Annotated in this window: 152 protein-coding genes, 1 tRNA gene and 7 pseudogenes; 93 read left to right on the forward strand and 67 right to left on the reverse strand. The window is 71.2% G+C overall.

The features are described from left to right. Positions 1–108 precede the first annotated feature (108 nt). A complete protein-coding gene (locus tag P3T27_RS24935; protein ID WP_280682160.1) occupies positions 109–843 on the forward strand; it encodes a hypothetical protein in 735 nt (244 codons plus the stop codon). Positions 844–855: 12 nt separating this feature from the next. On the opposite strand, the gene P3T27_RS24940 is transcribed toward P3T27_RS24935, so the two are convergent. After that, positions 856–1968, reverse strand: coding sequence for a site-specific integrase (locus P3T27_RS24940; protein WP_280682162.1), 1113 nt, complete (start codon positions 1966–1968; stop codon positions 856–858). 611 nt (positions 1969–2579) lie between these two features. Here P3T27_RS24940 and P3T27_RS24945 point away from each other — a divergent pair. From P3T27_RS24945 to P3T27_RS24955, 3 genes are all read left to right on the forward strand, one after another. Further along, positions 2580–4868 carry a hypothetical protein gene (locus tag P3T27_RS24945; protein WP_280682164.1) on the forward strand — a complete coding sequence of 763 codons (2289 nt, stop codon included), beginning with the start codon at positions 2580–2582 and terminating at the stop codon, positions 4866–4868. Positions 4869–4982: 114 nt separating this feature from the next. Then, on the forward strand, positions 4983–11156 hold the full coding sequence (locus P3T27_RS24950; RefSeq protein WP_280682165.1) for a hypothetical protein: 6174 nt from the start codon (positions 4983–4985) through the stop codon (positions 11154–11156). A 925-nt stretch (positions 11157–12081) separates the two neighbouring features. Beyond that, entirely contained in the window at positions 12082–14607 is a 2526-nt protein-coding gene (locus P3T27_RS24955; RefSeq protein ID WP_280682166.1) for a hypothetical protein, read from the forward strand. A gap of 850 nt (positions 14608–15457) precedes the next feature. Here the strand turns inward: P3T27_RS24955 and P3T27_RS24960 are convergent. Further along, positions 15458–15766, reverse strand: coding sequence for a tyrosine-type recombinase/integrase (locus tag P3T27_RS24960; RefSeq protein ID WP_280682168.1), 309 nt, complete (start codon positions 15764–15766; stop codon positions 15458–15460). Between the two features lie 247 nt (positions 15767–16013). Then, positions 16014–16337 carry a hypothetical protein gene (locus P3T27_RS24965; RefSeq protein WP_280682170.1) on the reverse strand — a complete coding sequence of 108 codons (324 nt, stop codon included), beginning with the start codon at positions 16335–16337 and terminating at the stop codon, positions 16014–16016. A 438-nt stretch (positions 16338–16775) separates the two neighbouring features. Between P3T27_RS24965 and P3T27_RS24970 the strand changes: the two genes are divergently transcribed. Next, complete coding sequence (locus P3T27_RS24970) at positions 16776–16904, forward strand: hypothetical protein (RefSeq protein ID WP_280682172.1); 129 nt, start codon at positions 16776–16778, stop codon at positions 16902–16904. 136 nt (positions 16905–17040) lie between these two features. Here P3T27_RS24970 and P3T27_RS24975 read toward each other — a convergent pair whose 3' ends face one another. The 5 genes from P3T27_RS24975 to P3T27_RS41035 all read right to left on the reverse strand — a co-directional run bounded on the left by P3T27_RS24975 (position 17041) and on the right by P3T27_RS41035 (position 20934). Further along, a complete protein-coding gene (locus tag P3T27_RS24975) occupies positions 17041–17793 on the reverse strand; it encodes a polysaccharide deacetylase family protein (RefSeq protein ID WP_280682174.1) in 753 nt (250 codons plus the stop codon). After that, positions 17790–18977, reverse strand: a complete 1188-nt coding sequence (locus P3T27_RS24980) for a glycosyltransferase (protein ID WP_280682176.1) — start codon at positions 18975–18977, stop codon at positions 17790–17792. Before P3T27_RS24980 ends, P3T27_RS24975 begins: the two co-directional genes overlap by 4 nt. A 121-nt stretch (positions 18978–19098) precedes the next feature. Continuing rightward, positions 19099–19272, reverse strand: coding sequence for a hypothetical protein (locus tag P3T27_RS24985; RefSeq protein WP_280682179.1), 174 nt, complete (start codon positions 19270–19272; stop codon positions 19099–19101). Positions 19273–19570: 298 nt separating this feature from the next. Further along, positions 19571–20521, reverse strand: coding sequence for a beta-ketoacyl-ACP synthase 3 (locus P3T27_RS24990; RefSeq protein ID WP_348534129.1), 951 nt, complete (start codon positions 20519–20521; stop codon positions 19571–19573). 8 nt (positions 20522–20529) lie between these two features. Then, a complete protein-coding gene (locus P3T27_RS41035) occupies positions 20530–20934 on the reverse strand; it encodes an AMP-binding protein (protein WP_348534132.1) in 405 nt (134 codons plus the stop codon). Positions 20935–21005: 71 nt separating this feature from the next. Between P3T27_RS41035 and P3T27_RS25005 the strand changes: the two genes are divergently transcribed. Next, positions 21006–22046 carry a serine hydrolase domain-containing protein gene (locus P3T27_RS25005; RefSeq protein ID WP_280682467.1) on the forward strand — a complete coding sequence of 347 codons (1041 nt, stop codon included), beginning with the start codon at positions 21006–21008 and terminating at the stop codon, positions 22044–22046. Positions 22047–22163: 117 nt separating this feature from the next. Here the strand turns inward: P3T27_RS25005 and P3T27_RS25010 are convergent, their stop codons facing one another. Continuing rightward, on the reverse strand, positions 22164–22481 hold the full coding sequence (locus P3T27_RS25010) for a hypothetical protein (protein ID WP_280682181.1): 318 nt from the start codon (positions 22479–22481) through the stop codon (positions 22164–22166). Positions 22482–22683: 202 nt separating this feature from the next. Here P3T27_RS25010 and P3T27_RS25015 point away from each other — a divergent pair, with 202 nt between their 5' ends. The 3 genes from P3T27_RS25015 to P3T27_RS25025 are packed head-to-tail and all read left to right on the forward strand — an operon-like array spanning position 22684 to position 25407. Then, positions 22684–24009: a sensor domain-containing protein gene (locus tag P3T27_RS25015; protein WP_280682183.1), complete on the forward strand. Its 1326-nt coding sequence runs from the start codon at positions 22684–22686 to the stop codon at positions 24007–24009. Further along, positions 24000–24644 carry a response regulator transcription factor gene (locus P3T27_RS25020; protein ID WP_280682184.1) on the forward strand — a complete coding sequence of 215 codons (645 nt, stop codon included), beginning with the start codon at positions 24000–24002 and terminating at the stop codon, positions 24642–24644. Before P3T27_RS25015 ends, P3T27_RS25020 begins: the two co-directional genes overlap by 10 nt. A gap of 16 nt (positions 24645–24660) precedes the next feature. Beyond that, the gene (locus P3T27_RS25025) at positions 24661–25407 is read left to right on the forward strand and encodes a DUF4097 family beta strand repeat-containing protein (protein ID WP_280682186.1); all 747 of its coding nucleotides are present in this window, start codon (positions 24661–24663) and stop codon (positions 25405–25407) included. Between the two features lie 105 nt (positions 25408–25512). Here the strand turns inward: P3T27_RS25025 and P3T27_RS25030 are convergent, their stop codons facing one another. Continuing rightward, positions 25513–25728 (reverse strand): hypothetical protein, encoded by a 216-nt coding sequence (locus P3T27_RS25030; RefSeq protein WP_280682188.1) that lies wholly within the window; start codon positions 25726–25728, stop codon positions 25513–25515. On the opposite strand from P3T27_RS25030, the gene P3T27_RS25035 reads away from it, so the two are divergent. The 4 genes from P3T27_RS25035 (at position 25706) to P3T27_RS25050 (ending at position 28013) form a co-directional block, all read left to right on the forward strand. Then, positions 25706–25954, forward strand: a complete 249-nt coding sequence (locus P3T27_RS25035) for a hypothetical protein (RefSeq protein ID WP_280682190.1) — start codon at positions 25706–25708, stop codon at positions 25952–25954. The two genes, P3T27_RS25030 and P3T27_RS25035, sit on opposite strands and share 23 nt — an antisense overlap. A gap of 213 nt (positions 25955–26167) precedes the next feature. Beyond that, complete coding sequence (locus tag P3T27_RS25040) at positions 26168–26356, forward strand: hypothetical protein (protein WP_280682192.1); 189 nt, start codon at positions 26168–26170, stop codon at positions 26354–26356. A gap of 222 nt (positions 26357–26578) precedes the next feature. Continuing rightward, positions 26579–27289, forward strand: a complete 711-nt coding sequence (locus tag P3T27_RS25045; RefSeq protein ID WP_280682194.1) for a methyltransferase domain-containing protein — start codon at positions 26579–26581, stop codon at positions 27287–27289. A gap of 19 nt (positions 27290–27308) precedes the next feature. Beyond that, entirely contained in the window at positions 27309–28013 is a 705-nt protein-coding gene (locus P3T27_RS25050; protein WP_280682196.1) for a hypothetical protein, read from the forward strand. Positions 28014–28086: 73 nt separating this feature from the next. Here the strand turns inward: P3T27_RS25050 and P3T27_RS25055 are convergent. From P3T27_RS25055 to P3T27_RS25070, 4 genes and pseudogenes are all read right to left on the reverse strand, one after another. Next, positions 28087–28536 (reverse strand): annotated as a pseudogene (locus P3T27_RS25055) (ornithine carbamoyltransferase); the annotation flags it as partial. Between the two features lie 116 nt (positions 28537–28652). After that, on the reverse strand, positions 28653–29315 hold the full coding sequence (locus P3T27_RS25060; RefSeq protein WP_280682199.1) for a hypothetical protein: 663 nt from the start codon (positions 29313–29315) through the stop codon (positions 28653–28655). A 565-nt stretch (positions 29316–29880) separates the two neighbouring features. Continuing rightward, a pseudogene (locus P3T27_RS25065) lies at positions 29881–30273 on the reverse strand (Hsp20/alpha crystallin family protein); the annotation flags it as partial. A gap of 332 nt (positions 30274–30605) precedes the next feature. Further along, positions 30606–31040, reverse strand: coding sequence for an Hsp20/alpha crystallin family protein (locus P3T27_RS25070; RefSeq protein ID WP_280682201.1), 435 nt, complete (start codon positions 31038–31040; stop codon positions 30606–30608). 120 nt (positions 31041–31160) lie between these two features. Here P3T27_RS25070 and P3T27_RS25075 point away from each other — a divergent pair, with 120 nt between their 5' ends. From P3T27_RS25075 to P3T27_RS25090, 4 genes are all read left to right on the forward strand, one after another. After that, positions 31161–31847, forward strand: a complete 687-nt coding sequence (locus P3T27_RS25075; RefSeq protein WP_280682202.1) for a type III effector protein — start codon at positions 31161–31163, stop codon at positions 31845–31847. Positions 31848–32036: 189 nt separating this feature from the next. Further along, the gene (locus P3T27_RS25080) at positions 32037–32507 is read left to right on the forward strand and encodes a hypothetical protein (protein WP_280682203.1); all 471 of its coding nucleotides are present in this window, start codon (positions 32037–32039) and stop codon (positions 32505–32507) included. A gap of 92 nt (positions 32508–32599) precedes the next feature. Further along, the gene (gene htpG / locus P3T27_RS25085) at positions 32600–34552 is read left to right on the forward strand and encodes a molecular chaperone HtpG (protein ID WP_280682205.1); all 1953 of its coding nucleotides are present in this window, start codon (positions 32600–32602) and stop codon (positions 34550–34552) included. 273 nt (positions 34553–34825) lie between these two features. Next, positions 34826–35083, forward strand: coding sequence for a hypothetical protein (locus P3T27_RS25090; protein WP_280682207.1), 258 nt, complete (start codon positions 34826–34828; stop codon positions 35081–35083). A 94-nt stretch (positions 35084–35177) separates the two neighbouring features. Here the strand turns inward: P3T27_RS25090 and P3T27_RS25095 are convergent, their stop codons facing one another. The 4 genes from P3T27_RS25095 to P3T27_RS25110 form a co-directional block, all read right to left on the reverse strand. Further along, positions 35178–35342 carry a hypothetical protein gene (locus P3T27_RS25095; protein WP_280682209.1) on the reverse strand — a complete coding sequence of 55 codons (165 nt, stop codon included), beginning with the start codon at positions 35340–35342 and terminating at the stop codon, positions 35178–35180. A gap of 17 nt (positions 35343–35359) precedes the next feature. Then, a complete protein-coding gene (locus P3T27_RS25100) occupies positions 35360–35563 on the reverse strand; it encodes a CsbD family protein (RefSeq protein ID WP_280682211.1) in 204 nt (67 codons plus the stop codon). Between the two features lie 137 nt (positions 35564–35700). After that, on the reverse strand, positions 35701–35997 hold the full coding sequence (locus P3T27_RS25105; RefSeq protein WP_280682213.1) for a hypothetical protein: 297 nt from the start codon (positions 35995–35997) through the stop codon (positions 35701–35703). Continuing rightward, positions 35972–36124, reverse strand: coding sequence for a hypothetical protein (locus P3T27_RS25110; RefSeq protein ID WP_280682215.1), 153 nt, complete (start codon positions 36122–36124; stop codon positions 35972–35974). Before P3T27_RS25110 ends, P3T27_RS25105 begins: the two co-directional genes overlap by 26 nt. A 109-nt stretch (positions 36125–36233) precedes the next feature. Between P3T27_RS25110 and P3T27_RS25115 the strand changes: the two genes are divergently transcribed. From P3T27_RS25115 to P3T27_RS25130, 4 genes are all read left to right on the forward strand, one after another. Further along, the gene (locus tag P3T27_RS25115) at positions 36234–36668 is read left to right on the forward strand and encodes an Hsp20/alpha crystallin family protein (RefSeq protein WP_280682217.1); all 435 of its coding nucleotides are present in this window, start codon (positions 36234–36236) and stop codon (positions 36666–36668) included. 125 nt (positions 36669–36793) lie between these two features. Beyond that, positions 36794–37087, forward strand: a complete 294-nt coding sequence (locus P3T27_RS25120; protein ID WP_280682219.1) for an STAS domain-containing protein — start codon at positions 36794–36796, stop codon at positions 37085–37087. 46 nt (positions 37088–37133) lie between these two features. Further along, positions 37134–37538, forward strand: a complete 405-nt coding sequence (locus P3T27_RS25125) for a DUF2267 domain-containing protein (RefSeq protein WP_280682221.1) — start codon at positions 37134–37136, stop codon at positions 37536–37538. Positions 37539–37593: 55 nt separating this feature from the next. Next, positions 37594–37992, forward strand: coding sequence for a DUF2267 domain-containing protein (locus tag P3T27_RS25130; RefSeq protein WP_280682224.1), 399 nt, complete (start codon positions 37594–37596; stop codon positions 37990–37992). Between the two features lie 321 nt (positions 37993–38313). Here the strand turns inward: P3T27_RS25130 and P3T27_RS25135 are convergent, their stop codons facing one another. Further along, the gene (locus P3T27_RS25135) at positions 38314–38508 is read right to left on the reverse strand and encodes a hypothetical protein (protein WP_280682226.1); all 195 of its coding nucleotides are present in this window, start codon (positions 38506–38508) and stop codon (positions 38314–38316) included. A gap of 714 nt (positions 38509–39222) precedes the next feature. Here P3T27_RS25135 and P3T27_RS25140 point away from each other — a divergent pair. Next, entirely contained in the window at positions 39223–39504 is a 282-nt protein-coding gene (locus P3T27_RS25140; RefSeq protein ID WP_280682469.1) for a MerR family transcriptional regulator, read from the forward strand. Between the two features lie 392 nt (positions 39505–39896). Here P3T27_RS25140 and P3T27_RS25145 read toward each other — a convergent pair whose 3' ends face one another. From P3T27_RS25145 to P3T27_RS25155, 3 genes are all read right to left on the reverse strand, one after another. Beyond that, positions 39897–40259 (reverse strand): hypothetical protein, encoded by a 363-nt coding sequence (locus P3T27_RS25145; RefSeq protein WP_280682228.1) that lies wholly within the window; start codon positions 40257–40259, stop codon positions 39897–39899. A gap of 95 nt (positions 40260–40354) precedes the next feature. Next, positions 40355–40759, reverse strand: a complete 405-nt coding sequence (locus P3T27_RS25150) for a hypothetical protein (RefSeq protein ID WP_280682230.1) — start codon at positions 40757–40759, stop codon at positions 40355–40357. A 228-nt stretch (positions 40760–40987) separates the two neighbouring features. Beyond that, the gene (locus tag P3T27_RS25155) at positions 40988–41215 is read right to left on the reverse strand and encodes a hypothetical protein (RefSeq protein WP_280682232.1); all 228 of its coding nucleotides are present in this window, start codon (positions 41213–41215) and stop codon (positions 40988–40990) included. Positions 41216–41720: 505 nt separating this feature from the next. Here P3T27_RS25155 and P3T27_RS25160 point away from each other — a divergent pair. From P3T27_RS25160 to P3T27_RS25170, 3 genes are all read left to right on the forward strand, one after another. Continuing rightward, positions 41721–41924 carry a cold-shock protein gene (locus P3T27_RS25160; RefSeq protein WP_099897249.1) on the forward strand — a complete coding sequence of 68 codons (204 nt, stop codon included), beginning with the start codon at positions 41721–41723 and terminating at the stop codon, positions 41922–41924. 369 nt (positions 41925–42293) lie between these two features. Beyond that, a complete protein-coding gene (locus tag P3T27_RS25165; RefSeq protein ID WP_280682240.1) occupies positions 42294–43841 on the forward strand; it encodes a DEAD/DEAH box helicase in 1548 nt (515 codons plus the stop codon). 162 nt (positions 43842–44003) lie between these two features. After that, positions 44004–44384 (forward strand): CBS domain-containing protein, encoded by a 381-nt coding sequence (locus P3T27_RS25170; protein ID WP_280682242.1) that lies wholly within the window; start codon positions 44004–44006, stop codon positions 44382–44384. 831 nt (positions 44385–45215) lie between these two features. Here P3T27_RS25170 and P3T27_RS25175 read toward each other — a convergent pair. Continuing rightward, complete coding sequence (locus P3T27_RS25175; RefSeq protein WP_280682270.1) at positions 45216–45566, reverse strand: MerR family transcriptional regulator; 351 nt, start codon at positions 45564–45566, stop codon at positions 45216–45218. Between the two features lie 1103 nt (positions 45567–46669). Between P3T27_RS25175 and P3T27_RS25180 the strand changes: the two genes are divergently transcribed. Further along, positions 46670–46909, forward strand: coding sequence for a hypothetical protein (locus P3T27_RS25180; RefSeq protein ID WP_280682272.1), 240 nt, complete (start codon positions 46670–46672; stop codon positions 46907–46909). A gap of 56 nt (positions 46910–46965) precedes the next feature. On the opposite strand, the gene P3T27_RS25185 is transcribed toward P3T27_RS25180, so the two are convergent. After that, complete coding sequence (locus tag P3T27_RS25185) at positions 46966–47226, reverse strand: hypothetical protein (RefSeq protein ID WP_280682274.1); 261 nt, start codon at positions 47224–47226, stop codon at positions 46966–46968. 471 nt (positions 47227–47697) lie between these two features. On the opposite strand from P3T27_RS25185, the pseudogene P3T27_RS25190 reads away from it, so the two are divergent. Further along, positions 47698–47817, forward strand: a pseudogene (locus P3T27_RS25190) (restriction endonuclease); the annotation flags it as partial. Between the two features lie 94 nt (positions 47818–47911). Next, positions 47912–48064: a hypothetical protein gene (locus tag P3T27_RS25195; RefSeq protein WP_280682481.1), complete on the forward strand. Its 153-nt coding sequence runs from the start codon at positions 47912–47914 to the stop codon at positions 48062–48064. 95 nt (positions 48065–48159) lie between these two features. Here the strand turns inward: P3T27_RS25195 and P3T27_RS25200 are convergent, their stop codons facing one another. The 3 genes from P3T27_RS25200 to P3T27_RS25210 all read right to left on the reverse strand — a co-directional run bounded on the left by P3T27_RS25200 (position 48160) and on the right by P3T27_RS25210 (position 52154). After that, the gene (locus P3T27_RS25200) at positions 48160–48684 is read right to left on the reverse strand and encodes a hypothetical protein (protein WP_280682276.1); all 525 of its coding nucleotides are present in this window, start codon (positions 48682–48684) and stop codon (positions 48160–48162) included. A 97-nt stretch (positions 48685–48781) separates the two neighbouring features. Next, positions 48782–50461: a serine/threonine-protein kinase gene (locus P3T27_RS25205; protein ID WP_280682278.1), complete on the reverse strand. Its 1680-nt coding sequence runs from the start codon at positions 50459–50461 to the stop codon at positions 48782–48784. Positions 50462–50522: 61 nt separating this feature from the next. Then, entirely contained in the window at positions 50523–52154 is a 1632-nt protein-coding gene (locus P3T27_RS25210; RefSeq protein ID WP_280682280.1) for an alpha/beta hydrolase, read from the reverse strand. A 325-nt stretch (positions 52155–52479) separates the two neighbouring features. Here P3T27_RS25210 and P3T27_RS25215 point away from each other — a divergent pair, with 325 nt between their 5' ends. Both P3T27_RS25215 and P3T27_RS25220 read left to right on the forward strand, forming a co-directional pair. Next, entirely contained in the window at positions 52480–53166 is a 687-nt protein-coding gene (locus P3T27_RS25215; protein ID WP_280682282.1) for a response regulator transcription factor, read from the forward strand. Further along, positions 53163–54419, forward strand: a complete 1257-nt coding sequence (locus tag P3T27_RS25220) for a HAMP domain-containing sensor histidine kinase (protein WP_280682284.1) — start codon at positions 53163–53165, stop codon at positions 54417–54419. Before P3T27_RS25215 ends, P3T27_RS25220 begins: the two co-directional genes overlap by 4 nt. A 581-nt stretch (positions 54420–55000) precedes the next feature. Here the strand turns inward: P3T27_RS25220 and P3T27_RS25225 are convergent. Beyond that, positions 55001–55663, reverse strand: coding sequence for a hypothetical protein (locus P3T27_RS25225; RefSeq protein ID WP_280682286.1), 663 nt, complete (start codon positions 55661–55663; stop codon positions 55001–55003). A gap of 178 nt (positions 55664–55841) precedes the next feature. On the opposite strand from P3T27_RS25225, the gene P3T27_RS25230 reads away from it, so the two are divergent. The 7 genes from P3T27_RS25230 (at position 55842) to P3T27_RS25260 (ending at position 62718) form a co-directional block, all read left to right on the forward strand. Next, a complete protein-coding gene (locus tag P3T27_RS25230) occupies positions 55842–56168 on the forward strand; it encodes a tyrosine-type recombinase/integrase (protein WP_280682288.1) in 327 nt (108 codons plus the stop codon). 115 nt (positions 56169–56283) lie between these two features. Further along, positions 56284–57873, forward strand: coding sequence for an endonuclease NucS domain-containing protein (locus P3T27_RS25235; RefSeq protein ID WP_280682290.1), 1590 nt, complete (start codon positions 56284–56286; stop codon positions 57871–57873). A gap of 889 nt (positions 57874–58762) precedes the next feature. Next, positions 58763–59053: a hypothetical protein gene (locus P3T27_RS25240; protein WP_280682292.1), complete on the forward strand. Its 291-nt coding sequence runs from the start codon at positions 58763–58765 to the stop codon at positions 59051–59053. 620 nt (positions 59054–59673) lie between these two features. Continuing rightward, positions 59674–60156, forward strand: coding sequence for a transposase (locus P3T27_RS25245; RefSeq protein ID WP_280682294.1), 483 nt, complete (start codon positions 59674–59676; stop codon positions 60154–60156). After that, the gene (locus P3T27_RS25250) at positions 60119–60964 is read left to right on the forward strand and encodes a hypothetical protein (protein ID WP_280682483.1); all 846 of its coding nucleotides are present in this window, start codon (positions 60119–60121) and stop codon (positions 60962–60964) included. The genes P3T27_RS25245 and P3T27_RS25250 overlap by 38 nt, the downstream gene beginning before the upstream one ends. Positions 60965–61073: 109 nt before the next feature. Beyond that, positions 61074–61787 (forward strand): hypothetical protein, encoded by a 714-nt coding sequence (locus P3T27_RS25255; protein ID WP_280682296.1) that lies wholly within the window; start codon positions 61074–61076, stop codon positions 61785–61787. 172 nt (positions 61788–61959) lie between these two features. Further along, a complete protein-coding gene (locus P3T27_RS25260; protein WP_280682298.1) occupies positions 61960–62718 on the forward strand; it encodes a YcnI family protein in 759 nt (252 codons plus the stop codon). A 298-nt stretch (positions 62719–63016) separates the two neighbouring features. Here P3T27_RS25260 and P3T27_RS25265 read toward each other — a convergent pair whose 3' ends face one another. From P3T27_RS25265 to rpmG, 4 genes are all read right to left on the reverse strand, one after another. After that, on the reverse strand, positions 63017–63235 hold the full coding sequence (locus P3T27_RS25265; protein WP_280682300.1) for a hypothetical protein: 219 nt from the start codon (positions 63233–63235) through the stop codon (positions 63017–63019). Between the two features lie 509 nt (positions 63236–63744). Beyond that, the gene (locus tag P3T27_RS25270) at positions 63745–64188 is read right to left on the reverse strand and encodes a cation transporter (protein WP_348534130.1); all 444 of its coding nucleotides are present in this window, start codon (positions 64186–64188) and stop codon (positions 63745–63747) included. Positions 64189–64229: 41 nt separating this feature from the next. Next, positions 64230–64499, reverse strand: coding sequence for a type B 50S ribosomal protein L31 (locus P3T27_RS25275; protein ID WP_280682302.1), 270 nt, complete (start codon positions 64497–64499; stop codon positions 64230–64232). A gap of 30 nt (positions 64500–64529) precedes the next feature. After that, on the reverse strand, positions 64530–64694 hold the full coding sequence (rpmG, locus tag P3T27_RS25280; RefSeq protein ID WP_280682304.1) for a 50S ribosomal protein L33: 165 nt from the start codon (positions 64692–64694) through the stop codon (positions 64530–64532). A 145-nt stretch (positions 64695–64839) separates the two neighbouring features. Between rpmG and rpmB the strand changes: the two genes are divergently transcribed. The 6 genes from rpmB (at position 64840) to rpmF (ending at position 68461) form a co-directional block, all read left to right on the forward strand. Beyond that, positions 64840–65076, forward strand: coding sequence for a 50S ribosomal protein L28 (gene rpmB / locus P3T27_RS25285; protein WP_280682306.1), 237 nt, complete (start codon positions 64840–64842; stop codon positions 65074–65076). Next, a complete protein-coding gene (gene rpsN, locus P3T27_RS25290) occupies positions 65076–65381 on the forward strand; it encodes a 30S ribosomal protein S14 (protein WP_280682308.1) in 306 nt (101 codons plus the stop codon). The genes rpmB and rpsN overlap by 1 nt, the downstream gene beginning before the upstream one ends. Before the next feature lie 127 nt (positions 65382–65508). Further along, on the forward strand, positions 65509–66696 hold the full coding sequence (locus tag P3T27_RS25295) for a GTP-binding protein (RefSeq protein ID WP_280682310.1): 1188 nt from the start codon (positions 65509–65511) through the stop codon (positions 66694–66696). 39 nt (positions 66697–66735) lie between these two features. Next, positions 66736–66990, forward strand: a complete 255-nt coding sequence (gene rpsR / locus P3T27_RS25300; RefSeq protein WP_280682312.1) for a 30S ribosomal protein S18 — start codon at positions 66736–66738, stop codon at positions 66988–66990. Continuing rightward, a complete protein-coding gene (locus tag P3T27_RS25305; protein ID WP_280682314.1) occupies positions 66987–68261 on the forward strand; it encodes a GTP-binding protein in 1275 nt (424 codons plus the stop codon). The genes rpsR and P3T27_RS25305 overlap by 4 nt, the downstream gene beginning before the upstream one ends. Before the next feature lie 29 nt (positions 68262–68290). After that, positions 68291–68461 (forward strand): 50S ribosomal protein L32, encoded by a 171-nt coding sequence (rpmF, locus tag P3T27_RS25310; RefSeq protein ID WP_280682319.1) that lies wholly within the window; start codon positions 68291–68293, stop codon positions 68459–68461. Here the strand turns inward: rpmF and P3T27_RS25315 are convergent. Further along, positions 68379–70037, reverse strand: a pseudogene (locus tag P3T27_RS25315) (TIGR03943 family protein). The gene rpmF and the pseudogene P3T27_RS25315 sit on opposite strands and share 83 nt — an antisense overlap. A gap of 396 nt (positions 70038–70433) precedes the next feature. On the opposite strand from P3T27_RS25315, the gene P3T27_RS25320 reads away from it, so the two are divergent. From P3T27_RS25320 to P3T27_RS25340, 5 genes are all read left to right on the forward strand, one after another. After that, entirely contained in the window at positions 70434–71408 is a 975-nt protein-coding gene (locus tag P3T27_RS25320) for a zinc ABC transporter substrate-binding protein (RefSeq protein ID WP_280682321.1), read from the forward strand. Then, positions 71405–72331, forward strand: coding sequence for a metal ABC transporter ATP-binding protein (locus tag P3T27_RS25325; protein WP_280682326.1), 927 nt, complete (start codon positions 71405–71407; stop codon positions 72329–72331). The genes P3T27_RS25320 and P3T27_RS25325 overlap by 4 nt, the downstream gene beginning before the upstream one ends. After that, positions 72315–73229 (forward strand): metal ABC transporter permease, encoded by a 915-nt coding sequence (locus P3T27_RS25330; protein WP_280682328.1) that lies wholly within the window; start codon positions 72315–72317, stop codon positions 73227–73229. Before P3T27_RS25325 ends, P3T27_RS25330 begins: the two co-directional genes overlap by 17 nt. Further along, complete coding sequence (locus tag P3T27_RS25335) at positions 73226–74221, forward strand: metal ABC transporter permease (RefSeq protein WP_280682331.1); 996 nt, start codon at positions 73226–73228, stop codon at positions 74219–74221. The genes P3T27_RS25330 and P3T27_RS25335 overlap by 4 nt, the downstream gene beginning before the upstream one ends. A gap of 896 nt (positions 74222–75117) precedes the next feature. Continuing rightward, positions 75118–76113 carry a PP2C family protein-serine/threonine phosphatase gene (locus P3T27_RS25340; RefSeq protein ID WP_280682333.1) on the forward strand — a complete coding sequence of 332 codons (996 nt, stop codon included), beginning with the start codon at positions 75118–75120 and terminating at the stop codon, positions 76111–76113. On the opposite strand, the gene P3T27_RS25345 is transcribed toward P3T27_RS25340, so the two are convergent. Together P3T27_RS25345 and P3T27_RS25350 are read right to left on the reverse strand one after the other, a co-directional pair. Beyond that, on the reverse strand, positions 76053–76340 hold the full coding sequence (locus tag P3T27_RS25345) for a trehalose-6-phosphate synthase (RefSeq protein ID WP_348534133.1): 288 nt from the start codon (positions 76338–76340) through the stop codon (positions 76053–76055). The two genes, P3T27_RS25340 and P3T27_RS25345, sit on opposite strands and share 61 nt — an antisense overlap. Positions 76341–76465: 125 nt before the next feature. Further along, positions 76466–76693: a hypothetical protein gene (locus P3T27_RS25350; RefSeq protein WP_280682334.1), complete on the reverse strand. Its 228-nt coding sequence runs from the start codon at positions 76691–76693 to the stop codon at positions 76466–76468. Positions 76694–77060: 367 nt separating this feature from the next. Here P3T27_RS25350 and P3T27_RS25355 point away from each other — a divergent pair, with 367 nt between their 5' ends. From P3T27_RS25355 to P3T27_RS25365, 3 genes are read left to right on the forward strand one after another with little or no spacing between them, the layout of a single operon-like run. Then, positions 77061–78344, forward strand: coding sequence for a molybdopterin-dependent oxidoreductase (locus P3T27_RS25355; protein WP_280682336.1), 1284 nt, complete (start codon positions 77061–77063; stop codon positions 78342–78344). A 2-nt stretch (positions 78345–78346) separates the two neighbouring features. After that, a complete protein-coding gene (locus P3T27_RS25360; RefSeq protein WP_280682338.1) occupies positions 78347–78847 on the forward strand; it encodes a hypothetical protein in 501 nt (166 codons plus the stop codon). Next, a complete protein-coding gene (locus P3T27_RS25365; RefSeq protein WP_280682340.1) occupies positions 78844–79524 on the forward strand; it encodes a methyltransferase domain-containing protein in 681 nt (226 codons plus the stop codon). The genes P3T27_RS25360 and P3T27_RS25365 overlap by 4 nt, the downstream gene beginning before the upstream one ends. Before the next feature lie 94 nt (positions 79525–79618). On the opposite strand, the gene P3T27_RS25370 is transcribed toward P3T27_RS25365, so the two are convergent. Both P3T27_RS25370 and P3T27_RS25375 read right to left on the reverse strand, forming a co-directional pair. Continuing rightward, entirely contained in the window at positions 79619–81457 is a 1839-nt protein-coding gene (locus tag P3T27_RS25370; protein WP_280682342.1) for a glycoside hydrolase family 15 protein, read from the reverse strand. Between the two features lie 225 nt (positions 81458–81682). Continuing rightward, positions 81683–82513, reverse strand: coding sequence for a glucose 1-dehydrogenase (locus P3T27_RS25375; RefSeq protein ID WP_280682344.1), 831 nt, complete (start codon positions 82511–82513; stop codon positions 81683–81685). 549 nt (positions 82514–83062) lie between these two features. Here P3T27_RS25375 and P3T27_RS25380 point away from each other — a divergent pair. Next, positions 83063–83227 carry a hypothetical protein gene (locus P3T27_RS25380; protein ID WP_280682346.1) on the forward strand — a complete coding sequence of 55 codons (165 nt, stop codon included), beginning with the start codon at positions 83063–83065 and terminating at the stop codon, positions 83225–83227. Here the strand turns inward: P3T27_RS25380 and P3T27_RS25385 are convergent. Further along, complete coding sequence (locus P3T27_RS25385) at positions 83202–83549, reverse strand: hypothetical protein (protein WP_280682485.1); 348 nt, start codon at positions 83547–83549, stop codon at positions 83202–83204. The genes P3T27_RS25380 and P3T27_RS25385 overlap by 26 nt on opposite strands. Here P3T27_RS25385 and P3T27_RS25390 point away from each other — a divergent pair. From P3T27_RS25390 to P3T27_RS25415, 6 genes and pseudogenes are all read left to right on the forward strand, one after another. After that, positions 83473–83849 (forward strand): annotated as a pseudogene (locus P3T27_RS25390) (integrase); the annotation flags it as partial. The gene P3T27_RS25385 and the pseudogene P3T27_RS25390 overlap by 77 nt on opposite strands. A gap of 360 nt (positions 83850–84209) precedes the next feature. Continuing rightward, entirely contained in the window at positions 84210–86957 is a 2748-nt protein-coding gene (locus tag P3T27_RS25395; protein ID WP_280682348.1) for a LuxR family transcriptional regulator, read from the forward strand. A 158-nt stretch (positions 86958–87115) separates the two neighbouring features. Beyond that, the gene (locus P3T27_RS25400; protein WP_280682350.1) at positions 87116–88396 is read left to right on the forward strand and encodes a sugar ABC transporter substrate-binding protein; all 1281 of its coding nucleotides are present in this window, start codon (positions 87116–87118) and stop codon (positions 88394–88396) included. Positions 88397–88466: 70 nt separating this feature from the next. After that, a complete protein-coding gene (locus P3T27_RS25405; RefSeq protein WP_280682473.1) occupies positions 88467–89321 on the forward strand; it encodes a sugar ABC transporter permease in 855 nt (284 codons plus the stop codon). 11 nt (positions 89322–89332) lie between these two features. Then, positions 89333–90148, forward strand: a complete 816-nt coding sequence (locus P3T27_RS25410) for a carbohydrate ABC transporter permease (protein WP_280682352.1) — start codon at positions 89333–89335, stop codon at positions 90146–90148. Between the two features lie 95 nt (positions 90149–90243). Beyond that, the gene (locus P3T27_RS25415) at positions 90244–91209 is read left to right on the forward strand and encodes a helix-turn-helix domain-containing protein (protein ID WP_280682354.1); all 966 of its coding nucleotides are present in this window, start codon (positions 90244–90246) and stop codon (positions 91207–91209) included. 4 nt (positions 91210–91213) lie between these two features. Here the strand turns inward: P3T27_RS25415 and P3T27_RS25420 are convergent, their stop codons facing one another. From P3T27_RS25420 to P3T27_RS25430, 3 genes are all read right to left on the reverse strand, one after another. Further along, positions 91214–92209 carry an alpha/beta hydrolase gene (locus P3T27_RS25420; RefSeq protein ID WP_280682356.1) on the reverse strand — a complete coding sequence of 332 codons (996 nt, stop codon included), beginning with the start codon at positions 92207–92209 and terminating at the stop codon, positions 91214–91216. 84 nt (positions 92210–92293) lie between these two features. After that, entirely contained in the window at positions 92294–93349 is a 1056-nt protein-coding gene (locus P3T27_RS25425) for a helix-turn-helix domain-containing protein (RefSeq protein ID WP_280682358.1), read from the reverse strand. A gap of 175 nt (positions 93350–93524) precedes the next feature. Beyond that, positions 93525–96278 (reverse strand): LuxR family transcriptional regulator, encoded by a 2754-nt coding sequence (locus P3T27_RS25430; protein ID WP_280682360.1) that lies wholly within the window; start codon positions 96276–96278, stop codon positions 93525–93527. Positions 96279–96696: 418 nt separating this feature from the next. Here P3T27_RS25430 and P3T27_RS25435 point away from each other — a divergent pair, with 418 nt between their 5' ends. The 6 genes from P3T27_RS25435 to P3T27_RS25460 all read left to right on the forward strand — a co-directional run bounded on the left by P3T27_RS25435 (position 96697) and on the right by P3T27_RS25460 (position 104295). Then, on the forward strand, positions 96697–98973 hold the full coding sequence (locus P3T27_RS25435) for a xanthine dehydrogenase family protein molybdopterin-binding subunit (protein WP_280682361.1): 2277 nt from the start codon (positions 96697–96699) through the stop codon (positions 98971–98973). Beyond that, a complete protein-coding gene (locus P3T27_RS25440) occupies positions 98970–99902 on the forward strand; it encodes an FAD binding domain-containing protein (protein ID WP_280682362.1) in 933 nt (310 codons plus the stop codon). The genes P3T27_RS25435 and P3T27_RS25440 overlap by 4 nt, the downstream gene beginning before the upstream one ends. Beyond that, positions 99899–100396: a 2Fe-2S iron-sulfur cluster-binding protein gene (locus P3T27_RS25445; RefSeq protein WP_280682364.1), complete on the forward strand. Its 498-nt coding sequence runs from the start codon at positions 99899–99901 to the stop codon at positions 100394–100396. The genes P3T27_RS25440 and P3T27_RS25445 overlap by 4 nt, the downstream gene beginning before the upstream one ends. Then, positions 100380–101363, forward strand: coding sequence for an amidohydrolase family protein (locus tag P3T27_RS25450; protein WP_280682366.1), 984 nt, complete (start codon positions 100380–100382; stop codon positions 101361–101363). The genes P3T27_RS25445 and P3T27_RS25450 overlap by 17 nt, the downstream gene beginning before the upstream one ends. Beyond that, positions 101363–102469, forward strand: a complete 1107-nt coding sequence (locus P3T27_RS25455) for an XdhC family protein (protein WP_280682368.1) — start codon at positions 101363–101365, stop codon at positions 102467–102469. The genes P3T27_RS25450 and P3T27_RS25455 overlap by 1 nt, the downstream gene beginning before the upstream one ends. An 83-nt stretch (positions 102470–102552) precedes the next feature. Continuing rightward, positions 102553–104295 carry a pyruvate dehydrogenase gene (locus P3T27_RS25460; RefSeq protein WP_280682370.1) on the forward strand — a complete coding sequence of 581 codons (1743 nt, stop codon included), beginning with the start codon at positions 102553–102555 and terminating at the stop codon, positions 104293–104295. A 77-nt stretch (positions 104296–104372) separates the two neighbouring features. Here P3T27_RS25460 and P3T27_RS25465 read toward each other — a convergent pair whose 3' ends face one another. From P3T27_RS25465 to P3T27_RS25500, 8 genes are all read right to left on the reverse strand, one after another. Beyond that, complete coding sequence (locus tag P3T27_RS25465; protein WP_280682371.1) at positions 104373–105143, reverse strand: pirin-like bicupin family protein; 771 nt, start codon at positions 105141–105143, stop codon at positions 104373–104375. Between the two features lie 126 nt (positions 105144–105269). After that, on the reverse strand, positions 105270–106724 hold the full coding sequence (locus tag P3T27_RS25470; protein ID WP_280682373.1) for an NAD(P)/FAD-dependent oxidoreductase: 1455 nt from the start codon (positions 106722–106724) through the stop codon (positions 105270–105272). 51 nt (positions 106725–106775) lie between these two features. Further along, positions 106776–108446, reverse strand: coding sequence for an ATP-binding cassette domain-containing protein (locus P3T27_RS25475; RefSeq protein WP_280682375.1), 1671 nt, complete (start codon positions 108444–108446; stop codon positions 106776–106778). Further along, on the reverse strand, positions 108443–110194 hold the full coding sequence (locus P3T27_RS25480; RefSeq protein ID WP_280682377.1) for an ATP-binding cassette domain-containing protein: 1752 nt from the start codon (positions 110192–110194) through the stop codon (positions 108443–108445). The genes P3T27_RS25475 and P3T27_RS25480 overlap by 4 nt, the downstream gene beginning before the upstream one ends. Beyond that, positions 110191–111465, reverse strand: a complete 1275-nt coding sequence (locus tag P3T27_RS25485; protein WP_280682379.1) for a cytochrome d ubiquinol oxidase subunit II — start codon at positions 111463–111465, stop codon at positions 110191–110193. Before P3T27_RS25485 ends, P3T27_RS25480 begins: the two co-directional genes overlap by 4 nt. Then, positions 111458–112822, reverse strand: coding sequence for a cytochrome ubiquinol oxidase subunit I (locus tag P3T27_RS25490; protein ID WP_280682381.1), 1365 nt, complete (start codon positions 112820–112822; stop codon positions 111458–111460). Before P3T27_RS25490 ends, P3T27_RS25485 begins: the two co-directional genes overlap by 8 nt. A gap of 49 nt (positions 112823–112871) precedes the next feature. Beyond that, positions 112872–113456 (reverse strand): DNA starvation/stationary phase protection protein, encoded by a 585-nt coding sequence (locus P3T27_RS25495; protein WP_280682383.1) that lies wholly within the window; start codon positions 113454–113456, stop codon positions 112872–112874. Between the two features lie 138 nt (positions 113457–113594). Next, positions 113595–114575 (reverse strand): helix-turn-helix domain-containing protein, encoded by a 981-nt coding sequence (locus tag P3T27_RS25500; RefSeq protein WP_280682386.1) that lies wholly within the window; start codon positions 114573–114575, stop codon positions 113595–113597. 226 nt (positions 114576–114801) lie between these two features. Here P3T27_RS25500 and P3T27_RS25505 point away from each other — a divergent pair, with 226 nt between their 5' ends. Further along, positions 114802–117594, forward strand: coding sequence for a LuxR family transcriptional regulator (locus tag P3T27_RS25505; protein ID WP_280682388.1), 2793 nt, complete (start codon positions 114802–114804; stop codon positions 117592–117594). Positions 117595–117821: 227 nt separating this feature from the next. Further along, entirely contained in the window at positions 117822–118793 is a 972-nt protein-coding gene (locus tag P3T27_RS25510) for an alpha/beta hydrolase (protein ID WP_280682390.1), read from the forward strand. 86 nt (positions 118794–118879) lie between these two features. Here P3T27_RS25510 and P3T27_RS25515 read toward each other — a convergent pair whose 3' ends face one another. From P3T27_RS25515 to P3T27_RS25540, 6 genes are all read right to left on the reverse strand, one after another. Beyond that, a complete protein-coding gene (locus tag P3T27_RS25515; RefSeq protein WP_280682392.1) occupies positions 118880–119842 on the reverse strand; it encodes a pirin family protein in 963 nt (320 codons plus the stop codon). Beyond that, positions 119835–120278, reverse strand: coding sequence for an OsmC family protein (locus tag P3T27_RS25520; protein ID WP_280682394.1), 444 nt, complete (start codon positions 120276–120278; stop codon positions 119835–119837). The genes P3T27_RS25515 and P3T27_RS25520 overlap by 8 nt, the downstream gene beginning before the upstream one ends. Continuing rightward, the gene (locus P3T27_RS25525; protein WP_280682396.1) at positions 120275–120580 is read right to left on the reverse strand and encodes a GNAT family N-acetyltransferase; all 306 of its coding nucleotides are present in this window, start codon (positions 120578–120580) and stop codon (positions 120275–120277) included. Before P3T27_RS25525 ends, P3T27_RS25520 begins: the two co-directional genes overlap by 4 nt. A 287-nt stretch (positions 120581–120867) precedes the next feature. Beyond that, positions 120868–121788 (reverse strand): glyoxalase, encoded by a 921-nt coding sequence (locus P3T27_RS25530; RefSeq protein WP_280682398.1) that lies wholly within the window; start codon positions 121786–121788, stop codon positions 120868–120870. A 57-nt stretch (positions 121789–121845) separates the two neighbouring features. Then, complete coding sequence (locus P3T27_RS25535; RefSeq protein WP_280682400.1) at positions 121846–122538, reverse strand: YoaK family protein; 693 nt, start codon at positions 122536–122538, stop codon at positions 121846–121848. An 83-nt stretch (positions 122539–122621) separates the two neighbouring features. Next, on the reverse strand, positions 122622–124511 hold the full coding sequence (locus tag P3T27_RS25540; protein ID WP_280682402.1) for an amidohydrolase: 1890 nt from the start codon (positions 124509–124511) through the stop codon (positions 122622–122624). A gap of 393 nt (positions 124512–124904) precedes the next feature. Here P3T27_RS25540 and P3T27_RS25545 point away from each other — a divergent pair, with 393 nt between their 5' ends. The 5 genes from P3T27_RS25545 (at position 124905) to P3T27_RS25565 (ending at position 129442) form a co-directional block, all read left to right on the forward strand. Further along, on the forward strand, positions 124905–125567 hold the full coding sequence (locus P3T27_RS25545; protein ID WP_280682405.1) for a hydrolase: 663 nt from the start codon (positions 124905–124907) through the stop codon (positions 125565–125567). Between the two features lie 35 nt (positions 125568–125602). Further along, positions 125603–126085: a DoxX family membrane protein gene (locus P3T27_RS25550; RefSeq protein WP_280682407.1), complete on the forward strand. Its 483-nt coding sequence runs from the start codon at positions 125603–125605 to the stop codon at positions 126083–126085. Positions 126086–126157: 72 nt separating this feature from the next. Beyond that, entirely contained in the window at positions 126158–127162 is a 1005-nt protein-coding gene (locus P3T27_RS25555; protein WP_280682409.1) for a hypothetical protein, read from the forward strand. Further along, positions 127159–128571: a cytochrome P450 gene (locus P3T27_RS25560; RefSeq protein WP_280682411.1), complete on the forward strand. Its 1413-nt coding sequence runs from the start codon at positions 127159–127161 to the stop codon at positions 128569–128571. The genes P3T27_RS25555 and P3T27_RS25560 overlap by 4 nt, the downstream gene beginning before the upstream one ends. Before the next feature lie 85 nt (positions 128572–128656). Beyond that, positions 128657–129442, forward strand: coding sequence for a class I SAM-dependent methyltransferase (locus P3T27_RS25565; protein ID WP_280682417.1), 786 nt, complete (start codon positions 128657–128659; stop codon positions 129440–129442). Between the two features lie 167 nt (positions 129443–129609). Here the strand turns inward: P3T27_RS25565 and P3T27_RS25570 are convergent, their stop codons facing one another. Then, positions 129610–129798: a hypothetical protein gene (locus tag P3T27_RS25570; RefSeq protein WP_280682419.1), complete on the reverse strand. Its 189-nt coding sequence runs from the start codon at positions 129796–129798 to the stop codon at positions 129610–129612. 74 nt (positions 129799–129872) lie between these two features. On the opposite strand from P3T27_RS25570, the pseudogene P3T27_RS25575 reads away from it, so the two are divergent. Then, positions 129873–129974: pseudogene (locus P3T27_RS25575) on the forward strand (IS630 family transposase); the annotation flags it as partial. 269 nt (positions 129975–130243) lie between these two features. Further along, positions 130244–131965, forward strand: a complete 1722-nt coding sequence (locus P3T27_RS25580) for an FAD-dependent monooxygenase (protein WP_280682421.1) — start codon at positions 130244–130246, stop codon at positions 131963–131965. 129 nt (positions 131966–132094) lie between these two features. On the opposite strand, the gene P3T27_RS25585 is transcribed toward P3T27_RS25580, so the two are convergent. Both P3T27_RS25585 and P3T27_RS25590 read right to left on the reverse strand, forming a co-directional pair. Then, positions 132095–132517 carry an integrase core domain-containing protein gene (locus P3T27_RS25585; RefSeq protein ID WP_348534131.1) on the reverse strand — a complete coding sequence of 141 codons (423 nt, stop codon included), beginning with the start codon at positions 132515–132517 and terminating at the stop codon, positions 132095–132097. Positions 132518–132711: 194 nt separating this feature from the next. Further along, complete coding sequence (locus P3T27_RS25590) at positions 132712–133266, reverse strand: SMI1/KNR4 family protein (RefSeq protein ID WP_280682423.1); 555 nt, start codon at positions 133264–133266, stop codon at positions 132712–132714. 443 nt (positions 133267–133709) lie between these two features. Here P3T27_RS25590 and P3T27_RS25595 point away from each other — a divergent pair, with 443 nt between their 5' ends. After that, on the forward strand, positions 133710–134546 hold the full coding sequence (locus P3T27_RS25595) for a hypothetical protein (protein ID WP_280682424.1): 837 nt from the start codon (positions 133710–133712) through the stop codon (positions 134544–134546). 42 nt (positions 134547–134588) lie between these two features. Then, a pseudogene (locus tag P3T27_RS25600) lies at positions 134589–134741 on the forward strand (IS5/IS1182 family transposase); the annotation flags it as partial. A 467-nt stretch (positions 134742–135208) separates the two neighbouring features. On the opposite strand, the gene P3T27_RS25605 reads toward P3T27_RS25600, so the two are convergent. Then, positions 135209–135571 (reverse strand): hypothetical protein, encoded by a 363-nt coding sequence (locus P3T27_RS25605; protein ID WP_280682487.1) that lies wholly within the window; start codon positions 135569–135571, stop codon positions 135209–135211. On the opposite strand from P3T27_RS25605, the gene P3T27_RS25610 reads away from it, so the two are divergent. Beyond that, positions 135464–136165 (forward strand): SpoIIE family protein phosphatase, encoded by a 702-nt coding sequence (locus P3T27_RS25610; RefSeq protein WP_280682427.1) that lies wholly within the window; start codon positions 135464–135466, stop codon positions 136163–136165. The genes P3T27_RS25605 and P3T27_RS25610 overlap by 108 nt on opposite strands. Positions 136166–136412: 247 nt before the next feature. On the opposite strand, the gene P3T27_RS25615 is transcribed toward P3T27_RS25610, so the two are convergent. Continuing rightward, positions 136413–136892, reverse strand: coding sequence for a DUF5994 family protein (locus P3T27_RS25615; RefSeq protein WP_280682428.1), 480 nt, complete (start codon positions 136890–136892; stop codon positions 136413–136415). An 842-nt stretch (positions 136893–137734) separates the two neighbouring features. Between P3T27_RS25615 and P3T27_RS25620 the strand changes: the two genes are divergently transcribed. Beyond that, complete coding sequence (locus tag P3T27_RS25620) at positions 137735–138646, forward strand: universal stress protein (protein WP_280682430.1); 912 nt, start codon at positions 137735–137737, stop codon at positions 138644–138646. Positions 138647–139332: 686 nt separating this feature from the next. Here P3T27_RS25620 and P3T27_RS25625 read toward each other — a convergent pair. After that, positions 139333–140505: an ATP-binding protein gene (locus P3T27_RS25625; RefSeq protein ID WP_280682475.1), complete on the reverse strand. Its 1173-nt coding sequence runs from the start codon at positions 140503–140505 to the stop codon at positions 139333–139335. 89 nt (positions 140506–140594) lie between these two features. Then, entirely contained in the window at positions 140595–141260 is a 666-nt protein-coding gene (locus tag P3T27_RS25630) for a response regulator transcription factor (protein WP_280682432.1), read from the reverse strand. A 124-nt stretch (positions 141261–141384) separates the two neighbouring features. Here P3T27_RS25630 and P3T27_RS25635 point away from each other — a divergent pair, with 124 nt between their 5' ends. The 4 genes from P3T27_RS25635 to P3T27_RS25650 are packed head-to-tail and all read left to right on the forward strand — an operon-like array spanning position 141385 to position 144872. Continuing rightward, positions 141385–141891, forward strand: a complete 507-nt coding sequence (locus P3T27_RS25635) for a hypothetical protein (protein ID WP_280682434.1) — start codon at positions 141385–141387, stop codon at positions 141889–141891. Continuing rightward, a complete protein-coding gene (locus P3T27_RS25640) occupies positions 141881–142972 on the forward strand; it encodes a peptidoglycan-binding protein (protein ID WP_280682436.1) in 1092 nt (363 codons plus the stop codon). The genes P3T27_RS25635 and P3T27_RS25640 overlap by 11 nt, the downstream gene beginning before the upstream one ends. Continuing rightward, positions 142969–143679 (forward strand): ABC transporter ATP-binding protein, encoded by a 711-nt coding sequence (locus P3T27_RS25645; protein ID WP_280682437.1) that lies wholly within the window; start codon positions 142969–142971, stop codon positions 143677–143679. The genes P3T27_RS25640 and P3T27_RS25645 overlap by 4 nt, the downstream gene beginning before the upstream one ends. Continuing rightward, complete coding sequence (locus P3T27_RS25650) at positions 143676–144872, forward strand: ABC transporter permease (protein WP_280682438.1); 1197 nt, start codon at positions 143676–143678, stop codon at positions 144870–144872. The genes P3T27_RS25645 and P3T27_RS25650 overlap by 4 nt, the downstream gene beginning before the upstream one ends. A gap of 425 nt (positions 144873–145297) precedes the next feature. On the opposite strand, the gene P3T27_RS25655 is transcribed toward P3T27_RS25650, so the two are convergent. Then, positions 145298–145798, reverse strand: a complete 501-nt coding sequence (locus P3T27_RS25655) for a hypothetical protein (RefSeq protein WP_280682440.1) — start codon at positions 145796–145798, stop codon at positions 145298–145300. Between the two features lie 66 nt (positions 145799–145864). Here P3T27_RS25655 and P3T27_RS25660 point away from each other — a divergent pair, with 66 nt between their 5' ends. Beyond that, positions 145865–146740 (forward strand): hypothetical protein, encoded by an 876-nt coding sequence (locus P3T27_RS25660; protein WP_280682442.1) that lies wholly within the window; start codon positions 145865–145867, stop codon positions 146738–146740. 159 nt (positions 146741–146899) lie between these two features. On the opposite strand, the gene P3T27_RS25665 is transcribed toward P3T27_RS25660, so the two are convergent. After that, on the reverse strand, positions 146900–147769 hold the full coding sequence (locus tag P3T27_RS25665; RefSeq protein WP_280682444.1) for a helix-turn-helix domain-containing protein: 870 nt from the start codon (positions 147767–147769) through the stop codon (positions 146900–146902). 40 nt (positions 147770–147809) lie between these two features. Here P3T27_RS25665 and P3T27_RS25670 point away from each other — a divergent pair, with 40 nt between their 5' ends. Beyond that, positions 147810–148589 carry a phytanoyl-CoA dioxygenase family protein gene (locus tag P3T27_RS25670; protein ID WP_280682446.1) on the forward strand — a complete coding sequence of 260 codons (780 nt, stop codon included), beginning with the start codon at positions 147810–147812 and terminating at the stop codon, positions 148587–148589. A gap of 221 nt (positions 148590–148810) precedes the next feature. Here P3T27_RS25670 and P3T27_RS25675 read toward each other — a convergent pair whose 3' ends face one another. Next, the gene (locus tag P3T27_RS25675) at positions 148811–150076 is read right to left on the reverse strand and encodes an FAD-dependent monooxygenase (RefSeq protein ID WP_280682477.1); all 1266 of its coding nucleotides are present in this window, start codon (positions 150074–150076) and stop codon (positions 148811–148813) included. A 278-nt stretch (positions 150077–150354) separates the two neighbouring features. Here P3T27_RS25675 and P3T27_RS25680 point away from each other — a divergent pair, with 278 nt between their 5' ends. Both P3T27_RS25680 and P3T27_RS25685 read left to right on the forward strand, forming a co-directional pair. Then, a complete protein-coding gene (locus P3T27_RS25680; RefSeq protein ID WP_280682448.1) occupies positions 150355–151281 on the forward strand; it encodes a LysR family transcriptional regulator in 927 nt (308 codons plus the stop codon). A 308-nt stretch (positions 151282–151589) separates the two neighbouring features. Beyond that, positions 151590–152609, forward strand: coding sequence for an LD-carboxypeptidase (locus P3T27_RS25685; RefSeq protein WP_280682450.1), 1020 nt, complete (start codon positions 151590–151592; stop codon positions 152607–152609). Between the two features lie 478 nt (positions 152610–153087). Here the strand turns inward: P3T27_RS25685 and P3T27_RS25690 are convergent. Then, a tRNA-Cys gene (locus P3T27_RS25690) sits at positions 153088–153161 on the reverse strand. Positions 153162–153361: 200 nt separating this feature from the next. On the opposite strand from P3T27_RS25690, the gene P3T27_RS25695 reads away from it, so the two are divergent. Then, complete coding sequence (locus P3T27_RS25695) at positions 153362–154183, forward strand: hypothetical protein (protein ID WP_280682452.1); 822 nt, start codon at positions 153362–153364, stop codon at positions 154181–154183. 51 nt (positions 154184–154234) lie between these two features. Here the strand turns inward: P3T27_RS25695 and P3T27_RS25700 are convergent, their stop codons facing one another. Further along, positions 154235–154792, reverse strand: coding sequence for a polysaccharide deacetylase family protein (locus tag P3T27_RS25700; RefSeq protein ID WP_280682454.1), 558 nt, complete (start codon positions 154790–154792; stop codon positions 154235–154237). 581 nt (positions 154793–155373) lie between these two features. Between P3T27_RS25700 and P3T27_RS25705 the strand changes: the two genes are divergently transcribed. From P3T27_RS25705 to P3T27_RS25735, 7 genes are all read left to right on the forward strand, one after another. Continuing rightward, on the forward strand, positions 155374–155655 hold the full coding sequence (locus P3T27_RS25705; RefSeq protein WP_280682456.1) for a hypothetical protein: 282 nt from the start codon (positions 155374–155376) through the stop codon (positions 155653–155655). Positions 155656–156101: 446 nt separating this feature from the next. Next, positions 156102–156614 (forward strand): hypothetical protein, encoded by a 513-nt coding sequence (locus tag P3T27_RS25710; protein ID WP_280682458.1) that lies wholly within the window; start codon positions 156102–156104, stop codon positions 156612–156614. Positions 156615–156654: 40 nt separating this feature from the next. Continuing rightward, entirely contained in the window at positions 156655–157566 is a 912-nt protein-coding gene (locus P3T27_RS25715) for an NAD(P)H-binding protein (RefSeq protein WP_280682460.1), read from the forward strand. Between the two features lie 226 nt (positions 157567–157792). Then, a complete protein-coding gene (locus P3T27_RS25720; protein ID WP_280682462.1) occupies positions 157793–159250 on the forward strand; it encodes an NAD(P)/FAD-dependent oxidoreductase in 1458 nt (485 codons plus the stop codon). A 136-nt stretch (positions 159251–159386) separates the two neighbouring features. After that, the gene (locus tag P3T27_RS25725) at positions 159387–160286 is read left to right on the forward strand and encodes an MBL fold metallo-hydrolase (protein ID WP_280682463.1); all 900 of its coding nucleotides are present in this window, start codon (positions 159387–159389) and stop codon (positions 160284–160286) included. A 183-nt stretch (positions 160287–160469) separates the two neighbouring features. Then, positions 160470–161219 (forward strand): SDR family NAD(P)-dependent oxidoreductase, encoded by a 750-nt coding sequence (locus tag P3T27_RS25730; protein ID WP_280682465.1) that lies wholly within the window; start codon positions 160470–160472, stop codon positions 161217–161219. A gap of 439 nt (positions 161220–161658) precedes the next feature. After that, a complete protein-coding gene (locus P3T27_RS25735; RefSeq protein WP_280682479.1) occupies positions 161659–164274 on the forward strand; it encodes a SpoIIE family protein phosphatase/ATP-binding protein in 2616 nt (871 codons plus the stop codon). Positions 164275–164716: the final 442 nt, after the last annotated feature.

Here is a 164716-nt window from a genome sequence, read left to right on the forward strand (position 1 = left end):
AATGTCACCCGCTCCCGCCTTGGACGCCTCACCCGCCAGGGCTTCCTCACCCAACCCGGACGAGGCATCTACCAGAAACGGACTTAACGTCCTCTGAGAACTCCCGCCGTGGTGGCGGGCGCCGACGCGCCAACGGGTCCGGTGACGACATCAGGGCGGGCGGGCGCTGAGCCCGCCCAGGCGGCGCGGGTGTGGCGGCGCGCGCAGACTCGCGCGCTTGAGGGCATTGCGGCCGCTGCCGCTTTCCCCTGGCTGGAGCCCTGGGCAGGGCCCAGGCTGTCCGCGCTGACCGGCGCGGTCGAGCAGGCTCGCGGAACGGTTGCCCGCTGTGTTGACCCTCGCGAACTGCTGACGGCTGCCTGCGTGGCGGCCCTGCCCGTGCCGGTCGGGCTGCAGGAAGGGCTGTCGGAGTGTGCGGGGAGTTGGGGGGTCGACGGGGAGTGGCTGCTGCTGGAGGCGTGGACGCGCTGGCAGAGCGCCTGCGCCGAAGGCGAGGCACAGGTGGCGAACTGCGTACGGGCGGCGTCCGCCGTGGTCTACGAGGCGTTCGGCCGGCGGCGCAAAGGCCGTGATGAGGCGCTGGACAGCGTCCAGCGCCTCATCACGGCCTCAATCGACCAGGGACGTCGGCATGCTGCGAAGGAGCATGCCGGGCCCGTCCGCCTGATTCGAATGGCGATCCCACTTCTTGAAGCAGAGCCGTTCACCGGCCGAGAGCACGATCCGCTCACCCCCTGGCAAGCCGGAGTGATCGCGGTTTACCAGAGCGGTGTCGACTGGCCAGCCGGCGAGGTCTCGCTCGCCGCTCCCCGGGCGGTGGCCGATCTGCTCCTGGGCGGCTGACACCCGGGCGGGTCAAGCAACGTGGCGGGGCTGGAAAGCGGGCCAGTTCTCAAGGTCCGTCGCAGCCAGTTCGTACGCCTGGGCGAGTGCGTTGACCGCGTCGTCGGCCGCGTGCTTGAGCAGGTGCCCGTAGATGTTAATGGTCGTCGCGATGGTCGAATGCCGCAGCGCCTTCGACACGATGGCGATGGACACCCCGGAGGTGATCATGATGGTCGCCACCGTGTGCCGCAGGTCGTGAATCGTGATCTGCGGCAGCCCGGCCTCGGCCTGGCGGTGCCGCAACTGGTCCAGGACGTACTGCGGACGCAACGGAGCTCCGTCGGCGCTCGCGAAGACGAGTCCACGCAACGGCGCTCCCGGAGGCAGCAGAGACTGCTGGTAGTCGGCCTGGCGCTGCAGCGCCGCCAGGACCCGTGGATTGACGCTGGCCCAGTTCTTGCTCGCCTTGGTCTTCGGCGCGCACAGGTGTAGTTCGTTGTTGTCGATGGTGGCCAGGGTCCAGCGGACGAAGATCTTGCGCTCCATGAAGTGGACGTCCTCCCAGTGCAGCCCCAGCACCTCCCCGCGTCGCATCCCGGTTCCCAGCATCACCTCGAACACGTCGGCGACCTGGTCGCGGTAGTACAGCTCGTTGTGACGCAGGAACGCCGCCGCCTGCACCGCGGTCCAGCACAGGCGCTCGGCCGCCGCCGGTCGCGCGCCGATGGCACCCTCGGCCGCGTTGTAGCCGATCAGACGCTCCTTGTGGACGGCATGATTCAGGGCGCTGCGCAGCGTTGCCCCGAGCCGGTAGACCGTCGGTGCGCCGCGGCCTTGATCCCGCAGGTCGGTCTGCCAGGCGGCGACGTGCCGGGAGCGCAGGTCCTTCAACCGCATTCGGCCGAACACCGGAAGAAGCTCCTGGCGGACGCACTTGGCGTAGGAGGCCGCGGTGGACGGCTTGAGTGTCCATTCCTTCAACGCCACCCACTCCAGCAGGAACGCACCAACCGTGAGCTTGCGGTCCTCGAACACACCCGTCGCCTCCGCGTTCAGTACGGACTGCAGCGCGTACACGGCATCCGCCCGTGACCCGTAGCCGCTGCGCCGCCGGGTGCTGCGTCCCTCGCCGTTCGTCGGCATGTCCACCGCGTACGCCCAGCTCCCGTGCAGCTCATCCGCCGCCAGCCGCGGGCAGCGCGCCCCGACCGGACGTCGATCCGCAGCCCGACATCCACAGCGCCGGTAGACCCGCCCACGCTCGAACTCGGCCCCACTACCCGCCATCGAACTCTCCCTTCACACACGCAACTTCCTCCACATGACTGCCCACCCAGCAGCCACGAAGTCGCACCGAGCAAAGGGGGTCGAAGCGCACCCACAGCGCGCGAGGGCGCGCTCACCCCAATCCGACCCGGCATCAGGTTTGTCCCAGCTCTGGGCGCTCGCGCGGAACGCGTCGGCGACACGGCCCGGTCCGGGGATCTCATGATGGGGGCCGGCAGCCCGGCGTGGCCGACGGACCCCCTGATCAGGGGGTCCGTCAAAGCGAATCAAGCCCACTCTGCTCCTTGGTGGATGGAGCATGACAGGCGTGACGATCCGTGCAAGTTGGGTGTATGTGGCTATTCACGATCACAAAATGAGGAAACCGCCACAGGGACCCCACGCCCCGGCGTAGTCTGCGGGAGTTACCGCAGGCGGGCCGGGGTGGCCTGTAGTGCGGCGGAGGTGCCATGGGCGGGGACCCGTATATGTCAGCAATGGTCGGCGATAACGGGCGAACGGGGGTGCCCGATCCGTATGGAGAACAGGCTCTGCTGACCCCCGCCATGACGAAAGGCTATGACGCGACGCCCAGCAGGGAACGGCACCTGCTGCTGAGCTATCTCGAAGCAGCGGTTGCCGCCCGCCGGGCACCAGTGCACACCGCCGTCGCCTTCAACGCCGTGTACTTCGGGTACAACCTCGGGGGTGACGGTTACGGTGGAAGCCCGCTCCGCCTCGACGACTTCCCTGTGATTACCCTCGGAGGGTGCGCTCCCCCGCTACCGGTCGGCGCCATGGTGTGCGTGGCCACGGGATCGGACCCGCTCTACGCAGAGATCGTCTACCGCGAGGGCGCACACCCGGAAGTGGGGACCCTTGGGGATGTACCAGCTTGGGTGTCCGGGGCTCCTGTTGGTGCCGCAGGCCCAGGCAGGCCGGCCACCGGCGCGGCTCTCCGGCGAAGAGAACTTCTGGTCCCGGACCTCCATGCTTTTGGCCCGGCCCTGAGCCTTTCACCGGCCCAACTCCACCGCTTACGCACACGTCGGCGCTGGATCAACGAGGATGGGCACGTCGTCGTCGACGTCTCCTACCCGTGCCCGGAAGCGGCCCGGTGCGACGACCTGACAGCCTATGCGGACCATCTCCTGACCACGGCACGGGATCAGCTGCTGAGTCCCTTCGTTCCCGTGTCCCTGGCCGAACTCATGGGCGGCACAAGTGATGGCGAACTGCGAACGGGTCTGCTCGGTCTGCTCGACACGGTACGGGGCGTCCTCGGCTCCTGTGCCGCGCTGCGCACATGGGGCCACTACGCCGTCACCCGTGCCTCTCTCGCGGAGTGCTGGGGCGATACAGGCCCGCTGGGCGGCGGCGACCTCAGGTCCTTCGCAGGTGCGGTGGGACATGCAGCCACCCCGTCGAGACAACGGCGCCATGGCGGTCTCGCCCCGGTTACTGTGTACACGGCGGTCGGACCGCGGCTTCGCCAGTTCCCCGGTGCGACGGAACTGCTCAGGGGAGTGGGGTACGCCGCGGCGGTCTGCCGGGCGAACCTGGCAATCGCCGACGTTGTCCGAGGGGACAGTAACCAGGGTCTGTTCGAGAACGGCTCTCTGATCACGCTCGACGACGCCTTCGAGAGCGGGGGCGTCTGGCGGTCTCATTATCCTGGTGGCACCGGAGCGCCCTGCGACCCCTTGGCCCCAGCAGGACGTGGTTGGACATCGACACTTCCTGCGCCGCCGGATCCGGAAACAGGGAGGGATGCGGAAGCGGACGTCGATCCGGTCGATCTGCCCCTCGCCGACGATGCCTTCCTTGGCCCTAGTGAACTTCTGCGGAACGACGCGAAGGAGATCACCTGGCGGTCGCCCTTGCGGCTGGCCCATCTCGTTGACGGCTGGTTCCCCCTGCACCCGCATGTCGCACGCGAACTCCGCTGGTCCCACGGCCCACGTCTCACGTCACACCTCGAACTTGGTCACGCCGGCCGGATACTGGTCGAACGCGAGGCGGCTCAGGACGTCATGGCCGAACTCGGCGACGAATCCGATCGTTTGACGGGAATCCACTGGCCCCGCGACTTCTTCCCCGGTCTGATGCTTGAGTTGCGCTGGCTCCGCGGTGAAACAGTGATCCGCGTGGCCACGACCCCGCTCCCGGAGCCGTTGTACGTCAGCGACCGGGTGATCGGGCACTGCTACGACCCCCGCGTGCTCACCAGAGAGGATGCTCCCGGTAGCGATCGTCATGGTGACAGCGCGGCAGGACTCGGCCCCCGGCAATTGGTGATGCGCACCGTGCGCCGCTGCGGGCTGCTCACCCTGGACGGCCATGCCCTATTGGACCGTTCGGTTCTGCCGAGCGCGACCTACGGGCGTCGACCGGCGCGCTCCCAGACAGCCGCTCTGGAGTCGGCGGTCGCGGAGCTGATCGCGGAACGACTTCTGGAATCGGCCCTCGGCAGCCGGGATGTCTGGGGCCAACCGCACTACCCGGCGCGCGACGGGCAGCTGACCATCCCGCTCATCGGCTACCGGCCTGTACCACGACGGGTGATACGCCCCTGGGGCGGTACGAAACTGGATGGGTCGGGGCTGCCCGCTTCCCAGCTCGTTGCAGGTCACCTGCGGCGCCTCCGGCCGGGTTGCTTCCCCAGCGAAGCGCAGCGAGCTGCCTTCCGCGAACACTGCCGCAGGCTTGGCAAGGCGGACGGCTGGGAACTGCCCTACGGCTACACGTTCGTAACCGAGCACACACGCGGCCGCTGATCCGTGAACCCAGGCTTCCGATCTCTTCCCGCCGTCTTGTCCCATTTTCCCTGGCTCCTCGGCGTCGAGCGAACCGATCGCGTAGAAGCAGCCGCAGAAACGGAGTAGGCGTACATGCACGACCGTTACCGCGTCATCACGGGGCCGCCGTTGTCCCCGCCGACCGCATCGGCCGAGGACCTCGAAGGCCTGGCCGGTGCGCTCAACGCTTTGAAACACCCGGTCGACGCCATCGTGAGCGAGTTCACGGTCGACATGGTTGAACTCGCCTTCAACTCACTGGCGCCCAGAGAACGGCAGAAGCTGCTCGGCAGCTTGGGCATCCGCATGGCGGCCCCACGGCGGGTGGGCAGGGCCCTGTGTCAGGACGTTCTCTCCCGGCTGCGGCGCGATGTCCGGCAGCACACATGCACCTGCGGTATCAGGGACCTCACGCCCACCGTGTTGGACCAGATCGTCGAGGTCGCCTTCGCCCAGGACGACAAGACCGTCTCCGACCCCGTTTCCCGATGGGGCGGCACGTTGCTCCGGGCCACAGTGTTTGCTTGGTGCAACGCCTCCGTCGCCGACGCCTACGTTCTCGCCTGGGCGGCCAACCAGGACTGGTTCACAGAGATGGCCGACGAGGAGGAGTCTCTACGCCTAGCCTCCGTGGCCGACGAGGCCCGCTCTGTTGTGGCGGCGTACCCGTATTTCAAGGGCATACGGGAAGGCCGCGAGCGGGTGTCCGCGGGTGACGGAAAGGGCGAAGCGCCTGCCGTCATGAGCGGGTCGGGCGGGAAGGCCGCGGCTTCCGAGGACGCCGTGTCGGACTCCAGCGTCCCACGCGACGTGCCGATGGCCGCGTCCGAAGACGCTAGTGCCAACCGGAGGACGGATCCGGAGGAAGCCTGCCGACAGTTGGAGTCGGCTCTCGCGCTGGCTCGGCAAGCCGCGGAGAACGTGACCGGTACGGTGGCAGACGGCCGCCCTCCGCATGACGGGGACCTGGCTGCACTGGGCGCGCTGGGCGCCGTCTTCGACACCGCCGACGCGGTGTTCCGCGGGGCCGGGATGAACGGGGTGCCCCGCCGACTGGAGGACATGACGCAGGCTGCACGCGAGTACCGGACGGTACATGACCATGACCGCCAGGTACGGGAGACGCTGCGGGAACTGCTGGACGTCGCATGTCGGCCGGACAGTCCCGCCGCCTCCGCCGCCGAGGCCGTGCGAGGAGCGACCCGCTCTCTGCTGGACGCAGTGGTGTGGGAGCAGACCCAACGGCAGGAAAGCGCCGTGCTCGCCGACCTCGTACGGCTGATCCGGGAGGGGCGACAGGAATACGGAGCGACGGAGACCCTGGCCCTGCAGGATCAGATGGTGCAGGTACTGCCCGCGTGTGCCATGGCGGTGGTCATGGCCCCGGAGCTGGCGCTGGCGCAGCCGGAGGAGGCCTTCGCAGAGTCGGCCGAGACTGGGGCCACGGTTGAGATCCAGGCGAACGTGAATACCGCCGAAGGTGATGTCGGAGGAGTCGACGAGCCTGCCGCCGCCGACATGACCGCAGAGCATGGGGAGCCGGTCGTCGAGCGGACGGACGAGGGCCTGACGGCCGGGCCTGGTGGCCGCGCCCCCGAGGGATCTCAGCCTCACGCCGTACCTGAGCCGGAAGCCCCCGCCCCGACACCGGTGGCCGGCCCGCTCGGCATTGACGACGTCCAGGCCATGGCGCCCACCGACGGGACGATGGCAGCGGCTACGGACCCGAAGGCGGACTTCCAGGCAGCGCTCGCCCCTGTGCCCGTATTTGTGTCGACCGCGTCGCACGACGAAGAAGCTCAGTCCGCAGAGTCGGTCCCGAAGGAACTCGCCCAGGTCACCATCGAGGAGAACCTTGGTGCGGTCATGGCGGAGAAGGCCCTAACGAGGCTGGTCGTGGAGCGACGCTTCGGACTCGCCCACCACGTCGCAAACGCAGCCGGTCACGCCGAGCCGCAGGTGGTTGCGCTCCGCCTGGCCGGTGCCGCCGGACTGCTGACGCCAGGTGACAGCCAGGGAGCCCGGCTGACTGCGGACCTGCTCCAGCAGTACAGCGGATACGCCGGCCGCGACACGGAAGGCAGCGAGTTCCTTCTGCTGCCCGCCTTGCTACGTACGGCGCTGATCACCGGCGACCATCTGGCGGGTGCCCAGTTGAAGGCCTTGGCGCCCCGGATGTCGGAACGGTTGGCGGAGGCGGCGACCGCGGTTGCCGACCGTACCCTCAGCGGTGCCCTGATGATGGCCTCGCCGCTGGTAGTCAGCGCTGACGTCTCCGGGGCGGAGGTGCGGTTGCGAGAGTTGCTGGAGCAGTGTCGTGTTCTGCTCGTGCCACCGAGGCTTCGGTTCGTGCGGGCGACGGAGATCGCCAAGCACTGGCTGTCCGGCGACGGCCTCCTCGGATCGATGCTCACGACCGTGGTTGGCGACCACCGTGATGGGGCGGCCCAGGTACGCGAGCAGGCCGAGCGCCTGTCGAAGCTGCCCGAGGTCAACAACGAGATCGACCGTATGGACCGCAAACACCGCGCGTCCAGTGGTAAGCCGCTCCAGGGCTTCGGGCGGCAAGACTTGGTGCATCTCGTGGAACGAACCGTCGGCCTGGCCAAGGAGTGGTGTCTGGCGGTCGACACCATCCGTCGTGGTGATCGCTCCGACAGCAACCGGGCGGTCAAGGAGATCTCATCCCTGCGCCGTTCCCTGCTGAACGGCCGGGAGGCGGTACTGGGCGAACTGGAGCAGCTGGCTCGTAGTTACGGCGCCGTCAAGGCCGCTACTGCCTGGGCGGCACTCGCTTCGATGGAGGACCTGTTCGCCCTGCTGGCAGGTGACACCGTGACCATGCGCCCCGGAAGTCCCGTGGATCCCGAACTCGTGCTGGACGCGGAACTGCTGAAGGTGTGCGACCGCCGTGACGAACGTCCGTCGCTCGACGAGCTGCTCACCGCGGTCGACCGGAGCTGGCAGGACGCTCTCGTTGAGCGGCTCGCCCACGATGCCTTTGCCGCAGCTCGTACCCTCGTCGACCTGGCGGGACGAGGGTTGCTGCCCGGCGCACAGACCGGGGAGTTCACCCCGCCCACGGTGGCCGAGATCGAGGCCCGGGCAGTTACCCGGCGCGCGGAATTGTACGGAGAACACGACGACCTCGTTGCGGAACTGCATCGAGCGCAGGCCGACAGCGCCATTACCGACGACCAAGACCTGCGTCTCCAAGAACTCCTTGCCGACGCCAGGGGTCGGCTTGACGACATCGATGCGTACGGCCTGGCCCACGTACGACGGGCGCTCGACACCGTGCGGGACGACTTGCCCGCCTTCCGTCAGCAGGCGGCCGACCGGATCCGAGCCCGGCTCGACGTCCTGGACCCCACAGAGGAGTTGCGCTCACAGGTCCTGCGGCACCTGGACACCGGTGGCCTGGCCACGGCTGCGGATCTGGTCTACTTCCTGGAGATTAGCGAGGACGTCCCGGAGATCGACGGGGGCGAGTCCCACCTGACCGAGTTCTTCCCGGCCGTGCCCGACGGGCTGCCCAAGGGCATTGACCACGCCCTCGTCGACCTCGTCCGGTCCGGCGGAACGCACCCGGACATCCCTATCCTGGACTACAGCGCGCTCTCGACCGACGAGGCGGCCCTGGCGGCGGACGCCGTTGAGGAATGGCGGGAGCTGGGTGCCACCGAGCCGAAGGATCGGCTTGAAGTGTCCGCCCGGCGACAGCTGCTCCCGGCCCTCAAACTCGTCGGCTACGAAGCCAAGAGCGCCAAGCCGCTGGACGAGAAGTCCCATCGGCGACGCGAGTACCGTCTCTTCGAAGCGACGGAAGTGGAGATCAACGGCAGGGCGAAGGCGCCCGCGTTCGGCTCGGAGATTCGGGAGCAGGGCGGCAACCTGCGTGTGCTGATGGTCTGGGGCCGTCCGTCCGCCAAGTACGTGATGAGCCTGGCTGAGAGCGACACCAGCGGTGCGAGCCTCCTCGTCCTCTATTTCGGCACGCTGGGCCGTGAAGCCCGTGTCGAACTTGCTGTCCAATCCGCCCGGTTGCAGCCGATGCTGGTCGTGGATGACGCCGCACTGGCCTATCTCGCGGCACGGGGGAACCGGCAGGTCAGCACGGCCACGCAGACCCTGCTGCCGTTCTCGGGCGTCAACCCCTACATCAGGGAGAAGCGCGGTCGGATCGGTCGGGAGATGTTTTACGGGCGTGACGTCGAGCGCAAGAGCGTTCTCGACCGGAGCGGCACACAGGTCATCTTCGGCGGCCGGGGACTCGGTAAGTCCGCCCTGCTCAGTGACGCCGGGGAGCGGTTTGAGGAGCAGCGCCCCGGCTACCAGCTGGCGGTGTACGTGAACCTCGACCAGGAGAACATCGGCAAGGGCAGCTCGCTGGGGCCCGAGGCCCTGTGGAGCGTCCTTGACCAGAAGCTTAGGGCGGCCGAGGTGCTGGATGGACAGCCGAGCCGTAAATCGGGGAAGGACATCTCCGAACGGGTGCGCGCGGGCATCTGCGCCTGGCTCGACGGGGACTCCCGTCGGCGACTGCTGGTGCTGCTCGACGAGTGCGACCAGTTCTTCGAGGCCGACGCTCCCCGCTTCGATCAGACCAAGAAGCTCAAGGGCCTTGGGTCCGACACCAAGGACCGCGCCAAGGTCGTCTTCGCAGGCTTGCACTCCGTGCAGCGGTTCTCCAAGCTCGCCAGCAACGGGCCATTCGGTCACCTTGCGCAGACCCCGAAGGTGATTGGCCCGCTCGCACCCCAGTCCGCTGCCGAACTGTTGGTCGACCCCATGCGGGCGCTCGGCTTCGAGTTCCAGGACATAGATCTCGTCAACCGGGTACTCGGCTACTGCTCTTACCAGCCCTTCCTGCTCCAGATGTTCGGCCACCGGCTGGTTGAGGTGATGCACCGTAAGCGGACGAGGCGTGGAGTCGAGGGGCCCCCGTACGCGGTAGAGATTGCCGACATCGAGGTCGTGGAGTCGGACACCGGCCTCAGGGACGGAATCTCGGCGGCGTTCAAGGACACCCTGAGTCTCGACCACCGCTACGACGTGATCGCCAACGTGCTGGCCTATCACGCGCGCCACCGCGGTCTGGAAGTGCGGCTGAGCGACGCCGAACTGCGCGAAGAGTGCGAGACATTCTGGCGCAAGGGTTTCGAACAGCTCGACACCGAGGGGTTCCGCGCGTATCTCTCCGAGATGGTGGGCCTCGGTATCCTCGCTCCCAACCACGATGGCCAGGGCTGGCATCTGAGGGGCCCGAACGCCCTTCGCATGATCGGCACCTCTCACGAGGTGGACGCCCGTCTGCTCAGGGCCGAACAGGACTGCGAACTCCAGGAGAGCATCGTGCAGGAGGGGCGTCCCGAGTTGCCCGACGGCCGGCCAGCCCCGCTCACCATTACCCAGCTTGACGACCTCCTCGGTGAGCGAGCCAACCAGACGAGGGTCGTCCTCGGCACCATCGCGACCGGTGTCGGCGACGTCGGCGACACCCTTCGTACGGTTGCCGGACGTATCGCCGACTGGACGCTGCCGCCTGTCGGCAGGCCCAGTGTCTACAAGCAGGAACTCACGGGTGGGCGTCCGCGTGAACGACGTGTAGTCATCAGTGACTTCGCTCGGTACCCGGACGCCCGGCCCGAGGCCCCCCGGCAAGCTGTGGACCTGGCCGATACGCTGTTGCCTGTGACCCCGGGGGTGACCCGCGCGGTGGTCGTGGTCACAGACCCCTCCCAGCTGGGCCTGTGGCGTCCCTTGCTGACGGCCACCGAACCCACCTCGGCTGCTCCTGTGGTGCTGCGCCGGCATGACCGCCGTAGCCTGCGCGGCTGGGCCCAGCGGGTCGAGAAGTTCCATACGGAGGACCGCCTGGACCGTCTCCACGAGCTGACCGGAGGCTGGCCGATCCTGGTTGACCGGGCCCACCGTCTCCACCGCGAACTGGGCGATCCGGACGCGGTGCTGCACAGACTGGCCGATCTGCGCGAGGACCGGGCCGAAGCTCGCGCCTTTGCCGAGGCGACCGGCGTGTACGCGGACCCAATGCTCGTGACCGGCTACCGGTCTCTTACTGAGGAGTTCATGGAGGACCCGTTTGACCTGGAGAGCGCGGTGACCGCCGTGGCAGTCCGGATTGAGGACGAAGACGAGGCCCGCTGGATCGTTACGTGCCTCGATGCCCTTCAGGTGTTCGACCACGAGGGAAGCCAGTTGCGCCTGGAGCCGCTGCTCCGGATGTGCATGGAGCTCCAGGGCTGACACCGAGGCGGGGTGCGCGCTTCTACCGTCTTCTTGGCAGGCCGCGAAATCGCCGAGGGGGGCGCGCCCCTGGGCTTCTCGCCGTGCGGCGTGGGCGCGGTTCAGTGGCGTTGCCGCTGCTTGCGCTGCAGCCTTACTGGCAGGCGGTGGCGACGGATTCAGCCCGGCGCGGCCAGGCCAGGTCGCCCATCAGAGGGGATCTGCGTCGGTTGTACTCCAGGAAACGCGCGCCGCGGCAGCCTGGTCCGCCTCCAACGCGCGCTTGATCTCGGGGTGCTGGGCGTCGAACGCGTCCGGCATCGCGACCGCCCCTCGGTGGGCGGCCTCGTTTTTCGGCATCTGCACCAGGTAGTACTGCCCGGGGTCGGTGCCGTCCTCGTCCTCGTCGGCCCGCTGCAGCCGGGCGCGGCCGCCGAGCAGCGGGGAGCTCCTGTTGCTCGGCTCTGCTCAGAGTCCAGCGCCCGGCTGCTGCCGACTGACGTGATCCTCGGCGGAACACCGGACCGTGTCACGTCCCCGTTTCAACGGCCTTCTGGTCGGTAACTTGACTGCAGGGTAAGCGCCTTGAGATGAAGTTCACTCGATCGAGTGGATGGTCCGGTCGATGCTCGCTGCCCTGCCCTGGGCGCTGGCACAGTCTGTGCCACACGTCGGTGGTTCACCACCGCCGCTTGCCTCGTGCCGCCGTCGGCGGAGCAGGAGACCAGACGCGAGATCCCGGACACCCGACCTGCGGGTGTTGTCAGGTGTGATCCCTCTGCAGGCGGCGGCCGTTGAATCGTACGTAGCGGGTCGCACAGGATGCCTTCCGGTTTCTGGAGCCAACCTCCCGCTGGCGCGAGGCTGAGTCCTCGGGCGCGTGTCGCGCCCCGAGAGACGGAGGCGTGCCTTGCTGCCCGGCTCGGCCGGGAGAAGGACAGACCTCATGGCCGGCAAGCGCCCCACCGGCATCTACCCGTACATCGGCACCCCAGCGTGGGCCGGGCAACTGGCGGACGCCGTCGAGAACACCTGCGAAGACCAGGGGCTGGTGCCCCCGCCCCGCGCCGCGATCACGGAGGGCCTTGCCACGGCCCTCGGTGAGACCGAGACCAAGAAGCTCATCAGCACCTCGCGGAGCAGGAGGATCCTCAACCCCACGGCTTCGCGAGTGGTGCAGTCGGGCAACGACCGCGTCCTCCTGCTCATCTGTGATGTCCACGGCGCGGCCGTGGCTCCCTGGGACCTCAACGACCGCACCGTCGGCATCTGGTCCCCGCCCAGCCCCGAAGCCACCCGGCGCGTCGCCGAGCTGATCGCCGCCGAGACCTCGCTCGACGCCGCCGAGAAGGTCAGGAAGGCCGCGGAGAAGGAGCGCGATGCCTGCCGCCGCGCTCCGAGCGACGACGCCCACTACGCCACCGCCCTCGCCGCCGCGGAGAGCAAATTGGCGGACGCCGCCCGGCAGGCGCGAGAAGCCGAGCACAGCCGGGCCGCCTTGCTCACCTCCCTTGGCAACCGCCTCCCGCGCCCCGTGGTGCGGGCGGCCGAGGAGGACGGCGAGCCGATGGCGGCGCTCTCCCTCGCCGAGCAGACCTACGAGCAGGCCGTCCACGTCCAGCGCTACGCCGCCGACCAGTTGAAGCGCTTCGGCAAGACCCGCGGATACGACCTCGCCGAGTCCCTGGTCGCCGCCGGCCAGCTCTCGCGCGGCATGAGCGTCCTGCAGCAGTGGACCATCAGGAACGCGGACGGAACCCTGTCAGACCTGTGGCGACTGGTCGCGGTGACCGCCAACAACCGCGCCCTGGCGCGCCTCGATGTCTTCGGACTGCGCCCCGAGCACATCGTCACCGGCATGCCGCGGACCCTTGTGTCTCTGCCCTCGGACAAACACGAACCTGGTGTGCGCCTGCTGAATCAGCGAGAGGTCCTCAACCGGCTCTCGCAGCGCCTCAACGAGGCCGACGCCGACGAAGAGACGGAGCAGGAGCACACGGCCCGGCGCGCCGCGAAGATCGCCACGGTGCCGATGGAGATCGTCGTCGGCTGCAGCAAGCCAGCCGCGCTGGAGCACGTGTTGCGGGGCTTGAACGTCAACGATCACCTCCGCGGGATCCAGCCCTACGACGAGGAAGCCCGACTGGTCGCCCTGTTCGCGACCCTCGTCGACGCCTACGTCAAGGACGGCAAGCTCGTCGATCTGCTCGACGAGACGTTCCCCACGGCCCAGGGCGTGGACCTCCTCGACTCGGACGGGGTGCGCAACGCCCTGACGGCGAACGGTTCCCTCGACCCCCTGGCCGCCCTGCTGCCCGCGGACGAGAAGGTCTCGCCGCCCGCTCTCCGGGACATCGCCGTCCGGGCCGTCACCGCGCTGGTCTTCCCGGAGATCCCTCCGGCCGGGCCCGGCAACGGGAAACGGCAGGTGCGCGATACCGGGGCGTTCTGGCCGATCGTCCGGGCGAGTATGCAGGAACCGGCGTGGAGCCAGACCAGGGCCCCAAACGCCGAGACCCGTACGCGGCTGTGGTCGGCGGCCGTCGCCCAGCTCTTCCTCCACCGGGCCAACATCCTCTCGGCGCTCGGCCTGTTCACGGTGACGGACGCCAAGGAGGGTGCCAACCAGGACCCCCGATCGCTCAAGGAACTGCTCCTGCGGGCCGAGGCCGGTGAACCGGCAGCGTGGTCCGCGCTGGTGCGGCGCATGGCGCCCGCATTGATCCACGCGCCCCAGCCCCTCATCACGCCTGGCCAGGGCAGCGAGGCTGGTGCCGGGCGCAAGGGTGTGCGCCGCAGTCCGGCCAACGCCGTCGCGGCGCTCACCATGGCCTACACGGCGGGGGCGCAGAACATCAGCCGAGCCCTTCTACTGGCCTTCGCGCGATCCGTCCTTGAGCACCCCGACTCCGTCCTGGCGCCGAAGACCCCCGACGGCGGCAAGCCGGTCTGCTACGGCGAGCGCGAGGTGAGTGAGGACCAGCGGAGTCCGATCGTTCCTGGCATGATCTTCGTCCCGGACCTCGACGGCGTGCCCACCGGGATCATCGTGGATAAGGCGTGGTTCGACGACACGTTCCCGCCGGACCTTGCCCAGAGCACGAACTCGGGAAGCGGCTCGGCCAGCACGGCCGAGGACACCACGGCCGCCGACAGCAGCACCAGCACCATGTTGGCCGTCGCGAACGGGCAAGCGCCGCAGGATCCCCGCGACCGGCTTGCCGCCCTGCGCCGGGAGATGCCCGCGCGAATCGAGCTGGTCGAAGGCAGCTATCGGATCGCCACCGCTGCCGCTCAGGAACTCATGACCAGGTTCAACGAAGGGATCGACCTGCGGACCAAACTGGGCGAAGACCCGCTCCCGGCCGACCAGCGGATCCAGTGGATGGAGAAGCTGACGGCGCTCCGCGACGCAGCGCAGGCCAGCGCTGCGGAACTGGAGAACGCCGAGACGCTGATCCTGAAGATGTAGCCGCGGTGCTCGGTTGATCCGACAACCTGATCGGGCCGCTTCGGAGAGAGCGCCTCCTGAAGCGGCCCGATCGGGCAAGGCCCGCAAGAACAGTGTGCGCCTGGTAGGTAGGGCAGCTCGATCGCATGGCCTCGGCCCGCACGGATCGCTGCTCGGAGGATTGGTCGCGGGCCGGGAGAAGGTGTCTGCCGGTCGGCCGTGGGTTGTTGGGCTCGTACAACCCGGAGCAGGCGCGGTGCGATGGGGCCGAGCCTCGAACCGGTACTCGGAACGCGCTACGGCGAGTGCCGAGAAATTCCACGAGCCCGCATGGAACGGGTGCGGCTGGGATTTGCGTGGCCGTTCTCTGGCTGGCATTTGGCCTGGATCGGGTTGATTTCGCCCAGCAGTTCACGGCCTCTGTTTGATGAGTTACTGGGAGATCCTCGGGAATCGCTAGATCCTCGCTTGTGCCGACGGTACTCTGGAGACATGAACGCCACTCGGACCCTCCGTCAATCCCCTGACCTGGGGACCAGCTGGGGACCACACGTCATGCGCGCTGCGGCGCGAGGTGCGCGAAACGTGCTCATGTGCACACGCACGACGTGTGCGTGGGCACATTTCAGGCAGGAATAGAGGGGCCCTTCCTGACTGGGGGTCAAGGGGCCGCAGGTTCAAATCCTGTCGTCCCGACTTGCAAAACTGCAGGTCGTAGGCCGTTTCCGCCTGATGGCGGGAGCGGCCTTGACGCGTTTTCGGAGCCTTGTGAGTGCATTGTGATATCGGTGATCTGAGACGGATCGTTTCGACCTCCGAGTGTGAGCGTCAACTCGCCTTATGTATCTGGTTCTTGGCCGTGGCGGTTTGCCTAGGGCTTCGGGGTGTGTGAGTTCCCGGTGTTCTCGGGTGGGGGAGCCGGGTGGGGGAGCCGGGCGGGGGCGGGAACGGGCTGGTCGGCGGTGGTGAGGGCGTGGTCGATGGTGTCGACGGCGTCGCGGGCGGCCTGGGTAGTGAGGTGGCCGTAGATGTTGGCGGTGGTGGACAGGGTGGCGTGCCGGAGGGTCTTGGAAACGACAGTGAGGGGGACGCCGGCGGTGATGGAGATCGTGGCCGCGAGGTGGCGAAGGTTGCCCGCGGACGATACGCCCGCGCGATCACCGGCCGCCGGGAACTGCATCCGGTCGGCCTAAAGAGGCGACGCACCTGGGCGCGCCGGGTGCGGGGGCAGCTGCCGCTTGGGTTCGCTGGCCCCCTCTCCGGCTGCCGTGGTGCTTGCGCCGCGGACCGTGCGGACGCCAGATTCAGGTCCCCGTTCATAACCAACTGGGGATCTTGTAGCGAAGGTCACGGGGGCCAGCGGCCCGGCGTGGCCGCCGAATTCCTCCCGCCTTCAGATCGCCCACGCGGTGTCGCCGAACGGCGGGTCAGGTGGACTCCTCGTGGCGGTGTGCGGCGACACCAGGCCGGGGGGTGCGGGCGCGCCGTTCTCCGAGTGCCCGCGGATCGATGCCATCAACATCAGCGAGCGCCAACTCGACTACCGCGCCGAAGTCCTGGCGGACCACGAGCTGCTGGACCGGGTGAACCTGTATCTGTGTGACGGCCACGACGCCGGCCTCCTCCCCGACCCGCGTCAGCCGTACGACCTGGTCATCGTCCGCGGCGTCTACACCCACTTCTCCAACGAGGTCTTCGAGAACACGATGTGCGCTGGCACGGGGGGCAGAGAGCGTCATCGTCTCGGACACGTTCCACCACAGGGACCTCGGCAGTTACTCCTCCGAAGTGCCCGATCCCGTCGACCGGGTGGCCTGCGCGAACCGCAAGACACTGGAGCCCCCGGCACGACCGCTCGCCGAGCCGTTCGTCTCCGTGTCCCGGCTGCACGAACGGTTCGGCATTCCCGCAGACGTGATGCCCGAACACGATTTTCTGTCCGCAGGCCCGCGCATATTGGATCGCGAACTTGTACCGGGCCCCGCCGATGCCGGCCGCCCGCAACGCCCTGTGCCGCCTGGATCGCCAGGACCCGGTCGCCGGCGCGAGCGCCAACGACGGCCAGGTGATCCGCGCCTGGCTCACGGCCAGCGGCCTCGCGCAGCTCGTCGATGTCGTGGTCGTTCGGGAGGACGACACGGGTTCAAGCCAGATCCTGAGGTCTACCCGCTGGCCGCCTCGGCCGACCGGTGACCGACTTCCTGGCGTTCGAGAACGCCGACGAGGGACCGACGGCGGCGAAGGCGGCCGGGATCGACGTCATCGACCGCGGCATGCGGGTGGGTGGCGTGGGGGAGTGGGTGGAAGACCTGGCGTGAGGCTGTATGTCTATCCGCCCGCGGACCTCGCCATCCCGGCGTACATGGACAGGGACTCCTGCTGACCCTCCGCCTGGAACCGGCTGATCGGGGCGCCGCCTGAAGAGGCGGCGCCCCGGTCGGTTCGTTTTGGCCTCTACGGGCGGGCTCTGGCTGGAAGGTGGTCGCGCAGCGGGCCGACCACCAGTCCTTCTCGGGCGCAGTGCTCCAGGAGCCGGGGCAGCGCGCCGAGGGCGGCCCGCCAGGAGCCGGGAGCGGAGGTGACGTCGGAGTCGTGCAAGAGGACGGTACCGCCATCCATTGGGGATCGGGTGACGGTCCGTAGCACGGTTTCGGGGGTGGCACTGGCAGTCCAGTCGCGACCCCAGTGGCTCCAGAGGACGGGAGACAGCCCCAACCGTCGGGCGGCTGAGAGTGCGGAGAGACTGAACACACCGTACGGCGGGCGGTACCAGCGTGGTGCGGTCCCGGTCAGGTCGGCGACGAGGTCTCGGGCGCGGCGGACGTCGTCCCAGGCGCAGTGCGGGGAGCGGAGCAGCATCGGACGATGCCAGTAGCCGTGGACGGCGACCTCGTGGCCGGCCTCGACGAGGTCGCGACCGAGCGATGGGGCCCGGAGGAGCATCCGGCCGAGTAGGAAGAACGTCGCCTGGACGCCTGCGCGCTCCAGCTCTGCCAGGAAGAGTGGTGTGGAGCGGGGATCCGGGCCGTCGTCGAAGGTGAGGGCCACATGACCTGGCTGGCCCAGGCCGCTGAGGCGGGGGGCGAGGTACGGGCGCAGCGGGCCCACCGCAGTGAGGGCGGGCAGGCTGTGTGCCGCGATGGCGCTGGCGACCACGGTGGCGGAGACGGTCAGGGCACGGCCGGCGGTGGTGGGTGGGCGGTTCACGAGGCGGCGTTCAGGCTGAGTGCCGGCGGCTCCGGTGCGGACGGAACGAGCTGAGCCGGCCGGCCAGGGCCGGGGTGCCCGGGAACGGGGCACGGGTTCACGAGCCGTGCGATGGCGTGGTCGGGTGTCGGCCAGGCGGAGAACGCCTTTAGGGGGCCGGTCGCCCACCGGCCGGGAGCTTCGAGCACGGCCCGCAAGGTGGGGGCGAGCGCGGTCTGGTCGCGGATCCACACCGCGAGCCCGGCCTCGTCGAGCGCGGCCGCGTTGCTGACTCCGTGACCGGGCAGGCATCGGTAACTCACCACGGGGACACCGCTGGCCATAGCCTCCAGGGATGTGAGGCCACCGGCGTTCTGGATGACGACATCGGTGCTGCGCAGCAACGCGGGCATGTCGTTGACCCAGCCGAGCGGCACACCGACACCGTTCTCGAGCAGGTGGTCGCGCAGGGCGGAGTTGCTACCGCAGGCGATGACGGGTATGGCAAGGCGGGTGGCGGCAATCTCCCGAGCCGTCTTCTCCACCTCTCCCACGCCCCATGAACCGGCTACCACCAGGGTCAGTTGAGGGCCTATCGGCAGTCCGAGGCGGGCACGCTCGCTGCGGCGCTCCTCCTCACTCGAGGACGGGCGGAAGGCGGGCGCCACGAGTGGTCCGGAGACAACGACTTCAGCCGCTCCGCGATGGCCGGCCTCGGAGGACGCGACGGGGTGCAGGGCGAGGTGGAGGTCGACTCCGTCGGCGACCCAGAGCGGATGGATGGACATGTCGGTGAGGAAGGTGGCCACCGGGGCGGTCAGTCGCCCGGTGCGGCGCAGTCTTCCGAGCGCCTGGCTGGCCAACGGGTAGGTGGAGACCACTGCCGCAGTGCCCGGACCGGTCACCGCGGTGGTGCGGCGGGCGGCCAGCCGCGCGAACATCCCGCCGACGGCACGTCCGAGGCGGCCGTGCCGTTCCAGGGCGCTCAACATCCGCCCCCATGCCCATGGGGCGGCGTGCAGTTCGAAGGCATAGGCGTTGCGGAGCACTCGGCCGAGGCGCGGTGGCAGCAGATTGAGGAAGTCATGGCGATCGACCTCGTAGCCGGCATCCATCAGGCGGCGGGACAGCTCGTCGGCCGCCCCGTCGTGACCGGCTCCGATCTCGGCCGAGATCACGACGATCCGCCTCGGTGGTGATGCCATCTGAGTCCTTTCGGCGCGGCTGAGCGCGTCAATGTGAAGCGGCGCGGCAATGCGCCAGGGCGCATTGCCGTCCGGCGAGGGGGACGTCTCCCCAGGGCACGTCGTCCTGGCGGGTGGGGCGTCAGTGGATGTGGATGCCGCCGCTGGCGGTGGTGACGGTCAAGGAATGAGCGGCGTTGTGGTCGCTGGGCACATCGACCTGCGGTGTCGTACCCGTGGTGTGGGTGGTGACGTCGTAGCCTGCGCCCGAGGGTGCGGAGAGGTCCACCGCGCCGTCCTTGGCAGTCACGTTCACGGCGGCGGGAGCAACTGCGAAGGTGGCGTCGACCGCGCCGTTCTCGGTGGTGATGTCGGTTTTCCGGGAGGCGGCGTCGCGACGGTGATGCCGACGTATCGACGGTGGAGGACAACTGACGTAGCGATGACGGAACTCCTTGCTGCCGGGACGAGCGTTTTGCCTCCCCAATTCCCTTGGTGACGCCAGGGCTTGGAATATCCGAGCCCACCGCTGAAACCTCTGGATTCACGCTATTCGCCGCTTGGCCGACGCTGCCACGAGGCCAGCCCACGTAATGACGGTAGGGATAACCCACCTACGGCAGCGCCACGACGGCGGCGGCGTACGAGAGGCCGGCGCCGTAGCCCAGGAGGAGCGCCAGCCCGCCCGAGCGGACCGAGCCGGCGTTCAGTAGCGCCTCCATGGCGAGGGGGATCGACGCCCCCGAGGTGTTTCCGGTGGTGACGACGTCTCTGGCGACCACGACGTGGTCCGGCAGGCCGATGCCCCGCGCCAGCCCGTCGATGATCCGCAGGTTGGCCTGGTGCGGGACGAAGGCCTCGAGGTCGGCGGCCCGGACTCCTGCGGCGTCCAGGGCCTGCTGGGCGACCTCGGCCATCTTGTAGACCGCCCAGCGGAAGACCTTCTGGCCGTCCTGCCTGAGCGCGGGCCACCGCAGGTGGGGGTCGTCCCTGAGTGCGTCCCAGGGGACGGTTTGGGAGATTGCGTCGGCCTGGGAGCCGTCCGCGCCCCAGACCACCGGGCCGACGCCGGACATGGTCGCGGGCCCGAGGATCACCACGCCTGCGCCGTCCCCGAAGATGAAGGCGGTGGACCTGTCCTCGTGGTCCAGCAGGTCCGTCATCCGCTCGGCCCCGACCACCAGGACGTGCCCGCCGCGGCCGCGGACCATGTCCGCGGCCAGGGAAAGGGCGTGAACGAAGCCCGCGCACCGTGCGGAGATGTCGAAGGCGGCCGCCCCGGTGGCGCCGATGCGGTGGGCGACCTCGGTCGCGACGGCGGGGGTCTGTTTCAGGTGGGTGAAGGTTGCGACGATGACGCAGTCGAGGGCTGCGGGCCTGATGTCGGCGGACGCGAGGGCCTTGTCCGCCGTGATCTCCGCCATGTCGGCGAGGGATTCGTCGGAGCCGGCCCACCGTCTCGTGGCGATGCCGGAGCGGGACCGGATTGACCACGACCTCCAGGCCGTCGCCCTCCGCGCCCACCAGTGCCGCCGACGGCACCTCCGCCCCGGAGAACGCCACACCGCTGATGTCAGCGCCGTGGATCCCGTGCAGCCGGGCCGCCGGGAGCGTGCGGAACTGCGCCGGGTCGAGCCTGCGCTTGTCGACCAGCAGCACGCTGAAGCCGCGCGCTGCCTTCCGGCGCGGTCCGGGCCAGGACGCACAGGAGGTCGCCCCGGGTGGCATTGTTGATCAGCCGCTTCTCGCCCGACAGCGTGTATCCGTCGCCGCGCGGCTCGGCGAGGACCTCGCCCGCGAGCAGGTCGCCGCTGGTGAAGCCCATCTCCGCACGGACGGCCGAGAACATCCGCCGGACGTTGGCGTGGGTGAGCAGGACGCCTTTGGGCTTGCCGGTGGAGCCGGAGGTGCAGATGACGTACATGAGGTCGTCGGGCGTGCCGACGGGCTCCGGGTCGGTCCCCGGCCGGGCGGCGATCGCGTCGCGGTCGTCGGCTTCCTGGGTGTAGACGTGTTCGACGAGTTGGCGCCAGGTGCCTGTGGGGCGGGATCCCGGGCGCCAGCCTCGCCTGGATCGAGGACGGGCGGACCGTCGCGGTGCGCGGCTTCGGCTCGGTCGACGCGGCGGGCCCCGAACCGGTCACCCCGGAGACAGCCTTCCTGGCCGGCTCGATCAGCAAGCACGTGACCACGGTGGCGGCGCTGCGGCTGGCCTCCGACGGGCTGCTCGACCTGGACCGGGACGTCAACGGCTACCTGTCCGAGTGGCGGATGCCCACCGAGCCCGGCCACCCCGCCACGGCCCGGATGCTGCTGTCGAACCTGGGCGGCCTCGCCGACCGTCCGCAGCTGTCCGACGGCTACCACCGGCACGACGTGGTGCCGAGCCTGCTCGACGTGCTGCACGGCCGGTCTCCGGCCCGGACGCCCGCGGTGGAGCTGGCGCAGCAGCCGGGCACCGAGTTCCGGCAGAACTCGCTAAACTTCTCGGTCCTCCAGCAGGCGATGACCGAGCTGACCGGCGAGTCCTACCCGGAGCTGACCCGCCGGCTGGTGTTCGAGCCGCTGGGCATGACCGGTTCGAGCTTCGACCCGTGCTGGCCCGACACCGAGGGGCGGCCGTTCGCGCACGGCCACGACGCCGACGGTCGGCAGGTCTCGGCCGGCTACTACGCCAACCCGGAGCCGGCCGCCGGCGGCCTCTGGACCACGGCCGCCGACCTGGCCGCCCTGGCCGCCGAGCTGCGGCGGTGCTACCTGGGCCGGGAGCGCGGGCTGGTGGCGACCGAGCTGGTGCGGGAGATGCTCACCCCGCAGTCGGGCCGCGCCTACGGCTGGAGCACCATCCTCGACACCACCGGTGGCGACCTGGAGTTCGGCCACGGCGGCCAGGCGTACGGCTACCAGGCGATGACCTGGATGCGGGTGCACTCCGGGCGCGGCCTGGTGATGCTGAGCAACGCGGTGACCGGCCGGGAGCTGATCAGGCACCTGATCGCCACCGAGCTGTCCGGGCGGATCCGGCTGACCGGTGAGTGGCAGCGGGCTATCGAGGAGGCCGTGGGCCGGGAGCGGGGTGGGACCGCGTAGCCGCCTCCGGTGCCGTCCGTCCGGGGCGGTCGTGACCGAGCACTCGGTCGCGGCGGCCCCGCCGTGCGTCAGGGATACGCGTGGAGGGGCGGCCGCAGCCCGGCCGCCCGCGGCCCGTTACGAGCGGCGCGGGGTCCGGGCGCTCTGTGACAGCGACACGCAGATGACGGAGGTGGCGGCCCACACCGGGGGGACTGTCCACGGGCTCCACCACATGAGCGCCAGCGAGACGGCCGCGGCCGCCAGCAGCGCGACGGTGACCGGCAGCACCACGTCGCGCCGGTACCGCCTCAGCTGCTCGCCGAGGACCTCTTCGACGATCTCGGCGACCCGGTCGTCGATGGTGTCCCCGTAGTGCACGAGGAACTGCTCGATGTCGTCGGTCCTGCCGGCCGGGCAGGGGCGGCCGGCGGCGTTCGAGTGTCGATCGGTCATGTCCCCACGATGTCGCACCGAGCGGCGCCGGGTCGGCAGCGTGAACCCACCGGCCGGACGGGGGGTAAACCCTACCCCCCGCTGGTGGGCTCTCCTCGCTGTCGACGGGTGGTCGGGTTGGGTACCGTCCCCTTGTTGAATCGAGGCGCGGACGGTGACCTGGTCGCCGCCCGCACTGCCCACGAGAGCGGGTCCGAAGCAGTTGACCGAGAACATCGCCGGCCGTGCCACCGGCAAAGCCTGGAGGGACGCTCGGCCACCCCGCGAGGTGGTGCCGGGCAATCCGCTGCGCGCGCTGGCCTCCCCCGTGCTGTTGCGGGCGTCGATCCACCTGGCACTTGACGGTCTGGTGGCGCTGGCGGGACTGGCCGTGCTGGTCGTGCTGGTCGTCGCCGTCTGCCTGGCGCCGGCCGGCCTGATGGGTCTGCCGCTCACGGTGGCGGCGGGGTGGGCGCTGTTCCGGCTGGCCGCCGTCGAGCGCGCCCGGTTCGCCGTGACCTGCGGGCTGGAGCTCGACGAGCTGCCGGCGCCGGTCTGTTCGTGGCGGTTGGCCAAGTCGCTGCAGTCGCTCGTCCACAACCTCTGCACCTGGCGGCTGATCGGCTACTTCGTACTGCTGATGCCGGTGGCGGTGGTGACCGTGGTCGGGGTGGCGCTGATCTGGGCCGTGCCGCTGACCCTGGTGCTGCTTCCGGCCTACTACCGGGGCCTGCCCGGCGGGCAGGCCCAGCTCGGGCCGTTCGTGGTGGATTCCCTGCCCCGGGCGCTGCTGGTCGCGGCGGTGGCGCTGCTGGTCGGCGCGGTCCTCTCCCCGCTGATCGTCAAACTCCTGCTGGCGCTGAACACCGCGCTGGCCGTCGCACTGCTCTCCCGGCCCCGCGGCATGGAACTGGAGCAGCGGGTCATCGATCTGACGGAGAGCCGAGCCCGGGTGGTGGACGCCGCCGAGGCGGAGCGCAAACGGATCGAGCGGGACCTGCACGACGGTGCCCAGCAACGGCTGGTGGCGATGTCGATCACCCTGGGCCGGGCCAGCTCACGCTTGAAGAAGTCCGGAGACCACGAGACCAACAAGCTCGTCGAGGACGCCCGGCAGGAAACCCTCAGCACCATCACCGAGTTGCGCAACCTGGCCCGTGGCCTGCACCCGCCGGTGCTGACCGACCGCGGCCTGGAGGCGTCGCTCTCCGCCGTCGCCGCGCTGGCTCCGGTGCCGGTGCGCCTTGACGTCCTGGTGGAGCCGCGCCCCTCCTCCACCATCGAGGCGGTCGCCTACTTCACGGTGACCGAGGCGCTCACCAATGTGGCCAAACATGCTCATGCCACCCGCGCCTGGGTGGAGATCCGGCGGGAGGGCGCCCGGTTAAACGTTAAGGTCGGCGATGACGGGCATGGCGGAGCCGACCTCGCGGCCGGCACGGGTCTGACTGGTCTGGCGGACCGGGTGTCCGGGGTGGACGGGCGGTTCCGGCTCAGCAGTCCGGTGGGTGGACCGACCGTGATCGAGGTGGAATTGCCATGCGGGTAGTGCTGGCCGAGGACTCCGCGCTGCTGCGCCAGGGCATCGAACTGCTGCTCAGCGAACAGGGGATCGAGGTGGTCGCCGCGGTCGGCGACGGGGAGCAACTCCTGCGCGCGGTGGCCGAACACCGGCCGGACGCCTGTGTGACGGACGTCCGGATGCCGCCCACCTTCCTGGACGAGGGCCTGCGCGCCGCACTGGCGGTACGCGCCCGCTGGCCGGAGACCGGCGTCCTGGTGCTCTCCAACTACGTCGAGGAGCGCTACGCCATCGACCTGGTCAACACCAATGACAACGGGGTCGGTTACCTGCTCAAGGACCGGGTATCGGACGCCGAGGAGTTCGTGGACGCGCTGCGCCGGGTCGCCGCGGGCGAGACGGTCCTCGACCCGGAGGTGGTCAAGCAGTTGCTGGCCGGCAGCCGGCAGCGGGATCCGCTGTCCACCTTGACGCCGCGCGAACGGGAGGTCCTCACGTCCATGGCGGGGGGCCGTTCCAACGCCGGGATCGCGGCCGATCTGGTGATCGGCACGGCGGCGGTGGAGAAGTACATCCGCAGCATCTTCGTGAAATTCGATCTGCAGCAGGAAGCGGGAGACCACCGCCGCGTGCTCGCCGTTTTGCGCTACCTGGGAGCTTGAGATCAGTACCACACCGATGAAGCGCCGCGGATGCCTCCTCATAGGGCTGGCCGTCCTCGCCGCGGTGGTCGCCATGGCCGCCAGTTGGATCGTGATCGACTTGCTTCCGGCGCACCACCGGTACAGCGGCAACTGGCAGCAGGACGCGGCCGGCGCCAGCCAGGTGACGGTCCAGGCCGACGAACTCGGCGTGACGCTGAGTCAGGACGGCTCCTCGCAGGTCACGGTGGCCATGAGCGGCAGCTACACGGGCCATGTCCCGCAGGTCTCCGTCACCCGGTCCGGGTCGGACGTCACGGTCACCGCCGGCTGCTCCAACGACTGCTCGGGGCACCTGCAGATCACGGTGCCGGCCGGCCTGGCCGCGCAGGTGAGCACCGGGGGCGCCGGGATCCAGGCGAAGGGCCTGACCGGCCGGCTGGATCTGACCACCGGGCGGGGCGGGGTCGAGGTGGACCAGTCGTCCGGCCCGCTGACCGTGCGGAGCACGGACGGCGCGGTGACCCTCGCCAACAGCAGCGCCCCCAACGCCGAGGTGACCACCGACGGCGCGGTCAGCGCCTCCTTCACGGCAGCACCCGCCTCCCTGAAGGTCACCACGGGCTGGGGCGGGGTCGACCTCAAGGTGCCTCACGACGCCACCTACCACGTCGACGCGCAGAGCTCCTGGTCGTCGCCGAGCGTCTCGCTGCCGAACACCGCCACGGACGCGCCGCACAGAGTGGTGGTGAAGACCACGCGCGGCGACATCATGGTCCACTGAGCACGCCCGTGCCACTGAGCACGCCCGTGCCGCTGAGCACGCCCGTGCCGCGAACGACGGTGGCGTCCCCGGGAGATCCCGGGGACGCCACCGTCGTTCGGACGATCAGCCGGCGACCAGCGAGGGGTCGACGACGATCTTCGCGTGCCGCTCCGGCTCGCCGAGTTCGGTGATCGCCCCGGCCAGTCCGTCCGGGCCGGTGACGCCGGTGGTGACGGCACCGGCGCCGATCCGGCCCTCGGCGATGTCCCGCAGCGTCTGGCGGTACTCACCCGGGCTGCCGCCGAACGACCCGCGGATGTCCAGCTCCTTGCCGGCCACCCACGGCCTGCAGCACGTCTTCGCCGATCGCCAGGGCGACACCGTGTTCGCCGCCGTCCTCTTCGTCTCCCATGCCCGGCTGCGTGACGCCGAGGCGGCCACACTCGCCGTCGGCACCGCCTACCAGCGCACGGGCGGAGGACGGTTGAGTCATCTCGCCGCCACCCCGGTGCCGGGGTTCGACGACCTCCTGCGCTCCGGCGACCAGCCGGACGACCAGAACTGACCGCCACGCGCCGGCGGCTCGAGGACGCCCCGGGGCTCCGGCACGGCAACACCCTGCCATGGCAACAGCATGGCGCCGGTATTCGCTCACGTGTCCTCAACAGCCTGTCACCACGGAATCGCAGGCCGATCAAGGCCTGGGAACCAGGACCGAGACACTCGCACACCACGGCCCGCGGATCACTCTCGACACACGATCCGGGGGACCAGCGGCATGAACACCCACGCACGACGGGCCAACCTCGCGGCCGCGGCCGCCGCCGCACTGGCGGCGATCACCCTCACCCTCGTCGCGCCCGCCATCGCATCCGGAGTCAGCGCCGCCGCGCAGCCGCGGGCCGCTGCCGCCCCGGCCGACACCACCGGCACCACCACCCCGCCCGACAACAACGGCTGGGACTGACAGGTGGGTTATCCCTACCCCGGTTCGGTGGGCTGGCAACGTGTCCGGCCCGGCCGAACTGCTGTTGGCTGGAGGGCAGATGGTCAGTGCAGGGCGGCGCAGGTGCGCCGCCCCGCAGCGCCACCGCGAACCACCGGTGAAGGCCACTGGCCAACGGCGGCATCCACATCCACTGAGCGGGCACCGCCGCCCCACGCCGACGACCAACGTTGGAGAAGAACCATGCGCCACCCCTCCTCACCCCTGCGCGTCCCGTTCGGCAAGGCCGGCATCTGGGCCCTTGCGGGCGCCTCGGTCGCGGCCGCGGCCACCGCCTGGTGGGTGACCGACTCCGCGCCGTACCCCTACGCGCAGCACCGACTGCTCGACCTGCCACTGCCGTTCCTGTCCTGGGAGCGGCTGGCCGAGCAGCTCCAGCCGCTGCCGGGCGAGCGGATGCTGGAGATCGGTCCCGGCACCGGGCTGCAGTCGCTCCAGGTGGCGCCCCGGCTCGGCGCCGACGGCCGGCTGGACATCGTCGACATCCAGCAGGAGATGCTCGACCACGTGATGCGCCGGGCCGCCGGATCCGGCCTCGACACCATCGTCCCCACCCTGGTCGACGCGCGCGAACTCCCCTTCGATGACGCCACGTTCGACGCCGCCTACCTGGTCACCGCGCTGGGCGAGATCCCGGACGTCCCCGCCGCCCTGAGCGAGCTGCGCCGGGTCCTCAAGCCGACCGGTCGCCTGGTCGTCGGCGAGTTCTTCGACCGCCACCAGATCCGCCCGGCGACCCTGGCCCGGCACGCCAACGCCGTCGGCCTGCACGTCATCCGGCAGTCCGGACCGGCCCTGGCCTACTTCGCGCTGCTGCGGCCGTGCACCTCGGGCTCCGATGGCCGGCCGCACGCCGGTGCCGCGGACCGGCGTGCGGCCACCATCGGCTCCTGATCGGGACCGGAGGACCGTCGTGAACAATCCCGGTATCCGGCGCGCGGCCGAGAGCGAGTGGGGCCTGCTCTACCGCCGGGCGCGCGCCCGGCTGCGGGCCAGGGGCGCCGCCGCACTGACCCTCACCGTGGTCTCCAGCTGCCTGGTGCTGCTGTTCGCGGCGGTCGACGAGTTCCCGAGCGGGGCGGCCTTCGTCTCCCGGATAGGCGTGGTCCGGGCGACCGAGCCGTGGGACGTCGCGCTGCTGCGCTTCCCGGTCTCGATATTCGTGCCGGCCCTGGACCTGCCGGTCTGGGGGGCGCTGGCCCAGGTGTTCGTGGTCTTCGCGATCGCCGAGCTGACCCTCGGCCCGTGGCGCACGCTCGCCGTCGGGTACACCTGCTCGCTGGTGGGCACCTGCTACGCGCGCTTCGGGGTGTCCCGGCCGCCCGGCCACCTGCTCCACCTGCCCGCCGCATTCGCCCACGTCCGGGACACCGGGCCGTCGGCGGCCGTGATCGGACTGGGCCTGCTGGTCGCCTGGCGGTTCGGGGCACGCTGGACCGCGCTGGGCGTGGTGCTGCTGACGGCCGCGATCACGGCGGTGGACCCGGAGTTGGCGGGTTACGAACACATGGCCGCGCTGGTGACCGCCGCCTTGCTGCTGCTCGCGGACGGGGTCGCCCGCAGGCTGGCCGCCCGCGGTGCACACGGCTCCGCCGCCGTGGCACCCCGGCCGCGGTGACCTGACCGGCGACCGGGGCGGCGACGCTCACGCCCGGCCGGCCCGCTCGCCCCGACCGCGCAGGCACCACTCGATCGAGCACCGCCATGGCGCTGTGCAGCTTGTGACCGGCCTGCCAGAACGCGATGCTGGACGGGCCGTCGAGCACATCGGCGGTGACCTCCTCGCCGCGGTGGGCGGGCAGGTCGTGCATGAAAACCGCCGCCGGGTAGCGGGCCATCAGCGCGGCGTCGACCTGGAAGGGCGCGAAGACCTCCCGCCAGTTCGGGTCGGGCTTGCTGGTGCCGGTGGTCTGCCAGCGGGTGGTGTAGACGACGTCGACCTGGTCGGGCAGGTGGGCCAGGTCGTGCCGCTCGGTGACTGACGCACCGTTTCCGGCGGCGAGTTCGCCGGCCCGGTCCAGGTAGTCCGTCGGGAGCCCGTAGCCGGCGGGGGTGCGCAGGTGCAGCTCGGTGCCGGGGAAGCGGCTGAGCGCGAGGGAGAGCGCGGTGGCGGTGTTGTTGCCCTCGCCCAGGTAGAGCACCCGCGCCATTTGCTGACGCTGCGAGGTCGGCAGAGCGTCAGGCTCCCGTTCGACTATCTCGGTGCAGATACGACTGCCGGACCCAACTACACGGGGCAGCCCGCAGTGGTGTCCTACTACGGCTGAGCCAACTCCACTGCCGCGCACATCTCCTCGGCCCAGATACGCCGTGGATCGAGGTGCAGTTCGTTCTGCATGAGGCAGTCCGCCACGAGCGTGCCCACCGGATTGCCGCACGCGCACAGCTGGTTCGGGCCGTACATGCCGCTCGGTCCGCAGCAGCCGATCCATGGCTCCCGTTCGGGGGAGTCGTGGAGTGCGACGGCGTCGTCAGGGTGGAGGACCACCGTGTCCCTCGGGCCTGCCGACTTGAGAAACGCACCATTGCGGACCACGGTCATGTTCGCCATCGCGGCGACCGCTTCCTGTGGGTCGTCGTTCGGGATGAACGGTGCGCCGAACCGTGCGCGGCTGTGGTGCTGGTGCCGCCCAGCCGCCTCGTCCTCCGAGTCGTCTTCGAACTCCGGCTCCTCGTCCTCGTCGTCGAGTTCGGCGTACTCGTCCTGGACGGGCCAGCAGTCGTGGATGCCGGAGCGGAGGTCTTCGAGGAGGTCGCGGGCCGGCCGCCGAGGGTCCAGCGGGGTGAGGCGGATGCCGGTGGGTTCGGCGTCCGCTTCCTCAGAGTCGGCATCGGCGTAGTCGGCGATCATCGCCTCGGCCTCGTCGAGCTGTACGCCGAAGACGGCCGGGTCGGGCAGGATGCCGTCCGCTACCTTCATGGCGTGGCGCACCAGTTCGGTGACGGCGCCGTAGGGGGAAGCACCGTCCTCGAGGAGCTTCAGGACGTGGGCGGGCGGCTGCGCCTTCCAGGGCGGTTCCAGCCGCTACCGTGTCACCGCGGATCGGTCGGACGTGCTGCGCTGAGCAGGGGACGAGCCTCCGCCCGGCCCGTGGGTGGCGGTGCTGCCGGGCGGCTGCCTTGGTGGGGTCTGCGCGGCCGGGCAGCATTGCAGGCGGGCGCGGTCAAGGGATACGAGCGGGGCCCAGGTGTCCGCCGCCCGAGGCTGGGCCGGTAGTTGGCTTCGTCCGGCCTGTCGATGGGCGGCCGGTCGGCCCGGCCAGCGGGTCGGCGAGTAAGTGGAAGGCGGGGCCCGGGAGAACTCCCTGTCCGCGGCTCGGACGGTCTGCGCGGCCATGGCGTACAGCTCACGGCCGACCGGGGTGCCGCGCGGCGGCATCGGGGGGAAGCCCGTTGTTCCGCGCGGCACCCGCCCCTTTCCTCGGGTTCCAGACCCGAGGGCCAAGGTCCGGCCTGGAGTTCGGGGCCTGCGCAGCTGGCGCAGGGATCTTGCGGGGCTTGGCAGTCTCGGCGACCGGGATGGTGAGGGTGAGCACGCCGGCCTCGTAGGCGGCGGTGATGCGGTCGGTGTCGAGGGCATCGCCGAGGAACAGCTGCCGGGAGAAGACCCCGAGCGGGCGTTCGGAGAGCTGGATCTCGGCGTTGTCGCCGCGTTCCGTGGGTCGGCGCTCGGCCTTGACGGTCAGCACGTTCTGCTCGACGTCCAGGTCGATCGCGTCCGGGCTGATGCCCGGCAGGTCGAACTGGACGTAGAACGTGTCGCCGTCGCGCCAGGCGTCCATCGGCATCGCGGACGGGCGCGACCACGTGCCGGTTGTTCCGAACACCTGCTGGGTGATCCGGTCCAGCTCGCGGAAGGGGTCGGTGCGCATCAACATCGTCGAGCATCTCCTCGTCGAATCAACGGGCAACTTCGAGACACATCCGTCTGGGCATGTCACCTTCTCAGAGAGTGCTGGCGCATGTCGCTGAACGGCTGAGAGGACGGATGATCAGGCGTACTGGTGAACAGGTGACCTTCAGAGGTCGGGCCATCGGCACCAGGTGCCCCGCGCGAACGGGCGGTGGGCCCAGCGGCGCGGTTGCGGGTGGCGGTCGGTGCGCCGATCGCCCGGCAGTCCGTGGGTTGGCGGCCGGATCGGGCCCTGCCGACGCCATGGCCTGCGGCCGGTGCGGAACCCTTGGTGGTGGGGTGCCGGCCTCGCCGGGCTCACCCCGCCGCGGGAACGGCCTGGCCGATCGTGTCGGGCGACTGGTCGGCCGCGCCGGTCTGGACGGTGATCTTGCGGCGCCGGGAGGCCGAGGCGATGGGGACGGTGATAGTCAGGACGCCGTCCTGCAGGTGGGCCGCGATGCGGCCCGGGTCGAGGCTGTCGGCCAGCTGGATGCGGCGCTCGAAGACCCCGTGGGCCCGTTCGGCGTGCTGGGTGCGCACGCCCTCGCCGCGCGGGGTGGACCGGCGTTCGGCCTTCACGGTGACCATCCGGCCCAGTGCTTGGACCTCGATCCCCTCCAGCGGGATGCCGGGCAGGTCGAGCGCGATCACGAAGCGGTCGTCCTCGCGCCAGGCGTCCATCGGGATCGGGGCCGGCTGGGACCAGGGCCTGGGGGGCGCCTGGTGGGTCACCGCAGTGCGCACGGACATCGTCGGACACCTCCGGTCCAGAAGGGCTTCGGGTGGTTCGCACCGGTGCGGCGCGACACGACCCGTTGTAGCATGTCATCCAGACGATGACAAACACCCAGTCAGCGAAAGAGTGACGACATGGAGACGCAGGACACCGGCGCAGCCGGGGTGGGGCCGCCCTCGTTCCTGGCCGCCGCCGCCGCGCTGGGCATGATGGACGCCGCCGCCCGCACCGCCCGCCACGCACCCCAGGACGACGCAGGCCAGGCCGATCCGCAACAGGCCCTTTCCGCACTCCTGCTGCTGCGCCACCTGCGCGAGGAACTCGCCGGCTGGGAGACCGGCCTGATCGAGACCGCACGCGATGCCGGCGCCACCTGGGCCGACCTCGCAGAACCGCTGGGAGTCCAGAGCCGCCAGGCCGCCGAGCGCCGCTATCTGCGTCTGCGTCCCAACGCGGACGCAGGCACCGGGGCGGGCAGCACCGGCGAGCAACGCGTCCAGGCCACGCGCGACCAGCGCGCCGCCGACCGCGCGGTGACCACCTGGGCCCGCGACAACGCCGCCGACCTGCGCCGCCTCGCCGGCCAGATCGGCGCCCTGGACGGCCTCAGCACGCAAGCGGCCCCCGCCATAGAACGCCTCCTGGACGCGCTCGGCAACAACGACCCCGCCCGTCTACTCGCCCCGCTCGCCGAGACCCGGCCCCTCCTGGAGTCGGACCACCCGAAGATCGCAGACCGCCTCGATCAGCTCACCGCCCGGGCCGACCAGCTGCGCGCCGACAGCGACCGGCAGCGCCGCACACCCCCAGCCGGCCCGTGACCAACCCGAGTCACGCCCCTGCCGGTCCGCGACCCGCACGCTGTGGACCGGTTTACCGCCGTAAGCCCGCACGAGGCGCCTGCCCCGGCACGCGGGGCGCGAGTTGACGCCTGACGGTTCTCGGCGTGCAGACCGCCCGTATCTTCCGGACCGTGACGGCCGCGCCGTCCCCGACCCCAGCCGACTCCCATGACTCCAGCCGACCTGCAGCAGCTGCTCATCGAGCGTGCCCTGGGCATACCGGGCATTGCCGGTGCCGGCAAGCATGACGACGACAGCCCCTACGGACTGACCGTGGCCCTGGAGGGCGGCGGACAGGTGTGGTGGACCATCACCGGCACCAGCAGCCCCGCCCCCACCATCACCACCGGAGAGGCTGACGGCGCCGAGAGCGTGGAGGCGCCGGACCTGATGGGCTCGTCGGTTCCGGTGGCCCTCGTCGAGCAGGCCCTGGTCGCCGCCGCCATCGCGGCCGACGACCCGGCCGGCGGGATCGTGCGCGTCGACCGGTACAGCACGCTCCCGGACCCGCCCGCCGTCCGCTACGGTGCGACGCTGGAGTGCCGCGACGGCTGGAAGCTCTTCCTGTCCTGCTACGGCACCGCCCGCCCCGGCCACACCCGCCCCGAGCAGCCCTACCAGCCCCTCAGCCACATCTGAACACCCCCGGGGCCGGCCACGCAGCACACCGGCCGGCCCCGGCAGCTTGACCGGATACGAACCCTTTCCACCACTCGAAGGAGACGCCTCCCGTGGCCAGCCCGACCCAGACGCTGGAGTTCCAGGCGGAGACCCGCCAGCTGCTGCAGCTGGTGATCCACTCGATCTACTCGAACAAGGACATCTTCCTGCGCGAGCTGATCTCCAACGCCTCCGACGCCCTCGACAAGCTCCGCCTGGAATCCCTCACCGACACCGACCTCGCGGCCGACACCTCCGACCTGCACATCACCCTGGAAGTCGACCGGCAGGCCCGCACCCTGACGGTGCGGGACAACGGCATCGGCATGACCCGCGAGGACGTCGTCGACCTGATCGGCACCATCGCCAAGTCCGGCACCGCCAGCCTGCTGGCCAAGATCAAGGAGGCCAAGGACGCGGACGCGGCGCAGAGCCTGATCGGTCAGTTCGGGGTCGGCTTCTACTCGGCGTTCATGGTCGCCGACAAGGTCGCCCTGCGCACCCGCCGCGCCGGCACCGAGCAGGGCACCGTGTGGGAGTCCGACGGTGAGGGCACCTACACGATCGCGGAGGCCGGCGATCTGCCGATGGGCACGTCGGTCACGCTGCACCTCAAGCCGGCGGACGGCGAGGACGGGCTCGGCGACTACCTCGCCGGGTGGAAGATCCGCCAGATCGTCAAGCAGTACTCGGACTTCATCCGCTGGCCCATCCGCATGGCCGCCGAACCCGTCAGCGCGGACGCCGAATCCGGTGCCGTGGACGAGGCCGTGGACGGGGCCGCAGGCGCTCCGGAGACGCTGAACTCGATGAAGGCGCTGTGGGCCCGCCCGCGCCGCGAGGTGACCGAGGCCGAGTACAACGAGTTCTACCGGCAGATCAGCCACGACTGGCAGGACCCGGCCGAGACGATCCACATGCGCGCCGAGGGCACCTTCGAGTACGAGGCGCTGCTGTTCATCCCCGCCCACGCCCCGTTCGACCTGTTCTCCCGCGACACCAAGCGGGGCGTGCAGCTGTACGTCAAGCGTGTGTTCATCATGGACGACTGCGACGCGCTGATGCCGAACTACCTGCGGTTCGTCAAGGGTGTCGTGGACGCCCACGACCTGTCGTTGAACGTCTCCCGCGAGATCCTGCAGCACGACCGCCAGATCACCGCGGTACGCCGGCGCCTCGTCAAGAAGGTCCTCGGCGCACTCAAGAGCACGCAGGCCACCAACACCGAGGCCTACCTCAAGCTGTGGGAGCAGTTCGGCCGGGTCCTCAAGGAGGGCCTGATCGAGGACCGCGACAACACCGAGGCGCTGTTGGAACTGGTCAGCGCCGCCTCGACCAACGATGCGGAGAAGCCGACCACGCTGCGCGAGTACGTGGAGCGGATGAAGGACGGCCAGGACACCATCTACTACCTGACCGGCGAGAACCACCAGATGGTGGAGAACTCCCCGCACATGGAGGCCTTCACCGCCAAGGGCTACGAGGTCCTGATCCTCACCGACCCCGTCGACGAGGTCTGGACCGACCAGATCCCCACCTTCGACGGCCACCGCTTCCAGTCCATCGCCAAGGGCCAGGTCGACCTCGACCACGACGCCGACGGCGACGTCAGCGACGAGGCGAAAGCGGAGAAGGCCCGGCGCGAACAGGACTTCGCCGACCTCCTGGCCTGGCTTGAGACCACCCTGGCCGAGCACGTCAAGCAGGTCCGCCTCTCCACCCGCCTGACCACCTCGGCGGCGTGCCTGGTCGGTGACGCCCACGACCTGACCCCCACCCTGGAGAAGATGTACCGGGCCATGGGCCAGGACCTCCCCTCGGTCAAGCGCATCCTCGAACTCAACCCCACCCACCCGCTCATCAGCGCCCTCCACCAGGCCCACCAGGCAAAGCCCGACGACCCGGCCTTGGCCGACATCGCCGAACTCGTCCACGGCAGCGCCCTGCTCGCCGAAGGCGGCGACCTGCCCGACCCGGCCCGCTTCACCCGCCTCCTGACCGACCACCTCACCCACACCCTGTAACCCCCGCCGGGGTGCGGCCCGCCGGACGCCCGACCAGCCCGGCCGGCCGCACCCCGCATCGTGTTCGGCCGTCCCCGCCCGGCGCACGCCGCAGGGAAGGGTCTGAGGCGCTGCACACGAGTCGCATCGAACCGGGCGTCCCGCCAGAGCCGAGCCCGGCCCCGGCTGGACGCGCGTGCAGCGCCCGCCTCGGCATCCACGCCCCTGTTGCACCGCCGCCATCACCCGCTTCGGCCGCCAGACGCGGAAGCCGGCCACCCGAGAGACAGAAGCGTGTACCAGTACACCGACCGCAAGAACCGCACCCTGGCCGACCGCGTCAACGCCGTCGCCGAGCGCCGCCCGGACGAGGGCACCGAGCAGGACCGCGCCGCCGCGACCGCGCTGCTCGCCGACATCCTCCACGCCGCGGCGAAGCACGGCGTCACCCTCGACACCTTCGACTGGGTCACCGACTTGCCCGGAAACCGCTCCGCCGCCGTCGTCTCCCCTCTGCACGCGCGAACCACCCAGTGGGCCACGGCCAGCTGAACTCGACGAGCCGGGCTACGCCTCACCGTCCCCTTTCGCCGACGCTTCGCGCACGATCCTCACCCGGTGCGGACGGTGCGCCCCGGGGGCCCGCCTATCTGCGTGCGCCTCGCCCGCGGCCCAGGCGCACGCCGCCGAGCACCAGGGCTGCGACGAACAGCACGGCACCGATGACGAGCAGCCACAGCAGGCCCTTCACGAGAGCGCCGAGGAAGCCGAACACCACGGCGATGAGCAGGATGAACAGGAACAGGGCCATGCCGCTGCCTCCCTTGGTCAGTCGTTGCGCTTCAGGGCGCCTTTCACCCGGTCCGCGGCGCCTTGTACGGCGTCCCTGACGTCGTCCGCGGCCTGCCTGAGCTTCGACCCGACCTGGTCGGCCTGGCCCTCGCCCTTGAGTTCCTCGTCACCGGTCAGGTCACCGGCCTTCTCCTTCGCCTTGCCGACCAGTTCCTGCGCCGTGTTCGGCAGGTCGCTCATCGGTTCCTCCAGTCGTCCGCCAGGCGGCGCAGCCGCACCGCCCCTTCGCCACCCGTTTTACCGATATTCGCCCTTTCATGCGCGCGGAACGGGATCAGCGGCCGTCCTGGCCGGTGCGGGGTCAGGCGGGGGGCTGTTCAGCCAGCGGTGCGTCCGGGACGTTCGGTACTGCCGGTGGCCAGCCGTTGCGGGCAGGCTCTCAGGCGGGCTCGCGCCGGTTGCGGCGGGATGGCCGGAGGGCCTGCGGGCGCGGGGAAGGCCTGCGGGGCCATGTCGTGGCGGAGGGCGTCGACTCTGGCCAGGCAGGCGTCGATGGTGGCGATGGCGTCGCTGCTGTGCTCGCGGATGCGGCGTTCGATGGCGGCGAGCCGGTCCTCGATGTGCTGCCGGCGCTCCTCGGCGGTGGCGTCAGGTGCGTCGTTGGTCGCTGTCATGGCGGAGGCGGTCGGTGTGGTGGGTGAGGTCGTCGAGGCGGGCGGCGAGCGCGGCGGCGGCGAGGAAGGACGCCGGTCCTGTGGGCGGGCTGCCTCCGGTGGCCAGCGGGTCGGGCCGTCTGCCCATTGGTGTCACTTCTTTGGTGACTCAGGGATTTGTCATCGGATAGATGACATGTTAGAACAGTTTCAGGTGAAGCGCACTGGCTCCCATCGATCAGTGGAGGTGTTTCGCGATGCTGATGCGCACTGACCCGTTCCGCGAACTGGACCGGTTGACCCAGCAGTTCCTGGGCACGAACGGCACCTGGTCCCGGCCGGCCCCGATGCCGCTGGACGCCTGCCGTGTCGGCGACGAGTACGTGATCTGCTTCGACCTGCCCGGGGTGGACCCGCAGGCGATCGACATCGACGTCGAACGGAACATGCTGACCGTCAAGGCCGAACGCCGCCCCCGCCACGAGGGCGACAATGTGAAGTGGGAGCTGTCCGAGCGCCCGCTCGGCGTGTTCTCCCGCCAGGTCATGCTCTCCGACACCCTCGACCCCGCCGGGATCAGCGCCGACTACGACGCCGGCGTACTGACCCTGAAGATCCCGGTCGCCGAAAAGGCCAAGCCCCGCAAGATCGCCATCAGCCACAGCGGCGACCGCAAGCAGATCCAGGCCTGACCGGCCCCACGGACCGCCGTCCCGCACCGCCAACCCCCGGGCCCTGCGGGACGGCCACCCCAGCCGGACGACCCGCCCGGCCCCGCGGTCCCCGGCACACCACGGGCCGACAGCGAGAGACCACCATGCGCGATCAGGTCCAGGTGCCCTTCGTGGTGAGGGCCGGCGGCGAGATCGACCTCGACACCGCCCCCTCACTGCGCCGTGCTCTGCACGCCGCGCTCGAGTCGCACCGGGAGGTGGTGCTCGACCTGTCGGAGGTGACGTTCATGGACTGTGCGGGCCTGAGCGCCCTCGTCCAGGCCCTCAACCAGGCCGACCGCTTCGGCGCCCGTCTGGTCCTGCGCGGGGCGGGGGAGTGCGTGGTCCGGCTGCTCAAACTCACCGGCCTGCACCGGCGCCTGACCGTCGAGCCCTGACCGGGCACCGTTCGCACCGGCTCCTCGGGATGGAGGGAGAACCGCGGTGACTCTTCGATGGGAGGCGTTCCTGGAGGAGGTCCGGGAGCGCGGCGAATACGACACACCCCAGGAGGCCGAGCTGGCGGCGCGGGTCGTCCTGGCCCTGCTCGGCGCCCACCTGGTCGGCGACGTGCGCGCCGAACTGGCCGCCCGCCTGCCCGAGACCCTCGCCCTGATCCTGCTCAACCCGCTGCAGGCCGCCGAGCCGCTCAGCCCCGAGCGGTTCGTGCGCGCGACCGCGGCCTGGATCGAGGGCGCCACCGAGACCACCGCCCTGTGGGACATCGGCGCCGTCCTGTCCACCGTGGCCGACGCGGCCGGCGACGACCTCACCGAGCGCGTCCTGCTCCAGCTGTCGCCCGGCTACGACCTCCTGTTCGGCCGGCCCCAGCCCGGCCGCCGCCCCTGAACCCGTCCGCGCCACCGCCCCCGCCTGGCCGGCCCCGCCCCGGAAGGCCACCGCCATGACCCGGTACCGCCTCCTTCTCCAGCACGTCCGCACCCTCGGCCGCTACACCTGTGACGAGGAAGCCGAACGCGTCCTGCACGCCGTCCTGGCCGTCCTCGGCAGCCAGCTCACCGGCGAGGAACGCTGCGACCTCGCCGCGGCCCTGCCCGAACGCGCCCGCGCCGTCTTCGCCTCGCAGATCCCGCTGCCCCAGCCCGTTGCCGCCCCGGCCTTCGTCGAAGCCGTCGCCCGCGCCCTGAACACCAGCCTCACCAGCGCACGCTGGGACGCCTCCTCCGTCCTGGCCGCCCTCGCCGACCCGGCCGGCGACCGGCTCACCGACCGAATCCTCGCCCACCTGCCCCGCGGCTACGCGCTTCTGTTCGGCCGCGCCGACCTCACCGCCGCGGCTTGACCAGGGCGGCACCACCGTCGTCGGCCTCTGCGCGCAGGCCGACGACGCAGGACCGCTACCGCCCCCTGCCGAGTACCCGGTTCAAGTCCGGCGCCACAGTGGTGCGCTGCGACATCCGCCTCGGCAGGTGCGCTCCGTCCAGCCGTACCGGGCACTGGCGGGCACCGGCACGGTGCTGGAGCTCGCCTACTGGACGGGCATCGGCTCCCCTCGCCCCGACCACTCAGGGCGAGCGCGCTGCGCACCACGACGCCAGGCGCAAGATCGATCTGAACGCCCTGGTCGGGCAGGTCCGCTAGTGCGTTCCGGCAGGAGTCACCTCTACCCGTGGGCACCAGGTGGGCGGGCGGTGTCGAGGGCGTCGCGCAAGGCGTACAGGTCGGTGATGGTGGCTAGTTCGGCGAAGCGGGCCAGCAGCCGGCGGACAGTTCGGTTGTCGCCGTCGCGCACGGCCTCGGTGATCGCTTCGATCAGATCCGCCTGTCCGTTGCGGGCTGTCTCTGGTGCTGTGGGCACCAGGTGTTCCACTGCCGCCTCCATGCGGGGTGTCGCTCGTTTCTTCGGGCGCGCGGCGGCGGCTCGGGGGGTTGCCGCCGCCGCGCAGCGGAAGGCTACCTTACTCGCGGGCGCCGCAAAATCTATGCGCGCTGGAGTAGACATTGCCCGTGGGTGGGTCTAACGTTTCTCTCGTAGACAGCAGTCGGCGATACCGGCCAGACACGAACTGGCCGGGGTTGTTGGACAGAAGTTCGCGGTTCGGTCCGGCAGTGGAGTTCCGAAGCCAGGCAGGTGCAGGACGGCGACGGGGCCGGCTGCCGGACCGGGTGGGCCGTCACGGCCACCGACCAGCAGTACGCAGTTCAGTGAGTGCGGTACCAGCAGTACGCAAGTGACAGTTCAGTACAGAGGATGAACGGAGGGCGCAAGCGCCATCAGGATCGCCCGGCCCGTGAACACTCGTCCGGGCGGACACCGCAGACCCCAAGGCAAGGACGGTGGTTTCCGGTCACGCATACGCGATCCCCGCACACCCCTCCCCCGGGGCAGTGCGGCAGTAACAGGACCGGCCCAGGCCGGTAGATGGTGTTGTTCCCCTTCGGGGCCCCGGGCCGACACGGCCCCGGGGCCCCTCGACGCGTTCTCCTCGAGAACCAGAGAGGTGCAGTGACTACAACGGCCAGCCCCGACACACCCGACAAGCTCGACGACGACGACTACCCCGCCTACACCATGGGCCGCGCCGCCGAGATGACCGGCACCACCCCCGGCTTCCTACGAGCCCTCGGCGAACACCGCCTCATCACCCCGCTACGCTCCGACGGCGGCCACCGCCGCTACTCCCGCTACCAACTACGCATCGCCATGCGCGCCCGCGACCTCGTCAACCAGGGCACCCCCATCGAAGCGGCTTGCCGCATCGTCATCCTCGAAGACCAACTCGAAGAAGCCCTGCGCCTCAACGAACAACTCCGCCGCGCCCAGCACGACCAGGAGCCCGCCGCGGACACCTGACCGGACCGGCAACCTGGCCCACAGCTCCTTCCAGCCGTACGGCCGCCCGCCGCAGAGGCCAGATAGGGGGACGGCCTCGCGCCGCACGCTCTGGCCGTCGCCTCGTACGGCAACACCGCAGCGCGGCACAAGACGTGGCGGCTGGAGGGCGCGGCCGGGCTGGACCCCGCCGGCCAGGTGCTCGGGATGGTCCGCTCAGAGAGGGCGGCACCGCCCGGGGCGCCGGTGCCTTCGGCTCGCCCGCGGTGCCCTTCGTCTCTGCGGCCGGGGCCGTCAGCGGTCGCACCCCGACACCCGGACCAGCCGTCACGGCACCCGCTCAAGGCTCAGCGACTCCTTGGTGCGGGGACGTAGGGCGCCAAGCCGGGCGGCCTCTTGGCCTGCCGTGGTGGTCAGGAATCGGAGTAGCTGAGGTCCCCGGCCGTCCAGCTGCTGACGTCCTCGATGGCGATGCGGTACATGCCGCCGGTGTGGGGAAGCCCGAAGTCGCCCTGAAGGATCTTCGCCCGGTGGAGATGCAGATGGGTGGGCCGTGCCGGCGGGCCGTCGGCGGGCGGAGCGAAGAGAGCCGCGAAGGGCTTCAGGTGCTCCGAGGCCTGGAGGACCTCCGCCACCCGCTCCAACCACAGGGTCACCGGCGCGAGCCTGCCGGTGATCACGGCGCCGGGGACCACCACGGTCAGGGACATCTGATTGCTGTGCTCGGACTCGACCATCGCGGCGATGTCGACGAGCAGCCCGTCAGGGTTCGACATGCCTCCCAGAATAGGACACGGCCTTTGCGGCGCCCACGGGCCCGGGGCAGCGGCCATGGCGGCCACGGGCCTTGCGCCTGCTGCACGGCCGGGCGCTACGCGACGGCGACCTGACACGCCGATCGGCTGCGCCGCGGTGCAGGGCAGGTGGCGGCGGCCGTGAGGGCCGGGGCATCGCCCGGATCGCGCGGGCCGGCGGTGACGAGCAGGTCGGCTCCGAGGGTGGTGACGGTGAAGCCCGCGGAGCCGAGGACCTCCGCCAGGGCCAGCATCAGCGCGCCGCGGATGCCGCGGAACTCGGTGCGACCGGCGGCGTCGGCGGGATGCGGGCAGGCGTGGAGGGTCGGTCCGATCAGGTCCTGGCCCGGGCTCCACCCCAGCACCAGGCCGCCCCCCGGACGCTGCCGGGCGAAGAGCCCGGCCGCCTGCGACGGTGTCGGCTCGAACCCCCGGTGGGAGAGCACCGCACAGACGGACTCAAACAGATGTTTGTCATCCACGCGCAGAGTTTATCGCCTGCCCAGCCCGCACCCGCCCATCGATGACGACTCGTCACATTCCCTTCCGGCCATTGCCGGTGAGGCTACGGGGCCGGAGCGTCGGGTTCCCGTTCGACCCGGTCGGGGTGCGCACTCTCTGGACGGTGCGCCGACGCGACGGGCCGGGGGTCTACCGCAGGGTCCGCACCATGCGCGGCGCACTCGGCGGAGAACCGCGTGCGTCCTGGGTCAGAGTTTGAACATCGCGGTGTAGGGCTGGGTGATGCGTTCCCGCCGCGATCCGAAGTCGACGAGTACCGCGATGTCGCTGTCGCCTTCGACGCCGATGGCCCGGCCGAGGCCGTAGGTGTCGTGGGTGACGCGGTCGCCGACGGCGAAGTGCTTGCGCGGTGCTTCGATCCGGGCCTTGAAGGGGCTGGTGGGCAGGACACGGCGGACTGCTGCAGATTTCGTCATTCCCTGCAGTATGCGCCGAAAATCGCGGGAGCGGGTTTTCTCGGCGCACTCGATTTCGGAGCTGCGACAGGAATTTCGCGCAAGCCGTCCAGTGCGCCCCCGGATGGCGCCGGTGGGCGTGGTGCGTCGCTTTCGCGGGTCTGTCGCGGCGGGGGCGGGTGCTCGGCTCCCGCGCGACTCGCCCTCCTGGGGGAGCGAGTGGTCGGCGCCCAGGAGGCGGGATCCATGCCCAACCGGGCTGCCATGCATGCGTGTTGACGGGCCTGTCGCCCCGCACCCGGCGACCCCGGGGAAGGGACCGGGGCGGGACATCCGCCCGCGGCGGGCCTGGGCCTGCTAGAGTCGTTTTAGTTGCAGTAGTGGTTCCCATGAACTTTGTGTGCGCCTGCTGGTGTTTCGCAGGCGCATTTTTGTTTCCCGGCTCTTCCCCGGGTGGGTGCTCATCGCGGCGACTCGAAGCGCGCGCTGTGTGTGCTTCGGACAGCCCCTTGAAGGAGATTTCTTTATGGCTAATGGCACTGTGAAGTGGTTCAACGCGGAAAAGGGCTTCGGCTTCATCGAGCAGGACGGTGGCGGCGCTGACGTCTTCGCCCACTACTCGAACATCAACGCCAACGGCTTCCGTGAGCTGCTCGAGGGCCAGAAGGTCGAGTTCGACGTCACGCAGGGCCAGAAGGGCCCGCAGGCCGAGAACATTCGTCCGCTGTAGTTTTCTGCCACGGCACCCGCCTGGTAGCGAGGGGCCCGCACCGCGTACACGATGCCCGGTGCGGGCCCCTCGGCATTGCGCCACGACGCGCTTCCCCGGCTGTTTCTGGCCCCCTGGCTCCGCCACCGGCGGCCATCCCCACGCGAGACGCACAGCGCCGCGTCCGGATCGCCGCCCTGCCGTGACAGCTCACGGTTCGAGGTTCTCCGCTCCCGCCCTCCGCGGTGAGCGCCGACCGTAGGTGACGTGCCGCACGGTTCCACCGTCCACGCCCCGCTCCCCACGCTTTCGGCCCGTTCCTTGCGACCTCCTGCCGGCGCCTCGCGCTGCGGAGCTTCCTCGCGACGTGCCACCCCAGGAAGGTCTCACATGAACCGCTCCACTCGCTCCTCGTACCAGAACGCCAACTCCCGCTCCTCGGCCTCCTCCCGCTCCGGCGGCACCCACGGGTCCCGCTCCGGCGGCAGCTCCTTCTACGGCGACCGGCCCGCCCGCGGCCGTAGCGCCCGCCAGAGTTCTTCTCCGCAGGGCGAGTTCGCGATGCCGGTGAGCACCACCCCGGCGCTCCCGGCCGTCGAAGCGTTCGACGAACTGGACATGCCCAAGGCCCTGCTCTCCACCCTGACCCGCCAGGGCGTCACCACGCCGTTCCCGATCCAGGCCGCGACGCTCCCGAACTCGCTGGCCGGCCGGGACGTCCTCGGTCGGGGCCGGACCGGTTCCGGCAAGACCATCGCGTTCGGCCTCGCCGTGCTGGCCCGCACCGCCGGCCGGCGCGCCGAGCCGCGCCGCCCGCTGGCCCTCGTCCTGGTCCCCACCCGCGAGCTCGCGCAGCAGGTGACCGACGCCCTCACCCCGTTCGCCCACGCGGTGCGGCTGCGGATGGCGGCCGTGGTGGGCGGGATGTCGATCGGACGCCAGGCCCAGGCGCTCAACCGCGGGGCGGAGGTCGTGGTGGCCACCCCTGGCCGGCTCAAGGACCTGATCCAGCGCGGCGACTGCCAGCTGGACGGCGTCGGCATCACCGTCCTCGACGAGGCCGACCAGATGGCCGACATGGGCTTCCTGCCGCAGGTCACCGAACTTCTCGACCAGGTCGCCGAGGGCTGCCAGACGATGCTGTTCTCCGCCACCCTGGACCGCAACGTCGACCGCCTGGTGCGGCGCTTCCTCAAGGACCCGGTCACGCACTCCGTGGACCCGTCCGCGGGAGCGGTCAGCACCATGGAGCACCACGTGCTGCACGTGCAGAACTACGACAAGAACGCCACGATCGCCCACATCGCCTCCCGTGACGGCGGGGTGATCATGTTCACCGACACCAAGCACGGCGCGGACCGCCTGGTGGAGGACCTGCTCGCCAACGGGGTGAAGGCCGCCGCCCTGCACGGAGGCAAGTCCCAGCCGCAGCGCACCCGCACCCTGGAGCAGTTCCGCACCGGACAGGTCACCGCGCTGATCGCCACCAACGTCGCCGCCCGGGGCATCCACGTCGACGGGCTCGACCTGGTCGTCAACCTGGACCCGCCGGCAGACCACAAGGACTACCTGCACCGCGGCGGGCGCACCGCCCGGGCCGGCGAGTCCGGCACCGTCGTCACGCTCGTCCTGCCCAACCAGCGCCGCGAGATGGCCCGCCTGATGAACATGGCCGCCATCACCCCCGTCACCACCAGGGTCACTGCCGGCGACGAGGACCTGGCCCGCATCACCGGTGCCCGCGTCCCCACCGGTATCCCCACCGTGATCGCCGCCCCCGCCGTCGAACGCCCCCGCCGCAGCCCGTCCACGAGCCGTAACCGCCGCAGCCGCCCCGCCCACGCGGCCGGTGACACCCGCGCGACCGTCGCAGGCCGCGACAACCAGGGCTCCTCCGGCCGCCGCCGGGCACCGAGGCGCGTCGCCCTCGCCGCCTAGCAGGCAGGTGTGGGCCTGGACCGCCGCTGCGGTCCAGGCCCACACGACTCACCAGCGCGAAGCAGGAGTCCCTGCCCGCTCCGGCGGACCCCGCCGGCCATCCCACCGCCGGTGCCCCGACCACCGCCGGCCCCGGCGGAACCGACACCAAGGAGTCCGCCCATGACCGTCACCCTCGAACACCCCGCGACCACCGCCACGGTCGGCGACCTCATGAGACACCCCGAGCTGCAGATCAGCGACGACGTCATGGTCGACATGGCGATCGACATCCTGCACAGCTCCGGCGCCGACCACCTCCTGGTCCGCGACGACGACGGCCGCTGCGCGGGTCTGCTCACCCGCCTGCACCTCGCCCCGTTCCAGACCCGCACCTGGTCCACCGAGCGCACCCCGGTGCGCGACATCGTCCTCGACCAGGCCCCGTTCGCCACCGCCGACATGCCCGCCACCACCGCAGCCGCCGCCATGCGCGCCCGCGGCCTGGACACGTGGCCGGTGGTCGACCCTGACGGCCACGCCATCGGCCTGCTCAGCTTCTAGGCCAGCTCTGCCGGCGCCGACGCGCCGGCAGTCGCGTGCCCAGGGCGCTGTCCACGGCGGCGTTCAGCATTGGGCCGCTGTCCTGGTCCGGGTCGCCCATCGGGTCGAGCACCAGGTCGCCGGTTCCCGGTCGCAGGCGGATGTCGAGGGCAGGGGGTCGGACTCCGCGGGGACGGCCACCGAGTACTCCTCGCGGCCCCGGTCTCGGGCGGGCCGTAGTGCGCCCGCAAAGCGGGCGACTTGCCTGACGGCCCGCAGGTGGCAGCGCAACCCCACCGTAGCGGCCGGGCGACCGCGCGGACCGCCCGCTCAGGGCAGGCGAACCGCCCGCGGCAGGCGCGGCCAAGGACCGGGCAAGGAAGCACAGTTGTGCACTGAGCGCGGCCTGAACGATCCGGTCCCGAGGGGGCCGGTGCATCCGACGAGCGGGCCGTGCGGAAGTGGCGTCGGCGTCCCTTCCTCGGTCACCACTCGCGCGGCGCGGGCGGTCGCGGAGTGGTCATCGGGGATGCGACCGAGGCGGTGGGAGCGCGGGCTCGGTCCGGTCAACGGGAAGCAGGCCGGGCCCGGGCTCACGCTGCGGGGCACGCGTCATGACCCGGGCAGAACGGTAGTGGACGAACGCCCCGGGTGTGTACTTCAACGGGCGGCGTGCCGTCGTACCGGGCGGCCTGGAACCGGTCCGCGCCAGTGAGGCAGGGTGTCGGGCGGCCTGGCCGGTGGAGAACGGTCGGCCGGCGATCGGGGGCTGAGGGGTAATCGTGTCCGGGGCGGCCTGCGGTGAGCGCCCGTCGCTCACCGCGGACCGGTCTCGTCGGCCTGGCAGGCGGGTCAGGTGTCGGCGGCGGACTCCTGGCCGCGCGGGGAACCGCGGAGCTCTTCGTTGATACGCAGGGCTTCTTCGAGTTGGTCTTCGAGGATGACGATGCGGCAGGCGGCCTCGATGGGGGTGCCCTGGTCGACGAGGTCGCGGGCGCGCATGGCGATGCGTAGTTGGTAGCGGGAGTAGCGGCGGTGGCCGCCGTCGGAACGCAGGGGGGTGATGAGGCGGTGTTCGCCGAGGGAGCGTAGGAAGCCGGGGGTGGTGCCGGTCATCTCGGCGGCGCGGCCCATGGTGTAGGCGGGGTAGTCGTCGTCGTCGAGGGAGTCGGGGGTATGCGGTCGGATGGTTGCCGTGGTCACTGCACCTCTTCTTGATGTGTCCGGGGACGCGCTGAGGGGCCCCGGGGCCATTGCGGCTCCCGGGGCCCCGAAGGGTTTTACACCATCTGCCGGCCTTGTGGCCGGCTTCCTTGTATCCGCACTGCCCCGGGGGAGGGGGCGTGCAGGGATCGCGTATGCGTGACCGGAAACCACCGTCCTTGCCTTGGGGTCTTCGGATTCCGCCCGGGCGACTTCCTCACGGGCCGGGCGATCCTGATGGCGCTCTGTCCCCTCCGTTCATCCTCTGTACTGGCCTGGTACTGCGAACTGCTTGGTACCGCTCACACGGGTACTGCTCGGCACTGCGGAACTGCTTGTACTTCGAACTGCGTGGTAGTGCCAACCACTCGGTACTGCTGTGGCGGTCCTTACGGTCCACCGGGTCCGGCAGCCAGCCCCGTCGCCCGTCCTGCTTAGCCACTCGGCTTGGAACCCCACTGCCGGACTCCCAGCGCGCGCGCCCGCAGTCTGGGCGCCTTCACCGGGATACCGCGTACTTCGACTGCTGGTACTGCCCAACTCAACTTCACACTGCTGGTACTGCGCTTACCGAACTGCGGTACCGCTCGGTGGCGACCCCTGATACCTGCGGGCCGCTCGGCCCGGCCGCCAGTCCCGTCGCCGTCCTGCACCTGCTGTGGCTCCGGGACTCCGCTACCGCGCCGCTGTTGCGCCACTACTTCACGCCCACCTGCCCGGCGTGTCCTGCATCCTGCTCACTTACGGGTACTGCTCCTGCTGAACTGCGGTACCGCTGTGCGACGGCCCCTGATACCTGCGGGCCGCCCGGCCCGGCCGCCGGTCCTGTCGCCTTACTGCTACATCCCTGGCTTCAGGACCCTGCAACCGTACCGACCTGCGAACTCCTGTACTGCTGCCCGCCAGTTCGTGTCTGGCGGGTACCGCTGATCTCGTCTACGAGAGAAACACTAACCACGGTGTGCGGCAATGTCTACTTTGGCGGGAATAGATTTTTCGGTGCCGGTTGGGGAGGTAGTCTTCGCCCAGCACGGGGTGGGGCGGCCGGTCGCCGCAGCCGCACCCAGGGCGGAGGACGCCGCGTCCCGCGGCCAGGACCACGAGTGAACGGCAGGCGAGCGGTGGAAGGGCCGCAGGCCGCGCGGCAGGTGCGCACGCCCGACCCCCATGCCCAGGCGTCGCCGGCGGCGGCCATAGGCGAAGCAGTGCGCGACCAGGACGAGAGGGTCCTCCGCCGGCTTCTGGCCCGCTTCGCCGAACAGGCCGCCATCGCGGACCTGGCCGCCCTGCGCGACGCCATCGACACCCCCCACGACGATGACAGTCCGCCGGGGGCCCGATAGGCCCATCCGGCCCGCCGCGCTCCCGGACCAGAAGGCGCGGGCAGCGGCATCACAGGTCAGGCAGACGTATCCGGCCCAGCGCGGCGGATGCCACCCCTGCCCCGGCCGCTGCGGGCTCGCCCGGTCGACCGGTCGACCACCATGGCCGCGGCGTCCATTCCGCACAAGGTCAGCGCCCCCAGGCCGCCGGGGGCGTCCGGATCCGAGGACGTGGCATGGGCCCGGCGCACCGACAGGGCGTCGACCAGATCACCGCCCACCCCCAGGATGCGCGCGTCCAACGGCTCAATCAGCTCCAGCAGAACCACGATCCCCATGGGTCAACCGTGCGCGCCCACCGCCGCGAACGCGACCGTGCGCCCGGGCGCAGGGCTGCCGGCGGTTAACCTCACCAGCCGCCCCGCTGGTGGCCCGGCGCGCGAACCCGGACCGGAGGAGGTGGGTCCGGGCCTGCGCGGACAGGCCGGGCCGGGCCACGCCCATGGGCACTCGCCGGCGTCGGCCTACGCGCTCGTCGGCCTGCGTGCGGTAATGCGGCGCACCGTCCTCGGCCCACCTGTACGCCGGTTCGTGCAACCCTTGTGGGCCCTGGTCCACACCGGCATCGCCACGAGCCTCACCGTTGCCCGCACCAGGATCTCGACGTACGTCACCGACCGCATCGAGCAGTGGGCCATCGGCCGCTGCGTCAGACCGCACCCGCCGAACCCGTCGCGTCCTATACACGGCGCCCTCTCGACTACACCCTGGAGGCGTTCGAGGCCGCCGCACCGGTCCGGTTCGAGGAGATGCGCCGCGAACTACTGGAGCACGACCGGTTCACCAACGCCGTACGGGTCGGCGGTGCCGGAGACCTCGGTGCCGATGTCGTCGCTGAAGACAGCTTGGGGCGGCGGGTAGTGCTGCAATGCAAGCGGTACTCGACCCCGGTGACCTCGGAGGCCGTGCAGAGGTTCAACGGCACCGCCCGGCCGGTGCATCGGGGCTGCGGTCCCGGTTGTTGTGGCGCTCAACGGCTGCACCGACCCTGCGGCGGCCTTCGCCGTCCAGCAGCGCCTGCACCTCGTCGACTGCGAGCGCCTCGCCCGTTGGGGTGCCGGCTGGCATCTCTACGACGTCCTCGACATCGACCGCGGCCCGGGGTGGCGTACGTGATTGCTTGAGCGGGGCGGAGGAAGCGCGTGGCTCCTCCTCCCCGCTCAGGGCACTACGGTGCGCCGGCCTTCCCGGGCGGGTGGCGCGCGAGGCCGTTATCGGGAAGTTGGTGGCTTCGGCCAATCGGTGCCGTCCGCGGCGGCTTTGAGGATGTCCCCCAGTCGGAGCCAGGCGTTGGGGCCGGAGTTACTGATCGGGCTGTCGGTGAGTCGGTGCCAGGCCTGCTGGTCGTCTCCGAGCATGCCGGCCACGAGAGCGAGCACGGTGGGGTGCGTGCGGTCGTAGTGACTTCCCCGTGATTTGAGCGCCGTCCAGGCGGGCAGCGCGAGGATGGTCTCGCTGCGGCAGCCGGGCAGGGCAAGGATGTGCTGTGCCCAGGCTTCCCGGTTGGCGGGGTTGCCTCCGAGCCTGCTGCGCAGGTCATGGGTGAGGGTGTGGACGACCTGCTGCGGGTCCGAGTGGCGCGCGAGGACATCGGCGAAAGAAGGGTCATGCCGGTAGCTGCTGCGCCAGGCGAAGGACAGCAGGGCGTTCTCCACGAGCTGGTCGTCGCCGGTGTGCCGGTCCAGGTACTCATCGAGGACCTCCGGGGTGACGGCGGACAGGCTCCGGGGCGTCACCTGCGCGGGATCGCCGAGGGCTGCGCGCCGGGTGGCGGGTGTCTGCGAGAGGGGGGCGGCTCATGCTCCAGCGACGGCCGCCGGATGGGAGCGGAGGTCAGCTGTCGCTGCGGTAGTGGTCCAACGAGACCTTCACCGGGCCGTTGCCGGTCACGGAGATGACCCGCACGATCGCTATGGCGTGAGTGCTTCTCGATCGCACGCAGAAGGCTCGGCCGGCCGGCAGGCCACTGAAGTCGAGGGCCGTCGCCGGATGCCGGTCGATGGCCGTCGAGCAATCGGCCGGGGTTGGCCGCCCGCTGGGGGTGATGGCGGCGTCGCTTCCCGTCGGGATCAGGAACTCGTTGGCGTTGTGCCCTACGGACCACTCGGTGGACTGCGCGGGGATCAACTTGCCGGTCTCGATGTCGAAGTCGTAGGAGTCGTCGGGTGCGGTCAGGATTACATCGGTGTACGCCGCGGTGTACGTGGCCGGGCTCGCCGGGTCGGTCGGCCTCGGGCCGTCGGCCGCCGGTGCCGGCGTGTCCGGGCCGGTGTCACCGGCCGTCGGGCTGTCGCCGGCCAATCCCGTGGCTGCGAGGATCCGGTCGAGCTTGTGGGACAGGAGCACGCCGCCGACCGTGCCGCCGAGAGCCACCACCAACGCCGACAGCAGCAGTACCGTCTTCCAGGTCGCGTCCTTGCGGCAGGACTTGCCCACCGCGGGTATCGCGGGAGCGGCGACGGTCGGCAGCGGGGGCGGAAGCAGAGCGGTCGGCACCTCGGGCAGGGGCTGCGCAGCGCCGTAGGAGCCGGGCGGGGCCTGGACGGCAACGACGTCGGGGGAGAACGCGGTGGCCAAGTCCTGCGGCAGGTCGGAGCGGCGGGTGATGTCGGTGCTGACCCGAGTGGGCAGCCAGTCGTCGGCGAAGCGCAGCCCGCCGCCCGCAGCGGGGTGGTTGCGGGCGGCCTCGATGATCTCGGCGGGGGTCGGCCGGTCTTCGGGCTGCTTGGCCAGGCAGCGCAGCAGCAGCGCGTGCAGGTCGCCCGGGACACGGCCGAGATCCGGCTGCTCGTTCACCACCCGGTACAGCACCGTGGTCTCCGGTCCCTCGCCGAACGGCTGGGTGCCGCCGGCGGTGTACGCCGCCAGCGAGCCCAGCGCGAAGACGTCCGTCGCGGGCGTGGTCGGCTGGCCCAGGGCCTGCTCGGGCGCCATGAAGGCGGGCGAGCCGATCCGGAAACCGGTGCCGGTCAGCGCGACGGCGTCGGCCGCGCGGGCGATGCCGAAGTCGATCACGCGCGGACCGTCGGCCGCGAGCAGCACGTTGGCGGGCTTGAGATCCCGGTGCACCACCGCGGCGCCGTGGATCGCCTGCAGCGCCTCCGCGATCCCGCCTACCAACAGCAGGACCGTGCGCACCGGTAGCGCACCGTGTTCCCGGACCACCTGTTTCAGCGACGGGCCCGGAACGTACGCGGTGGCCAGCCAGGGCACGTCGTCGTCCGCGCCGGAGTCGATCACCTGGGCGGTGTACAGCCCATGGATCCGCCGGGCGTTGGTGACCTCCTGTGCGAAGCGCCACCGGAACTCCGTGTCCTGCGCGAACTCCGGCCGGACCGTCTTGAGGGCCACCGGCCGTCCACCGGGTGTGTAGGACAGGTAGACCCGCCCCATGCCGCCTGCTCCGAGCCGGGCGTGCAGCCGGTAGCCGCCTACTTCGGCCGGGTCGTCGGGCTGCAGGGGCTGGAAGAGTGTTGACGCGGGCAAGGAGTCCAGGGACATGTCGATGGGCATGTGGAAGGTCTCCAGTGGTGCGAGCGGTGAGCGGGGGCGGCGCGACGGGAGTCGCGGCCGTTCAGCAGGTCGTCCCGCTCGGAACCGGCTTGAGGTCGATGAGGTAGGCGTCCACGGCATTCGTGACGCAGGCGTTGCCGCGGCCGTAGGCGGTGTGGCCGGGCCCCTTGAAGGTGAGCAGCATGCCGCCGGGCAGTTGGGCGGCGAGGCCCTGCGACCACTGGTAGGGCGTGGCCGGGTCGCCGGTGGTGCCGACGACCAGGGCCGGGGGCAGGCCTTCGGCGTTCACACGGTGCGGCTGCTGCCGCCCGGCGGGCCAGTCCTTGCAGGTGAGTTCGGCGAGCACGGCGGAGGTACCGAAGACTCCGGCCTCCTGGTTGGCGCGCTCCAGCAGGTCCCAGTAGGGCTGCGGGTCCCTCGGGTGTGGCTGGTCGAGGCAGTTGACGGCGGTGATGGCGACGGAGGAGTTGTCGGGGGCCTGCTCCGGGGCGGTGTTCGGGTCGGATCCGGTGTCGGAGCTGTCGCCCTGGGCGGACCGGACGTGCGTGGCGGATTTGCCGGATATACCGGGGCTGGCGATCTCGGCGAGTTTCGTCCCGTCGCCGCCCCGCGCGGCGCGCAGCGCCTCGGACAGGTCCTGCCACTGGGACTCGGGTGAGTACATCGACTTGGTGAGGGCGGTGAGCAGCATGTTTTGGTCGAGCCGCTCGGTGGTGCCCTTGATACGCAGCGGGTGCTTGGCCGTCCGCCGGTGCAGGTCGGTGATCACCTTGTGGATGCCGTCCGGGGTGGTGGCGGGGCAGGCGTCGTGGACCACGGTGACGCACTTCTGAGCGTAGTCGTCCACCGACTTCCGGAAGGCTTTGCCCTGCTGGAGGGCGGCCTCGGACCAGTCGAGTGAGGGGTCGACGGCGCCGTCGAGGACGAGCGCGCGGACCCGGTGCGGGAACAGTTCGCCGTAGACGGTGCCGAGGTAGGTGCCGTAGGACCAGCCGAGGTAGCTGAGCTTCTCGTCGCCGAGGGCCGCGCGCAGCACGTCCATGTCGCGGGCCGCGTCCAGTGTCCCGACGTGCGGCAGGATGGCTCCGCTGCGGGCCTTGCAGGAGGCGACCTGCTTCTCGGCGTCCGCGAGCGCGGCGCTGCGTTCGGCACCGGTCTTCGGATACGCACTCGTCGAGGCGGCGTCGGATTCGGGCTGGTCCTGGTCGGCGGAGTCGGAGGAGCCGCAGTCGATGGCCGGCTTGCTGCCGGCCACGCCCCGCGGGTCGAAGCCGACGATGTCGAAGCGGGCGCGCGCCCGTTCGCCGAAGGAGGAGAGGCCGCCGGACTTCAGTTGCTCGACCCCGGATTCGCCCGGTCCGCCGGGGTTGAAGACCAGGGAGCCCATGCGCTGGGCGGGGTCCGCCGTGACGGACCTGGCCAGCGGCAGGGTGAAGGTCTGGCCGGTCTCCGGGTGCGCGTAGTCCACCGGGACGGTCAACGTGGCGCACTGGAGCTCGCCGCATGTGGTCCAGGTCGGCTTCTGCCGGTAGAAGGTCTGCAAAGCGCTCTGCTGCGCGGAGCCGGTCGGCGCCGTGTCGGCGCCCTCCGCAGCCGTGTCCCCGGTCGCCGGGATGCATCCGGCAAGTGCCGTGACGCCGAGTGCGGCCAGGGCCAGGATCAGGCCGGCGCGCTTGCTCGTCGGGTAATTCATGGGGGTACTCCAGAGGGACTTGGCAGGGTTGTTGCGCACGGCGCCCGCAGTGGTCAGCGGCACTGGCACCACCTCGGCGGCCCGGGGCGGCTGGGCCGAGGGCTCCATCCGGCGGGCCGGTGGTGGTCCCCGGGCGCGTGGGGGATCGCGCCCGGGGGTGTCTCACGGCGCCGCGTGCCGGTCCGCCCACGTGTCTCCCGGGCGAACGGCCGCGCTGCTCGGCTCCTGCCGGTTCGCTCCGCTGTGACCTCGCAGATCATTGCCGAGCGAAGCTGAGGATTTGATGAGGGCGGCCCGGGCCGCACATCGGGCTATCCTGACCGCCGTGCGAGTACTGGTGGCCGAAGACGACGATGACCTGCGGTTTGCCGTGTCCGCAGCACTGCGCAGCGAGGGGCTGGCCGTCGACGAGGTGGCCGATCTTCCGGCCGCCGACGAGGCGCTGTTCGTCACCGAATACGACTGCGCGGTGTTCGACCGGATGCTGCCCTCCGGGGACGCCGTCGAGTACGTGCGCGAGCTGCGCCGAGCCGGGCGGACCGTCCCGGTGCTGTTCCTCACCGCTCGGGACACGGTCGCCGACCGGGTCGAGGGGTTCGCCGTCGGCGGCGACGACTACCTGGTCAAGCCGTTCGCGGTGCCCGAGCTGGCGGCCCGGGTGCACAGCCTGTGCCGACGGGCGGCCACCGTCCGGCCCCCGGTGCAGCGGTTCGCCGACCTGGAGATCGACACCGCCCGCCGCCAGGTGCACCGGGACGGCGTGCTGCTGATGCTGACCCGCAAGGAGTTCGCCGTATTGGAGTTGCTCGCGGCCCGGGCGGACCAGGCCGTACCCCGCGCCGACCTGATCGAGAAATGCTGGGACGAGATGACCGAGCCGAACTCCAACGTCGTCGAGGTGCTGGTCTCCCAGCTGCGCCGCAAGCTCGGCGACCCGCCGCTGATCCACACGGTCCGCGGCGTGGGCTACCGACTGGCGCCGCCCGGCAGCGGCGACGGCGGCCGAGGATGACGGCCGCGGCCCGGATCCGGCGGCTGCGCTGGCGACTCACCGCACTGTTCTCTCTCACCAGCGCGATCGGACTGATCGGCCTGGCGGCGTTCGCCATCCACACCGACGACAACTCCTGGAGCGACCGGCTCGACGACGCGCTCACCCTGCAGACCCGCCAGGCGATCCTGCTCCTGAGCTTCGACGACGACGGCCGGCTCGAAGCGCGGTACCTGCAGGACGGGATGGAGACCGACTGCCCGCCGGTGACCGTGGTGACCGGTACGGCCGACCAGCCCACCGTTGCCTACACCCCGCGCAAGCCCTGCGTCCGAGCCCACACCGAGGACCTGGAAGCGGTGGCCGCGGAAGCAATGCGAGAGGGATCGACCGTCGTGGCCGACGCACGCAGCGACAACGGCCACCGGATCCGGCTACTCGCCGAGCCCTACGCGGGAGCCAATGGCCAGTCGACGGCCGGCGCAGTGGTCGCAGCCGACGACACCACCGGCGACCGGGCCGCGCACCGCAAACTGGCTCTGCTCCTGGTGGCCGGCTGTGCGGTCCTGGTCGCCCTGTCCGCCGTGGCCGGGCACCTGCTCTCCGGGCGGGCGATCCGGCCGGCGCTGACAGCGCTGCAGCAACAGGAGGAGTTCCTCGCCGACGCCGCCCACGACCTGCGCACTCCCACCGCATCGCTACGCGGCCTCGCGGAGACTGCGCTGCGCGACGACGAGCACCGCACCGCCGCGCTCGAACGGACCGTGCGCCTGGCGTCCCGGATGGGCGACCTGATCGACGGCCTGCTCACCCGGGCCCGGCTGATGGCCGGTGTCGGCACCCTGGCCAGCCAGCCGCTACGCCTGGACCAGCTCGTCGAGGTGGTCGTCGACGACATCGAAACCGGCGAGCACCACGTGAGCGTCCACACCGAACCGGTCGTCGTGGTCGCCGATCCCGACCTGCTCCGGCGGGCGGTGGCCAACCTGCTCGGCAACGCGCTCCTCCACGGCCATGCCCCGGGCCTGCCCGCAGAAGTCGACGTCACCGTGGCCGCCGACGGAACGGTGACCATCGACGACGCCGGACCCGGCATCCCCCCGGCTCTCGCCGACTCCCTCTTCCAGCGCTTCCACAGCGGCTCCGGCTCCACCGGCCTCGGGCTGTCCATCGCCTCCTGGGTCGCCCACGCCCACAGCGGCACCCTCGACGTCGGCACCAGCCCGCGCGGCGGCGCCCGCTTCACCCTCCGCCTCCCGCCCCGGACGAAGTAGGCCAACCCCCGGCGATGCGCGCGCCCACGATCGGTGCGCCGCCCCATCGACATGAGTGTGCCGCGCCGCTCGAGAAGCCGGGCCGCAGCGGCAGCCTGCCGCACGGGGCGGTCGATGGACGAACGCGACTGGAACCGCTGCCCTGTTGGACAGTTGTCACGACTGGAGCCCTGTCAGTCCGGGCATACCGCCGATACCGCCGCTGGCGGGTCCGGCTGGGACTCCCCCACGAGCGCAACCGGACCCCTGGCCGGCGGCCGGGCCTGGACGCGACTCCCCCACGGAGCAGCAACCGGGCCCTCATGCTGTCCAACCAGCGACACGCAGCGTACATGCCATCTCCACGGAGCGCTACCGCGCACCCAGAACCCGATCCCCTGGCCTCCGAGAGGCCCACGGGGGTGCACGACGACGTCGTTGGGGTGTACCGGCTCTCACGTCCCTGGCGACGATGCCCTCGACGCCGACGTCCACAAGGCCGTCGTACCAGCGCAGTGCCTGGTCGCGGTCGTAAGTGGCCATCATGGCCTGCACCTGCGAGTCCGCGCCCTGGCCCGCGGCCGGACGGCCCGTTGCCGAGCTCAGCAGCCGGTAGGGCGATCGACTGCGGCACGGCCGCCCGGTCGGCAGGTGCGGGTCGTCCACGACCAGGGGGCTGCGCTGTGACCGACTCGGGCCGGGCTGATGCACCCGCACCGCCGCCCAAGCTGCCGTCGTTGACGGGAGTTCGCAAAACCGGAGTTGGCGCCGCAGGCCATGCCGCCGGGGTTGAAGGCGATCGGGGTGGTGACCGGCATGTCGGTCTCGCCGACCAGGCCGCCGTCGATGTACAGCTGAGCCCGGCCGGGTGCGCCCTTGCCGTGGGCGATGTCGGGGGCGCCGGCTGGCAAGCGCCAGCACCGTGCGGACGGTGATCCGCAGGAAGCGCAGCAGCCTCCGCCTTCACCCACACCCAACTCGCCGCCGGACGCGGCCAGGTCACCGTCCACCGCCGCCTCGCCACGCTCTCCAGCGCCCTCGGCGACGCCGTCCGCCACCGCCGGCTCCCCTGCAACCCGGCCCGCCCCACAGTCATCCCGAGGCCCGCGGCGGCCGAGCGCCCCATCTGGACCGCGCCGGATGCGATCCGCTTCCTCGACTGCGGCCACGCCACAGACCGTGCCTTCGCCGACCTCATCGAGGTCCTCATCGGTACCGGCATCCGCAAAGGCGAAGCCCTCGGCCTGCACTGGAACGACGTCCACCTACCCGAACGCGTCCTCTACATCCGCTACACGCTCTCCGTCATCGACGACAACCGCCTGATCATCACCTCACCGAAGACCCGCTCCAGCAACGCCTGGGTCGCCATATCCCCTCGCGTCGCCATCGCGCCGCACCACCGCGCCGAGGACAAGAGCCCCTCACAATTCCGTGCGGACGATGGCGGTTTCGTCTTCCACCACCCCGACGGACGCCCCCTTCACCCCCGCCTACGTCCTCAACCACGTCCACTACCTCTGCCGCGAGTTCGGCCTCCCGCGCACCACCGTCCACGACCTTCGCCACCTCGCGACCACCATCTCCATCACCGCCGGCGTCCCCCTCACCGTCGTCTCCAAGACCCTGCGGCACGCCGCCCTGTCCACCACCGCGAACATCTACGGCCACCTCACCACCCAGGCCGCCCGCGACGCCGTCGACACCATCGACCACGCCCTCACCTCAGCCGACCCCATCGAGCTCCCAAGCCCGCGCTCACACCACTAGAGTTCGCAACCAGAGGGCGGTCGCCGCCCCGGCCAGGATGGCAAGCAGCGTCGGCGGGGGCGAGTTCCCGCTGCCTTGGGCTCCTTGTCAGCCCGCACCGCTACTGTCTTCGCTCATGACCGCGTTACCCGAACATCAGCTCCGGGACCTCTTGGCGGAACAGCTGGACGTTCTCGAACCAGGACTGACCCTGGTCCGCTGCGAGTTTGCGCTGAGCGACGCGCCGCTCCGTGCGAGGGGTTGGATTGACATCCTCGCTCGCGATCGACACGGCCTGTGGGTAATCATCGAGTTGAAGCGTGCGACGTCCACGTCGCGTGAGGCGTTGCACGAGGTCGCGAAGTACGCTGAGCTGCTCCAGCGTGACAAGCAGGTCGCGCCTGACCGCATCCGTACCCTTATCGTGTCGACCGACTGGCGCGAACTGCTCGTGCCGGTCAGCAACATGGCCCGGGACTGGAACCATGACCTTCGCGGCTACGAACTCCAGGTACATGACGACCGGACACTGAGCGCAGAGCGCGTCGCGCTGCTTCCCTCGTCGCCGGAACAGTACGTCACGCCGGTGCATGGCATGTACCTCTACGCGACCCCCCAAGACCGCGACCGAGGATGGAGGCACATCCGGCAGATCGCTTCCGAGATCGGCGCGCCCAACCTACTTGCTGCCGACTTTGATCGCGTCAGCGCCAAGAACACCGTCATCGCGCACTACGGCCTGTACCTGGGCGTCGGCACCGTGGAGTGGGGGAACGCGTTGTCGGACTCCCCGGAGGCGGACGGGTACGCCGCGGAGCACCCAGCCGAATATGAGGCACTGTGCGAAATCAACGCTCGCGTTCGCTGCGTGGGAGTCGAGTCGGCTTACCCGGGGGTGCTGGGCACTCTCCTGGGCGATCCCAATTGGGACATCACCGGGTATCGGGGCACTGGAGCGTTCGCTCTGGACAACGGGGCGTATGAGGAACGCGACTGGCTGCTGATGCTGGTCGGTCACGATCGCGGGGACGGGCACTTCAAGTTCATAGGCTCCGCTAATCCCCGGATCACCAGCCGCTGGCGCTCCTTTGTGGACCAGGCCATGACCAGCCTCGGCGGCAACCCCGATTGGGAGATGCTCGTCCGAGCGTGGCTGGAGCGAGTTGCTCAGCAGCCAGGCGACATTGACGTCGTCTTGTGGATCCATAACCCGTGTGACCTCATTCAGACCATCATCTACGGATGGCCGGACGATCTGGCCCGGTGGCAGCCACGTATCAAAGCCGTCGCCCGCTTCCCTGACGGCAGCCGCTCCGTCGCCGAGGGCATGCTGTGTGCGAACAGCGCCGGTGGCGCACCAGGCTTCCACCACTACGCCCACGAGGTGTACCGCGATCCGGTCAACTGGATGACAACTCGATACAGCGGCACCACCTGGGTGAGTGACCTGGACCTGGTTCGCCGTCTCGGCCTGCGCTACATGTTCCTTGAGATCACCAGCGACCACACTCAGCCTCCAACCTCAGAAGATGAGCGCGGACTCTGGCTGGTCGAGGACGGGCAGGCGACCCGCTACTCGTCCAATGACCCGGAGTTCTTCCTGACCTGGCAGCTCAACACCCACAACGGGAAACTCGTGACCCTTCGAGAGTTCCTGACGACGTACCGCTACGAGGTCAACACACTCCGCATTGAGTACCGCGACTGCATAGACGTGAGGCGCTGATGCGCGCCCACCGCGATGTCGTCGCCGCCACCTTCCGCTGGAACGCCGCAGGTATGACCTGGCTGACCGCCGATCCTCACACCCAACTGGCGCGCCTGGTCGAACAGCACGAATAGCTCGCCGCGATCGACGCCTTCGCCCAGGCCCGCGAGAGCGCCGGCTCCCTGCTCGATGGGCACGGTCTGCGCATCCCGCCGACTACCCCGAACAGTGGGACGATCTCGTCCGGGCCATCAACGCGCTCGACCACCACTGGGAGGCTGATGCCGCCGATCGCGATCTCGCTGCTCGTGCAGGGAGCTGCGCGCCCACGCGACGCCCGGCCAGGCCGCGCTCGCCCTCGCGGACGCCCTGGGCGACCGTGACACCAACGCCTACGCGGCGGCCCTCCAGAGGTACTGACCGGCGGAAGCCAGCCCTCCGGCGAGAACGGCCGGCTCGCGGTGCACGTATGCGTCCTGGATCCCGTAAGCCGCGGCGGCGTGGAGACCCGCGTCCTCGTGGACGGCATGCCGGTGATCGCCGAAGCCTTCGACTGCGGCGTGGCACACAGCCCGGAACAGCTGCTCGGCACAGGCCAGCTCCAGGCGACCGAGGAGCCGAGGAGCAGAGGGAAGTACAACTCGCCGAAGCCTGGTGCACCGAGGGCTGCTGCGGCGCGCTGCATGTCACCATCATCCGCGACGGCGACACCGCGCTCTGGCACGACTGGCGCCGAGCACCGGCCCCGAAGTCCGAACCACCCCTGTATGAACTGCCCGGCCTCCGCTTCGACGCCGCCCAGTACGACGCTGAGATCACCCGCGCGAAGAACGACCACAGCTGGGAATGGCCAGCCCGCACGCTCGCCGGGCTGATCAGGCAACAACTGCGCCATCAGCCAGGGCGGTTGATCCGGCAGAGCTGCCAGCAGGGATGGATCGGCACGCACTATGCCCAACGCGACCGGGTCGAGCTGAGCTTCACATTTCCGGAGCGGCCGAGCTTCGACTCAGACAGCAGCCCCTGGGTGCAGTTCATCTGGAGCATCCCGGACAACGGAACCCCACCAGAGGAACAAGCGAACGCGGCCCTCAGACAGCTCGCCGTGGCGAGCCCTGCCACCTACGCGCGCCTCGCCGGCGGCAGCCGCGAGGCCGCAGAGACCCTCGGCTTCACGTGGCCACCGGAGCCCGACTGAACCCGACTTCCCGCCGCCGTCGGCTCCCAGCCCAGCTCCGTGGAGCTGGGGCCGACGGTGGGCATGGAATGTCTTATGGCGCACTGCTACGGTCCGACCATCTCCCGGTCGCGATCCGTTCGGCATGGTGATCGTGCGCTCTGGACGGCGTCACCACGGGCACCTGACGCCACGCCAGGAGCGCTGCCCCACCTTCAAACGAAGGCAGCACAGCTACCTCATCGCTGCCCAGCCCAGCTGCCACTTGGGGCTACGGGAACCTGCGGGCGCGCACTTGATCGACAGCAGATGCGTCAAGTGCGAACCCTCTAGCCGGAATCGCCGATCACAGCGAGCAACCATCTAGCCGATTGCAGTGATCAGCAAATCGGACATGCGGGATAATGAGCGCATACAGTCACCAGCGCGCAGCACCGAGCGGTCCCCAGCCCCGCCGTCGAACCGTGAAAACCGTGAGACGAATGTGAGAGGCAGGCCCCAGAACACGCCGAAGGCCGCTTCCTCGCGAACGAGAAAACGGCCTCTGACCTGACCATATGAGGGCCGGGCCCCCCTTCCCTGCTCATCCGGGCGGTGCCTATCGTCTGGGTATGTACACGGGCTCGGAAAGGAGGCCCTCAATGTCTGTCTACGTCGGTATCGACGTGCACCGCAAGAGGTCCCAGATCGCCGTGATCGACGAGGACGGTGCGGTGCGGGTCAACCGCAACGTCCCCGACGGCGTGGAGACGGTGCTCGGGGTCATCGGGGACCTGCCGATCGGCACCCCGGTCGCGTTCGAGGCCACCTACGGCTGGGGCTGGCTGGTCGAACTCCTGGAGGACTACGGATACCAGCCGCACCTGGTCCACCCGCTGCGGTGCAAGGCGATCGCCTCGGCCAGGCTGAAGAACGACAAGGTCGACGCCGCGATCCTGGGCCGGCTGCTGCGGGCCGACCTCCTGCCGGAGGCGTGGATCGCCCCGCTGGAGGTACGCCAGCAGCGGGCCCTGCTCCGCCACCGCTTCCAGCTGGTGCGGTTGCGGACGCTCATGCGCAACCGCGTCCACGCGGTCCTGGCCGACCTTGGCCACGACCGGCCCGGCAGCCCGGGAGGTCAGTAATTCCTCCGACATCACCACCGCGGTGCTGCTGCTGGCGGTCGGGCTCGCGGTCTCCCAGCTGGCGGCGCGCGTCCGGCGGTTGGAGGTCGTCGCCGTGACTGACGCCGGGTACCTCGCCCGGATCCGCGAGGCGGCGGTCGTGGCGCGCTCCAGGCCGGCGCCTGCGGTGGTGGACCACGTGCGCGCCGAGCTGGTCGGCCTGCTCGGTCTGCGCGGCTGCCGCTTCGAGCACGGCTCGCTGCTGGGGCACCCGCCGCGCCTGGAACAGGACGCCTCCATCGTCGTCGGGCGCAGGCAGCGGGCGACTAACGCGCTGGGGATGCCGGACGACGAGTTGGAGCTGAGGGCGTTCGCCGGCGGCCGGTACGTCGGCCGGTTCATGCTCGATGCCGTGCCCGGGAGCAGGCCCGGTCGGCAGGCGCTGGTGGTGGCGGTGACGCTCGCGGGACCAGGCCGGTGCCGCGCTGGAGTCGTCCAGCCGGCCGGTGAAGGCGGCCTGACCCGGGGCAGGGACCGAGCACCTGGAGGATCAGCGGGTGCCGAGGGCGGCTTCCTCGCGGTCGAGGTCGTGCTGCAGGCGGCGGCGGGTGGTGTCGCTGATGCGGTGTTCGTCGTAGAGGCGGTGCAGTTCGGTGTTCTGGACGGCGATGACCTTTGGCCGGTTCCCGGCACGGGACGCGGCTGCCGCGGCGGGCAGGGCCCGGAGGACGGTGCTGCTGTGGCTGGCACGGAAGCGACGGCGGTTGGCAGGGCGCTCGCCGGGGGATCCTGCGGTTCCCTGCACGGCGCGCGGGCGCGGATGGCATGATGTGCCCGCCATGTCTGCCTTCGTCCCCGGGGCGTCGCCCGCCCCGGCACCTCCCGCCTCGACCGGATTCCGCCTCCTGCGGGCCGTGCCGTTCGCGACGCTCTGCGTCGTGCTGGCCGCGGCCGGCCACGTGCTGGCTTCCGGTGCCGCGGTGTCGACCGGGATGGTGTTCCTGGGCTGGGTCCTGGCCCTGGGCGGGGCGGTCCTCGGGGCGCGGCGGGAGCGGTCGCTGGCCGCGATCACCGGTGGGCTGGCCGTCGGCCAGCTGGGCCTGCACCTCCTCTTCCATGCCGCGCAGACACCGTCGCGGGTCCCGGCGATGCCGAAGGCGGCGGGCATGGCCGAGATGATGGACATGCCGGGTATGCCCGGCATGGGGATGGTCGGCGGTGCTCACTCCCGGGCGGCGGCTGCGCAGCTCGCCGCGCCGCTCGTCGGCGGTTCCCACGCCTCCGCGGTGGCCGCGCCGCACGTCGCGTTGTGGTGCCATGCCTGGCTGCTCGGGCTGAGTCCCGCGATGTTCATCGGGCACCTCGCCGCCACGCTGGTGGCGGCATGGTGGTTGCGGCGGGGCGAGGCGGCCGTGTGGCGGTTGGTCCGTACTGCCGCCGAGGCGGTCTCGGCCGTGGCGCAGGCATGTGCCGCGAAGCTGCGTGCGGCCGTCGCACGGCTCGGCGGCGCACTGTCCGGCGGCATAGGAGACGGGCGGCGCCTGCTCTGCGCGTGGTTCGTGGGAGCGGGTGGCCGGTGGCGGCTCCCGGTGCCGGTCCTGCTGCGGCACTGCGTGATCAGGAGAGGTCCACCGGCGGTACGCACTGCCTGACCCGACGATCGAGCGCATTCGGCGCCCTCCGGCCGGGCGGCAGCTTCGCGCCCCTGATCACCTCGGCACACACGCCGTCACCGTCGGCGGACGATGGCTCCTGCCCGCGAGCAGGCCCTTTCGGCCCGGCCGTGCGCGTGCGTGCACGCTCCCACACGGAGAACACACAGCCATGAGACCGTCCTTCAAGAACCGCTTCGCCGCCGCCAGCGCCCTGGGCACCGCCGCCGTGCTGCTGGTCGCCGGACCGGCGTCCGCGCACGTCACCGTGCAGCCGTCCAGCGTGCCGAAGAACGCGACCGACCAGACCTTCGCGTTCCGGGTGCCGAACGAGAACGACAAGGCCAGCACGGTGAAGGTCGAGGTCGACTTCCCCGCCGACCACCCGATCCCCTCCGCCATGGTCGCCGCGGTGCCGGGCTGGACCGACCAGGTGCAGACCACCAAGCTCGCCACCCCGATCCACACCGACGACGGCGACATCACCGACGTGGTCTCGCAGATCGTCTGGACGGGCGGACAGATCGCCCCCGGCCACTACCAGGACTTCACCGTCGACCTCGGTGCGCTGCCCGACGGTACGGACAAGGTCGTCTTCAAGGCCCTCCAGACGTACAGCGACGGGAACACCGTGCGCTGGATCGAGGAGCCCCAGGACGGCCAGAAGGAGCCCGAGCACCCGGCCCCTGTGCTCAAGCTGACCGCCGCCACCGCCGCCACCGCCGCCACCAGCGGCGACGCCCCCGCTGCCGCGCCGAGCGCGAAGGCCGGCCCGGCCGAGCAGAGCACCGCGACGGCGAAGAACGGCGACAGCGACTCCACCGCCCGCGGCCTCGGTATCGCGGGCATCGTCGTCGGCGTCCTCGGCGCCGTCGCGGGCCTGGTGCTCGGCCGCCGCCGGGGTACCGGCAGCACCGGCACGTCGGCGTAGCGGCCAGGGCCGGTGCGGGATGTGCATGCGTCTCGCACCGGCCCCACCCGGCCATGGCACGTGGGCCGTCTCCTGCCATCGGCCCGGAACCGGGCAGCTGATGCTACGTTCGGTCGGAACGGGCTTGGCCTGCGGCCGTGTTCGGCTCGCGACGCCACGACTGCGGTGATGCCGCCGGGCGGTAGCACGATGGCGAGTCCGCGCCGCGACATGGTGCTTGGTGAGGCCGGTGATCGACGGCCTGGCTGCGGCGGCCTGTGCCGTGCCCCGGACTCGGGTCGCCGTGAACGGAGGGCTGTCAGGCAGCCGGGGCGGCCAGGGCGTCCAGAGCACCGCTCTTGGCCTGGGCGACGAGGTCGCGGAACTGCTCCTCGCTCATCTGCACCTGCTGCCCGAAGTCGTCGGTGATCCGCACACGCTTCTCCGCCGGAGCGGCTGGGTCCACAAACAGCTGCGGGCAGCCGCAGTTGCAGTTTCCGCAGAAGGTCGCGATCGGGTCCGTACTGGTGCCGTGCATCTGTGCCACCTCGGTCGCCTCTGGCGTGGGCGTACTTCTCCACCCCGGCGATGCCCGCAAGCGGAGTGTCCAAACCAACTCCCGGGCGCCGCAGGACCTGTGGGGTGGTGAGCCGTCGGTGCCTCTCGTTGGTGATCCGCCCGCGAACCGGGTGGCGTCGGACGCATGCGCCGACGAGGCGATCGCACTGACCCGATGCCTGAAACCGACGGCTGGGATCGTCCCGAGGCCGAGGACCAACCCTGGGATCCCGCCGAGACCGTGAGGGCCATGCCGGCAGAGGAAGCCGTCGGCCGGGATGCGACCGACCTTCGCACCTGACGCGTCCGCGCGGCGTACCTGTCCCGCAGGCCCTCGAGCATGCCGGGGATGCCCGGAATGATGGCGACCGGTGAGGGTTGATAGCGGTCAGGCGGCCGGAATTCCCCAGCGGCGGCCGGTCACGAGTCCCTGCCGGCGGCCACGTGGATCCGCATGGTCACCGTTCCGGTTGCTTTGCGTGGCCGGGCTCATGCGCAGCAGGCGCATCCGGGGGTGCATCTGCAAGTGTCGGTGGCGTCGGTTGGGGTCGCGCAGCAGCCCTTTCCCTGCCAGGTGTCGCGGCCTTCCTTGACCGCCACGGCGGCGATGACCAGGGCGCTGAGGGGGTCGGCCCAGGACCAGCCCAGGGCGGCGTTGGCGAGCAGTCCGGCCAGCAGCACCGCGGACAGGTAGGTGCACAGCAGAGTCTGCTTGGAGTCCGCGACCGCCGAGGCCGAGCCCAGTTCCCGCCCGGCCTTGCGCTGGGCGGCTGACAGAACGGGCATCACGAGCAGGGACATGGCGGCCAGCGCGATGCCGGGGATCGAGCGTTCTGCTTCCCCGGTGCCGGCCATGGTGCGGGCGGCGTCGACGGTGACGAGGCCGCCGAGCACGGTGACGGGCAGCTGGCGCGGCCTGCCCTGCGCGGTCATCTCTCACTCCTCCCGGATGTGCCGATTGAGTTGGTGCGAGGTCAGCTCGCCGTGCCGGGCCTGGTGCCGGCGAGTCCGTAGCGGCGCTGGAAGCGCTCGACTCGGCCGGCGGTGTCCAGGACGCGGGCGGTGCCGGTGTAGAAGGGGTGGCTGGCGGAGGAGATCTCGACGTCGATGACGGGGTAGGTGTTGCCGTCCTCCCAGCCGACGGTGTGGTTGCTGGTGGCGGTGGAGCGGGTGAGGAAGGCGAGGCCGCCGGCCTTGTCGCGGAAGACGACGGGGCGGTACTCGGGGTGGATGCCGGACTTCATGGTGATCTCCGGAGGGGTTGTGGGGAGGGGTCAGCGTTCTTCGCGGAACGGCACGTGCGTGCCGGCGACGGGGTCGTACTTGCGCAGGACCAGCCGGTCGGGGTCGTTGCGGCGGTTCTTGCGGGTGACGTAGGTGTAGCCGGTTCCTGCGGTGGAGCGGAGCTTGATGATCGGGCGCAGTTCGTTGCGGGCCATCGGTGTCCTTTCGGGCGTGTCGTGACGAGGCGGGTCTCACCCTAGCGTAATGGTTTTCGTTTTCATCTACTGTTAGTGTCGGGCCAACGTTCGCGGCGGGTTCGGCATTCCCGTCCGCCGCCGTCCTGACCGACACGGAGTCGCCATGTCCGCCCACTGTCAGCTCACCGGCCGAAAGCCCGGGTTCGGCAACGCCATCTCCCATTCGCACCGCCGTACCAGCCGCCGCTTCGGCCCCAACATCCAGGCCAAGCGCTACTGGCTGCCGAGCGAGAACCGGTTCGTCCGGCTGACGCTCAGCGCCAAGGGCATCAAGACCGTCGACAAGCTCGGCATTGAGAAGGCCGTCACCCGGCTGCGCGCCCGTGGGGAGAAGGTCTGATGGCCAAGCGCAGCAAGATCGCCAAGAACGAGCAGCGCCGCGTGATCGTCGCCCGCCATGCCGAGCGCCGCGCCGAGCTCAAGCGCCTGATCGCCGCCCCGGCGACCTCGCCCGAGGACCGCCTCGCCGCCCAGGCCGAGCTGCAGCGCCAGCCGCGCGACGCCAGCGCCACCCGGGTCCGCAACCGCGACGCGGTCGACGGCCGCCCCCGCGGCTACCTCCGCGCCTTCGGCCTCTCCCGGATCGGTCTGCGCGAGCAGGCACACGCCGGATTCCTCCCCGGAGTCCGCAAGGCCAGCTGGTAACACCCCACCCACAAGCCGGTCGCGTCCCGTGCCGCGCGATCTCTCCCGGGCCGCGTGGCCCGGGGCGTGACCCCCAAACTGTTCCGCCGGCTCACGCCGGTGCGGTGTCCTCAGGAAGGAAGAACCGGTGTCCCAACCCAGCCTGCTGCCAGTGGTGGTGGTCGGAGGGCTCCACGAGGCCGAGCGCCGCCAGGCCGTCCTGGAGCTCCTCGCCGACCACGAGGGCGCCGTGGTCCTGCACCACGACCTCACCCGTGCGGGCGAGGGCCGCGTGTACCGGGGAGTCTGGGACACGTCCGGTCCACTCGGCGGGGCGGACCTTCCGCTCACCAACGACTGCCCGTGCTGCGCGCTGCGCGAGGACCTGCTGCCCGAACTGCTGCGGATCGCCGAAGCCGGACGCCACCGCCTTGCGGTGGTGGAGCTGTGGGGCGGCAGCGACCCGAACCCGCTGGTCGAGGTCATCGCGGGCGGTGAGGTCGGCGACTGCTGCATGCACGAGGTGGTGGAGGTCGTCGGCGTGGTCACCGCCGTGGACCCGCTCAGGGCCGTCCCGGAACTCTCGGTCTCGGACGAACTCTCCGAGCACCACCTGCACACCTGCGCCGACGACGACCGCACGGTCGCCGAGGCGCTCGCCCACCAGATCGAGTACGCCGACGTGTTGGCCGTCTCCCACGCCGACCAGGCCGGCGGGACGCCCGAGTTGCACGCCGGCATCGCGATGCTGCGCCAGCTCCACCCGACCGCCCGCGCCGTACGGCTGGGCACCGGCGCACTCGTCCGCGCGGCGCTCGCGGGCTTCGACGTGGCAGCCGCGCGTGACCGGGTCAACCCGGCGCTGGCCCTGCTGCCGCAGGAGGCCGACGAAGCCGGGGTGGCCACGCTGGTGTGGGAGCGGCGCCGGCCGCTGCATCCGGCCCGGTTGCACGAGGCGCTGGAGCAGCTCGTCCCGGCCGCGCAGCGCAGCCGGGGCAGGTTCTGGCTCGCCAACCGCCCTGACCTGATGCTCGCCTGGGACGCGGCCGGGGCCAACCTCGCGGTGGAGGAATGCGGGCCGTGGCTGGTCTCGCTGCCGGATGCGGTGTGGGAGCTCTACCCGCCCGCGCGCCGGGCCGCCGCCGCCCTCGACTGGGACTCCGTCCACGGCGACCGGATCCAGCAACTGAGCTTCACCGCTGAGGGGTTGGACGTGGACGGGATCACCGGACTGCTCGACTCCTGCCTGCTCACCGATGCCGAACTCGCGGCCGGAGAGCCCGGTTGGAAAGCCATGCCGGACGCCTTCGAGGACCTGCTCGACCCGGTCGCCTGAACCTTCCGACCTGCACTGACCTGAAGGAGAGAACCCGCCGTGGCCAAGATCGCTGCCGCCCGCAAGGACCGCAGGCCTCGCCCCAACCCGCTGCACGAGGCCCGCATCACCTACATCGACTACAAGGACACCAATCTGCTGCGGAAGTTCATCTCCGACCGCGGAAAGATCCGCAGCCGCCGCGTCACCCGCCTCACCGTTCAGCAGCAGCGAGCGATGGCCAGGGCCATCAAGAACGCCCGCGAGATGGCGCTGCTCCCGTACGGCTCCGGCTCGCAGCAGGCCGCACGATGACCGAGCAGCTGCTGTCAGACCCGGCCGAGGTCCCCACCGAGATCCCGACCGACGTCAGGCTCCCCGTCACCGTTCTGTCCGGGTTCCTCGGTGCGGGCAAGACCACCCTGCTCAACCACCTCCTGAACAACCGGGAGGGCCTGCGGGTCGCGGTCATCGTCAACGACATGAGCGAGATCAACATCGACGCCGCGCTGGTTCGGGAGGGCGGAGGGGCCCTCTCCAGGACCGAGGAGCGCCTCGTCGAGATGACCAACGGCTGCATCTGCTGCACCCTGCGCGACGACCTGCTGGAGGAGGTCGACTGTCTGGCCCGGGCCGGACGCTTCGACTACCTGCTGATCGAGTCCAGCGGCATCTCCGAGCCGATGCCGGTCGCGGCCACCTTCGCCTTCTCCCGCGACGACGGCGCCACCCTCGGCGACGTCGCCCGCCTGGACACCATGGTCACCGTCGTCGACGCCGCGGGCTTCCTGCCCGAACTGCGCGGCGGCGACGAACTGACCGCACGCGGCCTGGACCAGTACGAGGACGACGAACGCACCGTCAGCGACCTGCTGATGGACCAGGTGGAGTTCGCCGACGTCCTCGTCCTCAACAAGACCGACCTGGTCGCCCTCGACGAAACCGACCGCCTCGCCGCCGCGCTCAGCCGCCTCAACCCCGCCGCCCGTATCGTGCGCGCGACCGGCGGCCGCGTCCCGCCCGCCGAACTCCTCGGCACCGGCCTCTTCGACCTCGCCAAGGCCCAGGAGGCCCCCGGCTGGGTTGCCGAACTCAACGGCGACCACGTGCCGGAGACCGAGGAGTACGGCATCACCAGCCTGGTCTTCCGCGCCGAACGCCCCTTCCACCCCGGCCGGCTCTGGGAGCTGGTGAGCGAGCGCCTCGACACGGGCGAGTTCGGCACGGTACTGCGCTCCAAGGGCTTCTTCTGGCTCGCCTCCCGGCTGGCCGTCACCGGTCTGTGGTCCCAGGCAGGCTCCGTCGCCCGCTTCGAACCCTCCGGCATGCGCTCAGCCGCGACCGGCCGGACCGGCCTCACCACGCTGACCGGACTGACCGACGAACAGGCGCACAGCGGCCAGGAACTCGTCTTCATCGGCACCGGGCTCCGCAAGGACGAACTGCGCGCCGCGCTCACCCACTGTCTCCTGGACGACGCCGAGCACGCGGCCGGACCGCGCGCCTGGACGGCCTTCGAGGACCCGTTCTCGGAGTGGGACGAGTACGCCCTCCAGGACGATCACGACCACCAGCACCTCAACTAGCCACCACCACAACACAGGAGGAAGCCCTCATGGCCGTACCCAAGCGGAAGATGTCCCGCAGCAACACCCGCCACCGCCGAGCCCAGTGGAAGGCGACCACGCCCCAGCTGGTACCGATCACCGTCGACGGCCGCGAGCACCTGGTACCGCGCAACCTGGTCCGCGCCTACGAGCGCGGTCTGCTGACATTCGAGTCCTGAAGCCCGCTGGGCGGTTGTCGGCCTGCCCCGTGGAAGGCGCGGCGGGCCGGCCGCACGTGGGCTCGGTCCGGCTCCTCGTCCGGGTGTCCGGATCCGGTGGGGCATCCCGGTAGGGGTTCTTCGGCTGGGGGATGACCGTCAGGCCGGTGGCGTCGAGCGCGGGCACCCGTGTTCCGGCGGCGGGCCGCCACACGCCGGTCACCGTGACCCAGGTGTTCGCCTGTGGGGTGCCGACGCCGTGGATCTCCACGTCCACCACCCGGGCGTCGGCGGCACAGCAACTGACGATGACCCGGCTGAGCTGCCACATTCCGCCGGGCTTGGGCGTGACGAATCCTTCGAGCCGGACGGTGCGGCCCTTGAGGGACTCCTTGTCGTCCCAGACGGCGCGGGTGGTGAAGTCGGTCAGCGAGAGGGCGAGGGTGCCCTGCGGGGGAAGCGGGGGGAAGTCGGCCCGCCTGGCGATCGCGCCGGACCCGTCGCGGGCGACGGTGTAGGAGCCGAGCGCCGGAGGGGCCGCGACGAGCAGCAGCACTGCGGGTACCGTCAGCAGCCAGGCGGTCCTCAGGCCCGAGCCGGCGTGCGCGTGTCCGTGTCCGTGGTCGTGGGGGTGGCCGTGGTCGTCGTCCTTGTCGTGTCCTGGGTGTCCGGTGTCGGCCTCGGCGGCGGTGCCGCGCAGACGGAGGAGGGCGTCGGCCACGCCCAGCAGGACGAGGACGGCGCCGCAGATGACGAGGAACGGCCGGAGCCCTTCCTTGACGTACCGGGCGATCAGCTTGAGGTCGACCATCGGCCCGACCACCATGAAGGCGAGCCGGGCGGTGGAGGAGAACCCGGCGAGCGAGGCCGCCACGAACGCGTCCGCCTCGGAGCAGATCGAGAGGATCACCGCCAGTCCGCCGAGCAGTGCCACCGACAGCCACGGGGAGCCCGCGAACGCGTGGAGGACCGAGGGCGGCATCGCGACGTTGAAGGTCGCCGCGGCCGCCGCGCCGAGGACCAGGAACCCGCCGGCGTGCAGGAAGTCGTGCTGCAGTCCGTGCCGGAAGGCGTCCACACGGTTGCCGCCTCCTTCGTGGTCCGCGGTGGCGGGTGGCAGTCGCAGCCACTCGGGGCGGCCCGCCCGGATCCACAGTCAGCCCATCATCATCGACGTGGCGAGGGAGGCGAGCAGCCGCGCGAGCACCATCTCCGGCCGGCCCGGGAAGGCGATCGAGGTCGCGACCAGCACGACCGGGTTGACGGCGGGTGCCGACAGCAGGAATGCCAGTGCTGCCGCGGGCGCCACGCCGCGCCGCATCAGACTGGCGGCGACCGGTACGGAGGCACACTCGCATCCCGGCAGGATCGCCCCCGCCACGCCCGCGACCGGCACGGCGAGCGCGGGGTTGCCCGGCAGCAGCCGGGAGAGGACCCGGGCCGGGACGAAGGCGCCGATCGCAGCCGACACCACCGTTCCGAGCAGCAGGAACGGCATCCCCTGGAGTGCCACGGCGACCAGCACGGTGCGCCAGGCCTGGAAGGCGGGGGCGTCGAGGCGGTCGAGGAGGTCGGGCACCACCACGAGTGCCGCCATGCCGATGATCGGGAGGCAGAAGCCGGCCACGACCAGGCCGACCACGATGCGCGCCAGCAGGCCCAGCCATCGGCCAGGGCCTGTCCGTTCGGGTTCATGGTCGTACCCGGGTGAGGCGGCGGCCGGCCGCTCGGCGGTGGTGGTCTCTTCGGTCACGGCTCTCGGGCTCCGGGGGCCAGTTGCTGCTCGGCGGGGGTGGGGCGGAAGCGTACCGGAGGTGGCTGGTGGCATGGCTCGCTCTTTGTCTGGCCGCGTACGGAGTCAAAGTTCGGTAATGATTTTCATCTCAACGCCGATCGGTCTTGATGTTGAAAATCATTTCCGACTAGCGTTTCTCCTGTCCAGCAGAGCCGGGCCCTTCGCGGGGTCCGCAGGTTGTTGAGGAGTACCCACGCCATGCGCGCCGTCCAGCCCCGCCCCGTCCGCAGACCCTCCGTCCGGCTCGTCCTGAGCGCGGCCGCCGTCGCCGCGCTCGCGGCCACCAGCGCCTGCTCCACCTCCTCGACCGCGAAGACCAGCAGCTCGGACACCTCGGCGGGCGGCGGGAGCAGCAAGGTCATCCAGGTAGTGGCGGCGGAGAACTTCTGGGGCAGCATCGCCACCCAGCTCGGCGGTGACCACGTCAAGGTGACCAGCATCATCACCAACCCGGACACCGACCCGCACTCCTACGAGCCCACCGCTGCCGACGGCCGTACCGTGGCGGGCGCCGACTACGTGGTCACCAACGGGATCGGCTACGACGCCTGGTCGGACAAGCTGCTGGCCGCCAACCCGGCGAGCAGCCGCACCGCGCTCAAGGTTGGCGACCTGCTGGGCAAGAAGGAGGGCGACAATCCGCACCAGTGGTACTCGGCGGAGAGTGTGAACAAGGTGATCGACCAGATCACCGCCGACTACAAGAAGATAGACCCGGCCGACGCGGCCTACTTCGACCAGCAGAAGACGACGTTCACCACGAAGACGCTGGCCCAGTACAACCAGCTGGAAGCCGACATCAAGGCGAAGTACGCGGGCACCCCGATCGGCGCCTCCGAGTCGATCGTCACGCCGCTCTCCGAGAGCCTGGGGCTGAAGATGCTCACCCCGGAGACCTTCCTGGACGCGATGAGCGAGGGCACCGACCCGAGCGCGGCCGACAAGGCGACCATCGACCAGCAGATCAGCGGCAAGCAGATCAAGGTCTACGTCTACAACTCCCAGAACTCCACCCCTGACGTGGCCGCGCAGGTCGACGCGGCCGAGAAGCAGGGCATCCCGGTCGCGACCGTGACCGAGACCCTCGTCCCCGCGAACGCCACCTTCCAGGACTGGCAGACCCAGCAGCTGCAGGGCATCGCGGACGCGCTGAAGGCGGCGACGGGCAAGTGAGCATCCACCCGACCGAGAAGGTCCGATCGGACGCGGGCCACGTGGCCCCGGTCCCCGAGTCGTCACCGGTCGCAGGGCCGGTGCTGTCGCTGCGCGGGGCGGCCGTGCGGGTGGGCGGGCGGACCCTGTGGTCGGGTGTTGATCTGACCGTTGGGGCAGGGGAGTTCACCGCTGTCCTCGGCCCCAACGGGGTCGGTAAGTCGACCCTGGTGAAGGTGCTGCTCGGGGTCCTGCCGGCGGCGGCCGGGGAGGTGCGGGTGCTCGGCGGGGCGCCGGGCGCGCACAACGGGGCCGTGGGGTATCTGCCGCAGCGGCGCAGCTTCGACGCGAGTGTGCGCATCCGCGGGGTCGATGTGGTGCGGCTGGGTCTGGACGGGGATCGGTGGGGGATCCCCGTCCCGGGCCTGGGCCGCGCGAAGCGGCGGGCGGCCCGTGAACGGGTCGCGGAGGTGGTCGAGTTGGTGGGCGCGTCCGGGTACGCGCACCGGCCGATCGGCCAGTGCTCGGGTGGTGAGCAGCAGCGCCTGTTGATCGCCCAAGCGCTGATACGGCGTCCGCAGGTCCTGTTGCTGGACGAGCCCCTGGACAGTCTCGACCTGCCCAACCAGAGCGCGATCACCGCGCTGCTGGGCCGGATCTGTCACCAGGAGGGAGTGTCGGTGGTGATGGTCGCCCACGACGTGAACCCGATACTCCACCACCTCGACCGGGTGGTCTACATCGCCGAGGGCGGCGCCCTTGCCGGGACACCGGCCGAGGTGATCACCTCCGAGACGCTGACCCGCCTGTACCGCACGCCCGTCGAGGTGCTGCGCACCAGCGGCGGTCGGCTGGTCGTGGTCGGCCAGCCCGAGGCTCCCGCGCTGCACAGCGACCGGCACGCCGACCACGGGACGGGAGGCGGCCATGCAGCTGGCCTCTGACGCCGCGTCGCCGGTTTTCTCCTGGAACCTGCTGAACGACTTCCAGGACATGTGGTCCTACCTGTCCATGGTGAACGCCTTCCGGGCCGGGCTGGTCGTGGCGGTGGTCTGCGCGGTCGTGGGCTGGTTCATGGTGCTGCGCCGGCAGACCTTCGCCGGGCACACCCTGTCGGTGGCCGCCTTCCCCGGCGCCTCCCTGGCCACCCTGGCCGGGTTCAGCCTCTCACTGGGGTACTTCGGCTTCTGCGTGGCCGCCGCGCTGGTCATCGCGGGGCTCGGGCGCAAGGGCCGGGAGAGCGGCGCGGAGGAGTCGGCCGTCACGGGGACGGTTCAGGCGTTCGCGCTGGCCTGCGGCTACTTGTTCATCAGCCTGTACAAGGGCCTGCTGGAGGGGCCGACGGCGCTGCTGTTCGGTGACTTCCTGGGCATCACCACCGGCCAGGTGGTGATCCTGGCGATCGTCGGCGCGGCGGTGCTCGCCGTCCTGGCGGTGATCGGACGGCCCCTGCTGTTCGCCTCCGTGGACCCGCAGGTGGCAGCCGGGCGCGGGGTCCCGGTGCGGCTGCTGTCCACGCTGTTCCTGGTGCTGCTGGGGGCGGCGACCGCCGAGGCGAGCCAGATCACCGGCACGCTGCTGGTGTTCGCGCTGATGGTGATACCGGCTGCCACAGCCCAACAGCTCACCGCCCGGCCCGCCCTGAGTCTGGCGCTGTCGGTCCTGCTCGGTCTGGCCGCCTGCTGGGCCGGCCTGATCGCGGCCTACTACCAGCCCTACCCGCTCGGCTTCTTCGTGACCGCCTTCGCCTTCACCGGCTACGTCCTGGCCCACCTGCTGCGCCTGGGACGGGAGTTGCTCGACCGGGCGCGGGTACCTGTTCCGATCGGAGGTGCGGCATGACCGCCGTCCTGTCCCAGCCGTTCTTCCAGCACGCCCTGCTGGCCGGGACGTTCATCGCGCTGGCGTCCGGTCTTGTCGGCTACTTCCTGGTGCTGCGCGCGCAGATCTTCACGGGTGACGCGCTCAGCCACGTCGCCTTCACCGGGGCGATGGCGGCCCTGGCCGGCGGGTACGACCTGCGGCTCGGCCTGTTCGCGGCGACCATCGGCGTCGGCCTGCTGCTCGGTGGACTCGGCTGCCGGGGACGGCCGGACGACGTGGTCATCGGCAGCGTCTTCGCCTGGATCCTCGGGCTCGGCGCATTCTTCCTCACCATCTACACCACCTCCCGCAGCGCCGCCCGGGGCGGCGCGGGCACCAGCGTGCTCTTCGGCTCCATCTTCGGGCTGAGCAGCGGCCAGACCACGCTCGCGGTGCTGATCGCGGCCGGAATCTGCGTCGCGGTGCTGCTGATCGCCCGACCGCTGCTGTTCGCCACCCTGGACGAGGCCGTGGCCGCCGCACGCGGCGTCCCGACCCGGGTGCTCGGCTTCGCCTTCCTGGCCCTGGTCGGCGCCTGCGCCGGAGAGGCGACCCAGGCGGTCGGCTCGCTGCTGCTGCTCGGCCTGCTCGCGGCCCCGGCGGGGGCGGCGATCCGGCTCACCGACCGGCCGTTCCGCGCCCTCGCGCTGTCCGCCGCCCTCGCCGTCGCGGAGATGTGGGGCGGCCTGCTGCTCAGCGCCGAGGCGCCCGAACTGCCCCCGAGCTTCGCCATCATGGCCACCGCGAGCGCCGTCTACGCCGCCACCTTTCTCGTCCGCCCGGGCGCTCACCGGTCTGCTGTGCGCGAGGACATCGCCCTGGTGCCCGTCATCGACATCGATCCTTGCGAGGTCGTGCTCGTCACGCGCGCTGACGACCCCAACCCGCTGCTCGGATCGCTGGAAGACGTCGCACGTACATTGCTCGGCACAGCCTCCCGACAGGAGAACGACGAACTGCCGGTCAACTGAACCCATTGCCTCTGCGAGGTGTTTCAGATGGCTGTCGCCGCGCTGCACAGTCAGCGGGGCTGTCGACCGCTCCCGGTCGGGGTGGGGCCGACTCCACCGATTTCCGACTCGGTCCGTCAGCCGTACATCGCCACGCGGTACGGACGCAAGGGCGCCATCGAGAGGACGGGAATTGCGGCTTACCGGCGGAGTCGAGCGTGTTCCACCTCCGTAGATTCACCGCGACGGACACCTGCCGGTTGCCGTCGGCACGGATCACGGTGAGCGTGCCACCGCCCCAGACGGCGCCACCGTGACCCGGGAAGACGCTCTGGCCAGCGCCCCCTCGGGTGCGGGCCAAAGAGCCGTAGTCGAGGATTTCCCTCCTGGGAGAGGAACGAGACGGTGGGGTGCATCGGCCCGGCGGGAACGCGGTGTGCCAGAGCCTGCCGCGCTCGATGACGTGTCGGGTGACGTACCGGTCGGCCGTCGTGCCGGCCACCTCTGCCAGGAACTGGGCGAGGAGAAGGTGGTTGATGGGCGGGGACGGCCTCCCGCCCACTGATGGTCCAGGCAGGCCAGTCCAATCTCGTTGAACCCGTGGATGCGCGTGACTGTCAGTGACGGTCCGCATTCGTGGAGGCACCGCCGCGTTCCTCGGCCGCGCATTCGGTCGCTGGGCCGTGGCGTAGGGGCTGACAGCACCTCGGCGGCGTCACCGGTGTCAGGCGCGTGGCGGCTCCCTCGGGAACGCTGTCGCGGGAGAGCCGACAGCGATTGACCCTGGAGAGAGGGAGAGCTCGACTATGGAGGGCAGTCCGGTGTCTGCTGTCTTGAACGGGGGAGCATGGCGTCCGCCACCGTTCCTGCCCAGGTGGTCGCGCAGGCTCGCTTTCGCCGGCTACGCATTGGTCACGATGGCTGTGCTGGCCGATGTCGTGACGGGGCCCGATGTCACGTTCTCCCCGATCCTGGCCGCTGTGCCGGTGGTGGCGGGCGCGGGTACTCGCCGGGCCACGGTCCCACTGGCGGCCGGGATGGTCGCCAGTGTCATCGTTGCCGGTCTGGCACTTTACGACAGCGAAGTTCCTCTGGTCGTCCACGTGACCGCTGCGGCCACGGTGATCGTGATCACCTTCTTCAGCTGCGCCAATGTCATCGTGGTGGCGACCCAGGAGCGGGAGCTGGCCAGGGTGCGCACGGTCGCCGAGGCGGCGCAGCGGGCGCTGCTGCGCCTGGTGCCCCGGCGGGTGGGGCCGTTGGTGGTCGCGGTGCGTTATGTGGCGGCGGAGGCGGAGGCGCGGATCGGTGGGGATCTGTACGAGGTGATGCGTACTCCGTACGGGGTGCGGCTGTTGCTGGGTGACGTGTGCGGCAAGGGTCTGGGCGCGGTGGAGACCGCTGCCGACGTGCTCGGGGTGTTCCGTGAGGCTGCCCGGGCCGAGCCGGATCTGGCGGAGGTCGCCAGGCGGCTGGACTCGGCGCTCGCCCGTCGGCCGGCGATCGAGGAGTTCGTCACGGCGGTGCTGGTCGGTGTCCCCGATGGGCCGGGACCGGCGGTCGTGGTCAACTGCGGGCACCCGCCGCCGTTGCTGTGCCACGCCGGTGAGGTCAGCGCGGTGGAGCCGCCCGTTGACGCACCGCCGCTGGCCCTGCTCGATCTGGTCGGCGGGACCTATCACGCCCGGTCGCTCATCTTCGAACGTGGCGACCTCCTGTTGCTCTACACGGATGGCGTGGCCGAGGCCCGGGACGCGGCCGGCCGGTTCTATCCGCTCGCCCAGCGCCTGGCGGCGATGCCGCACGGGGATCCGGACTCCCTGCTGGACGATCTCCTCGTGGACGTGCGGGCCTACGTCGGTTGTGGCCTGACCGACGATGCGGCCCTGCTCGCCGTCCGCCGAGAGCGGTGAACCCGTCCTGGGAAGAGGCCGGAGCAACGGTAGCGGCCACCGGCAGAGTGGCGAAGATGCCCGGAGGAGGGAAGGGGGTGGTGGAATAGCACGATATACAGGTCGGGCCGGGGCGCGCGCAGGAGGCCCGGGACCAGCCAGAGGCTGTAGTCATGCAGCCAGACGGTCGCACCGGGAGCACGCCGCGCACGCGCCTGATGAGCTTCCCCTCTCTCGGACTGGGTGATCCCAGGTCCAAGATTCGCCGGGCGGCCGAGCGCGCCGGCAGAGCGTGCGAGGCGGGGCGCGAAGCACGGAAGTGCTGGCCGGAGACGACACGCTCAAGACGACACGCAGCCTTGAAGATCACACTTCACGGCGCGTGGGTAGGCCAGGTTGATCCGTCCGCAGCGACCAGGGTGGCCAGCGTGGCCGGGATGGGCGGCGACCAGTGACACAGAACCCAGTACAGCAGGGCCTGGGCCACCGTGGAGGCGGCGCCGATCACGACGAACCAGAACACTTCCCTGGTCAGCGCGGTGCGGCCGGGCCGGGTGGAGGCGCTGCGCCGTGGGACGCGCCATGTGCTGAGGCGTCGCACTCCACCATCATGAGGCCACCGTGCGGGGACCCGTCGAGCCGTGCGGAGCGCCGGTTCGACCGTTCGGCTGGCGACGGACACCCGCATGCACGCAAGACGCGGACAGTCGACCCGATCCGTGCCAGTTTGTAGCTGACGACTTGACCAGCACCGCCGACGCGTGGGTTTCGGCCCACTCCGCTGCGAGGCAGCCTGGGCACGAAGGAAGTGGCCGATGGACAGTGGCGGAGGGCCTCCTGGCACCTCAAGTTCCGGCGGCCCGCAACGCCCGAGATCGGACGAGAAGCACGCGCCGCGGCGCCTTGAACGCGTTCGCGCTGCCGCGGCGGCTCGGGCTGCCAAGGCGGCCGCTCGTACCCGGGCCCTCGTGCGGCGGGTCGAGCAGATTCCTCCGCCCCCGGGGCCGTTCCGGCCCGACTTCTGGCGCAGTCCCATCCGCGGGCCCTGGCTGACCTCCGTGTTCGGCCTGGTGCTGCTCGTCGGCATCCCGCTGCTCTTCGTCACCGGCGCACTGTCCTACGCCGCCTACAATCCCGGCCTCGGTGCACTCAACGACCAGACCCCGGACAAGGGCGTACTGGGCTTCTACCTCTTCGACTGGCCCACGCATCCGTACTGGCTGTACCGGCTGACCCAGGGCGTTCACGTGACGCTCGGCGTGGTCCTGGTGCCGGTGGTGCTGGCCAAACTGTGGTCGGTGATCCCGAAGCTCTTCGAGTGGCCGCCCGGCCGCAGCGCCGCCCACGCGCTGGAGCGGCTGTCGCTGCTGGCGCTGGTCGGCGGGGTCGTCTTCGAATTCGTCACCGGGATCCTCAACATCCAGCTCTACTACGTCTTCCCCGGCTCCTTCTACACCCTCCACTTCTACGGTGCCTGGGTGTTCATCGCCGCCTTCGTCGTCCACGTATCCCTCAAACTCGGCCGGATGACCCGCGCCCTGCGCTCCCGCGGCCTGGCCGCCGAACTGCGCACCGACCTCGCCCGTACCCGGACCGAGCCGCCCGACCCCGACGGCCTGGTCCCGACCGCCTCCGCGGCACCGACGATGACCCGCCGCGGAGCGGTGGGCATGGTGGGGGCGGGCTCCCTGCTGCTTCTCGTGGTCACCGCGGGACAGAGCATCGGCGGTCGGCTGCGCGGCACCGCCCTGCTCGCGCCGCACAACCGGGAACCGGGCAGTGGACCGAACGGCTTTCAGATCAACAAGACGGCCGCCGCTGTCGGCATCAACCCGGCGCATGTCGGCCCGGATTGGCGGCTGGAGATCTACGGCCCTGGCCCGACGCTCGTCTTCACCCGCACACAGCTCCTCGCGATGCCCCAGCAAGCCGCCGCCCTGCCGATCGCCTGCGTGGAGGGATGGTCCACCCCCGACCAGCACTGGAGCGGCCTTCGGCTGGCCGACCTGGCCGCCCTGGCGGGCCTGCCGGACGCCGGAAGCGTCCTGGTGGAATCCGTCCAACCACCCGGCCCCTACAGCTCGGTGGTGCTGCGGGGCAACCAGATCCACGACCACCGATCACTGCTCGCCCTGCACGTCAACGGCGCGGACCTCTCACTCGACCACGGATACCCCGCCCGCATCATCGTCCCCGCCAACCCCGGCGTGAACAACACCAAATGGGTGCACCGACTCACCTTCAGGACCTGACCATGGCACGCTTCGTCCGCTGGTACGGCTCCGGGCCCCTGCACCTCCTCGTCCTGATCGCCTCGTTCGCCCTCACCGGCTACGCCCTGGTACGCCTGTTCGCCGAGCGCCCGCTCGGGGTGGCGATCTGGTTCGTCGGCGCGGCCATCGGCCACGACCTGATCCTGCTGCCCCTGTACTCGCTCGCCGACCTGTCGGCCCAGTCCGTGCTGCGCCACCGCCCGGAACGCACTCCTGCGGTGCCGTGGATCAACTATCTGCGCGTGCCCGCCTTCCTGTCCGGGGTCCTGCTGCTCGTGTGGTTTCCCCTGATCCTCAACCTGTCGATCCCCTACCAGGGCGACACGCGGCTGCCGGAGGACGTCTACCTCGGCCGCTGGCTGGCGATCACCGCTGTGCTGTTCGGCGCGGCAGCGATCGCCTTCGCTCTCAAGCTCCGCCGCGTCCGGCGGGCCGCCCGCGCCGACGAGGAACGACCCGCACCAGGTCACGACGCACCGTGACGACCGACGAGGAAGCGCCGTCCCACGCTGGCGCAGACCCCTACGCGCACGTCCTGCGCAGCGGCCACGGACCGGTGTACCTGCGGCTGACGGACGGGCGCCGGATCCGGATGCCGGTGCATCGCTGGTACGCGCAGCCCACCGGGGCCGACGAATCCGTGCTCAACCGCTGCGTCGGCCCCGTTCTCGACGTCGGCTGCGGACCGGGCCGGCTCTGCAGAGCGCTCCTGGGCCACGGAGTCCCCGCGCTCGGCGTCGATGTGGCTCCCCGCGCGGTGGCCCATACCGTTGCTCTCGGCGGGAGAGCACTGTGCCGATCGGTGTTCGACCGGCTACCGGCCGAGGGCGGCTGGCAGACCGTCCTGCTCATCGACGGCAACATCGGTATCGGCGGTGACCCGCATGCCCTGCTGCGCCGATGTGTCCAGCTCGTCAGCCCGACGGGTGTCCTCCTCGTCGAGGTCGGTCCGTACGACGTCGAGGAGCTCTGCACTGCCTGGTTCGAAAACGTCCACGGCCACAGGGGGTCGTTGTTTCCCTGGGCGCGGCTGGGAGCGCAGGCGCTCCGCAGGATCGCCCGGGACTTGGCCCTCGGCGTCACCGACCAGTGGCAGAGCGGCAACCGATGCTTCCTCGCCCTCGGGCACCAGGGCCCATCCTCGGGTTGTCCATGCTGAGGCCGGCTGACGGCGCGGCACAGGATACGACGGGTGGCGCCACCGGGCTGTCCCACCCGGTCAGGGCAACCGCCGGCGGCCGGGACAAGGGCCGTCAACCGGTTGATCGAGGCTGCGTGTGCGTGGGTTTCCCCTCGGCATCGCGGATGGCGCGGGCGGCGTTGATCAGGCCGATGTGGCTGAAGGCTTGCGGGTAGTTACCGAGGGCCTCCCCTGTGGCGGAGTCGGTCTCCTCGGCCAGCAGCCCGACGTCGTTGGCATGCGCGAGGGCGGTCTGGAAGACGTGCCGTGCACGGGTGGTGTCGCCGGTGAGGGCAAGGGCATGGGCGAGCCAGAAGGTGCACAGCAGGAAGGTGCCTTCGTCTTCCGGCAGCTCGTCGCTGAGGTAGCGGCGGACCAGGCCGTCGCGGTCGGTCAGGTGGGTGGCGATGGCCAGCACGGTGGACTGGACGCGGGGGTCGTCAGGCGGCAGGAAGCCGACGATGGGCAGCATCAGCGTCGAGGCGTCGAGTTCCTCACTGCCGAATGCCTGGGTGAACGCGCCCAGGCGGGGACTCCAGCCTCGCTGTTCGATGGCTTGGCGGATCTGGTCGCGCTCGTGCCGCCAGTGGGGTACGCGGGCTTCGGCCTGGAGGGTGGGTGCCATGGCGATGGCACGGTCCAGGGCGACCCAGCACATCAGTTTCGAGTGCAGGAAGTGTCTGCTGGGCCCGCGTCGCTCCCAGATGCCCTGATCCGGTTGGGACCACCGCCGGGCGGCTGTCTCTGCCGCTTGGACCAGGAGGGTGCGGGTGGCTGGGTCCAGACGCTCGCCGGGCGGGAGGGTCTCGTGCGCGGCGTCGAGGAGTTCGCCGTAGACATCGAGCTGACGTTGGCGCCACGCGTCGTTGCCGCTCCGAACGGGGCTGCTGTCGCGCCAGCCGGTCAGGTGGGGCAGGAGCCGCTCGCTCAGATCGCGTTCCCCGCCGATGCCGTACATGATCTGCAGGTCGACGCCGCGGTCGAGCTGATTCACCGCGGCTCGGGCGAGGAAGTCGAAGAACTTCTCCTTCTCCTTGTGGCAGGCGGCCGTGGCCAGCGCCTGAAGGGTGAAGCTCGCGTCGCGGACCCAGGTGTACCGGTAGTCCCAGTTGCGCGTTCCGCCCACTCGCTCGGGCAGGGAGGTGGTGGCCGCCGCGACGATGGCGCCGGTCGGCGCGAAGGTCAGGGCGCGTAGCACGCGTCCGCTGTGGCCCACCTCGGCCTGCCAGGGGCCGACATAGCGGCGGTGGAGCTGCGACCACGAGCGCCAGCCCTTGATGGTGTCGCCAAGGCGGCGTCGGATACGCCCGGCCCGCCAGCACATCGGCTCCCGCTCCCAGGCCGGCCCAACGTGCAGGGCGAATCCCAGGCGCTGCCCTCTTCGCAGCGGGACCAGACCGTGCGCCGTGGAACCGCTCACCCGCAAGTCCACAGGGCTCGACAGGAGCAGAACGTGAGCGCCCCCGTGGGCGGCGAGTCCGCCCCGGACGGGTGCGAGGAACGGGTGGACGAGTCCGAACTCCGGGCGCGGCGCATAGGTCATCTCGATGGTCACCCATCCTTCGGTGCAGGTGATCTGTCGCAGGAGCACTCCCGGGGAGGCGCTGCCGAGTGCGTGGCCGCGTTCGCGCCGTCCCAGGGCGAGGGCGTCGCACAGCACCACCGTGCCGTCGGCCGTGCGGAAGGTCGTCTCCAGGACGAGGGTGTCTTCGAGGTAGCGGCGGCTGATGTCGGCAGGGCCGGTGGGGCGGATGGACCAGTGGCCGGCGCTCTCGTCGAGGAGGCGGGCGAAGATCGCCGGGCTGTCGAATCGGGGAAGGCACAGCCAGTCCACTGAGCCGTCGGAGGTGACCAGGGCGGCCGAACGGCAGTCGGAGAGCAGGGCGTGGTCACCGATCGGTCGCGCGCTCATTCGTCGCATCCCGTCCATCTCGGGCCAGGCGAGGCGGTCCGGCGAGGACGACGTGAGGATCGCTCGCCCGCGCCGCAGGTCGCTTCAGATACCTGAGAAGCATTGACCCCAAAGCCTCCGTGTACGGCGGATTCGCTCAACGTCATACCTTGGCTGTAGGAGGAGCCAAGAGCGGCCGTCCGTGCCCCTGATGGCCGCATGCACGCCGTGGCCGGCCTCGCGGTTTCACGAGCTCGGGAACAGGGGACCGCCCGCCATCAGGCCGCCGTCGACCAGGAGGATGTGCCCGGTGACATAGCTCGCCTTGTCCGACCCCAGGAATTGGACGGCCTGGGCGATCTCCTCCGGGGTGCCCGCCCGGTGCATGGGCAGCACCGAATCGACCGCTTCACGCGCCGTGTCGTCGCCGGTGAACCGCTCGTACATGGCGGTCCGGGTGTAGCCGGGGGCGACCGCGTTGACCCGGATGTCGTGGGCGGCGCCTTCGAGTGCGGCCGCCTTGGTGATGCCGACGACGGCGTGCTTGCTCCCGACGTACAAGGCCGCCCCGGGGTAACCCATGAGGCCGTAGCCGGAGCTGACGTTGACGATGCTGCCTGCGCCCTGTTCCCTCATGACCCGGAACTCGTGCTTCAGGCACAGCAGCGTTCCCTTGACGTTGGTGTCGAAGGTGGCCTGGTAGGCCTCGTCGGTCACCTCCGTGACAGGGCTGGGCGTTCCCTCGGTGCCGGCGTTGTTGACGGCGACGTCGATCCGCCCGAACCGTGCGACCGCGCGGTCGACGAGGTCCTTCACATCGGCGTCGAAACGGACGTCAGCCCGCACGAACCCGACCGGGGCGCCGAGATCGGAAAGTTCCCTGGCAAGCTGCTCACCCACGTCCTCGTGGCGGCCGGAGACCACAAGGTTCGCGCCCTGACGGGCGTAAGCCAAGGCGGTGGCGCGACCGATACCGGTGAGTGCGCCCGTGATGAGGACGACGGGATCAGACACGTCGGGCATCCCTTCCTGTAACCGCACAGGTGAACGACGGGTACGCGGTTGGAACCCGCACAACACCGGTTTCCTCTTCGGGCAGGGGCGTATCCCCCAGTACCCCTGCAAGGAAGGTGTCCCAGCCGGACGACCGGCCGCATCGGACCCGACCGCCGCATCCATCGAACGGCGGCACGTGATGGCCCGTATGGCCCGCGGACGGCGGCCTGGACAGACAATCCGAAGGCGGCCATAGACCCACCGACGGAGAGGAGCTCGAGGGCACTCGTACCGGAGGCCCGGAAGCGGCCGATCAGCAGCCGGGTACGAAGGCCTGAGGTAGCAAGCCGAACCGGCTCACTCACGCTGCCCGCTGGGCGTCGCTACCGGCGGGATCCGCCTGCGTGGCGGTCGCCTTCCAGGGCGGCCGAGGATCGCAACGCCTTGACGTGCTCGGTCATCGAGACCAGCCGGGCGAGTGGCGGTCACCCTCCGGGACGACTGAGGATCGCAACCTGGACCCGACCTGGAACCGATCCGTGCCGATCTGGGTGGCGGTCGCCCACTGGGGCGGCCGAGGATCGCGACCACCACCGCGGGCACGGTGGCGCGCACACCGCGTCGTGGCGGTTGCTCTTCAGGGCGGCCGAGGAGCGCAACACCCTCGCCGAACTCGGCGCCGACGTCGCCGCCGTGTGGCGGCCGCCCTTCCAGGCGGCCGAGGGCCGCAACGGATCCAGCACGGGAATGCGGGCCGTCCGTTCCGATCTCAGGTACCGGCTCGGACTGAACTGACCGGCTCCGGCGCGCGCTCGTCGGGCAGGGGCACCCCGACGTCGAGGCGGCCGATCACCTGGCGGGCCGCTTCGGCGAGTTCGGGCGGGCCTTCGACGGTGAAACGGCAGTTGAAGGTGACGAGGAAGCCGATGAGCGCCGACCAGGACCACGCCCCCATCCGGATCCGGGTGATCCGCTCGTCGATCGCTTCGAAGCTCGCCGCGCCCGGAGCCCACTTCGCCACCAGCGTCGCGGGGCACTCCATCAGGACGGTGCCCCAGCACGGCCAGGTGTCCGCGCTGATACCCCGGCGGTGCTGGCACGAGGTCTTCCCGGTCACCCCCGGCACCCTACTCGCCTGGCACCGCAGGTTCATCGCCGCGAAGTGGGACTACACCACCCACCGACGCACCGGACGCCCGCCCACCCGATCGACTATCAAGACGCTCGTTGTACGGCTTGCCCAGGAGAATCCGCGCTGGGGGCGCTGACGGATCCAGGGGGAGTTGGCTCGGCTCGGGCACCGGATCGCTGCCTCGATGGTGTGGAGATTCTCCACGCGGCCGGCGTCGACCCGGCGCCGCGTCGCTGCGGCCCGACTTGGCGTGAGTTCCTCACCGCCCAGGCCGAGGGCATCATCGGCAGTTCAAGTCGGAGGCCGACTTGAACCGTGCCTGCACGCCACAGCTGCGCGGGGAACTGAAATTGGCATGCCCGTGGCGTGCAGCCGCTGGCGTCGCCGCCCGTTCCGCAACCCGGATGAAGCAGCGTCACGCCCGTCTCTGCCGGCGGTGTGGCCGGAGTCACTCGCCCCACAGAACGCGCTGAGCTGCCGTTATTCGGATAATGGGCACATCCGGCGCGCGTCGTCCGGGCCTGGTCGGCGTCGCTTTCCGGCACCGGCACCGGCACCGGCAGCCGACGCCGAAGGGCGGAGCCACCAGCCGGAGTGGGCTGAGCCCGGCTTCAACCGGTGAGTGCGGGCAGGAAGGGCGCGTGAGTGGCGGGGTCGGGCGGATCGCTGTCCCGTCGTGGTCTGCGTGGCCGGGAGGTGGAGCTCGAACAGCTGCAGGCGCTGATCGCCTCGGTGGCCTGCACCGGAAGCGGGGGATTGGCCCTGATCCGGGGGGAGGCGGGAATCGGCAAGACCACGCTGCTCGCCGAGGCCGTCACCAGGGCCAGGGCAGCGGGATTCTCGGTCGGGCTCGGCAAGGCCGACGAGCTGCATCACATCGTGCCGCTCTCGTCGCTGGCGGCCTGCGTCCTGCACGGCGATCAACCGCTGCTCTCCGGTGATGCCTTCGCCGATCTCGCGCGCAATCACGATCAGCGGATCTGGCTGGTGGAGCGCATAGCGGAGGCGATCGAAGCCAGAGCCGGCAGCGCGCCGGTGTTGATCGCCCTGGACGACGTGCAGTGGGCCGACCCGCTCAGCCGGTTCGCCCTGAAGCAGCTTCCGACCCGCCTGTGGACCTCGCCGGTGCTGTGGATCCTGGCCGGGCGGCCGGAGTCCGCCGGTCCGGCGGCGGAGGTCGTCGCGGCCGCGAAGGGCACGATCCCGACGGTCACCGTGCCCTTGGGGCCGCTGTCCGGCGCCGCCGTCGGCCAACTGGCCGGCGACACCCTGGGCGCAGCCGTCGACGAGCGGGTGCGGGACCTGCTCGACGGCGCCGGCGGGAATCCGTTCCTGGCGGTCGAGATGCTCGCGGGACTGCGGACCGGCGAGGGCTCGGGTGAACCCGTACCCCCAGGGCTCGTGGTGGGTGTGCGCGGCAGACTCGGGTCCCTGCAGCCCGGCACACTGCGCTTGCTTCAGATGGGAGCGGTGCTGGGACGCCGGTTCGGCTTCCATGACGCCACCGCGCTCTGCGGCCAGCCGTCCACCAGCTTGATCACGGCACTTGAGGAGGCGGTGCGCGCCGGACTCCTGGACGACAACGGCGATCATCTGGTCTTCCGGCACGACCTGCTGCGCCAGGCGGTCTACGCCGACATCCCGCCGTCAGCCCGGACGGCACTGCACCGAGCGGCCGCCAACCACCTTGTCTCCGCGGGCCGGCAGCCGATCGACGCGGTGCCGCACATCCTCAGGGGCGCCCGGCCCGGGGACGAGGAAGCCGTTGCGCTGCTGCAGCGAGCCGCTGACGACGTGCTGCCGGTCGCGCCGGGCCTCGCGGCCGACCTGATGGTGCACGCCCTGGAACTGGTGCCGTCAGCACGGCCGTTGGGGTTCGTCGTGGGTGAGCAGGCGATCGTCTGCCTGACCCGGGCCGGCCGGAACCGAGAGGCGCTGTCGACCGGTGACCGGTTGCTGGACCGCCGACCGCCATTGGCGACGTTCGGCCGGTTGCAGGCTGCCCTGGGCGGGACGCTGTGGAACATGGATCTCGCCGGTGAGTTGCGCCGCCGGGCCGAAGCGGCCCTCGCCATCGGGGGCGCAGCCCCGGAGATCGGAGCGAGGCTGGCGGCCCTGCGTGCGCTGGCGCTGTCCCGCGAGGAGGATCTCGTCGTGGCGCGGGAGGCCGGTGAGGCCGCGCTGCGTGCCGCCACCGCGAGCGGTGACCGGGAGGCGCACGTCCTCGCCCTGTGCGGGCTCGGCGAGATCGCGCTCAACGCGGGTGACAACGCCGTCGCGCTGGAGCAGTTCGCCGCGCTCAGTGCCGTCGATTCCGCTTTCCTGCCCGAGGAGATCGTCGCGCACCAGCACGTGGACGACTTCGAGTCCAGCGAACGACTGCTGCTGCGGGCAGCGGATCGTGACGGGTCGTCGCGTCAGGCCATGCTGCTGTGGGGACAGGGACAGCACCATCTGGCGCTCGGCAAGCTCGCCGACGCCGACGCCGACTTCGTGACGATGGAGCGCCTGGAGGACGACGTCCAGGTACCCGTCCAGCAGGTGAACTCCCGTGTGATCCGCTCTCGGATCGCCCTGCTGCGCGGTGATCCGGAAGCGGCGCGGCAGCACCTGGCCGCGGCGCAGGAGAGGCTGGCGGCCAAACCGAACCCGGGCAACACGGCTGCAGTGCGCTTCCTGGAGGCGGTCCACGCCGAGGCCGAGGGGGACGTCGGGCTTGCCCTCGACAGGATTCGGCAGGTGCAGCAGGTGGGTTTCTTCATGCGCTGGCGGCTGTTGCGCAACTGGATCGATTCCGCGATACGCGTGGCCGTGCGTGGCGCGGACCGCGAACTCGCCGAGGACCTGGCCGCGCAGGCCCGGGCCTACGCCGAACGGAACCCGGCCGTGCCCACCGCCACGGGCATCGCGGCGCAGGCCGCCGGGCTCGTGAAGAACGATCTCGCCATGCTGGAGCGCGCCGTCACACTGCTCAGGGCGAGTCCTCGCCCGCTGGTCCGGGCCGCCGCCCAGGCCGATCTCGGACGGGCACTCCTGGCCGCGGGCCGGAAGCCCCAGGCGGTGGCCGCCCTGACGCACGCTCATGGCGCGTTCGCCGCGGCGGGCGCCCACGCGGCAGCGGAACATGTGCGGCGCGAGCTGGCCGGCGCCAGGGCCCGACGCTACCGAGCAGCGACCGTGCAGCGCCCCGTCCAGGGCTGGGAGGCCCTCACGGCCTCGGAGAAGAAGGTCGCGCGCCTCATCGCCGGGGGCTGTACCAACCGGTCGGCGGCCGACCTGCTCGTCGTCTCCCCGCACACGGTCAACACCCACCTGACTTCCGTCTTCCGCAAGCTGTCGATCAACTCCCGGGTCCAGCTCGCCAACCTGGTCATGGCCCTGCCCGACGACTGAGCGGACCTGTCGGTACGTCCGGCGCCCCCGGACGTCCGGCCTCTACCCGCAGGCCTACGCTGATCGGGTCGCCCCGGGGGATCTTGGATCCCCGCTTCACCTCCACCGACACTTCCACCGACACTCCCGCCACCACGACACTCGGAAAGGGCGCCACCATGACCTCACCAGCCAGACCACCGACGCGGCGGATCGCCGCCCGCTGGGGGACCGGAATCGTCGCCCTGGGCCTGGCTGTCACCGGGTGCGGTGGCCCAACCGGTGGCCCAACCGGTGGCGCGGCCGGCGCCGGGTCCGCGAACGGCAGGGTCACCTCCATCACCGCACTCGACTACTACACCGACGGACCCGAGCACACCCAGTGGGGCGAGTTGCTCACCACCTGCGGCAAGAGCGTCGGCGTCACGGTCGAGCAGACCAGCGTTCCCGGGCCGTCGCTCCTCCCGAAGGTCCTTCAGCAGGCGTCGTCGCGGACCCTGCCCGATCTGTTGATGCTGGACAACCCCGACCTGCAGCAGATCGCCCAGACCGGCGCGTTGACCCCGCTGGAGCAGTACGGCATCGACTCCAGCGGCTTCGCCCAGGGCATCCTGTCGGCGAGCACCTATGAGGGGAAGCTGTACGGACTGGCCCCCAACGTCAACACGATCGCCCTCTTCTACAACAAGGACATGCTCTCCGAGGCCGGTGTCGCCGTCCCGAGGACCTGGGACGAGCTGAAGGCGGCGGCGGTCGGGCTGACCCGCCCGGGGCGCTACGGCATGGCGGTCGACGCGAACGCCACCTTCGAGGGCGCCTGGCAGTTCCTGCCGTTCCTGTGGTCCGCCGGCGGGGACGAGAAGCAGCTGGCCACCCCGCAGGCCGCGCAGGCACTCCGGCTCTGGGTCGACCTGGTGAGGAGCGGATCCATGTCGAGGTCGGTGCTGAACTGGAATCAGTCCGACCTCAGGGATCAGTTCGTCGCCGGCCGGACCGCCATGATGATCAACGGTCCCTGGCAGATCTCCGCCCTGAACGCGGCGACGGGCCTGCACTGGGGCGTGGCCACCATCCCGGTCCCGCAGGCGGGGCAGACCGCTGTGACACCGCTCGGCGGTGAGGTGTGGACGGTCCCGCAGAACGCCTCCAGAGCCCGGCAGCAGAAGGCGGCCCAGGTCCTCGCCTGCCTGAACGACTCCACGAACATGCTCGCCCTGGCCAAAGAGCGTTACACCGTTCCCTCCCGCTCCGCGGTGGCCTCCCAGTACGCCGAGCAGGTCCCGTCGATGGCCGCCTTCGTGGCGAGCGTCGAAGCGGCCCGAGCCCGGACCGGCGAACTCGGCGTCAAGTGGCCCAAAGCGGCGACCGGGATATACACCGCGATCCAGTCCGCGCTGACGGGCGAGCAGACGCCGGAGGAAGCACTCAAGCATGCGCAGCAGACCGCGACCAGCCCCTGACGTGACACGGCCCGACAGCGCTCGACGGGGCGTCGCCCGGGCACGCTGCCGGGAGCGGCTCGCCCAGTGGATGTTCATCGTGCCCGCGGCGGCATACCTGCTGCTGTTCTTCGGCTACCCGATCGTCAAGAACATCGTGATGAGCTTCCAGCAGTACTCGATCACGACGTTCTACACCGGTGCCGCACCGTTCGTGGGGCTGCGGAACTACTCGGAGATCCTCTCGTCGGACCTGTTCTCCGAGGCCCTGCTGACCACGGTCCTGTTCACCGCCGGTTCGATATTCGGGCAGTTCGTGCTCGGCCTGGCCTTCGCCCTGTTCTTCCAGCGCAGCTTTCCGCTCGGCCGCGTTCTGCGGTCGCTCCTGCTGCTGCCCTGGCTGCTGCCGCTGGTCGCCTCCGGAACGACGTGGCGCTGGATGCTCGACGCCGACTCAGGGGTCGTCAACGGCGCGCTGCGCGGCCTCCGCCTCCTGCCGTCCGGCGTCCCGTGGCTCACCGGCACCTCGCAGGCACTCGTGTCGGTGACCCTCATCAACGTCTGGGTCGGAATCCCGTTCAACACCACGATCCTGTACGGCGGTCTGCAGGACGTCCCGACGCATCTGTACGAGGCGGCGAAGCTGGACGGCGCAGGCCCGGTGACGACGTTCCGCCATGTCACCTGGCCACTGCTGCGACCCGTGGTAAGCGTGGTGCTGGTGCTGGACGTGGTCTACACGGTCAAGGTGCTGGACATCATCCTCACGGTGACAGGCGGAGGACCGGCCAACGCCACGGAGACCATCGCCACCCTGTCCTACGAACTGTCCTTTCGGCAGTTCGAATTCGGGCGCGGTGCCGCGATGAGCACCGTACTCGTCGTCGTCTCGCTCGTCTTCGCCCTCGTCTACCTGCGCGCCAACCGTCGCGCCCAGAGCGGCTGAGAGGCGATCCCGTGAAGCGCGCGCCCAACCGCGGCTGGCCATCCACGATCGTCGGGATCATCCTGCTCGCGCTGATGCTCCTTCCGGTCTACTGGATGGTGAACGCCTCCCTCCAGCCGACGGGCAACACACTGGGGGGAGGCCGGTTCCCCGCCCATCCGGACTTCAGCGGTTACGCCACCGCACTGCGCGATCAGGGGCGCAACTTCGTCACCAGCCTCGTCGTCGCCCTCGGGAGCGTCACGCTCAGCCTCGGGCTCGCCGCCCCAGCGGCCTACGCGCTGGCCCGGTTCCCCATCCGAGGAACCAGGCTCGTGCTTCTCGGCATCCTGATGACCCAGATGGTGCCGTGCATCGTCGTCGCCAACGCGCTCTACAGCGCCTACGACGACCTGGGACTCCTGAACTCCTACCTCGGGCTGATCCTCGCCGACTCCACCGCAGGTGTGCCCTTCGCGATCATCATCATGCGTTCGTTCATGCAGAGCATTCCCCGGGAGATCATCGAGGCCGCGCGAGTGGACGGCGCCGGGAGACTGCGCGTCTTCCGAGCCGTGGTGCTCCCGATGAGCGCGAACGCATTGATCACGGCCGCCCTCTTCACCTTCCTCTTCGCCTGGAGCGACCTCCTGTTCGCCCTCACACTGACCACCACGGAGACCGTACGGCCGGTCACCGTGGGCATCTTTCAGTACATCGGCGCTCAGACCGACCAGTGGAACGCCGTCATGGCCACCGCCGTTCTGGCATCCGCCCCGGCGGCCGTGCTGCTCGTCGTGGCTCAGCGCTATGTCGCCGCCGGCGCCACCAGCGGGTCCCTCAAGTGAGGGCCGCACCTCTGATCTAGCGGATTCACGCGATGTGCCGACTCAGCCCCGCTGGCACGGTGTTCCGAAGACACACCTGCTCAGGGGGAGTTCCCATGACTGCCGTACTGACCACAGACTGTGCGCCGGACGACGACAAGCTCGACTACTGGAACAAGGCCCTCACCCGCACGCTCGTCCCGCAGGCGGTCACCCCCCGCGTCAGGGCGCCGTTCTCGGGCCGGATCACCTCGCACCGTCTGGGCTACCTCCAGGTCTCCACCATCGAGGCGGACCCGCAGCGCATGAGCCGCACACACCGGCACATCGCCCAGTCCGACGGGGCGTTCGTGTCCGTTGGACTGCAGAGCTCCGGGCGCGGCGCGCTGGCCCAGGACGGGCGCACCGCCCAGCTGGCACCGGGAGGGCTCGTGGTCTACGACACTGCCCGTCCCTATACCCTCGACCAGCCCGAGGCCTTCCGCCTGCACGTCTTCCAGCTGCCCCGCCGTGTCCTGGCCATGCCCGAGGCGGATATCCACCGCGTCAGCGCGACGGCACTTCCCCTGGACGCGGGCGTGGCGGGCGTGCTCACGCCCTTCCTGACCGCGCTGGCCACCACCGCTGGGCAGTGCGGCCCCCGCGTGGGCGAACAGCTGGCGGGCACCGTCGGTGGCCTGGTGGCTGCCCTGATCAGCGAGCAGGCCGCAGGGAGCGAGCCGGCGGACCGGGGGAGTGCCGGTTGCGGCATGGCACTGCGCGTGCGCGGCTACGTCAACGATCACCTGTCGGATCGCGACCTCTCCCCCCGGACGATCGCCGCGTACCACCACATCTCCGTCCGCTACCTGCACAGGCTCTTCGAGGGTGAGGGGACCACGATCAGCCGGTGGATCCAGCAGCGCCGGCTGGAGGAGTGCAGCCGCGAGCTCGCGCGCCGCGGGCGGGTCAGCCCGACCGTGTCCGCGGTCGCTCAACGCTGGGGCTTCGTCAACGTCGGCCACTTCAGCCGCGCCTTCCGCGCGGCGTACGGCATGTCGCCACGGGAATGGCGTAGTGCGACACTCACCGGGCTCACGTAGTCCCTCACCTCACGTGGCTGTGCAGGGCGATGTGGACGGTGTCCACGGCCTGGATGAACGCGGCCCGGGCGGTGCCGGTGTGACAGGCGGCGTCGAGGAGGAGGAAGCCGTGCACGACGCCCTGGTAGCGGGTGGCCACCACCGGGACACCGGCCGTGCGGAGCCTGGCCGCGTACGCTTCGCCCTCGTCCCGTAGGACGTCGGCCTCGGCGGTGAGCACCAGCGCCGGTGGGAGCCCGGCGAGTTGTTCCAGGGTGGCACGCAGGGGCGCCGCGGTGGCCTCCCGTCGGCGGGGCAGGTCGGGCAGGTAGGCATCCCAGAACCGGCGCATGTCGTCGCGGCGCAGCAGGTACCCGTCGGCGAACTGGCGGTAGGAAGGGGTGTCGAAGTCGGCGTCGGTCACCGGACACACCAGCACCTGGTGCACCAGCCGCACGCCGCCCCGCTGCCGGGCGAGCACGGTCAGCGCCGCGACGAGGTTGGCGCCCGCCGAGTCGCCCACGGCGGCGATCCGGCGCCCGTCGAGCCCGATCTCGCGGCCGTGGGCGTGGATCCACTCGGCGACGGCGTAGCACTGCTCGACGGCCACCGGGTAGCGGGTCAGGGGTGCCCGGGCGTAGTCGACGAACACCACGGCGGCGTCGGCCCCCACGGCGAACTCGCGCAGCAGGCGGCCGTAGCCGGCGGCGTCCCCCAGTGCCCAGCCGACGCCGTGCAGGAACAGCACCACCGGGGTCGGTTCGGCTGCGCCCACCGGCCTGACCACCTGGACCCGTACGGGCCCGGTCGGTCCGCCGGGCAGCACGAACCATTCGGCGGTCGTGTCCGGCGGGTCGTCCGGGCCGTCATCCAGGGGAAGGGCGGCGGGGTCCGGGATCTCCTCGCAGAGCCCGCCCGTTTCGGCTGCCGCGGCGGGCCGGTGGGCGCGGGCATCCAGTAGATCCTGGAGCGCGCTCTCGAGCACCGGGGGCCGCGGGTGGGAAGGGGCGGTATCGGACACTCAGGTCTCCTGGCGTAGCGGCCGGTCGGGTCGGACGGCACGGAGGGGTGATCGTCCGCCGTGTGGGGCCGAGCACTCCGCACGCTAGTCACCGATCGCTCGGCCGTGCTGCCGAGGGGGCATCGGCACTTGCTCCACCGCGCACTGTTGTCGTTCTGCAGGTACCGCACGGCTCGGCGCGCTGTCGGTCGCTTCGGCGGTACGGGACGCGCGCCACTCGCGCGGGGACACCCCGTAGGCGGCGCGGAAGGCCCGGCTGAAGTGCGCCGGGTTGACGAACCCCCACCGCTGGGCGACCGCCGAGACCGTCGGTGCGGTACGGCCGCGCCGGGCCAACTCCTGGGCGCACGCCTCCAGTCGGCACTGCTGGACGAGCCGGCCCACCGTGACCCCTTCGCCTTCGAAGAGCCGGTGCAGGTAGCGCACCGAGATGTGGTGCGCCTGGGCGATGGTCTCCGGCGACAGCTCCGGATCGCCCAGGTGGCGGTTGATGTGCTCCCGTACCCGCTGGACGAGATGGCCGCCCGACGTGCGGGAGTCGGTGGCCGTCGACTCGGTGAGCTGGCCGACGAGCATGATGAGCAGATCGGCGACACTGCCGGCCAACCGGTCGCCCACGGAGGCGGGGTAGGAGTGCGCGGAGGCCGCCAGTGTGTCGAGGAAGGGGAGCAGGACGGCCCCGAACCCCTCGGTGGAGGTGATGGCCGTCCCCGCCGCCTGCCGGATGTCGCACTCCGGCACCCCCAGCAGCCTGCGCGGCACCTGGAAGACGTGGGAGCGGAAGTGCTCCGGGTAGTCGAAGGAGTACGGCCGCGCGGTGTCGTACAGCACGAGGCCGCCCTCCGCCACCTCCGCCCGGCGCCCGTCCTGCCGCAACACGGCGCGGCCGGACGCCTGTACACCCACCCCCACCTGCGGCTCCGCCTGCGGGGACCGGGCGATCAGGCCGGCCGTGCGCGACACCCGCGTCGCGTCCGCCTCCATCGTGGACACCCGCAGGTATCCGAGCCGGTGCGACACCAGGCGGCCCTCGAACGGCCGGTCGGCCAGTGGCACCACCTCCACCGGCACCAGCGTCCGCGACACCGCCTCTCCCCAGAACGACGCCTTCTTCTCCTCCGGGACGGAAGCGGTCGTCACCAGCAAGCTCACCTGACTGCCCCTTTCGGCCGATGCCCTGCGCAGTCAGCCTGGTCCGCGGGTCGGCAGCCGCTCTAGGTCATTTGACTGCCGGTCTGCGGAGCGGGGACAGTCGTGCGCTCTCGGAACAGACGGAGTGCACGGGCAGTACAGGAAGCGGCGGAACCTCCGGGTCTCAGTGAGAGTCGAGGGCGTGAGCGAGTGCGGCCCGCGAGGTGATGCCGAGCTTGGGAAAGATCTTGTAGAGGTGCGCCGCGACGGTCCGGGGCGACAGGCGGAGTGCCTGGCCGATCTCCTTGTTGCTCAGGCCGGTCGCGGCGAGCCGGGCGATGCGCAGCTCCTGGCCGGTCAGCTCTGCGGCCGAGGCGGCCGAGGCGACCGAGGCGGCCGAGGCGACCGAGGTTCTCGGCGCCGGTGCCACCAGGTCACCCGCGGCCTGCAGTTCCTCCTCGCAGCGCCGCGCCCAGGGGTCGGCCTGGAGGCTGCGGAAGACGTGGTGTGCCGCACGCAGGAGGTCCCGGGCCTCGGCGCGCCGGCAGCGGCGGAGCCACGAGCCGTGGGCCAGCCGCAGGCGGGCGAGCTCGAAGACCCACTGCTCGGCCCCCGGCACGGTGTACGCCGCGCGGTAGGCGGCGTCGGCCTCGTCGTCGTCCGCGGCCAGCGCGGCGGCTGCGGCCAGCAGGAAGGCGTGCCGACCGGACAGCTGCGCGGACCGCTCGGCCTGCGCGGCGGCGAGGTGCGCACGTGCCTCGCGGCGTCGACCCGTGTGCACGGCGGAGTCCACGAGGTCGAAGACCAGGGTGTGGAACCAGGGCAGGCACCCGGGCGGCCGTCCGGGCGCGGTGAGCTCGGCGAAGTGCGCGTACGCCTGCTCATGGCGTCCGTGGGCCAGGGCGGCCAGGCCCCGCAGATGGGCCAGCCGGTCCAGCACGAACCGCAGGCCGGCGCGCGCGGCGGCCGGTTTGATGAGCTGCTCGATCTCCTGGAACCCCGCCTCGTCGCCCCGGCCGGCGAGGAAGTGGGCGTGGTAGTGGCGGAACATCAGCGCGTTGCAGTGGTAGCCGAGTTCCTCGGCCGCCTCGGCCTCGCGCAGGCAGACGGGTGCCAGATCCCAACGGCCGCGCAGGAAGTCCTGGTAGCACTTGGCCTTCGCCACCGAGCCCTGGGTGGCGTAGCCGTGCAGCCCGGTGAAGCGCCGCCACAGGTCGCCGTCGGTACTGTCGACCGCTGAGGCGGTCCACAGCAGGAGCCAGGCTGCTCCCGCCTCCTGCTCCTCGTTCATCCGGTCGACCACGGTGCGCAGTTCCTCGGCCAGGCCCGGGGACGGATCGGTCCAGGCCCGGTGGCAGAGACGGCCCGGTTCGGAGACGTTCTCCCGGTGCCGGGCCAGCGCGTCCCAGGCTCGGGGATCGTCGGTGTAGGTGGCGGCGAGCAGCAGCTTGAAGTAGACCTGCTCGGCCAGTCCGCCGAAGGGCTCGGCGTCGGGTGCCGTCAGGGCGTCGAGGGCCGCGGGCAACAGAACGGAGGAGGACTCGAAGTCGATCCGGTGACTCTGGTCGACGTACACCACCGCGTACGCGAACAGCGGGGCGATGTCCAGCGGCACCGGGGCGCGCTTCAACTCCTCCACCAGGGCGGCAGTGTGGCGCAGTTGCCCGCCGCGGGCCGCCATCACGGCCGCCCAGGTGAGCCGGCGGGCCCGCTCGGCGGGGTCGGCGCTGAGCACGGCGGCCCGGTCGAGCAGCAGCGCCCCTTCCGCGTCGCCGCCGCGCCGGGCGAGCCGGCTGCCGGCCTCCTGCAGGCGGCCGGCGAGGGCGTCGTCCGGGAGCAGTGCCGCCGATGCCTCGTGGACCAGACGCCGGGGGTCGTCCGGTGCGAGGAACCCGGCGAGGATGCGGTGGGCCTCGCGTCGAGCGGACTCCGATGCGGTCGAGATCACGGCCGTTCGGACCAGCGGGTGGTGGAAGACCAGCCGTCCGGCCGGCTCGAGCCGGGCGAGGCCGCTGGCCTCGATCCGTTCCAGGGCCCCCTCCGTGTCACCGCCCGCCGCGTCGTACAGCCACGCCGCGCCTCCACCGTCCGTGCCCGTGGCGAGCGCCGCCAGCAGGAGAACGCGGTCGGCCGCAGGAGTCAGCGATGCCAGCCGCTCGGCGAACATGCGCTCCAACCGCCGCCCCAGGGGCAGGCGATCAGGCAGCGGGGCGACACCCCGCTGCTGCTCGCCGCGCAGTTGCCGTGGCAGCTCGACGAGCGCCAGCGGGTTGCCCGCCGCCTCATCGAGGAGCCGGTCGGTTGCCGTGGCGGCCAGCTCCGGGTAGCGCCGCCGCAGCAGCGAGGCCGCGTCCGGGCGGGACAGCGCCCCTACCTCGACGGGCTCCGTCGGCCAGGCCTCGGCCGCGGCACCGTCCGGGCGGCTCGCGCCGACGATCACCAGCGGCAGCTCCGCGCAGCGCCGCCGGAGGAAGGCGAACACGGTGGCGCTCGACGAGTCGATCCAGTGCAGGTCGTCGAGGACGAGCAGCAGCGGGCTGCTTCGCGCTGCCTCGTCGAGCAGTGCCAGCGCGGCCGCCCCGACGGCGAAGCCGCTCGGCGGGGTTCCCGCGCGGCCGCCGAAGGCGCTCTCCAGCGCGTCCCGCTGGTGGGACGACAGAGCATGGGAGCGCTGCAGCAGCGGCCAGGTGGCCTGGTGCAGGGCGCCGAAGGCGAACTCCGTCTCCGCTTCGACGCCGGCCACCCGCAGTACGGCGAAGCCGAGCTCGTGCGCCCGGTGTCCGGTCCACTCCAGCAGCGCGGTCTTGCCGATACCGGCCTCGCCGCGCAGCAGGACGGCCGAGCCGCCACCGTCCACGGCCCGCTCCAGAGCCGCCTCCAGCAGGTCCGTCTCCTGCTGCCGCCCGACCAGAGCCGGGCCGTGCGTGTCCCGTCGCATCCTCGTCCCCCGGGTAAGTCAACCTCCCGGAGGCGGTCCGCACTCGCTCTCCGGACGCTGTCACACGGTGCTCGTCGGAGCTCGTTCGTCCAGCAAACGCCCGGCAGCGGGCGCCCTGAAGGTTATCTCCCCGCAGAGTCCGCTGCCACCGCGCCGACTGACGGGCCACCGCGCCGACTGACAGGCCACCGAGCCGACCGACTGACGGGCCGCAACAGCTGGACGGAAGCCGGGCTGTAGTCGGACCGCGGAGCCCTGGTGGCGCCCTGACGGGGAAGCAGCCGCCTGCCGCGCAGTGCACAGAGCCTGTCCCAGGGCGCACGGGCCGGGACGTCGCGGGTTGCCTGCCACGGGCGACGCCTACGCTGCATGCACGGTCACTCCCCGCAACAATGACGAGGCGCAGAGGTGTGTGTTCGTGGAGCAATGGACCAGGCGCGAGGACAGACGGCTGCTGACCGGCCAAGGCCGCTATGTGGCCGATATCGCGGTGCCGGATTGTCTGGACGCGGTCTTCGTCAGAAGCGGGGTGGGCCACGGCACGTTACGTGCGGTGGACTGCACCGCCGCCCGTGCGGTGCCCGGTGTGGTGGGGGCCTGGTCTGCCGCAGACCTGTCGGAGTTGCCCGCGGTGCCGTACACGTTGCTGGCCAGGCTGTCCAACGAGGAGTCGGTGGCCGGTCGGGAGTGGCCGGCACTGGTGAAGGACCGGGTGCGGTACGCGGGCGAGGCGGTGGCGGTGGTCCTGGGGGAGGACCGCTACCGGGCCGAGGACGGGGCGGCCGAGGTCTTCTGCCACGTCGATCCGCTGCCCGCGATGGTGACGCCGTCCGCTGCGGCGGACGACTCGGTGCGGCTGTTCGACGGGCTGAGCAACATCGCGTTCCGAGGCGAGGCCGGGAAGCCGGTCGAGGAGTCGGTGTGGCGGGAGGCGGCAGCCGTGGTGGAGGGCCGGTACCGCCAGCAACTGCTCATGCCCACGCCGATGGAGTGCCGCACGATCCTCGCCGTGCCCGAGGGGGACCGGCTGACGGTGTGGTCGGGGCACCAGATGCCGCATCGGCTGCGTCGTGAACTGGCGGCGTTGCTGGGGTGGTCGGTGGACCGGGTGCGGGTGGTGGTGCCGGACACCGGCGGGGCGTTCGGGTCGAAGAGCGCGACGTTCCCGGAGTTCGTCGTGGTCGCCTTCCTGGCGGTGAAGCTGGGCCGGCCCGTGCGGTGGATCGAGGACCGGTTGGAGTCCATGCTGGTCGCGACCCGGGGTCGGGGGCAGGACCAGCGGGTGCGGCTCGCCGCTGACGCCGATGGGCGGTTGCTCGGCTACGAGTTGACGATCGAGGCCGACGTGGGCGCCTATCCGCACCTCGGGGTGGGGCTGCCGATGCAGACCGCCTGGCTGGCGACGGGCCCGTACACCACTCCCCAGGCGTATGCGACCGTCCGCTCGGTACTGACCAACACGATGCTGACGTATCCCTATCGCGGTGCCGGCCGGCCGGAGGCGACGATCGCGCTGGAGCGGGCGATGGATGTGATGGCACGTCGGCTGGGCCTGGATCCGGCGGAGCTGCGGCGGCGCAACTTCATCCCGCCCGAGAGCTTCCCGTACCGGACGCCCACCGGACGGTGCTACGACAGCGGGAACTACGCCGCCGCGCTGGACCTGGCGCTGGAGACCCTGGAGTACGACGGCTGGCGGGCTGAGCAGGCCCGCCGTCGCACGGATCCGGGCGCCCTGCCGTTGGGCATCGGCCTGTCCTGCTACGTGGAACGCTCCGGGGGTGAGGCGGGCGGGCTGCACGAGTTCGGCAGCGTCGAGGTCGGCGAGGACGGCACGGTCACCGCTCGGTGCGGGGCGGCGCCCAGCGGTCAGGGACACGAGACGGTCTTCGCCGCGCTGGTCGCCGGGACGCTGGGGGTGGCCGAGGAGCGGGTCCGGCTGGTCGAGGGGGACACCGACGAGCAGCCCGAGGGCCTCGGCTCGTTCGCCAGCCGTTCCGCGCAGGTGGTGGGCGCGCTGCTTCAGCATGTCTCACGGCGCCTGATCGACGAGGCCAGGGAGCGGGCAGCGCGACTGTGGGAGCTGCCGGTTGACGAAGTTCAGTGGTCCGGCGGCATCGTGCATGCCGCCGAGGATGGCTCGGCGGCCATCGGCGTGGCGGACCTGGTGAAGGTCACCGGGCCGTTGCGGGTGGAGGACCGGTTCGAGTCGGGGATGGCCTTTCCGTTCGGCTCCCACGCGGTGGTGGCCGAGGTCGATCCGGAGCTGGGCACCGTCCGGCTGCTGCGGGTGGTGACCGTGGACGACTGCGGAGTGGTGCTCAATCCCACGATCGTGCGCGGGCAGGCCTTCGGTTCGGCTGTGCAGGGCATCGGCCAGGCGCTGTACGAGGGAATGACCTACGACGACCAGGGCGTGCCGGTGCTGGCCTCGGGTCTGCTGGACTATCTGCTGCCGACGTTCACCGAGGTCCCGCCCATCGAGGTCAAGGACACCTGCACCCCGAGCCCGGCGACGCCGCTGGGCGCGAAGGGCGCGGGCGAGTCGGGGTGCATCGGCACCCCGGCCGCCATCGTCAACGCGGTGGCCGACGCGCTGCGGATCGCCGACCCCGACCTGTTGCAGATGCCGCTCACCCCGGATGTGGTCTGGCGAGCGGCCCGCGCTCCGAAACATGAGGAGGAGGTCCGGTGAAGCCCGCCGCTTTCGACTATGTCGTGCCGCGCACGGTACCCGAAGCCGTTGCGGCACTCGGCGACGCCGGGCGCAAGGCCCAGGTGCTCGCCGGCGGGCAGAGCCTGATTCTCGAAATGCACCTGCAGCGCATCCGCCCCGAGCTGGTGGTCGACATCAACCGCATCGCCGGGCTCGACCGGCTGAGCGTGGAAGGCGACACACTGCGGGTGGGCGCCCTGGTCCGGCACAGCGTCTTCGAGTCGGCGCAGTCCGCGCCGGGCCCGCTGGGCGCGCTGTTCGCGCGTGCCGTGGTCAACATCGCGCATCCGCCGATCCGCTCCCGCGGCACGATGGTGGGCAGCTTCGCCTGGGCGCACCCCGCCTCGGAGTGGTGCGCCATCGGCACCGCCCTGGACGCCGACATCGAGGTGCACGGCCTGGAGGGCAAGCGGGTGGTCGCGGCCCGCGACTACTTCCACGGTCCGTACCGGACCGCGCGCCGACCGCAGGAACTCATCACCGCCGTGCGGTTCCCGCTGCTCGGCGACGACACCGGGGTCGGCTTCATCGAGCATCGCCGCACGCACTTCTGCTTCGCCCAGGTGGCCGTCGCCGCGGCGTTGACCGTCCGGGACGGTGTGATCGGCGAGGCGCGGATCGGCCTGGTCAACTGCGCCGACCGGCCGCTGCGGGCCGGTGCCGCCGAGCGGGCGCTGATCGGCGTCGAGGTCGGCCCGCCCGTGGACGGCCACCGGCTGCCCGACGGCCATCCGTTCGCCCACGCGGGCCGGATCGCCGCGACGCAGGACGCCGCACCCCTGGCCGAGCCGTTCGCCGATGTCGAGTACAAGCGGCACGCCATCGCGGTCCTGGTCGGCAGGACACTGTGCCAGGCGGCGAACGACCAGCGGTCGCGCCTCGCCCAGCCCAAGGGAGACCACAAGTGAAGATCACTCTCACGGTGAACGGCGAGGCGTATCCGCTCGACGTGGAGCCGCGCCGCATCCTCGCCGACGTGCTGCGGGAGGACTGCCGGCTCACCGGCACTCACCTGGGCTGCGAGCACGGCATCTGCGGGGCGTGCACGGTGCTGGTGGACGGCGAAGCCGTCCGGTCGTGCCTGATGTTCGCGGTGCAGTGCGACGGCAGTTCGGTGCGCACCGTGGAAGGGCTCGCCGGGCCCGACGGTGAGCCCCACCCGCTCCAGCGGGCGTTCTCCGCCGAGCACGCCCTGCAGTGCGGCTTCTGCACGCCGGGATTCCTGATGGTGGCCGCCGGGGCGCTGGAGGCCGATCCCGCCATCGGCGACTCCCCGGAGCGCGTCGACGGCCTGGTCGGCTCCAACATCTGCCGGTGCACCGGCTACGAACCCATCCGCCGCGCGATCCTGCGGGCCGCGCGCGAGCAGACCGAAGGAGAGCGAGATGGCGGTAACCGGTGACATCCGCGCGGGGATCATCGATGTCCACGCGCACTGGCTGCCACGCGACCTGCTCGCCCTGCCGCCCGGCTCTCCGCTGGGAGGGCTGAACGACCGCGACGGTGACCTGTTTCTCGGCGATCTTCCGTTGTCGTTTCCGACGGCGTCGATGACCGACATCGAGACCATCGTCGCCGACACCGTGAAGGCCGGCCTCGGCGCCCGCGTCATCTCGGCGCCGCCGTTCGCCTTCCCCGTGCACGTGCCGGAGCAGGCGGACGACTACATCACCGCCTACAACGAACAGCTCGCACAAGCGGTGTCGAGCGCCGACGGAACGCTCGTCGGACTGGGGTTGGTGCGGCTCGACGACGTGGCTGCCGCCCGGCGGCAGCTGACCCGGCTGGCGGCGCTGGACGGTGTCGCCGGCGTCGCCGTCCCGCCGCTCGCGCACGGCCATTCCTACGGCGCCGGTGTCATGCGCGAAGTGCTCGGTGTCGCAGCCGGGTTGGATCTCGCCGTGCTGGTCCACCCGATGCAGCTGCCGCGACCCGAGTGGGCGGACCACTACCTGGTCAATCTGATCGGCAACCCGGTGGAGAGCACGACCGCCGTCGCGTCGGTGCTGCTGGACGGCGTCATGGAGGAACTGCCCGATCTGCGGATCTGTTTCGTCCACGGCGGCGGCTGCGCACCGTCCCTGATCGGCCGTTGGGAACACGGCTGGCGAGCACGGGCGGACGTCCGCCGGGGGAGCAGCCGCCCACCGGCCGAGTCGTTCACGCGGCTCTACTTCGACACGATCACCCATGACCCCGAGGTGCTGCGGCTGCTGCGCGCCCACGCCGCGCCGGATCGAATCCTGTGCGGAAGCGACTACCCCTTCGACATGGCGCAGCCGGACCCCGTCGGCTTCGCGCTGGCGGGCGGCATCGATGCCGCCACGCTCGAAGCCAACGGCCGCGCGTTCTTGGGGATCGGGTCCTGATGCGACAACTGGCGCCACAACTCCTGGAATGGCAGAAATCCGGAGCCCGCTACGCCGTCGCGAGCATCGTGGCGGTGCGGGGCAGCGCGCCCATGCCGCTGGGGTCGGCCCTGTGCGTGCACCCGGACGGCACCGCGCTGGGCAGTGTCTCGGGCGGCTGCGTCGAGGGGGCGGTGTACGAGTTGGCGCGTGAGGCGCTCTCCTCGGGCGAACCACAGCTCGCCGGCTTCGGGCCCGACGAGGACGACGTGTTCGCCGCCGGACTGACCTGCGGAGGCACGCTCGATGTCTTCGTGCAGCCGGTGCAGGGCGACACCGCTCGTGTCCTGGCGGCAGCGCACCGGGCGGTGGTGGCACGGCGGCCGGTTGTCCTGGCGCGGGTGCTGGACAGCCCGGACGGTCGGGCGGGAGGCACGATCGCGCTGCTGGAGGACCGGCACATCGGCAGCACCGGGCGGCGGGACCTGGACCGGGCGGTCCTGGCCGACGCGCACAGATTGCTGGGAGTGGACGTCACCACCGTGAGCGTCTACGACACGGGCGGTGCGACCCGGGTGTTCCTGGAGTCCTGGGCCCCCAGCCCTCGGCTGCTGGTGTTCGGTGCCAACGACCATGCCGCTGCGGTGGCCGAGATCGGGGCCTTTCTCGGCTTCCACGTCACGGTCTGCGACGCACGCCCCACCTTCACCACGCGCGAGCGATTCCCGGCCGCCCATGATGTGGTGGTCGACTGGCCGCACCGCTACCTGGCGGCTGCCGAGACCGACTGCCGCACGGCGGTGTGCGTGATGACGCACGATCCGAAGTTCGACGTGCCCTTGCTCGTCGAGGCACTGCGCAGACCGCTGGCGTACGTCGGAGCGCTCGGTTCGCGGCGGGTGCGGGCGGCTCGGGCGCGAGAGCTGATCGAGTCCGGCGTCTCACCCGACGCCCTGACCGGGTTGCGCTCGCCGGTAGGGCTCGACCTGGGCGCCGTCACACCACGGGAGACCGCGGTGTCGATCGCGGCGGAACTCATCGCCGTACGCAACGGCCGCAGTGGACAGGCCCTGTCGGCGATCGATGATCCGATCCATCCCAGGCGAGAGCCGTGCGCTGTCGGATAGCTCCTGGTGCGCGTCGAGACCAGGGCACGGGCCGAGTCGAACTACCTTGGGTGCTTTGAGTTGCCATCCGGAGGGAGCGTGACGTGGCCAAGCAGACCGCGGCCGAGCAGTACGTCGACCTGATTGCCCGCGCCGGCGTGAGGCGGCTGTACGGCGTGGTGGGTGACAGCCTCAATCCGGTCGTGGACGCGGTGCGCAGGCACGACGGGGTGGAGTGGATCCAGGTCCGGCACGAGGAGGTCGCCGCCTTCGCGGCAGGCGCCGAGGCCCAGTTGACGGGCCGTTTGGCCGCATGCGCGGGCTCCTGCGGCCCCGGTAACCTGCACCTGATCAACGGCCTGTACGACGCGCACCGTTCGATGGCGCCGGTCCTCGCCCTGGCGGCGCAGATCCCCAGCAGCGAGATCGGCACCGGCTACTTCCAGGAGACCCACCCGGACCGGCTCTTCGGGGAGTGCAGCCACTACTCGGAGCTGATCGCCAACCCCGCGCAGATGCCGCGCGTGGTGCAGACGGCGATCCAGCACGCCGTCGGCCGGCGCGGCGTGTCGGTGGTGGCCCTGCCCGGGGACATCGCGGGCAAGCACGCGCCCGAGGGATCGGCTCAGTTGGCCGTTCCGCTGGACCGCCCGGCCGTGCGTCCCGGGGACGCGGAGCTGGCGCGGCTGGTCGAACTCGTCGACGCCGCGGAGCGCGTGACCCTGTTCTGCGGTCGCGGCGTCGCGGGCGCGCATGCCGACGTGATGGCCTTCGCGGAGCGGGTCAAGGCGCCGGTGGGCCATGCCCTGCGCGGCAAGGAGCACATCCAGTACGACAATCCCTACGACGTGGGGATGTCCGGGCTGCTCGGCTACGGCGCCGCCTACGAGGCGATGCACGAGTGCGACCTGCTGATCCTGCTCGGCACCGACTTCCCCTACACCGACTTCCTGCCCCGGAACGTGCGGACCGTGCAGGTGGACAACCAGCCCGAGCGGCTTGGCCGGCGCACCCGGCTGGACCTGGCGGTGTGGGGTGATGTGCGGGAGACCCTGGCCTGCCTGACGCCCCGGGTCCAGGAGAAGGCCTCCCGCCGCTTCCTGGAGTCCATGCTGCAGCGCCATGCCCGGGCCCTCGACGGGGCGGTCAGTGCCTACACCCGCAACGTCGACACGCACATGCCCGTCCACCCCGAGTACGTGGCCTCGGTGCTGGACGAGGAGGCGGCCGACGACGCGGTGTTCACCGTCGACACCGGCATGTGCTGCGTCTGGGCGGCCCGCTATCTGACGCCCAACGGACGGCGCCGGATGCTCGGCTCCTTCGTCCACGGCTCGATGGCCAACGCGCTGCCGCAGGCGATCGGTGCGCAGTTCCTGGACCGTGGCCGCCAGGTGGTCTCCATGTCCGGTGACGGCGGCTTCTCGATGCTGATGGGTGACTTCCTGACCCTGGTGCAGTACGACCTGCCGGTCAAGGTCGTGGTGTTCAACAACTCCGCGCTCGGCATGGTCGACCTGGAGATGATGGTCGACGGCCTGCCGTCGTACGGGACTTCCTACCCGCACACCGACTACGCGGCGATCGCCAGGGCCGCGGGTGCGCGGGGCATCCGGGTGGAGCAGCCGGCGGAGGTGCGCGAGGCGCTGCGCGAGGCCCTCCGGCACCCGGGCCCGGCCCTGGTCGACGTCGTCACCGACCCCAACGCGCTCTCCATCCCGCCCAGGATCACCTCCGAGCAGCTCACCGGGTTCGCCCTGTCCGCCGGCCGCACCGTCCTGAACGGCGGCGTCGGACGCATGGTGCAGCTGGCCCGCGCCAACCTGCGCAACATTCCCGGAATCTGATGCAGCGTCATGCACGGGCGGCGGGCGGCGGATGAGGTCCGCCGCCCGCCGCCGTACCTGTGCGCTGTCTTGGCGGGTCAGTTGGCGATGGTGGTGTGCATCTCCCAGACCAGGATCTCCGCCGGCTCGACCGCGGTGACCTTCTGCCCGCCGATCGCGGTGAAGCGCACGGCGTCGCCGGCGGCCAGTGGGCCGATGCCTTCTAGGGTGACGTTGCCGCGCGGGACGAAGAGGTGCACGAAGGGGGCGTCGGGCAGTTCGACGCTCTGGCCGGGTTGCAGCCGGGCCACGTGCAGCGCCGCGTAGCGGTTCCTGATGCGGATGGCGGCGGCGCCGTCGTGCTTGTCCATCCCGGAGGCGACCGGGATCAGGCCGCCGGACAGCAGCGCGTCGTCGATTTCGAGCTGCTCGTAGCCGGGTGTGATGCCGCGCTCGTCGGGGACGACCCACATCTGCACGAAGTGGACGGGATCGGTGTGGGCGTCGGCTCCGCTGAGGCGCCAGGAGTCGTTCTTCTCCGAGTGCAGGATGCCGGAGCCGGCGCTCATGCGCTGGGCGAGTCCGGGGTAGATCACGCCGGAGTGGCCGGTGGAGTCCTGGTGGACCAGCGAGCCCTGTAGGACCCAGGTGACGATCTCCATGTCGCGGTGCGGGTGGGTCTCGAAGCCGCTTCCCGGGCGGACGGTGTCGTCGTTGTTGACGAGCAGCAGCCCGTGGTGGGTGTTGGCGGCGTCGTAGTGTCCGCCGAAGGAGAAGGAGTGCTTGGAGTCCAGCCAGTCGATCTTCGTGGCGAGGCGCTCGCCGGCGCGGCGGACGTCGACCCGTGGGTGGTTCGCGGTGGTGTTCACCTTGTTCTCCTTTCGGGCGGTCCGGGAGCTCTCGCGAGGCCCCGGCGGCGCCTTTGCGGCACCCTGCACAACAGAACATAGTTCATCGTTCAACTATTCCGTCCGGGGGCGCCTCGCGGGGCGGTGTCAGAGCCCGTACTGCTCCAGTAGGCGCAGCCAGATCTCACTCATGGCGGGGAACGCCGGGACGGCGTGCCACAGGCGCTCCAGGGGAACCTCGCCGACGATGGCGACGGTCGCCGCGTGGATCAGTTCGCCGACACCGGGGCCGACCAGGGTGCAGCCGACCACGACGGATCGCTGCTCGTCCACGACCAGCTTGGCGTGCCCGCGGTAGCCGTCGACGAGTAGCGAGGCTCCGGCGACGTCGCCGATCGGGTACTCCACCGCCCGGACCGGGAGCCCGGCCCGGCGGGCCTGCTCCTCGGTCAGGCCGACGACGGCGGCCTCCGGCCTGGTGAAGACCACCTGCGGTACGGCGTGGTGGTCGGCGGTGGCCGCCCAGGCGGCCCAGGGGGTGGGGTTCGCGCGGCGTCCGGCGGCGCGTGCCGCGATCGCCGCCGCGCAGGCCCGTGCCTGGTACTTGCCCATGTGGGTGAGCGGCGAGCGCTGGTTGATGTCGCCGGCCGCGTAGAGCCAGCCGGCGGCCACCTCCGTGACCCGGCAGCTGTCGTCCACGGGCAGTCGGCCGCCGGGCGCCAGTCCGACCGTCTCCAGGCCGAGCCCCGCGGTGCGCGGACTGCGGCCGGTGGCCACGAGGAACTCCTCGGACTCCAACGTCGACCCGTCGGTCAGGTGCGCCGTGACCATGCCGGTCGAGTTCTCCCGGGCCACTCGCTCGACCTCGACCCCGGTGCGTATCTCGATGCCCTCGCCGCGCAGCCCGTCGGCGACCCGTGCCGCGGCGAACGGCTCCCAGGAGGGCAGGAGCCCCTTGCCGCGCACCAGCATGGTCACCTGGGAGCCCAATGCGCTCCAGGCGGCGGCCATCTCGCACCCCACCACGCCGCCGCCGAGGACCACGAGCCTGCTCGGAGCAGCGCCGGCCGTGGTCGCCTCCCTGCTGGTCCACGCCCCGATACCGGCCAAGCCCGGCACCGACGGCAGCACGGCGCTCGATCCGGTGCACAGCACCACGGCATGACGGGCCGTCAGCACAGTCGTTCCGCTGTCGGCGCGTACCTCGACGCGTCGTTCTCCGACCAGTCGGCCCCAGCCGCGTACCAGGTCGATGCCGGCCGACTTCAACCATTTCGCCTGGCCGTCATCCCGCAGGTCGGAGACGAACGCGTCCCGCCGGGCCAGGACGGCCGGGACGTCCAGCGAACCGGTCGCCGCTTCGCGTGCGCCGGCGACCGCGCGAGCCTCCGCCAGCGCCGCGGCCGGGCGCAGCAGGGCCTTGCTGGGAATACAGGCGAAGTACGAGCACTCGCCGCCCACCCGTTCACCCTCGACGACGACTGCGCTCAAACCTGCCTTGACCACGCGGTCGGCGACGTTCTCACCGGTGGGGCCAGCACCGATCACCACCACGTCGTACTCGGCCGTTGTCGGCAGGTGCGGCTCGCGGGCCGTGCTCATCGGATTGCGCATCTTTCCTCGATTCGGTGTCGGCGGATGACTTCCGCGATGTCAGCAGGGCGCGGCTGCGGCCGTGGTGGCTGCGGCGCCGACGGCCGGACGACCCAGGCGCAGCGTGGCTTCCACCGGGAAGGGCAGCAGGTCGTGGTGCTGGTCCGGCAGGGCGATGACTAGGGCGCAGCGGGGCAGCGCCGCCCGGATTCCGCTCAGCAGCCGTACGGCCGTGGGCTGGTCGAGCCCGGCGGTGGGTTCGTCGAGCAGGAGCACGGCGGGGTCGCGCAGAACGGCGCGGGCGATGGAGAGCCGGCGCCGCTGTCCTTGCGAGAGTGTGCTGCCCATGGGTCCGGTGGGTGCGTCGAGGTCGAGGTCCGCCAGTGCCGCGGCGGCGAGGGCGGCGTGCAGCGCCGCGTCGTCGGCGTCGGGGGCCGCCTGGCGCAGGTTGTCGGCGATGGTGCTGTCCGCCAGCCAGTCGTCGGCCTCGACGAGGGTGAGCGTGGTGGCCACCGAGGCCGCCGAGAGTGTGTGCAGCGGAGAGCCGCCGAGCAGGACGACGCCGGGGGAGGGGCAGTCGATCCGGCCCGCCAGGGTGTTGAGCAGGGTGCTCTTGCCGCTTCCGTTCGGCCCGGTGACCAGGGTGGCGCTGCCCGGGTCGAGGACGGTCGACCAGCGGCTTCGGGCCGCTCCGAGGCCCACCGGGAGATCGCGCACGACCAGCGGCGCGCCGGGGCGGGGAAGGGCGGCCGGCCCGGAAGGCTGCGGGCGGGCTCGCCCGAGCAGGTCGGTCAGCCGCAGCGCGGAGTGCGTGGCCGAGCCGCGGTCGCGCAGGATCTGCGGCAGCGTCTCGATCAGTTCGTAGCCAGCGGCGACCAGCAGCGTCTCACCGATGGCGTCGGCGGCGGGCTGGATCGCCGAGCGGCCGGAGAGGGCGAGCAGCAGGACCGCGAGTTGTCCGAGTGCGGCGAGCAGGCGCAGCAGCAACCGGCCGTTGCGCAGGGCCGCGAGTGATGCGACGTCAGCTTGCCGCGCGCGCTCGATCCGCCGGGCGACCTGGTCGCGAGCCGGGTCGACGGCGCCGAGGCAGCGCAGCTCGGCGAGCGCGGCGCGTGCGCTGAGCAGTGCGGATCGGGCGGTGGCCCGCTCAAAGGTGGCCTCGGCACGGTGGGCGGCAGCCCGGCGCTTCGTCCGCAGGGCGACGGCGAGTGCCAGCGCGAGCAGCAGCGCCTCGACGGCCCCGGCCGTTGGATTCGCCACACAGATCAGCGCCACCACGACCACCGCGGTCACCCCGACGCCGGTCAGCGGGGCGACGGTCTGGGCCGGCGCCGCGCCCACGGCCGCCACGTCGTCGGTGAGCCGGGCGAGCAGAGCGCCGTCGCGCCGCTCCCGCAACTGGCGTGGCGGGAGCGCGCCGGCGGTCCGCACCATCCGGGCCCTGAGCGCGATGGTCGCGCCGAACAGGGCGCGGTGGCTGGTGAGCCGTTCGGTGTAGCGCAGGCCCGTCCGGCCCAGGGCCAACGCCCGTACGGTTCCCGAGGGATACATCCAGGACCAGGTGGTGTTCGCGTGGAGCGTGACCAGAGCACAGGAGGTGAGGAACCAGCCGGACACGCCGAGCAGCGCGGCGGCGGCCACCTCGGCGCCGGCGGCCAGCAGCGCGCCGAGCAGCAGGTCGCGGCGGCCGCGGCGGTCGGCCGAGGTCCACAGCAGGGTGAGGGGCTTCAAGGTGTCGCTCCGCGGATACGGCCCCGGTCGATGGCGACGACGGCGTCGGCGATCTTGAGGAGTTCGGGGCTGTGGGTGGCGAGCAGGACGGTTCTGTCCCGTGCCAGAGTGCGCATGGCGGCTATGACGCGTTCCTCCGCGTCGGGGTCCAGATGGGCGGTCGGTTCGTCCAGACAGAGCACCGGCGCGTCCCGCAGCAGGGCGCGGACGAAGACCAGTTGCTGGATCTGACCCGAGGAGAGCCCGCTGCCGCGTTCACCGACGACGGTGTCCAGGCCGTGCGGCAGTGCCGCGCGAAGGTCGGCGAAGCCGAGCGTGGCGAAGGCCGCGTCGAGCGCCGCGTCCTGCGCGTCCGGGCGGGCCAGCAGCAGGTTCTCCCGCACCGTGCCCGGGAGGAGGTGGCAGGGCTGGCCGATCCAGGAGACGGCACGGGGGTCGGCGGGCTGCCGCGCATCGCCGACCTCATGGGCACTTGACCCGGACGCAGGGGCGAGCAGCCCGGCGGCGACCGCCAGCAGCGTGGACTTCCCCGCCCCGCTGGCGCCGGTGAGGGCCAGTACCTGACCCGGGTGCGCGGTCAGGGTGACGTCGTCAAGGGCGGGCCGGTCGCGATGGGGGAAGGTGACGCCGACTCCGCGCAGGTGCACGCTGCGGGGAGTGTCGCAGGGCCTTGGCGTCGTCTGCCCTGGTGCGGCCACGTCCAGCAGGCCGTTGACGAGCTCGGCGGCGGCGGACGCTTCGGCGCGGGCGTGGTAGCCGCGCGCCAGTTCCCGCACCGGCGCGAAGTAGGCGGGGGTGAGGACGAGGACGAAGAGCGCCGTGCCCAGGCCCATGGTCGAGGGGATTCCGGGCAGGTGCAGGTAGTCGAGCAGCACCAGGCCGCAGTACGTGGCGACCACGGCGAGGGTTCCGGTGATCAGCAGTTCCACCCAGGCGGTGGACAGGAACGCCACGCGCAGCACCGCCTGGGTGCGGTGGGCCAGTTCCCGGTCGTCCTGTTCCACGGCGAGGGCGGCGCGCTCGTCCGCGCCCAGGCCGACCAGCGTCGGCAGCCCGCGTAGCTGGTCCAGCAGCCGGGCGCCGAGGGTCCGGGCGGCGGCCAGCTGGGCGTGGACGGCGGTGCGGGTGCCCATGCCGATGACCTTGAGGTTGGCCGGCAGCAGCGGGGTCGCCAGCACCAGCAGCAGGGCGACCACCCGGCTTCCCGACGCGATCGCCGCCAGCACGATGCCGCCGGCGATCAGCATGGTCCGGCGCGCCGGGACGTAGCCGGTCAGCCAGTCGGTGAGGCGGTCCATCTCCTCGTCGAGGGCCTGGACGAAGGCGGCGTCGCCACCCTGGGATTGCGCTGCGGTGGTCGGCCCCCGCCAGGCGGGCAGGGCGGTGTCCAGCAGTCGGCCACGCAGCGCGTGCCGGACGGCGGCGGCCGCCTCGTCCGCGGCCCGGTCGCCGGCCGCGAGCAGCCAGGCCCGCAGCGCGAGCCCGGCCGCGATCAGGCAGGCCGCCGGCAGCACCGAGACCGGGGTGACCGCCGCCCGCTGGCCGTGCAGGGCCAGCTGGGCGGCCCAGCCGAGCCCGGCCGCCCACCCGACGGTGCCGAGGGCGCCGAGCCCGCGCAGGGTGCCGGCGCGCCGGAACGCGGGTGCCTGCACCTGCGCCCACTCGCGCAACCGTTGCAGCGCCCGCTGCTGGTCCTGCTGTGCGTCGTCCGCGGCCAGGCGCGCCAGCAGGGCGGCGGTGTCGCTCACCGCCGGGCCGCCTGGTCGAGGTCGAACTCGCCTGCGGCAGCGGCCCGTCGGTCGCCGACCAGCCAGGCGGTCAGTGAGACGGAGCTGAACAGGATGAGCGAGACGGGGGCGATCCATTCGCCCTGACCGCCGAACACGTCCTGCGCGACGGCGACCACCCCGAGGCCGAGCACGGTGAAACCGACCCGCCGGGCCAGGGTCCCCACGCCTGATTCCGCCGCGGATGCCTGACTGTCAGTCAGATCCGCACGGGTGGCAACGGGCTCGGCGGGTACGGCGAGCGCGGCCGGGGCCGGCGGCCGGTACTTCCCGCGGAACACCCACCAGGCGTAGATGTTGTAGGCGAGCACGACGGGCATGCAGCAGCCGACACCGATCAGCAGGAACACCTGCGAGCCGGTGGGGCTGGCGGCGGCGTGCACGCTCAGGTCGGGTGGCACGACGACCGGGGCGGTCGCGGTCACCAGTGCCAGCAGTCCGGCCACCTGGGCGCAGAGCACGGCGACGAACGGCCGGGCGTCGGGCTCTTTGCCGAAGCCGTACCAGGCGAGGGCACCGCAGACGGCGGCGGCCGCCACCAGGAGGCCGAACAGGACGGCGCGCAGCGACTGGTCGAAGCGGAAGTACTGCGGGTCGGCCACCTCCAGGCCGAAGCCCAGCACCAGGCAGGCCGCGACCGTCAGCGCGAGCAGCGGGCGCCCGAGCCGCGCGGCCCGACGGCGGGCGCTGCCCTGCGTCTTGGCCTGCAGCCAGGCGGCGCCGGCCAGTAGGTAGAGCGCGGTCACACCGAGTGCGCACAGCACGCTGTAGGGAGTGAGCCAGCGCAGTGCGCCGCCTTCGAAGACACCCCCGTGCTGCGGCAGGCCGCTGAGCACGGTGCCGACCACCAGTCCCTGGCAGAGGGTCACCACCAGCGAGGAGATGCCGAACAGGCGCCCCCAGCCCCGTCGGTAGTCCGCTGCGGAGCTCTGCATCTCCAGCCCCAGGCCGCGCAGCACGAAGGCCAGCAGCATCACGACCAGCGGGAGGTAGACCCCGGGGAGCACGGTTGCGTAGACACCGGGCAGCGCTGCCCACAGGATGACTGCGGCGAGGATGATCCAGCTCTCGTTGGCGTCCCAGGCCGTCGCGACCAGCTCGGTGTACTCCTTGCGCCGCTCGTCGCTGCGGTCGAAGAGGCCGAGGATCCCGATCCCGAGGTCGTAGCCGTCCAGTGCGACGTACGCGCCGAGCGCGAAGAGGACCAGCGCGTAGGAAGCGTACTCAGCCATGGACGGCCTCCGGCAGGACGGGACGGTCGGCGGACGGCGAGTCGACGGCTTCCGGCCCCGCCCTGACGGTTCGGACGATGTAGCGGATCCAGACCGCGACCAGCACGGCGTAGACCGTGACGAAGCCGGCCAGGCTCAGCGCCGCCTCGGCCGTGGACAGGTGCGAGACGGCGTCCGAGGTGCGGATCTGGCCGTAGACCACCCAGGGCTGGCGTCCGGTCTCCGCGGTGATCCAGCCCCCGGAGATCGCGACCAGGCCGGCGGGTGTCATCCACACCATCAGCCGGTGGAAGCGCCGGGCGGTGAACAGCCGCCCGCGCAGGCGCAGCACCAGTCCGGCGAAGGCCATCGCGAACATCGTGAGCGCGGTGAAGTACATCGCGCGGAAGCCGTAGAAGGCGCTCCACATGTTCGGGCGCTGGTCCGGCGGGGTCTGCAGCAGGCCGGGCACGTGGGCCTGGCCGGTCAGGTCCTTGCCGATCACCGCGCCCAGGTGCGGGATCCCGATGCGCAGGTCGTCCTTGCCCCGCCCGGGGTTGGGGACGACGACCAGGTTGTAGCCGTTGTTGTCGGTCTTCCAGTTGCCCTCGAAGGCCTCCAGCTTGGCGGGCTGGTGCTGCCCCATGAACACCGCGGTCTCGTCGCCCGCGTACAGCTGGACGGGCATCAGGACGGCCAGCACCCCGAGCGTGAGGGAGAGCGTGCGGCGGGCGAAGGCGAGCGAGCGCTGCCTGACCAGGTACCAGGCGGCGATGCCGCCGACGAACCAGGCGGCGCTGATCAGCACCGCGAGCAGCATGTGCGGGAAGCGGTAGGAGAAGGCCGGGTTGAGCAGCACCTGCCACCAGTCGCGGGCCTGGAACTGGCCCGCGACCTCGGTGTAGCCGGCCGGATCCTGCATCCAGCTGTTGGCGGAGAGGATCCAGGTGGTGGACAGCAGGGTGCCGAAGGCGACCATCCACGAGGCGAAGGCCATGGTGCGCGGGCGCACCCGCCCCTCGCCGTAGAGCATGATGCCGATGAAGCCGGCCTCCAGGAAGAAGGCGGTGATCACCTCCATCCCGATGGTGACACCGAGGATGGGGCCGACCGCATGCGCGTAGCTGCCCCAGTTCAGGCCGAACTCGAAGGTCATCACCGTTCCGGCGACCACGCCGAGACCGAACCCCACCGCGAAGATCTTCCGCCAGAAGCGGAACATCTGCAGGTAGAGCGGATTGCGGGTGCGCAGGTAGGCCGTGTAGACGACCGCGAGCAGGATCGACAGTCCGACGGTCAGGGCGGGAAAGGTCATGTGGAAGATGGCGGTGATGGCGAACTGCCAGCGGGACAGTTCCACCGTCGCGGACGACGCCATGGCGACTCCTGTCAGCGCTGTGCGGCGGGGTGCGGGTGGAGCCGGCAGGTCACAGCCGCACCAGCGGGGTGTCCACCAGGTGCTCGGCCAGGAACCACACCTGCGCCTCGCCGGTCCGGACGACCTGGGAGACCAGCAGGTCGTTCGTCCCGTCGTCGCCGAGCGCCGCCACCCGGCCGGCGGCCTCGCGGGCGTCGACGAGGATCGCCTCGTGCGCCGACAGGAGCCGCGACAGCATGGCCGGCACCTCCTCGACGCCGTCCGGCGGACGCGGGATCGAGGTGATCTCCGCGACGTGCCGCGGGTCGCCGACCGCGACCCCGCCAAGGGACTGGACCCGCTCGGCGAGCACGTCCACCAGCGCCAGTTGCTCGTCCGCGTGCTTGTCCAGCAGCAGGTGCAACTGGTAGAAGGTCGCCCCCCGCATCAACCAGTGGTGCTTCTTGTAGAGCGTGTAGAGGATCCGGGTGTCCGCGAGTACCCGGTTGAGCCGTTGGCAGGCGTACAGGCGCGCATCATGGGAGAGGCCGAGCGGAACCTGGTTGACGGTACCGAACTCCTGGATCTCCTTGCCCTTCTGATGCAGCAGCGGCTGGCTGCTGCCGCTGATGTCGGGGTGGTCGGAACTGCTCATGGGAACTCCCTCGGCCTTCGCGGTCCGGTGACTCGGTTGCGGTCCAGTGACTCGGTCAAGCTACGGGCGTGCGAAGTACGGGTTTGTTCCGAAGCGCACTGATCATTGCCCCTCCGCGCCCGGCCTGGGCGCACACCGTCACCGAGCCGGGCTGAGCGGATGATCGGCGCCCCCTGCCCGGGCGCGCCATTCGCGGGGCGTGACGCCGTAGGCGGCGCGGAAGACGCGGCTGAAGTGGGTCGGGCTGACGAATCCCCAGCGCCGGGCCACGGATGACACGGTCGGAGCAGCGAAGGCGCGCCGGGACAGGTCGTGCGCGCACATCTCCAGCCGGCGGCGCTGGATCCAGTGGGCCATCGTGGTCTCCTCGCCCTGGAAGAGCTTGTGGAGGTATCGGACCGAGACGTGGTGTGCGGTGGCGATCCGCTCGGGCGAGAGCGACGGGTCGCCGAGATGGCACATCGCGTAGTCCTTGATCCGCGCGAGCATGGCCGGCGCCGTCTCCGGTGCCGTCGGGTCCAGAGTGCCGCTGCGCTCCTGGATGAGCAGGGCGAGCAGATCGACGGCGGTGTCGGCGAGCCGGCTCCCCGTGCAGGGGTCGAGCTTCGCCGCTCCGGAGGCCAGCGTCCGCAGGTACGTGGTGACCAGCTCGACGCATCCGGACGTGGACTCGAACGGCGAGGCGGTGGCCGCTCTGAGCTCTTGGTCCCGCACGTGCAGAACGTGCCGCGGCAGCCGGAACGCGGTGAACCCGAAGGCGGTCGGGAACTCCTTGGTGAACGGGCGACTGGAGTCGCAGAGCGCCAACTCGCCCGGGCCACAGATGATCTCCCGACCATCCTGGGAGATCCTCGCGTGGCCCTGGTGTTGCATCGTGAGCGCGACCCAGCCCTCGCCGCCGGCCTCGATCGTTCGGCGGCTGCGGGTGACCACCTGCGGTCCGGCTGCCACGCCGGAGATCTGCACGACTCCCAGTTGGTCACTGCTGAGGATTCCGGAGGAGGGCTCCCGTTCGAGGAGCCTGACCTCAAGCGGGATGAACGCCTGTGAGACGGCCTCGTGCCAGAACTCGGCACGCTCCCCAGGGGACAGCGATTCGGTGGATACGGTGGTTGACACAGGGGCTCCCCTCGTCGTCAGCGCTCGAACGCCTCGCGCTGCCCCTGGAGAAGGACCTCCGGAGCGGGAACGGCGTACGACTGGTGGGTGTCGGGCATGGAGTCACCACCGCTGACCTGGCACTATCTTGCAGGCGGTCCGTATGGCGGCGCTTCTGTCAGATGACCGGTCTCGGCGGCGGAACACATCGAGCAGCAGCGAACAAGGACCAACAGCAGGGGTGGGCATGGAGAACGTCCGTGAGTCGGGGCCGGTCCCGGAGATCGTCGGCAGGGAGCGTGAACTGGCGCGGATCGCGGGGGTGCTCGACGCGGTGGACAGCCGTGGTGGTGTCGGCGCCCAGGTGCTCGCGCTGACCGCCGAACCGGGCGCGGGCAAGAGCACGCTGGTCGACTGGGCCGCTGCCCGGGCGGCGAGCCGGGGCTTCCAGGTGCTGCGGGCTCGCGCCGGCGAGGGTGAGGAAGGGTTCGGATTCGCCGGGTTGCACCAGTTGCTGCGGCCGCTGCTGGGGGAGGCCGGTCGGCTGCCCGCCCCGCAGCGGGAAGCGCTGCTGGCCGCCTTCGGCCAGCAGGCGGCGGCCGGCGACCGGCAGCCCGACCCGCTGCTGATCCGCTATGCCGCCCTGAGTCTGCTGTCCGACGCAGCCACCGACCGGCGGCTACTCCTGCTCGTCGACGACGTCCAGTGGCTGGACCAGGGCAGCGTGGACGTACTCGCCTTCGTCGCCCGCCGGCTGGACGGTGAGGCGATAGCCGTCCTGCTGGCCGCGCGCGAGGAGGGCCTTCCCGGGCCCTTCGAGCGGGAGTTCGCCGTCCTGGCCGTCACACCGCTGGACCGCGCGGACGCGGGCCTGCTGCTCGACCGCCAACCGCAGCCGCCGCGCGGGCGGGCCCGGCTGCGGATCTTCGAGCAGGCGGGCGGCAATCCACTGGCGCTGATCGAGCTGGCCCGAGCGGTCGCCCGGGAGCCCGGGGGAGCGCAGGGCGCGGACGCCGCCGAATCGCTTCCGCTCACCGGCCGTCTGGAACGCATCTTCGCGGCAGATCTCGTCGGTCTTCCGCAGCGGACCCGGCAGGTGCTGCTGGTGGCGGCCGCGGCCGGCACCGCGCAGTTCTCCGAGGTGCTGCGGGCCACGCCTGACGCGGGGGACCCGCAGGTGTGGCTGCCCGCCGAACAGGTGGGCCTGGTGCGGCTGGCGGCCGGTCAGGTCCGGCTGCGCCATCCACTGGTGCGCTCCGCCGTCTACCAGGCTGCCTCCTTCGACGAGCGGCGAGCTGCCCATCAGGCGCTCGCCGCCGCCCTGGTGGACCACCCGGACCGCCGCGCCTGGCACCTCGCCGCCGCCACGCTCGGACCGGACGAGGAGGTGGCCCGGACACTGGCCGAGAGTGCGGACCGGGCACGCGGCCGGGGCGGCTACGCGGCTGCGGCGGCCACCCTCGAACGCGCGGCCGCACTGACCCCCGACCGGGACCAGCGGGCGAGGCGGCTGCTCGAAGCCGCCACCATGGCGATGTACGGCGGCTGCCCCCAGTGGGTGGGCGAGCTGGCCGTCAAGGTCTGCGCCATCGCGGACGACCCGGAACTGCTCGCCCAAGCGTCCATGCGGGCCGGCTGGTCCCTGGCCGTGACCACCCGACACGAGGAGGCGCTGGGATTCCTGGTGCCCGTCGCGCAGTCCATGGCCGGGAAGGCGCCAGGACTCGCCATGGACGCCCTGGGCACGGCAGCCACTCCGGCGTACAACTCCGGGTCTCCCTTCTACCGCGCGGAGCTGCGCCGGCTCGCGGACCTGGTGCCGGAACAGCCCGACGAAGTGGACCGGGTCTGGCTGCGGGCCGGCACCGAGCCGTTCGCGGACCGTGCGTGGGCGCTGCGGGCCCTGCCCCGGTCACTGGCCGAGGCGCCCGAGGACTCGCTTCCCCACCTGGCCCAACTCGGCGCCGCCGCCTGGGTCCTCGACGAGACCGAGCTGGCTGTGCGGCTCCTCGGCCAGGCGATGGACCACCTGCGCCGCACGCCCACGGCCGGTGGCAACCCCGTCGTCGGGCAGGCGCTCGCGCTGGCGCTCTTCGAGAGCGGCGCGTGGTCCGTGGCCCGGTCCACCGCGCAGGAGGCGTACCGGATGGCCGTCGAGGTCGGCGCGGACAACTCCGCGGTGGGATCGCCGATCCTGCAGGGCACGCTGCTGGCGCTGCACGGCGACGCGGCCGGGGCGCGCGGGCTCATCGACACGGCCGTCGCCGGGGTGGACGACCTGTCCTGCTCCCCCAGCCTGTTCGTGCGGTCCTGCCACGCGCTCGGCCTGGCGGCATTCGTCGAGGGCGACCACCTGGCGGCGTACCGGCAGCTGCGAGCCGTCTTCTCGCGCGACTTCCAGGCCGCCCCGGTGCACTACCACGCGTCGTACTACTACCTCGGCGACCTCGCCGCCGCAGCTGTCCGCACCGGTTACGAGGACGACGCGCGGGCCGTGCTGCGGGTCGCCGTGCGCTCGCTCGGCGAGCTGCGCTCCGCGCGTCTGGACGTGGTGGTGAACCGGGCCTGCGCGCTGCTGAGCGGGCCGGACGAGGCGGAGCAGCACTTCCGGGCGGCCCTCGCCGACCCGGCCGGTGACCTGTGGCCCTTCGAACGGGCACTGGTGCGGCTGGAGTTCGGGGAGTGGCTGCGCCGCCATCGCCGGGTCACCGAGGCACGCGCCGAGCTGAGCGCCGCCCTCGGCGTCTTCGAGCGGCTCGACGCCCGTCCCTGGACCGAGCGGGCCGCCTCGGAGCTGCGGGCCGCCGGTGTGCCGACCGCCCGTACGGAATCCGCCAGCCGTACGTCCGACCTGACTCCGCAGCAGCTGGAGATCGCGCGCGCGGCCGCCTCCGGTCTGACCAACCGGGAGATCGGCGCCAAGCTGCTGCTCTCGCCGCGCACCGTCGGCTTCCACCTGCACAAGATATTTCCCAAGCTCGGCATCACCACCCGGACCCAGCTGCGCGACGCGCTGGGTGACGCGCAGCCGGCGGACTGACTGCCGGACCCGCGTGGCGGCCCAGCGCGCCGACTGGTCTGCCTGCCCGCCTGCCGGGCACCCTGGTACATGCGCGGACAGAGCAGAGCCGAGGCGCCGTCGGACAACGCGGCCCGGTCGAGCGGTTCTAGGTTGGCGATCGCGCCTCGGGACTCCGGGGCCGGCCGGGCAACGCCGCGGTCGGCGCCGGTCGAGGTGGACCACCCCGCACCACTGAGGAGACGGACATGACGCACGACTTCGAGCCGGTCCAGCCCGTACTGGAGACGGCGGCCGCGGCGTTCGCACAGGCCACGGCGGAGCCGCCGTACCTGTTCCAGCTGGCCCCCGCCGAAGGCCGCAAGGCGGTCGACGAGGTCCAGTCGGGCCCGGTCGAGCTGCCGGAGGTGGACGAGGAGTGGATCACCGTGTCGGGTGGACCGACCGGCAGCGTCCGGGCCCGGATCGTGAAGCCGGCCGGTTCGCGGGAGGTCCTGCCGGTGATCCTCTACATCCACGGCGCCGGCTGGGTCTTCGGCAACGCGCACACCCACGACCGGCTGGTCCGGGAGCTGGCGGTCGGTACGGGGGCGGCCGTGGTGTTCCCCGAGTACGACCTGTCGCCCGAGGCCCGCTACCCGGTGGCCATCGAGCAGAACTACGCGGTCGCGCAGTGGATCGTGCGGGAGGGTGCCACCAAGGGGCTGGACGGCACGCGGCTCGCCGTCGCGGGTGACTCGGTCGGCGGGAACATGAGCGCCGCGCTGACCCTGATGGCCAAGGACCGCGGCGACGTGTCGCTCCGTCACCAGGTGCTCTTCTACCCGGTGACCGACGCCGCCTTCGACACCAACTCGTACCACCAGTTCGCGACCGGCTACTTCCTGCGCCGCGACGGCATGGAGTGGTTCTGGGACCAGTACACGACCGACCCCGCCCAGCGCGCCGAGATCACCGCCTCCCCGCTGCGCGCCACCACCGAGCAACTCGCCGGGCTGCCCGCCGCACTGGTGATCACCGGCGAGGCCGACGTGCTGCGCGACGAGGGCGAGGCGTACGCGAACAAGCTCCGCGCCGCCGGTGTCCCGGTCACCGCCGTGCGCTACCAGGGCATCATCCACGACTTCGTGATGCTCAACGCCCTGCGCGAGACGCGCGCGGCCCAGGCCGCCATCACCCTGGCGATCGAGACCCTGCGTGAGGCGCTGCACGCCGCCTGACGTCCGCTTCGCACCGCTTCGCACCGTCGAGGATCCGGTGCCGCCGTGCTGTGTACCGGCGGTGCCGGGTCCGCGCCCTGGGCCCTTCAGCGGATCCGATCGCGCGTCTTGAGCGGCGTTGTAGGCACCTGCGGAGCGGGGGTAGGTATGCCGTCGTAGCCGTGCACGGTGCCGAAGCGGGTGCCGGTCATCCAGTCCTCCCGCGCCCGTACGATCTCCTCCCCGGATCGTCCGATGAAGTTCCACCACATGACGAGCTTCTCCTCGAAGGGCTCCCCGCCGAGCAGCAGCAGGGAGCCGTCGGCCAGAGCCCGCAGGGGCAACTCCCGCCGCCCACTGCCCAGGTAGAGCATCGAGCCGGGTTCCAGACGGACGCCGTCCACTTCGGTCAGGCCGGACATGGTCAGCACGGCGTACTCGAAGTCGGGCTCCAGGGGGAGCCGGGTGGAGCTGCCTTCGCGCAGGGTGAGGTCGACGCCGACCAGCGGGGTGTGGATGGTGCCGGGTGAGGTGGCGCCGTCCAGGTCGCCGAGGATCACGGTGCCGTGCAGGCCGGCGGCGTTGATCTCGGGGAGTTGGGCGTGGTGTTCGAAGGCGGGGGCGGTGTGGCGGTGGACCTCGGGCAGGGCCACCCAGAGCTGTGCGCCGTGCAGGAAGCGCGCGTGCGGGCGCGGCGATTCCTCGGAGTGTGAGATTCCGCGGCCGGAGGTCATCAGGCCCAGCTCGCGCGGTCGGACGGTCTGCAGGCTGCCGAGGCTGTCGCGGTGCAGGACTTCGCCCTGGTGCAGCCAGCTGACGGTCTGCAGGCCGATGTGGGGGTGGGGCGGGACCTGCATGCCGGGCTCGTCGGCGATGTCGTCGGGGCCGTAGTGGTCGACGAAGCACCAGGCGCCGACCATCCGGCGGCCGAGGTTGGGCAGCAGGCGGCGCACGACGGTGCTGCCGCCCAGTGCGGTCTCACGCGGCGCGAGCAGTTCCCTGACGGGGCCGGCCGGGACGTCCTGGCGCCCGCCGCGTACGGCGGCGGCGGTCTGGTCGGGCTCATTCATGGCGTGCGGACTCCTCCACGATCGGTGTGCCGCCGGACACCGCCCGGGTGACCGGCGTGCGCTCGGCGATGTCCAGCAGCCGGGCGCGCTGTGCCTCGTCCAGCTCGCCGACCAGCTCGATGCGCCGGGTGATGCGGGCCGTCTTGTCGGGGCCCTTCTCGTAGCCGAGGTGCACCCGGACGGTCTCCAGCGGCCACTGCTTGCGCTGCGCGTACATCCGCAGGGTGATCGCGGTGCAGGAGCCGAGCGCCGACAGGAGCATGCCGGTCGGGTTGGTGGCGGTGTCGGCGCCGCCCACCGAGGCCGGCTCGTCGGCGGTCAGACGGTGCCGGCCGGAGCGGATGTCGACGCGGTAGTCCTCGTCGGTACTGGTGGCGACCACGGCCGCCGCCCGGACGAACTCCCGGGCGGCGTCGGCGGTCGGGGCGGTGGTCACAGGCCGAACCGGATCAGCTGGTCCGGAGGCACCAGGTCGACGTAGTCCGGGTGCTTGCCCAGCCAGCCTCGGATGAAGGGGCAGTAGGGCAGTACGGCCAGCCCCCGCTCCCGGGCGGAGTCGAGAGCGGCGCGGGCCAGGACGCCGGCGAGGCCGCGGCCGGCGAAGGCGGGGTCGATCTCGGTGTGGATGAACGCGATCTCGTTCTCGTGCCGGAAGTACTCGGCGAAGCCGGCGAGTTCACCGTCGTCCGTGATCTCGAACCGTGACCGGTCGGGGTTGTCCGCGACGCTGCTGGTCATCGTTCCTCCTGCTGTCGGGCGGCGGGCTGGTGGCCCGGGCTGGGATTTAATTTAGCATTCAACAAGATGGTGATCAAGCACGCTCGACGGCCGGCTCACGGCACTGTCGTCATGCTCTGTTGCTCATGGATCACGGGCCCCGGCTCTTCCGGGGCCCGTCGCTGCTGACCGTAGGGCCGGCCGGGGATGCCGTCGTGCCTGGTCATGCACCCTTGCCTGCCCGCGAACGCCCGAACTCCCGAACGTCCGAACGCCCTGATGAACCGCTGCGTACTCCGTCCGGCCGGTTACGACCGTGAGCCGCCATCATGGATCTCGGCGATGTAGCCGCCGGGGAACTGCACCATCGCGCTGTCGCGCTGAGGGGAGGTGTACGGCCCCCACAGCACGGTTGCGCCGGCGGCCCGGGCCTTGGTCAGGGTCGCGGCGAGGTCGCTCACGGCGTAGCCGGTGCTCTCTCGTCCGAAGGGGTAGGGCAGGTGCCCGTCGGTGACCGCGACGGAGGTGTCGCCGAACGGTGAGCTGATCCGGATCCGCCGGTAGGAGGTGCCGGGCAGGCCGAGTTCGGCGCCCGGGGCGTGGTTGTCGTCGGAGACCACCGTGCCGCCGGTGAAGGCCAGGTACGAGTGCAGGAAGGAGCGGATCGTGCTACTCGGCAGGTACAGCCGGTTCTCCGGCACGGACGCGAGCGCCGGGTACGAGGGCGCCTTGGTGTGCCAGTACAGCTGCGCGTAGATGCCACCGGGGAACTGGACGATCGCGTCGCGGCCGATCGGGTCGGCGAACGGCGTGACGACCGTGTTCGCCCCGTCCGCCTCGGCCTTGCGCACGCCGCGGTCCAGGTCCGTGACGAGCCAGCCGGTGCGCTCGGCGCCGAACGGGTAAGGGACGGGCGTCTGGTAGTCGAAGACGGAGAGCGTGCCGACGGGGGAGAGGACGAGCTCGGACTTGGTCAGGCTCGGGGTCGGTGTGACGTCGGCGAGGACCTGCGGGGTGTTGGTGCCGCCGAAGGTCGACTCCCAGCTGCTGACGAAGGAGTCCATCGCGCCGGGCGTCACGTACACGTGCGTCGTGTCGTACTGGGGGCCGACGGCGAGGCCGGGGCGTCCGGCGGTGGGCGCCGCGGGGGCCGACGGTGCGGTGACGAAGGCCAGCGCGGTGGTGGCGGTGACCGCCGCCAGCAGGCGCAGGGAGAGGCGCATGGGCATGTGAAGTGTCCTTCCGGGAGAGAGGGTTGGCCGAGGGGGTGACGGCGGGCGGATACCTCAGTCGCGTTCGCGGTAGCCGACCGCGATCGCGGCGACCAGGAGCGTGCTGGCCAGCAGCGCCCACCCGAGGTGTCCGTGGATGACGAGAGCGGCTCCGGGAGCGGCGCCCGCGAGCATGGCCAGGACCGCGTAGAGGCGCCGGCCCAGGCGGGGGTTGGTGCCGCCGGCCAGCGAGGAGTCCGCGGCGATGCCGGTCAGGGTGAGGGTGAGCACCGTCGTGGTCAGGTCCGGCACCCCCAACTTGCGGACCGTGCCGTTGCGCAGGCCCATGGCCACGGCCAGCAGCGCGATCAGCGCCTCCTGCTGCGCCCGCCCGCTCGCGGTGAACGCGATCGCGGTCGCCGCCGCTTGCAGCGCCGTTTCGGCCAGCAGGGCGGTGCGCAGCCAGTGCTCCCGGCGGCTGTCGCGGTGTCGCAGCGCGAGGCGGCCGGCCAGCACCGAGCCCAGCAGGAAGGCGGCGAGCGAGGTGAGCGAGCCCGCGATCGAGAAGCCGGGTGTGCCGACCAGGGCGAAGGCGACCACGACGACGTTCCCGGTCATGTTCGCGGTGAACACGTGGCCGAGCCCCAGGTAGCTCACCGCGTCGATCAGGCCGCTCACCGCGGTCAGCGCGAACAGGGCCAGGGCCAGCGGGTGGCGGTCGCGGATCTGCGCGGCGGCCACGGTGCTCTCGGGCTGGGGGGTCGTCATCGGGGCGTCCTTCAAGGCTGTCCAGCGCCGTGCGCCACCGGGAGTGCGGAGTCCGGCGGCGCACGGCGGATGCGGAAGGTGGATCAGAGGAAGCAGGGGTCGTCGAGGGCCGGTCCGCCCTGGCCGGGGACCAGGAGTCCGCGCGCCTGCCGCCACTCGCGCTGCTCGTCGGAGGCGGCTGCCGCCTCGACCACCCGCTCGGCCTGCCGGACGCCGGTGAGGCTGGGCGCGGGGGTGGCCTGGTAGCCGCCGAAGCGCGCCACCGGGCTCCACAGCGGCTCCACGGCCGGCAGCTCGGGGGTGAGGCCCTCGTGCTCCTGGACGCTGTGCACGATGCGGCCGCCGACCACGGTGAGGACGGACTCGATGTGCGGGATGTCGGCCTCGTCCACCGTCAGGTAGTCGGCGCTGAGCACCGCGAGGTCGGCGTAGCAGCCCACCCGGAGCCGGCCCTTGACCTCCTGCTCGCCGGTGAGCCGGGCGCCGCCCAGGGTGTACAGCTCCAGCGCCTCCTCACGGCTGAGCCGGTTGGCCACCGGGCGGAGCGTGCGTCCGCTGACGGCACGCCCGGAGACCAGCCAGTGCAGGGCCACCCACGGGTTGTAGGAGGAGACCCGGGTGGCGTCGGTGCCCGCGCCGACCGTCAGCCCGCGCTCCAGCATCGCCCGCACCGGCGGCGCCTCGGCGGCCGCGGCGGCGCCGTAGCGGCTCACGAACGCCTCACCCTGGAAGGACATCCGGTTCTGCACCGAGACGGCCCCGCCGAGCGCGGCGATCCGGTCCAGGCTCGCGGGGGAGACCGTCTCGGCGTGGTCGAAGAGCCACCGGTTCCCGCCCGGGAAGAGGCCCTCGGCGGCGAGCTTCTCGAAGACCGCCAGGTCACGGCGGATCGTCTCGTCGTAGCTGGCGTGCAGCCGAAAACCCCAGCCGTGTTCCATCAGCAGCCGCACGGCCTGCTCGAACCCGGCCTCGTACGGGCCGAGTTCGGGGCGCGGCTCGGTGAAGTTCTCGAAGTCCGCAGCCGCCCAGGTGAGGTTCTCCCCGGCACCGTTCAGCCGCAGCCACGCGTCCCCGTCACCCGGGCGGACGGTGGTCACCCAGCGCGCCAGGTCGTCCAGTTCCTGTCCGGCGGTCTGCGGGAAGAGGTGGTAGGCGATCCGCAGCGTCAACTCGCCCTGCTGCGCGAGCTGCATGACGGTGCCGTAGTTCTCCGGGAAGCTCTGGAAGCCGCCGGCTGCGTCGATCGCCGAGGTGAGCCCGAAACGGTTGAGCTCGCGCAGGAAGTGCCGCGTGGAGGCGGCCTTCTCGGCCTCGTCCAGCGTCGGCGCCTTGGCGAGCGTGGAGTACAGCAGCAGGGCTCCGGGGGCGGCCAGCAGCAGGCCGGTCGGCTGTCCGTCGTGGCCGCGCACGATCTGGCCGCCCGCCGGGTCCGGGGTGTCGCGGTCGAACCCGGCGGCCCGCAGTGCCGCCCGGTTCATCAGCGCCGACTGGTACAGATGCAGGACGAAGACGGGGGTGTCCGGTGCGGCGGCGTTCAGCTCGGCCACCGTCGGCAGTCGGCGCTCGGCGAACTGGTCCGCGGACCAGCCGCCGACCACCCGTACCCACTGGCCCGGCGGGGTGCGTTCGGCCTGGGCCCGCAGCATGGCCAGCGCCTGGCGCAGCGTAGGCACGCCGTCCCAGCGCAGCTCCAGCACGTAGTTGAGACCGCCCCGGATGACGTGCAGATGCGAGTCGTTCAGGCCCGGGACGGCACGCCGCCCGAGCGCGTCGACGACGCGGGTCCGCAGGCCGATCTGCGGTATGACGTCCGCGTCGTCCCCGACGGCGGTGATCAGGCCGTCGCGGATCGCGACCGCACTGGCCCGCGGGCGCACCGGGTCGCCGGTGTACACCTTGGCGTTGCGCACGACCAGGTCGGCGGCTTGGTCGGGGTGGCCGGGGCGGACCCCGGCAACGGGCATGCTCGACATGATGGTGACCGTCCTCGTCGTTCAGGCCGGACGGCGCGAGCGGCACGGTCCGTTGAGCTCTGGCACGAGTCAACCTAGGGCGGCACAGAGCTGGGACTTTGCTCTGCACGCACCGGCTCTGTCCTGTGCGGGCAGCGACCCCGCGAGCGGCGCCGGGACCGATGGCGCACGGGAGCTCCGTGCAGTGTGGGAACAGTCCTGGGCGCGGTGGGAGAAGAGATGTCCGGGCGCCGCCGGATAGCGTCCTGGCTGTGCCGGAGAGCCTGCGGCACCGCTCGTGTCTCCGAGCCTTCGATGCCTTGCGACGTCCCCGCCGAGGTCTGCGCCGACGTCCCCGCTGATGTCCGCGCCGACGTCCCCGTGACACCCCCTCAGCCGAAAGAGAGAACCGCCATGGTCGACTTCGACTCCGTGCACGCCGCCCCCAGCTCCGATCTGCTGACGCCGGACAACTCGATGATGCTCTTCGTCGACCACCAGCCGCAGATGTTCTTCGGCACGGGTAGCGGCGACCGCACGGCGATCATCAACGCCACCGTCGGCCTGGCCAAGGCCGCCCGGGTCTTCGACGTCCCGGTGGTGCTGTCCACGGTGGCCGCCGAGTCCTTCTCCGGCCCGATCCTGCCCCAGCTGAAGGCGGTCTTCCCGAAGCACGAGGTGGTCGACCGCACCTCGATGAACGCCTGGGAGGACGCGGCCCTGGTCGAGGCGGTCAAGGCCACCGGGCGCAGCAAGATCATCCTTTCCGGCCTGTGGACCGAGGTCTGCCTGGTGCTGCCCGCCCTGTCGGCGCTGGACCAGGGCTACGAGGTCTACGTGGTCACGGACGCTTCCGGCGGCGTCAGCCCGCTGGCCCATGAGCACGCCATCCAGCGGATGACGGCGGCCGGTGCGGTACCGGTGACGTGGGTCCAGGTGCTGCTGGAGCTGCAGCGCGACTGGGCCCGCACCGAGACCTACCTGCCGGTCATGGACGTGGTCAAGGAGCACGCCGGCGCCTACGGCCTGGGTGTGGTCTACGCGCAGGCCATGATCAACGAGCACGCGGCCGGCTGACCGGCAACCAGGTACCACAGAAAGAGAGTTCACCAGTGAACGCAGGTCTCCTGCTGCTCCGGCTGGTCGTCGGCCTGCTGGTCGCGGGGCACGGGATCCAGAAGGTCAGCTTCCACCTCGGCGGCCGGGGGCTGGCCGGCGGCACCGAGGAGTTCCGCGGCGACGGTTTCCGCGGCGGCGTGTTCACCGCGCTCACCGCGGGAGGCACCCAGATCGGGGCCGGACTGCTCCTTGCGGCGGGTCTGCTCACGCCGCTGGCCGCCGCGGGAACGATGGGTGTGATGACGGTGGCGCTGACCGTCAAGCGGCCGCACGGGCTGTGGGTGCAGAACGACGGGTTCGAGTACCCGCTGGTGCTGGTCACGATCGGCGCGGTGCTGTCCGCCACCGGACCCGGCCGCTGGTCACTCGACGCACCGCTCGGGCTGCTGCCCTGGCCCGCCTGGTGGCTGCCGGTGGCCGTGCTGGCCGGCGTGGGCGGCGGCCTCGCCACCCGCCTCGTCCTGCACCGGCGTTGAACCACGCTGTCGGCACGGAGCGACCCGTGCCGACAGCGTTCACGCTCCCTTCGACCGAACGGTGAGGCCGGCATGTCCGTGAGCAATCCCCGCGACACAGGGACCGACGGGACGTCCGACGAGTTGTGGTGCCCCTTCCCCTCCCTGCTGAACCGGCATGCCGAGCAGGCCGACCGGGAGAGCTTCGCCTGGATGGCACAGCACCGGTTGCTCGACGGGCTGCCCGAGCGGGCGGAACGGCTACGGCGTCAGCGAAGCGGTGCCCTCGCCGCGCGGACCAATCCCGAGGTGGGCGCGGAGATGCTGCGGCTGCTGGCGGACTGGTACGTCTGGCTCTTCGCCTTCGACGACGGGTACGGCGAGGACCCTGAGCGCGGCGGGCTGCCGGGCCCGCTGGCCCGGACAACCGCCCTGCTGGCGCGGGTACTCGACGCCGACCTGCCCCCGACCGAGCTGACGGGAACCGCACGCGCCTACGCGGTGGCCCTGCGGGAGATCCGGGACCGGATCCGCGTGCACGCCTCGCCCTCGCAGCTCGTCCGGTGGGAGCGTACGGTCTGCGACTACCTGTCCGCGCAGGTCTGGGAGGCCGCGAACCGGGAGGCGGCGGCCGTCCCCGGGCTCGCCGAGTACGTGGCCATGCGCCGCCATGCGGGGGCGACGTACACCTGCCTGGCACTCATCGACATCGTGGGCGGTTACGAACTCCCGCCCGCGCAGGCGGACGGCCCGGCGTTGCGCAGGCTCGCGGACATCACCGCGAACCTGGTCAGCTGGGACAACGACCTGTACTCCCATGCCAAGGAGAGCGCCGGCGGCCAGGGGCGCCACAACCTCGTCGAGGTCCTCGCCCGTCACCACCGCTGCTCCCCGTCCGCAGCCCGGGACCGGGCCCTCGCCCTGCGCGACCGGGAGATGGACGACTTCATCGAGGCGCGAGAGGCCGTCAGCGCTGACGCCACCGCACCGACCGCGGCATACGCGCGCAGCCTCGGGTTGTGGCTACGGGGGCACATCGACTGGTCCCGTGGAAGTTCGCGATTCGACACACCGTCACCTGCGGGGAGCCGGCCATGACCCGTGACCACGGTGTGGCCGACGGCGAGGCGGCCGGTGGCGAGACGGCCAGCGGCGAGGTGCCCTGCGCCGCGGGCCGGTTGCCCGGGATCGGGCACCTGATTCCGCTGATGACCCGCCCGATGCCCTTCCTGCAGTCGCTGGCGGACCTGGGCCCCGTTGTGCGGATCCAGCTGTGGCGGCGGCCGGTCCACGTGCTCACCGCGCCCGAACTCGTGCACAGGCTACTCGTCCAGGACGCCGCGAAGACCGAGAAGGGCTTCGTCTTCGACAAGGCCCGCGGGCTGCTGGGGAACGGGCTGTTCATCTCCGAGGGCGCCTTCCACCTCCGCCAGCGACGTCTTCTCCAGCCGGCCTTCCACCGCGACAGCATCCGCACGTACACCGCCGTGATGGCCCGCCAGGCAGCCCGGGCGGTGTCCCGCTGGGAGCCGGAGTCGCCGCTGACGATCAGCGAGCGGATGCACGAACTCACCCTGGACGTTCTGCTGGAGGCGCTGTTCGCCACCCGCCTCGGCGCCGGCCACAAAGCCCGGATCCACCAGGCCGTGCCGGTGGTCCTCACGGGGTTCATCCAGCGGGCCCTGTACCCCTCGCCGCTCCTGGAGAAGCTGCCCGTTCCCGCCAACCGGCGCTTCGACGCGGCAGTCGAGGACCTGCGCGCGGTGGTGGACGACATCGTCGCGCAGGCCGACCGGCGCGACGGCAGCGACAGCACGCTGCTGTCGCTGCTGCTGGCCGCCCGGGACGAACAGACGGGCCGGCCGATGGCCCCTCTCCAGGTGCGGGACGAGGTGGTATCGCTACTGCTGGCGGGCACCGAGACGGCTGCCACCGCACTCAGTTGGCTGTGCTACGAGCTCGCCTGCGATCCCGATCTGCAGGACGAACTGGGCGAGGAGGTACGAGCCGTCGCCAGTGACGGCACCGTCGGCTGGAGCGACCTGCCGCGCCTTGAGCGCACCGGGCACGCGCTCAGCGAAACCCTCCGGCTCCACACCCCCAACTGGATCCTGATGCGCCGCGCGGTGGCCCCCCTCCAGTACGCCGGCACCCGGCTCGCCCCGGGCTCGGAGATCCTCTTCAGCCTCACCGCGTTGCACCGTGACCCACTCCGCTACCCCGACCCCCACCGGTTCGACCCCGGCCGGTGGCGCCGGCGCGGGGACCACGCTTCGCGCAAGCTCTTCATGCCCTTCGCCGCGGGCCCGCACAAGTGCGTCGGTGAGACCTTCGCCTGGACCGAGATGCTGATCATCGCCGCGGCCGTCCTGGCCCGCTGGCGGATCGGCCTGGCCACGCCCGGCCGCGTCCACGAGACCGCCACTTCGGCCACCCTCCGTCCCCGGGGTCCGCAACTCAGGATCCACCGCCGGGCAGGTCGCGTACCAGCGCCGGAGAGGACGTGACGCCCCGTCAACCCGACACGAACGGGAACGACTACGGTCAGCGGACCGCATGGCGAGTTGACCAGCAGAAGGAAGGAAGCACCCCGTGGACCACGGCGACCACCACACCTACGACCAGATCTTCACCCTCTCGACAGAGGAAGAACGAGACCGGCTGAGGCACCTCACCTCCGTCTACGACCCCATCACCCAGCACGTCATCGGTTCCCTGACCTCCCCCGCCGGACGCACCTGCCTGGAGATCGGCGCGGGAAGCGGGTCGATCGCCGGGTGGCTCGCGGACCAGGGTGCCCAGGTCACCGCCCTCGACCGTGACGACCGCTTCCTGCCCACCCACCCCCGCCTGACGACCGTCACCGGCGATGCCCTCTCCGAAGACTTCGACCCGGGCCCCGTCTTCGATCTCGTCCACACCCGCTTCGTCCTCATCCACGTTCCCCGACGAGACGAACTCCTCGAACGCCTCGTCTCCTGGCTGCGCCCCGGTGGGTGGCTCGTCATCGAGGAAACCGCCGACACCACCTCCGCGACCTCCCCACGCCCGCACCACCGCAACGCCATGGCCGCCATGTGGCGTGTCATGCACGAAACCGCCGGCACCGACATCACGTGGACACGCCACCTCCCGACCCCGCTCGCGCACCACGGCCTCACTGACATCGGAGCCCATGTCAGCACCCTCCCCTTCCATGGCCAGGACGACATGGCGCGCATGCTGCACCTCAGCATGAAGCCGCTGTCCCGGAAGATGGCGGACACCGGCCTGGTCACCGAGGCGGAACTGGCTGACGTCCACGCGGACTTCCGGAATCCCTGGGTGTGGGACCTGGCGTTCTCCATGGTCTCGGCCTGGGGTCGGCGCGGCAGCTGACCGTTCGGGCGCGCGAGCAACGGGGTCTGCAACCGGTCATCGGGCTTCCGCAGCGCGGTAGGCGAGGTTCAGGTGCATCGAGTCAGCGTCAGTGGCCAACCGTCGACCAGAGCCTTGGTAGCGCACCGTCCGCAGCCGACCCGGCTCCCGGGCCGAAGCGCCGGGCGCTAGGACCGGACGGCGACGGAGTCCCAGCCGGGCATGCACTCCTGGCGGCCGACGCCGAAGCCGAGCCGGCGGATGTCGGCGAGGGCGTCGTTGTCGCGGATGACGGTACAGGCCCCCGACTCGCCGACGGCCGCGCGGTCAGCGACATCTTCGATGAAGGCCGGGCACCGATCCTCGCCTCCATCCACCGCCGGACCGCCAGACCGCCAGATCGACCTCTGGCGGACGGCCGACGAAACCCTCGGCCCGGAAACCGTCAGCCCTTGTACGCAACCGGCTCAAACGCCTCCAGTACCGACCCGACACCCTCGACGGCTTCATAGCCGGCACCGGCCTGACCCTCGACGACCCAGCGTCACCTTGACGAGCCGAAGTCAGTAACGGTCAACGTGACAGTGCCCCCTCGTCGCATCCAGAAACGACTCGGCTATGTCAGCCCCATCGAGTTCGAGGAGAAGTACTACGCCAACCCGGCAACGGCCGAATCAGTGAACCTGAAATCCCGCCAACCCGTCCTGACCAGCTGATCGGCAACTATCGCAGGGCGGGGGAACCTCAACCCAGTCGGGTCGGCGCAACCTGGTGAAGCACACTGGCTCGGGAGCCAATTCCGGATGACGAGGGAGTCTGATCATGACCGCTGTCGACGTACTCGTGGTGGGCGCGGGCCCGGTGGGCCTGACGGCGGCGGCCGAGCTACGGCGGCACGGCGTGGACTGCCGCATCGTCGACCGGCTGGCCGTCCCGGAGCCCTATGCCAAGGCCATCGGCGTCCTGCCCCGCACGCTGGAGGTGTGGGACGCCATGGGCGTGGTCCACGGGGCGCTGGACGACGCGGTGCCGCACCTGGGCCAGCTGGTCTTCACCGACGGCAAGCGGGGCCCCCGGGTCGAGCTGACTCTGCCGCCAGAGATCCCCTACCCCTTCGCCACGCTGCCCCAGTACGCGACCGAGCGGCTGCTCACCGAGCATCTTGCGCGCTTCGGCACGGAGGTGGAGCGGCCGACCGAGCTCCGCTCGGTGGAGATGCGCCCGGAGGAGGTCGAGGCCGTCCTCGCACACGCCGACGGCCGGATCGAGCGTCTGCACGCCCGCTACGTCGTGGGCTGCGACGGCGCGCACAGCCTGGTCCGCAAGGCGGCCGGGCTGACCTTCGAGGGCAACGCCTTCCCCGAGCAGTACATGATCGGCGACGTCGAGCTCGACTGGGAACTGCCCGCCGGCTACAGCATGCGGGCCGTGAAGCTGGACGCGAACGGTGCGGTGGACGACATGCTCGTCTGCATTCCGATGCCGGGCGTTCGGCGGTACTGGCTGTCGATGCTGCGCCCCTGCGCCCAGGCCGGGGGCGAGGACGACTCGAGCGCGCCGGACGGGATGGGGGATGGCCGCGGACCGGACCTCGGCCAGATCCAGGCCGTGCTCGACCGGCTGTCCCCGGAGCCGACGACCGCCTCCACGCTGCGCTGGTCGTCCACCTTCCGGATCAACCACCGCCTGGTGGACCGCTACCGGAACGGCCGCCTCTTCGTCGCCGGGGACGCCGCGCACATCCACCCGCCGATCGGCGGGCAGGGTCTGAACACCGGCGTGCAGGACGCCTACAACCTCGCCTGGAAGCTGGCCCTGACCATCCGCGGTATGGCCACGGACGACGTGCTGGAGAGCTATCACGCCGAACGCCACCCGGTCGCGCAGGAGGTGGTCGACCGCACCGTCCGCCATGCCCGCACCGTCCGCCATGCCCGCACCGGCCTCGGCAACAACGGGGACGACGCCGAGATGATGCTGCGGCGCCAGGCCCAGCTGCTGGTCGCCTACCCGGACAGCCCGTTGATCCAGCCGCCGGCGGCGGACGGCACACCCGCGGCCGGTCCCGCCGCCGGCGACCGGGCACCGGACTGCCGCGGCCTGCTGAGCGACCTCGCCGCCTACCCGCGGCGGCTGTTCGACCTGCTGCGCACCCCGCGGCACGTGCTGCTGCTGTTCGCGGGCTCGGAGTACGCCTCGGGCGACGGCGCCGCCCGGCTCGAGGCCTGCGCCGCCGAGGCGCATCGCGCCGCCCACGGCCTGCTCGACGCCTATCTGGTCACCGCCGCAGAGGTACCGGAGGACGCTCGCCCGGTCGGCCTGCGCCCGCCGCGGGTGCGCGACGCGGCGGGCGAGTTCCGCGACGCCTATGCGCCGCGTGACGGCGAGGCCCTCCTGATCCGCCCGGACGGCTACCTCTCCGGACGCTTCCACCCGGCCGTACCGGAACGCCTGACGGCGCATCTGCGCCGAACCTTCCTTACTTCCGCTGCCGCGGGCGAAGCGCCGCCGGTGACGGTCCTGCAGGCGGCACTGGCACGTTGACCGTTACTGACTTCGGCTCGTCAAGGTGACGCCGGGTCGTCGAGGGTCAGGCAGGTGCCGGCTATGAAGCCGTCGAGGGTGTCGGGTCGGTACGGGAGGCTGTGCCGTTCGGAAACTTGTCGCTGCTGGTCAGGCCGTGTATCGGTACTCGTTGATGACGCCGCTGAGCACTCGCGCGCGGAGGAGCCGGTGAGCGGCCAGGTCGGCTCTTGGCATGGGGTGCTCCTGGGCGAGGGGCGGGAGCTGTCCCCGAGCCTGGTGTGGGCGATGGCGGCTGTAGTACCGGGCGTAGGTGTCGAGGACCTGCCGGGCGTGGGTCTCGTTCCATATCAGCAGGTGGTCGAGGGCCTCGTGCCGCAGCGTTCCGATGACTCGTTCGCAGTGGGCGTTCGCTCGCGGAGCACGAGGTGGCGTCTTGATGACCTCCACTTCCTCAGCCTCGAAGGCAGCGTCGAACGACGAGGTGTACTTCGCGTCCCGGTCGCGGATCAGGAAGCGCAGTGAATCGAGCCGGATGCCCAGCTCGACCGCGAGATTGCTCGCCTGTTGCACCGCCCAGGGGCCCGTCGGGTGGGGCTCGGCCGGGGCCCGTCTGCGGCCCGTGATTGGCTACGTACAGTGACCATCTTCGCGGCGGCGCGAGTGGGAGCTTCAGCCCACTACACTCACCGCGCAGCCCTCTGAACAGGCAAAACGTCGAAGTCCTGCTGGAGTACTAGCCGCTCAGCCGCTCTGGAGGCCGCAACTCACTCGAGCCAGTCGAGGACCCCGTCCACTCCCTGGTACTTCCCCGCCTCCAACTCGGTGGCGAAGTCCTGGAGAGCGGCCAGCCAGCCGGGGTAGTACACCGTCTCGGGGACGATGCCCTGGTCGGCGTAGAGCACCTGGCCGTAGGTGCCGCCTGGGGCGGGGTCCAGGTCGAGCACGTACAGCGAGCCGTCGCCCTCCCGGCCCAACGGGATCCAGCCGGCTCGCCAGAAGTCGTCGAGCCGGATCTGGTCGTGCTCCGCAGCGGCGGCCCACGCGAAGTCCTCGATCTCGGTCTGGCGGAGCCCGGCGAACCTGGTGAGGTCGCTGTGCTCGATCTGGATCGCCGAACCCTGAAGGTCGACCGTACGGTGGATCGCGAGGGAGGCGGCGAACTCGGCGGGCAGCGAACACCCCAGATCGCCTTCGACGACGGCTATCTCCTCCGCCGTAGCCGGCCCGCCCAGTGCCGCCAGGCTCGCGGGCGCGTGCTCGGCCAGCCACTCCTCGATCTGCTTCCACACCTCGGCGACCTGCTGCTCTGCGCTGTTCATCCTGGTCCTCCCCAACTCCGTTGCTGTCGACCGGAGAACCTAGCCGATCCCACTGTCACGGCTGCGCCCCGACGCCCGTGAGGCTGGTCCGACTCGCTCGTCGTCTCAGATGAACTGGTCTGCCTGTCGGCAGGGCGCCAGGCTGCGCCGTGTAAGCGGACCGCCTCCTCGCGGGTAGCCCCCTGACCTTCCGCGAGGAGTACCGAGGCCGCGATGCTCATCCACAAGGGTGAAGGCATACCAGGGCCAAAGCCTTTCCTCGGGCGGTACGGCAGACTTCTACTTCATTCCCTTCAGCACGCCTCGACCGGCGTTACCGGCCGGGGCGAGGGGAGCGCAAGGGAGAGGGGAGTGCGTGGGATGGTTCATGCACGGAACAAGCGGGCGCGGAAGAGCCTGTGGTCGGTACGTCCAGGAAGGCGGACTCCTTGGCCCAAGTAGCGATGACCCCGTTCGATGAGATCTACGACCAGCCCGACCCCCGGGCCTTCTACCGCGAGCTCGGCGCCCTCGAGTACCAGACACCGCATCACGCCCAGGGGATCTTCCACCGCCTGGTCGAAGCCCGCGCGCACCAGACCGGCTCCGCTGGACCGGTCACGGTGCTGGACATCTGCTGCTCCTACGGCATCAACGCCGCGCTCCTCAACCACGACCTGACGCTGAGGGACCTGTACGCCCACTACACCTCCCCGCGCGCAGCCGCACTGACCACCGCCGAGCTGATCGAGTGGGACAAGGCCTACTACGCGGCCCATCGACGCCCCGACGCGGCCCAGGTGATCGGACTCGACATGGCCACGAACGCCATCGCCTACGCCCGGGCCGTCGGCCTGCTGGATGAGGGGTTCGCCGAGAACCTGGAGACAGCGCCTCCCAGCTCGGCCCTCTTTCGTGCCGCCCGCAGCACGCAGCTGATCACGGTCACCGGCGGGGCCAGCTTCCTGTCCCCCCGCACCTTCCAACCACTCCTGGCCGGAGCCCGCGAACCCGTGTGGGTTGCCGCGTTCGTTCTGCGCACTGGCTCCTACCAGGCCATCGCCGACGGTCTGATCCCCTACGGTCTGATCACCGAGAAGACCACCACCCACACGTTCCCCCAACGCCGCTTCACCAGCGCCCACGAGCAGCAGTACGCCGTCGACGCGGTGACCGCGGCGGGTGAGAACCCTCATGGGAAGGAGGCCGACGGCTACTTTCACACCGCGCTCTACCTGTCGCGCCCCTCAGGGCACGCCACCTCACTGCCTCTCACCGCCCTGGTCCCGGCCGTCTCTTGATCCTTCTGACTTCAATGCTCTGGAGCCAGAAGGAAGAGAGGGCGATCCGTGCGGAAGACTGGGCTGAGATTCGAGCACGTCTTCACCCGCATGAAGAACTGGAAGATCCTGCTCGACTGTCGCCTCAAGGGCGACGGCGTCCACGACGCCATGCTCGGCATCGCCCGCCGCCACAACCTGCTCCAGGCTGCGTAGCAGCACCGACCACCGGCCGACCGACCCTGCCCCGACCCCTCAAAGATCAGTTACCGGACAGCCCTTAGCCAGGCGATCCGTCGCGACGTGAGACGGCGGCCCGGATACGGTGGTCGACCCGGACGTTGCCGGCAAGGTTCGAGAAGTGCGCCGCGCAGTCGGGGTATCGACCCAGGGACTGCGCCACCGTGGACGCGATGTCGCCCTGGAGCCATGGCCTGATCTTGTCCTGGGGACGACATTGGTCCCACGGGCGGTCCCACTCGAAGGCGCCAGTGCGGCATTCCTCCAGTAGGTCGAGTTCGCCTGCGTCGGCGTTCGCACTTGACGCATCTGCCGTCGATCACGTGCGCGCCGACCGTGTCGAGCGTGAGGGCGCTGGGGCTTCTCGCAACTGATTCGTGTTCTCCGGGGCCAGGTCTGGAAGCCGCTGCCGAGTTATCGGGGGTGGATTACTCGAGTGGCGGTCAGATGCCGGCGGCGGTGCGGATGGCCCGTACGGTGCTGTCCGGGTCCGGGTCAGTGACAGCCAAGCGGGCGTACGGCGAGGAGTGCCACAGGTCGACGCATACGACGGGCCGGCGGGCTCGGACTCGGACAGCCGAAAAGTCCTTCCCCTGGGGATGCGGACGGACGCCGTAGAACAAGGCGCCGGGAATCCAGGTACCTCGCCCGCGCACGCCGCGCAGAGCACGCCACCAGTCGGGCTCGACGCTCACCTGATGGATCGCGGACACGGGCACGCGGACGTCACGGCGCCGCGCCGCGGCCTTCTCCCACCACGACAGGTCGACAATGAGGTCATCGCCCTTCACCACGAGCCGTGCCATCGCTCCTCCGTACCGCTTTCCGGCGTTACGCCGGTCTTTGCCCTTGGGTCGTCACTCGGGTGCGGGACGGCACCGACGGCAGCCCCACCGTCGCGATCCAGTACGGTCCTCTCCCGCACCAACCACCTCCTTCCCGACCTGGACACCACCATGCTCGCCAGCTGCGCCCACCTTCGCGTCGACCTGGTGGGTCGATCGGACCGGCTGGCCGGTGCGGGGCACCCTCCGCCGCTGCTCCGCACTCCGGACGGCCGGGCAGCCGCCCTCGCGGTGGCCGACGGGCCGACGGGGTGGCGCTCAACGCCGTCCCGAAGGCCCAGTGCCCGGCCTTCGGCGCTGCACTCGCCCGCCTCGGTGCCGAGCCGCGCGATGACGTGGCGACGCTCTGATCGCTCGCGCCGAGCCGGCAAGCAGCGTACCGACGTGGCGCTGTTGCCGGTCCGGTCGGTGCGGACCTGCATGGATCGCGGCGGGAGCCGGGCCGGCCGACCCCTACACGGTCGGACTGGAGACCACGACGACCGGTCGGCGTACGGTGGGGACACCGGGGGCGGTGCGGATGCTGGCAGTCTGCGACGTCGTCCTCGGTGGTGAGTGGGCCGCGCCTGGGAGGGACGACACTCGGTGGGCGCGCCCCAGGCCGGGACCGAGTGGGTCACGTGAGTAGTTTGGACCAGCCACAGCCGGTGGGGCGGGCTCGGCTCACCGGCTGTGGCTGGTCCCTGCACAGGACGGGGCCACGCGGCGGCACAGTTGATGTGGCACACCTCCGCCTCAACCCGATACGAAACGAGTCGGGGCCGGCGGCGAACGGCGCGGTGTTGTTCGTTGGTGGCTGGCGCTATCCGCCTGTCTGCGGCTGGTCTGCTGTCGGAACACCTGCGGCTGTCAGGAGGTCGGTGCCGGTGCGCATGTTGGCCGGGTCGGACGCCGTTGTCATCAGCCACTCGGCGGCGGAGGCCTCGGCGTCGGGGGGAACAACCAGGAGCTCCAGGCGCAGAGGGATGAAGGAGAACACCATCACCTCGTCCGCGTCCTGCTCCTGTTCGAACCACCCGACGTGGATGACGTGGCCTGCGACCGGGACCCGCCGGGGGATGACCGGCCAGTGCGCCGGATTCACGGTGACCCGGGTGATCCGCCCCCACTTGGGGTCCAGCGTTGCCGCCAGCGGGGGAAGTTCACGAAGGAGGTCGTGCGAGCGGGGCCACCAGGCCCCGTCCAGCCGGCCCCGGGTGGCGCCCTCGGGTGTCAGCGAGAGTCGGACCGGCGGTTCCGGCCCCGATGGCTGGCCAGCGGCGTGATCGAAGGTCGCGGTCATGTCGAACACCTACCCCGGGCTCTTTCTGGACGACCAAGTGCGGCAGCCGGGGTACCCCCAGGCTGTCCGCATGCCGTCGACGGTGAGCTCTTCCACCGTACTCCGGCCAGGGCCAGGGCCCACCCGGGCGCACCTGGTCGCCGCGCCGGAGCTGCCGCACGCTGATCTGTGGGGTGTCAGCGCCGAAGCCGACCGGCAGGGTGCCGGGGACTGTCGGTCGCACGGCCGGCGCCTGTCCCGGGAGGCCCGCTCGGACCTGCGGCTGCGGTGGTGAACTGACGCGACGGTATTCGTGCACCTGATCTGCCCGAATTCGTGCTTTACCGGAGTAACCTGGACAGTGCCGGAGGAGTTACCGGTAGGACGATCACGAGGAGGTAAATGTGCAGATCAGAGAAGCAGGAGCCCTGATCTTGCGGCTCGTGATCGCGAAATCCCAACCCGGCCTTTCGGTCGGGAGATAACGGGACCACTTGGGCGCCGGGGGCGCAGGTACAAATCCTGTTGTTAAGATCAGCGTTTATGCAGGGCGTGGGCCGTTTCCGCAGAGATGCGGGGGCGGCCTTTTTGTTGTTTCCGCCAAGTGGCAGTCGCAGCGCGATCCCATCACGCTGCCATAAGCGCTCTGGCCGTTTCCTGCCCCCGCAATCCGGCAGGTGTCCGAGCGGCTCGGGAATACCGTAGAAGCATGTCCGTTTCCTCGCCCGGTGACCGTGCGGGCGTCGCAATCGCCGCGGACCAGCTGATCGGTTCGGACTTGTTGCAGGCGGTGCGGCGGCTGCCCGCGGTGCGGCGCGCAATCGGCGTGCCGGCGGGCCCGCTCCCTGTCGACGGGAGGAGACATGATGAGTCCCCACGGACAGCGTCCCGTAGTGGTCGGCGTCGATCCCGAACGCCCGAGCCGCATGGTGCTCGCCTGGGCCGCCGATGAGGCGAATCGGCGCCACCTGCCGGTGCATGTCGTGCAGGCGTGGAAACCCGTGACCCGCGAGGACATCTGGCCCCGGCTCTGGCCCGAACTCCACGATCGTGCCCACCTGCTCCGTACCGCAGGCGAGCACGCCCTCGACGAGGCGGCCCGCTTCATCGGCGAACGCCACCCCGCCCTGCAGGTGTCGGCCCGGCTCGTCGACGGGGACCCGGCCGAGGTACTGAACAGGCAGGCCGAGCGGGCCGTGGTGCTGGTCCTCGGCTCACGACCGCTCTCCGGCGTCCGGGAGCTGTTCCACTCCGGGGCGGTGACTCTGCCACTCATCGCGCACGCGAGCTGCCCGGTAGCGGTCGTTCGGGACCCGGAGCACATCACCCAGCAGCCGGCGTACATCGTCGTCGGCGTGGACGGCAGCCGGACGTCGCGGGACGCCGTGGACTACGCCTTCGAAGCCGCAGCACTGCGGGGCGCCGAGCTGCGCGCTCTGTACGCCTGGACCCCTTCGCGACTCTCGGTGGCCGAGGAGTACCGGGTGGAGCAGGAGTCCCGTCGGGTGCTCGCGGAGACGGCCGCCGGGCGGCGGGAGCTCTATCCAGGGGTGGAGCTCAGGCACGAGGTGGTGCGTGGACATCCGGTGGCCGTCCTGGCCGAGGCCTCCAAGCATGCCCTGGCCCTGGTCGTCGGCACGCGGGGTGCCGGGGGGTTCACCGGCCAGCTGCTCGGGTCCGTCGGCCAGGGCGTCCTGCAGCACGCTCGGTGTCCCGTCGTCACCGTGCCGGGGCCGGTCGGGCCTGGCGGACTCACGCGAGGGGCCTCAGGCTGAATCGACGCTGGGGTCTTGTCCGCGTCGCGATGCCGCAGGGCGGTGGCGACGCCGGGGGAGGGGACCCAGGTCTTGCTGCTGGGGGTCTTGGTCGTGGTGAGGACGCCGGTGGAAGCTCCGGGTCGAAGCGGCCTCGGTGGAGGAAGACGGGGTCGTGGGCGCGGACGCGTTCGGATGAGGCGTCACGAGGTATCACGGCGCTCACGCGCCTCCCACGGACCGGGTGGCATGAGGTGCTATCAGGCATCATGCAAGACGGACGGGATAGGCCCTGACCTGCGCGATTCGGACCGGTGAATACTGGTCATCGACGTCGCCACGGACCGACGAGGCCACCGCCGCTGAGACCCGACCAGCTCCGGCAGCAGTCCCGATGAACAGCACAGCGAGCACCCGCGATCCGCCCCGAGGAGGCACCAATCCCTGAGCCGACCGCTCGAAGCACGAAGGTGGTCCCCAGACGGCCGGCCGGACCCGGCCGCACCGTGACCGTTTGGACCGCCATGACCAAGCGCGGCTGGAAGGCCGCCGACTGGCACCCGGAAGGCGCCGGCCTGGTCTCTCCGCGAACTACCCGTTCAGTTCGACGGGCTGGTGCGGGATGCGCGAGGCTCCAGCGTTGGAGGTTGTCCCCCGGAGAGCACCGCACGGTGACGGCCTCGCGCCCGGGCCCTCGGACCGCCGGATCAGGCCGTGGGGAATTCGACCCGGACCCGCAGTCCGCCCGCGCTGCCGGGGACGGCGGTGACAGTGGCGTGATGGGCTCGGGCGATGGAGGCGACGATGGACAGGCCCAGGCCCGCGCCCTCACGCGGGCTGTGCCGACGCTCCTGGAGGCGGCGGAAGGGCTCGAAGAGATAGGGGACGGTCTCCGGCGGTACCTGGGGGCCGGTGTTGCCGACCTCCAGGACACCGTCGTGCACGCCGACCTCGACCCGGCCGCCGTCGTGGTTGTAGCGCAGGGCGTTGCCGACCAGGTTGCGTACCAGGTGTGCCAGCAGCACCGGATCACCCTCGACGGACACGGGGGCGGTGTCGGTCCGGACGGTGACGCGGTTCTCGCGGGCTTCCTCCGAGGCGGTGCACTCGGCGGCCACCGAGCGGGCCAGCCGGTCCAGTGCGACCGGTTCGCGACGGTCCAGCCCCTGGTCGGAGACGGACAGCAACAGCAGGCCCTCGATGAGCCGTTCGCTGCTCTCGGAGACCTCGATCAGTTTGCGGCGGACCCGGGCGACGGCGGCCGGATCCTCGGTGGCCAGCCCGATTTCGGCCGCGGCCCGCTGCACCGCGAGCGGAGTCCGCAGTTCGTGTGCGGCGTTGGCGGCGAACCGCTGCTGCGCGCCCACCAGTTGTTCCATGCGGTCGAGCATGGCGTCGAAGGTGTCGGCGAGCTGTTTGAGCTCGCCCGGGGGTGCGTCGAGGGCGATCCGCTCGTGCAGGTTCTCACCCGAGAGTCGCCGTGCCGTGTTGGTGATCACCGTCACCGGGCGCAGCACCCGTCCCGACATCCACCAGGCCAGCGCCACCGAGATGACGGCGAAGGCGGCCAGCGCGATCAGGGAGACGGTCAGCAGCTGGTTCTGGGCGGCCTGCTCGGCGGCCTGGGTGACGACCTTGACGGCCTGGAAGTGGGACTGTCCGCCGTCGGCGGGGGCGGTTCCGGGTGAACTGGTTGCGGGCGAAGCGGTTCCGACCGTGACGGTTTTTGCCGCAGTGGGGTCCGGGGTCGCCAGTGTGGCCAGTCGCGGTTCGACGGCGACGGCCGTGCTGATCGAGGTGTACAGATTCTCCCGGACCAGGAAGTTGACCAGGCAGATGAGCATGGCCCCAGCGAGGACGAGCAGCCCGCCGTAGAGCATGGTCAGCCGGCCCCGCTCCCCGCCCGGCAGTCGCAGGTGTGGCCAGCCGGGCAGCGGAAGACGGTTCAGGCCGGCCGGAGCGAAGCTCCTCATGCCGGGACGCCGATGCGGTAGCCGTGGCCGGGCACGGTGTCGATGACCGAGGGCTCGCCGAGCTTGGCGCGGAGCTTGCTGAGGACGACCCGAACCGCGTTGGTGCGGTATCCCATGCTCCGTTCCCACACCTGCTCGATCAGGTCCTCACCGCTGACCACGGCGCCCTCGGCCCGCATCAGCACCTCCAGCACGCCGAACTCCTTGCGGGACAGGGCGAGGTAGCGGCCCTCCCGGAAGGCCTGGCGGCGAGCCGTGTCGAGGGCGATGCCCGCGCATTCGATGACCGGCGGCAGGGCGGGGTGGGTGCGGCGGCCGAGCGCCAGTACCCGGGCCAGCAGCTCCTCGTAGGCGAACGGCTTGGTGAGGTAGTCGTCCGCGCCCAGGTCCAGGCCGTCGACGCGGTCGCGGACGGCGCCGGCGGCGGTGAGCATCAGCACCCGGGTCAGTAGCCGCTGCTCGACGACGCTCTGGCACACCTCGTCGCCGTGCACCCCGGGCAGGTCGCGGTCGAGCACGAGCACGTCGTAGTCGCTGAGGCTCAGCCGCTTCAGCGCGTCGGCGCCGTTGTACTCGACGTCGACGGCCAGGGCGTCGCGCCGCAATCCCTCGGCGATCATGTCCGCCAGGAATTCCTCGTCCTCCACGATCAGTACACGCATGACATCAGGTGTACCTGAAAGCCACCTTTCGGCGCCGTAAAGGTCTCGGCTGACAGCGGCGAAATGCGGGTGCGTGCCAGCCTCTGCGTGGTCGGCCACTCGTTATCGGACACGGAGGAATTCCATGCGGAACCACATGCGGAACCACAGGTACGGCGCGGCGGCGGCCGCGCTGGTGGCGGGGATGGCGCTGTTCACGACGGCCTGTAGCGGAGGCGTCACGGGCTCCGGTGGGGGCGGCGGCTCGGACTCGTCGGGCAAGGGCGCGGCGGCGGACCAGGCCTACGAGCACCGTAAGTGCCTGCGCGAACACGGCGCCCAGGTGAAGGAGCCCGAGCCGGGCCAGGACCCGCGGGCCATGGTCCTGGAGGGTGGCCAGGACAAGATGGAGGAAGCCCTCAAGGCCTGCGGGGGAGCCGGTGGCTCGGGTGGCGCGAAGATGTCCCAGGCAGACAAGGACAAGGCCCTTGAATTCGCCCAGTGCATGCGCGGTAACGGCGTGGATATGCCGGACCCGAAGTTCGACGGCGATTCGGCGATGTCGGGAACGGCGATGAAGATCCCGGAGGGCGCGGAGAAGGACAGGTTCGACAAGGCGAACAAGGCGTGCAGTGGTCAGAATGCGGAGTGAGCGCGGGCGGAGCCGCCGCACGTACCTGATCGTCGCGCTGGTCATCTCGGTCACGCTGGTAGGCGGGGCCACGGCCCTCTCGCAGACCGGGGGCGGCGGCAAGGGCGGCGTGGACCGCGCGGACGGGCTGCCGCCGAGCACGGACCCGGTGAAGCGACAGGATCTGAGCAGCCGGACCCAGGTGGACGGGACCCTCGGCTACGCCGAGGAGCGCCGGCTCAACGCCGGTGTGCCGGGCACCCTCACCTGGCTCCCGGAGGCCGGCGCGGTGGTGAAACGTGACGGGGTTCTCTACGAGGTCGACGGCCGGAAGGTCCGGCTCATGGACGGCGAGCGCCCCATGTACCGGACGCTGAAGACCGGCGACAAGGGGCCGGACGTCAGACAGCTGAAGGAGAACCTCCGCGACCTGGGTTACGGCAAGGGGCTGGCCGCGGACGAGGAGTTCACCCCCGGCACCGCGGAAGCGGTCAAGCGCTGGCAGAAGGCCCACGGCCTGGCCCTGACCGGCGAGATCGGCCCCGAGCAGATCGCCTTCTCCCCCGGTCCGGTGCGGATCAAGAAGAACGATGCGGCCGTCGGCGACCAGGCCGCTCCCGGCAAGCCGGTCCTCACCACCACCGGCTCCGAACGGCAGGTGCAGATCAAGATCGACGTCTCCCGGGCCGACCTCGCCAAGCCCGGCACCCGGGTCGAGGTCGACCTGCCCGGCGGCGGCAGGGCCAAGGGCAAGGTCGCCTCCGTCGACCGCACCATCGGCGAGGACGGCACGGAGCAGGGCTCCCCGGACAAGCCCGCCAAGATCACCGCCCGGGTGGTCTTCGATGACCCGGGGCAGGCGGAGGGCTTCGACCAGGCGCCGGTCACCGTCGAGCTCGAAGGCGAGGTCCACAAGGACGTGCTGACCGTACCGGTTAACGCACTGCTCGCGCTGTCCGGCGGGGGCTTCGGCGTCCAGGTCGTGGAGAACGGGAAGGTGCGCGAAGTCCCGGTCAAGCTCGGCATGTTCGGACAAGGCCGGGTCGAGGTCAGCGGGACCGAGCTGACCGAGGGCATGAAGGTCGGGGTGCCCAAGTCATGAGCGCGGTGGTCGAGCTGAACCAGGTCACCAAGGAGTATCCGGGCGGGGTCACGGCGCTGCACGGGGTGGACCTGCGCATCGGGCGCGGCGAACTGCTCGCCATCGTCGGCCCTTCGGGGTCGGGCAAGTCCACCCTGCTGCACATCGTCGGCACCCTGGACCGGCCCAGCGCCGGATCCGTCACCCTGGCGGGCCACGACGTCGCCGCCCTCTCCGACCGCCGGCTGTCCGCCCTGCGCGCCCGGCACATCGGCTTCGTCTTCCAGTCCTTCCATCTGGTGGCCGGGGTCAGCGCCCAGGACAACGTCGCCGAGGGCCTGCTCTACTCGGGCCTGCCGCGCGCCCAGCGCCGCAGGCGCGCGGCCCTGGCCCTGGAGCGGGTCGGGCTCGCGGACCGTATGCACCACCGTCCGCACGAGCTGTCGGGCGGCCAGCGGCAGCGGGTGGCCATCGCCCGGGCCGTGGTCGGCGAGCCGGACCTGCTGCTGGCCGACGAGCCGACCGGCGCGCTGGACTCCGCCTCGAGCGGGGCGGTGATGGAGCTGCTGCACGACCTCAACGCCGAGGGGGCCACCATCGCGGTGATCACCCACGACGGCGAGATCGCCGACAGCCTGCCACGCCAGGTCCGCATCCGCGACGGCCGCGTCGTGGCGGATCTGCGCACCGGCGCAGCCGACCCGGCCGATCGGGGTGGGGAGCGATGAGCGGCACACGGCTCTCCCCGGCCCGGCTCGGCCCCCGCGACGTCCTCCACGTCGGCTCGGCCGGCCTGCGCACCCGGCCGCTGCGGGTGGTGCTGTCCGCGCTGGGCATCGCCATCGGCATCGCCACCATGATCGCGGTGGTCGGCATCTCCTCCTCGAGTAAAGCCCAACTTCTGCGGCAGCTCGACCAGTTGGGCACCAACCTCCTGGTTGCCTCCCCCGGCCAGGGGCTGTTCGGCGAGAAGGTGAAGCTGCCCAAGGAGTCGATCGGCATGCTGAGCCGCATCCCCGGGGTCGAGCAGGTCGGCGCGACCGGCGACCTGGCACAGTCCGTCAGACGCAGCGAGAAGATCCCCAAGGACGAAACCGGCGGCATCACCGTGAAGGCCGCCACCGAAGGGCTGCTGGACGTCGTGCGCGGCGCGGTCGGCTCGGGCATCTGGCTCAACGAGGCCAACGGGCGCTACCCGTCGACGGTGCTCGGACACGTCGCCGCCCAGCGCCTGGGCATCACCGCCCCCGGCCAGCAGGTCCACATCGGCGGCCGGTACTTCACCGTCATCGGCATCCTCGACCCGCTGCCGCTGGCTCCCGAGATCGAGCGGGCCGCCCTGGTCGGCTGGGACGGCGCCGGCACACTGCTGGGCTTCGACGGCCACCCGACCCAGATCTACGAACGATCGACGGACCGGACGGTCAGCGCGGTCCGCGAGCTGATCCCACGCACCGTCGATCCGCAGAACCCGCGCAACGTGCAGGTCACCGACCCCTCCTCGGCACTCCAGGCCAAGGCCGCCACCGAGGGTGCGTTCACCGACCTCCTGCTCGGGCTGGGCGGGGTGGCACTCCTGGTCGGCGGCGTCGGGGTCGCCAACACGATGATCATTTCAGTGTTGGAGCGGCGCCACGAGATCGGACTGCGCCGATCCCTGGGCGCCACCAGGGGCCAGATCCGTCTCCAGTTCGTCACCGAGTCCCTCCTGCTCTCCGGACTCGGCGGGCTGGCCGGCGTGGCCCTGGGTGCGGTCGCCACCTACGCCTTCGCCGCCTCGGGAGGCCTGCCCTGGGTGGTCCCCTTGTGGGCCGTCACCGGCGGCTTCGCCGCCACCTTGCTCATCGGTACGGTGGCAGGCCTCTACCCGGCCGTCCGGGCCGCCCGCCTCTCCCCGACCCTCGCCCTCCACACCGGCTAGCAGACATCACCGGGTGGGGCACTCCTCCGAGTGCCCCACCCGCCGGCCCGCAGCCGGCGCGAAAACTCCCGTACCCGGCAGGCTACTTGTCCCTCCGGGGCGGAAAGGCGGCGCACCGTCGGCAGCGGCTACCGCATCGATGCCGAGGATCTGACCTGGCTCCCGGAGAGCTGAGCCGCGAGGCCTCCCGGACGGGCGACCGCCCGGTGGCCGGGCGTCGCGGCCGGCAGGTCGGCCTGTTGTCGTGCATGGACGAGTTTCGGCCCCGCGCTGGCGGAGAAGCACCTTGTCCGCCGGTTACGTCAAGTGAAAGCGTGGACACGTTTCGTGTCGATCGTGCCCGTCCGCTTCCGGCGGGCACCCGCCTACGAGGTGGCAGGTTTGACGGAGATTCAGCACCTGGTGAAGGTCTACAGCGACCGCGCCTACGTGCACACCACGACCGTGCGGCACCAGGGCAGCACGGTGGCGTTCGCGATGGACGACCAGCGGCGCATCTCTCCCAGGGCGAGAACACCGCCCGCACCACCAAGGTCTCCCTCACCGGTCACTGGGAGGACCCGGGCCGCCTCCTCAACCCCGCCACCGGCCGCCGCTACGTCCCGGCCAACACCGGCTTCGCCGTCGTGTAGTCCCAGACCGCCGACGTCTTCGCCCTGCGCCTGGCCCACAGCGGAGCCCTGGTCGCCTACCGCATCCAGCCCAACCCCGACATCCCCAAGGACTGGAACGTCATCCCGTTCCCGATCAACCCCCGCTACACCAAGCAGGGCACCCTCGACGGCACCGTCGGCTTCGACGAGCGCGGCAAGGTCGCCGACCCCGACTACCAGGGCACCCGCGAGCGCGGCGAGTACAGCTACTTCAAGCCCCGTGAGGCGTACGCGCTCAAGCGCCGCATCCAGCGCGACCAGCAGCGCCTGCACAGCTACTACGACAGCGTCTCCACCGAGACCCACGCTCCCGACCCGACCGCCCAACGCGCCGGGCGGGTGCTCGGCGGCGCGATCGGCACCGACGCCGCACCCACGCAGAAACGGGAGACCACCGACAGCGCCACCGGCCAGGGCTTCTCCCGCCGGGACCTGGTCAACACCTACGTGTGGACCGCCGCCGGAGGCTTCTTCGCCGAGACCACCGAGACCACCGACGTGGTCAGCGAGACCACGTCGGGCTCCTACTCGCTCTCCGGCTCGGTCGGCACCTCGGTCGGTACCTCGTTCCAGCTCGCCGGCATCGGCATCAGCGCCCAGCTGGACGCCTCCGTCGGCGGCGGGATGACCGCCACCCGCGCCCGCGGCAAGGAGGCCACCCGCTCCTTCGGACTGAACGTGGAGGTCAACCCCGCCCGCAACCTCCAGCGCTACGACCAGGACCGCAAGCCCGTCTTCGACCAGGACGGCCAACCCGTCAAGGTGCCCGGCAAGGTCGACGCCTACCGCTTCCTCAGCTTCTACCTCGGCGAGGACAGCGAGCACTTCGACAGCTTCTTCCACAAGGTCGTCGACCCCACCTGGCTCGCCAACGGCAACGACCCCAACGCGGCGGCGCTGCGCCAGGCCCGCCAGTCCGACCGCAAGCCCCCGTGCTGGCGGGTGCTGCACCGCGTCACCTTCGTCAGCCGCGTCCTGCCCGCCGTCCCGCCGGCCGGCGCCCCGCCGCTGGAGAAGGCCATGCGGCAGGTCGACGTGGAGAGCAACTACGAGCTCATCCGACGCCTCGACCCGTACGTGAAGGGCGCCACCACCAGCCTGCCCGAACTCGCCGAGGCCACCCGCTCCGCCCTCGCCGCCCAACTGCCCGACCTGCTGCCGCACGCAGCCGACGTGACCGGCTTCCTCGCCCAGTACTACGGCGTGGACGCCTGACCGCCGGGTGGGGCGGCGTTCGGGGCACGTCCCCGCACGCCGCCCCACCGGCAGACCTTGGCCGATCCGCGGCCTCTGGCGGCCACCCCGAACATCGGCGTGGGACGGCCCGGTTCTGCTTCGCGCCGGCTTCGCCGCCTGACCGGGCCGGCCCGCGTCTCACCCGCCGGATGCCCGCAGGCCGGCGCGGTACTCCCGAGGTGACATGCCGACCTCCCGGCTGAACGTACGACTGAAGTGGAACTGGCTGGCGAACCCCGATGCCGTGGCGATCCGGCCGATGCTCAGGTCAGTGGCGGCGAGGAGCTGGGCGGCCTGGCGCATCCTCGCCTCACGTACGGCCTGCATGGGCGTCAGACGGACCTCCAGGGTGAAGAGGTGCGCCAGTCTGGACGGTGACAGGGCGACGGCCCGGGCCAGCGATGCGACGCTGTGCGGAGCACCGGGCTCGGCCGCGATCAGGGCCTGGACCTGCCGGACCCGAGGGTCGCCCAGGACGGGCCGGCGCGCGGCGACCGTCGCCAGCAGCAGCACTTCCTCGACCGCGTTCAGCACGAGCTCACGTGCCTCGGGGGATTCCGCGACCACGGGTCGGACGGGGCGCGACGGCGAGGCCGGCAGGGCGTGCCCACTCCACCGCGCATCGCCGCACGCGCGCAGCAGCGCCTGTTCCATCCGCTCGGAGCCGGCACCGGGGACCACATGGCAGCCCGCCCCGAGGGCGTACGGTGCCAGTCGGCGCAGCCAGGCCGGCCTGGGCTGGAAGTGCACCCACCAGAACCGCCAGCGGTTCTCCCCAGGCGCCGTCCGGTAGTACTGGGCCTGCTCCGGCCCCAGCACCACCAGATGCCCCGGCTCCGCCCTGGCCACCACGCCGGCCTGCTCCACCAGCCCGGCGCCGTCCCGGGTCCACATCAGCAGCCAGCTCGGCGACCCCTGCGAGCGGCGCACCGCGTAGCCGGATGACTGGTCGAAGTGACCCAGGATCACCAACTCGGCAGCAGGAACGGACATGTCATCGGCCGTCATGGCCATACCTGGGCACGGTCGCGCCTCCTATCGTGAGGGCATGAGAGTCGCCGACTTCCACGAGCACGGATACGTCGTTCTACCAGGACTGTTCTCCCCCGGCGAGGTGGCGGAGCTGCGGGAGGAGTTCATGCGGTTGCACGCCGCAGGCCCGATCCCGGGGCACTTCACCCCGTCGCCGCAGGAGCCCGGGCAGCCGTACGACGTCCTGCGCGAGTTCCCGCGGATCATGCACCCCCACCGGGTGAGCCCCCTCGCCCTGCGCCATCTGCTGGACCACCGCGTCGCCGCCGTCCTGCGTGAGCTGCTCGGTGAGGAGCCGCTGGCAGCCCAGAGCATGTTCTACTTCAAGCCGCCGGGGGCCCGGGGCCAGGCGTTGCACCAGGACAACTTCTACCTCCGCGTCGAGCCCGGCACCTGTGTCGCCGCCTGGCTGGCGGTCGACCGGGCCGACCGGGCCAACGGCGGACTGGAAGTCGTACCCGGGACACACCGCATGGACCTGTTCTGCCCCGAGGACGCCGACGGCACCGCCTCCTTCACCCGCGAATACGTGCCGCCACCGCCGGGCCTGTCGCGCCACCCGGTCGACCTGGACCCCGGGGACGTGCTGTTCTTCAACGGCAGCCTGGTGCACGGCTCGCAGCCCAACACCACAGCCGACCGGTTCAGGCGTAGCTTCATCTGCCACTACACCGGACGCTCGACCGAGCGCATCTCGGCGTGGTACCAGACCCTGACGATGGCCGGGGAGCCGGTCGAACTGCCCGCATCGACGGCCGGCGGCCCCTGCGGCACCGAGGACTCGGGCCCGCACTGACGCCGGGCTGCCCTCACCCTTGGCACTTCCCACCGGGGAGACGTCAGGGCGGTCACGGTCAGGGCGGCCACGTCCGGGCCTGAGGCCCCTTGCTGCGGCCACGTTCCATGTCCGACCGGGTCCGGGCACTGACGCCCGAGACCTCGGTCAGCTGCTCCAACGTCAGCCGTGCCGCGCGGCGGTGACCACGCAGCACCTCCCCGGAACCCGGTCGGTCCGTCTCACCCGTGGAGCCGCTCCTGATCAGCGGCGATGACGGGGACCGTCCAGGACGGGTGGGTGTTGACCTGGGGCACGGTGGCCCCGGCCAGCCGCTTGTAGCGGGTCGCGATCTCCTCGGCCTGCCCGAGGGGCAACTCCCCGTCGTGCTCCTCGGCCCGCGCGATGGTCTCTTCCGGTCCCAGGTCCCGGTTGGCCAGCACGATCGCGTTGACGGCCGGCCGGCGCATCCGGTCGTAGCGGCGGAGCGCGGCCTCGGCGTCGTCGTCCCGGGCCAGGCACCAGGCCAGCACACGGCTGTCGACGATGGACTGCGATCCTCCGTTCATGCCCATGGGGAACATCGGGTGCGCGGCGTCACCGAGGAGGGTGACCCGTCCGAAGCTCCAGCGCGGCAGGGGATCACGGTCGAGCATCGGGTACTCGAAGATCGCCGAGGAGCGTTCGGCGATCGCCGTCAGGTCGATCCACGGCAGGTTCCACGACGACAGCCCGGCGCGGGCCTCCGCCGCGGTGACGCGACGGCCGGGGCCACCGGGAGGCGGGGCGGACGGGCCGTGCCGCACCTCCAGCACCCAGTTCACCAGAGCGTCGGCGGCCGGGGTCGCGGGGTCCTCGATCGGGTAGGCGACGAACTTCGCGCCGGGGGTGCCCCCGGCCACCACGATCGAACGGCCGTCGAGGATGTGCGGGTGCCGGGCGACCCCGCGCCACATGTGGACGCCGTTCCCGTTCGGGAGGCTCTCGTCCGGGTACAACCGGCTGCGGACCACGGAGTCGATGCCGTCGGCGCCGACCAGCACGTCGGCGTCGTCGACCACGGGCAGACCGCTCGACCGGTCCAGGAAGTGGGCGCGGACGCCGCCCGCGCTCTGCTCGAACCTCTGGAACAGCAGGCCGGTACGGACCGAGTCCGGCCCCAGCCGCTCGCGTACCGCCGCGAGGAGCAGCATCTGCAGACGGCCGCGGTGCACGGAGTACTGCGGCCAGCGGTACCCGGCCGGGCGTCCCAGCGGCTCCTCCCAGACCGTCTCGCCCGTCCGGTCGCGGTAGCTCAGCCGGTGTGGGGGCAGCGCGACGGAGGCCAGCTCGCCGTCCAGGCCGAGTTCGTCGAGTTCCCGGACGGCGTGCGGCAACAGGTTGATCCCGACGCCGACCGCCTCGACCTTCCGCGCCGCTTCGTACACCCGTGGCGCGAAGCCGGCGGCGTGCAGGCTCAGGGCGCAGGTCAGTCCGGCGATGCCGCCGCCGACGACGGTCACTCTCATCATGGACCTCCATGGATGCCCCCGGCTCCAGCCGGGGGAGGAAGTCAACTGTCTGTCCTCGCTCTTCGCCGGGGCCGCGGGTCTGGCCGACACCCGGCCACCAGCCTCGGGGACGTGGCCGCGCGCGTCCAATACCCAGGGGTGATGGCAGTCGTCACGATCACTGATCGCACCGGGGATCGCCGGACCGGCCCCGGATCGGTCGTCGTACCGGCCCCGGAGCAGTCGGAGCTGTCACAACCAGGCCTCTCAGCTGCGGAGTTGATAGTTTGTCGGTCATGGAGCTCCGTACGCTTGAGTATTTCGTCGCGGTGGCGGAGGAGCGGTCGTTCACCAAGGCGGCGGCCCGCTGTCATGTCGTGCAGCCGGCGATCAGCCAGCAGATCCAGGCCCTGGAGAAGGAGTTGGGAGAGGCCCTGTTCGAACGCCTGCCCCGGCAGGTGGTTCTCACCTCCGGGGGCGCCGCCCTGCTGCCGCACGCCCGCGCCTGTCTGGCGGCGGCCGCGTCGGCCGTCCTGGAGTTCGCCGACCGGTCCGGTCTGTTCAGCGGAGCGTTCGCGCTGGGGACCGTCGGCGGGCTGGAAGGCACCAGCATCCCCCGGCTGCTGGGGGAGTACCACCGCCGGTACCCCCGGGTCGCGGTGAGTCTCATCGGGGCGTCGAGCCCGTCGCTGCTGGCGAAGGTCCGCGACGGGGAGATCGACGCGGCCGTGGTCGCGGGACCGCCGGACGGCGAACCCCCCGCCGTCGCCTCGCGCGTGCTCCTGGAGGACCGGATCGTCGCGGTCCTCCCCGCCGGAAGCCGGCCCGCGAACCGTCCGATGACCCTCGACGAGGCGGTCCGGAGCCCGGTCATCAGCTACGGCCCCGACAGCGGAGTGCACGCGTTCATCCGTGCGGCCTTCGCCGCGGCGGAGCTGCGGCTGGACATCGCCTACGGGACGAACGACGTCGCCCTCCAACTCGCGCTGGTCGCCGAGCGGGTCGGCATCGCCCTGACCTCCCACGCGAGTCCGGTCCTCGCCGCCGACCGGCGTTTCGTCGTCGTGCCGCTGGAGCCCGCCATCCGGTTGCGGAAGGTGTTCGTGTGGCGGGCGGGCACCCGGCCGAGCGCGCCGTTGCGGGCCTTTCTCGACCTGTGGACGGAGCTGTCCGATCGACCGGCGCGTGACGGGGCTGTATCCGGGTCCACCACCGGTGGATGACGTCCGGCGGGCCGTCGGTCGTGCCGACCGCTGCCGGAGCCGCTACGGAGGCGCCCGCGGAGGTCCTCCCCGCCGGCGGCCGTGCCGCCGCGGCGGCACGGCCTGGCCGCCCCAACGTCAGACCGGCGAGCGCAACTGCCCCGGCGAGAGCGAGGGTGGCTTTCACCTTGCGGTTCTTCTCCATGACGTTGCCTCTTTCGGCAGGTTCTGGCGGGTGGTGTCCACAGGTCGGTGAAGCCCCCCGCCCCGCCCGGAAGGCCCGGCGAAAGTCGCGTGACCCTGGCAATGGCACCGGCGACACTGACGCCATGACTGGTTCTGCACTGCCTCAACCGCTTCGACCGCGTGCCCTGAGGCCCGGAGATCTCGTTGTCATCGCCTCGCTGTCCGGCCCGCTGCCGGCCGCTTACGAGCCCAACGTCGAGCAGACGGTGGTGGTGCTCGAACGGATGGGATTCCGTGTGCGTCGGGCTCCGCTACTCGAGGTGGGGCGGCGCCATTGGTGGAGCGCGGCCACGCCGGCGGAGATCGCCGGGGAGCTCAACGGTCTTCTGCGTGATCCCGAGGTGCGCGCGATCGTCGCGAGTGACGGCGGCCAGGCGGCGCTCGGCTACCTCGACCTGATCGACGTCGAGGCGATCAGGGCCGACCCCAAGCCGATCCTCGGCTACAGCGACATCTCGCTGCTGCACCTGGTGCTCTATGCGCGCACGGGTCTGGTCGGGTTCCATGCCGACATGGCCGTCCCCGGCTTCGGCGGGCACTGGCAGGCTGCGCCCGTGGCGCGCCAATCGGAACTCGAGAAGCTCTACTCCAGGTTGCTGACCAGCACCGAGGCGATCGGTGCACTGCCTGCGAGCCCGTCGTGGGAGTGCTGGCGTCCTGGTCGTGTCGAAGGCCGGCTGATCGGCGGGGTGATCAACCGCATCGTGCTGGCGCAGGCGACGCCTTTCGCGCTGCCGCTCGAACAGTTCGACGGTGCGGTGCTGTTCTGGGAGGAGATGGGCGGCCTGGCATCGTACGTGTGGAGCTATCTGCAGGTGATGCGACACTGCGGCATCCTCGATCGGATCTCCGGCATGGTCGTGGGCGTTCCGCGCGAGATCAGTGGACTCGAGCCCGGCACCTCCCCGACCCTGCCCGAGATCGTCCTCGACGTCCTCGGCGACCGCGACATCCCGGTCCTGGGCAACGTCGACTTCGGGCATGCCGGCCCGAATCTGCCGATGCCGGTCGGCATCCGCGTCGGCCTCGACGCGCAGCAGCGGACGTTGTCGCTGCTCGAACCGGCGGTAGGGCCGCACACGATGCCGGGACCGGTCAGCTGAGCACCGCGGATCAGTGAGCCGACGGCCCGGCAGCGCCCCTGGGGCCAACTCACGCTCTGGTGATCGACGCCCTGAGCCGCTTGTTCGGCTTGCAGGAGGGGCCTTGGACACCTGGTGGCTCGTGTTGGTCTAGAAGCTCGGCTCCTGACGTCACGGATCACCAACCCTGTGAACGTCTGCGGTCCTAGGGATTCTCACGGATCCTCATCACCCTGCCCACCGGGTCGTCAGCCGACCGGCCGTGGTGCTCACCACCGGTCCGCGCGCGGGAGAACGGGCAAGGTGACCAGCACCCAGCAACTCCCCGCGGCCTCACCACCCTGATCCCGCAGTCCCGGACCACCACCCCCAGCGCGGGCATCAGTTGATGATGCGCTCGGCGCGGTAGATCTGCCCTGCTGGTCACGGGAACCCTGCGCCGGGTTCCCCGGGCCGGGGACGTCGCTGCGACGGGGGTGGGGAGATCCGCGTCTGATCATGGAGGTGGAGAAAGGATTCGAACCCATGTAAACGGCTCTGCAGGCCGTCGCCTCGCCACTCGGCCACTCCACCAGAGGTGACATCCGGAATATTACGCGAACATGAACAAGGAGAGGGTGGATGTCCCGGGATTCCGTGGAACATCGTCCAGGTGGAGCCTTTGTGTTTCTAATGAAGAATTGGGCCGGCCATGTCCGGTCGAATTTCTTCAAGTCCGGCCGGAAAACCCCATTAGCCTGGTTCGAATACTTCCGAGCGACGGGATTCCCACCGTGACCGCCGAGGACTGCCTGACCACTCCCGCCGACGCGCGGACGGACACGCCTCCGCCGAACCTATGCCAGTACAAGAGCCTGCCGCTGCGCGACTTCCCGCCGCTGGGGCTGGTGCGTCAGGCCCGCATCGCCCGGGAACAGCGCCGCGAGGACCTCGGCGCCGTCCCCGCCCCGGGCCGCCCGTCCCGGTATGCGGAGGGCGACTGGGTCCGCGTCAAGAGCGTGGACCAGGTCCGTGCCACGCTCGACGCCGACGACCGGCACCGGGGGCTGTGGTTCACCGGCAGTCAGTGGTCCTTCTGCGGCGGCGTTCACCAGGTCGAACGCGTCGTACGCCGCATGGTCGACGACCACTACCGCATCCGCCGCCTGTCGGGCACCGTCGCCCTGGCCGGCGCCACCTGCCACGGAGCCGACGGCACCCAGGGCTGCGGACTCGACTGCGCCCTCCTCTTCCGCGACGAGTGGCTCGAACCCGCCCCCGCAGCGGACCCCGCCGCCCGGCCCGCCGCCCTCTGGGCGACCGTCCGTACCCTGCCGGAGATCCAGGCCACCCTCGACCGCGCCGGACGACTCCACGGCGTCCCCTTCCAACCCGGCATGGAACACCACGCCGGCCACCGGCACGGCGCCACCGAACTGCGTCACCGCTCACTCGCCTGGTGGCAGCGCCCCACCGGAGGCCGCTGGTTCATCCTCGACGCACTGCGCTGCAACGGCGAGCCGCTGCTCGCCACCGGCTGCGACCGCCAGTGCGCCCTGCTCTGGCACGAATCCTGGCTGCGCCTCGAACCCGCGGCCGTCACGGTCGCGCAGTAGGCCGGACGGGAGGCCGCGCGGCCACGGAAGGTGGCCGCGGGAAGGTGCGAGTCAGCCCTTCCAGTGATGCAGCAGCCGCTTCGCGGAGAGCCGCAACGGCCCGTCCCGGTCGCCCACGTAGCAGCGCGGTAGTGCGTGCGGCCCGCCGCCGGAGCCCGGCGCGACCGCGCAGGCGTGGTCGTAGCCGGCCTGTGCGACGGCCTCCATCGCGGCCCGGTCGAGGGAACCGTAGGGGTAGCAGAAGCCTTCCACCGGGCCGCCGCTCGCATCCTCCAGGACGGCCCGGCTGTCCACGACCTGGGCCGCCAGCTCGCGTCCGGTCATCCCGGCGAGCCTGCGGTGGGTGAGGCCGTGCGAGCCCACCTCCAGCCCCGCCGCGGCGACCTCACGCACCTGCCGGGCCGTCAGCAGCGCCTTGCGCGGACCCTCGCGGTCCCAGTCGTTGTGGCCGCCGAGCCTGCCCGCCACCACGTACACCGTCGCGCCGAACCCGTACTCCGCCAGCGCCGGCACCACCTGCTCGGCGAAGTCCCGATATCCGTCGTCGAAGCTCAACCCCACCAGACCCTCCGCGCGGCCCGCCGAGTGGGCGCGCATCAGCGTGCCCACGGAGACCCCCCGCAGCCCTCGCGCCGCCAGCCACCGAAGCTGACGTCTGAACCGGTCGGGGCTCACCGTGATCAGATACGGGTCCTGTCTCTCCTCCGCCACCGAGTGGTACATCAGCGTCCACGGAAATGGCTTCGGCCTTTCCCCGGGCTGCTCGTCCGGACATCGCCTCGGGCTGATCAGCGACACGTCTCCACTCCCGCCATTCCGCGTCCGTCGTCCTGTCTGCTATTCACCGGAGACTGCATTCTGGCAGCGGCCATCCAAGATTCTTGACCGCCGGTATCCACTGCGGTGTTTTCACTCGAATGGCGCTCTGGATGATATTCAGGCCATCCTCACGGTTGTTCCCGGTGCCGCCCGCTTTCGCGGCCGGGTCGGCCACACCCGCTCGGGCTCGGCGCTGTCGCCGTCGGACCGGATGCCGTGCCCGCTCCGGGGGGGTGCCGGGTCAGACCTGGATCTTCTGGATGTCGGCGTGGCTGTCGGTCAGGGCTGCGCTCCAACGGGGAGAATGCGGGGGATGGTTATGGTCTGGAGCTCCCAACTTCCTTTCTTCAACTCAGATATGAGGAGTCATCATGCACCGTCGGATCGCTGCGCTCGGCATGCTGGCCGCCACCGGTGTGATTGCGCTGGCTGTTCCCGCTCAGGCGGCAACGGGGCTGTTGGTGGTGAACGGGGTTCCCCATGAGAACCCGGCGCGGGGCTGCTATGCGACCTCGTCTCCGGTCTCCGTCCAGAACCATACGAATTCGATGGTTCTGGTGCATGCGGCGGCGAACTGCCAGGGGCCCGTGACCGCGGAGGTCGAACCGGGCCGGAGCGCGAAGACGTTCGGCGCAAGCTACTTCGTCTTCTGAGCGGGTCCCGTGTCCTGAGGGCGCCCGCCGCTTCCCGCGCTCACCGTCAGCTCCGGCGATCCTGGCGACGTTCGTAGCGGCGGACGTTGGTAGTGGTCCAGGCCGCACTCGTTCTTCGCGGCCAGGAGGCATTCCGCCACCTGCCATCGGGTTGCGGCCACCCGGGCGAGGTCCTCAGCCGGGTGTCGGCCGGGCCGGGGGTGACGTACCGCCGCATGACGGCGTGGGTGTGGGCGGCTCGCCCCGGGTCTGTCGCGGTCCGGCGGATGGCCCATCGTGTTCACCCCCGGTGGGTGCGCCGCCCCGAGTCGGCCGGAGTTTCCGCCTGCGTCCCGGTGGCAGCCTTGCCTGCCCGGTGGTGGGCTGGGGCCCGTCCCCCGTCCCTAGGTCCGGTGCTCGGGGAGGGGCGAAATCCAGGAGGCAGGGAAGTGGTGTCAAGGACGGCGTTGTCCGCACTGGTGGCCGGGATCGTGACGGCGGGAGGCCTGGTGGCCGGCATGCCCGCGGCGCACGCCGGCGGCGTGCAGAAGTTCACCGCGAACGGCACGTTCACGGTCCCGGCCGGGGTCTCCAGCCCGACCGTGGAACTGCGGGGCGGCGGAGACGGCGGCGGCCCCCTCGCCCTCGCCGCTGCCCGTGGCGGAGCCGGGTCCGGCAGCTATGGCAGCGAGGACGACGGCGACGGCGGCAACGGGGGCGAGGACGACGGCGACGGCGGCAACGGGGGCGAGGACGACGGCGACGGCGGCAACGGGGGCGAGGACGGTGGCGCCGGCGGCAACGGGGGTGAGGACGGTGGCGACGGCAGCAACGGCGGTGAGGACGGCGCGCCGATCGACGGCGGTAAGGGCAACGGCGGGGGCGACAACGGGGGCAGTGGCGACAACATCAGCGAATCCGGGTTGAACGGCAGCGACGGACGGGCCACGGTGTCGAGCCGGGACGGACGGCTGGGGTGACGGGCCGCTTGCCGCGTCCCGGTGAGCGGAGGTGCGGGTCATGGGCGCGCCGCTGATTCTTGTCACGGGTGCCGCAGGCAGCGTCGGGGCGGTGGGCCGGTCGGTGGTTCAGGACCTCAGAAGCCGGGAGCTGCCGGTACGGGCCCTGGTCCGGCGTGAGGACGAACGCGCCGCGGCCCTGCGTGCCACGGGTGCCGAGGTGGTGGTCGGGGACCTGACCCGGCCCGTGGACGTCGTGCGCGCGCTGGATGGCTGCGGGCGCCTGTACTTCGGCATGGGCGTGTCGGCCCAGTACCTAGAGGCGGCCCTGGTCACGGCGGCGGCGGCGCGTGCTCACCAGGGCCTGGAGGCGTTCGTCAACATGTCCCAGATGACCGTCTCCCAGATGCGGCTGACCAGCACCGACGAATCGACGCAGCAGCGCCAGCACTGGCTCACGGAGCAGGCCCTGGACTGGTCGGGCCTGCCGGTGGTGCAGGTGCGCCCGACCGTGTTCATGGAGAATCCGCTGTTCCGGCTCGCCTTCGCCTCGGTCGCCCGGGACGGGGTCCTGAGGCTTCCGTTCGGCACCGGCCGTACCTCGCCGGTCGCCGCTCGGGACGTCGCCGCAGTGGTCGCCGAGATCCTGGCGAACCCCGCGCCGCACCTCGGCCGTGTCCACGAACTGACCGGACCGGTCTCCCAGGACCTGACGGCGATGGCGGCCGAGCTCAGCGCGGCCCTGCACCGGCCGGTCGGCTACGACGACCCGCCCTATGAACTGTGGCTGGAGCAGGACCTGAGGCCCCTGGGACTGCCGGACCACGTCTTCGATCACCTGGCGACGATGGCGCGCCTGCACGCGGAGAACCGATACGACCGCGTGACCCGGGAGGTGGAGCTGATCACCGGGCGACCGGCCTGCGGCGTTCGCGAGTTCGCCGAGAGCCATCCCGAGCTGTGCACCGAATGACGCCGCTGCTCGGCGTGGCCGGGGCAACCGCAACGCGCCGCGCCGCCGGCCAGCTGGGGGACCGGGAGGCTCCCGAGGCCGGTCACGGCGTGCCATACGGCCACCAGGGGCACGGATGACCGCTCCTGGTGCCTGCCACGGCCAAGGCATGACGGCCGTGCCCGCACCGAGCGGTTACATGAGCCGGGAAACGGCCCGGCCGCCCCGAAGGAGACGCGAGGAAGCGATGAACGAAGCCCGTGAGCACCAGGAGAGCAGCGCCTACGACGTGGTCGTGCTGGGCGCCGGTCCGGTCGGCCAGAACGTCGCCGATCGTGCCCGCGCCGCCGGCCTCACCGTGGCCGTCGTGGAGCGTGAACTGGTCGGCGGCGAATGCTCCTACTGGGCCTGCGTCCCCAGCAAGGCCCTGCTGCGGCCGGTCATCGCGGTCGCCGACGCCCGCCGCGTGGACGGCGCCCGGCAGGCCGTCACCGGCCGGCTCGACACCGACCGGGTCTTCGCCCGCCGCAACCACTACGTCAGCGACTGGGACGACACCGGACAGGCCGAATGGGTGAAGTCCATCGGCGCCGACCTCTTCCGTGGTCACGGCCGCCTCGACGGCCCCCGCCGCGTCACGGTCACCAGGGACGACGGCGCGCGCCTGACCCTCACCGCCCGGCACGCGGTCGCCATCGCCACCGGCAGCCTGCCGCTGCTGCCCGACATCCCGGGCGCACGGGAGGCCCGGCCCTGGACGAACCGGAACGGCACCGACTCCAGTACGGTCCCCGGCCGGCTCGCCATCGTCGGAGGCGGTGGAGTCGCCATCGAGATGGCCACCCTCTGGCAGGGCCTCGGCTCCCAGGTCACCCTGCTCGTCCGCCACCGCCTGGTGCCCCGCATGGAACCCTTCGCGGGCGAGCTCGTCGCAGGCAGCCTCAGCGAGGCGGGCGTGGACGTGCGGATCGGCACCCGGGTCACCGCCGTGCGCCGCCCGGACCCCACCGGGCCCGTCACCCTCACCCTCGACGACGGCAGCGACCTGCAGGCCGACGAGGTCATGTTCGCCACCGGCCGGACCCCCAGCACCGACGACATCGGCCTGGACACGGTCGGCCTCTCCCCGGGCACATGGCTGGAGGTGGACACCACGTGTCTGGTCCACGGGGTCGACGGCGCATGGCTCTACGCCGTCGGCGACGTCAACCACCGTGCCCTGCTCACCCATCAGGGCAAGTACCAGGCACGGACCGCAGGCGACGCCATCGGCGCTCGCGCCGCCGGCCTTCCCCTGGACGACGGCCCGTGGGGAGACCACGCCACCACCGCAGATCAGCACGCCGTGCCCCAGGTCTTCTTCACCGACCCCGAGGCGGCCGCCGTGGGCCTGACCGCCGAGCAGGCGACCCGGGCCGGCCACCGCATCACGACCGTCGACCTCGACTTCGACACCGCCCAGGGCGCCGACCTCTACGCCGACGACTACCGTGGCCACGCCCGGCTGGTGGTCGACCTGGACCGGGAAGTCCTGCTCGGGGCGACCTTCGTCGGCCCCGGAGTCAGCGAGCTGCTGCACTCCGCCACCGTCGCGGTCGCCGGCGAGGTCCCGCTCAAACGCCTGCGGCACGCGATCGCCTGCTTCCCGACCGTCAGCGAGATCTGGCTCTTCCTCCTCGCCGCCTACCAGCGCGACCGCGCCTGAGCGGACGGGGGAGGGGCCCGCCGCAGCGCGCGGCCGCCGAGGGGCACGCGGCCGTGTCGCGCCGCGTCCCGCTCCCTCCGAGCTGTCGTCCAGGCGACCGATAGCAGCCGCGTCATCCGGCGCGCAGGCTGGGGACATGGACACCATCACGCTTGGGAACGTGGAGATCACCCGCGTGGTCGAGCTGGCCGCCCGAGGCCGCGCCCGCGACTACGTCTTCCCCGACGTGCCCGTCGAGCACTGGCGGGCGCACGAGAGCTGGCTCGCCCCCACCTTCCTGGACCCGGTCACCGACGAGGTCCGCGTCATGATCCAGACCTGGGTGATCAGCAGCGAGGGCCGGACGATCCTGATCGACACCGGCATCGGCAACGACCGGGAACGCCCGGCCATGCCGGCCTTCCACCATCTGAGCACCCACTACCTCGAAGAGCTGGCCGCGGCAGGCGTCCGCCCGCAGGACGTGGACACGGTGATCTGCACCCATGTCCACGGCGACCACGTCGGCTGGAACACCCGCCTGACGGACGACGGAGCGTGGCGACCGACCTTCCCCAACGCCCGGTACGTCATCCCGCGCGCCGACTTCGACTACTGGAACCCGGCCAACGGACACCGGACCCGCTCCGGGCCCCGGATGGCCAACGTCTTCGAGGACAGCGTCGCCCCCGTGCACCAGGCCGGACAGACCGTGCTGTGGGAGGGCGACCACTACGACGTCGACTCCCGGCTCCGCATCGAGCCCGCCCCCGGCCACACCCCCGGCTCCTGCGTCGTATGGCTGCGATCGGGCACGGACCGGGCGGTGTTCGCCGGGGACCTGCTGCACAGCCCACTGCAGATCGTGGAGCCGGACGACTGCCCCAGCTTCGACGAGGACGAGCCCCGCGCCCGGAACAGCCGGCGTCGGGTGCTGGGGGAGGCCGCGGACCGGGGCGCCCTGCTGCTCCCCGCGCACCTGCCCGGACCGGGGGCAGCCGAAGTGCGGCGCGTCGGCGACCGGTTCGCGGTGAAGGAGTGGGCGGCATGGCGGTGAGGGTCTTCCGCCGCCTCCCGCGCCCGGCCGCCCCGGCGGGCTACACCGAGTACCCGGCGCTCCAGCCCACCGCGGCCTGAGAACCCGGCCCCACCACGAGAGTCCGCTGACCGACCGACCGACCGACCGACCGACCGACCAACCGACCGACCGACTGACCGACCGACTGACCGAGGAGACGTCATGCAGCTGACCGGGAACACCATCCTCATCACCGGCGGTGGCTCCGGCATCGGCCGGGGGCTGGCCGAAGCCCTGCACGGGCTCGGCAACACCGTCATCATCGCCGGCCGCCGCCGGGTCCTCCTCGACGAGGTCGCCCGGGCGCACCCGGGCATGGGCACGGTCGAGCTCGACGTCGGTGACCCCGAGAGCATCGCCAGGGCCGCGGAGCGCGTCCTGGCCGATCACCCCGACCTCGATGTCCTCATCAACAACGCCGGGATCATGCTCCGCGACGACGCCGCCGGACCGGTCGACGAGACCGTGCTGACCAGTCAACTGACGACCAACCTGCTCGGCGCCATCCGCACCACCTCAGCCTTCATCGAGCACCTCAAGGGCCGGCCCCGTGCCACGGTCGTCTACAACAGCTCCACCCTCGCCTTCACCCCGCTGGCGCAGTACGCGGCCTACTCCGCGACCAAGGCCGCGCTCCACTCCTACGCCCTGTCCCAGCGGTTCCGGCTCCGGGACACCTCGGTCCGCGTCCAGGAGATCGTGCCGCCCTGGGTCGCCACCGGCTTGGTCGGCGAGCCGGACGACGATCGCGCGATGCCGCTGGCGGACTTCGTGAGCCAGGCGGTCGAGGCCCTGGGCACCGACGTCGAAGAGGTGGTCGTCGACGCGGCCCGGATCTACCGCGACAACGCCGGGCCCGGCGAACACGCCTACGTCACCGAGCTCAACACCGCCATGGCCCGGATCCTCTAGGTCCTGGCCCTGGCCGTGCAGTCCGGTGCACGCGGCCGGCCACCGGTCGACCGGTGCCATCGGCGCGGTGGTCGAGCCGGAGCTGCGCGTGTTCGACCGGTGGGCCTTCGGGCGGTGTGCTCGGGTCTCGGCCCCGTCGATCCTCAAGGGCACGCTCCTCGGCGGGACCGATCACGGTGAGGACCGACGAGCCGTCATCGTGATGGATCCGCCGACAGGTGTTTCGGCAGGCCGGCTCCTACGGGCGGTGGGGGAACGCCCGGCGTGGTACGCCCCGGCGGTGTCGGGGCTCGGGGTAGACATAGGTATGGTCCGAGTCCTGCGCTCCTCCTGGCCGTCATGGCGTCGCTCGGGCGGTCGCGGCGAGAGGCAACGGACGCACTCTGCTCCGCAGGGTCCGTCAGCGCGCCGTCGGCGGTCGTCGGAAAGCGCGCGCAGCCTGGCCGGGCAGGTGTTCCTGCTGCAGGTGCTGGTCGTGCTGCTGCTCGTGGTGGTCGCCGTGACCGCGCTGCTGCTCAAGTCACGGAGCGACCGGCTCCAGGCGGCGCGCGACCGTTCGATCGCCGCGGCGGCGGCCTTCGCCCACGGTCCCGGCCTGGTGGCCGTGCTGCAGGGACCCGATCCGAGCGCGACGCTCCAGCCGCTGACCGAAGCCGCCCGCAAACAGGGCAAGGTCGACTTCATCGTCGTGACGAACCGGGAGGGCATCCGCTACACCAATCCCGTCCCGGAACAGATCGGGGGGAAGATCATCGGCACCATCGGACCGGCGCTGGCAGGTCACGTCGTCCTGGAGAGTGCCGGCGGCGTGCTCGGCGAGGCGGTGCAGGCGATCGTCCCGGTGACGGATGCGAACGGCACGGTCGTGGGCCTGGTAGCGGCCGGGGTGACGGTCAGCCATGTGGGCAGTGCGGTCGGCCGGCAGCTGCCGTTCGTCGGCGGGGCAGGTCTCGTCGCGCTCGGTCTGGCGACGGCGGGCGCGGCCCTGGTCAGCAGGCGGCTGCGGCGCCAGACCCACGGTCTCGGGCCCGCCGAGATGACCCAGCTGTACGAGCACCACGAGGCCGTGTTGCACGCGGTGCGCGAAGGCGTGGTCATCGTCGACGGCGCCGGCGACATCATGCTCGTCAACGACGAGGCGAGGCGGCTTCTCGACCTGCCGCCCGGCGCGGTCGGCCGCGCCGCCACGGACCTCGGTCTCGAACCCCGGATGGCCGAGCTGCTGGCCTCCGGTCGCGTCGCCACCGACGAGGTGATCCGGGTCGGGGACCGGCTGCTGGTCGTGAACAACCGGCTGACCGACCGCGCGGGCGGGCCACCCGGCAGCGTGGCCACCGTGCGGGACTCCACCGAGCTGCAGGCCCTCGCGGGACGGGCGGAGGTCGCGCGCGGCCGTCTGCGGCTGCTGTACGACGCGAGCGTTGCCGTCGGCACGACCCTCGACGTCCGGCGCACCGCCGAGGAGCTCGCGCAGGTGGCCGTTCCGCGGTTCGCCGACTACGTCACGGTCGACCTCTCCGAGCCCGTCCTGAGCGGTGACGAGCCGGCCGCGGCGGTCGGCGGCGAAGCCGTCGAGCTGCGCCGGGTCGCCCTCACCGGTATCCACGACGACCACCCTCTGTACCGGTCGGGCGAGCTGGTCGCGTTCGCCGCGTCGAGCCCGCAGGCCACGGGTTTCGTGAGCGGAACTCCGGTCCTCGTGCCCGACCTGCGGGCCGACGTCGCCTGGCGCTCCCAGGACGCCGAGCGTGTTCGGGCGGTTCTGAACCTCGGGGTCCACTCGCTCATCGCCGTTCCGCTCAGTGCCCGGGGTGTCACGATGGGGGTCGCCGACTTCTGGCGTGGGCAGGGGAGCGAGCCCTTCGAGGAGGACGACCTGTCGCTGGCGGGGGAGCTGGCAGCCCGTGCCGCCGTGTGCATCGACAACGCGCGTCGCTACACGCGTGAGCACGGCCTGGCCGTCGCCCTGCAGCGCAGCCTGCTGCCGCGAGGCGTGCCCGAGCAGAACGCCCTGGACATCGCCTACCGCTACCTGCCCGCGGAGGGCGGGGTGGGCGGCGACTGGTTCGACGTCATCCCGCTGTCCGGTACCCGCGTGGCCCTCGTGGTCGGCGACGTCGTCGGACACGGCCTGCACGCCGCCGCCACCATGGGCCGTCTCCGCACGGCCGTGCAGAACTTCTCGACCCTCGACCTGCCACCGGACGAGCTCCTCGGCCACCTCGACGAACTGGTCGCCCTGATCGATCAGGAGGCGGCCGCATCGGCGGGGGAGCCCACGGTCACGGGCGCCACCTGCCTGTACGCCGTCTACGACCCCACCGCAGGCACCTGCAGTGTCGCCCGTGCCGGGCACCCGCTGCCCGTCGTGGTCCTCCCCGACGGCACCACGGAGTTCCCGGACCTTCCCGCCGGCCCGCCGCTCGGCCTGGGCGGACTGCCCTTCGAAGCCACGGAGCTCCACCTGCCGGAAGGCAGCAGCCTGGTGCTCTACACCGACGGTCTGCTCGAGGACCGCACCCGCGACATCGGTGCCGGGTTGGACATCCTCGGCACCACACTCGCGGTCCCCGCCCGAACGCCCCAGGAGACCTGCGAAGCGGTCCTCGGTGCGCTGCTGCCCACCCGCCAGAGCGACGACATCGCACTCCTCATCGCCCGCACCCGCATCCTGGAACCCGGACGGATCAACGAATGGGAGGTGCCCGCCGACCCTTCGGCCGTGGCCGGGGCCCGGGAGGCCACCACCCGTCAGCTGATGCAGTGGGGGTTGGAGGAGGCGATGTTCACCACCGAGCTGATCCTCAGCGAGCTCATCACCAACGCCATCCGCTACGGCGGCGAACCCATCCGAGTGCGGCTGATCCACGACCGCACCCTGATCTGCGAGGTCTCCGACACCAGCAGCACCTCACCCCACCTGCGCTACGCGGCCGACGAGGACGAGGGCGGCCGCGGCCTGTTCCTCGTCGCCCAGCTCGCCGAGCGCTGGGGCACCCGCTACACCCCCACCGGCAAGATCATCTGGGCCGAACAGATCCTCCTCGGACTTTGACGTCCGCCGCCGGCCGGGGCGGCCGACGGCGGGGATCAGGTCCCGCTCGACCGGGTCCGCATACCTGGCACAGGTGTCAGGAGTCGGCACCTCCACTGATGCGCGGGTCTCCACCGCCCCGGGCACACCCTTGCCGTACCCGGGGCGGCCGACTGTGTGGCGAGCCGGGCAGGGGTGCACCTGCACGGTCCTGGGCTGGGCATTTGTTTCGGGCGCGGAGTAGGGGTACTGTCTCCCAGTCGCCTGGCAGGGAGCACCGGACACGCGTTTGCGCGGACGGTCCCGGGGTGGCCAATCCTTCGAAACACCACTTCCCGGTTCGGGCTGGGTCGCGTCTTGTCGCGTCCCGGTTCTTATTCGGCGTGCTCGTTTTATTGGGTTGCGGTCGGATTCGCTTTTCGGAGCGGGGATCGGCTAGAGTTTGAAACGTCGGACGGGGCGT

It is taken from the genome of Kitasatospora sp. MAA19 (assembly GCF_029894125.1).
Classification (GTDB): domain Bacteria; phylum Actinomycetota; class Actinomycetes; order Streptomycetales; family Streptomycetaceae; genus Kitasatospora.

Coding starts and splice junctions, on each gene's coding strand:
- P3T27_RS25165 (WP_280682240.1), top strand. CDS start 42,294: ATGAACCGCTCCACTCGCTCCTCGTACCAGAACGCCAACTCCCGCTCC.
- P3T27_RS25335 (WP_280682331.1), top strand. CDS start 73,226: ATGACCGCCGTCCTGTCCCAGCCGTTCTTCCAGCACGCCCTGCTGGCC.
- P3T27_RS25715 (WP_280682460.1), top strand. CDS start 156,655: ATGGGCGCGCCGCTGATTCTTGTCACGGGTGCCGCAGGCAGCGTCGGG.
- P3T27_RS25540 (WP_280682402.1), bottom strand. CDS start 124,511: ATGTCGAGCATGCCCGTTGCCGGGGTCCGCCCCGGCCACCCCGACCAA.
- P3T27_RS25210 (WP_280682280.1), bottom strand. CDS start 52,154: ATGAATTACCCGACGAGCAAGCGCGCCGGCCTGATCCTGGCCCTGGCC.
- P3T27_RS25080 (WP_280682203.1), top strand. CDS start 32,037: ATGACTCCAGCCGACCTGCAGCAGCTGCTCATCGAGCGTGCCCTGGGC.
- P3T27_RS25725 (WP_280682463.1), top strand. CDS start 159,387: ATGGACACCATCACGCTTGGGAACGTGGAGATCACCCGCGTGGTCGAG.
- P3T27_RS25545 (WP_280682405.1), top strand. CDS start 124,905: ATGGTCGACTTCGACTCCGTGCACGCCGCCCCCAGCTCCGATCTGCTG.
- P3T27_RS25360 (WP_280682338.1), top strand. CDS start 78,347: ATGGCACGCTTCGTCCGCTGGTACGGCTCCGGGCCCCTGCACCTCCTC.
- P3T27_RS25590 (WP_280682423.1), bottom strand. CDS start 133,266: ATGAACAGCGCAGAGCAGCAGGTCGCCGAGGTGTGGAAGCAGATCGAG.
- P3T27_RS25630 (WP_280682432.1), bottom strand. CDS start 141,260: ATGCGTGTACTGATCGTGGAGGACGAGGAATTCCTGGCGGACATGATC.
- rpmG (WP_280682304.1), bottom strand. CDS start 64,694: ATGGCCCGCAACGAACTGCGCCCGATCATCAAGCTCCGCTCCACCGCA.
- P3T27_RS25495 (WP_280682383.1), bottom strand. CDS start 113,456: ATGAGCAGTTCCGACCACCCCGACATCAGCGGCAGCAGCCAGCCGCTG.
- P3T27_RS25505 (WP_280682388.1), top strand. CDS start 114,802: ATGGAGAACGTCCGTGAGTCGGGGCCGGTCCCGGAGATCGTCGGCAGG.
- P3T27_RS25320 (WP_280682321.1), top strand. CDS start 70,434: ATGCGCGCCGTCCAGCCCCGCCCCGTCCGCAGACCCTCCGTCCGGCTC.
- rpmF (WP_280682319.1), top strand. CDS start 68,291: ATGGCCGTACCCAAGCGGAAGATGTCCCGCAGCAACACCCGCCACCGC.
- P3T27_RS25510 (WP_280682390.1), top strand. CDS start 117,822: ATGACGCACGACTTCGAGCCGGTCCAGCCCGTACTGGAGACGGCGGCC.
- P3T27_RS25170 (WP_280682242.1), top strand. CDS start 44,004: ATGACCGTCACCCTCGAACACCCCGCGACCACCGCCACGGTCGGCGAC.
- P3T27_RS25525 (WP_280682396.1), bottom strand. CDS start 120,580: ATGACCAGCAGCGTCGCGGACAACCCCGACCGGTCACGGTTCGAGATC.
- P3T27_RS25665 (WP_280682444.1), bottom strand. CDS start 147,769: ATGACGGCCGATGACATGTCCGTTCCTGCTGCCGAGTTGGTGATCCTG.
- P3T27_RS25120 (WP_280682219.1), top strand. CDS start 36,794: ATGCGCGATCAGGTCCAGGTGCCCTTCGTGGTGAGGGCCGGCGGCGAG.
- P3T27_RS25535 (WP_280682400.1), bottom strand. CDS start 122,538: ATGACGACCCCCCAGCCCGAGAGCACCGTGGCCGCCGCGCAGATCCGC.
- P3T27_RS25530 (WP_280682398.1), bottom strand. CDS start 121,788: ATGCCCATGCGCCTCTCCCTGCGCCTGCTGGCGGCGGTCACCGCCACC.
- P3T27_RS25060 (WP_280682199.1), bottom strand. CDS start 29,315: ATGAAGGTAGCGGACGGCATCCTGCCCGACCCGGCCGTCTTCGGCGTA.
- P3T27_RS25260 (WP_280682298.1), top strand. CDS start 61,960: ATGAGACCGTCCTTCAAGAACCGCTTCGCCGCCGCCAGCGCCCTGGGC.
- P3T27_RS25220 (WP_280682284.1), top strand. CDS start 53,163: ATGACGGCCGCGGCCCGGATCCGGCGGCTGCGCTGGCGACTCACCGCA.
- P3T27_RS25245 (WP_280682294.1), top strand. CDS start 59,674: ATGTCTGTCTACGTCGGTATCGACGTGCACCGCAAGAGGTCCCAGATC.
- P3T27_RS25595 (WP_280682424.1), top strand. CDS start 133,710: ATGACCCCGTTCGATGAGATCTACGACCAGCCCGACCCCCGGGCCTTC.
- P3T27_RS25270 (WP_348534130.1), bottom strand. CDS start 64,188: ATGACCGCGCAGGGCAGGCCGCGCCAGCTGCCCGTCACCGTGCTCGGC.
- P3T27_RS25265 (WP_280682300.1), bottom strand. CDS start 63,235: ATGCACGGCACCAGTACGGACCCGATCGCGACCTTCTGCGGAAACTGC.
- P3T27_RS25370 (WP_280682342.1), bottom strand. CDS start 81,457: ATGAGCGCGCGACCGATCGGTGACCACGCCCTGCTCTCCGACTGCCGT.
- P3T27_RS25075 (WP_280682202.1), top strand. CDS start 31,161: ATGGAGACGCAGGACACCGGCGCAGCCGGGGTGGGGCCGCCCTCGTTC.
- P3T27_RS25070 (WP_280682201.1), bottom strand. CDS start 31,040: ATGTCCGTGCGCACTGCGGTGACCCACCAGGCGCCCCCCAGGCCCTGG.
- P3T27_RS25400 (WP_280682350.1), top strand. CDS start 87,116: ATGACCTCACCAGCCAGACCACCGACGCGGCGGATCGCCGCCCGCTGG.
- P3T27_RS25515 (WP_280682392.1), bottom strand. CDS start 119,842: ATGAATGAGCCCGACCAGACCGCCGCCGCCGTACGCGGCGGGCGCCAG.
- P3T27_RS24960 (WP_280682168.1), bottom strand. CDS start 15,766: ATGCAGTTCCCGGCGGCCGGTGATCGCGCGGGCGTATCGTCCGCGGGC.
- P3T27_RS25720 (WP_280682462.1), top strand. CDS start 157,793: ATGAACGAAGCCCGTGAGCACCAGGAGAGCAGCGCCTACGACGTGGTC.
- P3T27_RS25025 (WP_280682186.1), top strand. CDS start 24,661: ATGAAGCGCCGCGGATGCCTCCTCATAGGGCTGGCCGTCCTCGCCGCG.
- P3T27_RS24940 (WP_280682162.1), bottom strand. CDS start 1,968: ATGCCGACGAACGGCGAGGGACGCAGCACCCGGCGGCGCAGCGGCTAC.
- P3T27_RS25680 (WP_280682448.1), top strand. CDS start 150,355: ATGGAGCTCCGTACGCTTGAGTATTTCGTCGCGGTGGCGGAGGAGCGG.
- P3T27_RS25580 (WP_280682421.1), top strand. CDS start 130,244: ATGACCGCTGTCGACGTACTCGTGGTGGGCGCGGGCCCGGTGGGCCTG.
- P3T27_RS25305 (WP_280682314.1), top strand. CDS start 66,987: ATGACCGAGCAGCTGCTGTCAGACCCGGCCGAGGTCCCCACCGAGATC.
- P3T27_RS25095 (WP_280682209.1), bottom strand. CDS start 35,342: ATGGCCCTGTTCCTGTTCATCCTGCTCATCGCCGTGGTGTTCGGCTTC.
- P3T27_RS25645 (WP_280682437.1), top strand. CDS start 142,969: ATGAGCGCGGTGGTCGAGCTGAACCAGGTCACCAAGGAGTATCCGGGC.
- P3T27_RS25670 (WP_280682446.1), top strand. CDS start 147,810: ATGAGAGTCGCCGACTTCCACGAGCACGGATACGTCGTTCTACCAGGA.
- P3T27_RS25145 (WP_280682228.1), bottom strand. CDS start 40,259: ATGTCGAACCCTGACGGGCTGCTCGTCGACATCGCCGCGATGGTCGAG.
- P3T27_RS25100 (WP_280682211.1), bottom strand. CDS start 35,563: ATGAGCGACCTGCCGAACACGGCGCAGGAACTGGTCGGCAAGGCGAAG.
- P3T27_RS25330 (WP_280682328.1), top strand. CDS start 72,315: ATGCAGCTGGCCTCTGACGCCGCGTCGCCGGTTTTCTCCTGGAACCTG.
- P3T27_RS25560 (WP_280682411.1), top strand. CDS start 127,159: ATGACCCGTGACCACGGTGTGGCCGACGGCGAGGCGGCCGGTGGCGAG.
- P3T27_RS25430 (WP_280682360.1), bottom strand. CDS start 96,278: ATGCGACGGGACACGCACGGCCCGGCTCTGGTCGGGCGGCAGCAGGAG.
- P3T27_RS25635 (WP_280682434.1), top strand. CDS start 141,385: ATGCGGAACCACATGCGGAACCACAGGTACGGCGCGGCGGCGGCCGCG.
- P3T27_RS25650 (WP_280682438.1), top strand. CDS start 143,676: ATGAGCGGCACACGGCTCTCCCCGGCCCGGCTCGGCCCCCGCGACGTC.
- P3T27_RS25415 (WP_280682354.1), top strand. CDS start 90,244: ATGACTGCCGTACTGACCACAGACTGTGCGCCGGACGACGACAAGCTC.
- P3T27_RS25705 (WP_280682456.1), top strand. CDS start 155,374: ATGCACCGTCGGATCGCTGCGCTCGGCATGCTGGCCGCCACCGGTGTG.
- P3T27_RS25615 (WP_280682428.1), bottom strand. CDS start 136,892: ATGACCGCGACCTTCGATCACGCCGCTGGCCAGCCATCGGGGCCGGAA.
- P3T27_RS25040 (WP_280682192.1), top strand. CDS start 26,168: ATGAACACCCACGCACGACGGGCCAACCTCGCGGCCGCGGCCGCCGCC.
- P3T27_RS25640 (WP_280682436.1), top strand. CDS start 141,881: ATGCGGAGTGAGCGCGGGCGGAGCCGCCGCACGTACCTGATCGTCGCG.
- P3T27_RS25675 (WP_280682477.1), bottom strand. CDS start 150,076: ATGAGAGTGACCGTCGTCGGCGGCGGCATCGCCGGACTGACCTGCGCC.
- P3T27_RS25230 (WP_280682288.1), top strand. CDS start 55,842: ATGGCGGTTTCGTCTTCCACCACCCCGACGGACGCCCCCTTCACCCCC.
- P3T27_RS25605 (WP_280682487.1), bottom strand. CDS start 135,571: ATGGCACGGCTCGTGGTGAAGGGCGATGACCTCATTGTCGACCTGTCG.
- P3T27_RS25185 (WP_280682274.1), bottom strand. CDS start 47,226: ATGGGGATCGTGGTTCTGCTGGAGCTGATTGAGCCGTTGGACGCGCGC.
- P3T27_RS24955 (WP_280682166.1), top strand. CDS start 12,082: ATGGCCGGCAAGCGCCCCACCGGCATCTACCCGTACATCGGCACCCCA.
- P3T27_RS24945 (WP_280682164.1), top strand. CDS start 2,580: ATGTCAGCAATGGTCGGCGATAACGGGCGAACGGGGGTGCCCGATCCG.
- P3T27_RS25405 (WP_280682473.1), top strand. CDS start 88,467: ATGTTCATCGTGCCCGCGGCGGCATACCTGCTGCTGTTCTTCGGCTAC.
- P3T27_RS25010 (WP_280682181.1), bottom strand. CDS start 22,481: ATGACCGATCGACACTCGAACGCCGCCGGCCGCCCCTGCCCGGCCGGC.
- P3T27_RS25625 (WP_280682475.1), bottom strand. CDS start 140,505: ATGCTCTACGGCGGGCTGCTCGTCCTCGCTGGGGCCATGCTCATCTGC.
- P3T27_RS24980 (WP_280682176.1), bottom strand. CDS start 18,977: ATGGCATCACCACCGAGGCGGATCGTCGTGATCTCGGCCGAGATCGGA.
- P3T27_RS25155 (WP_280682232.1), bottom strand. CDS start 41,215: ATGACGAAATCTGCAGCAGTCCGCCGTGTCCTGCCCACCAGCCCCTTC.
- P3T27_RS25340 (WP_280682333.1), top strand. CDS start 75,118: ATGGCTGTGCTGGCCGATGTCGTGACGGGGCCCGATGTCACGTTCTCC.
- P3T27_RS25730 (WP_280682465.1), top strand. CDS start 160,470: ATGCAGCTGACCGGGAACACCATCCTCATCACCGGCGGTGGCTCCGGC.
- P3T27_RS25685 (WP_280682450.1), top strand. CDS start 151,590: ATGACTGGTTCTGCACTGCCTCAACCGCTTCGACCGCGTGCCCTGAGG.
- P3T27_RS25205 (WP_280682278.1), bottom strand. CDS start 50,461: ATGCCCATCGACATGTCCCTGGACTCCTTGCCCGCGTCAACACTCTTC.
- rpmB (WP_280682306.1), top strand. CDS start 64,840: ATGTCCGCCCACTGTCAGCTCACCGGCCGAAAGCCCGGGTTCGGCAAC.
- P3T27_RS25140 (WP_280682469.1), top strand. CDS start 39,223: ATGGGCCGCGCCGCCGAGATGACCGGCACCACCCCCGGCTTCCTACGA.
- P3T27_RS25020 (WP_280682184.1), top strand. CDS start 24,000: ATGCGGGTAGTGCTGGCCGAGGACTCCGCGCTGCTGCGCCAGGGCATC.
- P3T27_RS25610 (WP_280682427.1), top strand. CDS start 135,464: ATGGATCGCGGACACGGGCACGCGGACGTCACGGCGCCGCGCCGCGGC.
- P3T27_RS25455 (WP_280682368.1), top strand. CDS start 101,363: ATGCGACAACTGGCGCCACAACTCCTGGAATGGCAGAAATCCGGAGCC.
- P3T27_RS25470 (WP_280682373.1), bottom strand. CDS start 106,724: ATGAGCACGGCCCGCGAGCCGCACCTGCCGACAACGGCCGAGTACGAC.
- P3T27_RS25130 (WP_280682224.1), top strand. CDS start 37,594: ATGACCCGGTACCGCCTCCTTCTCCAGCACGTCCGCACCCTCGGCCGC.
- P3T27_RS25035 (WP_280682190.1), top strand. CDS start 25,706: ATGTCCAGCTCCTTGCCGGCCACCCACGGCCTGCAGCACGTCTTCGCC.
- P3T27_RS25105 (WP_280682213.1), bottom strand. CDS start 35,997: ATGACAGCGACCAACGACGCACCTGACGCCACCGCCGAGGAGCGCCGG.
- P3T27_RS24950 (WP_280682165.1), top strand. CDS start 4,983: ATGCACGACCGTTACCGCGTCATCACGGGGCCGCCGTTGTCCCCGCCG.
- P3T27_RS25620 (WP_280682430.1), top strand. CDS start 137,735: ATGATGAGTCCCCACGGACAGCGTCCCGTAGTGGTCGGCGTCGATCCC.
- P3T27_RS25235 (WP_280682290.1), top strand. CDS start 56,284: ATGACCGCGTTACCCGAACATCAGCTCCGGGACCTCTTGGCGGAACAG.
- P3T27_RS25045 (WP_280682194.1), top strand. CDS start 26,579: ATGCGCCACCCCTCCTCACCCCTGCGCGTCCCGTTCGGCAAGGCCGGC.
- P3T27_RS25160 (WP_099897249.1), top strand. CDS start 41,721: ATGGCTAATGGCACTGTGAAGTGGTTCAACGCGGAAAAGGGCTTCGGC.
- P3T27_RS25110 (WP_280682215.1), bottom strand. CDS start 36,124: ATGGGCAGACGGCCCGACCCGCTGGCCACCGGAGGCAGCCCGCCCACA.
- P3T27_RS25115 (WP_280682217.1), top strand. CDS start 36,234: ATGCTGATGCGCACTGACCCGTTCCGCGAACTGGACCGGTTGACCCAG.
- P3T27_RS25490 (WP_280682381.1), bottom strand. CDS start 112,822: ATGGCGTCGTCCGCGACGGTGGAACTGTCCCGCTGGCAGTTCGCCATC.
- P3T27_RS25275 (WP_280682302.1), bottom strand. CDS start 64,499: ATGAAGTCCGGCATCCACCCCGAGTACCGCCCCGTCGTCTTCCGCGAC.
- P3T27_RS25485 (WP_280682379.1), bottom strand. CDS start 111,465: ATGGCTGAGTACGCTTCCTACGCGCTGGTCCTCTTCGCGCTCGGCGCG.
- rpsN (WP_280682308.1), top strand. CDS start 65,076: ATGGCCAAGCGCAGCAAGATCGCCAAGAACGAGCAGCGCCGCGTGATC.
- P3T27_RS25555 (WP_280682409.1), top strand. CDS start 126,158: ATGTCCGTGAGCAATCCCCGCGACACAGGGACCGACGGGACGTCCGAC.
- P3T27_RS25450 (WP_280682366.1), top strand. CDS start 100,380: ATGGCGGTAACCGGTGACATCCGCGCGGGGATCATCGATGTCCACGCG.